At 64.7% G+C, this 227,434-nt stretch carries 216 protein-coding genes, 1 tRNA gene, 1 pseudogene and 1 riboswitch (2 of these 219 only partly in view); of the genes and pseudogenes, 87 read left to right on the top strand and 131 right to left on the bottom strand.

Going from position 1 to position 227,434, the window contains the following annotated elements:
* The 5 genes from AABA86_RS20495 to AABA86_RS20475 form a co-directional block, all read left to right on the top strand.
* Positions 1-144, top strand: partial view of a hypothetical protein gene (locus tag AABA86_RS20495; protein WP_338308114.1) — the final stretch only. It extends 1,248 nt beyond the left edge of the window; 144 of the gene's 1,392 nt are visible here — the last part of the coding sequence; the start codon falls outside the window, past its left edge; it ends in the stop codon at positions 142-144.
* Positions 145-320: 176 nt separating this feature from the next.
* Positions 321-578 carry a hypothetical protein gene (locus tag AABA86_RS20490; protein ID WP_338308112.1) on the top strand — a complete coding sequence of 86 codons (258 nt, stop codon included), beginning with the start codon at positions 321-323 and terminating at the stop codon, positions 576-578.
* A gap of 234 nt (positions 579-812) precedes the next feature.
* Entirely contained in the window at positions 813-1,253 is a 441-nt protein-coding gene (locus AABA86_RS20485) for an MgtC/SapB family protein (protein WP_018317958.1), read from the top strand.
* Between the two features lie 74 nt (positions 1,254-1,327).
* Positions 1,328-1,483 carry a hypothetical protein gene (locus tag AABA86_RS20480; protein WP_338308111.1) on the top strand — a complete coding sequence of 52 codons (156 nt, stop codon included), beginning with the start codon at positions 1,328-1,330 and terminating at the stop codon, positions 1,481-1,483.
* A gap of 90 nt (positions 1,484-1,573) precedes the next feature.
* Positions 1,574-1,954 (top strand): hypothetical protein, encoded by a 381-nt coding sequence (locus tag AABA86_RS20475; protein ID WP_018317956.1) that lies wholly within the window; start codon positions 1,574-1,576, stop codon positions 1,952-1,954.
* On the opposite strand, the gene AABA86_RS20470 is transcribed toward AABA86_RS20475, so the two are convergent.
* The gene (locus AABA86_RS20470) at positions 1,914-3,473 is read right to left on the bottom strand and encodes a glycoside hydrolase family 17 protein (protein WP_338308110.1); all 1,560 of its coding nucleotides are present in this window, start codon (positions 3,471-3,473) and stop codon (positions 1,914-1,916) included. The two genes, AABA86_RS20475 and AABA86_RS20470, sit on opposite strands and share 41 nt — an antisense overlap.
* Positions 3,474-3,829: 356 nt before the next feature.
* Between AABA86_RS20470 and AABA86_RS20465 the strand changes: the two genes are divergently transcribed.
* The 4 genes from AABA86_RS20465 to AABA86_RS20450 all read left to right on the top strand — a co-directional run bounded on the left by AABA86_RS20465 (position 3,830) and on the right by AABA86_RS20450 (position 8,829).
* A complete protein-coding gene (locus AABA86_RS20465; protein ID WP_338308109.1) occupies positions 3,830-4,423 on the top strand; it encodes a beta-1-3, beta-1-6-glucan biosynthesis protein in 594 nt (197 codons plus the stop codon).
* Between the two features lie 218 nt (positions 4,424-4,641).
* Complete coding sequence (locus tag AABA86_RS20460) at positions 4,642-7,302, top strand: glycosyltransferase (protein WP_338308108.1); 2,661 nt, start codon at positions 4,642-4,644, stop codon at positions 7,300-7,302.
* Positions 7,303-7,617: 315 nt separating this feature from the next.
* A tRNA-Lys gene (locus tag AABA86_RS20455) sits at positions 7,618-7,693 on the top strand.
* Positions 7,694-7,950: 257 nt separating this feature from the next.
* On the top strand, positions 7,951-8,829 hold the full coding sequence (locus tag AABA86_RS20450; RefSeq protein WP_338308107.1) for an HNH endonuclease: 879 nt from the start codon (positions 7,951-7,953) through the stop codon (positions 8,827-8,829).
* Positions 8,830-8,879: 50 nt separating this feature from the next.
* Here the strand turns inward: AABA86_RS20450 and AABA86_RS20445 are convergent, their stop codons facing one another.
* The gene (locus tag AABA86_RS20445) at positions 8,880-10,409 is read right to left on the bottom strand and encodes a YecA family protein (RefSeq protein ID WP_338308106.1); all 1,530 of its coding nucleotides are present in this window, start codon (positions 10,407-10,409) and stop codon (positions 8,880-8,882) included.
* A 74-nt stretch (positions 10,410-10,483) separates the two neighbouring features.
* Between AABA86_RS20445 and AABA86_RS34645 the strand changes: the two genes are divergently transcribed.
* The 5 genes from AABA86_RS34645 to AABA86_RS20425 all read left to right on the top strand — a co-directional run bounded on the left by AABA86_RS34645 (position 10,484) and on the right by AABA86_RS20425 (position 13,576).
* Positions 10,484-10,675 carry a DUF6998 domain-containing protein gene (locus tag AABA86_RS34645; protein ID WP_445083474.1) on the top strand — a complete coding sequence of 64 codons (192 nt, stop codon included), beginning with the start codon at positions 10,484-10,486 and terminating at the stop codon, positions 10,673-10,675.
* 953 nt (positions 10,676-11,628) lie between these two features.
* Positions 11,629-11,859: a type II toxin-antitoxin system HicB family antitoxin gene (locus AABA86_RS20440; RefSeq protein ID WP_212249547.1), complete on the top strand. Its 231-nt coding sequence runs from the start codon at positions 11,629-11,631 to the stop codon at positions 11,857-11,859.
* A gap of 142 nt (positions 11,860-12,001) precedes the next feature.
* On the top strand, positions 12,002-12,172 hold the full coding sequence (locus AABA86_RS20435; RefSeq protein WP_212249548.1) for a hypothetical protein: 171 nt from the start codon (positions 12,002-12,004) through the stop codon (positions 12,170-12,172).
* A gap of 33 nt (positions 12,173-12,205) precedes the next feature.
* Positions 12,206-12,883 carry a UPF0149 family protein gene (locus tag AABA86_RS20430; protein WP_212249549.1) on the top strand — a complete coding sequence of 226 codons (678 nt, stop codon included), beginning with the start codon at positions 12,206-12,208 and terminating at the stop codon, positions 12,881-12,883.
* A gap of 450 nt (positions 12,884-13,333) precedes the next feature.
* The gene (locus tag AABA86_RS20425) at positions 13,334-13,576 is read left to right on the top strand and encodes a hypothetical protein (protein ID WP_338308103.1); all 243 of its coding nucleotides are present in this window, start codon (positions 13,334-13,336) and stop codon (positions 13,574-13,576) included.
* Between the two features lie 58 nt (positions 13,577-13,634).
* On the opposite strand, the gene AABA86_RS20420 is transcribed toward AABA86_RS20425, so the two are convergent.
* Both AABA86_RS20420 and AABA86_RS20415 read right to left on the bottom strand, forming a co-directional pair.
* Positions 13,635-14,297, bottom strand: a complete 663-nt coding sequence (locus AABA86_RS20420; protein WP_338308102.1) for a hypothetical protein — start codon at positions 14,295-14,297, stop codon at positions 13,635-13,637.
* Positions 14,298-15,566: 1,269 nt separating this feature from the next.
* Positions 15,567-18,671: a DEAD/DEAH box helicase gene (locus tag AABA86_RS20415; RefSeq protein WP_338308196.1), complete on the bottom strand. Its 3,105-nt coding sequence runs from the start codon at positions 18,669-18,671 to the stop codon at positions 15,567-15,569.
* A gap of 800 nt (positions 18,672-19,471) precedes the next feature.
* Between AABA86_RS20415 and AABA86_RS20410 the strand changes: the two genes are divergently transcribed.
* Both AABA86_RS20410 and AABA86_RS20405 read left to right on the top strand, forming a co-directional pair.
* A complete protein-coding gene (locus tag AABA86_RS20410) occupies positions 19,472-19,711 on the top strand; it encodes a hypothetical protein (RefSeq protein ID WP_028144534.1) in 240 nt (79 codons plus the stop codon).
* 155 nt (positions 19,712-19,866) lie between these two features.
* Positions 19,867-20,151 carry a hypothetical protein gene (locus tag AABA86_RS20405; protein WP_212249556.1) on the top strand — a complete coding sequence of 95 codons (285 nt, stop codon included), beginning with the start codon at positions 19,867-19,869 and terminating at the stop codon, positions 20,149-20,151.
* Here the strand turns inward: AABA86_RS20405 and AABA86_RS20400 are convergent.
* Positions 20,148-20,546 (bottom strand): NUDIX hydrolase, encoded by a 399-nt coding sequence (locus tag AABA86_RS20400; protein ID WP_338308099.1) that lies wholly within the window; start codon positions 20,544-20,546, stop codon positions 20,148-20,150. The genes AABA86_RS20405 and AABA86_RS20400 overlap by 4 nt on opposite strands.
* Before the next feature lie 143 nt (positions 20,547-20,689).
* Positions 20,690-21,781: an AI-2E family transporter gene (locus AABA86_RS20395; protein ID WP_212249558.1), complete on the bottom strand. Its 1,092-nt coding sequence runs from the start codon at positions 21,779-21,781 to the stop codon at positions 20,690-20,692.
* 182 nt (positions 21,782-21,963) lie between these two features.
* Between AABA86_RS20395 and AABA86_RS20390 the strand changes: the two genes are divergently transcribed.
* From AABA86_RS20390 to AABA86_RS20380, 3 genes are all read left to right on the top strand, one after another.
* Positions 21,964-22,140 (top strand): hypothetical protein, encoded by a 177-nt coding sequence (locus AABA86_RS20390; RefSeq protein ID WP_212249559.1) that lies wholly within the window; start codon positions 21,964-21,966, stop codon positions 22,138-22,140.
* A gap of 153 nt (positions 22,141-22,293) precedes the next feature.
* Positions 22,294-22,521 carry a hypothetical protein gene (locus AABA86_RS20385; RefSeq protein ID WP_212249560.1) on the top strand — a complete coding sequence of 76 codons (228 nt, stop codon included), beginning with the start codon at positions 22,294-22,296 and terminating at the stop codon, positions 22,519-22,521.
* A 140-nt stretch (positions 22,522-22,661) separates the two neighbouring features.
* Positions 22,662-22,964, top strand: a complete 303-nt coding sequence (locus tag AABA86_RS20380; protein ID WP_188103835.1) for a hypothetical protein — start codon at positions 22,662-22,664, stop codon at positions 22,962-22,964.
* A gap of 27 nt (positions 22,965-22,991) precedes the next feature.
* On the opposite strand, the gene AABA86_RS20375 is transcribed toward AABA86_RS20380, so the two are convergent.
* From AABA86_RS20375 to AABA86_RS20365, 3 genes are all read right to left on the bottom strand, one after another.
* Positions 22,992-23,423, bottom strand: coding sequence for a hypothetical protein (locus AABA86_RS20375; protein ID WP_212249561.1), 432 nt, complete (start codon positions 23,421-23,423; stop codon positions 22,992-22,994).
* 157 nt (positions 23,424-23,580) lie between these two features.
* Positions 23,581-23,799 (bottom strand): hypothetical protein, encoded by a 219-nt coding sequence (locus tag AABA86_RS20370; protein ID WP_212249562.1) that lies wholly within the window; start codon positions 23,797-23,799, stop codon positions 23,581-23,583.
* A 336-nt stretch (positions 23,800-24,135) separates the two neighbouring features.
* Entirely contained in the window at positions 24,136-24,420 is a 285-nt protein-coding gene (locus AABA86_RS20365; protein WP_338308097.1) for a hypothetical protein, read from the bottom strand.
* Between the two features lie 186 nt (positions 24,421-24,606).
* Here AABA86_RS20365 and AABA86_RS20360 point away from each other — a divergent pair, with 186 nt between their 5' ends.
* From AABA86_RS20360 to AABA86_RS20350, 3 genes are all read left to right on the top strand, one after another.
* Positions 24,607-25,194, top strand: a complete 588-nt coding sequence (locus AABA86_RS20360; protein WP_212249564.1) for a formyltransferase family protein — start codon at positions 24,607-24,609, stop codon at positions 25,192-25,194.
* 172 nt (positions 25,195-25,366) lie between these two features.
* Complete coding sequence (locus tag AABA86_RS20355) at positions 25,367-25,717, top strand: hypothetical protein (protein ID WP_212249566.1); 351 nt, start codon at positions 25,367-25,369, stop codon at positions 25,715-25,717.
* On the top strand, positions 25,662-26,207 hold the full coding sequence (locus AABA86_RS20350; protein ID WP_212249568.1) for a hypothetical protein: 546 nt from the start codon (positions 25,662-25,664) through the stop codon (positions 26,205-26,207). The genes AABA86_RS20355 and AABA86_RS20350 overlap by 56 nt, the downstream gene beginning before the upstream one ends.
* Before the next feature lie 51 nt (positions 26,208-26,258).
* On the opposite strand, the gene AABA86_RS20345 is transcribed toward AABA86_RS20350, so the two are convergent.
* Positions 26,259-26,657: a RidA family protein gene (locus AABA86_RS20345; RefSeq protein ID WP_212249570.1), complete on the bottom strand. Its 399-nt coding sequence runs from the start codon at positions 26,655-26,657 to the stop codon at positions 26,259-26,261.
* Positions 26,658-26,823: 166 nt separating this feature from the next.
* On the opposite strand from AABA86_RS20345, the gene AABA86_RS20340 reads away from it, so the two are divergent.
* Positions 26,824-27,699, top strand: coding sequence for a DMT family transporter (locus AABA86_RS20340; protein ID WP_338308094.1), 876 nt, complete (start codon positions 26,824-26,826; stop codon positions 27,697-27,699).
* Positions 27,700-27,900: 201 nt separating this feature from the next.
* Positions 27,901-29,337: a caspase family protein gene (locus AABA86_RS20335; protein ID WP_338308093.1), complete on the top strand. Its 1,437-nt coding sequence runs from the start codon at positions 27,901-27,903 to the stop codon at positions 29,335-29,337.
* Between the two features lie 239 nt (positions 29,338-29,576).
* On the opposite strand, the gene AABA86_RS20330 is transcribed toward AABA86_RS20335, so the two are convergent.
* Positions 29,577-29,819 carry a BrnA antitoxin family protein gene (locus tag AABA86_RS20330; protein ID WP_028144522.1) on the bottom strand — a complete coding sequence of 81 codons (243 nt, stop codon included), beginning with the start codon at positions 29,817-29,819 and terminating at the stop codon, positions 29,577-29,579.
* A 3-nt stretch (positions 29,820-29,822) separates the two neighbouring features.
* Positions 29,823-30,800 carry a cysteine synthase A gene (cysK, locus tag AABA86_RS20325; protein ID WP_212249575.1) on the bottom strand — a complete coding sequence of 326 codons (978 nt, stop codon included), beginning with the start codon at positions 30,798-30,800 and terminating at the stop codon, positions 29,823-29,825.
* A gap of 222 nt (positions 30,801-31,022) precedes the next feature.
* Here cysK and AABA86_RS20320 point away from each other — a divergent pair, with 222 nt between their 5' ends.
* Complete coding sequence (locus tag AABA86_RS20320) at positions 31,023-31,241, top strand: hypothetical protein (RefSeq protein WP_212249577.1); 219 nt, start codon at positions 31,023-31,025, stop codon at positions 31,239-31,241.
* Between the two features lie 10 nt (positions 31,242-31,251).
* Here the strand turns inward: AABA86_RS20320 and tgt are convergent, their stop codons facing one another.
* Positions 31,252-32,397 carry a tRNA guanosine(34) transglycosylase Tgt gene (gene tgt, locus AABA86_RS20315; protein ID WP_338308091.1) on the bottom strand — a complete coding sequence of 382 codons (1,146 nt, stop codon included), beginning with the start codon at positions 32,395-32,397 and terminating at the stop codon, positions 31,252-31,254.
* A gap of 203 nt (positions 32,398-32,600) precedes the next feature.
* On the opposite strand from tgt, the gene AABA86_RS20310 reads away from it, so the two are divergent.
* From AABA86_RS20310 to AABA86_RS20295, 4 genes are all read left to right on the top strand, one after another.
* Positions 32,601-33,785, top strand: a complete 1,185-nt coding sequence (locus tag AABA86_RS20310; RefSeq protein WP_338308090.1) for a patatin-like phospholipase family protein — start codon at positions 32,601-32,603, stop codon at positions 33,783-33,785.
* 127 nt (positions 33,786-33,912) lie between these two features.
* Positions 33,913-34,659: a TetR/AcrR family transcriptional regulator gene (locus AABA86_RS20305; protein WP_212249724.1), complete on the top strand. Its 747-nt coding sequence runs from the start codon at positions 33,913-33,915 to the stop codon at positions 34,657-34,659.
* A gap of 251 nt (positions 34,660-34,910) precedes the next feature.
* On the top strand, positions 34,911-35,513 hold the full coding sequence (locus AABA86_RS20300) for a PepSY domain-containing protein (RefSeq protein WP_212249584.1): 603 nt from the start codon (positions 34,911-34,913) through the stop codon (positions 35,511-35,513).
* A 253-nt stretch (positions 35,514-35,766) separates the two neighbouring features.
* Positions 35,767-36,804, top strand: coding sequence for an aspartate-semialdehyde dehydrogenase (locus AABA86_RS20295; protein WP_338308089.1), 1,038 nt, complete (start codon positions 35,767-35,769; stop codon positions 36,802-36,804).
* 142 nt (positions 36,805-36,946) lie between these two features.
* On the opposite strand, the gene queA is transcribed toward AABA86_RS20295, so the two are convergent.
* From queA to coaD, 5 genes are all read right to left on the bottom strand, one after another.
* Positions 36,947-38,038 carry a tRNA preQ1(34) S-adenosylmethionine ribosyltransferase-isomerase QueA gene (gene queA / locus AABA86_RS20290; RefSeq protein WP_338308088.1) on the bottom strand — a complete coding sequence of 364 codons (1,092 nt, stop codon included), beginning with the start codon at positions 38,036-38,038 and terminating at the stop codon, positions 36,947-36,949.
* 140 nt (positions 38,039-38,178) lie between these two features.
* On the bottom strand, positions 38,179-38,643 hold the full coding sequence (locus AABA86_RS20285) for a peptidylprolyl isomerase (protein ID WP_028144513.1): 465 nt from the start codon (positions 38,641-38,643) through the stop codon (positions 38,179-38,181).
* A complete protein-coding gene (locus tag AABA86_RS20280; protein WP_212249597.1) occupies positions 38,640-39,050 on the bottom strand; it encodes a hypothetical protein in 411 nt (136 codons plus the stop codon). Before AABA86_RS20280 ends, AABA86_RS20285 begins: the two co-directional genes overlap by 4 nt.
* Positions 39,051-39,059: 9 nt before the next feature.
* Positions 39,060-39,623 (bottom strand): peptidylprolyl isomerase, encoded by a 564-nt coding sequence (locus tag AABA86_RS20275; RefSeq protein WP_212249599.1) that lies wholly within the window; start codon positions 39,621-39,623, stop codon positions 39,060-39,062.
* Between the two features lie 36 nt (positions 39,624-39,659).
* The gene (coaD, locus tag AABA86_RS20270) at positions 39,660-40,157 is read right to left on the bottom strand and encodes a pantetheine-phosphate adenylyltransferase (protein WP_212249601.1); all 498 of its coding nucleotides are present in this window, start codon (positions 40,155-40,157) and stop codon (positions 39,660-39,662) included.
* A gap of 260 nt (positions 40,158-40,417) precedes the next feature.
* Here coaD and AABA86_RS20265 point away from each other — a divergent pair, with 260 nt between their 5' ends.
* Complete coding sequence (locus tag AABA86_RS20265; RefSeq protein WP_018317917.1) at positions 40,418-40,675, top strand: hypothetical protein; 258 nt, start codon at positions 40,418-40,420, stop codon at positions 40,673-40,675.
* A 178-nt stretch (positions 40,676-40,853) separates the two neighbouring features.
* On the top strand, positions 40,854-42,707 hold the full coding sequence (locus AABA86_RS20260; protein WP_338308195.1) for a potassium transporter Kup: 1,854 nt from the start codon (positions 40,854-40,856) through the stop codon (positions 42,705-42,707).
* A 57-nt stretch (positions 42,708-42,764) separates the two neighbouring features.
* Here the strand turns inward: AABA86_RS20260 and gyrA are convergent, their stop codons facing one another.
* Together gyrA and AABA86_RS20250 are read right to left on the bottom strand one after the other, a co-directional pair.
* Positions 42,765-45,497, bottom strand: coding sequence for a DNA gyrase subunit A (gyrA, locus tag AABA86_RS20255; protein WP_212249603.1), 2,733 nt, complete (start codon positions 45,495-45,497; stop codon positions 42,765-42,767).
* A gap of 357 nt (positions 45,498-45,854) precedes the next feature.
* Positions 45,855-46,352, bottom strand: coding sequence for a single-stranded DNA-binding protein (locus tag AABA86_RS20250; RefSeq protein WP_018317913.1), 498 nt, complete (start codon positions 46,350-46,352; stop codon positions 45,855-45,857).
* 448 nt (positions 46,353-46,800) lie between these two features.
* Here AABA86_RS20250 and AABA86_RS20245 point away from each other — a divergent pair, with 448 nt between their 5' ends.
* From AABA86_RS20245 to uvrA, 4 genes are all read left to right on the top strand, one after another.
* On the top strand, positions 46,801-47,550 hold the full coding sequence (locus AABA86_RS20245) for an outer membrane protein (protein ID WP_338308086.1): 750 nt from the start codon (positions 46,801-46,803) through the stop codon (positions 47,548-47,550).
* Between the two features lie 235 nt (positions 47,551-47,785).
* Positions 47,786-48,460 (top strand): outer membrane protein, encoded by a 675-nt coding sequence (locus tag AABA86_RS20240; protein WP_338308084.1) that lies wholly within the window; start codon positions 47,786-47,788, stop codon positions 48,458-48,460.
* Between the two features lie 239 nt (positions 48,461-48,699).
* Positions 48,700-49,446 (top strand): outer membrane protein, encoded by a 747-nt coding sequence (locus AABA86_RS20235; RefSeq protein WP_338308082.1) that lies wholly within the window; start codon positions 48,700-48,702, stop codon positions 49,444-49,446.
* Between the two features lie 286 nt (positions 49,447-49,732).
* Complete coding sequence (uvrA, locus tag AABA86_RS20230; RefSeq protein WP_338308081.1) at positions 49,733-52,708, top strand: excinuclease ABC subunit UvrA; 2,976 nt, start codon at positions 49,733-49,735, stop codon at positions 52,706-52,708.
* Between the two features lie 27 nt (positions 52,709-52,735).
* Here the strand turns inward: uvrA and AABA86_RS20225 are convergent, their stop codons facing one another.
* Positions 52,736-53,287 carry an RNA 2'-phosphotransferase gene (locus tag AABA86_RS20225; protein ID WP_028144502.1) on the bottom strand — a complete coding sequence of 184 codons (552 nt, stop codon included), beginning with the start codon at positions 53,285-53,287 and terminating at the stop codon, positions 52,736-52,738.
* Positions 53,288-53,350: 63 nt separating this feature from the next.
* Between AABA86_RS20225 and AABA86_RS20220 the strand changes: the two genes are divergently transcribed.
* Complete coding sequence (locus tag AABA86_RS20220; RefSeq protein WP_338308194.1) at positions 53,351-53,992, top strand: HAD family hydrolase; 642 nt, start codon at positions 53,351-53,353, stop codon at positions 53,990-53,992.
* 107 nt (positions 53,993-54,099) lie between these two features.
* Here the strand turns inward: AABA86_RS20220 and AABA86_RS20215 are convergent, their stop codons facing one another.
* From AABA86_RS20215 to AABA86_RS20205, 3 genes are all read right to left on the bottom strand, one after another.
* Positions 54,100-55,053, bottom strand: coding sequence for a YVTN family beta-propeller repeat protein (locus AABA86_RS20215; protein ID WP_338308080.1), 954 nt, complete (start codon positions 55,051-55,053; stop codon positions 54,100-54,102).
* Between the two features lie 2 nt (positions 55,054-55,055).
* Complete coding sequence (locus AABA86_RS20210) at positions 55,056-55,637, bottom strand: SRPBCC family protein (protein WP_338308079.1); 582 nt, start codon at positions 55,635-55,637, stop codon at positions 55,056-55,058.
* Between the two features lie 872 nt (positions 55,638-56,509).
* Positions 56,510-57,277, bottom strand: a complete 768-nt coding sequence (locus AABA86_RS20205) for an AAA family ATPase (protein ID WP_338308077.1) — start codon at positions 57,275-57,277, stop codon at positions 56,510-56,512.
* A gap of 268 nt (positions 57,278-57,545) precedes the next feature.
* Here AABA86_RS20205 and AABA86_RS20200 point away from each other — a divergent pair, with 268 nt between their 5' ends.
* Positions 57,546-59,627 carry a DUF1217 domain-containing protein gene (locus tag AABA86_RS20200; protein ID WP_338308076.1) on the top strand — a complete coding sequence of 694 codons (2,082 nt, stop codon included), beginning with the start codon at positions 57,546-57,548 and terminating at the stop codon, positions 59,625-59,627.
* 16 nt (positions 59,628-59,643) lie between these two features.
* Here AABA86_RS20200 and AABA86_RS20195 read toward each other — a convergent pair whose 3' ends face one another.
* From AABA86_RS20195 to AABA86_RS20185, 3 genes are all read right to left on the bottom strand, one after another.
* On the bottom strand, positions 59,644-60,504 hold the full coding sequence (locus tag AABA86_RS20195) for a PCC domain-containing protein (RefSeq protein WP_338308074.1): 861 nt from the start codon (positions 60,502-60,504) through the stop codon (positions 59,644-59,646).
* Between the two features lie 9 nt (positions 60,505-60,513).
* Positions 60,514-62,121 (bottom strand): acyl-CoA synthetase, encoded by a 1,608-nt coding sequence (locus AABA86_RS20190; protein WP_338308072.1) that lies wholly within the window; start codon positions 62,119-62,121, stop codon positions 60,514-60,516.
* Positions 62,122-62,226: 105 nt separating this feature from the next.
* Positions 62,227-62,724: a hypothetical protein gene (locus AABA86_RS20185; protein WP_338308071.1), complete on the bottom strand. Its 498-nt coding sequence runs from the start codon at positions 62,722-62,724 to the stop codon at positions 62,227-62,229.
* 94 nt (positions 62,725-62,818) lie between these two features.
* Between AABA86_RS20185 and AABA86_RS20180 the strand changes: the two genes are divergently transcribed.
* The 3 genes from AABA86_RS20180 (at position 62,819) to AABA86_RS20170 (ending at position 64,082) form a co-directional block, all read left to right on the top strand.
* Positions 62,819-63,178, top strand: a complete 360-nt coding sequence (locus AABA86_RS20180) for a hypothetical protein (protein WP_338308069.1) — start codon at positions 62,819-62,821, stop codon at positions 63,176-63,178.
* A gap of 101 nt (positions 63,179-63,279) precedes the next feature.
* Positions 63,280-63,795: a DUF3828 domain-containing protein gene (locus AABA86_RS20175; protein ID WP_338308068.1), complete on the top strand. Its 516-nt coding sequence runs from the start codon at positions 63,280-63,282 to the stop codon at positions 63,793-63,795.
* Between the two features lie 11 nt (positions 63,796-63,806).
* Positions 63,807-64,082 carry a GNAT family N-acetyltransferase gene (locus AABA86_RS20170; protein WP_212249633.1) on the top strand — a complete coding sequence of 92 codons (276 nt, stop codon included), beginning with the start codon at positions 63,807-63,809 and terminating at the stop codon, positions 64,080-64,082.
* Positions 64,083-64,133: 51 nt separating this feature from the next.
* Here the strand turns inward: AABA86_RS20170 and AABA86_RS20165 are convergent, their stop codons facing one another.
* The gene (locus AABA86_RS20165; protein WP_212249635.1) at positions 64,134-64,529 is read right to left on the bottom strand and encodes an SPW repeat domain-containing protein; all 396 of its coding nucleotides are present in this window, start codon (positions 64,527-64,529) and stop codon (positions 64,134-64,136) included.
* A 318-nt stretch (positions 64,530-64,847) separates the two neighbouring features.
* Here AABA86_RS20165 and AABA86_RS20160 point away from each other — a divergent pair, with 318 nt between their 5' ends.
* Positions 64,848-65,123, top strand: coding sequence for a GNAT family N-acetyltransferase (locus AABA86_RS20160; RefSeq protein ID WP_338308064.1), 276 nt, complete (start codon positions 64,848-64,850; stop codon positions 65,121-65,123).
* 65 nt (positions 65,124-65,188) lie between these two features.
* Here AABA86_RS20160 and AABA86_RS20155 read toward each other — a convergent pair whose 3' ends face one another.
* Positions 65,189-65,581: a DUF3597 domain-containing protein gene (locus AABA86_RS20155; RefSeq protein ID WP_212249638.1), complete on the bottom strand. Its 393-nt coding sequence runs from the start codon at positions 65,579-65,581 to the stop codon at positions 65,189-65,191.
* A 332-nt stretch (positions 65,582-65,913) separates the two neighbouring features.
* On the opposite strand from AABA86_RS20155, the gene AABA86_RS20150 reads away from it, so the two are divergent.
* Both AABA86_RS20150 and AABA86_RS20145 read left to right on the top strand, forming a co-directional pair.
* Positions 65,914-66,822, top strand: a complete 909-nt coding sequence (locus AABA86_RS20150) for a DUF2189 domain-containing protein (RefSeq protein ID WP_212249639.1) — start codon at positions 65,914-65,916, stop codon at positions 66,820-66,822.
* A gap of 130 nt (positions 66,823-66,952) precedes the next feature.
* A complete protein-coding gene (locus AABA86_RS20145; protein WP_338308062.1) occupies positions 66,953-67,777 on the top strand; it encodes a lytic murein transglycosylase in 825 nt (274 codons plus the stop codon).
* Positions 67,778-67,846: 69 nt separating this feature from the next.
* On the opposite strand, the gene AABA86_RS20140 is transcribed toward AABA86_RS20145, so the two are convergent.
* Positions 67,847-68,173 carry a hypothetical protein gene (locus AABA86_RS20140; protein ID WP_212249641.1) on the bottom strand — a complete coding sequence of 109 codons (327 nt, stop codon included), beginning with the start codon at positions 68,171-68,173 and terminating at the stop codon, positions 67,847-67,849.
* A 609-nt stretch (positions 68,174-68,782) separates the two neighbouring features.
* On the opposite strand from AABA86_RS20140, the gene AABA86_RS20135 reads away from it, so the two are divergent.
* The 5 genes from AABA86_RS20135 (at position 68,783) to AABA86_RS20115 (ending at position 73,500) form a co-directional block, all read left to right on the top strand.
* Complete coding sequence (locus AABA86_RS20135) at positions 68,783-68,935, top strand: DUF1127 domain-containing protein (RefSeq protein WP_007590701.1); 153 nt, start codon at positions 68,783-68,785, stop codon at positions 68,933-68,935.
* A 127-nt stretch (positions 68,936-69,062) separates the two neighbouring features.
* Positions 69,063-70,490, top strand: coding sequence for a methylenetetrahydrofolate--tRNA-(uracil(54)-C(5))-methyltransferase (FADH(2)-oxidizing) TrmFO (gene trmFO / locus AABA86_RS20130; protein ID WP_338308060.1), 1,428 nt, complete (start codon positions 69,063-69,065; stop codon positions 70,488-70,490).
* 7 nt (positions 70,491-70,497) lie between these two features.
* Positions 70,498-71,592: an AMP-binding enzyme gene (locus AABA86_RS20125; RefSeq protein WP_338308059.1), complete on the top strand. Its 1,095-nt coding sequence runs from the start codon at positions 70,498-70,500 to the stop codon at positions 71,590-71,592.
* Between the two features lie 93 nt (positions 71,593-71,685).
* Positions 71,686-72,243 carry a CAP domain-containing protein gene (locus AABA86_RS20120; RefSeq protein WP_338308057.1) on the top strand — a complete coding sequence of 186 codons (558 nt, stop codon included), beginning with the start codon at positions 71,686-71,688 and terminating at the stop codon, positions 72,241-72,243.
* Positions 72,244-72,321: 78 nt separating this feature from the next.
* Entirely contained in the window at positions 72,322-73,500 is a 1,179-nt protein-coding gene (locus AABA86_RS20115; protein ID WP_338308055.1) for an aminotransferase class V-fold PLP-dependent enzyme, read from the top strand.
* Between the two features lie 11 nt (positions 73,501-73,511).
* Here AABA86_RS20115 and AABA86_RS20110 read toward each other — a convergent pair whose 3' ends face one another.
* The 6 genes from AABA86_RS20110 to yajC are packed head-to-tail and all read right to left on the bottom strand — an operon-like array spanning position 73,512 to position 79,164.
* On the bottom strand, positions 73,512-74,756 hold the full coding sequence (locus AABA86_RS20110; protein ID WP_338308054.1) for a threonine ammonia-lyase: 1,245 nt from the start codon (positions 74,754-74,756) through the stop codon (positions 73,512-73,514).
* A gap of 45 nt (positions 74,757-74,801) precedes the next feature.
* The gene (locus tag AABA86_RS20105) at positions 74,802-75,665 is read right to left on the bottom strand and encodes a phytoene/squalene synthase family protein (RefSeq protein ID WP_338308053.1); all 864 of its coding nucleotides are present in this window, start codon (positions 75,663-75,665) and stop codon (positions 74,802-74,804) included.
* On the bottom strand, positions 75,662-76,045 hold the full coding sequence (locus AABA86_RS20100) for an Mth938-like domain-containing protein (RefSeq protein WP_106950502.1): 384 nt from the start codon (positions 76,043-76,045) through the stop codon (positions 75,662-75,664). The genes AABA86_RS20105 and AABA86_RS20100 overlap by 4 nt, the downstream gene beginning before the upstream one ends.
* Before the next feature lie 60 nt (positions 76,046-76,105).
* A complete protein-coding gene (secF, locus tag AABA86_RS20095) occupies positions 76,106-77,125 on the bottom strand; it encodes a protein translocase subunit SecF (RefSeq protein ID WP_212249653.1) in 1,020 nt (339 codons plus the stop codon).
* Between the two features lie 10 nt (positions 77,126-77,135).
* Positions 77,136-78,740 carry a protein translocase subunit SecD gene (gene secD / locus AABA86_RS20090; RefSeq protein WP_338308052.1) on the bottom strand — a complete coding sequence of 535 codons (1,605 nt, stop codon included), beginning with the start codon at positions 78,738-78,740 and terminating at the stop codon, positions 77,136-77,138.
* Between the two features lie 58 nt (positions 78,741-78,798).
* Positions 78,799-79,164, bottom strand: coding sequence for a preprotein translocase subunit YajC (gene yajC, locus AABA86_RS20085; RefSeq protein WP_128933613.1), 366 nt, complete (start codon positions 79,162-79,164; stop codon positions 78,799-78,801).
* A 182-nt stretch (positions 79,165-79,346) separates the two neighbouring features.
* On the opposite strand from yajC, the gene AABA86_RS20080 reads away from it, so the two are divergent.
* Positions 79,347-80,339, top strand: coding sequence for an ATP-binding protein (locus AABA86_RS20080; protein WP_338308050.1), 993 nt, complete (start codon positions 79,347-79,349; stop codon positions 80,337-80,339).
* A 181-nt stretch (positions 80,340-80,520) separates the two neighbouring features.
* Here AABA86_RS20080 and AABA86_RS20075 read toward each other — a convergent pair whose 3' ends face one another.
* Together AABA86_RS20075 and AABA86_RS20070 are read right to left on the bottom strand one after the other, a co-directional pair.
* The gene (locus AABA86_RS20075; protein WP_338308048.1) at positions 80,521-81,918 is read right to left on the bottom strand and encodes a LysM peptidoglycan-binding domain-containing M23 family metallopeptidase; all 1,398 of its coding nucleotides are present in this window, start codon (positions 81,916-81,918) and stop codon (positions 80,521-80,523) included.
* A 109-nt stretch (positions 81,919-82,027) separates the two neighbouring features.
* Positions 82,028-82,678: a protein-L-isoaspartate(D-aspartate) O-methyltransferase gene (locus tag AABA86_RS20070; RefSeq protein ID WP_212249660.1), complete on the bottom strand. Its 651-nt coding sequence runs from the start codon at positions 82,676-82,678 to the stop codon at positions 82,028-82,030.
* A 227-nt stretch (positions 82,679-82,905) separates the two neighbouring features.
* On the opposite strand from AABA86_RS20070, the gene AABA86_RS20065 reads away from it, so the two are divergent.
* Complete coding sequence (locus AABA86_RS20065) at positions 82,906-83,277, top strand: response regulator (protein ID WP_338308047.1); 372 nt, start codon at positions 82,906-82,908, stop codon at positions 83,275-83,277.
* Between the two features lie 115 nt (positions 83,278-83,392).
* Here the strand turns inward: AABA86_RS20065 and surE are convergent, their stop codons facing one another.
* The 12 genes from surE to AABA86_RS20005 all read right to left on the bottom strand — a co-directional run bounded on the left by surE (position 83,393) and on the right by AABA86_RS20005 (position 95,609).
* Positions 83,393-84,160, bottom strand: coding sequence for a 5'/3'-nucleotidase SurE (gene surE / locus AABA86_RS20060; protein ID WP_338308046.1), 768 nt, complete (start codon positions 84,158-84,160; stop codon positions 83,393-83,395).
* 98 nt (positions 84,161-84,258) lie between these two features.
* A complete protein-coding gene (locus tag AABA86_RS20055; RefSeq protein WP_212249728.1) occupies positions 84,259-84,621 on the bottom strand; it encodes a hypothetical protein in 363 nt (120 codons plus the stop codon).
* Between the two features lie 150 nt (positions 84,622-84,771).
* On the bottom strand, positions 84,772-86,103 hold the full coding sequence (serS, locus tag AABA86_RS20050) for a serine--tRNA ligase (protein WP_338308045.1): 1,332 nt from the start codon (positions 86,101-86,103) through the stop codon (positions 84,772-84,774).
* A 227-nt stretch (positions 86,104-86,330) separates the two neighbouring features.
* Positions 86,331-87,146: a twin-arginine translocase subunit TatC gene (tatC, locus tag AABA86_RS20045; protein WP_038949160.1), complete on the bottom strand. Its 816-nt coding sequence runs from the start codon at positions 87,144-87,146 to the stop codon at positions 86,331-86,333.
* Entirely contained in the window at positions 87,143-87,658 is a 516-nt protein-coding gene (tatB, locus tag AABA86_RS20040) for a Sec-independent protein translocase protein TatB (protein WP_028145380.1), read from the bottom strand. Before tatB ends, tatC begins: the two co-directional genes overlap by 4 nt.
* A gap of 88 nt (positions 87,659-87,746) precedes the next feature.
* Positions 87,747-87,980, bottom strand: coding sequence for a twin-arginine translocase TatA/TatE family subunit (locus AABA86_RS20035; protein ID WP_028145381.1), 234 nt, complete (start codon positions 87,978-87,980; stop codon positions 87,747-87,749).
* A 165-nt stretch (positions 87,981-88,145) separates the two neighbouring features.
* Complete coding sequence (scpB, locus tag AABA86_RS20030) at positions 88,146-88,910, bottom strand: SMC-Scp complex subunit ScpB (protein WP_212249666.1); 765 nt, start codon at positions 88,908-88,910, stop codon at positions 88,146-88,148.
* A gap of 21 nt (positions 88,911-88,931) precedes the next feature.
* Positions 88,932-89,771 (bottom strand): segregation and condensation protein A, encoded by an 840-nt coding sequence (locus tag AABA86_RS20025; protein ID WP_018317872.1) that lies wholly within the window; start codon positions 89,769-89,771, stop codon positions 88,932-88,934.
* On the bottom strand, positions 89,768-90,796 hold the full coding sequence (gene nagZ, locus AABA86_RS20020; protein ID WP_212249668.1) for a beta-N-acetylhexosaminidase: 1,029 nt from the start codon (positions 90,794-90,796) through the stop codon (positions 89,768-89,770). Before nagZ ends, AABA86_RS20025 begins: the two co-directional genes overlap by 4 nt.
* Before the next feature lie 46 nt (positions 90,797-90,842).
* A complete protein-coding gene (locus AABA86_RS20015; RefSeq protein ID WP_338308044.1) occupies positions 90,843-92,459 on the bottom strand; it encodes an SPOR domain-containing protein in 1,617 nt (538 codons plus the stop codon).
* Positions 92,460-92,600: 141 nt separating this feature from the next.
* Positions 92,601-94,391, bottom strand: coding sequence for an arginine--tRNA ligase (argS, locus tag AABA86_RS20010; protein WP_338308043.1), 1,791 nt, complete (start codon positions 94,389-94,391; stop codon positions 92,601-92,603).
* A 9-nt stretch (positions 94,392-94,400) separates the two neighbouring features.
* Positions 94,401-95,609, bottom strand: a complete 1,209-nt coding sequence (locus tag AABA86_RS20005) for a deoxyguanosinetriphosphate triphosphohydrolase (RefSeq protein WP_338308042.1) — start codon at positions 95,607-95,609, stop codon at positions 94,401-94,403.
* Between the two features lie 123 nt (positions 95,610-95,732).
* Between AABA86_RS20005 and erpA the strand changes: the two genes are divergently transcribed.
* Positions 95,733-96,062, top strand: coding sequence for an iron-sulfur cluster insertion protein ErpA (gene erpA, locus AABA86_RS20000; RefSeq protein WP_015685900.1), 330 nt, complete (start codon positions 95,733-95,735; stop codon positions 96,060-96,062).
* Positions 96,063-96,066: 4 nt separating this feature from the next.
* On the opposite strand, the gene AABA86_RS19995 is transcribed toward erpA, so the two are convergent.
* Positions 96,067-98,397, bottom strand: a complete 2,331-nt coding sequence (locus AABA86_RS19995) for an ATP-binding protein (RefSeq protein ID WP_338308040.1) — start codon at positions 98,395-98,397, stop codon at positions 96,067-96,069.
* Between the two features lie 134 nt (positions 98,398-98,531).
* On the opposite strand from AABA86_RS19995, the gene xth reads away from it, so the two are divergent.
* Positions 98,532-99,329: an exodeoxyribonuclease III gene (gene xth / locus AABA86_RS19990; RefSeq protein WP_338308038.1), complete on the top strand. Its 798-nt coding sequence runs from the start codon at positions 98,532-98,534 to the stop codon at positions 99,327-99,329.
* 61 nt (positions 99,330-99,390) lie between these two features.
* Here the strand turns inward: xth and AABA86_RS19985 are convergent, their stop codons facing one another.
* The 8 genes from AABA86_RS19985 to AABA86_RS19950 form a co-directional block, all read right to left on the bottom strand.
* Positions 99,391-100,221, bottom strand: a complete 831-nt coding sequence (locus AABA86_RS19985) for a tetratricopeptide repeat protein (RefSeq protein ID WP_212249687.1) — start codon at positions 100,219-100,221, stop codon at positions 99,391-99,393.
* Positions 100,208-101,932, bottom strand: coding sequence for a dihydroxy-acid dehydratase (gene ilvD, locus AABA86_RS19980; protein ID WP_212249690.1), 1,725 nt, complete (start codon positions 101,930-101,932; stop codon positions 100,208-100,210). Before ilvD ends, AABA86_RS19985 begins: the two co-directional genes overlap by 14 nt.
* 1,432 nt (positions 101,933-103,364) lie before the next feature.
* Positions 103,365-103,946, bottom strand: a complete 582-nt coding sequence (locus AABA86_RS19975) for a hypothetical protein (RefSeq protein ID WP_338308037.1) — start codon at positions 103,944-103,946, stop codon at positions 103,365-103,367.
* Between the two features lie 64 nt (positions 103,947-104,010).
* Positions 104,011-106,248, bottom strand: coding sequence for a TonB-dependent receptor (locus AABA86_RS19970; protein ID WP_338308036.1), 2,238 nt, complete (start codon positions 106,246-106,248; stop codon positions 104,011-104,013).
* 114 nt (positions 106,249-106,362) lie between these two features.
* A riboswitch (cobalamin riboswitch) is annotated at positions 106,363-106,576 on the bottom strand.
* Positions 106,577-106,619: 43 nt separating this feature from the next.
* Complete coding sequence (locus AABA86_RS19965; protein WP_244611253.1) at positions 106,620-106,883, bottom strand: hypothetical protein; 264 nt, start codon at positions 106,881-106,883, stop codon at positions 106,620-106,622.
* A gap of 112 nt (positions 106,884-106,995) precedes the next feature.
* Positions 106,996-107,205: a hypothetical protein gene (locus AABA86_RS19960; protein WP_028141611.1), complete on the bottom strand. Its 210-nt coding sequence runs from the start codon at positions 107,203-107,205 to the stop codon at positions 106,996-106,998.
* A gap of 139 nt (positions 107,206-107,344) precedes the next feature.
* Positions 107,345-107,521 carry a hypothetical protein gene (locus AABA86_RS19955; protein WP_018320305.1) on the bottom strand — a complete coding sequence of 59 codons (177 nt, stop codon included), beginning with the start codon at positions 107,519-107,521 and terminating at the stop codon, positions 107,345-107,347.
* A gap of 124 nt (positions 107,522-107,645) precedes the next feature.
* The gene (locus AABA86_RS19950) at positions 107,646-109,382 is read right to left on the bottom strand and encodes an adenylate/guanylate cyclase domain-containing protein (RefSeq protein ID WP_338308035.1); all 1,737 of its coding nucleotides are present in this window, start codon (positions 109,380-109,382) and stop codon (positions 107,646-107,648) included.
* A gap of 318 nt (positions 109,383-109,700) precedes the next feature.
* Here AABA86_RS19950 and AABA86_RS19945 point away from each other — a divergent pair, with 318 nt between their 5' ends.
* Positions 109,701-111,887, top strand: coding sequence for a lytic transglycosylase domain-containing protein (locus tag AABA86_RS19945; RefSeq protein WP_338308034.1), 2,187 nt, complete (start codon positions 109,701-109,703; stop codon positions 111,885-111,887).
* Between the two features lie 80 nt (positions 111,888-111,967).
* On the opposite strand, the gene AABA86_RS19940 is transcribed toward AABA86_RS19945, so the two are convergent.
* The 3 genes from AABA86_RS19940 to AABA86_RS19930 are packed head-to-tail and all read right to left on the bottom strand — an operon-like array spanning position 111,968 to position 112,912.
* Complete coding sequence (locus AABA86_RS19940; protein ID WP_338308033.1) at positions 111,968-112,273, bottom strand: hypothetical protein; 306 nt, start codon at positions 112,271-112,273, stop codon at positions 111,968-111,970.
* 58 nt (positions 112,274-112,331) lie between these two features.
* A complete protein-coding gene (locus AABA86_RS19935) occupies positions 112,332-112,520 on the bottom strand; it encodes a hypothetical protein (RefSeq protein ID WP_049801976.1) in 189 nt (62 codons plus the stop codon).
* Entirely contained in the window at positions 112,517-112,912 is a 396-nt protein-coding gene (locus AABA86_RS19930; protein WP_338308032.1) for a hypothetical protein, read from the bottom strand. Before AABA86_RS19930 ends, AABA86_RS19935 begins: the two co-directional genes overlap by 4 nt.
* A gap of 711 nt (positions 112,913-113,623) precedes the next feature.
* Between AABA86_RS19930 and AABA86_RS19925 the strand changes: the two genes are divergently transcribed.
* From AABA86_RS19925 to AABA86_RS19915, 3 genes are all read left to right on the top strand, one after another.
* Entirely contained in the window at positions 113,624-116,047 is a 2,424-nt protein-coding gene (locus AABA86_RS19925; protein ID WP_212250986.1) for a PAS domain S-box protein, read from the top strand.
* Positions 116,044-116,709, top strand: a complete 666-nt coding sequence (locus AABA86_RS19920; protein WP_212250985.1) for a response regulator transcription factor — start codon at positions 116,044-116,046, stop codon at positions 116,707-116,709. Before AABA86_RS19925 ends, AABA86_RS19920 begins: the two co-directional genes overlap by 4 nt.
* A 92-nt stretch (positions 116,710-116,801) precedes the next feature.
* Positions 116,802-117,182, top strand: coding sequence for a response regulator transcription factor (locus AABA86_RS19915; RefSeq protein WP_445083432.1), 381 nt, complete (start codon positions 116,802-116,804; stop codon positions 117,180-117,182).
* Positions 117,183-117,237: 55 nt separating this feature from the next.
* On the opposite strand, the gene AABA86_RS19910 is transcribed toward AABA86_RS19915, so the two are convergent.
* From AABA86_RS19910 to eno, 16 genes are all read right to left on the bottom strand, one after another.
* Complete coding sequence (locus AABA86_RS19910) at positions 117,238-118,209, bottom strand: tripartite tricarboxylate transporter substrate binding protein BugD (RefSeq protein WP_338308027.1); 972 nt, start codon at positions 118,207-118,209, stop codon at positions 117,238-117,240.
* Positions 118,210-118,289: 80 nt separating this feature from the next.
* The gene (locus AABA86_RS19905) at positions 118,290-119,531 is read right to left on the bottom strand and encodes a threonine synthase (protein WP_338308026.1); all 1,242 of its coding nucleotides are present in this window, start codon (positions 119,529-119,531) and stop codon (positions 118,290-118,292) included.
* Positions 119,532-119,762: 231 nt separating this feature from the next.
* Positions 119,763-121,184, bottom strand: coding sequence for a dihydrolipoyl dehydrogenase (lpdA, locus tag AABA86_RS19900; protein WP_212250979.1), 1,422 nt, complete (start codon positions 121,182-121,184; stop codon positions 119,763-119,765).
* 17 nt (positions 121,185-121,201) lie between these two features.
* Entirely contained in the window at positions 121,202-121,432 is a 231-nt protein-coding gene (locus tag AABA86_RS19895; protein WP_338308024.1) for a hypothetical protein, read from the bottom strand.
* Between the two features lie 18 nt (positions 121,433-121,450).
* Complete coding sequence (locus AABA86_RS19890) at positions 121,451-122,800, bottom strand: pyruvate dehydrogenase complex dihydrolipoamide acetyltransferase (RefSeq protein WP_338308023.1); 1,350 nt, start codon at positions 122,798-122,800, stop codon at positions 121,451-121,453.
* Positions 122,801-122,857: 57 nt separating this feature from the next.
* Positions 122,858-123,310 (bottom strand): nucleoside deaminase, encoded by a 453-nt coding sequence (locus AABA86_RS19885; protein WP_338308022.1) that lies wholly within the window; start codon positions 123,308-123,310, stop codon positions 122,858-122,860.
* Positions 123,311-123,312: 2 nt separating this feature from the next.
* Positions 123,313-123,615: a DUF5076 domain-containing protein gene (locus AABA86_RS19880; RefSeq protein WP_194407949.1), complete on the bottom strand. Its 303-nt coding sequence runs from the start codon at positions 123,613-123,615 to the stop codon at positions 123,313-123,315.
* A gap of 3 nt (positions 123,616-123,618) precedes the next feature.
* Complete coding sequence (locus AABA86_RS19875; protein WP_212250975.1) at positions 123,619-125,001, bottom strand: pyruvate dehydrogenase complex E1 component subunit beta; 1,383 nt, start codon at positions 124,999-125,001, stop codon at positions 123,619-123,621.
* Positions 125,002-125,030: 29 nt separating this feature from the next.
* Positions 125,031-126,053, bottom strand: a complete 1,023-nt coding sequence (gene pdhA, locus AABA86_RS19870; protein WP_212250974.1) for a pyruvate dehydrogenase (acetyl-transferring) E1 component subunit alpha — start codon at positions 126,051-126,053, stop codon at positions 125,031-125,033.
* A gap of 268 nt (positions 126,054-126,321) precedes the next feature.
* Positions 126,322-127,839, bottom strand: coding sequence for an aldehyde dehydrogenase (adh, locus tag AABA86_RS19865; protein ID WP_338308020.1), 1,518 nt, complete (start codon positions 127,837-127,839; stop codon positions 126,322-126,324).
* 346 nt (positions 127,840-128,185) lie between these two features.
* Positions 128,186-129,145, bottom strand: coding sequence for a helix-turn-helix domain-containing protein (locus AABA86_RS19860; RefSeq protein WP_212250971.1), 960 nt, complete (start codon positions 129,143-129,145; stop codon positions 128,186-128,188).
* Between the two features lie 215 nt (positions 129,146-129,360).
* On the bottom strand, positions 129,361-129,678 hold the full coding sequence (locus AABA86_RS19855) for an FtsB family cell division protein (RefSeq protein ID WP_028141594.1): 318 nt from the start codon (positions 129,676-129,678) through the stop codon (positions 129,361-129,363).
* A gap of 124 nt (positions 129,679-129,802) precedes the next feature.
* Positions 129,803-130,354, bottom strand: coding sequence for an NADPH-dependent FMN reductase (locus tag AABA86_RS19850; RefSeq protein ID WP_212250970.1), 552 nt, complete (start codon positions 130,352-130,354; stop codon positions 129,803-129,805).
* A 183-nt stretch (positions 130,355-130,537) separates the two neighbouring features.
* Positions 130,538-131,536, bottom strand: coding sequence for an MBL fold metallo-hydrolase (locus AABA86_RS19845; protein WP_338308017.1), 999 nt, complete (start codon positions 131,534-131,536; stop codon positions 130,538-130,540).
* 112 nt (positions 131,537-131,648) lie between these two features.
* Positions 131,649-132,782 (bottom strand): zinc-binding dehydrogenase, encoded by a 1,134-nt coding sequence (locus AABA86_RS19840; RefSeq protein ID WP_028141591.1) that lies wholly within the window; start codon positions 132,780-132,782, stop codon positions 131,649-131,651.
* Positions 132,783-132,826: 44 nt separating this feature from the next.
* Positions 132,827-134,110, bottom strand: coding sequence for a phosphopyruvate hydratase (eno, locus tag AABA86_RS19835; RefSeq protein ID WP_338308016.1), 1,284 nt, complete (start codon positions 134,108-134,110; stop codon positions 132,827-132,829).
* A 176-nt stretch (positions 134,111-134,286) separates the two neighbouring features.
* On the opposite strand from eno, the gene AABA86_RS19830 reads away from it, so the two are divergent.
* Complete coding sequence (locus AABA86_RS19830; protein WP_338308014.1) at positions 134,287-135,264, top strand: Vgb family protein; 978 nt, start codon at positions 134,287-134,289, stop codon at positions 135,262-135,264.
* Between the two features lie 124 nt (positions 135,265-135,388).
* Entirely contained in the window at positions 135,389-135,850 is a 462-nt protein-coding gene (gene queF / locus AABA86_RS19825) for a preQ(1) synthase (RefSeq protein WP_338308012.1), read from the top strand.
* A 67-nt stretch (positions 135,851-135,917) separates the two neighbouring features.
* On the opposite strand, the gene AABA86_RS19820 is transcribed toward queF, so the two are convergent.
* From AABA86_RS19820 to AABA86_RS19805, 4 genes are all read right to left on the bottom strand, one after another.
* Complete coding sequence (locus tag AABA86_RS19820) at positions 135,918-136,409, bottom strand: GNAT family N-acetyltransferase (protein ID WP_338308011.1); 492 nt, start codon at positions 136,407-136,409, stop codon at positions 135,918-135,920.
* Between the two features lie 113 nt (positions 136,410-136,522).
* A complete protein-coding gene (locus AABA86_RS19815) occupies positions 136,523-137,731 on the bottom strand; it encodes an MFS transporter (protein WP_338308010.1) in 1,209 nt (402 codons plus the stop codon).
* Complete coding sequence (kdsA, locus tag AABA86_RS19810; RefSeq protein WP_212250962.1) at positions 137,731-138,579, bottom strand: 3-deoxy-8-phosphooctulonate synthase; 849 nt, start codon at positions 138,577-138,579, stop codon at positions 137,731-137,733. The genes AABA86_RS19815 and kdsA overlap by 1 nt, the downstream gene beginning before the upstream one ends.
* Positions 138,580-138,706: 127 nt before the next feature.
* A complete protein-coding gene (locus AABA86_RS19805; protein ID WP_212250960.1) occupies positions 138,707-139,033 on the bottom strand; it encodes an NIPSNAP family protein in 327 nt (108 codons plus the stop codon).
* 197 nt (positions 139,034-139,230) lie between these two features.
* Between AABA86_RS19805 and AABA86_RS19800 the strand changes: the two genes are divergently transcribed.
* The 3 genes from AABA86_RS19800 (at position 139,231) to AABA86_RS19790 (ending at position 142,064) form a co-directional block, all read left to right on the top strand.
* Positions 139,231-139,908 carry a response regulator transcription factor gene (locus AABA86_RS19800; RefSeq protein ID WP_212250958.1) on the top strand — a complete coding sequence of 226 codons (678 nt, stop codon included), beginning with the start codon at positions 139,231-139,233 and terminating at the stop codon, positions 139,906-139,908.
* A 10-nt stretch (positions 139,909-139,918) separates the two neighbouring features.
* Positions 139,919-141,295 (top strand): sensor histidine kinase, encoded by a 1,377-nt coding sequence (locus AABA86_RS19795; protein WP_338308008.1) that lies wholly within the window; start codon positions 139,919-139,921, stop codon positions 141,293-141,295.
* A gap of 106 nt (positions 141,296-141,401) precedes the next feature.
* Positions 141,402-142,064, top strand: a complete 663-nt coding sequence (locus tag AABA86_RS19790) for a class I SAM-dependent methyltransferase (protein ID WP_212250954.1) — start codon at positions 141,402-141,404, stop codon at positions 142,062-142,064.
* A gap of 4 nt (positions 142,065-142,068) precedes the next feature.
* Here the strand turns inward: AABA86_RS19790 and AABA86_RS19785 are convergent, their stop codons facing one another.
* The 3 genes from AABA86_RS19785 to tpiA all read right to left on the bottom strand — a co-directional run bounded on the left by AABA86_RS19785 (position 142,069) and on the right by tpiA (position 145,146).
* Entirely contained in the window at positions 142,069-143,700 is a 1,632-nt protein-coding gene (locus AABA86_RS19785) for a CTP synthase (protein ID WP_212250952.1), read from the bottom strand.
* Positions 143,701-143,866: 166 nt separating this feature from the next.
* Positions 143,867-144,253, bottom strand: a complete 387-nt coding sequence (gene secG, locus AABA86_RS19780) for a preprotein translocase subunit SecG (protein ID WP_018320274.1) — start codon at positions 144,251-144,253, stop codon at positions 143,867-143,869.
* Between the two features lie 137 nt (positions 144,254-144,390).
* Positions 144,391-145,146, bottom strand: coding sequence for a triose-phosphate isomerase (gene tpiA / locus AABA86_RS19775; protein ID WP_338308007.1), 756 nt, complete (start codon positions 145,144-145,146; stop codon positions 144,391-144,393).
* Between the two features lie 223 nt (positions 145,147-145,369).
* Between tpiA and AABA86_RS19770 the strand changes: the two genes are divergently transcribed.
* The 4 genes from AABA86_RS19770 to moaC are packed head-to-tail and all read left to right on the top strand — an operon-like array spanning position 145,370 to position 149,642.
* Positions 145,370-147,271, top strand: a complete 1,902-nt coding sequence (locus AABA86_RS19770; RefSeq protein ID WP_338308006.1) for a peptidylprolyl isomerase — start codon at positions 145,370-145,372, stop codon at positions 147,269-147,271.
* A gap of 14 nt (positions 147,272-147,285) precedes the next feature.
* Positions 147,286-148,299: an anthranilate phosphoribosyltransferase gene (gene trpD, locus AABA86_RS19765; protein ID WP_338308005.1), complete on the top strand. Its 1,014-nt coding sequence runs from the start codon at positions 147,286-147,288 to the stop codon at positions 148,297-148,299.
* A 7-nt stretch (positions 148,300-148,306) separates the two neighbouring features.
* Positions 148,307-149,125 carry an indole-3-glycerol phosphate synthase TrpC gene (trpC, locus tag AABA86_RS19760; RefSeq protein ID WP_338308004.1) on the top strand — a complete coding sequence of 273 codons (819 nt, stop codon included), beginning with the start codon at positions 148,307-148,309 and terminating at the stop codon, positions 149,123-149,125.
* Position 149,126: 1 nt separating this feature from the next.
* Positions 149,127-149,642: a cyclic pyranopterin monophosphate synthase MoaC gene (gene moaC / locus AABA86_RS19755; RefSeq protein ID WP_338308003.1), complete on the top strand. Its 516-nt coding sequence runs from the start codon at positions 149,127-149,129 to the stop codon at positions 149,640-149,642.
* A 14-nt stretch (positions 149,643-149,656) separates the two neighbouring features.
* Here the strand turns inward: moaC and AABA86_RS19750 are convergent, their stop codons facing one another.
* On the bottom strand, positions 149,657-150,250 hold the full coding sequence (locus tag AABA86_RS19750; protein WP_212250946.1) for a CGNR zinc finger domain-containing protein: 594 nt from the start codon (positions 150,248-150,250) through the stop codon (positions 149,657-149,659).
* A gap of 140 nt (positions 150,251-150,390) precedes the next feature.
* Between AABA86_RS19750 and AABA86_RS19745 the strand changes: the two genes are divergently transcribed.
* Together AABA86_RS19745 and AABA86_RS19740 are read left to right on the top strand one after the other, a co-directional pair.
* The gene (locus AABA86_RS19745) at positions 150,391-151,806 is read left to right on the top strand and encodes an amidase (protein ID WP_338308002.1); all 1,416 of its coding nucleotides are present in this window, start codon (positions 150,391-150,393) and stop codon (positions 151,804-151,806) included.
* Complete coding sequence (locus AABA86_RS19740; protein WP_338308000.1) at positions 151,803-153,059, top strand: MFS transporter; 1,257 nt, start codon at positions 151,803-151,805, stop codon at positions 153,057-153,059. The genes AABA86_RS19745 and AABA86_RS19740 overlap by 4 nt, the downstream gene beginning before the upstream one ends.
* On the opposite strand, the gene AABA86_RS19735 is transcribed toward AABA86_RS19740, so the two are convergent.
* The gene (locus AABA86_RS19735; RefSeq protein ID WP_212250941.1) at positions 153,040-153,204 is read right to left on the bottom strand and encodes a Flp family type IVb pilin; all 165 of its coding nucleotides are present in this window, start codon (positions 153,202-153,204) and stop codon (positions 153,040-153,042) included. The genes AABA86_RS19740 and AABA86_RS19735 overlap by 20 nt on opposite strands.
* 311 nt (positions 153,205-153,515) lie before the next feature.
* Between AABA86_RS19735 and AABA86_RS19730 the strand changes: the two genes are divergently transcribed.
* A complete protein-coding gene (locus AABA86_RS19730) occupies positions 153,516-156,248 on the top strand; it encodes a bifunctional diguanylate cyclase/phosphodiesterase (RefSeq protein ID WP_338307998.1) in 2,733 nt (910 codons plus the stop codon).
* On the opposite strand, the gene AABA86_RS19725 is transcribed toward AABA86_RS19730, so the two are convergent.
* From AABA86_RS19725 to AABA86_RS19700, 6 genes and pseudogenes are all read right to left on the bottom strand, one after another.
* Positions 156,245-156,856, bottom strand: coding sequence for an RNA polymerase sigma factor (locus AABA86_RS19725; RefSeq protein WP_338307996.1), 612 nt, complete (start codon positions 156,854-156,856; stop codon positions 156,245-156,247). The genes AABA86_RS19730 and AABA86_RS19725 overlap by 4 nt on opposite strands.
* A gap of 356 nt (positions 156,857-157,212) precedes the next feature.
* A complete protein-coding gene (locus AABA86_RS19720; RefSeq protein WP_152102900.1) occupies positions 157,213-157,686 on the bottom strand; it encodes a hypothetical protein in 474 nt (157 codons plus the stop codon).
* A gap of 166 nt (positions 157,687-157,852) precedes the next feature.
* A complete protein-coding gene (locus tag AABA86_RS19715; RefSeq protein ID WP_338307995.1) occupies positions 157,853-158,632 on the bottom strand; it encodes a cytochrome c3 family protein in 780 nt (259 codons plus the stop codon).
* A complete protein-coding gene (locus tag AABA86_RS19710) occupies positions 158,629-159,336 on the bottom strand; it encodes an iron reductase (RefSeq protein WP_338307993.1) in 708 nt (235 codons plus the stop codon). Before AABA86_RS19710 ends, AABA86_RS19715 begins: the two co-directional genes overlap by 4 nt.
* Before the next feature lies 1 nt (position 159,337).
* Positions 159,338-160,216, bottom strand: a pseudogene (locus tag AABA86_RS19705) (flavin reductase family protein); the annotation flags it as partial.
* Positions 160,217-160,493: 277 nt separating this feature from the next.
* Positions 160,494-161,630 carry an OpgC domain-containing protein gene (locus AABA86_RS19700; protein WP_445083471.1) on the bottom strand — a complete coding sequence of 379 codons (1,137 nt, stop codon included), beginning with the start codon at positions 161,628-161,630 and terminating at the stop codon, positions 160,494-160,496.
* Between the two features lie 555 nt (positions 161,631-162,185).
* On the opposite strand from AABA86_RS19700, the gene AABA86_RS19695 reads away from it, so the two are divergent.
* Positions 162,186-162,440, top strand: coding sequence for a hypothetical protein (locus AABA86_RS19695; RefSeq protein ID WP_212250934.1), 255 nt, complete (start codon positions 162,186-162,188; stop codon positions 162,438-162,440).
* A gap of 99 nt (positions 162,441-162,539) precedes the next feature.
* Here the strand turns inward: AABA86_RS19695 and AABA86_RS19690 are convergent, their stop codons facing one another.
* Entirely contained in the window at positions 162,540-163,877 is a 1,338-nt protein-coding gene (locus AABA86_RS19690; protein ID WP_212250933.1) for a S41 family peptidase, read from the bottom strand.
* Between the two features lie 330 nt (positions 163,878-164,207).
* On the opposite strand from AABA86_RS19690, the gene AABA86_RS19685 reads away from it, so the two are divergent.
* From AABA86_RS19685 to AABA86_RS19655, 7 genes are all read left to right on the top strand, one after another.
* A complete protein-coding gene (locus AABA86_RS19685; protein WP_212250932.1) occupies positions 164,208-165,341 on the top strand; it encodes an alpha-hydroxy acid oxidase in 1,134 nt (377 codons plus the stop codon).
* Between the two features lie 13 nt (positions 165,342-165,354).
* A complete protein-coding gene (locus AABA86_RS19680; RefSeq protein WP_212250931.1) occupies positions 165,355-165,978 on the top strand; it encodes an HAD-IA family hydrolase in 624 nt (207 codons plus the stop codon).
* 168 nt (positions 165,979-166,146) lie between these two features.
* Positions 166,147-166,353 (top strand): hypothetical protein, encoded by a 207-nt coding sequence (locus AABA86_RS19675; protein ID WP_212250929.1) that lies wholly within the window; start codon positions 166,147-166,149, stop codon positions 166,351-166,353.
* 228 nt (positions 166,354-166,581) lie between these two features.
* The gene (locus AABA86_RS19670) at positions 166,582-167,793 is read left to right on the top strand and encodes a molybdopterin molybdotransferase MoeA (RefSeq protein WP_338307990.1); all 1,212 of its coding nucleotides are present in this window, start codon (positions 166,582-166,584) and stop codon (positions 167,791-167,793) included.
* A gap of 176 nt (positions 167,794-167,969) precedes the next feature.
* On the top strand, positions 167,970-168,671 hold the full coding sequence (gene lexA / locus AABA86_RS19665) for a transcriptional repressor LexA (RefSeq protein WP_091965799.1): 702 nt from the start codon (positions 167,970-167,972) through the stop codon (positions 168,669-168,671).
* 605 nt (positions 168,672-169,276) lie between these two features.
* Positions 169,277-169,711 carry a hypothetical protein gene (locus AABA86_RS19660; protein ID WP_338307989.1) on the top strand — a complete coding sequence of 145 codons (435 nt, stop codon included), beginning with the start codon at positions 169,277-169,279 and terminating at the stop codon, positions 169,709-169,711.
* Positions 169,712-169,933: 222 nt separating this feature from the next.
* Entirely contained in the window at positions 169,934-170,875 is a 942-nt protein-coding gene (locus AABA86_RS19655; RefSeq protein ID WP_338307987.1) for a GAF domain-containing protein, read from the top strand.
* Positions 170,876-170,884: 9 nt separating this feature from the next.
* Here the strand turns inward: AABA86_RS19655 and AABA86_RS19650 are convergent, their stop codons facing one another.
* Together AABA86_RS19650 and AABA86_RS19645 are read right to left on the bottom strand one after the other, a co-directional pair.
* Entirely contained in the window at positions 170,885-173,161 is a 2,277-nt protein-coding gene (locus tag AABA86_RS19650; protein WP_338307986.1) for a ComEC/Rec2 family competence protein, read from the bottom strand.
* A gap of 96 nt (positions 173,162-173,257) precedes the next feature.
* Complete coding sequence (locus AABA86_RS19645) at positions 173,258-173,491, bottom strand: DUF2171 domain-containing protein (RefSeq protein WP_212250921.1); 234 nt, start codon at positions 173,489-173,491, stop codon at positions 173,258-173,260.
* Positions 173,492-173,577: 86 nt separating this feature from the next.
* Between AABA86_RS19645 and AABA86_RS19640 the strand changes: the two genes are divergently transcribed.
* Entirely contained in the window at positions 173,578-174,339 is a 762-nt protein-coding gene (locus AABA86_RS19640) for a hypothetical protein (RefSeq protein WP_338307985.1), read from the top strand.
* Here the strand turns inward: AABA86_RS19640 and AABA86_RS19635 are convergent.
* Positions 174,302-174,688, bottom strand: coding sequence for a nuclear transport factor 2 family protein (locus AABA86_RS19635; RefSeq protein WP_212250919.1), 387 nt, complete (start codon positions 174,686-174,688; stop codon positions 174,302-174,304). The genes AABA86_RS19640 and AABA86_RS19635 overlap by 38 nt on opposite strands.
* Positions 174,689-174,695: 7 nt before the next feature.
* Complete coding sequence (locus AABA86_RS19630) at positions 174,696-176,372, bottom strand: glutamine--tRNA ligase/YqeY domain fusion protein (protein ID WP_338307984.1); 1,677 nt, start codon at positions 176,370-176,372, stop codon at positions 174,696-174,698.
* A 165-nt stretch (positions 176,373-176,537) separates the two neighbouring features.
* On the opposite strand from AABA86_RS19630, the gene gltX reads away from it, so the two are divergent.
* Both gltX and gltA read left to right on the top strand, forming a co-directional pair.
* Positions 176,538-177,977: a glutamate--tRNA ligase gene (gene gltX, locus AABA86_RS19625; protein WP_338307982.1), complete on the top strand. Its 1,440-nt coding sequence runs from the start codon at positions 176,538-176,540 to the stop codon at positions 177,975-177,977.
* 146 nt (positions 177,978-178,123) lie between these two features.
* Entirely contained in the window at positions 178,124-179,428 is a 1,305-nt protein-coding gene (gene gltA, locus AABA86_RS19620; RefSeq protein WP_038971464.1) for a citrate synthase, read from the top strand.
* 165 nt (positions 179,429-179,593) lie between these two features.
* On the opposite strand, the gene lpxB is transcribed toward gltA, so the two are convergent.
* From lpxB to lpxA, 3 genes are read right to left on the bottom strand one after another with little or no spacing between them, the layout of a single operon-like run.
* Entirely contained in the window at positions 179,594-180,772 is a 1,179-nt protein-coding gene (lpxB, locus tag AABA86_RS19615; RefSeq protein ID WP_338307981.1) for a lipid-A-disaccharide synthase, read from the bottom strand.
* Positions 180,769-181,626 (bottom strand): LpxI family protein, encoded by an 858-nt coding sequence (locus AABA86_RS19610; protein ID WP_338308193.1) that lies wholly within the window; start codon positions 181,624-181,626, stop codon positions 180,769-180,771. The genes lpxB and AABA86_RS19610 overlap by 4 nt, the downstream gene beginning before the upstream one ends.
* Positions 181,627-181,646: 20 nt before the next feature.
* Positions 181,647-182,438 carry an acyl-ACP--UDP-N-acetylglucosamine O-acyltransferase gene (gene lpxA / locus AABA86_RS19605; protein WP_338307980.1) on the bottom strand — a complete coding sequence of 264 codons (792 nt, stop codon included), beginning with the start codon at positions 182,436-182,438 and terminating at the stop codon, positions 181,647-181,649.
* 175 nt (positions 182,439-182,613) lie between these two features.
* Between lpxA and AABA86_RS19600 the strand changes: the two genes are divergently transcribed.
* Complete coding sequence (locus AABA86_RS19600) at positions 182,614-182,937, top strand: KTSC domain-containing protein (protein ID WP_212250911.1); 324 nt, start codon at positions 182,614-182,616, stop codon at positions 182,935-182,937.
* Positions 182,938-182,964: 27 nt separating this feature from the next.
* On the opposite strand, the gene fabZ is transcribed toward AABA86_RS19600, so the two are convergent.
* From fabZ to AABA86_RS19525, 15 genes are all read right to left on the bottom strand, one after another.
* A complete protein-coding gene (gene fabZ, locus AABA86_RS19595; protein WP_028141522.1) occupies positions 182,965-183,426 on the bottom strand; it encodes a 3-hydroxyacyl-ACP dehydratase FabZ in 462 nt (153 codons plus the stop codon).
* Positions 183,423-184,490 (bottom strand): UDP-3-O-(3-hydroxymyristoyl)glucosamine N-acyltransferase, encoded by a 1,068-nt coding sequence (lpxD, locus tag AABA86_RS19590; protein ID WP_212250909.1) that lies wholly within the window; start codon positions 184,488-184,490, stop codon positions 183,423-183,425. The genes fabZ and lpxD overlap by 4 nt, the downstream gene beginning before the upstream one ends.
* A 125-nt stretch (positions 184,491-184,615) precedes the next feature.
* Positions 184,616-187,150 carry an outer membrane protein assembly factor BamA gene (gene bamA, locus AABA86_RS19585; protein ID WP_212250907.1) on the bottom strand — a complete coding sequence of 845 codons (2,535 nt, stop codon included), beginning with the start codon at positions 187,148-187,150 and terminating at the stop codon, positions 184,616-184,618.
* 177 nt (positions 187,151-187,327) lie between these two features.
* Entirely contained in the window at positions 187,328-188,479 is a 1,152-nt protein-coding gene (gene rseP, locus AABA86_RS19580) for an RIP metalloprotease RseP (protein ID WP_038949774.1), read from the bottom strand.
* Positions 188,480-188,523: 44 nt separating this feature from the next.
* Positions 188,524-189,747 carry a 1-deoxy-D-xylulose-5-phosphate reductoisomerase gene (gene dxr, locus AABA86_RS19575; protein ID WP_212250905.1) on the bottom strand — a complete coding sequence of 408 codons (1,224 nt, stop codon included), beginning with the start codon at positions 189,745-189,747 and terminating at the stop codon, positions 188,524-188,526.
* Positions 189,748-189,751: 4 nt separating this feature from the next.
* Positions 189,752-190,594, bottom strand: coding sequence for a phosphatidate cytidylyltransferase (locus tag AABA86_RS19570; protein WP_338307979.1), 843 nt, complete (start codon positions 190,592-190,594; stop codon positions 189,752-189,754).
* Positions 190,591-191,349: an isoprenyl transferase gene (locus AABA86_RS19565; protein WP_338307978.1), complete on the bottom strand. Its 759-nt coding sequence runs from the start codon at positions 191,347-191,349 to the stop codon at positions 190,591-190,593. Before AABA86_RS19565 ends, AABA86_RS19570 begins: the two co-directional genes overlap by 4 nt.
* A gap of 11 nt (positions 191,350-191,360) precedes the next feature.
* A complete protein-coding gene (gene frr / locus AABA86_RS19560) occupies positions 191,361-191,924 on the bottom strand; it encodes a ribosome recycling factor (RefSeq protein ID WP_026202318.1) in 564 nt (187 codons plus the stop codon).
* Between the two features lie 70 nt (positions 191,925-191,994).
* The gene (gene pyrH / locus AABA86_RS19555) at positions 191,995-192,711 is read right to left on the bottom strand and encodes a UMP kinase (protein ID WP_212250900.1); all 717 of its coding nucleotides are present in this window, start codon (positions 192,709-192,711) and stop codon (positions 191,995-191,997) included.
* Between the two features lie 60 nt (positions 192,712-192,771).
* The gene (tsf, locus tag AABA86_RS19550; RefSeq protein ID WP_212250899.1) at positions 192,772-193,695 is read right to left on the bottom strand and encodes a translation elongation factor Ts; all 924 of its coding nucleotides are present in this window, start codon (positions 193,693-193,695) and stop codon (positions 192,772-192,774) included.
* A gap of 132 nt (positions 193,696-193,827) precedes the next feature.
* Positions 193,828-194,820, bottom strand: a complete 993-nt coding sequence (locus AABA86_RS19545; protein WP_212250898.1) for a 30S ribosomal protein S2 — start codon at positions 194,818-194,820, stop codon at positions 193,828-193,830.
* A gap of 232 nt (positions 194,821-195,052) precedes the next feature.
* Positions 195,053-197,626, bottom strand: a complete 2,574-nt coding sequence (locus AABA86_RS19540) for a caspase family protein (RefSeq protein ID WP_338307975.1) — start codon at positions 197,624-197,626, stop codon at positions 195,053-195,055.
* 323 nt (positions 197,627-197,949) lie between these two features.
* Entirely contained in the window at positions 197,950-198,693 is a 744-nt protein-coding gene (locus AABA86_RS19535; protein ID WP_212250896.1) for a carbonic anhydrase, read from the bottom strand.
* A 130-nt stretch (positions 198,694-198,823) separates the two neighbouring features.
* Positions 198,824-202,327 carry a DNA polymerase III subunit alpha gene (dnaE, locus tag AABA86_RS19530; protein WP_338307973.1) on the bottom strand — a complete coding sequence of 1,168 codons (3,504 nt, stop codon included), beginning with the start codon at positions 202,325-202,327 and terminating at the stop codon, positions 198,824-198,826.
* A gap of 517 nt (positions 202,328-202,844) precedes the next feature.
* Positions 202,845-203,567 (bottom strand): outer membrane protein, encoded by a 723-nt coding sequence (locus AABA86_RS19525; RefSeq protein WP_212250894.1) that lies wholly within the window; start codon positions 203,565-203,567, stop codon positions 202,845-202,847.
* A 253-nt stretch (positions 203,568-203,820) separates the two neighbouring features.
* Here AABA86_RS19525 and AABA86_RS19520 point away from each other — a divergent pair, with 253 nt between their 5' ends.
* Positions 203,821-204,138 (top strand): DUF3551 domain-containing protein, encoded by a 318-nt coding sequence (locus AABA86_RS19520; protein WP_338307971.1) that lies wholly within the window; start codon positions 203,821-203,823, stop codon positions 204,136-204,138.
* A gap of 1 nt (position 204,139) precedes the next feature.
* Complete coding sequence (locus tag AABA86_RS19515) at positions 204,140-204,406, top strand: DUF3551 domain-containing protein (protein WP_212250892.1); 267 nt, start codon at positions 204,140-204,142, stop codon at positions 204,404-204,406.
* Positions 204,407-204,465: 59 nt separating this feature from the next.
* On the opposite strand, the gene AABA86_RS19510 is transcribed toward AABA86_RS19515, so the two are convergent.
* Positions 204,466-205,104, bottom strand: a complete 639-nt coding sequence (locus AABA86_RS19510) for an HD domain-containing protein (protein ID WP_338307969.1) — start codon at positions 205,102-205,104, stop codon at positions 204,466-204,468.
* 44 nt (positions 205,105-205,148) lie between these two features.
* Complete coding sequence (locus tag AABA86_RS19505) at positions 205,149-205,610, bottom strand: carboxymuconolactone decarboxylase family protein (RefSeq protein ID WP_028141504.1); 462 nt, start codon at positions 205,608-205,610, stop codon at positions 205,149-205,151.
* Between the two features lie 108 nt (positions 205,611-205,718).
* On the opposite strand from AABA86_RS19505, the gene pdxR reads away from it, so the two are divergent.
* Positions 205,719-207,128 (top strand): MocR-like pyridoxine biosynthesis transcription factor PdxR, encoded by a 1,410-nt coding sequence (pdxR, locus tag AABA86_RS19500; RefSeq protein ID WP_338307967.1) that lies wholly within the window; start codon positions 205,719-205,721, stop codon positions 207,126-207,128.
* A gap of 22 nt (positions 207,129-207,150) precedes the next feature.
* Here the strand turns inward: pdxR and map are convergent, their stop codons facing one another.
* Together map and AABA86_RS19490 are read right to left on the bottom strand one after the other, a co-directional pair.
* Positions 207,151-207,900 carry a type I methionyl aminopeptidase gene (gene map, locus AABA86_RS19495; protein WP_338307966.1) on the bottom strand — a complete coding sequence of 250 codons (750 nt, stop codon included), beginning with the start codon at positions 207,898-207,900 and terminating at the stop codon, positions 207,151-207,153.
* A gap of 86 nt (positions 207,901-207,986) precedes the next feature.
* Positions 207,987-211,136 carry a GAF domain-containing protein gene (locus AABA86_RS19490; protein ID WP_212250888.1) on the bottom strand — a complete coding sequence of 1,050 codons (3,150 nt, stop codon included), beginning with the start codon at positions 211,134-211,136 and terminating at the stop codon, positions 207,987-207,989.
* Positions 211,137-211,547: 411 nt separating this feature from the next.
* Here AABA86_RS19490 and AABA86_RS19485 point away from each other — a divergent pair, with 411 nt between their 5' ends.
* Entirely contained in the window at positions 211,548-212,855 is a 1,308-nt protein-coding gene (locus AABA86_RS19485) for a hypothetical protein (RefSeq protein ID WP_338308191.1), read from the top strand.
* Between the two features lie 56 nt (positions 212,856-212,911).
* On the opposite strand, the gene AABA86_RS19480 is transcribed toward AABA86_RS19485, so the two are convergent.
* On the bottom strand, positions 212,912-213,691 hold the full coding sequence (locus AABA86_RS19480; RefSeq protein WP_338307965.1) for a helix-turn-helix transcriptional regulator: 780 nt from the start codon (positions 213,689-213,691) through the stop codon (positions 212,912-212,914).
* A gap of 108 nt (positions 213,692-213,799) precedes the next feature.
* On the opposite strand from AABA86_RS19480, the gene AABA86_RS19475 reads away from it, so the two are divergent.
* Positions 213,800-214,879, top strand: a complete 1,080-nt coding sequence (locus AABA86_RS19475) for a zinc-binding alcohol dehydrogenase family protein (protein ID WP_338307964.1) — start codon at positions 213,800-213,802, stop codon at positions 214,877-214,879.
* 95 nt (positions 214,880-214,974) lie between these two features.
* Here the strand turns inward: AABA86_RS19475 and AABA86_RS19470 are convergent, their stop codons facing one another.
* The 10 genes from AABA86_RS19470 to AABA86_RS19425 all read right to left on the bottom strand — a co-directional run bounded on the left by AABA86_RS19470 (position 214,975) and on the right by AABA86_RS19425 (position 225,821).
* Positions 214,975-215,679: an ABC transporter ATP-binding protein gene (locus AABA86_RS19470; protein ID WP_097662487.1), complete on the bottom strand. Its 705-nt coding sequence runs from the start codon at positions 215,677-215,679 to the stop codon at positions 214,975-214,977.
* A gap of 7 nt (positions 215,680-215,686) precedes the next feature.
* Entirely contained in the window at positions 215,687-216,967 is a 1,281-nt protein-coding gene (locus tag AABA86_RS19465; RefSeq protein WP_063194742.1) for a lipoprotein-releasing ABC transporter permease subunit, read from the bottom strand.
* A gap of 90 nt (positions 216,968-217,057) precedes the next feature.
* Positions 217,058-218,377 (bottom strand): proline--tRNA ligase, encoded by a 1,320-nt coding sequence (proS, locus tag AABA86_RS19460; RefSeq protein ID WP_338307963.1) that lies wholly within the window; start codon positions 218,375-218,377, stop codon positions 217,058-217,060.
* Between the two features lie 144 nt (positions 218,378-218,521).
* Positions 218,522-220,084 carry a copper resistance CopC/CopD family protein gene (locus AABA86_RS19455; protein ID WP_338307962.1) on the bottom strand — a complete coding sequence of 521 codons (1,563 nt, stop codon included), beginning with the start codon at positions 220,082-220,084 and terminating at the stop codon, positions 218,522-218,524.
* On the bottom strand, positions 220,084-220,626 hold the full coding sequence (locus AABA86_RS19450; protein WP_338307961.1) for a YcnI family copper-binding membrane protein: 543 nt from the start codon (positions 220,624-220,626) through the stop codon (positions 220,084-220,086). The genes AABA86_RS19455 and AABA86_RS19450 overlap by 1 nt, the downstream gene beginning before the upstream one ends.
* 29 nt (positions 220,627-220,655) lie before the next feature.
* Positions 220,656-221,192 carry a copper chaperone PCu(A)C gene (locus AABA86_RS19445; protein ID WP_338307960.1) on the bottom strand — a complete coding sequence of 179 codons (537 nt, stop codon included), beginning with the start codon at positions 221,190-221,192 and terminating at the stop codon, positions 220,656-220,658.
* Positions 221,193-221,217: 25 nt separating this feature from the next.
* Positions 221,218-221,715, bottom strand: a complete 498-nt coding sequence (locus tag AABA86_RS19440; protein ID WP_338307959.1) for a TlpA family protein disulfide reductase — start codon at positions 221,713-221,715, stop codon at positions 221,218-221,220.
* Positions 221,712-222,923 carry a sialidase family protein gene (locus tag AABA86_RS19435; RefSeq protein WP_338307958.1) on the bottom strand — a complete coding sequence of 404 codons (1,212 nt, stop codon included), beginning with the start codon at positions 222,921-222,923 and terminating at the stop codon, positions 221,712-221,714. Before AABA86_RS19435 ends, AABA86_RS19440 begins: the two co-directional genes overlap by 4 nt.
* 26 nt (positions 222,924-222,949) lie before the next feature.
* A complete protein-coding gene (locus AABA86_RS19430) occupies positions 222,950-225,103 on the bottom strand; it encodes a TonB-dependent receptor family protein (protein ID WP_445083473.1) in 2,154 nt (717 codons plus the stop codon).
* Between the two features lie 343 nt (positions 225,104-225,446).
* Complete coding sequence (locus tag AABA86_RS19425) at positions 225,447-225,821, bottom strand: DUF2946 family protein (RefSeq protein ID WP_338308189.1); 375 nt, start codon at positions 225,819-225,821, stop codon at positions 225,447-225,449.
* Positions 225,822-226,301: 480 nt separating this feature from the next.
* Here AABA86_RS19425 and AABA86_RS19420 point away from each other — a divergent pair, with 480 nt between their 5' ends.
* Both AABA86_RS19420 and AABA86_RS19415 read left to right on the top strand, forming a co-directional pair.
* On the top strand, positions 226,302-226,706 hold the full coding sequence (locus AABA86_RS19420) for a globin (protein WP_338307956.1): 405 nt from the start codon (positions 226,302-226,304) through the stop codon (positions 226,704-226,706).
* A gap of 139 nt (positions 226,707-226,845) precedes the next feature.
* On the top strand, positions 226,846-227,434 hold the 5' portion of the coding sequence (locus AABA86_RS19415) for a sugar ABC transporter substrate-binding protein (protein ID WP_018320172.1). It continues 434 nt past the right edge of the window; only the first 589 of its 1,023 coding nucleotides appear in the window; the start codon lies at positions 226,846-226,848; its stop codon lies off the right edge, out of view.

The following is a 227,434-nucleotide window of genomic DNA, read 5'->3' as shown; positions in this document are numbered from 1 at the left end:
CAGCGCCGCCGCAGCTACTCCTCCAAGCGCTCGTCGAAGCGCGAGGAGCCCGCGCCGGCGCCTGCGGCACAGCCGGCGCCCGCGAAGCCGGAGACCGCGTCTGCGTCCGCGGGATCGACGCTGTCGTCGTTCTTCCGGCGGTAAACATCGCGCCTGAACGCGCGGTGAATGCCGCGTGTTTTCGCCCGCGGCGATGAACCTAAATTTCGGTCCGAGAAGAGAAACCACCCACCGATTGCCAAGTTATCCCGGTCATGAACCGGAGCGGCCGATGTAAGAAATCACGCGCGCCCGCCTCCATGACCTCGGGAGAAACCCACGTGAAGACATTGATCATCGCAACGGCCGCGCTTCTGGCGGCATCTCCGGCGCTTTCGCAAACGACGAAATCGCCGGGCGCTTCGAGCAACGCGCCGGGGCAGCAAATGCACAACACAAAGAAGCCTTCGACGGGACCCGGCGCGTCCGAATACGCCCCTGGTCACCAGACCAACACCACCGCGGGACCGGGCCACTCGGAGAGCGCGCCGGGACAGAAGATGCAGAACACCACGGGCTCGAACACCCGCAAGAAGTGATGGTGCGCGGTCGAGCTCAACTCTGGCAGATGGCGCCGACCGGACTGGTCGGCGCCATCACCTTGTCGAACAGCAGCTCGCGCTGCCTGATCGCCGATGATCATTCGGAGTTGCGCGGGCATGCGACCATCGGACGCTTGGATCTCAGCGGCTCTTTCGTACCAGGCTGACGTTTAGTCCCGATCTGCAGGCGCACGCCAGGCGCCGTCCGACTCCTGAAACGCACGAGCTTCGATGAACGAACTGGATGATGTGCTGAGGCTTCTCGTCGCGGCGGGAACAGGGCTGCTGATCGGCATCGACCGCGACATGAACGACAAGCCGGTGGGAATGCGGACCCTGGCGCTGGTCGCTCTCGGCTCAGCGCTGGTCTCGATCTCCGTGATCGAGTTCCAGAATCTGCGCGACCACCCCGATGCGATCTCCCGGGTCATTCAGGGCGTCGTTGCCGGTGTGCTGACCGGCGTCGGCTTCATCGGCGCGGGCGTCATCCTGCACGACGCCAAGGCGAAGACCGTTCACGGCCTCACGACCGCGGCGACCGTCTGGATTGCGGCCGGCCTTGGAATTGCCTGCGCGCTCGGAGCCTGGCTGCTGGTCGCCGCAGCGATCGCCGTCACGCTGCTCGTGCTGTTCGTTCTCGGCTGGGTCGAGCGCCGGTTGGGATTGAAATAGCGGACGTACCAAAAGATACGGAAGAGGTCCGCGTAAGACGGCAGTATCCGCGACGGATTTGATTCGGAGCGGAGATGACGGACGCGAAGTTTCTGCGGGAGCAACTCGCGTTGATCCGTGAGCTGGCCGAGCAGGCGGATCCCTACATCAGGAAACGGCTCCTCGCATTGGCTGAACGGTACGAGCGCCGGCTGGCGGAACACAGCCGGAAGACACCAGGTCAATTTTGACGGCCTTCGCGTTCGCCCTGGGCGAGCCGGATCAACAGAAACATCGCCTGCCCTGTTGCCTGCCCGCGCCATCCCGACCATATTGCCGCCATGACAAAAAAGCCCTTCCGCCTCTCGCCCTACCAGGTGCAGTTCCTGATCGTCGTCGGCTTCGCTTCCGTCGGCTATGCGCTCTATCTGCGCTATCTTGCGATCGAGCTGTCGCAGGTCGCTCTCGCCTGCGACGCCGGGCTGCAGACCATGATCTGCAAGGCGCGGTCGGTCTCGACGGTGCTGTTCAAGAATTCGGTGTTCGGCATCGTCGCGCTGGTGGTTGCGACGCTGAACCTGATGCGGCCGTCGATCGTGCTGCTCACCGTCGGCATCATCGCCGCCGGCCTCGGCATCGTGCTCTACAACGTCGTGCTGTCGGGCCTGGCGATCGGCCTGTTCATTCTTGGGTTTGCTCGGCCCGCGCCCGCCACAGCGTGAGCGCGAACAACAGATAGATCGTGCAGGTCCACAGCGACTGCCAATTGTCGCGGCCTTCGTTGAACAGCACGAACACGGCCGACAGCGCCAGCACGCCCGCGAACACCGATTCCGCGATCGGACGCTGGCCGATCTGCGGCCGGTTCAGCATCAGCAGCGCAAACGGCACCACGGCCATCGTCAGCGCGGCGTAGGGGAAATCCTTGTAGCGCGGGTCGAATACGAAACCGAGCGCGGTCGCGGCCGCGATCACCGCCGTCACCGCCAGCGTCAGGCCGAGCACGGCCGTGAGCTTCGACCATTTGCGGCCCTCGCGCGGACCGAGCAGATCGAGGAAGGTCGGAAGGCTGCGGCCGATCACCATCGCCTGCGCGCAGAAGATCGGCGACAGGATACCGGCCGCGAGCAGCGCGCCCCAGAGCAGCCAGCCGCCGATGCCGTAGCTCTCATAATAGAGCTTGTCGGCGCCGATCCCGAGCAGGCTGCCCGCCGTCGTCGCCGAGATGGCGACGCCGAGCCAGGCCGAGAAGCGCGGCGTCCACGGCCGCCGGCGCAGCGTGATGAGCGCGACCGCGAACACCAGCACGGAAAGGCCCATGCCTGCGCCCATGTACCATTTCCAGTAGGGGAAATTGCTGATCGGCTCGCCCGGCGGATATTTCAGGCTCCGGCGCACCGAGTCATAAAGACCCCAATAGCCGCCGACGGTGCCCTCGAGCTTGCGCTTCCAGGGCTGGTCGTAGGACTCGATCAGGTTGACGCGAAACTTGTTCGCCTTCGCCAGAGCCAGGATTTCCGAGACCACCCGCGCCTGGTTGGTACGGGACGGCAGCGCGCCGTCGCGCATGCGCCCCTCGCTCGGCCAGCCGGTCTCGCCGATCAGGATTTCCTTGCCGGGAAACGCCACCGCCATGCGCTCGCGGATCGCCTCGACATGGGCGGAGGCGAACTTCGCCTTCACCGGCATATCCTCCCAATAGGGCAGGATGTGGATGGTGACGAAGTCGACGGCGTCATAGACCTCGCGGTTCTTCAGCCAGAACTCCCAGACGTCGGCATAGGTGACGGGCACGCTGACCTGCGTCTTCACCAGGCGGATGATCGAGACGAGGTCCGCCGTCGTCATCTCGCCGCGCAGCAGCACCTCGTTGCCGACGATGACGGCGGTGATGATCGCGGGGAATTCCTTGGTGAGACGAATGGCGAGCGCGGCCTGCTCAAAATTCTTGGCTCGGTTGCTGGAGAGCCAGATGCCCTGCAGCACTTTCAGCCCGCCGACCTTGGCGGCGATCGCCGGCACCTGGTCGAGCCCGTTCTCCAACGAATAGGTGCGGACGCAGTCGGTGATCTCCTTGAGCTGGCGCAAATCCTGCTCGATCTGCTCGGCCTCGATATGGGTCCACGCGTTCAGCGGCGTCTGCTCGCCGCGGAACGGCGCGTAGGAGACGCATTGGACCTTCTCGGCGGGATCGATCGGGGCGCGCGCGAGCGTGATCGGCGTCGCCAACCACCACCACACGGCAGCAATCGCACCCAGTGAAACGAGCAAAAGCGCCAGTGGCGTACGAAGTGAAATCGGTTCCGTCCTCCGCGAAGGGTCCGTCGATTACCTGCTTGCACGCCATCTGCCAAGGGGGTGTTCAAGGGGGTGTCCAAGCGGGTGCCCAAATGCCGATCCACTCTGCGGATCCGCTGCTGTCCCGGCTGCGGCCGTTCGACCGGGGCCTAGCATCGTGACTTTGCTGGACAAAATTCCAAATACAGGTCATGGACTCCGAAAGACTTTTCCGCCGCATTGGAGACCCATTTGGACGCCATCACCGGCGCGTCCGCGGGATCCTGACGCGGACGGCCAGCGGATACATTGGGGAATTCATGCGGCAACGGGTGTTCGAGTCACGAAATGCGGTCCTGCGGCAGTTCGCCGCCATCCTGGCCGTCTCCTGCCTTCTCGTTCTCGCCGGTCTCGGTGGCGCTTCCGCCCAGAGCGGCACGCCCGCGCCGGACCAGGGCAAGGCCGCCGCCCAGCCCGCCGACGCCGCCAAGGATGCGGCCCAGAACCAGCGCCGCACCGACGAATTCGCCGAAGCGGCCCAGGTCATCAGCGGCCCGGCCGGCAATCCCGAATGCGTCTGGCTCGGCCGGCGCGTGGTGCGGCTGATGTGGCGGGATGACCTCGATACCGCGTTCCGCCATCTCGACCTCTATGACCGCTTCGGCTGCCCCGGCGGCCACATCCAGGCGGCCTTCCGCTGCCTGACCCGGTTCGGCGGCCAGATCGATCCCAAGGTCGCCGAGACCCTGGACAGCCGCGTGCATGCCTGCTGGATCAACCCGGCGGCCCAGCCGCAGCAGGCGGCGGCGAGCGCCTCCCAGCCGGCGGCACCGGCAGCCGGCAATGCGCCGGCCCCGCAGCCGGCCGCGAGCCCCTCGCCTGCGGCAAGCCCGTCCCCGGCGCCCCCGAAATAGCAGCGGGTCGCTTCAGCCGCCGTTCAGGAACGATCGGCCACAGAAGCGGTTGGCACTGCCACGCGTTTTTCGAAGAAGGCCATGCCCTGATAAGGACATGAGGCCATGACAGTTGAGAAACCGCGCGGCAGAGGTATTCTCCCTTTGCCGCGGACTTGGTCGGATCTCGGGGGCGGATCCGCTTCCCTGCCCCCTCAGCCCCTTTTGGTTTAGCCGCGATGCGCGTTGTCGCCGCCGTTCTGTTGCTCGTGTCCGTGCTTCACGCCGGCATCTGGGGAGTCCTACGCGACAAGGAACCCGCGCCGGATTTCAAGGGGCTGATCCCGAGCCTGTCCTATACGCCGTTCGAACCGGGGCATGTCGTCGACATCAACGTCGACCCCGACAAGATTCGCGCGGACATGAAGAAGCTCTCGACTCTCACGCGAGCGATCCGGTCCTACTCCGCGACGGAAGGCAACGAACTAGTGCCGCCGATCGCCGCCGAGTTCGGCCTCAAGGTCACGGTCGGCGCCTGGATCGACAAGGACGAGGATCGCAACGGGCGGGAGATCAAGGCCGCCATCGAGCTCGCCCGCAAGAACAGCAACGTGATCGGCATCGTGGTCGGCAATGAGGTGATCTTCCGCGGCGAACAGAAGGTCGAGGACCTCATCGACAAGATCAAGAAGGTCAAGGGCGCGGTCCGCGTTCCCGTCACGACAGGCGAGATCTGGAACATCTGGCGCGATTTTCCGGACCTTGCCTCCAGCGTCGATTTCATCGCCGCGCACGTGCTGCCTTATTGGGAAAACTTCCGCTCCGACCAGGCGGTGGATCAAGCGGTTGATCGTTACGAACTCTTGCGCAAGTTGTTTCCCGGCAAGCGCATCGTGATCGCCGAGTTCGGCTGGCCGAGCGCGGGCTACAACCTGCGTAGCGCCGACCCCGGTCCATTCAAGCAAGCCCTGACCTTGCGCAGCTTCGTCAGCCGCGCCGAAGCGATGGGCATGGACTACAACATCGTCGAAGCCATCGATCAGCCTTGGAAGTTCAACGAGGGCGGCGTCGGTCCGTACTGGGGCATCCTCAACGCCAGCCGCGAGCCGAAATTCGCCTGGACCGGTCCGGTCGAGAATCCCGATTATTGGAAGCTGATGGCGATCGCCCTCTTGGTCGGCATCCTGCTCTCGCTGCCGATCCTGCGGATCGAAAAGCCAACCGCGAAGCAGGCCTTCCTGCTGTCGGCGACGGCCAACGGCGTCGGCGCCTGGGTCGCCACAGTGTTCGCCTTCTGGAACAGCCACTACTTCCTGTTCGGCTCGGCCTTCGCGCTGACGCTCGGCATGATCCTGCTTGTGCCGCTCGTTCTCATTGCGATGGCGCGCATCGACGAGATCGCAGCGGTCGCCTTCGGCCGGCCGCCGCAGCGGCTGCTCAGCAAGAGCAAGCCGGTCGAGAACGTTCCCGAGAATTACTGCCCGAAGGTCTCGATCCACATCCCCGCTTATTTCGAGCCGGTCGAGATGCTCAAGCAGACGCTTGATGCGCTGTCGCGTCTGAACTATCCGAACTACGAATGCGTGGTCATCATCAACAACACGCCGGATCCCGCGTTCTGGCAGCCGATCCAGGACCATTGCCGCGCGCTCGGCGAACGCTTCAAGTTCATCAACGCCGAGAAGGTGCAGGGTTTCAAGGCCGGCGCTCTTCGGATTGCGATGGACCGCACCGCGGCGGATGCCGAGATCATCGGCATTCTCGACGCCGACTATGCCGTCGATCCCGACTGGCTGAAGGACCTCGTGCCTGCTTTCGCCGACGCGCGTGTCGGCCTCGTGCAGGCGCCGCAGGAGCATCGCGACGGCGATTTGTCGATCATGCACTACATCATGAACGGCGAATATGCCGGCTTCTTCGACATCGGCATGGTCCAGCGCAACGAGGCCAATGCCATCATCGTGCACGGCACGATGTGCCTGATCCGCCGCGCGGCGATGGACATGGCCGGCGGCTGGTCGTCCGACACGATCTGCGAGGATTCCGACCTCGGCCTTGCGATCCAGGAGCTCGGCTGGACCACCCATTACACCAACCACCGCTACGGCCAGGGCCTCCTGCCCGACACCTACGAGGCCTTCAAGAAGCAGCGTCACCGCTGGGCCTATGGCGGCCTGCAGATCGTCAAGAAGCACTGGCGCTACTTCCTGCCCGGCAAGAGCCGGCTGACGCCCGACCAGAAGCGCGAATATGGCCTGGGCTGGCTGAACTGGCTCGGCGCGGAAAGCCTCGGCGTGGTCGTGGCGCTGCTCAACCTCGTCTGGGTGCCGATCGTCGCCTTCGCCGACATCGCCATCCCCGACAAGATCCTGACGCTGCCGATCATCGGCGCCTTCATCGTCTCGCTGGCGCACTTCCTGTCGATGTACCGCGCCCGCGTCGCCATCAAGCCCGGCCAGATGCTGGGCGCCATGATCGCGGCGATGAGCGTCCAATGGACGGTGTCGCGCGCGGTGGCGCAGGGCCTCATCACCGAGCACATCGCCTTCGCCCGCACCTCCAAGGGCGGCCTGTCCAGGATGTCGATCGAGTTCCAGGCGTTCTGGGAGGCCGTGATCGGCACCCTGCTCATCGTCGGCGCCGGCGTGCTGATCGCCTCCAACAGCTACCGCCAGATCACCGAGATCTACATCTTCGCCGGCGTGCTGGTGCTGCAGAGCCTGCCGTTCCTGGCGGCGGTGGCGATCGCCATCCTCGAGCTCAGCCGCATCAACTCGTTCCAGTTCTGGCGCGACAGCGCGATCCGCACCGCCGAGCTGATCGGCCTGCGCCCGGTCGCGCTGCCGGCTCCCGGCACGCCGCAGCCCGTGCCGAACGAGGTGCGGCGGGAAACCCAGTGATTGAGGCTCCGCGCTAGCCTTTGGACCTCGTGATTAAAAGCCACGTGGTCTTCGGCGTGGGTGACGGCCCGCCAATCGGGTTGAGCTTTCCGCCTTAAGCGGCGGAAACCGCGAGCGAATCCCCGCTCCTGCCGCGAGTTTCGGCAGCCACGCCCGCTATTGACCTCAGCGCCCCATCCCCCTACACAGCGGGGCCGAAAGCATGATCCGGAAACAGCCGGTTTTTCCCCGCGACGCGAGCTTAGCGCAGCGGCAAGACATGCTTCTCGAATGTCCGACACGATGGCGATCTCTGCGTGCCATCAGCGGCCATGGGAGCGCGTAGCTCAGCCGGTAGAGCACGTGACTTTTAATCACGGGGTCCTGGGTTCGAGCCCCAGCGCGCTCACCAATAAAATCCGCTATTTAAGCAACATGTTCAAACTTCCTTCTCCCACGAAGATAGAAGTGGGAGGGCTGTGGAGGGACGCAGCACCGCCAGAATCGCTTTGCCACCTATAGCGAGTAGTCGGAAGCGGCCTCAACAATCATGGCAGGGATGGCAAAATATTGCGGCTGTTCGCAAAGTTACGACTTCACTCGACGGTTTGATGCTCTCCGATCTCGCACGTTTGTAGCATCGCGGTGGGTGGCTCCTTGAGAGGTATAATGAAGGCACCTTGGTTCGGAAATCAGTGCATTGCTTGCCTTGAAGATGGACCCTTCACCGAGGAACACGTGATACCACGTTCACTTGGCGGCGATCTGACTTGTGAATTTCTATGCAAGCCCTGCAATGACGCGTTTGGATCAACCTTTGAAGCTGGCGCAAAGACCGATCCCGCCGTTCGGTTAGCCGTTGCAAATCTAGGCAACGTTTTGCCCTCATCAGTATTTCAGCGGATCGAGGAAGGCCAAGACTACACCTCACAGAGCGGCCCAGTCCCGGTGCGCGCGACCTACCGTGCGGGTGAGCTAATGCCTAAGACCTTTCGACATACTGATGGGTCATTGATGGTGCCAACCAAAGACGCGGCAGCGCACATCGAGCGAATGGCTGCAAAGCATGGTCACGCTGGCGAATTTGCACGGGTAGCGGCATCACGCCTAAACAGTCTGCCGGAACAGACCAAAGTTGAGCTACTGCCCGGCATCAGCGTAATAAATTGGCCGACCGATCAGGCAAGGCCAGATTTGGGTGCTCACCCGGTTAACGAGCTTGTGCTCGTAAAGACTGCCTTTGAATTCCTAGCTTTATTGTTAGGAACGGCGATTTACGAATCGGTTGCCGCCCTTGGGCAAATCCGAGACGCGCTGAAAGGGAGCGGCGACGCATCTGGTTATCGTGTCGAGCGATTTTTAAGCCCTACCTATGCCCCCTTCCACGGGCTTTGCTTTGAGGGGAATGATCCGCACGCGAAAGTGCAAATACGCCTGTTTGGGAAACTCGCGTTTCGCGTTCATTTCCTCCACTTAGCCGTAGATGCGCCTAAGGCCGTGTACACACACAGTCTGACGACCGGCGAGCATAGTTTCCTCCAAATATAGGACTGGCGGTATCAACGTTCCAACCGCGCGCGAGCAGCGTACCCCGGGCGTCATTCGTTACTGCCGTGACATTGCTTGTACTTCTTGCCAGAGCCGCACGGACAAAGCTGATTTCGCCCAGGGCGGCGGCCCGTCTGTTTTGCTCGGGTCGTCGGAAAATCAGTCACGCGCATTCGCCGTTCTTTCAGCTTATCGGTCTTGAAAAATCGCAGCTTCTCGTTGGCGGCTGCGTAGTGGGCGCGCTCCGCGTCCGTCCAATTCTCGCAATCCATCAGAATGAAATCTTCGGAATTGATGGATGCATATTTGGGTGCATCGATAGCGATGCCAATGACTTTCTTTAGATAGGGAAACTTTAACTTCGCCGCGCCACATGCGATCTCAAGCATACCCATGCGTCCGGGTCTGTATTCGGTGTCATAGTCACCGGGATTAGGATGATAGACTTGCAAAAATACGTAACCGCGATCGTTGAAGAACGATGGTAGAAACGACATTTGGCGCATCGGGCCAGTAGCATTGTCGGGAAAATTGTTGATGGTCGTGAACATCAACTGAGAAAGGGCGCGTCGGGAGACACGCGGCTCTTTGGCCATTTCGTGGATGGCGCTCTGACCGCGAAATACATCTGAGTTGCCGCCAAGCGTGCCAAGAAGCGCATTCCTGCCTGTCTTCTGAATGAGTTTGTCCCAGGCATAAGAGATTTCATTCGCCGCTTTTCGCCGTTGATATGGCCGCGAGACCACGAAGTCCCGCCACTCACCTTCGCCAATCATAATCAGATTGTAGTCGTCTTCTTTGGGACCAATTCGGTACGATTGTTCAGTTTCGTCGTAGTTGAAGAAATAGTGAGCTAAGAGGTCTTCCTCGCCACAATACGTCAGACAATCAAAACGCCGAATGGCACTTTCTTTCGCGTCAAAATAGCGTCGCAAATCAAGCAACGTATCTAGCTCGCCCAGAACATGTTCAAGATTGTGCGTGTCTAGCAGGTGAACCGGGTCATCTTTGTCCAGCGCGACCATAAACGGCCTAGATGAAGCGGCTGCGTTGGCTTCGTACGTCACAGCAAGACTGCCGTAGACATTTTCCGCTGAAGCGCGTTTGCAGGCTTCCATAGCGCCATGTGCTACAATGATCTTGTAGATGCGCAGATCGCCTACGGGGATTTCTAGAGGAAGGCGAACTTGCTTCTTTGCGTCAAGGTAGATCTGATCTCTATTCGTTAGCACGTATCGCTTTGCTCCACCCGCCGTCTGGATTTGTTTTGTTATGGCCTCTTTCTTCCATCGATCCCAGGTAAGCTGGACATCCGCTCCCGGTTTGTCGAAGCGGCGACTTTCGCGATCAAAGAACAGAAACACTGCACTCTCGAAAACGACCAATAGGTCGCACAACTCCTTGCCGTCAGCCTTGTAGGGGTTGGGGTACGCCCAGATATTTAAGAACGTCCGCTCGCAGAGTTGCGAAAGGTATTGTTCGGTGCGTGTCTGCCCGAATGACTTTTCTATCGCCATTCGCTCTTCGCCGCGCGGGCTAGGTACGAGATCGTCGGGCTCATCGTCGCGTGTGCCTTGCATGAGCCACCGCTTATGAGGAAGATGCCTTCGCGAGGCGGGTGAACACATGATTACAAAAGAACGGCGTCTAGAGGCTGCTTGCGTCGCTCTTCACATCGCAGCGCACATTGAAATCGTTGGCCCCAAACTTCAAATGGGCCGGCCTCGGCAATCTCTTGGGTGACTACGGGGAGTTTATCGCAGTCGAAGCTAACAATCTACAGCAAGCTCCTCGTGGAGCGAACGGTTACGATGCCATTACGGCGGAGGCAAGAAGGTACAGGTGAAGGCAAATTATGCGGCGTCACAAATCGGGTTTCGTGGCGACGCCGATGTGCTTCTTCATCTAAATAGCGATGCAAACGGCGACAGCTAAGCTATACTACGGTTAGTTCACATTGGTGAAGCAAGCGACGAGATATTCGGCGCGAGATAACAAGAATAGGATGCCGGTCAGCGCGCAAAAAGTTGCTAAAGCTCGGTATGTTTTGCCGGATTACGGTGACAGTGCACTAAACAAGCGCAGATGACGCGGCTCGCACCAGCCCCTTCGTCCCCAGAGCGCGCCAGATTCCGATAGAGTCCAGTAGTCGCCCCGAGATGAACCGCTCGCAGCATGCGCCTACTGTGCCCTACCTCTCTGGGCATCTTGGCGATGATCTCTACAGCGAAAGACAGCCCGCCCGTTCTGATCTGCACCAAGTGCGGACGGCCGATGACGTTTTTGGCCACGCTGCCGGCAATCTTCACGCTTCCCGCAGTGCACGCCTACCAGTGCCGTCCCTGTCTGCGGGTGGACACCATCCCGTTGGAGTGAGGCCAGACTTGCCGTGATAGCGCATTCTACGATTGCGATGATTGTGCACCGAACTGCCGCACGCTAGCTCGTTAGATGGGTTGAGAAGGCTGGTATTCCTCTTGCCATCCCGAGAAACTTGAACAATCATCCTCCACCCGTGGAGGGGCAATCACGCCCGCCTCGCTTCGAGATTTGAGGTGAGCAGTGATGGCCCGCACGACCTTGGACGACATGGAGCGCAATCCGTCTGGGTGGCGCATCCAGGATGTGGAGACAATTTGCGCTCTTCACGGCGCAAGGTGCGTCCCGCCACGGGGCGGGGGCTCGCACTACAAGATTTCCAAGCCCGGAAAGGTTGAAATCCTGACCGTGCCTTTCAAACGGCCGATTAAACCAATATATATCAAGAAGCTGGTAGCCTTCCTGCGAGATTGAGACCACATGGGCGAGCGTCCGCACTACAAGATCATTATCGAGCCGCTGACGGAGGAAGACGGCGGCGGATTTGTTGCGACCGTGCCCGACCTTCCCGGCTGCATGTCCGACGGCGCTACCGAATTCGAGGCCGTGCGGAACGTACAGGATGCAATCGCGTGTTGGATCGAGGCCGCCGAGGAAGAGCATCGTCCCATCCCCGTCCCTCCACACCTGCGACGCGCGGCGGCCGGTTAGCTCCATTGGCAACGCACCCGCGGGAGGCCGCGGTCTGCCGATACGGCGAGGTGTTCTGAGCTTGTCCTTCGCCCCAGCCCCCCAAAAACCCGCTGACAACCCGCCGGAAACGTGTAGGATTCATCAAAACCGGAGGAACGGCATGTTTGAAATCAACGGTTTCGACACGGCAGGCGTCGTCAGTCTCAAGCGGCTGTCACTCGCCGCCGCCCTCAAGAAAGCCAAAGAGCTTATCGAGGACGGGTGCTGGGACGTTCAGGTCGTTGATCCCGCCGGCCGGGTGTACACCTCGTTCGAGGAGCAAGCAGCTTAGCTTCCCTGCCTTCGGCACGATCTTAAAGACGCCATGTCCGGACCATCGCGCCGCGACAAGCAGCTTGAGAAAGAACTGCTCGCCCTCGGCGAGGACGCCATGCTGCTCGACGAGCTTGATGGCTTCATCGCGGGGTTGCTGACCTGCCCGGAGCTGATCAGGCCCAACGACTGGCTTCCCGTCGTCTGGCACGAGAACAGCGCGGACCAGACTCCCGTCTTCGAGAATCTCGATCATGCCAATCGAGTTCTCGGTCTCGTCATGGCGCACTACAACGACGTCGCGCGCACCCTGATGGAACGCCCGGAGCGCTACGGTCCGCTGTTCACGGTCGACACCGGCAATGACGACGTGATCTGGGAAATCTGGATGTCGGGCTTCGAGAAGGCCGTCGCGCTGCGCCCGGCGGCCTGGAAAGAGCTGCTCGACGCCGATGCCGATACGGCGGCGGCGATGAGCGGTATGCTACTGCTCGCCGAGATCGCCCGGGGCGACAAGGACGCCAAGCTCGACGATCCCATCCTGACCGCTGCACCTGACATGATCGGCGACTTCGTCGTCATCCTCAACGAATGGCGTCTTGCCAACTACCAGCCGGTTCAAGGCATCGACCCAAGGGCCGACGCAGCTCCCGGCAAAAAGGTCGGCCGCAACGACCCATGCCCGTGCGGCTCCGGCAAGAAATACAAGAAGTGCTGCGGGCTCAACTGAACAAGACCATCGCCCCTTTCCCCGGCTATCCGCCGCGGCCGACGTTTGACGAGGCGTTGTTCAGCCAGCGCTGCGTTGCTTCGTCGCTCCAGCCAGGGACGGCAAAGCGCGCCGGCGAACCAGCATTCGCGCGGGGCTGGTCCACCGCAGGCTGGCGTGCGCGGGGGTGATGCCCATTTGCGGCGTTTGCAGAGGTGCAGAGCACCAGCAACAGACCCATGGCAACAAGCGCGCGCATCGCAGCAACTCCAACCGAGCAATCGCCCGTTGTCATCTGATGCGCCGATCGGCTCGCCACAACCGATTGCGGCTTCACAAGCAGGAGAGAAGCGCGGGCCATTGCGGCGGTGCAAGCCGGCCCTCAACTGCCGCGCGCGATGCCATTGCCAGTCAACTCGTTTGGGAGCACGCTCTGTCCAGGCGCTCAAGACGCCGCACAGGGAGAGCCACATGAAGGAACATGGCCTGGATAGCCGCCACCGCGACAAGGATGGCGCGATCGGCAAGAAGCACGGCAACACGCTGGTCGGCACGTTGCGCAAGATTTACGGGAAGGGTTTTGCGGCCGGCTATCCCGATACGACGCAGCTTAGCGAGGTCCTGCTTCAGCTGAACGAGACGTCGCTGAGCCAGTTGCGTCGCGATCACGACACCGGGCATCTGCAGCACAAGATCGACCACGCCCCGAAGTGACGGACTGACAGACCTGACGGCCAATCCGGGGCCTCGGCCCATCCGGAAGTTGCGGTCGTCAGCTTTCCGGAGCCGCCGTCGCAGCCGGCACCGTCAGCGGCGCGCCTCCGACCGAAACGGGACCCAGGGGCTTTACTTCCCGAACGTCCCTTACCATCCGCTTGCGCATCGCGGCGGGCAGTCCGTAGCGCGCATGCGCGCGCCGGACGGACGAGGTGACGTCCGACGTCACCGTGTTTTGCAGCGTATCGATCTTCGCCATCAGCGTGGACAACTGCGACGAGATCTTCCTCACGTCGACCCGCTCCTCCGTGATGCTCTGCCGCAGCGACAGCAGCACCATTGAATCCTGCTGCAGCAAAACCGAGTTCTGGTCGGATGCCTGATTGTTCTGTTGCAGCAACGCGGTGTGTTGCTGCTGGGCCGCCTGAATGTCCTTCAAGGCCGCGACCACGGGATCCGGTTTCGGCACGGACGTTTGCAGACGTGGAAGCAGTTGCGCCAGGCTGTCGACGCTCAGCGACCGAAAATCGGTCGGCGAGGTGTAGATGGCCGCCGCGCCGTTGATGGCCAGGGCGCACACCGCAAGGGTCAGGACCGATTTCCGGCTGGACTGCTTGATCGGAACCGGGGTTTCCTGCTCCGCTGCGGCGGCTGCAAGGGCTGCAGCGTCGAGTTCTTCGGCGAAGCTTTGCATTTCGAAGGTCGTGGTCATCTGCATTGACCCCAGTGAGCGAGCAACAGGAAACCGCCCCTGGACCGTCCTCGCGACGACCCCTTGTACGCAGCACCCTTACACAACTGCCTCAAATTGTGAGCATTTCTGATTAATTCCACGTTAGCGGCCGAGCACGCCGACCCCGGCCGACTACGGGGGACCGTGCGAAGAGCAGAGGCGCTACGCTGACATTGCCGTAGGGGGAAAAGCGAAAGCCTGCCCACCACTTCGATCGCCGGGCTTGGATGCATGGTGGGCACGGCACTTTGCGCCTTTGCTCACCCTACGGCAGCCGTTCCTAAGTCAGCATCCTGACCCGCGGGTTTTCCGAACATGGACCCCTGTTTTGCCCGACGCAGCAAACGAGCGTTGCCGCCGGATTCAAAACACCTTGTGCCAGCAGCACTTAGCTACTGTGCATGGGGTTGTTTTCGCATTTTTCCAATGGCGCCCTATCCCCCGTCCAGCAGCTCGAACCCCTCCACCTGCTCGAACGGCGCGTCCCGCATCGGGCAGTGGTAGAGCGCGATGCACCGAGTCTACCCTGTTCGCCCTTCGCTCGCAGATTACAAACCTGGTCCTATCGGGCTCGTAGCGCGTTTGCGCGACACGGTCGTTCGCCGCTCGACCTGGGCCTTGGCGTCCAGCACCTTGTCTCCGACTCGTGCGGCTCGCTGGTCCGAAAGGCTCGAGCCTCTCCCTGACAGACCAACCGAACCAACGCCGCTGTTTCCCTGAGCCTGTGTTGCCGGCCGGGGTCTGTTTTGGGAGGACGCCGAACCGGTGGCCGTTTGATCCTCGTTGCTCGTGCCGCTCCCGATCGCGCCGATCGGCAGGCCATTTTGAGCGTGACCAGCCCCGGCATTTCTCGCGGCCTGAGCTGCCGCCCGCGACCTCGCGGGCGTGGCGGGCTGAACGTTCGGATTGGTCGGTTGGCTGTTGGTGCCCAGATCTCCGCCGGCGGCGCTGTCCTTTGTCCCCATCCCCGCGGGTGCGGAAGGACCAGCATTGCCCGCACTCGTCCCCATTCCAGAAGGCGCCGAGCCGCCAGCGCTCCCCGGCCCCGTTCCCATGCCCGCTCCTGCCGACCCGGCATTTGCGCCGCCTGCTTGCACCAGGGCCAACAGACACGAGCTTGCGACAATCGCGATGATCGGAGGAATGGCATGTGACATCGGACAATCTCCTTCGCCACGCCCCAATTAACTATAAGGGTGGAACAGGGATCCCGCTACGAATTGGCAGTTGTTCGCGCTGACGAACGCGCGAGCCCTACCCCTCGTCCAGCACCTCGAACAACTCCTCCACCCGCTCGAACGGCGCGTCCTGCATCTTGGCGTGATGGACCACGCGGTCGCCGTCGCGCTGCAGCGACCGTCCCTTCGACTTCCGCAGGCGTCCCGGCAGGAACGTTGCGGCCGCAGCTTCAGGGCCGACGTCGAGGCGGATGATGCCTCGGCGCTTGCATTCGAGCCTGAGCCTTGCTGCTGCGAAGAAGTCGCGCGCGACCTTCGGCAGCGGGCCGAAGCGGCGGGAGGTTTCCTCCTCGAGGTCTTCGAGGTCGTCTTCATCCGTGCATCTTGCGGCGCGCGCATAGAGTTCGAGGCGCACCGGCTCGGACTGCACATAGGTCTCGGGCAGCATGTCCGCGACCGGAAGGTTCAGGTCCGGCACCCACACCGCCTGCCCCTCGTCGAGCTTCTCCGAGGCCATCTTCAGAAGATGGCTGTAGAGCACGGGGCCGAACACATGGACGTGGCCGGATTGTAGCTCCGAGAACAGGTCGCCCGCGCCTCGCAGATCGAGGTCGCGCTCGCTGATGGCAAAGCCGGCGCCGGGCCGGCTGAACTCCTCGAGCACGGCCAGCCGCTTCTCGGATTGTCCGGACTGCGTCTCGGTCAACAGATGCGCGAAGGCGCGAATGCCGCCGCGCCCGACCCGACCCCGCAGCTGATGCAGCTGGGCAAGGCCGAACTTCTCCGGCCAGCAGACCACGATGGTGTTGGCACGGGGAATGTCGAGGCCGCTCTCAACGATGTTGGTCGCGAGCAGGACGTCGGCCCGGCCCTCGACGAAGCTCATCATGCGATCGTCGATCTCGTCGGCCGCCAATCGGCCGTGCAGGCAGACGATGCGCAAATCAGGCGCCACCGCCTGCACCCGCGCCAGCATCGGATCGAGATCCTGGATGCGTGGGCAGATCAGGAAACTCTGGCCGTGGCGACGCTGCTCGCGCAGCAGCGCCGAGGCAATCGCCGCATCCGACAGCGGCGCGATCCGGGTCGCGACCGGCAGCCGGTGCACCGGGGGCGAAGCGATCACGCTGAGGTCGCGGAAGCCGGCGAGGCCCGCGGCGAGCGTGCGCGGGATCGGCGTCGCGCTCATCATCAGCACATGGACGTTCTTGGCGAGGCCGGAGAGCTTGGCCTTCTCGGCCGCGCCAAAATGCTGCTCCTCGTCGATGATGACGAGACCGAGATCGTCGAACCTGACGTCCTTGCCACCGAGCGCCTGCGTGCCGATCACGACCTTCATCCGGCCGCTGCGCAGTCCCTCCTTGGTCTCGCGCAGCTCCGCGCCCGAGGTGGCCCGCGACAGGTTTCCCACCTCGATGCCGAACGGCGCAAAGCGCTTCTGGAACGTTGCCACATGCTGCCGTGCCAGCACCGTCGTCGGCACCGCGATCGCGACCTGCTTGCCCGACAGCACCACCGCGGCCGCCGCACGCAGCGCCACCTCGGTCTTGCCAAAGCCGACGTCGCCGCAGATCACCCGGTCCATCGGGTGGCCGGAGGCAAGATCGTCCAGCACGTCGGCGATCGCCTTGGCCTGGTCGATGGTCGTGAAGTAAGGGAAGCGCGCGACGAACTTCTCATAGGCCGATCCCGGCGGAACCAGCTTGTCGCCGCGCCGCTTGCGGCGCTGGCTGATGTGCTTGGCCAGCGCCTTGCCGGCGATCTGGATCTCGCGCTCGGCCTCACCGCGGCGCGCCCACCAGGTGCTGCCGTCCGCCTTGTCGAGCGCGAGCTTGCCGAGCTCGGCTGCGTAAGGCCACATCAAGGCAAGATCAGGCGGCGGCACCAGCACCGCATTGTCGCCGGCGAATTTCAGGCGGATCATCTCCCGCATTGCGCCGCCGCCCGTGTTCACCGTCTGCAGGCCGTCGAGCACGCCGAGGCCGCGCTGGAGGTGGACGACCACCGTGCCCTGCTCGGGCACATCGGCATGGTCGAAGGCCGCGCTCCAGGCGCGCGCCATCGGCTGCGGATGATGCGCGCGGCTGCCGAGCACGTCGGAGGCGGTCACGACGACGAGAGGCTTCTTCCCTGGCATGACGAAGCCGGCATCGAGGTCGGCCAGCAGCGCCGCCTCCCCGCTGCGCCCGCGCACCGCCTCGTCCCAGTCTTCGCACCGCTGCGCCTTGAGGCCGCTCATCCGCTCCATCACGCGCAGATCGTCCTCATGCGCTGCGGCGAGGATCAGTCGAGATCCGGCCCGGCGCGTCTCCTCGACGAAGGCACGCAGCGCCTTCCTGGAGGATGTCAGCTTCGAAAACTCCGGGATGGTCTGGAAGGACGACGCGCGCGGCAACACCTTCATGCCGCGGGAGAGCTGCTTCCAGTCCCGCCGTCCGAGATATTCGCGCTCACGCTCCGCACGAGGCGCGGCCTCCTCGATCGTGTCAAACCAACCGTCGGCGTGCACGGGCACGCCAGCATCGGCGATCCATTTGGCGCGCCCGCAATAGTCGAACAGGCTCGCGCGCTTGCTGCGTTTGCCGGCAAGGCCAAGCCGCTCCGACATGGGATCGACGACAAGCTCCTTGGTCTCGAAGATGATCCTGTGCTCGTTCGGATCGAACGCCACGATCCGCCTGATCGTGCGATCCGAATGCTCGATCCGGAACGGGCCCAGCGCGCCCGCTGGAAATATCTCGAAGGTCTGTCCGTGGAACAGCGCCCCGCCCGGATAGTCGGGCTCGTCGTCGAGGTCGTATCCAAGGGCTTCAAGGCGCGTCTCGAGGTCTTGCTCGGAGAACGAGCCGCCCACCTTCAGGCTGACGCTCAGGCGCGACAGGCTCGCCGGCGGCGGCAGTCGCTCCATCACGGCTTCTGCGGTCGAGACGAGAAAGAGTGGCTTCTTGGATTTCGCGATGCGCCTCAGGACGGAGGCTCTGCGCCCCGCCAGCTCGTGCGACGGCTCCAGCTGATCGAACGGCAGAGTGTTCAATCGCGGAAATACCAGGACCTCGCAGGAGGGGTCGAGCGCGTGGATGACACTGCCGAGCCGCTCCGCCCTGTTCTCGCTCTCGGCGAGAAAAACGATGCCGCTGGGTCCGGACTGCTTCCATTGGGCAAGCAGATGGAGAGCCAGCACGCCGAGGGGCGACGAGGACGAGATCGCGGCGCGCGGCGCCTCCTTGCTCTTCCTTGACGACGTCTTGTTTGGCAGCGCCTTGCGTGGCGATGACTTGTTCGCCGACGCCTTCTTCGATGACGTCTTGATCGGTGACGTCTTCTTCGGCGGCGTCTTGGCCACCCGCGCCTTTTTGGTAAGCCTCACTTGAATCCGTTTCTGGTCGTAAGCCGTCGTCAACTGAACGCCAGCCGCCCTCATTCCGATTCGGCGACTTCTCGCCATGCATATGGGATTTGACCGGTGAACGCACGCCTGGTGGCAACGTTCGGCGCGGCACCGCGATCCCGACAATTTGGCTGTTGATCGATCTCGGGCCGGAACTAGCGCGGCGCGGAATCTGCGTCTGTCGATGCGACGCTTGGCGCGATTGTAAACATTCTGCGCACGGGGAGAAACGAAAAACCCCAGCGCTTGGAGCCACGCTGGGGCGTTTCGAGCAAAATGAACTGGTCAAGCAATGACGTCTTCATAGCAGCGATCTCACCGCGCGCTTGTGAACTGGTTCACACACGCCAAACAAACGACCTCGGTGACACCGAGGTCGCCAACCTTCGTGGGGAGGGTTTTCTCACGGCCGGGGGCTTTGGGGCTTGGGGATGGGCCGGGAGCCTGGATTCGACGCTTGCCGTGCCCAATCGTTCCTAAGCCGCCGGCGGAGGTTCGCCCGCGAGGCCCATCACGCCGGAACGGGGTACCGCGTTCCCCGGTTTGAGCGCGCATCCGTCGCGCGCTAGGATGCCTCTTTTACGGAGGCTCATTTGAAACCAATCTTTTTCATCGCCGCCATTGCACTGCTTGCGACGGCTCCCGCCCGCTCACAGCCGCTGGTCGATCCCAACAAGGTTGCTCCCGAATTCCGCGAGGCGGCCGAGAAGCGCCGGGCCGAGCAGTTGCGCCAGCGCGAATGCGCGCTGAAGGCGGATCTCGAGAAGGTGCTGCCCAGGGATCGCACCGCCTTTCTCAACCAGTGCCTGGACACGATGGCGGCCAAGCAATAGCGACTGACCGGCTGTTCCAACCGGCCTCTTCCACCGCCGGCCGGTGGCGCGTGCCCGCGCGGTCTGCGAGCATCCGACCACGAAGTCATTCAGGCTTTCTTCAGACATTTGGGATCAGCTGACGATCCATTTCCCAAAGCCATTGTTGCGCGCGCATGAGTTCAATCCAGATTCAGTGCACGCGGTGCAAGAACGTGTTTCGCGATCGCGCCGGGCGGTTGCAGGACGGCTATTCCAGGCAATGTCCGAGCTGCGAAGTGGTGCTGTTCTTCGCTGAGGATTCCCAACATCCCTTCGTCAAGCGCGCGATGCGCGATGCGCGCAAGGTCCGCAAGGAGATGCGCGAGGCCGAGGCCGCGAAGCTTGCTGCGCCCGAACCGCAGGGGGCGCAGTCGAGGAGGTTCGCCGGACGGACGCGATCGGCGGGACGCGAGGACTAGCTCGCCTTCCGCCTCTGCTTCCTCGGAAACAGGCGGTCGCGGATATAGCGCGAGGTCGGCGTCAGGCGGATGCCGCGCGGCTTCTGCCAGGCGGCGCGGTCGATCTCCTTCTTGTCGCCGATCGCCAGCCTGCCTTTGGCAGTCTTGGCGATGAAGATCGCGTCGCTCATCTTGCGGCCGGAGCGCTTGTTCCTCGCCGTCACTTCCTTCCAGAGGCTGATCCTGCCGAGTTTCAGCTTGGGCAGCTCCTCCCTGATCTCACGCCGCAGGCAGTCCTTGTCGGACTCGCGCGCGCGCTTGCGGCCGCCCGGGAACATCCACAGGCCGTCCGACCGGCGTCTGACCAACAAGACCTTGCCGCGCCGCGCGGCAACCAGTTTGGAAGACTTCGCCATTGCTGCCGTCATTGAAACCAGAATCGTCCCAATCGTAACTTGTCTAGTCGAACAGACAAGTTCCCGGCACGTTTTGATCACAGGCCGCGATCCCTCGGGTCCTGGCGCGACACGGCGGAAAGATCGCGCCGTTCGAGGCGCGATCAGCCTTCGCCCGCGCCCGCCCCCGTCCGATCCTCAGTCCTGATCCACGCCATCATCATCTCCCAGGCCACCGACAGGATGATCGGGCCGATGAACAGGCCGACGATGCCGTGGGCCAGCGTGCCGCCGATCACGCCGACGAAGATCACGATGGTCGGCGTGGTCAGGCCACGCCCCATCACGAGCGGCTTCAACATGGTGTCGAGGAAGCCGACGACGACGAGAAACACGGTGAGCAGCAGCGCCGTGGTGACGTCCTTGGCGGTCCAGATCCAGATGATCACCGGCAGCAGCACGAGGAAGGCGCCGATCTGCACGATCGAGAGCAGCAGCACGATGAAGGCGAGAAGGCCGGCACTCGGCACGGCGGCGAGCTTGAAGCCGATGCCGGCGAGCAGCGCCTGCACGATCGCGACGCCGATCACGCCCTGCGCCACCGCGCGGATGGTCGCGCCCGCGAGCGACAGGAAATGCTCGCTCTGCTCGGGCACGATGCGAAACAGGAAACCGCGGCCGGCCGCGACCAGCCTCGGCCCGTGCGGAAACAAAAAGCCGGCCACGAACACCGAGACCAGAAATTGCAGCGTGCCGACGCCGGCATCGCCTGCGAGCGAGAGCAGCGGGCCCGCCAGCGGCTGCAGATACGGCGCCACCTCGCGCACCACCGCGCGGACGTTGGTGTAGGCCTGGTCCCAGAGCTCAAACAGCCAGGGACCGACGAGCGGCCATGATTTGAGCTGCTCGGGCGCGGCCTGAAGCGCCAGATCGCCGGTGCCGAGCTGACGCGCCAGTTCGCGCACGCCGTCCACCGCGCTGATGCCGAGCCAGGTTGCCGGGCCAATGACGATGCCGAGCGTGATGAGGGTCAGGATCACTGCTGCGGTCTTGGGCCGGCCGCCGAGGATTTTTGCGACCCAGCTGAAGGCCGGATAGAACGCGACCGCGAGCACACCGCTCCAGGCCAGGATCGGCACGAACGGGCGGATGATCAGGAAGGTCCAGATGATCAGCAGGGCGAGCAGGCCGAGCCGGATCACGAGCTGGATGACATCCTCTCCCGTCAGGAGCTGACGGAGACTTTTCACGGGCACTGCTTTCCTTGCGGCATGAACGCAACTTCCGGTGCTTGCGAGGCCTAGCCGTTATTGCCAGCAACGCATCCGGCGTCAAGGCGACTGGAACTGCCGGGGCCCACGATTAGGAACACATCGGGCCATTCCGCATTCGAAAGACGATGACAGACCCTCCCGGAGAATCCGATGCACGCGCAGGAATGCACCGCGGTATCCACTATTCCCTGAGGCCGAACGCCGCGCCGGGCTATTGGCAATATGCCTATGCGATTGGCGGCAGGGTCCGCTCCGGACGGGTGCAAGCCAGGCTGCGGCTGCTCGCGGTCAGGCGGGTGCAGATGCGCATCGACCGGGACATGCGAAGCGGCAGCTTCTGATCCGGCTGCGAAGCCGCGGATTTCGCATGGCCCGCGATGGCGGCGGCCGGGCTTGGCTAACGCCCGTTAACCGGATTTCCCCGCCCCGGTTTACGCCACTGCAAACGCCCGTGACTACCGTGGGTCGAGGTCAACAAGAAGCATTCCGTGCAAATGGCCAACAGCATCTGGACGATCGAAGAATTCACCTGTGCGGGTTGCGGTATGAACTACACCGCGACCAGGGAGGAGCACAGCGAAGCCCACACCGGCAGCTTCAAATGCAGCATCTGTAGCGGCGTGGTGCACGCCTGGTCCGGCAAGCATCATTTCTTCGGCTGGCAAGCCGTCAAGACGAGGCCGCCCGTGTTCGGCAAGCGCTGGGCCGGCGTCGAGTGGTAGGCTGTCAACGGCTCCCCGATTGCGCCGCGCCGGTCATCCGGGACGGACCGGAGGATCGGCCGAATTGCACCGGTGCCGTTTGGACTCCGTTCACCGATCGCCGCTAGATCAGGACGGATCCTCCGCGCCGAACAGCAGACATGGCCGACCTCAACGCCGTCCTTACCAGGCTCAACGACCGCCTGCTCCGCCTCGAGGGCGAGCTGTTCGTGCTGCGCTCGCTGGCACGCGCGACGCTGACGGCAGGCGACGACCATGCGGCGCGCATGCGCAAGTTGGTCGAAGCCGCAAAGATCGCGCTCGACGACGAGGCGAAACGAGAGCTCGACAAGCCGACGCGCAAATATGTCGATGCAGCCACCGCGCTGGTGGAGGAACTCCTGGTCGAGCCGACCCCGGCGCGACCGCTGTTCACGGTGATCGACGGCGGCCGGCGCGACTGAACGCGCCCGCCTTACCACGACGATCGATTATCGCCCGTACATGCCGGGCACGCGTGCGCCGTTCGGATAGCACTGCCCGCGCGAATAGTTGTAATCGTAGCCGTCCGGACAGAGCCCGCCGCGTCGTCCATAGGCTTCGGGACGCCCGTAAGCGCCGGGCCCGTGCGCCCCGTTCGGATAGCAGCTGCCGTTCGAGTAATTGTAGTCGTAACCGTGCGGACAGAGGCCGCCGCCGCGTTGGCGTCCGTAGTATTCGTGCGGCCCGGGATTCCGCGTGTAGACACCCGGCGCATGATAGTCGTTGGGGTAGCAGCGGCCGTTCGAGTGGTTGTAATCATAGCCGTCCGGGCATCGTCCGCCCGGAGCAGCCCTGAACTGAACTTGCTCCACCATGGGCTCAGGCGATGCCGCAGGCACGGTTGCAAATGCCAGCAGGCCAGCCAGCGCAAGCTCGATCATGACGTCTCCTCCAAAATCACGGGGACAAGCCTAGCAGGATTCGTGTCCCACGAAACGACCCGGGGATTAAGACATGGCCGGCCTGAACCATGCATGAACCGGTCTCGGACTGCGACGATGCGTCGTCCCCAATCCTCGCGAGCGCCCGCCTCCCCCGCTAGACCGTTTTGGAATTCTCCGCCTTGAGCCGGCTGAGGCCAGCCTCGATGATCGCGATCTCCTCGTCGATCTGGCCGATCGGCAGGCTGAAATCATAGCCGGACCTGCTCTTCAGATCGACCGCAAGGCGCTGCCTGTGCATCATCAGCTCGTCGAGCCCGCGCCGGTTCTTCAGCCGCACATAGGTGTCGACGATCTGCTCAATTGCGCTCGGCATGAAATTTGTCCTGGCGAAAAAGGCCCGCGCGGCGCACAAGGGCCGGCGGGACAATTTCGGTGTCGCGGTACGCAATACAAATCCGCGACGGATTCGTCGATACGCTGGGCTGGTTGAGATCGTGTTACCATGCGATGATTTCGTGATGCGTGGCACGAAAAGGCCGCTGGCGATGACGCCAGCGGCCAAAGCCGGGTTCGAAAACGGATGCGGGTTGAAATGTCGCCAGCCCCGGTGGGCGCACGTTAGCAGCCGGCCGGACATTCCTCTGTTAAAAACCAAACACAGGAACCGGCTTTATCGCCTGCTTGCCGGCCCATATTGGCCGCGGCAACGCTAGTCGGTGACGCAGAAATAGGTGCGCGGATATCTGCGATAGGCGCTGTAGCGATAGTAGGGCCGGTACGCGTAGCCGCGATAGAGCGCCGGCGGCTCCTCACCGTAATAGGCACCGTGATAGAAATTGGTGACCGGCCCCTCGGCGCAACGATAGGCGTCCCAGGTCGGCCCCACGAACGGCGCGCCCCCGGTCTCGGGCGGCACAGCGGGGTATGGCCCGCCGGCATGGGCCGCAGGGGCCACAACCAGTGTCGCGAAAAGGAAAAGCCAGGCGCCTCGCATGCACTCGCTCCCGAGCCGTGCAACGCGCCTATGGAGCACCGGAACGGCCGCCCGCGCAATCGCGGAATCATCGCGCCCCGCGCCGGCACATTGTTGATAACCGGCGCAAACGCGCTGCGGGGGGTGACAGGGCGTCCGGACGTGTTATCGGGGGATGACGCAGTTGCGAGACCGGATCGGACACCCATGCGCATTACCCTCGTCGGCTCCCGCCATTTCGGCGTGACCACCCTGAACATGCTCCGGGAGCATGGCGTCTCGATTGTCCGGGTCGTCGTCGCCGATGCCGAGGATCGGCTCGCCGCGACCGCCAAGGCGGCCGGCATCGAGGTCGCGGTCCAGGCCAATCCGAAGCTGGTGGTGGCCTCCGAGATTGCCCCCGATACCGATCTGATCATCACGGCGCACAGCCACGCCCGGATCGGCAAGGACGCGCTCGCCGCCGCCAAGTTCGGCGGGATCGGCTATCACCCCTCGCTGCTGCCGCGTCACCGCGGCAAGGCCGCCGTGGAATGGACCATCAAGGAAGGCGATCCGATCGCCGGCGGCACGATCTATCATCTCGCCGACCGCATGGACGCGGGCGCCATCGCCGCCCAGGACTGGTGCTTCGTCAAGAAGGGCGAGACCGCCCGCGAGCTCTGGGAGCGCGCGCTCGCTCCGCTCGGCCTCAAATTACTGGCCGACGTGATCGATTATGCCAAGGTCCACAAGGCGCTGCCGTCCAAGACTCAGGACGAGCAGTTCGCGACCTCTGCACCGAGTCTCTCCTGACGTTTACCCTTAACGTGAAGGGGCCTTGATTCCGCTTCGAAAATTGGAGTTGGGAACGCAAATAAACCATTGTTTCCACAGGAACAATTTTCAGTTTGGCATTGCAACAAATTTCCGTCACATTTCGTCCGAATAAGCGTCAGCATATCAGACAAATTCAAGGACGGAATTCATGCGTTTTGGTCGCATCGCGGCGTTCTGTGCCGCTTCAGTTTTGACTGGCACCCTCGCCGCTCCCGCCCTCGCCCAGAGCCCCTATGACGGCAACTGGCAGGTCATCATCGTCACCAAGAGCGGCACCTGCGAGCCGACCGCAAGCTCCATGCTGACAGTTGCCGACGGCAGGATCACCGCGCCCGGCGCTAACGTTTCCGGCACCATCGGTAGCGGGGGACTTGTGAAAGTTTCGATCAATGGTGCATATGCCAACGGTCAACTCAACGGCAACGCCGGATCGGGGAAGTGGAATGGAGCATCTGCAGGCATACCGTGCAGCGGGCGGTGGGAAGCATCGCGCCAGTAAACCAAGTGTGGCTCGCGCCCGGAACCGGCGGCTGCTGATTGCGGCCGCCGTTTTGTTTGCGGCAGGGATCGCCAACTCTGAAAGCAAGGCCCAGTCCGGTCCGTTTGCCCCGATGGCAGGAAGCTGGAGCGGCGGCGGCGTCGTCACGCTGGACGACGGTTCGACCGAGCGGATCCGCTGCCGTGCCAAATACGCCCCGATCGGCCCGACCATGGAAATGTCGCTGACCTGTGCCAGCGATGCCTACAAGTTCAACCTCGGAGCCAATGTCAGGGCCGAGGGCAGCGCCATCACCGGCAGCTGGTCCGAGGCCAGCCGCAACATCTCCGGCTCGCTCCAGGGCCGCGGCGGCGGCGGGAACTTCGAAGTGGTCGCCTCCGCGGCCGGCTTCAATGCCAACATCGCGCTGAAGACGAGCGGCAACAAGCAGACCGTCACCATGCGCGCGGACAGCCAGTTCCGCGGCGCCAACATCTCCATGTCGCGCTAAGCCGATACAGCCACATAAAATCGATCCGGCGCCCGCGCCGGATCGATTTTTTTATGCGTTCGGCACGAACGCCGTGACCTCGATCTCGACCTTGGCCCGCTCGTCCACGAGGCCGCCGATGTAGAGCAGCGTCGAAGGCGGGAAATTGCGTCCCAGCGTTTCCTTCCAGGCGGCGCCGATACCGGCAACGGCCGCTTCATATTCGCTGCGGCTGGTCAGATACCAGGTCAGGCGGACGATGTGCTCGGGGCCGGCGCCCGCCTCGCCCAGAAGCTTGATGATCCGCTTCAGTGCGGCTCCGACCTGCGCCGCCATGTCGGGCGCGTAGCTACCCGTCTCGTCGCCGCCGGTCTGACCGGCCAGAACCACCCAGCGGCCAGGGCCTTCTGCCACAACGCCGTGAGAGAAGCCGCGCGGTTTTTTCCATTCGGCCGGCTGCAAGATCTGCATGAGCGGAGTTCTCCCATTTTTTGTCGTTGTTCGTTGATGCCTTAGCACGTCGCCCTGCATCGCTGCATCCGCAGATTTGGCCGTTGCAAACGGCGGCGATGTCGTCGATACCGGCCGTCCTTTCACGTTCCAACCTCCGGCCCCCTGCCCCCAAACCCACTGCCCAATGAGCGCGACACCGTCCAAAACGATGGCTGCCTTGTGGATGGCCGGCTGGCTGTCGCTGATGCTGGTCATGGCGGTTGCCGGGCGCGAGACCACGCGTGAGCTCAACGTCTTCCAGATCATGGAAGTGCGTTCGGTGATCGGTCTCACGCTGCTCCTGCCGCTCATCTACCGCGCCGGCGGCTTCAAGGCGGTCGCGACCAAACGCCTGCCGCAGCACCTTGCACGCAACGGGGTCCATTATTTCGCGCAGCTCGGCTGGTTCTACGCATTGACGCTGATCGGAATCGGCCAGGTCGTGGCGATCGAGTTCACCATGCCGATCTGGACTGCGGTGCTGGCCGCAACGTTCCTGTCTGAACGCATGACGGTCTGGAAGATCGCCGCCGTCGTGCTCGGCATCGTCGGCGTCGTCATGATCGTGCGGCCCGCCACCGGGGAGATCAATCCCGGCCAGCTGATCGCGCTCGGAGCCGCAATCGGCTTCAGCGTATCCATGATACTGGCGAAATCGCTGACCCGAACCGAGAGCGCATTATCGATCCTGTTCTGGATGATCATCGTGCAGATGGTCGTGGGCCTGCTGCCAACGCTCTATGTGTGGACCTGGCCGACATCCCATCTATGGGGATGGCTCTTCGTCATCGGTGTCTGCGGCACTTTCTCGCACTATTGCCTTGCCAGCGCGCTCCGATATGCCGACGCAACGATCGTGGTTCCCATGGACTTCCTCAGGGTTCCACTGACTGCGACGGCCGGCTGGCTGCTGTATTCCGAGCGGCTCGACGCCTGGACCGTGCTCGGCGCTGTGCTGATCCTGTGCGGCAATCTCCTGAATTTGAAGCCGGTCTCAGCGATTCCCGCCCGCGCGCGGTGAACCTCGTGCTGCCCCGCGCGACAAAACAAAGTGGCCGTGTGATTTGGATCACGTTGGGAAGCTTTCCCATCGTGCACATTCGGCCACACAGCAGCGGGTTGCACGCAACGGACCGCCGTTTTGGTGGCGCGAAGTCGGGCACTTCGTGTAGGTTCGTTGCCAATTCGTTGCTGCCTGCAATTCGATTCTGGGGATTTCAGAATGCGCTATCTCACCCTCTTCGCTTCGCTGATGTGCATGGCGCTGTCGGTCAGTGCCGCGAAGGCTGACCGTCGTGTCGCCTTCGTCGTCGGCAACGGTACCTACAAGAACGTCGCGCAATTGCCGAACCCGCCGATCGACGCCAAGGCGATGGCGGCGACGCTGCGCAATGTCGGCTTCGAGGTGATCGAAGGATCCAATCTCAGCCGCGACCAGATGACCGAGAAGCTGCTCGACTTCGGGCGCAAGGCGCAGGGCTCCGACATCGCGCTGTTTTATTATGCCGGCCACGGCATCGCCGTCAGCGGCACCAATTACCTGCTGCCCGTCGACGCCGACATCAAGTCCGAGATGGACGTCAAGCTGGGCGCCGCCATCAACATCGACCTGACGCTCGAGCAGACCATGGGCGACGCCAAGGTCAAGCTCGTCTTCCTCGATGCCTGCCGCGACAATCCGTTCGCCGCCAAGATCAAGTCGAACTCCGCGACGCGCAGCGTCAACGTGCAGAGCGGTCTCGCCGAGATGAAATCCGGTGAAGGCACTCTCATCGCGTTCGCCACCGGCCCCGGCCAGACCGCGCTCGACGGTCAGGAGGGCAACAACAGCCCGTTCACCCGTGCGCTGATCGACAACATCACCAAGCCCGGCATCGAGATCCAGCAGGCGATGACGTCGGTGCGCGCGCAGGTCAATGAAGAGACCCGCAAGGGTCAGCTGCCCTGGGGCCACACCAACCTCACCGGCTCGGTCTATCTCAACCAGGCTCCGACAACCCAGGTCGCCAACGCGGCGCCGACGGCGGCTGGCAGCGTGCCGATGGCGGCCGGCGGCAACTCGGACGGCGTCGAGCTCGAATACTGGCGCTCGGTGAAAGAGTCCAACAAGCCGGAAGAGCTCAACGCCTATCTCGCCGCCTATCCGAACGGTCAGTTCAAGGCGCTGGCGCTGGCACGCCTTGCGGCCATCAAGAGCGGCCCCTCGACCGCGACGCGCACCCTCAACGCCGGCGTCGATCCCGCGACCTTCACCGACGAGGCCACCCAGGTCACCGAAGATCAGATCGGCCTCGACAAGACCCAGCGCCGCGACGTGCAGCGTCGCCTCACCGGGCTCGGCTTCGATACCAAGCAGACCGGCGTGTTCAGCGATGAGACCCGGACGGTGCTCAAACGCTGGCAGGCCGCGCGCGGCTATCCCTCATCGGGTTACCTCAACAAGCACCAGCACAAGGCCCTGATCTCGGAGGTCCAGGCCGCTCCGCCGACCGCGAGCGACAACAGCCAGAAGGCGGCCCGCCGTGCCGCCGCGCCCGCCGGCAGCAGCGCACCGGCACCGGCTCCGGCTCCCCAGCGCAGCAATCCCGGCGATGCAGCCGGCGCGGCCTTCGTGGGTGGCGTCGTCGGCGGCATGATGGGCGGCATGTTCCGCCGCTGAGACGAGCGGGATTGAAAACGCCAAAGCCCGGCTCACGCCGGGCTTTTTCTTTTTTGCGACGATGCCGCCGCGGACTCCCTCATTGCGAGCGCAGCGAAGCAATCCAGAGTCTCTCCGCAGCGGCAGGCTGGATTGCTTCGTCGCAAGAGCTCCTCGCAATGACGAAGATAGAGATGTGCGCCAGGCGGATGTCACAGCCCGCGGAGAGACGCCGCTGGTCCGACGTGTCCAGCCGGAGCCTACTTCCCCGCGGCCTTGCGCAGCGCCTCGTTGATGCGGTCCTGCCAGCCGGGGCCGCCCTCCTGGAAGAACTCCAGCACGTCCTGGTCGATACGTAGCGTGACCTGCTCCTTGATCCCCGGCGCCACGTTCGGCTTGGGCGGCGCCGCGGCGACCTTGGCCGTCACCTTCTTGAACGCCGCCTCGGCCTCGGTCCTGGCATCGCCGAGTGTGCGCGGCCGCCTCGGGGGTTGATCCGCCATGTCCTAGATTCCCTCAAACAGTGCTGTCGAAAGATACCGCTCGGAGAAGGACGGCACGATGGCCAGGATGGTCTTTCCCGCCGCTTCCGGCCGCTTGCCGATCTCGAGCGCCGCAGCAATCGCCGCGCCCGAGGAGATGCCGCCCGGAATCCCCTCATGCCGCGCCAGCGCGCGCGAGGTCTCGATCGCCGTCGTCGAGTTGATCTTCACGATCTCGTCGATCACCGCGCGATCGAGGATGTCAGGGACGAAGCCGGCGCCGATGCCCTGGATCTTGTGCGGCGTATGCTGTCCGCCCGACAGCACCGGGCTTTCCTCCGGCTCGACCGCGACCACGCGCAGTGAGGCCTTGCGCGGCTTGAGCACCTGGCCGACGCCGGTGATCGTGCCGCCGGTGCCAACGCCGGCCACGAAGAAATCGATGTTGCCGCCGGTGTCGTTCCAGATCTCCTCCGCGGTGGTGCGGCGGTGCACCTCGGGATTGGCGAGGTTCTTGAACTGCTGCGGCATCACCGAGTTCGGCGTCGTCTTCAACAGCTCCTCGGCGGCGGCGATCGCGCCCTTCATGCCCTGCGCCGCCGGCGTCAGCACCAGTTCGGCACCGAGAAAGGCCAGCATCTTGCGCCGCTCGATCGACATCGATTCCGGCATCACCAGCTTGAGGCGGTAGCCGCGCGAAGCCGCCACGAAGGCGAGCGCGATGCCGGTATTGCCGGAGGTCGGCTCGATCAGCACGGTGTCGGGCTTGACGATGCCCGCCTTCTCCATCGCGATGATCATCGCCGCGCCGATGCGGTCCTTCACGCTTGCGGCCGGATTGAAATATTCAAGTTTTGCCAAAATGGTCGCGTTCACGCCGTGCATGCCGGGCAGCCGGCGCAAGCGCACAGTCGGTGTATTGCCGAAGGCGTCGACGATCGAGTCATAGATCCGGCCGCGGCCGGGTTGGTGCGCTGCACCCGTGGTGGACGATGCGTCCATGATGAACTCCCTGTGGCGAAAACTTGCGCTTCTACGCAGCTCATGCGCAGTTACGGATAGCCTGCGACGACACGCAAGCGACAATGCGGCACATGTTAAATACGCTGCATCGCAAAATCGCGTGAGCTTTAATTAGCAGAAAACCAACGCATTTGTGTTGCGACCTCGTCAACTGATTCTGCTTATGTTAGACTTAGGTCTCAAAGCAGGGAGGTCACCACGATGTCAGCAGTCGCTGAAGTGATGTCGACCGTAGCGCTAAGGCGTGATCCGCGTTGCAGCGAGTTGCCGACCTGTCCTGTTTGCGCCGACTCCATGGTCGCCGCCGAAGCATCCGCCTATGTCTCCGACCACGTCATCAGCTATCTCTGGACTTGCGACAATTGCGGCTACGGCTTCGTCACCAAGCACGCCGTGAAGCACCGGTTCGTATGCAACTAGCGCAGCTCCCCTAGCGCGGGGCGATATCGCCCCTCGCCCAGTCCGCGCGCGTACGCTGATAGAATTCGTCGAACCTTCCCTGTGCGATCGCGTCCCTGATGCCCTGCATCAGGAACTGGTAGTAAGCGATATTGATTTCGGACAGCAGCATCGCCCCCAGCGTCTCGCCCGCCTTGACGAGATGGTGCAGATAGGCGCGCGCGCAGTTGCGTGCCGACGGCCATGAGCTCTCCTCATCAAGCGGACGCGGATCGTCGGCGTGGCGCGCGTTGCGCAAATTTACCTGGCCGAAGCGCGTGAAGGCGACGCCGTGACGGCCGTTGCGCGTCGGCATCACGCAATCGAACATGTCGATGCCGCGCTTGACGGCTTCGAGGATGTCGTCGGGCGTGCCGACGCCCATCAGATAGCGCGGCCGCTGTATCGGCAGCAGCGGCGCGGTCTCGTCGATCATCGCCAGCATCACCGCCTGCGGCTCGCCGACGGCAAGGCCGCCGATTGCATAACCATGGAAGCCGATCGCAACGAGACCTTGCGCGCTCTCATGGCGAAGCTGGGGTATGTCGCCGCCCTGCACGATGCCGAACAGCATGTAGCCGTCGGGCGCGCTCTCGAAGGCGCGCTTGCTTCGCTCGGCCCAGCGCAGCGACAATTGCATCGCACGCTCGATGTCGGCGCGCTCGGCCGGCAGCCGCACGCACTCGTCCATCTGCATGGCGATATCGGAGCCGAGCAAGCGCTGCACCTCGATCGAGCGCTCCGGCGACAGCTCGACCTTGGCGCCGTCGATATGCGAGCGGAAGGTGACGGCGTTCTCGGTAACCTTCCGCAGGTCCGACAGCGACATCACCTGGAAGCCACCGGAATCCGTCAGCATCGGCCCGTTCCAGCCGGTGAACCGCTGCAGGCCGCCGAGGCCGGCGATCCGCTCGGCGCTCGGACGCAGCATCAGGTGATAGGTGTTGCCGAGCACGATGTCGGCGCCGGCATCGCGCACCTCGCGCCAGTGCATGCCCTTCATGGCACCGGCGGTACCGACCGGCATGAAGGCGGGCGTACGCACCACGCCGTGAGGGGTGGTCAGGCGCCCGGTCCGCGCGGCGCCATCAGTGCCGAGCAATTCAAAGTGATTGGGAAGATCGTTGTCGGGATTCATGGCCGTGCTTATTGCGTGTCGGAGAAGGCCGATCAACCCGCCACGCGGCAGCCGGCGGGTGCTTCAGACTGGGACACGGCGGATTTTGGCGCCACCGCCCTTGTTAAACAAAACGATACAGTGTAGTTTTATCGTGGGGCTGGACGAGAATGCCGCGGCGAATCTGCCGGCGGCGGTAAATGCGTGATCGCCAGCCACCGACTATGCCCTTCCCTTCGTGTTCGACTGACGTCGCCGGCCGCCCGCATGACTGGATCAGGCAGACAGGCGGCCGCCTGACCGCATTTCTGGTCCTGGCCTGCAGCCTGATGCTCGGCGCCTGCACCTCGCTGCCCCGCACGCCCTATACAGCCGCAGAAGCCAGCACATCGCGCGTGCTGGATATCGACGGCCTCAGGCGCTACGCCGACGACCCCGTCACGAAATTCAGCTTCGAGAAGGACACCAGCACCGCGACGAAGTCCTATCTGGCGCTCTCCGGCGGCGGCGCCGATGGCGCCTATGGCGTTGGCGTTCTCAACGGCTGGACCGCGGCCAGAACCCGCCCCACCTTCTCCGTCGTCTCCGGCGTCAGCACCGGCGGCCTGATCGCGCCCTTTGCCTTCCTCGGCTCGCAATATGACGACACTCTGAAGGAGGTCTACACCAGCGGCATCGCCGAGAGCCTGTTGAACGATCCCAGCATCATGCGCGTGCTGTTCGGATCCGGCCTGTTCGGCAACACCAGGCTGCGCGAGCTCGTCGCCCGCTATGTCGGGCCGGAGATCATGGCGCAAGTCGCGCGCGAGAATGCCAAGGGTCGGAAGCTCCTGGTGGTGACGACCGATCTCGACACCCAGCGCACTGCGATCTGGGACATGGGCAAGATCGCCGCGGTCGGCACACCCGAGGCGCTGAAACTGTTTCGCGACGTGATGGCGGCCTCCGCCAGCATTCCCCTGGTGTTTCCGCCGATCATGATCGACGCCGAGGGCCAGGGCCGCAAGTTTCAGGAGATGCATGTCGACGGCGGCGTGACCGCCCCGGTGTTGACGCTGCCGGAAGCCCTGCTGTTCCAGGGCAGCCGCCTGCCCGGCAATGCGAAGATGGACATCTACATCCTCGTCAACAAGAAGATCGAACGCAATTTCGAGCTGGTCTCCAACGGCACCATCGATGTCGCCTCGCGCAGCCTGTCGGCGATCACCCAGTCGCAGACGCGCGCGATCATCTTCTCGACCTATGATTTCGCCAAACGCAACCGTCTCGGCTTCCACCTCTCCTACATCGCGCGCGAGTATCCGGCGCCGCCGTCGGAAGGCTTCGACACCGGCTATATGCGGGCGCTCTATCAATACGGTTATGACAAGGCCGCTGCCGGTCAGGCCTGGGGCTCGACGGTGCCGTGAGACGGAACGAGGCCCTGCCGAAACCGTTGACGATGCGGCCAATCCGGCCAGATTCGCGATGACGCCTCCGCTCCTGCGCGATATAGAGCGAATGACGACTGTCAGAAACGCGCAGGAATCACTGGGCATGGGATTGACTGCGACTAGGACGAGACCGGCAGCGCCGCGGCGCGAAGTGCCGAAATCCCGCGGCGGCCGGCCGACGAAAACCGCCGCCATCGAGCGCGACCTGCGGCTGATCGAAGTCGCCACCCGCCTGTTCCTGGACCGCGGCTTCGACGCCACCTCGCTGGACGCGGTCGCGGAAGCGGCCCGGGTCAGCAAGCCCACCGTCTATTCCCGCTACGGCGACAAGCGCGGCCTGTTTGCCGCCGTGCTGAGGCGCGAGATCGCGCGCTGGCTTGCGCCACTATCGGCCGCCGCCGAGACGCAGCTCTCTAGCGCCTCCGACATCTCGGTCGAGCAGCGGCTGGTCGAGATCGGGCGCGAGATGCTGACATTCACCTGCGGACCCGACGCTGTCGCCTTCAGCCGCATGATGACGTCACAGGCCATCAACTTCCCCGACGTTGCCAAGCTCGGCAAGGAGGAAGGCTGGATGAAAGCCGTCGCCACCACGGCACGTTTCTTCGACCGTCTGGTGGCGCAAGGCGCGCTCGACATCGAGGACACCACAATTGCCGCCGAGGTGTTTCTCGACGTGGTCGTCGGTCACACCCACCGCATGGCGACGTTCGGGACTGCGCTCGAATTGAAGGCCGCCGAAAAGCGGATGCGCACCGCCATCAAGCTGTTCCTCGCCGGTGCGCTAGGACCTGCCGACCGCGTCCAAAGCACCACCAAAGCCTCGTCGCGGCGACGCCCCACGCGCTGACAATTCCGTGAGATTGCGCGCTTTCCCCACGGGAAACCGCCTGCGCCGTTGACCAAAATAAAACGATACGGTATGGTTTAGTTATAAGCGATACGGACCGCTTTTTTCACCAGCCCCAAAGGTGGCCCGTACAGCTAGATCGCCGTGCCGGGTACAGCCCGCCCACGACGTTCCGCGGCCGGCCGACGCCCAAGGCCGGCCGCGAATTCTTTACGATCATCCGGCACACTCGCTGCCCGAGGGTTTCGAGCATGACGACAGCCAAACGACATATCTCGCGATTGCTTGCGACCGCCCTGTCCGCGCTCGTCCTCGCCGCACCGGCCCGGGCGATCGTGACCGCGGGCACGCCGACAGCCCTTCACAGCGACACAGATGGTGATGCCGAGGCCGACCGCCAGGCCGTCAGCCGCGAGATCGAGCGCTTCCGCAGCTCGTCGATCTCGATCAGCCAGGCCATGTCGATAGCCGAAGCCCGGCACGCCGGCGCCACCACGGCGGATGTGAGTTTTGACGGAGCCGCCGGGGTGCCGGTGTATCGGGTGAAGACCCTGCACAACGACCGGATCTGGCGCCACACCATCAATGCTTCGACCGGCGAGCTCATCGGCGGCGAAGCCGCCCTTCCCCTCGCCGAGCTCGACCACGAGGACCGCGACAACCTCGCAGCGCTCGGTGCAATCAGGCACCGCCTCGCCGATGCCGTGCGCGTCGCCGAACGCGCCGCCTCGGGCAAGGCGATCAGCGGCGGGCTGGTGCGCGAACGCGGACGGCTGAATTTTTCGATCGTCGTCGTCAGCGGCGACGACCTCAAGGAGGTCACCCTCGAGCCGCCGGGCGCCAAAACGAAATAGCGGGTGCCAAATACCGCGAGTTCGCCCCGGCATCGACCGGGGTGAAAAGCCATTGACGGGCGCAAGACTCTCCCGCATAAGTCGCCGCCATGTTCACGACCACCAAACGCACGACCAAAACCACCACGGCCCCAGGGGCCCGGGGAGGCGTGCGCGCGTAGTCGTCGACTAAAACGCATCAGCTCTACCGAAGCCCCGCCCTCGATGGTCCGGGGCTTTTTTGTTGCCTAAATCCCAGCTCAACCGAAATTCAATGGAGGACAAAGTGAGTAACGATCCCCTCGTCGCGATTGTCGGCGTCACCGGTGCAGTGGGCGCCGAATTCATCGCCACCATGGACAAGCGCGGCTTTCGCGTCGGCAAGCTGAAGGCGCTTGCCAGCGCCCGCTCGGCCGGCAAGACGGTGTCGTTCCGCGGCCAGCCGGTCGTGATCGAGGAGCTGACCGAGCGCTCCTTCGAAGGCGTCGATATCGCCCTGTTCTCCGCCGGCGGCAGCATCTCGAAGAAGTATGCGCCGATCGCGGTGAAGTCCGGCGCGGTCGTGGTCGACAATTCCTCCGCCTTCCGCATGGACCCGAACGTGCCGCTGGTGATCCCCGAGATCAACGCGAACCGGATCCGCGACCACAAGGGCATCATCGCCAACCCGAACTGCGCCGCGATCACCGCACTGGTGCCGCTGTGGCCGATCCATCAGAAGAACCGCATCAAGCGCGTCATCATCTCGACCTACCAGGCGGCAAGCGGCGCCGGCGCCGCCGCGATGGAGGAGCTCGTCGAATCCACCCGCGCCAATCTCAACGGGCAAGTCTATACGCCCAAGGTGATGCCGCACCCCTACGCGTTCAATCTCTTCAACCACAACACGGCCGTCGACCCTGACACCGGCTACAACGACGAAGAGACCAAGGTCATCAAGGAGACCCGCAAGATCTTCGAGGACGAGAGGATCGCGATCGGTGTCACCTGCGTGCGCGTGCCGGTGCTGCGCGCCCATTGCGAGGCCATCACCTTCGAATGCGAGAAGGAGATCACCGAGGACCAGGTCCGCGCCATCATGGCCCGGGCGCCCGGCGTGAAGGTCGTCGACGACCGCGTCAAGAACTACTTCCCGATGCCGATCGACGCCTCAGGCCAGGACGACGTCCTGGTCGGCCGCATCCGCAAGGACCTCAGCGATCCCTCCGGGCATTCGATCTCGATGTTCCTGGCAGCCGATCAGCTGCTCAAGGGCGCGGCGCTGAACGCGGTGCAGATCGCGGAGCTGTTGCCGCAGCGGGTGATGGCGTAACCGAGCACGCCCGTCGATCCGTCATCCTGAGGTGCGAGTGGCGCGATGCGTTCAGCATCGCGCCGCGAGCCTCGAAGGATGAACGGCCGAAATGCCACGGCCGGGCCGTCGCCCTTCGAGGCTCGCCGAAGAGGCGAGCACCTCAGGGTGACGGGGATGGATTTGGCTCTGCCCGAAACAACAAGCACGCATCGCCATACGAATAGAACCGATACTCGCTTGCGATCGCATGTGCATAGGCCTGCTTCATCGTCTCCAGCCCTGCAAACGCCGACACCAGCATGAACAGCGTCGACTTCGGCAAATGGAAATTCGTCATCAGGACATCGACCGCGCGGAAGCGGTAGCCGGGCGTGATGAAGATCGAGGTCTCGGCTGCGAAGGGCTGGATGGTGCCGTCCTCGCGCGCTGCGCTCTCGAGCAGCCGCAACGACGTGGTGCCGACGGCGACGATGCGGCCGCCGTTCTTCCGCCCGCTGTTGAGGCGCTCCGCCGTCTCGGCGGAGATCGTGCCCCACTCGGCATGCATCTTGTGGCCCTCGGTGTCGTCCACCTTCACCGGCAGGAAGGTCCCTGCCCCGACATGCAGCGTGACCTGGTTGATTCCGACGCCACGCGCGCGCAGCGCCTGCTCCAGTGCCGGGGTGAAATGAAGTCCAGCCGTCGGCGCTGCGACCGCGCCCTCGTTCGCCGCGAACATGGTCTGGTAGTCGGCGAGGTCCTGGTCGTCGGGCGTGCGCTTGGAGGCGATGTAGGGCGGCAGCGGCGGGCTGCCGAGGTCGGCGATAGCCTGATCCAGCGCCGGGCCGTGGAACGAGAACGACAGCGTCACCTCGCCCTCGATGCCCTTGGCCTCGACCTCGGCATCGAGATGGCCGAGCAGGCAGACCTTGCCCTCGTTGCCGAAGCGGATGCGGTCGCCGGCGACGAGCTTCTTCGCGGGCTTCACCAGCGCCTGCCAGCGCGAGCCGTCGAGCCGCTTGATCAGCGTCGCCTCGATCTTCGGCTCGGTCTCACGCCCGATGCGGCGGCCCCTGAGCTGCGCCGCGATCACCTTGGTGTCGTTGACGACGAGCTGGTCGCCCGGCTTCAGCCATTGCGGCAGGCCGGCAATGGTCTGGTCGCGTAACGCGCCGTTCTCCACGACCAGCATCTTCGCGGAGTCGCGCGGGCTCGCCGGGCGCAACGCGATGCGCTCGGCGGGCAGGTCGAAATCGAACAGATCGGTGCGCATGTCGGGCTCAGCGCCACACAGTCACTCCTCATCCTGAGGAGCGCGGAACCCGCGTCTCGAAGGATGAAGGCCCGCTGCATCAGCTCGACCTTCATGGCTCGAGACGGCGCTTCGCGCCTCCTCACCATGAGGGGAAACGCTTACTCGGCGTCCGCGGCCATCCGCGCCTTGACGATCTTGTCGGGGTTCTGCACCGGCTCGCCGCGCTTGATCTTGTCGACGTTCTCCATGCCCTCGGTGACCTTGCCCCACACCGTGTACTGGTTGTCGAGGAAGCGGGCGTCGTCGAAGCAGATGAAGAACTGGCTGTCGCCGGAATCCGGGCTCGCGGCGCGCGCCATCGAGGTGGTGCCGCGCACATGGGGCTCCTTGTTGAACTCGGCCTTCAGCTTCTTGCCCGAGCCGCCGGTGCCGGTGCCCTGCGGGCAGCCGGTCTGCGCCATGAAGCCGTCGATCACGCGGTGGAACACGATGCCGTCGTAGAAGCCCTCGCGGACCAGTTCCTTGATGCGCGCGACATGGCCGGGCGCGAGGTCGGGCCGCATCTCGATGGTGACGGGACCCTGCGTGGTCTCGAGGATCAGGGTGTTTTCGGTGGCGCTCATGCTCGTCTCTCTTGCGTTGGAGGTGAAGTTTTCCGGTTGCGGAACTGGATCGCGAATGGACGTCCCGCAGCGGCGCCGGCCATTGCATCGGTAAATGGCATCGGCGTGCAGCGTTGCAACGCCTCCATCACCGCGATCCGGTATTGCAGCCGGTCATTGTCGGAGGCCTCCGCGGATTCATAGGAGATCCTCGGATGGCCCAGAATGTCGCCGGACCGGTTAAAGCTCACGACGACGGTGATGTCGAGTGGGCGGGCCTTGGCGGCCGGCGGCGGCTTCCAGCAGGTGCGCAGATGCCGGAAGATGTCCTGGATGGTGTTGACCTGCCCATCCTCGGCGGCCGCACTGGACACGCCGAGCAACAGCACGGCGGCAACCAGCAGGAGCTTGTCGCCACAGCGCGCCATCGCCGTCTCCTATTTGATGTCGGAGGCGACCTGCACCTTCACCATCTTGTCGGGATCGGTCACGGCACCGCCGGGAGAGCCGGGAGGAGCCTTCTTCAGCTTGTCGACGACGTCCATGCCCTGCACGACCTCGCCGATCACGGTGTACTGATTATCGAGGCTGCCGCCGTCGGCGAACATGATGAAGAATTGCGAGTTGGCGCTGTCGACGCTGTCGCCGCGCCGGGCCATGCCGACGATGCCGCGCGCGAAATGCACCTTGGAGAATTCCTGCTTCAGGTTCGGATATTTCGATCCGCCGGTGCCGTTGAATTTCTCGCCGTCGCCGGTCTGCGCCATGAAGCCGTCCATGACCCGGTGGAACGGCACGTTGTTGTAATAGCCCTCGCGCGCGAGCTGCTTGATGCGCTCGGCATGCTGGGGCGCGATATCGGCGCGCAGCTTGATGACGATGCGGCCCTTGGTGGTGTCGATGACGATGGCGTTGGCCTTGTCGAGGTTGGCCGGCAATTGCTGCGCCACCGCCGGCACCGCGAACAGAAGCGCGGCAAGAACTGCGAGAATTCGGATCATGACAACTCCGGATCAGAGAGAAGAGGAAGCGCGCCGTTACGCGGCGAATTTTGCCTTGAGCTGTGCCGCGACCTGCGGCGGGACGAAGGCCGAGACGTCCCCGCCCATGCCGGCGATCTGGCGCACCAAAGTGGCGGTGATCGGGCGAACCATCGGAGAGGCCGGCAGGAAGACCGTATGCACTTCCGGCGCCATCGCCTCGTTCATGCCGGCGAGCTGCATCTCGTAGTCGAGGTCGGTGCCGTCACGCAGGCCCCGAATCATGATCGTCGCACCGTGCTTGCGTGCCGCGGTCACCGACAGATCGTCAAAGGTCACGGCCTCGAGCACGCAGCCGGCCTGCGCCGCGATCGGGCCGCAGACGTCATGAAGCATCTTGAGCCGCTCCTCCGTGGAGAACAGCGGCTTCTTGCCGGGGTGGACCCCGATCGCGACCACGAGCCGGTCGCACAGCGAAACGCTGTGCCGGACCACGTCCAGATGGCCGTTGGTGATGGGGTCGAAGGAACCGGGATAGAAGGCAATGCGCGGCATGGCCCCCTCCTACCGCGCCCGGCCCGGCCCGGCAAGCCGGGCCGGTTCCCCGGCCAAATCCTACCGAAATATCCCGCAGGCCATGTCGGCAATGGCCGTTTGTTTCGTCCCTCGGGCAACCACGAAACAAAGGGGCGCGGCCAAGAAACCATTTCCCGTGCCGGCGAAGACGTCCGGAAACTGGCCATGGTTACTAATCCGGCCAACGAATGACGGGCCGCACACTGGGCGTAGGCGGCCGCATCACAGGGGACTGTCAAATGATCAAGGCTCTCTCAGCGATCGCTCTGTCTGCGTGTGTCGCCGCCGCCCTTACCCTCCTGCCCGGGTTTGCCCCGAGCGTCGAGGCCAGCGTGCCGCAGCCGCTGGCCAAGAGCGACCGGCTCGACATCCGGGCCATCGGCAAGGACTGCTCGCAGCAGGCCTGGCCGAATTTCGAAGCCTCATGCCTGCGCAAGGCCGGCACCAAGGCGAACGTCCGCGAGGCGCGCCTCGTGACCGCGAACCGTACCCCGTAGGCTGGCCTGTCAGCTTCACGTCACATAATCCCGATGGAGTTTTGCGACGTCTCGTCGCAGACTGTGTTGCTCGCGCCCGGCGGAATGACCCGTCGGGCGCGATCCCATCGGGGGGTTGTCATTGTCCAGTACGCCCGCTGTGGCTTCCGGCCACCATCCTGATCCGCTACCGCTTGCCATGACCATGGGCGCCCTCGGGGTGGTCTATGGCGATATCGGGACCAGCCCGCTCTATGCCCTGAAGGAAGCCGCCAAGGCGGCTGCCCACGGCGGCACGCTTCATCACGACGCCGTCCTCGGGATCGCCTCACTGATCCTCTGGGCCCTGCTGCTGATCATCTCACTCAAATACGCGCTGTTGATCCTGCGGGCGGACAATCGCGGCGAAGGCGGCATCGTGGCGCTGCTCGCCCTGCTCCACGCCCGCCACGCCCAGCCCGGCACCTGGCGCGCCCATCTCCTGGTGGTCGGCCTCATCGGCGCCGCCCTGCTTTACGGCGACGGCGCGATCACGCCGGCGATCTCGGTGCTCTCGGCCATCGAGGGCCTCAAGGTCGACGCGCCCTCGCTTGCGCCCGTCGTGGTGCCCGTGACCGTCACCATCCTGATCGGCCTGTTCATGATGCAGAAGCAGGGCACCGGTTTCATCGGCCGCATCTTCGGACCGGTGATGCTGGCCTGGTTCGTCGTGCTCGCCGCGCTCGGCATCCACGGCATCGTCAAGGCGCCGGCGGTGCTGGCGGCGCTCAGCCCGTTTTATGCGTTCAATTTCCTGATCCACCAGGATTTCCACGTCTCCTTCGGCATTCTCGGCGCGGCCTTCCTCGCGGTGACCGGCGGCGAGGCCATGTATGCCGACATGGGCCATTTCGGCCGCCTGCCGATCCGCCTCGCCTGGTTCGCGATCTGCCTGCCCGCGCTGGTGCTGAACTATTTCGGCCAGGCCGCGCTCTTGATCACCGATCCCACGATGATCGAGAACCCGTTCTTCCAGCTCTGCCCCGACGCCCTGCACTATCTGCTGGTCGCATTCTCGGCGGTCGCGACCGTGATCGCCTCGCAGGCGATCATCTCCGGCGTGTTCTCGCTGACGCAGCAGTCGATCCAGCTCGGCTTCCTGCCGCGCATGCAGATCCGCCACACCACCAGCGATGCGATCGGCCAGATCTACGTGCCGCTGGTGAACTGGCTGCTTGCGGCGGCAACACTGGGTGCCGTCCTGAACTTCGGCTCCTCGGACGCCCTTGCCGGCGCCTATGGCATCGCGGTCTCGCTGCTGATGGCGATCACGACGCTGCTGGCCGCGCTGGTCGCGATCCAGTGGGGCTTTTCGCCCTGGCTTGTCGTTGCCGTGAACGGCTTCTTCTTCGTGATCGATCTGATCTTCTTCTCGGCGAACTCGGTCAAGCTTTTCGAGGGCGGCTGGTTTCCGCTGCTGCTCGCCGGCCTCGTCGCCTTCCTGATGCTGACCTGGCGCGCCGGCGTGAAGCTGGTCGAGGCGGCGCGCGCCCGGCTGCGCCAGCCGGAGGAAGATCTGATCGAGACCGCGGTCAACAAATGCAGCGCAAGGCTGCCCGGGACCGCCGTCTTCCTGGCGTCCGCGCCGCGCGGCGTGCCGCTCGCGCTGACGCAATTCGTCAAGCACAACCGCGTGCTGCACGAACGCGTGCTGCTGGTCACCGTGCTGATCGAGGAGCTTCCGCACATCGCGGACGAAGACCGCGCCGACGTGATCGATATCATTCCCGGCATCACCCGCGTCATCCTGCATTACGGCTTCATGCAGAACCCAACGATCTATGAGGGACTGAACCTCGTCTGCCGCCAGAGCAAGCTGCCCGGCATCGACCTTTCCGACATCACCTATTACGTCGGCCGCGAGACCATCATCCCGCGCGAGGACGTCCCGGGCATGTGGGTCTGGCGAGAAGGCGTGTTCGCCTTCCTGCAGCGCAACGCCGAACGCTCCGCCGCGTTCTTCGGCGTGCCGACCAAGCAGGTGGTGGAGTTCGGCACGGAGCTGGAGATTTAACTTCGCGAAGGGTGAGTGGCGAATAGCGAATAGAGCCGCAAACCCTATTCGCTAATCCTATTCGCCATTCGCCCCGTTGCCGCTCTCCGCTTCTTCCGTGATGTGCTCGACCGACACCACGTGCTCGTCCTCTGCGGTGTCGAACACGATGACGCCCTGCGTCGAGCGGCCGGCGATGCGGATGCCTTCGACCGGGCAGCGGATCAGCTGGCCCTTGTCGGTGACCAGCATGATTTGATCAGCGTCCTCCACCGGGAACGACGCCACGAGGTTGCCGTTGCGGTTGTTGACGCTCATGGCGACGATGCCTTTGCCGCCGCGGCCGGTGGTGCGGTACTCGTAGGACGAGGTCCGCTTGCCATAGCCGTTGACGGAGACGGTGAGCACGACCTGCTCGGCCGCCGACATCTCGATATAGCGCTCCTGGGCGAGCTGGAAGCTGCCGGAGGTCTCCTCGGCCTCTGCGTCAGCTGCCGCCTCCTCCGCCGCGGCTTCGCCGGCGACCGCGCGGCGCATCTTCAAATAGGCCGAGCGCTCGTCCGAGGTGGTCTCGACATGGCGCAGGATCGCCAGCGAGATCACCTTGTCGCCCTCGCCGAGCGCGATGCCCCGCACGCCCATCGAGGTGCGCCCGGTGAACACGCGCACGTCGGTGACGGGGAAGCGGATGCACTGGCCGCCAGCGCCGGTCAGCAGCACGTCGTCGCGCTCGGTGCAGATCTGCACGTCGACGATCGCTTCATTCTCGTCGAGCTTCATGGCGATGATGCCGGAGCGGCGGACATCGACGAAGTCCGACAGCTTGTTGCGCCGGACATTGCCGCCCGTGGTGGCGAACATCACGTCGAGGTTGCCCCAGGTGGATTCGTCCTCGGGCAGCGGCATGATGGTGGTGATGCGCTCGCCCTGCTCCAGCGGCAGGATGTTGATCAGCGCCTTGCCGCGCGCGTTCGGCGCGGCCATCGGCAGACGCCAGACCTTCTCCTTGTAGACCTGGCCGCGCGAGGAGAAGAACAGCACCGGCGTGTGCGTGGAGGCTACGAACAGGCGACTGACAAAGTCCTCGTCGCGGGTCTGCATGCCGGCGCGGCCCTTGCCGCCGCGGCGCTGCGCCCGGTAGGCCGACAGCGGCACGCGCTTGACGTAGCCGGCGTGGGACACCGTGACGACCATGTCCTCGCGCTGGATCAGGTCCTCGTCCTCGACCTCGCCTTCCTGCTCGATGATGACGGTGCGCCGCGGCGTGGCGAACTCGGCCTTCACCTCGGCGAGCTCGGTCTTGATGATGCCCAGCACGCGCTCGCGCGAGCGCAGGATGTCGAGATAATCGGCGATCTCACCGGCAAGCTTGTCGAGCTCGTCGCGGATTTCGTCGCGGCCGAGCGCGGTGAGGCGCTGAAGGCGCAGATCGAGAATGGCCCTCGCCTGCTCCATCGACAGCCGGATCGTGCCATCCGCGCTGATGCGGTGACGCGGATCGTCGATCAGCGTCAGCATGTCCTCGACATCCCGGGCCGGCCAGTCGCGCGACATCAGGGTGTCGCGCGCAGTGGTCGGATCCGGCGAGGTCCGGATGACGCGGATCATCTCGTCGATATTGGCCACCGCGATCGCCAGACCAACCAAAATATGGGCGCGGTCGCGCGCCTTGGCGAGCAGGTACTTGGTGCGCCGCGTGACGACCCGTTCACGGAAGTCGACGAAGATCGCCAGCAGGTCCTTCAGATGCATGATCCGCGGACGGCCGCTGTCGAGCGCCACCATGTTGACGCCGAAGCTGGTCTGCAGCGGCGTGAATCTGTAGAGCTGATTCAGCACCACATCCGGCACGGCATCGCGCTTCAATTCGATGACGACGCGGTAGCCGTCGCGGTCCGATTCGTCGCGCAGGTCACCGATCCCCTCGATCTTCTTTTCCTTCACCAGCTCGGCGATTCGCTCGACCATCGTCGCCTTGTTCACCTGGTAGGGAATCTCGGTGATGATGATCGCCTCGCGCTCCTTGCGAATGGTCTCGATCGCGACCTTGCCGCGCATGACGACCGAGCCGCGGCCGAGGTGATAGGCGGCACGGATGCCCGCGCGTCCGAGAATGACGCCGCCGGTCGGGAAATCCGGTCCCGGCACGATGTTGATGAGCTCGTCGATGGTGAGCGCGGGGTTGTCGATCAGCGCGACGCAGGCGTCGATGACCTCGCCGAGATTGTGCGGCGGGATGTTGGTCGCCATGCCGACCGCGATGCCGCCGGCGCCGTTGACGAGAAGGTTCGGGAACTTGGCCGGCAAGACCGACGGTTCGGTCTCGTTGTTGTCGTAGTTCGGCTGGAAGTCGACGGTGTCCTTGTCGATGTCGGCCAGCAGGGCCAGCGCGGCCTTGGTCAGGCGCGCTTCGGTGTAACGATAGGCAGCCGGCGGATCGCCGTCGACCGAGCCGAAATTGCCCTGGCCGTCGATCAGCGGCACCCGCATCGAGAAGTCCTGCGCCATGCGGACCATGGCGTCGTAAATCGACTGGTCGCCGTGCGGGTGATACTTACCGATGACGTCACCGACCACGCGGGCGGATTTGACGTACTTCTTGTCGGGCGTGTGCCCCTGCTCGTTCATCGAGAACAGGATGCGGCGGTGCACCGGCTTCAGACCGTCCCGGGCATCGGGCAGCGCCCGCGCCACGATCACGCTCATGGCGTAGTCGAGATAGGACTTCTTCATCTCCTCGAAGATGGAGACGGGGCGAATATCCGAGGGTTGCCCCGGCTGGTCGCCGGGCTTGTCGTCGTCGTCAGCCAAGGGGAAATCCGGTGAGGTTTTATCTGGGAATCATATAGCGCATCGAGCCCCTGATAACCACCCTCGCGGGCTCCAGGGAAGCGCTTTTTCCGCTTATTTTTCCAATAGCTTACGGCCTTGCGGGGAGCGTCTCGGATGGGCCTGGAACAGGCCTTCCAAAATCGCCTCCGAGACCTCGTCAATCGCGCCGCCACACGCCTCGTCGAGGTGTTTTCCCCGGCGCAATCCGCGTTCAACCCAAACATGAAGCGGGCCCGGAAATCCCGAGCCCTTCCTGCCGATTAGTAAGGTTTGCTGACACGACGTGGGAAGGCGCCGCTCAGCCGGGCAGCGCCCCCCTCATCGTCCGGTCCGTGCTCAGAACGGGATATCGTCGTCCATGTCGCTGTTGCGGCCACCGCCGCCGGCGGCCACGGGACGGCGCGGCGCGCTGCTGACGGGGCCGGAGGAGCCGAAATCGCCGCCGGGCTCGTCGCCGAAGCTGCCGCCACCTCCGCCACCGCCGCGGCCGTCGAGCATCGTGAGCGTCGAGTTGAAGCCCTGGAGCACGACCTCGGTCGAGTACTTCTCGACGCCGCTCTGGTCGGTCCATTTGCGGGTCTGCAGCGCGCCCTCGATGTAAACCTTCGCGCCCTTCTTCAGGTACTGCTCGGCGACCTTGCAGAGCCCTTCATTGAAAATCACGACGCGGTGCCACTCGGTCTTTTCCTTGCGCTCGCCGCTGTTCTTGTCGCGCCAGGTCTCGGAGGTGGCGATGCTCAGATTCGCGATCGGCCGCCCGTCCTGGGTGCGGCGGATTTCAGGATCCTTGCCGAGATTTCCAACCAGAATGACCTTGTTGACGCTTCCCGCCATCGCCGCTCTCCACTCCGAATGCCACTGAATTTCCTAAGGCCGAGCGCGCTATTCGCGTTCCTCTGCGCCTTGTTGAGACGACCCTATACGCTTGCAGCGCCGCTCAGCCCGTCACCCCCAAGGTTATCCCCATATATAGCACCGACCGGCGATTTGTTCCAGATTTGTTCCTGCAGACATTACTGCCAAATGTGGAGACGGGGTGGCGCCTAAATGGCGCTGTGATGGCAAATGGAGATGGAACCAAACCGGGTTCCCGTGAATGATAAAAACCACTTAACATTCATTAAGTTAAGGGCAGGTCGATTGCTCCTAGCTGTTGCGCTCCGGTCACGGACTTTGCCGCCCAATCGAGCTATCGTCGTGCCTGGAATTGATGCAATGGGCCTCGCGCCTGATCGTCCGCCTTGGGGAACTCAGAGAGGCGGACACGACTGGGGAGATTACAATGAAGAAGATTCTGATTGGCTTTGCTGGCGCGGTTGCGCTGACCCTCTCGGCTCCGGCCGGTGCTGCAGACCTTGGGGCCCGTCCCTATACAAAGGCGCCGATCGCGCCCCCCGCTCCGATCTATACCTGGACCGGCTTCTATGTCGGCGTGCAGGGCGGCGGTGCCTGGGGCCGCAGCGACGAAACCTTCTTTGGCGCTCCGAACACGGCGATCTTTGCCGGAACTCAGAACTACGACACCACCGGCGGATTTGTCGGCGGCGTGTTCGGCTACAATTGGCAGGCGGCCAACTGGGTGTTCGGCATCGAGGGCGACTATCATTGGGCTGACATCAACGGCCGTTCTGCCGAGATCAATGCCGGCCTCGGCGACACCTACTTCACGAGAATCCGTGGCTTCGGCGACATCAAGGGCCGTCTCGGCTATTCCACCGGTCCCGCTCTCTTGTTCGTCAGCGGCGGCGCTGCAGTCGGCGACATTCAGCACCGCTACGATGGCATCCCCGGAAACGTCTTCATCCAGAACAACACCCGCTGGGGTTGGACCGTCGGCGCCGGCGCGGAATACATGTTCGCTCCGAACTGGTCGGCCAAGGTCGAATACAACTATATCGATTTCGGCAAGAGCACGATCCAGTACTCCGCCGTGCCCACCAATCGCTCCGAGTGGACCGATACCGTTCACACGGTCAAGGCAGGTGTGAACTATCACTTCAACTGGGGTGCGCCGGTCGCCGCGCGCTACTGATATCTATCTGACATCATTGAAGTCTAAGGCCGGCCTCGCGCCGGCCTTTTTCGTTTGGCGCGACACGAACCGGAGGCAATGAGTCAGTAACCATCACCTTTTCGACCGCTGTGGCTTTTCGGAGACACAACTTGCGGCTTTGGTGGTGTAAGTACGGCGTCAGTTGGGCCGTTGAGTCCGCTGCCCTTCCGGGAACGGAAGGCAACAACAGAAACTGGGACTGGGATTAGTTGAAATGAAGAAGGTTTTGTTGGCTTCGGCCTGTCTGTTCGCTCTCGCTGCGCCCGCCTCGGCGGCCGATCTCGCAGCCCGCCCCTACACCAAGGCTCCGATCGCTCCGGCAGCGGCCGTCTACAACTGGACCGGCTTCTACCTCGGTATCGTCGGTGGCGGCGCCTGGGAAAACGCTTCCGGCGACCCGAAGATGAAGGGTGGCTTCGTCGGCGGCACCGCCGGCTACAACTGGCAGACCGGCAACGTCGTGTTCGGCATCGAGGCCGATGGCTCCTGGGCTGACGTCAGCGCCTCGGCGAGCGCTCTCGGCATCACCGTGTCGTCCAAGACCGACGCGCTCGGCACCGTCCGCGGCCGCATCGGCTGGGCCGTCAACAACGTGCTGTTCTACGGCACCGGTGGTTACGCCTGGATCGACAACAAGGTCAGCGTCAGCGCGCTCGGCGTGACCGTCTCCGACAGCAAGTTCCACTCGGGCTGGACCGTCGGCGCCGGCGTCGAGGCGTTCTTCGCTCCGCAGTGGTCGGTCAAGGGCGAGTACCTCTATCGCAGCCTCGGTGGCGAGACCTACTTCTCCGGTCTCGGCGCTCCGATCACCACCGGCACGCTCAACTTCCACACCGTGCAGGTCGGCGTGAACTACCACTTCGGCGCCCCGGTGGTTGCCAAGTACTGATCTGCGAAGTACTGATCACTACCGACGTCACATCGTCACGAAAGGCCGGCCTTGCGCCGGCCTTTTTGTTTTTGCGCCCCAACCCGCTCGCTCGCTAGCATTTTGCTGGAGATGTGGTGTCCGGGTGACACAACCTTTGGCTTTAATGGTGTAAAGCAATGACATTAGTCGGGTCATAGCTCCGCTGGCTCTTCCGCTTTCCGGAAGGTCAGAAAGAGAAACGGAACTGGGGAATGGATATGAAGAAGCTTTTGCTGGCTTCGGCCGGTTTGTTCGCACTCAGCGCGTTGGCACCGGCCTCGGCGGCCGATTTGGCGGCCCGCCCCTACACCAAGGCTCCAGTCGCACCGATCGCGATGTACAATTGGAGCGGTTTCTACATCGGTATCAACGGCGGCGGCGCCTCGAGCCGCAACTGCTGGGACGTCAACAACATCTTCGGTGTTGCGGGTCCGGACACGGCTGAAGGCTGTCACAATGCGACCGGCGGCGTCGTCGGCGGACAGGTCGGTTATCGCTGGCAGTCGGCCAACTGGGTGTTCGGTCTTGAAGCCCAGGGCGACTGGGCCAACCTGAAGGGCTCGAATACGAGCTTGGTGCTTGGGCCGCTGGTCAACCAGACCAAGATCGACGCGCTTGGCCTGTTCACCGGCCAGGTCGGCTATGCCTGGAACAACGTGCTCTGGTACGTGAAGGGTGGCGCGGCCGTCACGCACGCCAAATATAACGGCCTGGTGGGCGGCGTGGTGCTCGACAGCGCAAGCGAGACGCGCTGGGGTGGCGCGGTCGGCACCGGCATCGAATTCGGTTTCGCACCGAACTGGTCCGTGGCGATCGAATACGACCATCTGTTCATGGGCAAGCGCAACAACTCGTTCACGATCCTCGGCGTCAACGACCGTATCGACCGTATCAAGCAGGACGTCGACATGGGCACCGTTCGCCTCAACTACACCTTCGGCGGCCCCGTGGTCGCCCGGTATTGATCTGAAGTCCTGATCGCTATCGACGTCCCATCGTCACGAAAGGCCGGCCTTGCGCCGGCCTTTTTGTTTTCGCGGCACCTTGCCGCGCAGTTCCGCAAAGCAACTGCTGCCAGATGCCGCCAGCGCGCCAACATTCCGTTGACGATTCGCAAGTCCCACTGGAAATCCGTCTCCGTTCTTCCTACGTTCGCTGACAACCCCATCGGCGCCGATCCCGGTTCCGGGCGAGCGCGCCTTTATTATTGGCGCGGTCGCGCACCCATGGGATTCCTTGAGGGCAACTCGGATGGATGAAGTGATCAAGGCGAAGCGCCAACAACAGAACGCGGGCTCCAGCCTGCGCGCAATTACGATCCGTGGCGCGCGCGAGCACAACCTCAAGAACATCGACGTCGAGATTCCCCGCGACAAGCTGGTGGTGTTCACCGGCCTCTCCGGCTCCGGCAAATCCTCGCTCGCCTTCGACACCATCTACGCCGAGGGCCAGCGCCGCTACGTCGAATCGCTGTCGGCCTATGCGCGCCAGTTCCTGGAGATGATGCAGAAGCCTGACGTCGACCAGATCGACGGCCTGTCGCCGGCGATCTCGATCGAACAGAAGACGACCTCGAAGAACCCGCGCTCCACCGTCGGCACCGTCACCGAGATCTACGACTACATGCGGCTCTTGTGGGCGCGCGTCGGCGTGCCCTATTCGCCGGCCACGGGCCTGCCGATCGAAAGCCAGACCGTCTCGCAGATGGTCGACCGCGTGCTGGCGCTGCCCGAGGGCACCCGCCTGTATCTGCTCGCCCCCGTCGTGCGCGGCCGCAAGGGCGAGTACCGCAAGGAGCTCGCCGAATGGCTCAAGAAGGGCTTTCAGCGCGTCAAGATCGACGGCACCTTCCATGAGCTCAGCGAGGCGCCGACGCTCGACAAGAAATTCCCGCACGACATCGACGTCGTGGTCGACCGCATCGTGGTGCGCGCCGACATCGGCCAGCGCCTCGCCGAGAGCTTTGAGACCGCGCTGAAGCTCGCCGAGGGTCTTGCCGTCGTCGAGTTCGCCGACGCGCCGGCGGCAGCTCCCGCCGAGGAAAAGAAGAAGACCGCCAAGATCCACGACAAGAGCGGACCCGAGCGCATCCTGTTCTCGGAAAAGTTCGCCTGCCCGGTCTCCGGCTTCACCATTCCCGAGGTCGAGCCGCGCCTGTTCTCGTTCAACAATCCCTACGGCGCGTGTCCTGCCTGCGGCGGCCTCGGCGTCGAGCAGCATGTCGACGAAGATCTCGTCATCCCCGACAAGGAGCTCGCGATCGGCAAGGGCGCGATCGCGCCCTGGGCCAAGTCGTCGTCGCCCTATTACGTGCAGACGCTGACCGCGCTCGGCAAGCACTACAAGTTCACGCTGACCACCAAGTGGAAGGACCTGGCCAAGAAGACGAAAGACGCCATCCTCCACGGCTCCGGCGAGGACGAGATCAAGTTCTCCTACGAGGACGGGGTGCGCTCCTACGACACCAAGAAGCCGTTCGAAGGCGTCATCACCAACATCAACCGCCGCTATCGCGAGACCGAGAGCGAGTGGGCGCGCGAGGAGCTCGCCAAGTATTTCCACGACGTGCCCTGCGAGGGCTGCAAGGGCTTTCGGCTCAAGCCTGAGGCGCTCTGCGTCAAGATCGGCGGCAAGCATATCGGCGAGATTTCCGAGCTATCCGTGAAGGGCGCCGGTGCATGGTTCGAGACCGTGCCTGCGGCGCTGAACGCGCAGCAGAACGAGATCGCGGGCCGCATCCTGAAGGAGATCCGCGAGCGCCTCACCTTCCTGCTCGACGTCGGCCTCAACTACCTCACCCTCTCCCGCTCCTCCGGCACGCTCTCCGGCGGCGAGAGCCAGCGCATCCGCCTGGCCTCGCAGATCGGCTCGGGGCTGACCGGCGTGCTCTACGTGCTGGACGAGCCCTCGATCGGCCTGCACCAGCGCGACAACGCGCGCCTGCTCGACACCCTCAAGCGGCTGCGCGACCTCGGCAACACCGTGATCGTGGTCGAGCATGACGAGGACGCCATCCTGCTCGCCGACCACGTGCTCGACATCGGCCCCGGCGCCGGCATGCATGGCGGCAACATCATTGCCGAAGGCACGCCCGCCGAGATCATGCGCAATCCGAAATCGCTGACCGGCAAGTACCTGACCGGCGAGCTCGAGGTCGAGGTGCCGGAGCGGCGGCCGCCGAACCATCGCCGCACCATCAAGGTGGTGAATGCGCGCGGCAACAATCTCAAGAACGTCACCGCCGAAATTCCGCTCGGCCTGTTCACCGCCGTCACCGGCGTGTCCGGCGGCGGCAAGTCGACGCTGCTGATCGACACGCTCTACAAGGCCATCGCCCGCAAGCTGAACAATGCCAGCGAGGGTGCCGCCCCGCACGACCGTATTGAGGGCCTCGAGCACATCGACAAGATCATCGACATCGACCAGTCGCCGATCGGCCGCACGCCGCGCTCCAACCCCGCGACCTATACCGGCGCCTTCACGCCGATCCGCGAATGGTTCGCCGGCCTGCCCGAGTCCAAGGCGCGCGGTTACGAGCCCGGCCGCTTCTCCTTCAACGTCAAGGGCGGCCGCTGCGAAGCGTGCCAGGGCGACGGCGTCATCAAGATCGAGATGCACTTCCTGCCCGACGTCTACGTCACCTGCGACGTCTGCAAGGGCAAGCGCTACAACCGCGAGACGCTGGAGGTCCTGTTCAAGGGCAAGTCCATCGCCGACGTGCTCGACATGACCGTCGAGGAAGCCGCCGAGTTCTTCAAGGCGGTGCCGCGCGTGCGCGAGACTTTTCAGACCCTGCACCGCGTCGGCCTCGACTACATCCATGTCGGTCAGCAAGCGACGACGCTCTCGGGCGGCGAAGCCCAGCGCGTCAAGCTCGCCAAGGAATTGTCAAAACGCGCCACCGGCCGCACGCTCTACATCCTGGACGAGCCCACCACCGGCCTGCACTTCCACGACGTCAAGAAGCTGCTGGAGGTGCTGCACGAGCTGGTCGCGCAGGGCAACACGGTCGTCGTCATCGAGCACAATCTCGAAGTCATCAAGACCGCCGACTGGGTCATCGACCTAGGCCCCGAAGGCGGCGACGGCGGCGGCGAGATCGTGGCCTGGGGCCCGCCGGAAGACATCGCCAAGGCGCCGCGCAGCTATACGGGCAAGTTTCTGGAGCCGGTGCTGAAGAAGGCGAGGAAGCCGAAGCGAAGGAGCACGAGCCAGGCGGCGGAGTAGCAGCCTCTCCCCCGGCTTCCCATTATGTCATTTGCTCGTCGCCGGGGCCAAGAACTCCGGCGGCACTGTATCGGTCAGCCAGACCCCATTGTCGGCGCGATAGAACTTGAAACCGCGCGCATACATGCCGCCGGCATCGACCTTGAAGATGTGGGGCTTGCCATGGCGCTGCCCCACTTGCCGCGCGGTCTCCTCATCGGAGGACAGGTGCACTTGTTGGCGCGCCTGCGGTTTCAAGCCCTCCGCGAGGATCGCTTCGACAAATCGCGTCGCCGTCCCGTGGTAGAGGACTGAGGGCGGTTCTTGGGGTGGCAAGCCGAGCTCCACCGATACAGAGTGCCCTTGGGCGGCCCGGATCTTCAGTCCGTCGGCTGATAGCGAAAATCGCTTCTTGTCGCTGCTTGCGACGACGCCGAGCAGGTCAGCTCGGTCAAACATCGTCCCTGTTGCATTGGCTTTCTCAAGCAATTCGTCAATATTGACCCAGCCCTCGGCACTGAGCGTCAAGCCGATCTCATCGGGCTTGTGTCGCAGCACGAAGCTCAAGAACTTGCTAAGTTGAATCTGATCGACCGGCATCTTTGTCTTCCTGCTTCCGTCTTGTACATCCGGCCACTTAGCTCGACCAGACTCCCCTTCTCCATGCCCTACACCCTCGCCATCTTCGATCTCGACGGCACGCTGGCCGACAGCTTTCCGTGGTTCCTGCGCACCGTCAACGACATCGCGGACCGCTTCGGCTTTCGCCGGGTCCGGGATGAGGACGTCGAGCGACTGCGGCACGCCTCGACGCGCGAGATCCTCAGCCACCTTGAAGTACCCTTGTGGAAGCTACCGGCAATCGCGCGGCATGCGCGGCGGCTGAAGGGAGAGGCAGCTAGCGAGATCCCGCTGTTTGCGGGGGGCGAGACCATGCTGCGGACGCTGGCGGACGACGGCGTGCAGCTCGCGCTGGTGACGTCGGACAGCGAGGCCAATGCGCGCGAAAAACTTGGCGAGGCCGCCGCGCTGTTTTCGCATTTCGACTGCTCGGCATCGCTGTTCGGCAAGCCCGCGAAATTCCGCCGCGTCATCCGCCGCGCCGGCGTGGAGCCAAACCAGGTCATCGCGATCGGCGACGAGGTCCGTGACATCGAGGCAGCGCGCGCGGTGGGCATTGCCTGCGGCGCGGTGTGCTGGGGCTATGCGGCCCCGGCGGCGCTGCGGGCGCACGGGCCGGATCATGTGTTCGAGCGGATGGAGGAGATTGCTCCGACGCTGGCTCGGTCTCGTAGGGTGGGTTAGCGTCAGCGTAACCCACCACTTTCTGTCTCCACGGAAACCAAAGAGGTGGGTTACGCCTTCCGACTGCGCTTTTGCGCAGCCGCAAAGCTAACCCACCCTACGCGGCCCTACTCCGTCCTGCGCAAAAACGCGCCGAACGCGCGCGGGCCGTCGCCGGTCTTGATCTCGCCGATCACCTTCAGATCAGTCGCGTCGATGATATCAAGCGTGTTGCTCTCCCAGCACGCGACGATGACGCGCTTGCCGTCGGCGGTCGCAGCGATGCCTTCGGGATAGTCGCCGACATTGATGCGCTTCACCGGCTTGAGGGTGGCAACGTCGAACACGCTGACGGTGCCGCCATATTGGTCGGTGACGAAGCCCCGGCCCAGCGTCAGCGCCACCGCATAAGGGCGCATGCCAACCGGCACGCGGCCGACCTCGCGGCCAGCGGCAATGTCGATCACGGAGACGTCGTCGGAGCCGACATTGGCGGTGTAGGCGCGCTTGCCCTCGGCATCGATGGTGACGCCGAACGGACGGGTGCCGACCTTGATCGTCGCCTTGCGCTGACGCGTCGCCGTGTCCACGACCGACACGCTGTCGTCGTCGCGGTCCGCCGAAAGCAGCAACTTGCCGTCAGGCGTCACCGCCAGGCCCGACGGCGAGGCACCGACCGCGATGCTGGCGGTGACGCTGCGGCTCGCGGCGTCGATCACCCGCACCGCAGCCGCATACCAGTCGGCGACATAGACCGTCTTGCCATCGGGCGCCACAGCAATGCCGAGCGGCCCGCCGCCGACCTCGATCCGCCCCGCCACCTGCCGGGTCGCCGCGTCCACCACCGTCACCGCCTTGGCGTCGGGGCTCGTGACATAGGCAAAGCGGCCGTCAGCGCTGACGGCGACGCCGGCCGGCTTGCCGCCGATCGGGATGGTCGCGACGCTACGCGCGGCGGCGAGATCCACGACCATCAGATCGTCGCTGAGCTGGTTGGTGACGAACGCCTCCTCGGCAGCCGCGCTGCCAAGGCCGGCGTGGCAAAGGCTGGCGGCGAGCGCCGCCAGAACCAGCATCCGCACGATCAGCTACCGCTCTCGATCTTCTTCTTCAGCGCTTCGAGACCGGTCTTGTAGAGCCCGCTCACCGCCTTCACCGCGGCCTCGTCGCTCAGCTCCGGCGGCGGATCGTTGTTGGGAAAGCCGCGGTAGAATGCCCCGGCCCATTCCAGCTTGGACTTGCCGTCGGAAGCCGGAGACACCGTCAACGTCGAGGAATAATTGGTCACCGGCAGCACCTTCACGTCGACCTTCGTGATCCGGTACGAATAGCTCATCATGTCGGGCTCGTATTTGTAGAGCTCCTCATCGACAGTCGCCCCGCCCGTCAGCGTCAGCTGGCGCGTCGCGCCGATCTCGTTGCCCTTCTCGCCCGTGGTCTTGGTGACAGGCGGAAGCCAGCCCATGTCCTGGAAGTTGCGGATCGCGGCCCAGACCTTGTCCTGCGGCGCGTTGATCTCGATGGATTCCCGCACCTTCTGCCGGGTCGGCCCATGCGCCCAGGCCGCCGGCGAAAAAGCCGGGCCGAAGGTCGCCGTCAAGCCTGCCGCCCCAATTACAGCCAGCGCCGCAGCCATGGCCGTGCGCCGTCCAATCGTCACCCTCATCTCGTTTCCTCATACGTCCAGTTGATCGTGCGCGACTTGGAATGCGCGCTGCGGTCATCCTAGCGCATTTTGGGGCCGAGGGGAGACCGGTTCGTGGCGCCGTTGCGGCGGAGCTCGGCGCACCCCACAAGCTGTTGCGCGGCCCGGCGGGCAAAACACCCATGGACGGGTCAACGCCGCCGCGCAAAAATATTTCTCTTTATCAGAAGTTCGGATTATCGTATACGACACCCATCCCGTCCCGGGCCGAGGGGCGCATCGCGATCGTCACGAACGCGGGATGGGACGTGGTGGACGCGGGCTGCGTCGGCGCGAAGGTGGTTTGCAGGGCGGGTCACACCGTGAGCAAGGACCGGCGCGCACACGACCGGTGCAGCCTGCGTACGGCAAAATCGTGTGGTCCTGGCGCCCGGGGTCTGTGCGCCAAGTCTTGCGGTGATGTAGGCAGCCCAACCGGGCACATGCATCGGCTATCCGCGAGGCGACGGGGGCAATAGTGCAACGCTCCCCGGGGAGAGCACGACATAAGCCGTAAACCCACTGCGCAGGGAAGGCCGGATGTTTGGCTTCACCTGTATGCCGCTGTGCAGCTTCTTGTCACGCAGGTTTCGCACAGTGGACCGCGGGTGCCAGCCGGCACCCGGCCTTCCCTGCGCCCTCGGCGTTCTCAGAGGGCGGCAACGGACGCAAAGCTCGGGCACGATGTGCCGCGAGGATGAAAGCCTGTGCCAGACCTTCACCGACAGTCTCGTGCCCCGGACGCGGCGCAGCACGAAGTGATGCGCAGCAGAGCCGGGGCCCACGCCACCCACAGCAAGTCGCAAGGGCTCCTCGCAATGACGGCGGAGCGAACAGCCGTCAGACACGCTCGGCTATTCCGCCAGCGTCGCTTCAACGAACCCGCGCGGGTCTGCGCAAAACTCCCGCATCAGCCGGTAGTGATCGGTCTCCTCGACCGTCACCGGCTCCAGGCCGTATTTCCCGAGCCGCAGCAGCCGCGCGTTGGGATACGCCATCAGCATCGGCGAATGCGTCGCCATGATCACCTGGCAGATCCGGGAGTCCTCCATGCGCCGCAGCAGCTTCAAGAACTCGATCTGGCGCGCCGGCGACAGCGCCGATTCCGGCTCGTCGAAGATGAAGATGCCCTGGCGCTGACAGCGCTCCTCGAAGAAGCGCAGGAAGCCTTCGCCGTGGGAGTGCGACAGGAAATCGGGACCGACCTGACCGGCATCGCGCGCGGCCTTGTCCAGATACCGCGCGACCGAGAAAAAGCTCTCGGCACGAAAGAACCAGCCATTGCTGATCTTCGGCAGCCAGCTCGCGCGCAGGGCCTTGCCGAGCTGCCCGCCCATCTTCTCGCGCGCCTCGGAGTGATCGACCGGCATGTAACCCTTGCCGCCACCGGCATCGTCGTAGCCGGCAAGCGATGCGATGCCCTCGAGGATCGTCGACTTCCCGGTGCCGTTCTCACCGACGATGATGGTGATGGGCGCGTCGAAATTGAGCTCGAACTCATCCGGGAAGATGGGCAGGCAAAACGGATAGGCCTCGCGATCGTGAATTTTCGAAGGGTCGAGCCAGACCCGCTTCAGATACGGCGCCGGCAGGTTGATCGTGCGGTGACCTCTCCGGCTCATACCCCGTCTCCACTTGATTGCGACCGATCTTTCGATCGGAACATATCAGGAACACAACCTCCGCGTAAGCTGCATTTTAGAAACATATGGAAACAACTCGAAACAAACTCGGCTTACGTCACCGGGAGATAAGTTAAAACTTCAGATTGTAAGCCGAAATGGCCCGAAGGAAACGCACTGCCTGCTGGCATGAGGCCGGCTCCCCTGCTCGCGACCCCGCAATGATTGACGGACGTCCGGGACGACAAGAAGCCGCGAGGAATGCGCGATGGTATCAACGTATTTCGGTTACAACTACATCACGCGCAATCTCAAGCAGTCCCTGACCCGGGTCGAACAGCAACCCGACGTCGCGCGGGAGGCCGCCTATTACAAGGCCCACATCGGCAAGGTGAAGACCGTCGACGAACTCATGAAGGACTATCGCCTGTATCATTATGCGCTGAAGGCATACGGGCTGGAAGACATGGCATACGCCAACGCCTTCATGAAGAAAGTGCTGGAGAGCGACCTCAACGACGCCAAGAGCTTCGTCAACAAGCTGGTCGACAAGCGCTACCGGGAGTTTGCCGCGGCATTCTCCTTCAACGACGCTGCAGCGCCGGTTGCCCAGTCGGACAACCAGACCGACGAGATGATCGGTCTGTACACGGCGACCAAGAAGAGCCAGGTCAATGCACTCGCCAGCGACTCGAATTACTACAGCGCCCAGATCGGCAACATCAGCAGCGCGGACGCGATCCTGAACAACGATCGCCTTCGCAATTATGTCTATTCGGCATTCGGGATCGACGAAAGCAAGTGGCCGCCGGCCACGATCAGCCAGGTCCTGCGCAGCGACCCATCCGATCCGAACAGCTACGTCAACACCACCTTCGCGTCCCAGCTGGGTGGCCTCAACGCAGCGCGCGCCCAAGCGCAGTCAGACGCCAGCACGGCCAACTCGAATATCGCCAGCTACACGGCCCAGCTCGCGCAACCGGGCGCAAACGTGCCTCAGCTGCAAGTCCAGATCCTGGTCGAGAAGCATCACCTGGAGACGTATAGGAACAGCATCTCCAGTCTCAACGACCAGATCGCAACGATCGGCGGATTTGTGGATATGGCCGGCGCGTTCGAGTTCTTGCCCGACGGGTCGCTTCCGGCAGGTACGCCCGCGCAGACAGCCGCAAATATCGCACTCACGAAGAAGCGGTTCGATGACAGCAAGGCCGCGGTCTATTCGGCGGCAAGCCCGCTGAGCGAAGCCTCTGCAATCAAACAATTCAGAACGGCCATCCTCAAACTCAATTCGGTCGACGCGTTCGTATCGACGCCAAGCGTGTACGATTTTGCGCTCGGCGCCGTCGGCCTCGACCCGAAAAAGGTCTCGCAGACGACCATCAAGGCCGTCCTCGAAAGTGACCTCGGCGATCCCAAGAGCTACGTGTATACTCTCAAGGACAATCGATACGTTCAGCTCGCACGCGCGTTCAACTTCGATGCAAAAGGCAATCTGACGACCCCCCTGTTGGCGCAGGACGCTGCTGAAGTCCTCCAGATTGCAAGGGACTACGTCGTTCAAGCGGTGAAGAGCGCAAGCACATTGAGCACCAAGCAGCAGGCGGCGGTTCGGGCACAAGCCGCCAAGGACGCGACGGCTTATCAGGAGGCGATCGCCGGCATCGACAGCGTTTCCGATCTTCTGGCAAACAGGCCGATGGTCGACCTGGTTCTCCTGGCCAAGGGCTTGAACCCTAGCAAGGTCAGCACCGATTTCCTCAAGAAGATCTTCGCCTCCGATCTGAACGATCCCAAGAGCTTCGCCAACACGCAGAGCGATCCTCGCTTTGCCGACATCGTGGCGTCGTTCAATTTCGACAGCAAGGGCAACGTCGCGCGCCTGCCGATGATGGGTCCCCAGAGGCGGGATCAATTGCGGGACACACAGGCAAGTTATGTCCAGCAAAGCCTCGAGCAGCAGCAAGGCGAAACCAATCCCGGCGTACGCCTGGCGCTCTATTTCCAGCGCAAGGCGGCGGACATCACGTCGCCATACGACATCCTTGCCGACAAGGCTCTTTCGGAGGTGTTCAGGACCACCTTCAATCTACCTGATCAGATGGCGGCGATGCCGATCGACCAGCAGGCCAAGTACGTGGACAGGTTCATGAAGGTCAAGGATCTGTCCGACCCCGCGAAAGTCGCGAAGCTGCTGAACCGGTTCTCCGCCATGTATGACATCAAGAACAACCAGAGCACCGGCCAGGCTCAATCTCCCTTGCTCAACCTGTTTCAAGGATCGAGCTCAGGCCTATCGAAGATGAGTGAATCCACGTACTTGGCGATCGCCAAATTGCGCGCTCACTGATGATCGCTCGCCGATACTAGCCCGACACCTCGAGCACCAGCTCCATGGTCATCAGCACGGGATTGTCGCCGCGGACCAGGCGTCCCTCGGCAATGCCGCCGGTGTAGTCGACCAGCGCGACGTCGAGCGCTGCTTCGAGCGCATCGGAGTGCCCGGGCGCGATCATCCCGGCCGTCACCGCCAGCTCGGTGGCAAACGGCTCGGTCACGCCGCCATGGATGAAACGCGCACCGATGGTCGAGCCGACGCCGCCGTGAACCCTCGCGCGCGCGATGCCGTGCGCGCGGCAGAACTCTTCGAGCGAGCCGGCAAAATCCTGGTTGGGCCGCAGCCGCAGCGCGAAAGCACGGCTCGTCGTGCGCGCGCCGGTGCGCGCGGCGGCCACCGGCCCGAACAGCTTGAAATTGGTCTCGGGATCGGGCTCGGCGGTGAACATCGCGCCATCGAGGCCGAAGGCCTCGACTTCGAACGGCTCGGCGACGATGGTCTCATCAGGCATCATGTGGCCGCCGCTCACTTTGCCGTCCGCCTCGGTCCAGAGCCCGTGGCAGTGAAAGAACGGCGCGCCGTCGCGCATGCCGAGCGTCATGCTGCCGAGCTTCGTACGCGTCACGCCGCCGGGCCGGTACGTGTCGCTGTAGAACGCGGCGTTCTCGCCCGTCCTCGACAGCGCCGGCATCACATAGGCGAGAGGCCCGAGGGCGCCATGCCGGAAGTTGAGCACGCCACTCGTAAAACCTTCGGCCGCAAAGCCGCGCCGCACGGCATCCAGCAGTGGCAGACCTGCCTGAAGCGTGAACGAGAAGGCGCGCCCCCTCGCCTCCACCCATTGGATGCGTTCCGCGATGGGCGCGCCCGGCTGCTTGATACTCCGCATCACCTGCGCTCAGCCCGCCTTGGTCTTGTCGAGATCGAGCAGCCCGCGCGCCTCGAGCTCGTCGCGCACCATGCGCTTCGGCACCTTGCCATAGCCCGACTTCGGCAAGGCCTCCCAGAAGAAGAACCGCTTCGGCATCTTGTAGCGCGGCACCTTCGGCGAGAGGAACGCCGCCATTTCGGCTTCGCTCACCGCCTTCTCGCCGGCACGCGCCACGCACACGGCGACGCCGACCTCGCCCCAGGTCGCATCGGGTACGCCGAGCACGGCGACCTCGCCGACCGCGGGATGCGTCAGGATCTTCTCCTCGATCTCGCGCGGATAGATGTTGGAGCCACCGGAGATGTACATGTCGGAGGCGCGGCCCGTGATGTAGACGAAGCCCTCCTCGTCCATGTGGCCGAGGTCGCCGGTGCGAAACCAGCCGTTACGAAACGCCTTCGCATTGGCTTCGGGATTGTCGTAATAGCCGGCGAGCACCGCCGGCCCGATCACGCAGATCTCGCCGCTCTGGTTGGCCGCGAGCTCGCGGCCTTCATCATCCTGGATCGAGACCTGCATGCCGGTGCGCTCGAAGCCGCAGGTGCCGATCTTGGCGTGCGGGCCGTCCTCGGGATCGTGCAGCGCCGCCGGCAGCACGGTGATGTTGCCGGTGACCTCGCCGAGGCCAAAATACTGCACGATGACCTTGCCGAGCTTCTTCAGCGCCGTCTTCTGATCCTCGCGATACATCGGCGCACCCGCATAGATCACGTGACGCAGCGAGGCATGATCGTATTTGTCGACGGCGGGGTGCTCGACCATCATCTTCAGGATCGTCGGCACGGTGAAGAGATTGGCGACCCGATGCGTCTCGATCAGACGGAACGCCTCGTTGATGTCGAATTTCTCGGTCGGCAACAAGACGGTGCACACGCCGCGCGCGGTCTGCACCAGTTGATGCACGCCGGCGCCATGCGACAGCGGCGCCACCACCAGCGAGGCGTCATTCTCGGTGACGCCGGGTGTCAGATCGGCGAGATGGTTGGTGATCACAAAGCCCATCTGGCCATGGGTGAGCACCGCGGCCTTGGACCGACCGGTGGTGCCCGAGGTGAAGAAGAACCAGCAGGGATCGTCGTGCTCGACGGCGACATTGGCGACATTGGCGCCGGCCTGCGAGGCAATGGCCTCCGCAACCGATGTCTCGCCAAACGCACCCTTGCCGTCGACGCTCCAGGTGAATTCCAGCGCACCGCCCTTCACCGCCGCCGCATGCTCGGGAAAATCGACATGGCACAGAAACGCCTTGGCGCCGGAAGCTTCTGCGAGATAGGTGACCTCATCCGGCATCAGGCGGAAATTGGTGGGCACCCAGACCGCGCCGAGCCGAAACGCGGCGAACATCGAGAAGATCATCTCGTCGCCATTCTTGGAGTGGACGAGGATACGGTCGCCCTTGGCAATGCCACGCGCGGCGAGCGCCGCCGCCAGCGCCGAGACCTGCGCATCGATCTGCCGCCAGGTCCAGGATTTGTCACCCCAGACGAAACCGGGACGCGCGCCATGCCGCCGCGCATTCTGGGTCAGCATGTGAGCGAGATTCATGACGCGGCGGGACATGCGCAGGGGCTGCATGGGGATTCCTCTTCGAGGGCGGACGGCGTGCTGGCCGCCGGCTCTTGGCGGCCCATTTATCGCCATCGCCCGCGCCCCTGCAAGGCCGCCGGATGCACGGCTCCCCTACGGCTGCCTGAACGCAAACGGCGTCGCCGTGATGGCCTTCTGCTTGACGCAGGCCTGCGGGCCAAAGCCGCCGCAGAAGCTGCCATGAAGATCGAAGCGGACGGTGCGTGCAGCGCCGCGCTTCACCGGCGGGGCCATGATCCTGTAGCTGCGGACATAGCCCTCAAACACCGGGCGAACGTTGCCGTCCGGCAGCGTCACCAGGATGTTGATGACGCATCCGCCAGTTCCGCAATAGGTCGTCTCGCGATCGCCGCATTTGGTGTCCTGGAAATCGACGATGTAGTCGTCGCGGCCGTCACCGGTCAGGTCGATCTTGCGCACCGTATCAGGCGCAAAGGTCACCTCGCCGCCGTCCTGGCTGGTGCACTCCTCGTTGGCGTAGCGCAGCGCCTTCTGCACGCCGGCCGGATAGTCGGACGGATTGAACGGCTTTGCATCCTCGGCGCGCGCGGCGGAGACGAACAGAGCGAGCAGAAACATCAAATAGCGCATGCGCGTTTGTCGCCGGCGCGGCCGCGATCGTTCAGAGAATTTTAAACATGATCGGCGCAACCTTCGTCAGTTCTCGCGTACAGAGTGCCGCATCATGCTCAAAGCGCCCGCCTTCCTCCTGTTGTCGCTGGCGCTCGCCGGATGTGCCGTGGCGCCGCAGGCGCATCTGGCCTCCGATCCCGCCTTCAAGCCTGCGCGTTATGCCTGGGACGGCGCCGGCGAGGATCCCAATCGGCCGCGGACAGCCGCACAACCAGCACGGACCGCGGCCCGATCCGAGCGCAACACATCGCAGGCCGGACTTCAGCCTCAGTCGAAGGAATGGTGGCAGGCGCAGGATGCCAGCGAGGCCGACCAGGATGCCAGGGTCAACCGCTCCCTGGTCATCTGCCAGGGGTGCCTGCGCCCGCCGCAGCAGCCCGAAGATTCCAGGCTCGCCAAAGCGGCCGATTGAACCGAACCGCCTTTGCATCGCTCTACTGAGATACGCGCCGCCGGCCGCCTCGGCCTGCTCTCGCATGCCGTCCTCTCCAGAACATTTCTCCAGGACATTCCATGCTTACCCGTCGGACCTTCGTCGCCGCCGCTCTGCTCGCAGGCGTTGCTCCCGCCTTCGCCGAGACCCCTGCCACGAGCGATCCCGCCGCGATCCTGACTGCGATCTACACCCGCGCGGCCAAGGGCAAGGGCGATGGCGGCGGCGCCTTCGTCATCGAGACCAAGGCGGCCAAGAGCAAATATCTCTCCAAGGCGCTGGTCGCGCTGTGGGCCAGGTCGGATGCGCATACACCGAAGGGCGACGTCGGGCCGGTCGATTTCGATCCGGTCACCAATTCGCAGGAACCGGACGTGAAATCGTTCAAGATTGACGCGGAGAAGATGGAGGCCGACAAGGCGACGATCGCGGTGACCATCACCGGTCACCACAACGACCGGAAACCCGCCGACCTCATCGTGCGTTACGACTTCGTGCGCGAGGCGAATAGCTGGCGGATCGACGACATCAAGGGCTCCTCCGACGGCGAAGCCTGGTCGATCCGCAAGATGCTGACGAACGCGCTGAAGAGCTGAGCGGAGACGACATGAGCGACGTCATCAACAACAGGGCCGATCACCGCTATGAGCTCGAGGTCGAAGGTCATGTTGCGACCGAGCATTACAAGCTCGACGGCAACGTCATCACGTTCGAGCACACCGACGTGCCGAAGGAGCTCGGCGGCAAGGGCGTCGGCTCGAAGCTGGTGCAAGGCGCGCTCGACCAGGTCCGCGCCGCCGGATTGAAGGTGATCCCGCAATGCCCGTTCGTGAAAGCGTGGATCGAAAAGCATCCGGACTATTCCGACCTCGTGGCGAGGTGAGAGCACAGGCCCGCCGCCTGTAGCCAGCGGGCCTGCGGGATCTGCGGCCGGTCATCCGTGCCTGAGCATGTCCTGGTCATTCAGGTCCCAGTCCTGCCACAGCTGGAGTACCCCCAGCAGGACCAGCACCGCTCCGAGGCTCGTGTGATAGATGCGAAGAAAACCGTCACCGGAATAGCCGAGGGCGTAAGGCGAGCCGATGAGCCACAGTCCGACGAGGATCGTCGTCACCTCCTGCCAGCGCTGCAAGGCGACGTATTCGAGCTGGCTGATGCCGAACACGACCAAGCCGATTGTGACCGCATTCAGGACCACCGTCTGGTTTCCGGTAATTGCCGCCTGATCCTGGATGGGAAACCACGGCGAAGCCACGATGAGCGCGCCGAGCAGCATCCCGCACCAGTCTTCCCATGTTCGATGAGTCTTCAAGAAACCAAAGTCCGACATCGTACCCTCCTGTGACAGAGGCACACGCCGGCGGCTGGCGGCACGACACTCCGAACGTCTAGGCGACCCTGCCGGCCGCATTCGGACGTATGTCCTTGAGAAGACGTGGGAGCCGCCATGGAACTTGCAAGAGCGGTCTCGGCAATTATTGGAGCTGGCGTGGTGTTCGCCAGGGATGACGTCTCATACTGCGCTGCAGCTACAGGTACGCGCGTTTGCAGATATCTGCCGTGCTGCAAGCTCCCATGGCCGCGCCTTGCCAAGGGCTGGGACGAGCTCCTAGATCAACGCGTCAGACGCACGTCGGAAGGATCTTGCATGGTGGCATCGGTACGGGACAACAAGGACAGGAGCCGCTTCGAACTCGATGTCGGCAACGAGGTCGCCTTCGCCAATTACCGGCTGACCCCGACGGCGGTCATCATCACCCACACCGAGACGCCCCGCGCGCTGCGCGGCCGCGGCATCGCCTCCGAGCTGATCAAGGGCGCGCTGGATTTGATCCGGCGCGACGGCCGCAAGGTGATCGCCGGCTGCGGCTTCGTCGTCGACTATCTCGACAGGCACCCGGAGGATGCGGATCTGGTCGTCTGAAAGCAAAAAGGCCCGCGCGACCGCGGGCCCTTACGACACGACCGGCGTTCGGTCAGTGTTTGCGGTCAGTGCTTGATCTCCGGCGGCAGCTTGCCGCCATTGGCGGCGAGCTTGGACATCACCTGCTTGTGCAGCCAGACGTTCATGCTGGCCGAGTCGTTCATGTCGCCGCTGTAGCCGAGCTCCTTGGCGAGATCCTTGCGCGCGGCAAGGCTGGAATCGATGTCGAGCGCCTTCATGAGGTCGACGATCGAGGTACGCCATTCCAGCTTCTCGCCCTTGTGCGCAGCCACCGCCTTGTCGACGATTGCCGCCACATCGACCGCGGCCATGGGTGCGGCGGCCGGCGCCGAAGCGCCGGGCGCGGCTCCAGCAGGCGAAGCTGCGCCGCCAGCGGGCGCGGCGGAGGCCGGCTGGCTGCCGAAGATCGCGCTCATGATTTTCCCGAAAATGCTCATGTCTGCTCCCCGAAAAGGATCCGTTGGAAGGGCCTTGAGTGGCACTTATAGACCAAGTTACTGCGTAGCGCCCGCAAAGTTCCGCGAGCCAACACGCAGCATCAGCTTATCTGCGGCGAAATGACGACCGAATGACACCGTCGAGTTGCGCTGCGGCATCGAATTTCACCCAAGCGTGAGGGACAGGACTCGGAAATAGGCGTACGGTTGCACTTCAGCTCGCGATGCCATCCGGAATTCGCGTCTGGTCGGAATCGCGAAACTCAGAATGGCGGCCGCTCGCGCCGTTTGCCGGCGCCGGATTCGGCCGCTTGGCAAGGGAGCTAGCGACCATGGCCACACTCTACCAGGGCAATGTCCCCACGATGGCCCAGACCGCGGATGCGCCTGGACCGGTGATCCGAACCATCCAGCTGTCCGATCTGCACGATGCACTCAGGCGCGGCTGGGAAGATTTCAAGGCCGTTCCGAGTCACGCCATCATCCTCTGCGTGATCTACCCGGTGCTCGGCCTCGTGCTCGCCCGCGTGGTGATGGGCTATTCGGTACTGCCGCTGCTGTTTCCGCTGGCCGCCGGCTTTGCGTTGATCGGCCCCTTCGCAGCGCTCGGTCTCTACGAGCTTTCCAGCCGGCGCGAACGCTATGAGGAAGCCAGCGCCTGGGATGCGATGGAGGTGCTGCGCTCGCCTTCGTTCGGGGCGATGCTCGGCCTCGGCACATTGCTGCTCGCCCTGTTCGTGACCTGGGTTGCGACCGCACAGGCGATCTATGTCGCGGCGTTCGGCTATGAGGGCGTGAGCGGCATCTCGGACTTCATGACGCGCGTGCTGACGACGCAGCAGGGCTGGTGGCTGATCGTGGTCGGCTGCGGCGCCGGCTTCCTGTTCGCGCTCGCCGCGCTCTGCATCAGCGCCGTATCGTTTCCGTTGATGCTGGACCGCCATGCCGGCGCGTTCGAGGCGATGAGCACCTCGCTGCGCGTGGTCGCGAGGAACCCGGTGCCGATGGCGGCCTGGGGCGTGATCGTGGCGGTGCTGCTCGCGCTCGGCACGATCCCGGCCTTCCTCGGCCTTGCCGTGGTGATCCCCCTGCTCGGCCATGCCACCTGGCATCTCTACCGCAAGGTGATCGTCTCGGAGCCCGGTGCACGTCCGGTGCCGCCCCCGCCGCATCGTCCGCGCAAGCCGGCTGCCGACTTCCCGGCCAACCTCTTCCCCTGGCGCAACAGGACGGACGCCTGACGATATCGTGACATGCGATCCTGCCCTGGTTCGGGCAGGATCGCGGCCAATGCTACGCCTTGCTTTGGCCGCGGTTCCGACCGAGATTGCGCCGGCCTGTCAGATCGCTTCACGGAATTCATTACCTCGAATGACCTCGACGATTTCTCGTCTCGCTCTCGCAGCTTTCGCCCTCTCCGCGTCAATCCTGTCCGCCCAGCCAGCGTTCGCCGCGGTTGCCTGCGGCTCGGGCAATTTCGATGCCTGGCTTGCGGAGCTCAAAACCGACGCCGCGGCCAAGGGCATCTCACAACAGGCCATTGCATCGGGGCTCGCCGGCGTGACGCTCGATCAGAGCGTGCTCAACCGCGACCGCTCGCAAAAGGTCTTCACCCAGACCTTCGAGGAGTTTTCCGGCCGCATGGTGCCGCCGCGCATGCAACGCGGCTCCAACATGATGAAGCAATACGGCTCCGTGCTATCGCGCATCGAGCAGGCCTATGGCGTTCCCGGCGAGGTCCTGGTCGCGATCTGGGGTCTGGAGACCGATTTCGGCGTCAACACCGGCAAGTTCGCCACGATCCGCTCGCTCGCAACACTGGCCTATGATTGCCGGCGCGCGGAGCAGTTTCGCGCCGAGCTGCTGGACGCGCTGCGCATCGTCCAGCGCGGCGATCTCGCACCAGCCGAGATGAAGGGCGCCTGGGCCGGCGAGCTCGGCCAGACCCAGTTCATGCCGTCGTCCTGGATGAAATACGCCGTCGATTTCGACGGCAACGGCAAGCGCGACCTCCTGCACAACGCACCCGACGTGCTCGCCTCCACCGCCAATTATCTCGCCGGCTATGGCTGGCAGAAGGGCAAGGATTGGCAGCCGGGCAGTCCGAATTTCGCGGTGCTGCAGCAGTGGAACAAGAGCGAGGTCTATTCCAAGACGGTCGCCTATTTCGCCACCCAGCTGGCGCGCGCCCCTTAAACACCCATCAACAAACGCGTAGGGCCGATCGCCCGGCGACCGGCCCTCTCTTGTGCGTCTACCTACCCATCACTTGCCCATGGTGGCGTGCATCGCCTTGTTCAGATGCGCGCCGCATGCGCCCATTTTGCCGTTGAGCAGCGAATCCTGCGCAGCCGCGATCTCCTTCTGCGCCACAAACTTGCTATCACCGTCGGCCATGTTCTCGATCGCGGTCTCCGTCTTCTCCAGGTTGGCCGAGCTGCAACCACCCGTGGCGTGCTTGGCGGCCTGGGCCGGCGCGACGGCGAACGCGACGGCGGCGATTGCGATAACCCCGAGTAACTTCGTCATGACGTTACCTTCCTTCTCTTGATCTTGGGACAGACCCAGCGACATTGCCGGAATCTGCAACATGACTTTCCTCCGGACGCGGCAACTTGCCGCAATAAATTCCTCGCGAGAATTGCGTGATGTTGCGCGCCACGCAGAGCCGCATGCGGAATTTCTGATTTTCATTACATCCTGGCAATCATCGCCACACCCTTGGCGTGTGCGCGCTGCGCGATCTATGCGTGAGGGGGTCGTTCCGCCGCATTCCGCCGCCAAATCTGTCCGGCCAAGGCTGTCGGGACCCCTCCTGACCCTCCAGCCGATCTCAACAAAAGTGAATCAATATTCATAACAACAACGTCCTTCTCATGCGAATCACGCATGCCGGACTTGGGTGTAGACGCTGATCGCTCGACTTGCCGGCGACAGGTACGCAACTTATTTCGGCTATGATCGAGATCAATCGATTGCCCTTAAACCCGTGATTACACGGGCATTTGTCGCTAGATTCGATCCATACAGCCGAAGCCTTGGGCGAGGCTGGCGAGAGGTTAAGCGTTCCTTACTCTCGATATGCGCTGGTCGCTTAGCTGCATCGCAACATCGGAACTTTCGCACTGCACCACTCTCCCCTATATTCATTTCAACGATGCGGCCCGGGCAAGGGCTGAATCGAACTACAGGAGACTACCAATGCTGCTCTCGCTCATCCGCATGATCCAGGCCTTCCGGGACTATCAGCGCAATGTTGCCGAGCTGTCCCAGCTCAGCGATCGCGAACTGGCCGATATCGGCCTCGATCGCTCGGACATCCCGCGCGTTGCCGCCGGTCAGTATCAGGGCTGATATCGTTCAGCCCTCCACCGGAACGGACCGATAGCGCCCGCCTCGTGCGGGCGTTGTCGTATCTAGCGACAGAAAACTCGATCTCGGCGATTTCACTCCCCGCCGAAAAGCGCTACCTGTCCGCCCCATGACAGGACCTCATTCCAACATCGTGCACGTCATCGGCGCCGGCCTTGCAGGCTCCGAAGCCGCCTGGCAGGTGGCGAAAGCCGGCGTGCCCGTGGTGCTGCACGAGATGCGGCCGACCCGCATGACCGAGGCGCACCGCACCGACGGGCTCGCCGAGCTCGTCTGCTCCAATTCGTTCCGCTCGGACGACGCCGCCAACAACGCTGTCGGCCTGCTGCATGCGGAGATGCGCCGGCTCGATTCGCTGGTGATGCGCGCGGCGGACGCCAACCAGGTGCCCGCCGGGGGCGCGCTCGCCGTCGATCGCGATGGCTTCTCCGCGGCCGTCACCAAGGCGCTCAACGACCATCCCCTGATCGAGATCGCGCGCGGCGAGGTTGCTGGCCTGCCGCCGGCCGATTGGAGCAACGTCATCGTTGCCACCGGCCCCCTCACCTCCGCGCCACTGGCTGACGCCATCCGCGAGCTGACCGACGAGAACGCGCTTGCTTTCTTCGACGCGATCGCGCCGATCGTGCACCGCGAATCCATCGACATGTCGGTGGCCTGGTTTCAGTCACGCTACGACAAGGTCGGCCCCGGCGGCACCGGCGCGGACTACATCAACTGCCCGATGACCAAGGAGCAGTATGACGGCTTCGTCGCCGCGCTAACGTCCGGCGAGAAGACCGAGTTCAAGGAGTGGGAGACCAACACGCCCTATTTCGACGGCTGCCTGCCGATCGAAGTGATGGCGGAGCGCGGCCCGGAGACCTTGCGCCACGGCCCGATGAAGCCGGTCGGCCTCACCAACCCGCACGATCCCACGACCAAAGCCTACGCGATCGTGCAGCTGCGCCAGGACAACAAGCTCGGCACGCTCTACAACATCGTCGGCTTCCAGACGAAACTGAAATACGGCGAGCAGCAGCGCATCTTCCGCACCATTCCCGGGCTGGAGAAGGCCGAATTCGCCCGCCTCGGCGGCCTGCATCGCAACACCTTCCTCAACTCGCCAAAGCTGCTCGACGGCCAGCTGCGCCTGCGCGCGCAGCCGAGGTTGCGCTTCGCCGGCCAGATGACGGGCTGCGAGGGCTATGTGGAATCGGCCAGCGTCGGCCTGATCGCCGGTCTCTATGCAGCGGCGGACGCGCGCGGCGAGACGCTTGTCAGCCCGCCGGGCACGACCGCGCTCGGATCGCTGCTCGGCCACATCACGGGCGGCCATATCGAGACCATCGAGCCCGGCACACGTTCGTTCCAGCCGATGAATATCAATTTCGGTCTGTTCCCACCGCTTGCGACCGCGCCGACGAAGAAGCCCGACGGCACACGCCTGCGCGGCAACGAGAAGACGGTGGCCAAGAAGCAGGCGATGAGTGCGCTGGCACTCGCCGATCTCGATCGCTGGATCGCCGATCATTTGCGCATTGCCGCAGCCGCGTGAGTTTGCGATGAGCCTCCCCAAAGACGACGCCGCGACGCTCTCGGCGCGCTGGACCGAGGGCGTGCTGCTCAAGCGCGACGTGTTCTCGACCGTCGAGCGGGGGCGCTTCCGCGGCGACAGCGGCGAGGTCGATGCCGTGCTGCGCAGGCTCGACGAGGTGCCGTGGTGGTCGTTCCTCCTGGCGCGCCATCTGTTCGCCCGCGAGAAGCGCGCGCTGGCGCTCGCCAAGGGCCTCAACATTGGTCCGGAGCTGCTGTGGGCCGGACGCCGTGCGCTGGTGCGCGGCTTCGTCGACGGCGCCGCCTTGCATCTGGCCAAGCCGCATGGCGACCTCGCCTATTTCCGTTCGGCCAAGACGGCGCTGCGCCGGCTGCGCCGCGCCGGTATCTGCCACAACGATCTTGCCAAGGAGCAGAACTGGCTGGTCGGCCGCGACGGCCTCGCCTATGTCACCGACTTCCAGCTCGCCGCCTGCTTCAACCGGCGCGGCCGGCTCTATCGCATCCTCGCCTATGAAGATCTCCGGCATCTGCTCAAGCACAAGCGCTCCTATGCGCCCGAGGCGCTGACGCCGCGCGAGCGGAAAATCCTCGCGAAGAAGTCGTTCGCCGCCAGCCTGTGGCTCGCCACCGGCAAGAAGGTCTATCGTGCCATCACGCGCGGCCTGTTCAACTTCACCGACCGCGAGGGCGGCGGCCGCAGGCTGGTGAACGACGCACCGGTGCTGGCGGAACTGATCCGCAAGAATCCGGCCGTGCGCGACACCGCCATCGTCGCCTTCGCCGACCGCCGCTCCGGCGTCGGGCTCTATGCCTTCGTCGAAGCCGACCAGGCCACGCTCGAAGGCGAGCTGCGCAACGAGCTTTCGGCCGCCAAGGGGCCGAAGCCGCCGGAGCACATCCAGGTGGTGCACGCGCTGCCACGCGACGCCAGCGGCAAGCCGCGCACCGAGATCCTGCAACTGGTTGCCATGAACCAGCTCGACCTGATCGAGCCGATGATGAAGAACGACCAGGACCGCGCTTTCCTCAAGGACATCCTGGAACAGCGCAAAAACCTGCGCGACCGCTTCAATTTCGAGGCGGACCTGCCAACGAGCTGAGAGGCGGTCTCGCCTTGAAGCGTCCACATTGGCGATAGAGAAGCGGTCGGACAAGGCAGGCTCGGCGGGGTCATGGGCACTCGGGGGACGATGATGCATCGTGTGGTTGGCGGCATGAGTGCCGGCCTTCTGCTGCTGGCGGCCGCGCCCGCAATGGCCGAGTCCCCGGCCGAGCTGATCTCCGGCTTCCGCCTCAAGCACGGTGAAGTCCGCGTCGTCCGCGATTCCACCCTCGACCGCATCGCCATGGACCAGGCCCGCGCGATGGCGGCGAAGGACGACCTCAGCCACGACGCGCTCGGCCCCTTCAACCGCCGCGTCGCGCCCGCCGGCGCAGGCCGCGCCGCCGAGAACATCGCGTACGGCTACGACAATTTCGAGAAGACCCTCGGACAGTGGATCGACTCGTCCGGGCACCGCAAGAACCTGTTGCTGCACAACGCCTCCCGCGTCGGCATCGCCAGCGCCAGGAATGCCAGCGGCAAGCGCACCTATTGGGCCATGGTGATCGCGGGCGATTACGAGCCGAAGGGCAAGGGCAAGAAGAACAAGGACAAGGAGCCCCTCGTTGCCGTGAAACGGGAGGCTGCGCCTGCAAGCAAGCCGAAATCCAGTAATTGTCACGTCAAGCTGCTCGGCCTCTGCATCTGAGGCGAGCCAAAGCCATCTTGCTCACGCTCGGCAACGCGCCTAATTCATCCACGAGATCGCAAGAAGCGGAGGGCGTGAGTGATCGACCTCGACAAAATTCGTGCCGAGACGCCAGCCACTAGCCGGCACGCCTATCTCCACAACGCGGGCGCAGCGCTGATGCCGGCGCCGGTTGTCGCGGCGATGAAGCAACACATCGACCTGGAGAGCGAGATCGGAGGCTATGCCGCCGCCGATCGCGAGGCGGACCGGCTCGAAGCGGTCTACGGCTCGGTGGCGCGTCTGCTGAATGCTGTGCCCGACGAGATCGCGCTCGTGGAGAACGCGACGGTCGCCTGGCAGATGGCGTTCTACGCGCTTCCGTTTGCCGAGGGCGACCGGATCCTCACTGCCGAGGCGGAATACGCGGCGAACTATGTCGCCTTTCTCCAGGTCGCCAAGCGGACAGGCGCGACCATCGACGTCGTGCCGAGCGATGCGACGGGCGAGCTCGACGTCGACATGCTCGAACGCATGATCGACGAACGCGTAAAGCTCATTGCAATCACCTGGGTTCCGACCAATGGCGGGCTGGTCAATCCGGCAGCGGCGATCGGCAAGATCGCGCGGGCGCACGGCATTCCCTATCTGCTCGACGCCTGCCAGGCGGTCGGCCAGATGACGGTCGACGTCGAGGCCATCGGCTGCGACATGCTGTCGGCCACGGGTCGCAAATTCCTGCGCGGCCCGCGCGGCACCGGATTTCTCTACATTCGCCGCGCGATGCTGCAACGGCTCGAGCCGCCGATGATCGATCACTTCGCGGCGCCCTGGGTCTCACGCGATGAGTATCGGCTTCGCGATGATGCGCGCCGTTTCGAGACCTGGGAGAACAACTACGCAGCCCGGCTGGGGTTGGGGGCGGCTGTCGATTACGCCATGGAAATCGGCATCGCGCCGATCGAACAACGCTGCCGCATGCTTGCCGGCCGTCTTCGCAGCGGTCTCGCGGCCCTTCCCGGCATCACCATTCGCGACCTCGGACGCGCGCCGGGCGCCATCGTCAGCTTCACGATGGACGGACACGAGGCGGACGCCGTTGTCGCCAGTGCCGCGGCAGCCGGCATCACGATCGGCGCTTCGGATCCGTCGAGCACGCGTATCGATGCCGAACTTCGCTCCTTGCCGCATGTCGTGCGGGCATCGCCGCATTATTATAACACGGAAGCGGAGATCGATCGGCTGATCGGCCACGTCGCGGGCTTGGCGCCGCGATAGAAGCACGCCGATCAGGTGCAGCGCGCGCTCAATCCGGATGCGCTGAGCTTTGCCATCACCTCATCGAGATGAGCGCTGTCGCGGGTCTCGATGACCAACTGCAGCAGCGTGGCCTTGGCCGGCAGGTCGGAGAAGGTCCGCTGATGCGAGACCTCGATGATGTTGGCGCCGGCCTCGGCCAAAAGGGCCGCGACGGCTGCCAATTGCCCGGGTCTGTCAGGAATGTCGAGCGAGAGCTGGGTCAGCCGTCCCTCGCGCGCCAGTTCGCGCGTGAGGACGGATGCGATCAGCCGCGTGTCGATATTGCCGCCGCTCAGGACGAGACCGACCTTCTGGCCGGCAAAGCGGGACGGATCGGACATCAGCGCGGCAAGGCCGGCGGCGCCGGCGCCCTCGACGACCGTCTTCTCGATCGAGATCAGGGTCGCAACGGCGCGCTCGAGCTCGGCTTCGCTGACGAGCGCGATGTCGTCGACGAGACGGCGGACGATCTCGGTGGTGATCTTGCCTGGCGATTTCACCGCGATGCCTTCGGCCAGCGTATCGCCGCGCGCCGGCAGATTGCCGGCATGGATGGCGTTGTACATCGAGGGATAGAGCCAGGCCTCGACGCCCAGGATACGCAGCGACGGCTTGATCGATTTCGCGGCGATGCCGATGCCGCTGATCAGGCCGCCGCCGCCGATCGGCACGACCAGCGTGTCGAGCTCCGGCACGGCCCTCATCATCTCCAGCCCGACCGTGCCCTGCCCCGCGATCACGAGGGGATCGTCGTAGGGGTGGACGAAGATCATGCTTCTGGCCTCGCCGTGGCTTCGCGCGAACGCGGCCGCCTCCTCCAGCGTCGCGCCTGTGACGACCACTTCAGCGCCGTGATGCCTGGTGTTCTCGACCTTCACCATGGGCGTGCCGACCGGCATGACGATGGTGGCGGGAATGCCGAGCCGTTTGGCGTGATAGGCCACGCCCTGAGCATGGTTTCCGGCCGACATCGCGATCACGCCCCGCACGCGCTCCTCCGGCGTCAGCGCGGTGAGGCGGTTGAGCGCGCCCCGCTCCTTGAACGAGGAGGTGAACTGGAGGTTCTCGAATTTGAGCCAGATCTCGCAGCCGCAGATGCTGCTCAGCGTGCGGCTGTAGCTGCAGGGCGTCTCGACGACGGCGCCCCTGATCGTCTCGGCGGCGGCAGCAATGTCACTTGGGGCGACCGGCAAACCGCTGAGATCGGAGGGCGTGATTGGGGACAAGTCGGCCATAGGACAGCATAGGGCATTTGGCCGGCTCAGGCGATAAGCCAGCCGCTATTTGGTAAACTCACGCGACCGCGAAGCCCGCCACAGCGCCCACAGCGTGCGCAGCCGGGACGATTGCCTCGGCGTAAACGGATTGCGCCCGGGTTGTGACAGGAGCTTGAGGTCGGCCCGCACCTGTCCAAGCGGCAGAAATGCCGCCCGAGCCGCTGCCGGCACCTCCGCCAGCAACGACAGGGCCGCAGCCAGATGCTGCCTCGCTTCGCCCGCGAGCTGGTCCAGCACGGCACGCAAATGCGGCGTCTCCTTGCCGGCGAACACATCCTCGATGTTGCAATCATGGCTCGCCAGCAGCTGCTGCGGCAAGAACAGCTGCCGGTGCGCGGCATCGCGCGGCAGGTTTGCAATGACCTGGACGATGCCCTGCGCCAACCCGGCATGACGGGCGAGATGCTCGATCGCCTCCGACGGCGGCGCCATGATCCGGGCTGCCAGAGCAAACAACGCGGACGAGGTCGCGGCCAGATAGCCTTCCAGCGCAGCCATGGTCGGCATCGGATCGTTGTAGAGGTCGAACTGGTGCTCGTCGACGAGCAGCGACAGCGGCTCGACCGGCAAGTCGAAATCGCGGATCGCGCGCAGCAACTCCGCCGCGACGGGATTGCCCTCGGCGCTACCGTGGACGAGGCCAGAGAACAGATCGGTCCACCATTGGAAGCGGATCTCGCCGGGCAGAGGCTGGCTCACCTGGTCGCGGACGCGGACGATCTCGACATTGAAGGCATAGAGCGCCAGCAGCGCGCGGCGCTCGGCGGCGGGCGTGAATAGGGTTGCGGCATAACGCGGAAAGTCGTGGCTGCGCACGAGATCGGCGCAGAAGGAAACGTTGTCCGGCGGCGGTGTGGCGCTGCTCATGGGACGGCGATCAGCGCGGCGGCGACGCGCCGCCGTTCGCCGATCATGATGTTGTAGGTGCGCACGGCGGGCCCGGTCTGCATCGTGTCCAGCACCACCCTCACCGCCTTGAGCGCCTGGCGCAGCGCCGGCGGCGGCAGCCAGACCCCGGTTCCGGTGCCGATCAGGAGCGTGTCGATGCTGTTGGCGGCCGTGAAGACCCGGTCCAGCGAATAGCGGTCGATCTTCGCGGGATCCGTCACGTCCCAGGCCCAGATCGCGTCGGGCAGGCACAGCAGCGAGCCCCGATGCGACATGCCGGCGAAGGCGAAGCCGCCCTTGCCATAGGCCTCGATCGGCGCCGAGCGCGGGAAATGCGGTGCGTTGGGATCGCCGGCCATGAGCTTCGTCCGAATGGGCTTACTGCCCTCGCAAACTCCTGCGAGGGCATGCGGTTCGGATCATGCCTTGTTTTTCTTCGCGGGTGGTGCCGTATCGGGCGCATCCTCGCGATGCTCGCCGACGCCGAGATAGATCAGGATCGGTGCCGCGATGAAGATCGAGGTGTAGGTGCCGACCAGCACCACGCCGAACATCATCACCGCGGTGAAGCTGTGGATGGCATGACCGCCGAACAAGAGCAGCGCCAGCAACGCCAGCGTTACCGTGAAGTGGGTGATGATCGAGCGCGACAGCGTCGAGTTGATGGACTCGTTAAGCAGCTGCGGCATCGGCATCTTCTTGTAGCGCCGCAGCATTTCACGGATTCGGTCGTAGATGACGACGGTGTCGTTGAGCGAATAGCCGAGAATGGTGAGCAGCGCAGCGATGCTGGTCAGGTCGAAATCGACCTGGCTGATCGACATGAAGCCGATCGTCAGCACGATGTCGTGCACGTTGGCGATCATGGCGCCGAGCGCGAACTGCCATTCGAACCGGAACCAGAGATAGATCAGGATCGCGATGATCGCGAGCATCAGACCCAGCATGCCGTAGGCGAGCAGCTCGCCGGCGACGCGCGGACCGAGCACCTCGGCGCGCTCGATGCTGACGCTGTCGCCGAGCGCGCCACGAAGCTTCTGCAGCGCTTGCTGCTGTGCGACGTCGCCGCCCGGCTGTTCCGCGACGCGGATCAGGACGTTCGCGGGGCCGCCGAACTGCTGCAACTGGACTTCGCCGAGGCCCAGCGCGTCGAGCGAGGTGCGCATCGCCGCGATATCGGCGGTGCCGGACTTCGCCTTCACCTCGAGCAGCGTGCCGCCCTTGAAGTCGATGCCCAGATTCAGGCCGTGAGTGAAGAACAGCGTGATCGCCAGGATCGACAGCACCGCCGAGATCGGGAAGCTGATGCGGCGGAAGCGCGTGAAGTCGAAATGCGTGTTGTCCGGGACGATCCGCAGCGACGGCAACAGGCCGAGGGCCGCGACCACGGTGAGAATGGCGATGAGGACGCCGAGCCCGATGAGAACGGTGTGAGTCACGATCAGGCTCCTAGATCGGCACGCTCTGCGGCCGCTTCCACCGCACCCACCCGGCGACGATCAGCCGGGTCATGGTGAAGGCGGTGAACACCGTTGTGATGATGCCGATGCCGAGCGTCACGGCAAAGCCGCGCACCGGGCCGGTGCCGATGTAGAACAGCACCGCGGCGGCAATGAAGGTGGTGATGTTGGAATCGAGGATGGTCGCGAGCGCCCGCTTGAAGCCGGCGTCGATCGCCGAAATCGCGTTGCGGCCGCCGCGCAGCTCCTCACGGATGCGCTCGTAGATCAGCACGTTGGAGTCCACCGCGATGCCGACGGTGAGCACGATGCCGGCGATGCCGGGCAAGGTCAGCGTGGCGTTGAGCAGCGACAGCAGGCCGAAGATCATGGCGACGTTGATGGCCACCGCGATGTTGGCAAACACCCCGAACAGGCGGTAGGTCAGCAGCATGAAGATGATGACCAGGATCGAGCCGACATAGGCCGCCAGCTCGCCCTTCTCGATCGAGTCCTGGCCGAGACCGGGACCGACGGTGCGCTCCTCGACCACGGTGAGCGGCGCCGGCAGCGCGCCGGCGCGCAAGAGGATCGCCAGATCGTTGGCCGATTGCACGGTGAAGCTGCCGGAGATCTGGCCCTGGCCGCCGGTGATGGGCTCGCGGATGACGGGCGCCGAGATCACCTTGTTGTCCAGCACGATCGCGAACGGCAGCCCCACATTCTCCTGCGTGGCCTGCGAGAACTTGCGCGCGCCCGAGGTGTTGAACTTGAAGCTGACGACCGGTTCGCTCGTGCGCTGGTCGAAGGTCGCCTGGGCGTCGGTCAGGTCGCCGCCCGCAACAAGCACCTGCTTCTTGACCACGTAGCCAGGCGGCGGCGGCGTGGCGCTCGGCAGGAACTCAGACTCCGGCGGCAACGCGCCCTGCTGCGCCTGATCGGGCGGCACCGAGGGATCGACCATGCGGAATTCCATCTTCGCGGTCTTGCCGAGCAATTCCTTCAGGCGGGTCGGATCCTGAAGTCCGGGGACCTGCACCAGGATGCGGTCATTGCCCTGGCGCTGGATCACGGGCTCGACGGTGCCGAGCTCGTTGACGCGGCGCTCGACGATCTGGATCGACTGCTCGATGGTCTTGCGCATGCGGTCGAGCATCGCGGCCTGCGGGACGGTCAAGCGGATCAGGCTGCCGCCGGCATCGGTCACCTCGAGGTCGCGCTGCCCGCTGGAGCCCATCAGGCCGCCCAGCGGCTGAGACAGCTCGCGCAGCTTGGCGAGCGCAGCCTGAACGTCGGATTCCTTGGTGATGCGAACCTCGGCCGCGTCGTTGCGCACGGTGACGCCACCGGTGAAGCCGATCTTGGCATCGCGTAGCGTCCGGCGCACGTCGTCACGGACCTGGTCGAGCCGCTCCTTCTTCACATAGGCGGAATCGACCTCGAGCAGCAGATAGGAGCCGCCCTGGAGATCGAGGCCGAGGACGATCCGCCGCTGCGCCCAGGCGGGCCAGGTCTTGACCTGCGCCTCGGGGAAGAAGTTCGGGACCGCGCAGAGGCACACGATCAGCGCCGTCAGGATAATCCCGAGCGCCTTCCACCGCGTGAAATACAACATCGACTGGACCTGTCAGATCAGGAGACTTGCAGCAGACTTAAGAGACCCGCGGAAGCGTTCACTTCGCCGCGGTGTCGTCCTTCGCGCTTTCCTTGGATTCCTTGGCCGGTTCGCCCTTGGCGCGCACGCCCGAGATCATCTGGCGCATCTGCCGCACGCGCACGCCGTCGGAAATCTCGAACTCGATCTGGTCGTCGTCGACGACCTTGGTGACCTTGCCGACGAGGCCGCCCGAAGTCACGACGGTGTCGCCGCGGCGGATATTCTTCACGAGATCGGCGTGGTCACGGACCTTCTTCTGCTGCGGACGCAGAATCAGGAAGTACATGATCACGAAGATCAGGGCGAACGGCAGCAGCGACATCAACATGCTGTTGGTGTCGCCGGCGCCCGCGGCCTGGGCATACGCAGGGGTAATCAGCATTCGGACGATCCTCGTGAGAACGGGGGAAGGCCGGTCAGGCCTTCAAAGGCGACCGGTTCGGTCAAATTCGCGCGGACTATAGCGGCCATTGCCCCAATTGCAACGCTGCCAGACTGCCCTTTTGACCCACCTTGCGGCGCGCCCTCAGGCCCGATAAGGCTGCGTTCTCAGGAACTTCGGACATGCCCAAAAACCTCAGCAAAAGCCCGGCCGGCAAAGGCCCCCGCACCCCTGCCCGCAAGTCCGCCCCCGTCGCGGCAAAACGCCCCAAGGGGACGACCAAGGGGGCCGTCAAGGCAGCCCCAGACCTCTCCCAGGAGCGCATCGTCCGCGCGCTGGAGACCATTGCGGCGCACCTGTCCGCCCAGGGCAAGCCAGCCCTCGAACACTACTCGTTCAAGCAGGCCGATGCCTATGTCTGGCACCCCGACGGCCGCCTCGCGGCCGTGCCGCGGGTCAGCCGCGTCGAGCTGTTCCTGCTCAAGGGCGTCGACCGCATGCGCGACATCCTGATGGAGAACACCGAGCGCTTCGCCAATGGCCTGCCCGCCAACAACGCCCTGCTCTGGGGCGCGCGCGGCATGGGCAAATCGTCGCTGGTGAAGGCGGCGCATGCCAGCATCAATGCGGAGCGAAAGCCGGCCGACAGACTGAAGCTGATCGAGATCCACCGCGAGGACATTGAAACGCTGCCGATGCTGATGGAGAAGCTCCGCGACGCCAGCTTCCACTTCATCGTGTTCATCGACGACCTCTCCTTCGACGGCAATGATGCGTCCTACAAATCGCTGAAGGCCGTGCTCGAAGGCGGCATCGAGGGCCGGCCCGAGAACGTCATCCTCTACGCCACCTCCAACCGCCGCCATCTGCTGGCGCGCGACATGATCGAGAACGAGCGCTCGACCGCGATCAATCCCGGCGAAGCCGTCGAAGAGAAGGTTTCACTGTCTGATCGCTTCGGCCTCTGGCTCGGCTTCCACCGCTGCAGCCAGGACGAATACCTCGCCATGGTGCGCGGCTATTGCAGCCATTTCGGCGTCAAGGTCGACGACGAGGCACTGGAGCGCGAAGCGCTGGAATGGTCGACCACGCGCGGCTCCCGCTCGGGCCGCGTCGCCTGGCAGTTCGTGCAGGAACTGGCGGGCCGGCTGGGTGTGAAGCTGACGGCGAAGTAGTCGAATCTGTTGCGAAAGCTATGGCCCCATCCACAACTGTCATTCCCCGCGAAAGCGGGGAATCCAGTACGCCGCGGCCTATCGGCTCAACAATAACTGTCTCTGGAATACTGGGTCGCCCGGTCAAGCCGGGCGACGACACCGTACCTGCGGTGATTGCTTGCCCTACTCTGCGTAGGCCTCACGCCCCGTTCAGGAATTGAAGCGGGTCAACCGGGCTCGATCCCTTGCGGATCTCGAAGTGGAGCTGCGGCGACGCCACCTCCCCGGATTGACCCGACTTGGCAATGACCTGACCGCGCTTGATGGTATCGCCGCGCTTCACCATCAGCTCACTCGCATGGGCATATGCGGTGACGTAGCCGTTGGAGTGCCGAACCAGGACCAGATTGCCGTAACCTTTCAACTCGTTGCCGGAATAGGCGACGACGCCGTCTTCGGCCGCCTTGACCGGCGTCCCCTCGGGCACCGCGAGATTGATGCCGTCATTGGACTTGCCGTTGGTCTTGGCGCCGTAGGTGGTGACCACCTTGCCGCGCACCGGCCAGCGGAAGGTCGGCAGCGCACTGGTGGTCTCCGCAGCTTTCGCCGGAGCCTCGGCGGGCTTCTCTTCGACATTGGTCGTTGCCTGGGCCAGGCGAGCGCTCTGCACCGGTGTGGCGACAGCCGCCATCCTGGTGGCGGGCGCGGGAGCGGCAGCAACCGGCTGGAGCGTCCCGACAACCGGAGCAGCCCCGACGGGAGCCGCCGCAACCGGTGCCGCGAGGACAGCGGTCTTGGCACCGGGCACAGTCAGCTTGGTGCCGAGCTTGAGCTTGGCCGACGGATCGAGGCCGTTGGCGCGGGCCAGATCGGCCGACGAGATATGGTTCTTGCGGGCGATGCTGGCGAGCGTGTCGCCATGGTTGACGAAGTGGGTGCTCGGCGGCGCAGCCATGGCCGCAACCGGCTTGGCTGCAGGCGCCATCGCAGGAGCCGCCGCGACGGGAGCCAAGGCAGGGGTGGGTGCAGCGGCCGTCGCCGGATGCGGGATGATCAGTTGCTGGCCGGGCGAGAGCGAACGCGGCCCCTTGTAGCCGTTGGCGGCAAGGATCGCCTGCGGCGTGACACGATACCGCTTGGCAATCACGTCGAGCGTGTCGCTGGTGCCGACGATGATCTTGGTCCCTCCGGCCGGTGGAGCCGCGGCCACGGAACGCGGCGGCACGGTGGCCGTGGTTTCCAGATGCGGCTGCGCAGGGGGCGCGTAGGAGCTGACGCCGCGCCCGCCTCCGGACACGCCACCACCACCCGCGACGGGATAGGATTGCGGTGCGGACACCGCCGGCGGCGGCAAGGGCTGCGACTGATAATAACCGGGCTGCGTCTGCGGCCGCGAATATTGCGGCAGCTCGCGCTGCGGCGGCGGCGCCTGCTGCACCGATCCGGTCTGGTCAGAGGAGAAGGGGTTGGAGAAGTTCGACTGGGACAGCCGCGACGACATGTCGGCGCTGCACCCTGCGAAGCTGAAGGAGATCAGCGCCAGCACCGCGACCTGCGGTACGCGGCGCGAGTAAAGCAACTCGGCGACGACGGACATGGTTACTCACTCGTACGCAACAGAACTGGTGTTTTAAGTAAACACGCGCCGAGTAAATAACGGCTTAACCCTCCCAATAAGATGTTGGCGGCACAGCCGATCCGGAAATCTACAGCTCCCGCGCCACCCCGGGCAGTGCCGGCACGAAGCGGACCTCGACGAGTTCCTTGCGCTCGATCCCGGCTTCGGTCCGGGTCAGGCGGATCAGCGTCTGCACGCCCTGATGCGGGCCGACCGGCGCGATCAGGATGCCGCCGACCTCGAGCCGCTCGACCAGATTGTCCGGAAGCTGCTCCACCGCGGCGGTGACGATGATGCGGTCGAACGGGCCGATATTGGGCGGCAGATTGAGCCCGTCGCCGAGCATCACCTCGACATTGTGACAGTCGAGCTTTTCGAGCCTGGCGCGTGCCGCGTCGGCCAGCTTGCGATAGCGTTCGACCGTCAGGACCTGGCCGGCGAGCCGCGACAGCACGGCGGCCTGATAGCCGGAACCTGTCCCGATCTCGAGCACGCGATGCCGCTTCTGGAGCTGGAGCTGCTCGGTCATGTAGGCCACCACGAAGGGCTGGCTGATGGTCTGCCCGCAGGCGATCGGCAGCGCGCTGTCACGATAGGCGCCGTCACGATCGGCCGCGTCGACGAAAAGCTCGCGCGGCACTTCCTCCATGGTTCGCAGCACCGCCTGATTGCTGATGCCCCGACGCCTCAGCGAGAGCTGAAACATCATCTTTTCCGGCGGATGCTGATGGGAGGTCATTGCCTGCTTGTGCTGTCTTGCCGGGTCCGGTGGACGTTAAGCCCGGGCCCAGGAATCGTGTTCCTGCTCAGGAACCCATGATAACCTTCGCCTGGAGCATTTGACCACAAATTGGCTTGCCATGGGCGAGCCGCGATGACCATTTTCAGGTATCCGTTCGTCGAAACGCGCATTGCGTCAATTCGTGTTATCTGCGAACGTTTTGGCAATGGGCAAGGGACTCAACTATGACCGCGACAGGGCTTTCCGGCCGCTCTGTATTCCTCGTCGAGGACGAGGTGATGATCAGGATGATGGTCGCGGACATGCTCGAAGAGCTTGGCTACAAGGTCGCAGCTGAGGCGGGCGACATCCCCGAGGCCATGCGGCTCGCCCAGGCGACCGAGTTCGACATCGCCATTCTCGACGTCAACGTCAACGGCAAGGTGATCTCGCCGGTCGCCGACGTGATCAAGGCGAAGGGCTGCCCCTTCATCTTCGCCACCGGCTACGGTTCCTCCGGCCTGCCCGAGCAGTACCGCGATCGGCCGGCGCTTCAAAAGCCGTTCCAGCTCGACGCGCTCGGCAAGACCATCGAAGCCGCGCTTCGGGGCGGATAGCCGATTTCCGTAGCCCGGATGGAACGAAGCGCAATCCGGGAATCGTGCCACAAGCTACGACGGCCCCGGATTACGCTTCGCTCCATCCGGGCTACAAGCTTCTCATCGTCAACTGCTACTTCAGCGTCGCGCTGAGCTCTTCCGAAAACGCTTCGTTGGTGCGGTCGAGCCTGAGCGGGGTGACCGAGACATAGCGCTCGCGAAGCGCCGCCAAATCGGTGCCGTCGGCCGGCGCGTCCATCATCGCGGTGCGCTCGAAACCGATCCAGAAATAGGGGTTGCCGCGGCCGTCCTTGCGCTCGTCGATCCGCAAGAAACCGAGATTACGCTTGCCCTGACGCGTGACGCGGACGCCGAGCACCTCTTCCGGCGCGCAGGACGGGAAGTTGACGTTGATCACCGTGTCCTTCGGGATGCCCGCCGCAATCACCTTGCGCAGGATGTCGGGCCCGAACTTGCGCGCGGTGTCCCATGGCGGGTGCTCGCGAGTCTCGACGCTGAACTCCTGCGACAGCGCAAACGACGGCAACCCCAGGATGGTGCCTTCCAGCGCGCCGGCGATGGTGCCGGAATAGACCACGTCCTCGGCGACGTTGCGGCCCTTGTTGACCCCGGACAGCACGATGTCGGGCAGCTTGGCACCGAGGATATGGCGCGCGCCCATGATGACGCAGTCGGTCGGCGTGCCGCGCACGGCAAAGTGCCGCGGGCCGACTTCGCGCAGGCGCAGGGGATCGTTCAGCGACAGCGAATGCGACACGCCGGACTGATCGAGCTCGGGCGCCACCACCCAGACGTCGTCGGACAGCGCGCGCGCGATTTCCTCGACCACCTTGAGGCCGGGGGCGTGAATGCCGTCGTCATTGGTGCAGAGAATGCGCATGCGGAGGTTCGATTCCAAATAAGCGGGGTCCAAGCCGTCTTATCCGGCTCCGGCCGATCAGGCAAACCGGCCGATCGGAGGTTCCTGGCCTCGTCCCGCTACCGGCGGATGCGCCATTGCGGCAGGAAGCGCGCCAGCCGGCCCTCCGCACGCAGCTGCATTGCCGGCAGCACCGGACTGGCGACGGGAGCCTCGATCACGCCGAGCGCCTCCAATTGCGCAACGAACGCGTCCGGCTCTGGCTCTCGCGGAAAGCGTTCGCGGGCCACCGTCAGCGCGTTGTCGAAGTCGGCAGCATTCACACCGGGCTTGGCTCGCCGGCTCTGCACGAGATCGTCGTCCCAGAGCCGCGCGATCTCGATGTCGAGCACGCCACGCAGGCGCTGATCGACAGCCTGGATCCCGGCCCCCGTCACCGCCCATTGTCGGCCGACCCAGAAGATGTCGCGGTGCAAGGCCATGAACGGTGGGTTCGCGTTGCGGGGACCGGCAGGATAGCCGGCCGCCCGATCTTCGCAACCGATCGTTTCCAGCATTTCAGACGGGCAGCGCGATTCTTGTCTTGACGCGTTTCTTGACGCGAACCGGTATCCACCTCGCTCGAAAACGCTTCAGTCGCGCCCGATCACCTTCACGCCGCCCATGTAGGGCTGCAGCACGTCGGGGACCGCGATCGAGCCGTCCTCCTGCTGATAGGTCTCCATCACGGCGATCAGCGCGCGGCCGAGCGCGGTGCCCGAGCCGTTCAGCGTGTGGACGAAACGCGGCTTGCCGTCGGGACCGCGCGAGCGCGCGTCCATGCGTCGTGCCTGGAAGTCGCCGCAGACCGAGCAGCTCGAGATCTCGCGGAACGCCCCGCCCTCGCCCTGGCCCGGCATCCAGACCTCGATGTCATAGGTTTTTTGCGACGAGAAACCCATGTCCCCTGCGCAGAGCGTCATCACGCGATAATGCAGGCCGAGCCTCTGCAGCACCTGCTCGGCGCAGGACAGCATCCGCTCCAGCTCGTCCTTGCTCACTTCCGGCGTCGTGATCGAGACCAGCTCGACCTTGGTGAACTGGTGCTGGCGGATCATGCCGCGCGTGTCGCGCCCCGCCGCGCCGGCCTCGGCACGGAAGCACGGCGTCAGCGCGGTGAGCCGCATCGGCAGCTGCTTCTCGTCGAGGATGGATTCGCGCGCGAGGTTGGTGAGCGACACTTCAGCAGTCGGAATGAGGCCGAGGCGCTCTGTCCTCAGCCGCTCCTGGTCGGGCGAGGCAAGCAGCTCGCCCTTGATCGCCCAGAACTGGTCGTCCTCGAACTTCGGCAATTGTCCGGTGCCGAACATGATCTCGTTGCGCACCAGCAGCGGCGGATTGATCTCGGTATAGCCGTGCTCGTCGACGTGCAGATTCAGCATGAACTGGCCGAGCGCGCGCTCGAGCCGCGCCAGTCCCTTCTTCAGCACGACGAAGCGGGCGCCGGAGAGCTTTGCCGCCGCCTCGAAATCCATGTCGCCGAGCGCGGTGCCGAGATCGTCATGCAGCTTCGGCGCAAAGCCGTAGTTGCGCTTGTTGCCGAACACGTGGTGCTGCACGTTGCCGTGCTCGTCGACGCCGTCGGGCACCTCGTCGAACGGAATGTTCGGGATCGCGGACAGCTCTTTGGTCAGTTCGTCATCGGCGGCTTTGGCGGCGGCCTCGAGCTGCGGCATCGTGGTCTTGAGCTCGGCCACTTCGGCCATCAGCTTGGCCGCGCGCGCCTCGTCCTTCGCCTTCTTGGCATCGCCGATCTCCTTCGACGCCGCATTGCGCCGCGCCTGCGCCTGCTCGGAGGCCAGGATCGCCGCGCGCCGCGTCTCGTCGATCGCGAGCAGCGAGGCCGACAACGGCTTCAGGCCGCGCCGGGCGAGGCCGGCGTCGAAGGCTTGCGGATTGTCGCGGATCGATTTGATGTCATGCATGACTGTGGTCCTGGGGCTTGTTGCAAGCCTGCAAATCCTGGATTTGCATTCATGCAAACATGCAAATGGCCGCTCCCCCTAGCACAGCTGTCATCATCCGCGAAGGCGGATGATCCAGTATTCCAGAGACAGCGGTGATTCCCCGATAGGCCGCGGCGTACTGGATTCCCCGCTCCAGTGCGCAACTGCGCACAAGGCGGGGAATGACACCGAGGGCGTGGCCCGCCCTACTCCGCCGGATTGGCCGGCGTCGACACGTCCGTGCCTGTGGTGGCCTGCGCGGCTGCCGCCGCCTTCTTCTCCACCATCCCCACCGCGATGATCGAGCCCTCGTAGAGCAAGAGCAAGGGAAGCGCGAGCGAGCACTGGCTGAGCACGTCGGGCGGCGTCAGCACGGCCGCGATGACGAAGGCGATGACGATGAAATAGCGGCGCTTCTCGCGCAGCATCTTCGAGGTCACGATGCCGATCCGCCCGAGCAGCGTCAGGATCACCGGAAGCTGGAAGGCGATACCGAAGGCGAAGATCAGCGACATCATCAGCGACAGATACTCGCCGACCTTGGGCAAGAGCTGGATCTGCGCGGTCTCGTCGCTGCCGGCCTGCTGCATGCCGAGCGAGAAGCGGACCAGCATCGGCAGCACGACGAAATAGACCAGCGCCGCGCCGAGCACGAAGAAGAACGGGGTTGCGACCAGATACGGCAGGAAGGCCTGCTTCTCGTGCTTGTACAGCCCGGGCGCGACGAATTTGTAGATCTGCGTCGCCACGATCGGGAACGAGATGAAGCCGGCCCCGAACAGCGCGAGCTTGAGCTGGGTGATGAAATATTCCAGCAGCGCCGTGTAGATGAACTTGGAATTCTCCGGACCCGCGACCCACACGAACGGCCAGACCAGCACGTTGTAGATCTGCTTGGCGAAGAAGAAGCAGAAGATGAAGGCCACGCCAAAGCCGAGCAGCGCCTTGATCAGCCGCGAGCGCAGCTCGATCAGGTGGTCCATCAGCGGGGCTTTGCTGGCCTCGATATCGGCGTCGCTCATGACGCTTTGGCGTCCTTGATCGCTTCGGATGGCGCGGTGTCCTGCGCAACCTGCGCCTGCTCGACCTCACGGGTGATCGCGAGCGGCTCGTTCGCAGCCGCATGCGCCTCGGCTTCCATGAAGGTCGCGGGCGTCGGCGCTTCCGGAGTGGTAGGAGTGACAGGCGCTTCAATTGAAGTCGCCGGTGGTTCGACAGCCGTCGTGGTCGGCGTCTCGGCGGGCTTGTCCAGCGCGTCGACGCGGAGCGCGTCGCTGACGTCCTTCTGGAGCGAGGACAGCGGATTGAAGCCGGTCGCGGCCTCCTTGACCTCGTCGAAGCTCTTCTTGAGGTCGGCCATTTCGGCCTCGCGCATCGCTTCCTGGAACTGGCCCTGGAATTCGGCGGCCATCTTGCGGGCCTTGCCCATCCACTGGCCGACCATGCGCAGCACGCCCGGCAGCTCTTTCGGGCCGATGGCGATCAAGGCCACGACCCCGATCAGGACCAGTTCACTCCACCCGATGTCGAACATAAGGTCTTCCGTTCACGCGAAGCCGCAGCCGACCCAATCCCTTGCGCGCAGGATCGGGCCGCACCCCGCGTCTCGCGTGCTCTGTGGCTCAGACGGCCTTGCTGCCGACGTCGGACCGCGCCGCGGTCGGCGCATTGTTGTGCTCGATGGACTTGGCCGGCTCGGGCTTCTCGGCGGGCTTGTCGTCGTCCTGCATGCCCTTCTTGAACGCCTTGATGCCCTGCGCCACGTCGCCCATCAGATCCGAAATCTTGCCGCGGCCGAACAGCAGCAGGACCACTGCGATCACCAGGATCCAGTGCCAAATGCTGAGTGAACCCATCCTGCAACCCTCCAAACGCGCATGGCCGGGGACCCGGCCGATCTTCACCGAAACCTAGGCTTGGCAGGTGTCAAAAACAAGGACCAAGGCAGCGCCAATTCGCTGTTGGCACTACGTAATCTTGCTAGTGTTAACCGGTCGCAGGGCACCGGTAACGCAAAGGCCTCACTCTTCGGTGCCGCCTTCGCCGCCCTTCTCATTGCCGCCTTCCGGCGCCTCTTCCGGGGTCTCGGGCTCGACCGCAGGCGCCAGCGCCAGATCGAGGTCCTCGCCAGGTTCCAAGGGATCCTCATCCTCGCGGAGCTGCGGGTCGTCCGACGGCGTCGGTACACTGAATCCGGTCGGCAGGCGCGAATCCAGGAGGCCCGTGCCTTTCAGCTCCTCGAGGCCCGGCAGATCGCCGAGCTGTTCCAGGGTGAACTGCGACAGGAAGTCCTCGGTGGTTCCGAAGGTCAGCGGACGGCCGGGCGTCTTGCGACGGCCACGCGGCTTGATCCAGCCGGTCTCCAGCAGCACGTCGAGCGTGCCCTTCGAGGTGACGACGCCGCGGATCTCCTCGATCTCGGCGCGCGTCACCGGCTGGTGATAGGCGATGATGGCCAGCACCTCGATTGCCGCGCGCGACAGGCGGCGGGTCTCGGTGCTCTCCCGCGTCATCAGCCAGGCGAGATCGCCGGCGGTGCGGAAGGTCCACTTGTTCGCAACGCGAACGAGATTCACCCCGCGCAAGGAATAGTCGGCCTGCAATTGCTCGAGCGCGGCCTTGACGTCGACGCCCTCGGGCATCCGCTTGGCCAGCGTCGCGGTATCCAGCGGTTCACTCGAAGCGAACAGCAGCGCTTCCAGCAGCCGCAATTCCTCGGGACGTGCCTGGGATTCGTTCTCCATCGGCTCGGCCTCTTCTACCCGCACTTCAGCCAGGCTTGCCATGGCAGCTTCTCCTTCTTGCACTTAACCGACCGGCGCATCAGGCGCAGGAGCTGCGTCCGGCACCGGTTTGGGGCGCCCCTTCCGGAAATAGATGGGCGCAAACGCCTCTTTCTGGTTCAGCTCCAGCTGACCTTCGCGCACCAATTCGAGCGCAGCAGCAAAGCTCGAGGCGAACACCGTCGCGCGCTGCGTCGGATCGGCGACATGCCGGACCAGAAAATCGTCGAGCACGCCCCAATCGTCCTGCTCGCTGATGCTGCCGACCAGCCGCTCCAGCGTGGCGCGCGCCTCGGCGAGCGACCACACCGTGCGCTTGGCCAGATGCACGCTCGCCAGCACGCGCGACTGGCGCTGCGAAGCGTAGGCGGTGAGCAAATCGTACAGCGTCGCCGTGTATTTCGGATGCTTGATCTCGGCGATCTGCTCGGGCTCGCCGCGCGGGAAGATGTCGCGCAGCAATTGCTGCCTGTTCATCAGCCGGTTGGCGGCTTCGCGAATGGCCTCCAGCCGGCGCAGGCGGTTGGCGAGCGCGGTCGCCATCTGCTCGGCGCTCGGGCCTTCCGCGCTCGGCGGCTCCGGCAGCAGCAGGCGCGACTTCAGGAAGGCGAGCCATGCCGCCATCACGAGGTAGTCGGCGGCAAGCTCGAGCCTGATCTTTCGCGCGGCCTCGATGAAGTGGAGATACTGGTCGGCCAGCGCCAGGATCGAGATCTTGGCGAGGTCGACCTTCTGCTGCCGCGCCAGCGCAAGCAACAGGTCGAGCGGGCCCTCATAGCCCTCGACGTCCACCACCAACGCCGGCTCACCCTCGGCAAGCTCTGCGGGCCGCCCGGTTTCGAAAGATAGAATTTCTGCGGTCATGCGGATGCCGTGTTTGCCCGTGCGATCAATGCGTCCAGCTCAGTGCGTGCGGCGACGCGGTCGAGCGGTTGCGGCGCCTTGCGCGCGGCGAGCGCGGCGTTCGCCCGCTCCAGCGCCCGGCCCGACAGCTCAGGTGTCTGGCCGGCGACCTCGCGCATTTCCTCGATGTTGCCGTTGCAATGCAGCGCCATGTCGCAGCCGGCCGCGAAGATGGCGCGGGTCCGCTCGGCGATATTCCCCGACAGCGCGTTCATCGACACGTCATCACTCATTAACAAACCCTGGAACCCGATTGCGCCGCGAATCACGTCAGCGATCATTGTCGCAGATGTCGTCGCCGGATGGGCGGGGTCGACCGCGCTAAACACAACATGTGCAGTCATGGCCATCGGCAGGTCCGACAGCGGCTTGAAGGCGGCGAAGTCGGTCCGCTCCAATTCGCCCCTGGGCGTATCGACCGTCGGCAGCTTGAAATGGGTGTCCGCGGTGGCCCGGCCATGGCCGGGGATGTGCTTGAGCACCGGCAACACGCCGCCCTGCTCCAGGCCCTCGGTGACCGCGCGGGCAATCGCCGCGACCTTGCCGGGCTCGGTGCCATAAGCCCTGTTCCCGATGACGGCATCGGCGCCCTCGATCGGCACGTCGGCCAGCGGCAAGCAGTCCACGGTGATGCCGAGATCGGCAAGATCGGCTGCGATCAGACGGGCGGACAGGCGCGCCGCGGTGAGCCCGAGTGCCGAATCAGTGTCGTACAAGGTCGAGAAAACGGCGCCCGGCGGATAGACCGGCCAGTGCGGCGGCCCCAGGCGCTGCACCCGTCCGCCCTCCTGATCGATCAGGACAGGCGCGTCGGCAGCACCCGCCGCCGTCCGCAATTCCGCAACCAGTGCAGCGACTTGAGCTGGCGTTGCGACATTGCGCTTGAAGAGGATGAAGCCCCATGGGCGCTGGTCGCGGATAAACTCCCGCTCGACGGCGGTCAGTTCCGTTCCGGATACACCGGTAATGAAGGCCCGCGTGCTCATAACGGCCGATTAACCCTGACCCGCGAGGGGGTCAAGGAAACGGCCGTTAATTCCTCTGGACGAAGCAGGCGGACAAGCCGGCAGACTTCAGGCTGTTGCAGGCGTGCGTCGCCTCCTCCGCCGAACCATAGGGCCCAGCGAAGGCGCGGTAGACGACGCCCTTGCCCTTGTCGGAGAGGTCGACGCGCTTGATCACCGGCGAACGGGAGCCGAGCACGCTGCCATACTTGCTCTGAAGCACGCGGTACGACGCGGCGGCGCTATCCTCGCTCTGCTGCGAGGAGACCTGCACGATGTAGCCGCCACCGCCGCTGCTGGCGGGCGCGATTTGCGTCGGGGTGGTCGCAGCCATCCGCTGCGGCGGTTCGGCCGCCGGGACCGATTGCGGCGCCAGCGACATCGGCTGATTGGCGCTGGCATTGGCCGAGGTCGGCGGATTGCGCGGCACGGCCGGTGCAACGGGCGCAGCCACAGGTTTCGGCCCTGCCGTTGGCCTGGCGGCAGCGGCCGATTGCGGCGTGGCACTATCGGTCTGATCGCCCTTCACGGCGACAGTCCTGATCGGGCGCGGCGAATTGTTCGGTATCGTGCCGTTGCTTGACGCCGCTCCGGTGCTCGGCGGCGGCACCGCAGACGGCGACACGCTCGCGACCGACGGCGGGTTCGCATTCTGGTTCAGCGGCGGGAACACCACGCGGGGACCGCCCGCCTTGGCGTTGACGTCAACCGGCGCCTCTTCGCGCGGCACGATCTTCTCGGTGCCATCGCCGCTCACCATGCGATCCGGCACCTTGGCCGAGGAATCCGTCGGCGCGGGCACGATCTTGGTCGGGGTGTTGTCGGCTTTGATGATCGGCGGCTCGCCGCTGCGGGGCGAGCCGACATAGGTCTTGTAGGCGAAGGCAGCGCCGGTGCCGACCACGGCGAGCGCCAGGATCGCCGCGACCGTCATCATGCCGCCGCGCGGCTTCTTGGGCTCGTCGACCTCCGCATCGGGATAGTCGCTCTGATACGCGTAGGGATCGTCGGGATAGGCCGGCTCGCGCTGATAGTCCTGCTCGCCTGCCTCCAGCCGGCCGTAGAGCGCATCGTCATAGCGCGCCGGATCGGGCTGCTGATGCGGTTCCTGATAGGCTTGTTGCTGGTAGGCCTGATCCTGCGGCTGGTAGGCCTGATCGTGGTGGGCTTGCCCTTGGTAGGCCTGCCCCTGATAGGCGTGATCCTGATAGGCGTGATCCTGATAAGCCTGCGGCTGATGAAGATCAGGCTCGGGCGCGGCAGGCTGGGCTGAATAGCGGTGCAACGGATGGACCGGGTTCACGGACACGGGATAGTCGGGTTCGGGAGCTGGCGCCGGCTGAACATTGGCACGCCGCATCCATGAGGGCGGCCCGGGCTGCGCTGGCGTGGCCTGCTCGGCATAGTCCTGCTGATAATCGTCTTGCCGATCCTCTTGCCGATAGTCGTCGTCCTGATAGCTCTGCGCGGGCGCAGGGGCTGCCGGCGGATGCGCGCCGGGCCGCGATTGCGCGGCAAATGGATCGGTTTGTCCGATCAGGCGGGCGAGCTCGGCCAAGGGATCGCTTTCCGCCTTGCCATGCTGGGCGCCGCCGCGACCATAGTCATCGGAGGGAAACGGTCTGTCCTGATATCGTTCGGCCATCGTGATGATGCGTCCCTTCGGGAAAGCCGCGCGCCCCTCGACCAAGGCACGGCTTTCGACCCACAAGGCTTTCAACCAAGTCTAAGCGATCCGGCTTCTGCCGGTTACCCCCGATATTCCCCTTAAGTAGTTCGCCCCAAACTACCGCATCTCGTTCGGAGCATGGACGCCGAGGATGGCGAGGCCCGATGCCAGAACCGAGACGACGCCCTGGACCATGGCCAGTCGCGCCTTTGTAAGCTCTGCATCATTATTGATAATGAAGCGTAAATAGGGCAAATCGCGCCCCTTCGTCCAAAGTGCATGAAATTCGCTGGCTAAATCATAGAGATAAAAGGCAATTCGGTGCGGCTCGTGGGCGCTTGCCGCGGCTTCCAGCATGCGCGGAAATATTGCCAGACGCTTGAGCAGGTCGAGCTCGACGGGGTCTGACAGCCGTTCCACCGCCGACTCAGCGAGCCAGGCAATGCGCTCGCCGGCATCCTCCGGGAGTTCCGGGAACACCTCCGCGCGCGCGTTGCGGAAGATCGAATGGCCGCGGGCGTGGCCGTACTGGACATAGAACACCGGGTTGTCGCGCGACTGTTCCATGACCTTGGCGAGGTCGAAGTCGAGCACCGCGTCGTTCTTCCGGTAAAGCATCATGAAGCGGACGGCGTCCTGGCCGACCTCATCCACCACCTCACGCAAGGTGACGAAGTCCCCGCTCCGCTTGGACATTTTCACCGGCTCGCCATTGCGCAGCAGCTTCACGAGCTGGACGATCTTGACGTCGAGCGAGCCCTTGCCTGACGTCGTCGCCTTCACCGCCGCCTGCATGCGCTTGATATAGCCGCCATGGTCGGCGCCCCAGACGTCGATCATCTCGGCGAAACCACGGTCGAACTTGTTCTTGTGGTAGGCGATGTCGGAGGCGAAGTAGGTGTAGGAATTATCCGACTTGATCAGCGGACGATCGACATCGTCGCCGTAAGCGGTCGCCTTGAACAGCAGCTGCTCGCGGTCTTCCCAGTCCTCGACCGGCGCGCCCTTCGGCGGCGGCAGGCGGCCCTCGTAGATGTCGCCCTTGGCCTTCAGGAAATCGATGGTCTCGGCGACCTTGTTGTTGCCGGTCTCGATCAGCGAGCGCTCGGAGAAGAACACATCGTGGCGGATGTTGAGCGCGGCGAGATCGTCCTTGATCTCGTCCATCATCATCGCGATCGCCTTGGCGCGCACCGTCGGCAGCCACTCGGCCTCGCTCATCGCGAGGAGCTTGTCGCTGTGCTCCTTCGCAAGCGCCTGCCCGACCGGCTTCAGGTAGTCTCCGGGATAGAGGCCTTCCGGGATCGCACCGATGTCCTCGCCGAGCGCCTCGCGATACCGCAGGAACGCGGAGCGCGCGAGCACGTCGACCTGGGCGCCGGCGTCGTTGATGTAATATTCGCGCGTGACGTCGTGGCCTGCGAATTGAAGCAGGCTCGCCAGCGCGTCGCCGAACACGGCGCCGCGGCAATGGCCGACATGCATCGGCCCGGTCGGGTTCGCCGAGACATATTCGACATTGACCTTGTAGCCGCCGCGGACGCGGCCGTAATCGGCGGCTTCACGCAGCACGGTCCGCAGCGCTTCGGCCCAGGCGGCGGGCTTGAGGGTCAGGTTGATGAAGCCCGGGCCGGCGACGTCGACCTTGGCGATCAGCTCGTCGGCACGGAGCCGCTCGGCGATCTGCTCGGCGAGGTCGCGCGGCTTGGCCTTTGCCTCTTTCGCCAGCACCATCGCGGCGTTGGTCGCCATGTCGCCATGGGAGGGATCACGCGGCGGCTCGACCACCACGCGCGAGAAATCGATGCCCTCGGGCCAGTTGGCTTCCACGGCCAGCGTACGGCAGGCGGCGTGCACGCGTGCAAGCACGTCGGCGAACAAATGCAGTGCTGAGGATGTGTCGGGCATGGCCGCCGCCTAACGCAAATCCGGGGTCGAGTCAAAAAGCCGCTGGTGCTCGGTCAGGGCGAAACGGTCGGTCATTCCGGCAATGAAATTACCGATCCGGCGGGCCCGGTCACCCTCATTGTCGGCCTCCGCCCCCGAGAGCCATTCCGGCGGCAGGTCGCCCGGGGATTTCAGGTATTTCGCGAACAGGTCGAACAGGATCTGTTCCGCCTCCCCCATCACCCGCATCACCCGCTTGTGACGGTACATGTGCTGGTAGAGGAAGGTCTTGATGGCGGCCTCTTCCTCGGCGACCTCGGCCGGAAATGCGATCAGCGCCCGGCTCTGCTGGCGGACATCCTGGGCTGATTGGGGCTTCACCGCGGCGAGGTTCTTCTGCGCCTGCGCGAACACCGCACCGATCAGGTGCGAGATCAGCTCGCGCACCAGCTCGGCACCGCGCCTGAGGTCTTCGAGGTCGGGATAGTGCGCCGAGGTCTCGGCGATGATCTCAGCCGTGAGCGGCATCACCTTGAGATCGTCGAGATGGAACAGGCCGGCACGCAGGCCATCGTCGATGTCGTGGGCGTCATAGGCGATGTCGTCGGCGATGGCGGCGACCTGCGCTTCCAGTGAGGCGAAGCTCCACAATTCGAGGTCGTAGGTCTTGATGTAGTCGGCGATGCCGACGGGAATGCCGTACTCGCGATAGCGCCCCACCGGCGCGCCGCTGCGGTCGGTCAGCGGACCGTTATGCTTGACGATGCCCTCCAGCGACTCCCAGGTCAGATTGAGCCCGTCGAACTCGGGATAGCGATGCTCCAGCGACGCGACGACGCGGAGCGTCTGGGCGTTGTGGTCGAAACCGCCAAAATCCTTCAGGCAGGCGTCCAGCGCCCGCTCGCCGGCATGGCCGAACGGGGGATGACCGAGATCGTGGGCCAGCGCCAGGGTTTCGGTGAGGTCCTCGTCCAGCCCGAGCTGCCGGGCCAGCGCACGGGCGATCTGCGCCACCTCCAGCGAATGGGTCAGCCTTGTGCGGTAGTGGTCGCCCTCGTGGAACACGAACACTTGGGTCTTGTACTTCAGGCGGCGGAACGCGGTGGAGTGGATCACCCGGTCGCAATCCCGCCGGAACGGGCTGCGGGTCCGGCTCGGCGGCTCCGTGACCAGCCGGCCGCGGCTGCGGTCGGGATCGCAGGCATAGGGCGCATGGGGGGCAGCCATTCCGACGGACACGACGAATTTAGTCCCTATCCATTTGATTCTGCGTATCCTTGCACTTAACTATGCCGGACGCGGGATACCAAATGAATTGGCCAAGTGAACCTGGTATGACCGCGGGACTATCGGAGACGAGCCATGACGACCGACGTGACCATCAGTGACCGCGCCGCACGCCGGATTGGGGAGATCCTCAAGGGCGAAGGGACCGGCGCGATGCTGCGCATCTCGGTCGAGGGCGGCGGCTGCTCGGGTTTCCAGTACAAATTCGACATCGACCGTGCGCGGACCGACGACGATCTCGTGATCGAGCAGGAGAACGCCGTGGTGTTGGTCGATTCCGCCTCGCAGCCGTTCCTGGCGGGCTCGCAGGTCGATTTCGTCGACGACCTGATCGGCGCCTCGTTCCGCGTCAACAATCCGAACGCGACCGCCTCCTGCGGCTGCGGCACCAGCTTCTCGATCTGACCGGCTAAACGCCGGTTATCTGCTTCTCCTCATCCGTCCATTCCATTTCGGCCGGCATCAGCTCCGGCTGCAGCGGCGCGTCCTCCGACATCACGTGGCCGTCGAGCGCACGTAGCAGGGCCGCGACCAGCGCCGGCTTGTGCAGCGGCTTGGCGAGGAAGTCCGACATGCCCGCCTCGCGGCAGATCCTGACGTCCTCGGGGAAGGCGTTGGCGGTCAGCGCGACGATCGGCAAGGCTTCGTAGCGGCCGCCTTGCGCGCGGATCGCGCGGGTGGCGGCGAGCCCGTCCATGTCGGGCATGCGCACGTCCATCAGCACCACGTCGTAATGGCCTTCGGATGCCGCCGCTACGGCTTCAGTGCCGTCGGTGACGACGCGCAGCTCGACGTCGAACGCCCCCAACATCTTGCTCACTACCATGCGGTTGACCGCATCGTCCTCCGCGACCAGCACCTTCAGCGGCCGATCGAGGCCGGCGATCCGGGCCTTGAGCTCGTCGGCCTCGTCGTGGCCGGCAGCCTGCTCGGAGGCCTGCGCCTGGCTCCAGGGCAGCACCAGCGTGAAACGGAAGGTCGATCCCTGCCCCGGCGTCGAGGTAACGCCGATGGTGCCGCCCATCTGCTCGATGATGCGCCGTGAGATCGCAAGCCCGAGCCCGGTGCCGCCGAAGCGGCGGCTGATCGAGGCGTCGGCCTGCGCGAAATCGCTGAAGAGCTGGCCGAGCTTTTCCGGGGCGATGCCGATGCCGCTGTCGGTCACCGTCCATTCGACGGTCGCCAGCAAGTCGCGGCGCGCCTGGCAGGTCGCAGAGATCGTCACCTCGCCTTCATCGGTGAACTTCACCGCGTTGGACGCGAGGTTGAGCAGCACCTGGCGGATGCGCGCGACGTCGCCGCGCAGCGTCGGCGGCAGGTTCGGGTCGAGTTCCAGCTTGACCGTCAGTCCCTTGCCCTTGGCGCTCGCGCGGACCACGGTCGCGACCGCCTCCACCAGCGCCTGCGGGGCGAAATCGATCACTTCGAAGGTGAAGCGTCCGGCCTCGAGCTTGGACAGATCGAGGATGTCGTTGAGGATGCGCTGGAGATTGTCGCCGGACTCGCGGATCGTGGTCACGGCCTCGCGCTGCTCCGGATCGAGCTTGGTCTCGAGCAGCATGCTGGCAAGCCCGAGCACGCCGTTCATGGGCGTGCGGATCTCGTGGCTCATCACGGCGAGGAAGTCCGACTTGGCACGACTCTCGGCCTCGGCCTTTTCCGCGCGCCAGCGCTCGGTCACGTCGCGGCCGAAGCCGCGATAGCCCAAAAATTGTCCCTCGCGGTCATAGGCCGGCTTGGCCGTCAGCGACCACAGCCGCGCCTCGCCGCCGGCGACGACCTTGAGGTTCATCTCGTGCAGCGGCTCGTTCTGCTCCATCAGGCCGACGACGTTGTAGGCCGCGCTCTTGTCCTCTGGACACAGCATGTCGAGCACGTCGGCGAAATGCGATCCCTTCAGCAGCGGAAGCGGCAGCTGAGCGACGTCCGCGAAGCGCTCGGGCACGTCGACCAGATGCCCTTCAGCATCGGTCTGCCACAGCCAGTCGCTGGCGTTCTCCTGGAAGTCCTTCAGCAGCAGCGAGATGATCTCCGTCTGGCGTTCGAGCTCGAGCTGGGCCTTGAGATTGCCGAGGAACAGATTGCCTTGCGAGACGATGTTGCGCGCCATGAAAAAAGCGAACAGCAGCAGGAACACCGCCGTCACCAGATACGGCCCGGCGCCGCAAAGCAGCAGCGCGCCGGCGCAGGCGACCGTCATGGTGGCGAGATAGACGAGGCCGGCGCGCGGGAAGGTCGAGAGCATGAAGGCGCCGCCCGACATCATGCCGACCATCAGGCAGGCCAGGATCAGCTGGCTGGTCGGCTCGATGCGGCTGAACAGAGCGAGCGGCAGCGCGCCCCAGGCCGCGGCGAGGAAGACCGCCTGCCGCAGCATCTGCCGCGCGGCGCGGGGCGAGGCCTCCTGCGGCGGGTTCTGATACGACCGCCGCCAGGCGCGCACCGCGAGCGAGGCGGTGGTGGCGAGCGTCAGGCCCCAGATCGCGAGGAAGTCGTTCCAGCCCCGGCCCCAGAACAGGATCAGCACGATGCCGACGTTCAGCATCGTCACCGCCATCGTCACGGGAATCAGCCGCGTCACGGCGTCGATCTGCTTGGCGCGGATGCGGCGGATCTCGCGCTCGCTGAGATCGGCGGTCAGGCCGTCCTCGATCTCGAAGCCGCCGAGCCAGTACAGGAACGCGCCGATCAGGCCGTCACGCGGCTCGGTTCGCTTCATCGTCTTGTCCGGCCATCCCATGCGAGGAACCTTTTGACGATCAATGGCCTGCTGGCTGCTTAAGCCGGGTTAATTTTGTGGGAGATTTTGCGGCGTCCTTGACGGGCGCGTTTGCAGTTTGTTCTAACCATGGCCCCTGCCCGGAGCCCGCCGACATGACCATCAGAGTAGCCACCTGGAACGTGAACTCGGTCCGGCAGCGGATCGACCTCCTGCTGAGCTGGCTGAGGGAGTGCCAGCCGGACATCGTCTGCCTCCAGGAGATCAAATGCGTCGACGAGGCCTTTCCGCGGCTTGAGATCGAGGCGCTCGGCTACAACGTGGTCACGCACGGGCAGAAGACATTCAACGGCGTCGCGCTGCTCTCCAAGCTCCGGTTCGACGAGACCAAGTCGGGCCTTGCCGGTGACGACGAGGACGCCCACGCCCGCTTCCTCGAGGGCGTGGTGACGCTGAAGTCTGGCGTGCTGCGCATCGCCTGCCTTTATCTGCCCAATGGCAATCCGGTCGGGACCGAGAAATATCCCTACAAGCTCAAGTGGATGTCCCGGCTTCTTGAGTATTCAAAGGAACGCCTGAAGACCGAGGAGCCGCTGATCCTCGCCGGCGACTTCAACGTCATCCCGCACGCCCGCGACGTCCATAACCCCGCCGCCTGGACCGAGGACGCCCTGTTCAAGCCGGAGACGCGGGAGAGCTTTCAGTCCCTGCTCGGCCTCGGCCTGACCGACGCCTTGCGGGCCGTCACCGATGAGCCCGGGCTGTACACCTTCTGGGACTACCAGGCCGGGGCCTGGCAGAAGAACCAGGGCCTGCGGATCGACCATCTGCTGCTGTCGCCACAGGCCAGCGACCGGCTCGCCAATGTCGGGATCGACAGCTATGTGCGCGGCTGGGAGAAGCCGTCGGACCACGTGCCGGTGTGGGCGGATCTGGATCTGGAGGCGGCGTAACGTCCGCAGAGATGGTGGGCACGCTGCGCTTTGCCCACCTACCGGCCCCGACGTTGCCGAGCTACTCCCGGCGGCCGCCCTGCACCCACTGTTCCAGCATTTGCAGGCACATGGCGCGGTCGTCGTCGGAGGCCTTGGCGAAGGCGCGGCTGTAGCTTTCCTTGATCCAGGTCTCGTCGGTACCGGCGCTGTCGCGCGCCAGCGTCAGCCACATCAGGCCGCGCGCGGCCTGCCGCGGCAGGCGGTCGCCGTTGAACAGCATCTGGCCGAGCAGCGCCTGCGCCTCGTGCTGGCCCTTCTGCGCGGCAAGGCCGAGCCAGCGCGCGCCGTAGCGGAAATCCTCGCGCGAGGCGTCCGGCGTCTTCAGGTAGAGCCGGGCGAGATCGTATTGCGCGTCGGCATTGCCGAAATAGGACGCCGCATAGGAGAACATCTCCCGCGCCCGCTCCGGATCCGACTTGACCTTCGAGTTCGGGATACCGCTCAGATAGTAGCGGCCGAGCGCGACGAAGGCGTTGGCCACGATCTGCGCCTGCGGCGCCGACGGGCTGTCCTCGGCATGCGCATTGGCGATCCGGCTGAAATATTCGAAGGCACGCAGATCGTCCTGGGCGACGCCGTCGCCATTGGCGTACATGCGGCCGAGCTTCCACTGCGCGATGGGGTGACCACCCTCGGCGGCATATTGCAGCGCACTAAGCGAGGTCTCCTGAGGCACAGCCGCCGGCGCGACCTTGCCGCGTGCGGTCGCCGCGGTCCCCGGCAAGGCGGTCACGACCGGGATGGTCGCGTCCTTCGGGTTGACCGGCGCGCCGTCGAAGGCAAGCGCCGGCGCGGCCAGCGCACCGACCCCCAACACAAACGCAACTATGGCACGCCTAGATGTCCGCATAGCACTGTTTCTCGTGCGCGCCGCCCGGATGGGTCACTGCCCCCCCGACCGCTGGTCCAACCTGTTGGGCATATTTCCAGAGCGCACCCGACGTGTGGTTAGTCGCGCGAGCGCTCCATTTGGTCTTGCGCTGGGCGAGCTCGGCGTCGCTCAATTTTACGTTAAGGGTACCGGCGACCGCGTCGATCTCGATAATGTCGCCGTCCTCGAGCAGCCCGATCGGGCCGCCAATGGCCGCTTCCGGCCCGACATGGCCGATGCAGAAGCCGCGGGTGGCGCCGGAGAAGCGGCCGTCGGTGATGAGCGCGATCTTGCCGCCCATGCCCTGGCCGGTCAGCGCCGCAGTGGTCTGGAGCATTTCCCGCATGCCGGGGCCGCCCTTGGGCCCCTCGTAGCGGATCACGATGACTTCGCCTTCGCGGTAGGTGCGCTTCTGGACCGCCTCGAAAGCATCCTCCTCACGGTCGAAGCACCTGGCCGGACCGGTAAACCTGAGGTTGGACATTCCCGCGACTTTCACGATCGCACCTTCTGGCGCCAGATTGCCCTTCAGACCGACCACACCGCCAGTGACGGTGATGGGCTTGTCTGCCGGGTGCACCACATCCTGGTGCGGATTCCATTTCACGCTCTTGAGGTTTTCGGCGATCGTGCGGCCCGTGACGGTAAGGCAATCACCGTGCAGGAAGCCGTTGTCGAGCAGCGTCTTCATCAGAAGCGGTATGCCACCTACTTCAAACATGTCTTTGGCGACATAACGGCCACCCGGCTTCAAATCCGCGACATATGGTGTCTTTTTGAAGATTTCGGCAACATCGAACAGGTCGAACTTGATGCCGCACTCATGCGCGATCGCCGGTAGGTGCAGCGCAGCATTGGTCGAGCCGCCGGAGGCGGCGACCACGGCGGCGGCATTCTCCAGCGCCTTGCGGGTGACGATGTCGCGCGGCCGGATGTTTTGGGCGATCAGGTCCATCACCTGCTCGCCCGCGGTCATGCAGAAGGCATCGCGGATTTCATAGGGCGCCGGGGCACCGGCCGAGTAAGGCAGTGCGAGGCCGATCGCCTCGGACACGGTCGCCATGGTGTTGGCGGTGAACTGCGCACCGCAGGCGCCCGCCGAGGGGCACGCCACGCGCTCGATCTCGTCGAGGTCTTCGTCCGACATGGCGCCGACGGAGTGCTTGCCGACGGCCTCGAACATGTCCTGCACGGTGACCTGCTGCCCGCGGAACGTGCCGGGCAGGATCGAGCCGCCATAGATGAAGATCGAGGGCACGTTGAGGCGGACCATGGCCATCATCATGCCCGGCAGCGACTTGTCGCAGCCGGCGAGCCCGACCAGGGCGTCATAGGCATGGCCGCGGACAGTCAGCTCGACCGAATCGGCGATGCAGTCGCGCGACGGCAGCGAGGAGCGCATGCCGTCATGCCCCATGGCGATGCCGTCGGTGACGGTGATGGTGCAGAACTCACGCGGGGTGCCGCCGGCTGACGCCACGCCCTTCTTCACCGCCTGCGCCTGGCGCATCAACGCGATGTTGCAGGGAGCGGCCTCGTTCCAGCAGGAGGCGACGCCGACGAAGGGCTGGTGGATCTGCGCGGTGGTCAGACCCATGGCGTAGAAGTAGGACCGATGGGGCGCGCGTGTAGGGCCTTCCGTCACGTGACGGCTCGGCAGCCTCTGCTTGATGTTGCTCTTCGCGTCCATCGCAAACCAGTTTCCCCGGTCAACCCTTTCAGACCCGAAAAATCAGAGCCAAGATTTGAATCGACCTTGGGATTTTCTCGTGGCCCTTCGAAGACCGCCGCTGCCCTTAAAACATTAGAGCGATTTTATTCATGTTCGGGTGTGGCCAAAAAGCGGCGACGATGCGAACCGCCGGTGATGAGGGTTAAATCCGGGATGAGTGTTGCGGAGACACAACAATCGTTACCGGGAAGACACGGGTTGGATTACTGCAATACCCTCAGGAAGATGACGATCCACAACTTCAGATTTTGTGGTACGCACACTGCGCCCAACTCCTCCTCGGCAACCAGGCGTGCGCAACTGAGTCGGTGCCCCCTCCGCTCGTTGGCTACTCCCTCCCATGTCCCGGACAAGTCGCAACGCGCGAAGCGTTGCGGCGCAGAGCCGGGACCCAGAAACCACAGATTGCGCTCGCGGAAACATGGGCCCCGGCTCTGCAGCGCATCGCCGGGGCGCTGCGCTGCGTCCGGGGCACGAGACGAGAGTTTGACGCAGGCTCTCTCCTCCTCGTCATTGCGAGCGGAGCGAAGCAATCCAGAGTCTTTCCGCCGAGAGATTCTGGATTGCTTCGTCGCATCAGCGCAAAATTGCTGCGCAATTTTGTCGCGAGCTCCTCGCAATGACGGAGTATCAATGACGGAGTATGAGGTGGCGGTACTCCTCCTCCGACATTTAAATCGTAGACACGCCTTCGCGTCCTCGCGGCGGATTTCGCCCGAGCTTTGCTTGGTCTCGCTACCCTCCAATCCAAGAGGGCGCAGGGAAGGCCGGGTGCTGGCTCGCACCCGCGGTCCGCTGCGCGAAATGCACACGCAGAAAGAACCGCACAGCAGCATACAGGTGGTGCCGATCACTCGGCCTTCCCTGCGCAGTGGCTGGACGGCTTATGCCGTGATCTCCCGGGAGCCGACCATTCCTTCTGGCCTCCCTCGCCCCGCGAATTGGATGATGCAGTCTGCCCGGTTGGGCTCGCTCGCACCTTCGCAAGACTTGACCGTAGCAACGACGGCCAGGACCACACGGTTTTGCCGTACGCGCGTTCGCTGGTCACCACATTATCTCCCGGCCTTGTCGACGTTGCCGAAAGAATGTGGCGAGACGAACTGAACAGCGTCGTCGTCTGCACGAAGCCTCGGGCTCACAGGGACTACCCGCCCTGCCCGCGCCTCTCGTGCCGACGCTGCCGCGTCCACCGCAAGCCCGGCTCGCGATGCGTGACGACACATGATCGCCCCTCTTGGTGAGCCGGATGGACGACACATACGCCAAAACCGAATTTCGGCAAAGCGGAATATTTTTGTGCGCGTGGATTGACAGAGGGCGACACAGGCGCGGTCCCGTAGCCCGGATGGAGCGCCAGCGTAATCCGGGTACGGCCACGAGCGGCCGCTCAGGCCGACATCGCTCGCTTGCGTCCGGCCGGGTCGACCAGACGGACGATCTCGCAGACGGCGACGAGGCCGGCGAGCCAGACGGCGCAGGTCAGAGCGATGCGCGTCACGATGGCGGCGGTGAAGGCGCCCTCGCCGCCCAGCAACGGCGTCGCGGCGAGCAGCGCGAGCTCATAGACGGCGTAGGCGGCGACGAGCGTGATCGCCAGCGCCAGCGGCGTGCGGCCCTGCGGCAGCAGGCCGAGCACCGCCGAAGCTGCCGCGGTCGCCAGAAGCGCAGCAGCGCCGATGGCAAAGCCCCAGGCGATCGTGCCGGCGTCAACGGGATAATGCAGCACGCCGAAACCGATGGTCTGGTTGACGAGCCAGGTCCCGGTGACGACGAGCAGCGCCGGCCGCTGCGGCAGCATCGCCGCGGCAACGACGGCGAAGGCCGCAAACGGCGTGGCACAGGCGAACGCAAAGCTTGCGAGCGCGCACGAGGCCGTCAGCAGCACGAAGCAGAACATCGGCGCAAGGCGCGGCGCGACCGGGTGAAGCCGGAAGCGGTCGCCGTGAGACGGCAGGATGCTGAGGGCCATGGTTGTATCTCCTTCTCTTTCGGATGCTGGTCCATTTGCGGGCGTGTGACAGCCCTGGCGAAAATCAGAACGTTGCGCCGGCCTTGAGCAGATAGGTGCGGCCAGGCAACGGATAGGCGCTGAAGCGGCCGTCCGTGAAGGTGCTCGCGATCGCATAGTCGTAGTAGAGGGCATTCAGCACATTGTTGACGCTGAGAGACCAGAAGTAGCGCTCATACCGGCCGCTGAGCTTGAGGTCGATGGTGCCGTTGGCGGGGATCGGCTTCTGCGTGCCCGCCTGGTCGTTGTCCATGCGCCTCTCGCTCCAGAAGCGCGCGGTGGCGTCGAGCACCAGATAGTCCTGCCAGATGTTCCAGGTGACACCCGCACTCGCCGTGTAGCGCGACACCAGCGGCACGTCGTTGCCGGCCCAGATGCCTTCGCGGAAGACGGCGCGGGTGTAGGCGATTCCGGAGCGCAACAGCACAGCGTCGTTGACGCGATAGGACAGGCTGGTCTCCGAGCCGTAGCGCCGGGTCGGATCAAGATTGGTGTTGTAAAACAGGACCGGGTTGAAATGGACCTCGTTGGTGAGATCCATCAGATAGAGACTGCTTTGCAGCTGCAGCCCGCCTCCCTTGATCCGCACACCGCCCTCGATGTCCTGCGAGGTCTGGGTCTTGAGCTGGAACGTTTGCGGGATCGCAGCGAAGGTCAAGGGATCGAAGGAAGGCCCAGAGGACAGGCGCTCGTCGACATCAGGCGTGCGGAACGCGCGCGCGCCGCGGCCGAACAGCGAAACCTGGTCGTTGAGGCGATGCTCGGCCCCGAGATGCAGCGCGTATTGGGTCTCGTTGCTCGTCAGCGGCAGCGCCCCGATGTCGGCGTTGAACGGCGCGGCCGGGTCGAAATTGTCGCGTGCCGCAAGACTGACGTTCTGCACCCGCGCGCCGTAGGAGATGTCGGTCGTGGGCGCTATCCCCAATGTGTGCTGGAAATAACCCGCAACCGTCTCCTGCCGGAGGTCGTAATTGTGCCAGGGGGCGAGCCCCTGCCCGGCGCCGCGGTTCTGCTCAAAGCTCGCGTCGTAATAGTCGATGCCGGTCAGGAGTTGCGACGGCATGCCGAGCAGCAGGCTCTTCACGCTGAGCCGCGGCGTGATCGACCATGTCGTCAGGTGGGAACCGACATAGGTCGACGTGAAGAAGGCCGGAACCGGCGTCGGGGTGGAGAAGAACGCACTCTGCTGCTTCTTGTCGCGCACGCCGCCATCGACGATGAGATCGACGCCGTTGACCAGGGTCTTGGTGAAGCCCGCGGTCGCACCAAAACCCTGCTGGTTGGCGTAGTTGAAGGGCGTGCTGGTCCCTCGCCGGTTGGCCCTGAGCTCGTCGAGGCCGATCGAGGGATCGACGGTGCGGCCGCCCGGCAGCCGCAGCTCCTGATTGTCGCCGGTGACGGTGAGAAAGGCCGTCAGGCCCGGCGTGGTGTAGTTGAGATTGCCGACGCCGTTCTGCTGCGAATAACGATTGTTGTCGCGATAACCATCGGTCCTGACCGTGTTGCCATAGAACGAGGTCGACCACGGACCGGCATTGAGCGAGGTCGAAACGTTGCCGAGTCTGGTGTTGAATGAGCCGAAGCCGGCCTCGATGCGCGCGGTCACGGGCGGTCCGCCGACACCATTTTTGGTGACGATGTTGATCACACCGCCGACCGCGTTGTCGCCATAGAGCACCGCGCCGGAATTGCCGCGCGTCACCTCGATGCGCTCGATGGAATTGAGCGGGATGGTGGAGAGGTCCACCTGCGCCATGTCGACGTCGTTCAGCCGCCGGCCGTTGACCAGCACCAGCGTGTTGGCAGTAGCAAAGGCGCCGAAGCCACGCAGGTCCACGCTGGTCTTGGCGCCGATCTGGCCGCCATAGAACGTCGTGATCTGGGCCCCCGGCGTCTGCGTCGCGATGATCTCGGCAAGCGTCTGCGATGGCGCATGCGCGATATCCGCGGCCGTGATGACGGTCGTGGCGGCCCCGACGATGCCGCCGGTGCCGGCGGCAGCCTCGCCGCCGGAGCCGGATGAGCCGGCGCCATTGCCTGCCGGCGCGACATTCGTCCTCACCCCCTGCCGAGCCGCCTCGCCGTCACCGATCGCCCTGGCGCGCGTGCGGTTCTGATCGTCGGGCCTGGTCACCTCGATCGGCGGCAATTGCTCGGCAAGCGCCTGCTGGGCGAAGGCGGAGGACAGATCGAGCGAAGGGAAGGAAACGGATGCGAGCAGGCCGACGCTGAGGCGCCTGGCAGCAGGGACAAGACGGGACACAATGGTAACCTCGGTATGACGTCAGTGGCACGTCACAGCGAACGAGATTTCACGGCAGAGCGATGGATTGCTCCGGTGAAGCCAATGTCTGTACTCCCCGACCGACATCTTCGCGTGTGACCACGGCTGACGGCAGGTCTCCTGGCTCGCGGGTCGTGACCTTGCGTCGCCTTCCCAGGACCGAGTTTCCCAGTGGCATGAGACGAAAGATTCACCGCTTACAGTTGCGGGGGCAGCCGTGGCGTTGAGACAATCCCGGCGTTGGGACAATCCCGCACCACATTCCCTTTTGATCTCCATGAGGAGAACCGTCGCCGATCATTTACGAGCCGTTCGCCCCGGGAGTCAATCGACCGTTGGGTGCCGGCCGCTCAGGTCCGCCCGCGCACACGTTGCGCCTGGGCCCAGGCGACAGCGACATCGCGGGGCGGAACATCGACGCGCTTGATCGGGGTCAATTCGCCGGAAGCCGAGACGATCGCGGTCTCCTCGCGCCGGCAGCGCGTGCAGACGAAGCGGACCTCGTGCGGAGACGCCGTCCAGCTCGACCGCTTCACGTTGGCTGCCATCGGCCAGGCATCGCAATGCGAGCACGACACCAGAAATCGGCCGGGATCGAGCATACCCATTTCCATCGGACTCCGCGTCCTGCCACTTGCTTCAATGATTGACCCATGTGAATCGTTCCGGTGCCCAGGCACCGTCCATTCCACGGGTTGCATCCCCGCAAGGCAGAAGGCGGTGCGCTCAGCGCGCGCCCTTGAGGGTGCAGGAGGTCGTGCAGGTGACCGTGGTGCCGCGATCGCACGATTTGCAGGCATTGACGCACTGGTTCATGTCGCGGGGGTTATAGCTGTAGTTCCGCATCGGGCAGGTCGGCGTCGAGCCGGTGATGTCCTGCTCCTGGTCGCAGGCCGCCGTCATGAGCGCGAATATGATCACGGCAACGAGGCGCATGTGATTGCCCTGTCAAACATGGCAAATGACACTCGCGAGGTGCGCTGCATTGCAGCGAACCCCGGCCTTTCCACCACGAGCGATCGCTCGCGAGCGTCAAGGATGCGCGCCAAACATTAAGAACGGATTGCAGCTGGCGTCAGGCCGCAGCCTTGGTCGCGATCGCCTGCCGCATGTCCACCGCCAGCTGTCGGTATTGTTCCGAGAGTTTCAGATAGAACTCGCGCTTGGTGCTGTCGGTGGCGAGCTTGGCGATCAGCTCGCATTCGGCGGTGAGCGTCTCGAACCGTTCCAGCCTGTCCTGAAGTTCTGTCATCGGCGTGTCCCCGTCAAACGCCTCAAGGACATCCAACCTAAGCCCGGGAAATAGGTCACGGCGAACATCGTTATCGAGTAGAAACGTTTTTTCCGGACAGGGCGAGCTGGCGCAACAAAAACGGCTATTTCTGCTCCAGCCGCCAGGCGCCGTCCCACCCCTCTTCCGGCGGCTTGGCCTCGAGCTGCGCGATGCGGCCGAGCATCGTGCGCGAGGGGCCGTCGCCGGGGACGGCTTCGAGCGCGGCGTTGAAGGCGGCGCGCGCCTCGTCGAAGCGGCGGGCCCGATAGGCGGCGAGCGCTTCGGCATAATGCGTGCGCAGGCTGTCCTGCGCGCCGGTGAGTGCGCCCGCCCGCGCCATCACCTCGAAGATCGGCTGCGGCGCGCTCTGGCCCGCGACCGCCAGACGATCGATCTCGCGCAATTCGAGCCCCGCTCCGATCGCGTCAGCAGTTGCCTGCGAGATCAGGATGCGGGTTCCGTAGACCTTGTTGACGGCCTCCAGCCGCGAGGCCAGGTTCACGGCGTCGCCCATCACGGTGAAGCTCATCATCAGCTCGGAGCCGATGCTGCCGGTCAGGACCTCGCCGGTGGCGATGCCGATCCGCAGGTCACACGGCGCCGGCATGGCGCGGATGCCGAGCAGGTCGGGCAGCTGCTTCTGCAGCGCGGGCACCTGGTCGACCATCTCGGTTGCGGCGATGCCGGCCAGGAGCGCCTGCTCGTCCTCCTCGATGAAGGGCGGCCCCCAATAGGACATGATGGCGTCGCCGATATATTTGTCGATGATGCCGCGATTACCCCTGATCGGTCCGGACATCACCGTGAAATAGTGGTTCATCACCCTGACGAGGCCGCGCGGGGTCATGCCCTCGCTCATCGAGGTGAAGCCGCTCATGTCGCAGAACATGATGGTCATGACCCGGCGCTCGCCGTCGATCGCGACCTCGGGCCGGTCGATCAGCCCCTGCACCACCTTGGGATCGATGTAGCGGCCAAAGGTCTCGCGGATGCGCTCGTTGTGCCTGAGCTGCTCGGTCATGCGGTTGAAAGCCGCGGCGAGCTCGCCGATCTCGTCCTGCGTGGAGACGGTGATGGTCTTGTCGAAGCGGCCGGCCTCGACCTCGCGGGTGCCGGCGAGCAGCAGCCGCACCGGGCGCGTGATGCCGCTGGACACCAGGAGCGCAAAGGCAAAGCCGACGATCGCCGCGAGCAACGTCACGATGCCAGAGACGATGATCGCTTGGTGCTGATGGCCGACCACCTGCGACGTGCTGGCGAAGACCTGCTTGAGCATGTCGGCCCGGATCGCATCGATCTTCTGGTTGAACTGGTCGCGCAGCGCGTCGATATGCTCGAGCGTGATGCGCGCTTCCGCCATCTGCTGTGCGTCGATCTGGTTGAGGAGTTTCGCGTGGCTCTCCTTCTGATCGCGGCGCAGCTCGCCGACGGCGGTCTCGATGCGGGTCTCGATCCGTGCCAGCGCGGCGTTGTCGGAAGGAGTCCTGGGGTCGTCTATGATCGCGTTGATCAGCTTGCGCGCGCGCTCGGCCTCCTCCTCGATCTTGCGGTCGGCGTCCTCGAACTCGCGAAGGCGCGCCGCATAGGCCGCCTCGTCCGAGGACGCCTGCATCTTCGTCATGATCATCCGCCGCAGCGCCACCGATCGCTCCAGCGAGCGGATGTTGACGCGCGCGAGATCGCCATAGGCCGGGATGTAGCGGTTGGTCAGCTCGTCGAGCAGGACGCCGACCTGGCTCGACATCACCATCGACAGGATCGAGGTGACCAGCATCAGGACGATCAATCCGAGGGCGATACCGACGATCTTGCGCCTGATCGACTGGTTGAAAATCGGCATAGCTGCAGGGACAAAGGCCAAAGGGACGGAGCAAGGGAACTCCATACACCGGATCTTGTTGCGGGAACACGCGCAATCTGGTTCCTCCTGGCGCCCAGGACCATGGCCGGTCGTCGCGCGAGCCCGGATCGTTAACAAAGGTTAAAGGATCTGCCCCCCAGCGGAAGTTCCCCTCGTCACATCCGTATTTTGCCGCATTGTTGCGACAGCGTGAGGAATGCGAAACGATGCCGTGGCATCGTTCTCGATGTCGTTGATTCTCAAGCCGCATGTCGTCGCGGACCTTGGTTTGTAGTGGTTTCGCAGGGGGACCATGGGATGAACCAGTGCCTACGCTCGCTCGCGTGTCTCGTTGCCGTGGCCGCAATGGCCCTGCTTCCCACCGAGCTTTCGGCGAAGAGCAGCCACAAATCGTCGGCGCCGAAGAAGTCGCATGAGGCAAAAGCCGGCAAGCAACGTCATGTCACGGCGAAATCGCGCCACGGCAAGCATGCCGAGGTCAAGCGCAAGTCGAAGAAGACCGACGACGAGCCCTCGGACAAGCCGGCGCCGCCGCCGCTGACTGGCGACCTCGCCGCGCTGAAGGACGCGATCGACCTCGCGCGCAAGGGCAAGACCGATGACGCGAGCGCGGCGCGCGACCGCATCACAGATCCCGCCGGGCAGAAGCTCGCCGACTGGTTCATGCTGCGCCATTCCGAAAGCACGGCGAATTTCAAGCGTTATGCCGCCTTCCTCGCCGCCAATCCGGGTTGGCCGAGCAGCGCCCTGCTCCGCCGCCGCGCCGAGGCGCGGCTGTGGCAGGAGAAGGCCGACGCGGCCACCGTGCACAAATTCACCATGGACCGCCCAACCAGCGCCAAGGGCAAGTTCGCGCTCGCCCGCGTGCTGCTCACTGAAGGCGATACCGACAGGGCCGCGCGGCTGGTGCGTGAGGCCTGGCGCTCGGATGAATTGTCCGAGCGCAGCGAGGAAGACTCTTACGAGGCGTTCCGCGATCTGCTGACCGCCGACGACCATCGCGCGCGCATGGACAAGCGGCTCGGCGCCAAGGACTATGCCGGCGCCCGGCGCGCTGCAAAACGGCTCGGCGAGGATGCGCTCGCGATCGTCAAGGCCTGCGCCGCCGTCACCGGCAAGGCCAGCAAGGCCAAGGATGATCTCGAGGACGTGCCGGCTGAAGCGCGCCGCGATCTCGGCTATGTGCTGTGCCGCGCCCAATGGCACCTCCAGAAGGACCGCATCGACGACGCCGCCGAGGTGATCCTGGCCGCCGCGCCCGACACCATGGCCGCCCAGGACACCGACGCCTGGTGGCGCGAGCGCCGCCTGCTCGCGCGCAAGCTGCTCGACCAGGGCAAGTTCAAGACGGCGTATGACGTGGTGCGCACCGCCGCGGTGCCCGAGAAGGAAGTCTACCGCGTCGATTATCATTTCATGTGCGGCTGGATCGCACTGCGCTTCCTCGGCGATCCCCAGGCGGCGATGGTGCACTTCGCCGCCATCGACGAAGGCTCGGCCAATCCGATCGCGCTGTCGCGCGCCCATTACTGGCGCGGCCGTGCCGCCGAGGCGATGGGTGCGGCGGCCGATGCGCGCCTGAGCTACCGGGCGGCGGCGCGCTATCCGACCGCCTATTACGGCCAGCTTGCGCGCGCCAAGCTCGGCCTCGACCGCATCGAGCTGCGGCCGCCCTCGCCCGTGCTGGCCGCGATCGACACCGCGCCCGCAGACGAGCGCGTGCGTGCCGCCGGCATGCTCTACGGCATCGGCGAGCGCGACACGGTGTTCTACTACGCCGAGGATTTCGCCAAGGAGAGCACCGACGTCGCGGCCCTCGAAGGACTCGGCGCACTGGCCGGCCAGCGCAGCGATGCGCGCGTGATGCTGGAGGTCGGCAAGTCGGCGCTGGCGCGCGGGCTCGCCCTCGACCATTACGCCTTCCCGACCATCGGCATTCCCGAGCATCAGCAGGTCGCGCCCGCGATCGAGACCAGCGTGATCTATTCGGTGGCGCGCACCGAAAGCTCGTTCGACCAGCGCGACAAGTCGCCGGCCAATGCAGTCGGGCTGATGCAGGTCACGCCCGAAGCGGGACGCGACACCGCGAAACGCTTCGGCCTGACCTACGACTGGGACAAGATGGTCTCCGATCCCGTCTACAACACGCAAATGGGCGCGGCCGAGCTCAGCGCGCTGCTGTCGGAATATCGCGGCAACCAGATCATGACCTTCGCCGGCTACAATGCCGGCCGCGGCCGCGTTCGCGAATGGGTGCAGGCCCGCGGCGACCCCAGGGATCCCAACGTCGATCCGGTCGACTGGGTCGAGCGCATCCCGCTGTCGGAGACGCGCAACTACGTCCAGCGCGTGATCGAGAACGTGCTGGTGTACCGCGCACGGTTCGAGGGCAGCAGCATGGTCGCGGGCAAGTCCGACCAGCGCGTCACGACGCAGGAAGTGAGCGCGGCACCAGCGGTATCGGCCGCAGCCCCCTCGCCCTAGCCTCGCCACCGCCGGGGCTGGACGCGGCGCGGGCTGGACGCGGTGACTGCGGCCGACTGTTCTGCGCGGCCGTCATCGAGCTAGCCGTCACCTCCTTCCATGGTCAGAAGGTCGTACTCGCGCAGATATGCCTCGGCCAATGAGCGCGACAGCGCGCCCATCTGAATCATCCAGCCCCAGCCCGAGATCGCCGTCAGCACCGCGATCGCCTCGAACGGGCTGCGGGGCCACAGCATGTCCATGGCCGTCTGCTGACGGTAGCAATCGTAGTCGCAGTAGCGCTCTTGCTTGGACACATGCCGGACGTAACTCGCACCCAGCGGCCGGACACATGCGCTGCAGACGCCGTGGCAGGGATGCTCCTGATTGACGAGCATGAATCTCAATGCCGTGTCCTCTCCTGCCGAAGGCAGATCCGCCGATGCGTCCTGCCAGCCTGACGGCTCAAGATGCCGCGCGCGTACGTCCCTCGATCAACGGCGCGGCCTCGTGATGAAGTGCGAAGCACTCGTAGCCGCAGTAACGCAGCAGCGTCCTGGCGTCCCGCAGATAGCCACCATCGATCTCCTCGCAGCACCAAAGGCACGACGTCTTGCGGAACGGGGTTCTGCCGTTCACCAATATGAATCTCACGTGGCACCTCCCAACGCGAAACAGTAGACCAAGTCGACCAGAGAGGCGGACGGCGGTGGCGCGCAGATATGGTTGCGGCCGTCGGGATTGTCCCTGTTGCGCTCGACCTTCTGGGACGGGATCAGGATGTATTTGCCGTCTTCCCGGCGCCGCGCGTAAATCCTGCCGTCGACGTAGCGAATCTCGGTCGGGTAGCAATCGGCATTGTTGCAGCAGCTCAGAACCGGATTGTCCGGCATGTGCCAGCTCGAATAGAACTCCTCGTGCAGCAGTTGATCCTGAGGCGGATGGTGACGATGTGGCCCATCCCGTCCGGCTTCGTCGGCCTCCACGCCCGTCACCAGCGGAAGTGGCAGGGCGATCGCCAACAGCAGCTTGCAGGTAAGGTTCAACGCAGCCTCCCGACGAGAAATTGCCTGAGGTGGCAGACGCGGCGGCCGTTCCTCACGCCGCCTGATATCGGAACAACCAGCGGCGGTCGCGCTCGCGGCGCGCCCTGAACCGGTCGAGACATTTCCTCGAGCAGAGCGGCGTCCGCCAGGAATAGTATCGGATCAGGCCAAACTTCGCCGTGCAGACAGCACAGCCTTTGGTCTCGGGACGGCGCTCGGAATGCTCTGGGCTATCGCACATCATCCTCTCCTCTTGACCTCTTAGGGGTCCCGGCTTCCTTGTGCGCAAGCTCGGGTCGCCACGGTCGTCACGGAAAATGCGGCTTCTCAATCGTGACCGCCAATTCGTCCGGCAAGTCAGGGGCGGATGCAGAGCCTGGCTCTTTTGGGGGCAACACGCCCCGAGCCTTTCAGCGAATTGTGCTCCGCAATCGTCTCCTCTCGATTGACCGCAAAACTAGGCCGCCTGCACCGCATCGCTCAATTGTACGGAGGTAAATGCGCGCTAAAACTAGGGTTGTGCGAGCTATACGTAGGTTTGTGCCGTAGTTTTGCGGTCCTCCCCCGCCTGCGCAACGAGACGGCGCAACGCGCGCAAGCTGCACGGCAATCGGGAATTTTGCCGAGAATCCGACTTTGGTCGGAGGCAATTGCCCCTGTTCTGGCAAAGTGCTCTACTCGCCGTGACGCTAGCGCGCCGGGACGCTTGCGATGATGCCTGGCCAGATCACAAAAATCGGGAATTCGGCCGCACAATTCCTGCTCGGCGGCCTTGCGGCGCTTCGATCGTTCGGCAACGGCGAGAAGGACCGGTCCGCGGTCGCAGACGCCTCGCGGCAGAACACCGATCTGCGCGACGCCGTGAAGCAATGGCACGAGGTGTTCGAGCACAACCCGGTCATGTACTTCATGGTCGATCCGGCCGGAACGGTGCTCAACGTGAATACGTTCGGCGCCGCACAACTGGGCTACACGACGGCCGAGCTGATCGGCCAATCCGTGCTGAACGTCTTCTTCGAGGAAGACCACGACTTAGTTCGTCAATGCGTCGCTTTGTGCCTCACGACCGTGGACCAGTCGCATACCTGGGAGATTCGCAAGTTCCGGAAGGACGGGTCGGTGCTCTGGGTCCGCGAAAACGCCAAGGCGATGCTGCGCGGCGACGGCACGCCGATCCTGCTGGTCGCCTGCGAGAACATCACCCAGCGCAAGGAGGCCGAGGATGCGCTGCGACAGAGCGAGGCCTACCTCGCCCAGGCACAGGAATTGAGCCACACCGGCAGCTTCGGCTTGAACCTCACCACCGGCGAGGCGGTCTGGTCGAGGGAGACCTTCCGCATCTTCCAATGCGACCCTGCGACGAAGCCGACCCTGAGCTTCGCGTTTCAGCGCATCCATCCGGAAGATCGCGACACAGTCCGCGGCACCCTGGATCGGGCCTACCGGCTGGCGGAGGATTTCGACCACGAATACCGCCTGCTGATGCCCGACGGATCGGTCAAATATCTCCATTCCGTGGCGCGCGCCGTGCGGCACCCATCCGGGCGCATCGAGTTCGTCGGAGCGGTCACCGACGTCACGATTGCGAAGGAAGCGGAACAGAGGCTGCGTCGCAGCGAAGCCTATTTGGCCGAAGCCCAACGCCTCAGCCATACGAGCAGCTGGGCCTGGGACGTTCATCGTCAGGAGTTCGCCTACCGGTCGGCCGAGCTGCACCGCCTGTTCGGGTTTGAGCCGGACCAGACCGATGTCCCGGCCTCGGCTTTTCAGCAACGTATCCTGCCGGAGGACTTTCGGCGGATTGTCGAGGTGGAACGTGAAGCTGTCAGGCAAAAGCAGCCCTTCCAAATCGACTTCCGGATTGTGCGCCCCGACGGTTCGATCAGACGCGTCCACAGCGAGGGACATCCTGTGATCGGCCGCGACGGCGAGGTGATGGAGATCATCGGCACGCACGTGGACGTCACCGAGCAGTTCGCGGCGAAAGATGCGCTGCATAAGGCGTTCGACGAGCTCAAGACATCCGAACAGCGATTCCGCGACTATGCCGAAACCGCATCGGACTGGTTCTGGGAGACCGGGCCGGACCACCGCATTACCAGGATATCGGAGCATGCCGAAACATCCAGCGCGGCGCCGACGGGCCTGATCGGTCTGACCCGCTGGGACATTCCGCCCGATGCCGAGCTCGAGCCGGATAAATGGGAGCAGCATCGCGCGGCGCTCGATGCCCACGTTGCGTTCCGCGATCTGATCTACCGCAGCAGGGATGGGAACGGATCTCCAATCTACGTGCGGACCAGCGGCAAGCCGTTCCATGATGCGACAGGCAATTTTCTCGGCTATCGCGGCGTGAGCAGCGACGTCACGGCGGCGATCCGCGTCGAGCAGGCGGAAGAGGCGCTGCGCAAGGCGCAAGGCGAGCTCGCCCACGTCACCCGCGTCACGACGCTCGGCGAACTGACCACCTCGATTGCCCACGAAATCACCCAGCCCCTTGCCGCGGTGATCTCCAATGCCGACGCTTGCATCGGTTGGCTCGACCGCGACCCCGCCGACCTGAAGGCCGCGCGCCGTTCCGCAGAATGGATCGTCGAGGATGCCAATCGGGCAAGCGAGGTGATCCGCCGGATCAGAGCGCTTGCGAAGAAGACCGAGATCGAGATGGCCCCACTCGACATCAACCAGGTCGTCAGGGAGGCAGTGGCGCTGGTTCGACGCGAGCTCGCGATCCATGCGGTGTCGGTCCGAATGGAGTTGGCGTCCGACCTGCCCAGGATTTGCGGCGACCGGATCCAGCTTCAGCAGGTGCTGATCAACCTGGTGGTGAACGGCATCGAAGCCATGCACGCCAATGTCGACCGCCCGCGCGAGCTGGCGATCCGCTCGAGCCGGACGGACGACGACCGCCTGCTCCTCACCGTGACGGACCGCGGTGTCGGCCTTGGAAAAGACGTCAAGGAGCGTATCTTCACCCCCTTCTTCACGACGAAATCGGGCGGTCTGGGAATGGGACTCTCGATCTGCCGATCGATCATCGAGGCTCATGCGGGCCGGCTTTCGGCCATTCAAAATGAAGGGAGCGGTGCAACATTCCAGATCGCCCTGCCCTTGCCACACAAGGACACGTCGTGACCGATCATGCCAAGCAGGCCCAGGCGAGCACCGGTGATCCGATCGTCCTGATCGTCGATGATGATCCGTCGATGCGCCGTGCGCTCACCAATCTCTTTCAATCGGTCGGTCTCAAGGTCGAAGCCTTCAGTTCAGCGGCGGAAATCATGGAAGCCAAACCGCCTGCGGTCCCCAGTTGCCTCGTGCTCGACATCCGCCTGCCTGGCTTGAGTGGCTTCGACCTCCAGGCGGACCTCGCCAAAGCCAATATTCACACGCCCATTATCTTCATCACCGGTCACGGCGATATTCCCATGACCGTAAGAGCCATGAAAAGCGGCGCGGTCGATTTTCTGACCAAGCCGGTTCGCGACCAGGACATGCTGGATGCGGTGCAGGCGGCGATCGAACGCGATCGCAAGCGGCGCGATGCCGAGCAGTCGATCTCCGGCGTGCGATCCCGTTTCGAGGGACTGACGGCGCGCGAACGCGACGTCCTCGCCCTGGTTGCATCCGGCCTGATGAACAAGCAGGTCGCCGCCGAGCTTGGATTGGCCGAAATCACCGTGAAGATCTATCGCGGCCAGATCATGCGGAAAATGGCGGCGAAGTCGTTGGCCGACCTCGTCAGAATGACCGACGCGCTCGGAATCCCGCGCAACAGGGGTCATCTGCAAACCTAAGTATGCTTTCCAATCTCGCTCCGGTGGCCCACTTTCCCTCAAGCGGCTGAATCGCAGCCGGCGGCTCCCCGTGCAGGAGCATTATATTGCCAGTGTCTTCGATCATTTCCGTCATTGATGATGATCCCTCCGTTCGTCTTGCGACGAACAACCTCCTGACGTCGCGCGGGTATACGGTCCACACCTTTGGCTCGGCTCACGAATTTCTCCAATCCGCCGAACTGGAGACGACCGGCTGCGTGATCACGGACGTGCAGATGTCGGTCATGAGCGGCGTCGAGCTGTTGACGCATATGCGCGGCCTCGGGCACATCACGCCCTTCATCTTCATGACGGCTTTTCCGGATGAGGCCGTACGCGACCGCGCACTCAGGGCCGGCGCGACCTGCTTTCTCGCCAAGCCCTTTTCAACGCCGGCTCTGATCCAGTGCCTGGAGGCCGCACTGTCGGACCCCGGTGCCGCCACGATGTGACGCGGCGGCGCCGCGTCCTCGACGGCCAGGACACGCCTGCGGCCATGCGGCGTGCTCAATCCACCTTGATGTTCGCCGCCTTGATCATCGGCCACCATTTTTCGATTTCGGCCTTCTGGCGGGCGCCGAGCGCTTCGGGCGTGAGCTGGTCCTTCGGCGTCATCTCCAGCCCCTGGCCTTCGAGCTGCTTCCTCACGGCGGGATCGTTCAGCGCTTCCACGGCTGCGGCGTTGAGCCTGGTCACGATCTCCTTCGGCGTGCCCTTCGGCACCCACATGCCCGACCACAGCGTCATGTTGAACCCCTTCAGGCCCGCCTCCTCCGCGGTCGGGATGTCGGACGCCGAGGCGAGGCGCTTGCTGTCGGTGATGGCGTAGGCACGGATGGTGCCGGCGCGGACCTGGGCGATCGAGTTGGAGGTCTGGTCGACGATGAGGTCGATCTGGCCTGCGATCAGATCGTTCAGCGCGGGCGCGGTGCCGCGATAGGGCACATATTGCAGCCTGATGCCGGAGACGCTTTCGAAATAGACGCCGGCGATGTGGCTGCCGGAACCGGCGCCGGCAGTACCTGCCGTCGGCGGCGAGGGGCGCGATTTCAGCCATTCGATCAGCTCTTTCAGCGAGGTCGCGGGCACCGCGTTCTTGCTGACGATGATCATCGGATTGCTCGGCAGCAGCACCACCGGCTCGAGGTCGGCGACGAGGTCGTATTTGAGCTTGTAGACGGCGCCGTTGGCGACGTGGGTGCCGAGATGGCCGAAGGAGATGGTGTATCCGTCCGGCGGCGATTGCACGGCGCGGCCGACGCCGATCGAGCCGCCGGCGCCGGTGACGTTCTCGACCACAACGGCCTGGCCGAGCGAGGTGCGCATGCGTTCGGCGAGCACGCGCGCCATCGCATCCGACGGGCCGCCTGCGGCGAACGGCACGATGATGGTGATGGGATGGGTGGGATAGTCATCGGCGCGCGCGGCGCCGGTCACAGCGAGAACAGCAATCAGCGCAGCCCAGACGGCTTTCGTCATGTCTTCTCCCCAGCGATGTCGATATTGTTCTTGCTCTTCCCGCGTACGGGAAGAGGGATCGTTCGTGGCGTATTGCCGCGCTAGAACTGCGTATAGTCGATCGGCTTGTGGCGATCGAGCGTGCGGTCGACCTTCGGCAGCGGGTACTTCAGGCCGGTGGCGCAGTTGAACAGCATCACGCGGTCACCCTTCGAGACGCGGCCGTCGGCGAGGCTGTCCTTGTAGGCGGCATAGGTGGCGGCGCCCTCGGGACACAGCAACAGCCCCTCCTCGCGCGCGACCTCGTTCAGCGCCGACGAGATCTTGTCGTCGTCGACCGCAATGGCGAAACCCTTGCTCTCCCGCACCGCACGCAGAATGAGAAAATCGCCGATCGCCTGCGGCACGCGGATGCCGGACGCAATGGTGTGGGCGTCCTCCCAGCGCGTCGCATGCTCGGTGCCGGCCTCATAGGCACGCACCATCGGCGCGCAGCCGGAGGCCTGCACGGCGACCATGCGCGGGCGCTTCGAACCGATGAAACCGATCTTCTCGAGCTCGTCGAACGCCTTCCACATGCCGATCAGGCCAGTGCCGCCGCCGGTCGGATAGAAGATCACATCGGGCACGTCCCAGCCGAGCTGCTCGGCCAGTTCGAGGCCCATCGTCTTCTTGCCTTCGATGCGGTACGGCTCCTTCAAGGTGGAGGTGTCGAACCAGCCGACCTTGGCCTTGCCCTCGCCGACGATCTTGCCGCAATCGTCGATATAGCCGTTGACGCGGTAGACGGTCGCGCCCTGCAGCTCGATCTCGCTGACATTCACTTCCGGCGTATCGGCCGGGCAGAAGATCGTGGTCTTGATGCCGCAGGACGTGGCGTAGGCCGCCAGCGCCGCGCCGGCATTGCCGTTGGTCGGCATCGCCATGTGCTTGATGCCGAGCGCCTTGCCCATCGACACCGCCATCACGAGGCCGCGCGCCTTGAACGAGCCGGTCGGCAGGCGGCCCTCGTCCTTGACGATGATCTCGCCGCCGCCGAGCTTCTTGCCGAGCTTCGGCAGCCGGATCAGCGGCGTTGTGACCTCGCCGAGCGAGACGATGTCCTTGCATTTGCGCACCGGCAACAGCTCGCGGTAGCGCCACATGTCGGCGGGTCGCTGGCTGAGTGCGTCCTTGGTCAGCGCCTTCTTCACGCCTGCGAGGTCGTAGCGCACCAGCAGCGGCTTGCCGGCTTTGGAGAGGTTGTGGACCTGGTCGGCGGCGTAGTGATCGCCCTCCATCGCGCATTCGAGATGGGTGACGAAGGTCGGGCGTTCGATGGTGAGGTTATCGTTGTCGTGCATGGGTTCGTCCCTCGTTCTTGTTCTCGTGTTTCGCTATCGGACCCGTCACCCTGAGTTGCGAGCCATTCGGCGCAACGCGCCGGATGGAGAGCTTCGAAGGGCGACGAGCCCTACTGCTGCATCTCGGCCGTTCATCCTTCGAGGCTCGACCAACGGTGCTTTGCACCGCTGGCCTCGCACCTCAGGATGACGGGACTGCTTGCAGCGCGCCGCGGGTGCTGCCCCCTTCCCTCAAATATTCAACACCCGTCCATACGCATCCAGCACCGCTTCCTTCATCATCTCCGACAGGGTCGGATGCGGGAAGACCGTGTGCATCAGCTCTTCTTCGGTCGTCTCCAAATTCATGGCGACGACGTAGCCCTGGATCAGCTCGGTGACTTCAGCGCCGACCATGTGGGCGCCGAGCAGCTGGCCGGTCTTCTTGTCGAAGATCACCTTGACGAGGCCCTGGTCCTCGCCGAGCGCGATCGCCTTGCCGTTGCCGACGAAGGGGAAGCGGCCGACGCGGATCTCGCGGCCGTTCTCCTTGGCCTTGGCTTCGGTGAGACCGACCGACGCCACCTGCGGCTGACAATAGGTGCAGCCCGGGATCAGGTTCTTGTCCATGGGGTGCGGATGCAGGCCCTTGATCGCCTCGACGCAGATCACGCCTTCATGCTCGGCCTTATGCGCGAGCATCGGGGGGCCTGCGACGTCGCCGATGGCGTAGATGCCGGGGATGTTGGTCTTGCCGTAGCCGTCGATCACGACGCAGCCGCGGTCGGTCTTCACGCCCAGCTTTTCGAGACCGAGATTCTCGATATTGCCGACGACGCCGACCGCCGAGATCACGCGTTCGAACTCTGATGTGACCGGCTTGCCCTTGCCGTCGTCGATGGTGGCGACGACGCTGTCGGCCTTCTTCTCCAGCTTGGTCACCTTGGTCGAGGACATGATCTTGATGCCCTGCTTCTCCAGGCGCTTGCGCGCGAGACCGGCGATCTCGGCGTCCTCGACGGGCAGGATCTGCGGCAGCACCTCGACCACGGTCACGTCGGAGCCCATGGTGTGGAAGAATGAGGCGAACTCGATGCCGATCGCACCGGAGCCGACCACCAGCAGCGACTTCGGCATCTTCTCCGGCACCATCGCCTCGAAGTAGGTCCAGATCAGCTTCTTGTCGGGCTCGAGCCCCGGCAGCACGCGCGGCCGCGCGCCCGTGGCGACGATGATGTGCTTGGCCTGATAGCTCCCCTCGCCCAGCGCGCCCTTCGGGCCCTCGACGTCGGACTTCTTCACGGTGACCTTGCCGGGCGCGTCGATCGAGGCCGCGCCCCAGATCACGCTGACCTTGTTCTTCTTCATCAGGAAGCCGACGCCGTCGTTGAGCCGCTTGGAGACGCCGCGCGAGCGCTGCACCACCGCCTTCGGGTCGAACGAGACCTTCTCGGCCGACAGGCCATAGTCCTTGGCGTGCTGCATGTAGTGATAGATCTCAGCCGAGCGCAGCAGCGCTTTCGTCGGGATGCAGCCCCAGTTCAGGCAGATGCCGCCGAGATAGGATTTTTCGACGATCGCAACCTTGAAGCCAAGCTGGGCGGCGCGGATCGCGGTGACATAGCCGCCGGGACCGGAGCCGATGATGATGACGTCGAAGGATGTGTCGGCCATGGCGGCTCCCGTTCAAGTCACGTGGACGCGCCGCGGGCGCGGCGCCTGGAAATCAAAGTCCGGACCAGCCATTCGAGCAGGATTGCGCCGGCCATGATGGCCAGCGCGATCAGAACGACCGCCTGACCGATGCTCCGTGCCAGCTGCTCGCCGGCAAAGAACGCGGAATGCAGAGTATCGAGCCCGACCGGATTGAGCACAAGCACGGCCGAGAGCAACAGGGAGATCCAGGGCCAGCGCGTTCGCATTCACCCTGCGCCTCCCCGTCAGACCATCATCATGACGGGGTTTTCGATCAGCTGCTTGAAGGCGCCGATCAGCTCGGCGCCGAGCGCGCCGTCGATAGCGCGGTGATCACAGGACAAGGTCACGCTCATCATGTGCGCGATCTCGATCTTGCCGCCGCGTACGACGGGACGTTCCTCGCTGGTACCGACCGCGAGGATGGTCGCGTGCGGCGGGTTGATCACGGCGGTGAAGTGGCTGATGCCGTACATGCCGAGGTTGGACACGGCGGTGGTGCCGCCCTGGTATTCCTCGGGCTTCAGCTTGCGGGACCGTGCGCGCGCGGCAAAATCCTTCATCTCGTTGGAGATGGTCGAGAGCGTCTTGGTCTCGGCTTTGCGGATGATCGGCGTGATCAGGCCGCCCGGCATTGCGACCGCAACGCCGACGTCGGAATGGTGGTGCTTGACCATGCCGCTTTCGGTCCAGCTCACATTGCAGTTCGGGATCTTCTGGAGCGCGACCGCCATCGCCTTGATGACGAAGTCGTTGACCGAGATCTTGTAGAGCGGCTTCTTCTCCTTGTCCTTCGGCGCGGCGGCGTTGATCTCCTCGCGCGCGGCGAGCAGCTTGCCGATGTCGCAGTCGATGGTGAGGTAGAAGTGCGGGACGTTCTGGATCGACGCGGTCAGGCGCTGCGCGATGGTGCGGCGCATGCCGTCATGCGGGACGATGTCGTAGGAGCCGGGCTCGAACAGCGACAGGATCTGCTTGTCCGACATGGTCGGCGCGATCGCGGGCGCACCGGACGGCGCCGCGGCGGGCGCCTTGAGGCCCTTGCCCGACTTCGCCTGCTCGACGTCGCGCGCGACCACGCGGCCGTGCGGGCCGGTGCCTGACACCATCGACACGTCGATGCCGGCGTCCTTGGCGAGACGCCGCGCCAGCGGCGAGGAGAACACGCGGCCACCTTGGCCGTTGCTCTGCGCGGCCGGAGTTGCGGCCTGCGGCGCAGGCGCAGCAGCAGGCGACGGCGCGGCCTTGGGAGCGGCAGGTGCCGCAGCCGGAGCCGGTGCGGCAGCCTCAGCGGCTTTCGGAGGTGCGGCCGAAGCACTGGGCTTGGCGGCACCCGCGGCCTTTACGTCCTCGCCTTCGCCGGCGAGCACCGCGATCACGTCGTTGACCGGGACGTCCTGCGTGCCCTCGGGCACCAGGATCCTGGCGATCGTGCCCTCGTCGATGGCCTCGACCTCCATCGTCGCCTTGTCGGTCTCGATCTCGGCAATGACATCGCCGGATTTGACCTTGTCGCCTTCCTTCTTCAGCCACTTGGCGAGGTTGCCCTTCTCCATCGTCGGCGAGAGAGCGGGCATCAGGATGTTGATGGGCATGCTGACCTCAAGAAGAACTTTGCAATACGTCGTCTCCGACAGCGAAGACGACCAGGTTTAGTTGCCGATGTCGCCCTGCCACAGGCGCTCATTGGCAGGGATGGAACGCCAATTCTTCATCATGGCGATGGAGCGGTCGTCGGCAAGGTCGATCCAGGGGATGCCGAACTTGTCGAGGATGTCCTTGGAGCCCTCGAAGGTGACGGATTCCCCGATCACCACGAGCTTGACCTTGAAGAGCCCCAGCGCGCCGGCACACATCGAGCATGGCGACAGCGTGGTGTACATGACGGTGTCGTGGAACGAGATCGCGCCAGCCTCGCGCAGGCAGCTCATCTCGCCGTGCAGGATCGGATTGTTCTCCTGCACGCGGTTGTTGTGGCCGCGGGCGATGACCTTGTTGTCGCGCGTCAGCACGGCGCCGATCGGCAGGCCGCCCTGCGCGATCGAGGCCTCCGCCTCGCGGATCGCCTCCAGCATGAAATCGAAATGATGAGCTTCGATCGCCACGGTCAGTGCCCCTTGCCGCGCGGCGTCGTGGTGCCGGTGTCGGTGGGACGCTCGATCTCGGCCTGGAACATCTCCAGGATCCGGCTCAAGGCGTCCTCTTCGGTATATTCGCTCTCGCGCGCATAGGCGCGCGCGGCGTGGCGGGCGAGATCGACGAGCAGCAAGCCCCACATGTCGGGCTCCTCGAAGGCCCGCTGGAACGCCATCGACAGCCCGCCGTCCAGCACGAACACGCGCAGGATCTCGACCGCGTCGTCGCGGGTCATGACGTCGGGCGGAAGTGGCTGCTCCTTCGGGCCCGCCATGGTCTACCTGTAGCAGACGGCTTTGGCGGCCTCGACGACTTCTGCCGCCGACGGCAGCGCGAGCTTCTCCAGGTTCGCGGCATAGGGCATCGGCACGTCCTTGCCGGACACGCGCGTCACAGGCGCGTCCAGATAATCGAAGGCGTTCTCCATGATGCGCGCGGCGATCTCGGCGCCGACGCCGCTCTGGGCCCAGCCCTCTTCCACCGTGACGGCGCGCCCCGTCTTCTTGACGGAGTTGATGATGGTCTCGGTGTCCATCGGCCGCAGCGTGCGCAGGTCGATCACCTCGGCCTCGATGCCGTCCTTGGCAAGCTCGTCGGCGGCCTTCAGCGCGTAGGTCATGCCGTTCGACCACGAGATGATGGTGACGTGGCTGCCCGAACGCACGATGCGGGCCTTGCCGATGGGGATCACGAAGTCGTCGAGCTTCGGCACCTCGCCGGTGTGGCCGTAGAGCATCTCGTTCTCGAGGAAGATGACCGGATTGGGATCGCGGATCGCAGCCTTGAGCAGGCCCTTGTAATCGGCGGCCGAGAACGGCGCGACGACCTTGAGGCCCGGAACGTTCGAGTACCAGGCCGAATAATCCTGGCTGTGCTGGGCGGCGACGCGCGCTGCCGCACCGTTGGGCCCGCGGAACACGATCGAGCAGCCCATCTGGCCGCCGGACATATAGAGCGTCTTGGCCGCGGAGTTGATGATCTGGTCGATCGCCTGCATGGCGAAGTTGAAGGTCATGAACTCGACGATGGGCTTGAGGCCCGTCATCGCGGCGCCGACGCCGACGCCGGCAAAGCCGTGCTCGGTGATCGGGGTGTCGATGACGCGCTTGGCGCCGAACTCCTGGAGCAGGCCCTGCGTCACCTTGTAGGCGCCCTGATACTCGGCGACCTCTTCGCCCATCACGAAGACGTCGGCGTCGCGGCGCATCTCTTCGGCCATGGCATCGCGCAGCGCTTCGCGGATGGTCTGCGTCACCATCTCGGTGCCGGCGGGCACTTCGGGATCGGGCTCGGCGACGGCCTGCGGCGCCGGCGCAGCCTTGGGCGCGGGCGCCTCGGCCTTCGCGGCAGCGGGCGGTGCGGATTCCGCGGCCTTCTGGGCGGGTGCGGGCGCCTTGGCAAGATCGGCCGCGCTTTCGCCGTCGGCGAGGATGGTGGCGATCGGCGTGTTGACCGCGACGTCCGCGGTCCCCTCGGGAATCAGGATCTTGCCGAGCGTGCCCTCGTCGGTCGCCTCGACCTCCATGGTCGCCTTATCGGTCTCGATCTCGGCGATCACGTCACCCGACTTGATCGTCTCGCCCTCTTTCTTCAGCCATTTGGCGAGGTTGCCCTTCTCCATCGTGGGCGACAACGCGGGCATCAGCACTTGAATTGGCATATCGACTCCAAAAGAAAGCTTGCGCGCGTTCAGCGGTAAACGTCGGTCCAGAGCTCGGCGGCATCCGGCTCGGGATCATGCTGGGCGAAATCGGCGGACGCGTTGACGATGTCGCGCACCTCGGCGTCGATCGCCTTGAGATCGGCCTCGCTCACCTTGGCAGCCAGCAGGCGATTGCGCACCTGCTCGATCGGGTCCTGGTCGTGGCGGACCTTCTCGACCTCCTCGCGCGTGCGATATTTTGCAGGGTCGGACATCGAGTGGCCGCGATAGCGGTAGGTCTGCATCTCCAAGATGAAGGGACCCTTGCCGGCGCGGCACCAGGCGGCGGCTTCGTCGCCGGCGGCCTTGACGGCGCGGACATCCATGCCGTCGACCTGCTTGCCGGGGATGTTGAAGGACACGCCGCGCTTGGAGAAATCCTGCTGCGCCGAGGCGCGCGAGACCGAGGTGCCCATGGCGTAGCGGTTGTTCTCGATGACGTAGATCACCGGCAGCTTCCAGAGCTCCGCCATGTTGAAGCTCTCATAGACCTGGCCCTGGTTGGCCGCGCCGTCGCCGAAATAGGTGACGCTGACATTGCCGTTGTCGCGATAGTGATTGGCGAAGGCGAGACCGGTGCCGAGCGAGACCTGCGCGCCGACGATGCCGTGGCCGCCGTAAAAGTGCTTCTCCTTGCTGAACATGTGCATGGAGCCGCCCTTGCCCTTGGAATAGCCGCCGCGGCGGCCCGTGAGCTCGGCCATGACGCCGTTGGCATCCATCCCGGTGGCAAGCATGTGGCCGTGATCGCGATAGCCGGTAATGACCTGATCGCCCTGCTTCAGGGCCATCTGCATGCCGACCACCACGGCCTCCTGGCCGATATAGAGGTGGCAGAAGCCGCCGATCGCGCCCATGCCGTAGAGCTGGCCGGCCTTTTCCTCGAACCGCCTGATCAGGAGCATGTCGCGGAGCGCCTTGAGCTCCTGCTCTCTGGTGAATTCCGGGGGCGAACCGCCGTCGGTCTTGTCCTGTGGAGTGCTTGCGGCGGCTTTCTTGGGTGCGGCCATGGGAATTCCGGGTCAGAGAAAACTTTCGTCCTCTCTAACCCAACTCAAACGCCCTTGGAAAGCACCGCAGCGGCCTGGCACGACTTTCATTATGCCGCACTGCAACGTGATCGAAATATTGGAAAATCTTTGGCGCTGATCGGGCAACAAATCTACGCGGTCACAGCACACGCAGATTTGTGGCCGGATCAAGAACCGTGTGCCACGCCGATCCCGGCATCCAGAGCGGACGGCGCCGAAAATGGCGCCGCCCTCTCCGGCTGTCCGATCAGAAGAAGCCGAGCTTCTTCGGGCTGTAGCTGACCAGGAGGTTCTTGGTCTGCTGATAATGATCGAGCATCATCTTGTGGGTCTCGCGACCGACGCCCGACTGCTTGTAGCCGCCGAAGGCCGCATGAGCGGGATAGGCATGGTAGCAGTTGGTCCAGACCCGGCCGGCCTGGATCGCCCGGCCGAAGCGGTAGCAGCGGTTGGCATCGCGGCTCCAGACGCCGGCCCCGAGGCCGTAGAGCGTGTCGTTGGCGATCTCGAGCGCCTCCTCGTCGTTCCTGAAGGTCGTGACCGAGACCACGGGGCCGAAGATCTCCTCCTGGAAGATTCGCATCTTGTTGTGGCCCTCGAACACGGTCGGCTTGACGTAGAAGCCGCCGGAAAGATCGCCGCCGAGCTCGGCACGTCCGCCGCCGGCGAGCACCTTGGCGCCCTCCTGCTTGCCGATGTCGATGTAGGACAGGATCTTCGCCAGCTGCTCGCTAGACGCCTGGGCACCGATCATGGTGGCGGCATCGCGCGGGTCGCCCTGCTTGATCGCCGCGACACGCTTCAGCGCCCGCTCCATGAAGCGGTCATAGATGTCGGCGTGGACCAGCGCCCGGCTCGGACAGGTGCAGACCTCGCCCTGGTTCAGCGCGAACATGACGAAGCCTTCGATCGCCTTGTCGAAGTAATCGTCGTCCTCGGCGGTGACGTCGCTGAAGAAGATGTTCGGCGACTTGCCGCCGAGCTCCAGCGTGACCGGAATGAGGTTCTGGCTGGCGTATTGCATGATCAGCCGGCCCGTCGAGGTCTCGCCGGTGAACGCGATCTTGGCGATTCGCGGGCTGGACGCGAGCGGCTTGCCGGCTTCCAGACCAAAGCCGTTGACGATGTTGAGGACGCCGGGCGGCAGGATGTCGGCGATGATCTCGGCCCAGACCATGATCGAGGCCGGGGTCTGCTCGGCGGGCTTGAGCACGACGCAATTGCCGGCGGCGAGCGCGGGGGCAAGCTTCCAGCAGGCCATCAGCAGCGGGAAGTTCCAGGGAATGATCTGGCCGACCACGCCGAGCGGCTCGTGGAAATGATAGGCGATGGTGTCGTGGTCGATCTCGCCGATCGAGCCTTCCTGGGCGCGCACGACGCCGGCGAAGTAGCGGAAGTGATCGATCGCGAGCGGGATGTCGGCGGCGCGGGTCTCACGGATCGGCTTGCCGTTGTCCCAGGTCTCGGCAATGGCGAGACGCTCGAGATTTTCTTCCATGCGGTCGGCGATCCGGTTCAGGACCGCAGCGCGCTCGGCGACGCTGGTACGGCCCCAGGCGCCCTTGGCGGCATGCGCCGCGTCGAGGGCCAGCTCGACGTCCTGCGCGTCCGAGCGCGCGATCTTGCAGACGATCTGGCCGTTCACCGGCGAGGCGTTGTCGAAATATTTGCCGGAGATCGGCGCCACGAACTTGCCGCCGATGAAATTGTCATAGCGTTCGGCAAAGGGAACTTTGGTCACATTGAGGAATTCCACCTTGTTCATTGATCACTCCCGATGTTTGCTGTTTGCGCAATCCGTCGCGTGGTCGCGACTTGCGCGGACGATGTCGCGGGAGATGTTTTCTGTCAGCCCCGATGGGAGCGATGGCCGGGGTGACCTGTCGCAGTTCTGCGACAGGTTGTGAGCGAGGCATCACCATTGTGTCCCCGACGCGCTGCAACGCTCTTCGCGTTGCTGCGCAGAGCCGGGACCCAGAAAGCCGCACGGAAAAATGCTGAGACAAAAATGCTGAGACATGGGCCCCGGCTCAGCAGCGCACCACGTCGCGAGGGCGACGCGCTGCGCTGCGTCCGGGGCACGAGATCAGAGTCTGAGTAAGCGGCGCCGCTCAGTGGTTCAGCTCGAACCGCTTCAGCTTCCTGTGCAGCGTGGCGCGGCTGACGCCGAGGGCCTTGGCGGCCGCCGAGACATTGCCGCCGGCGCGGAGCAGCGCCCGCTGCACCACCGCGCGCTGACCGCCGGCAAGATGATCGCGTGCGGGTTCGCCGCCGAGCAGATCGGCCGCGGGCACCGGCTGCAACGCCCGGCCAGGGGCAATTCCGAGCGCCGCCCGGGCGGAGCGGGTCGCGCCGATCACGAGATCGTCCGCATCGACCGCGATGAGGCCTCCGCACTGGCCGTCCGCAGCTTGCGTCAAGACGATGCGGGCATGGCCGAACGCCCTGCGGAACAGATCGGCTTCGATACGCTTGGCCGCCTCGCCCGTCGCAAGCGCGATCAGGCTGGAAAACGTGTCGGTGCGGTCGGCGCGGCAGGAGGAGACGTCGAGCACACCCGCCAGCGCCGCCTCATGGTCGTAGATCGGAACGGCGGTGCAGCTCAGAAGCGTGTTGCGGGTGAAGAAATGCTGGTCGCGGTCGATCGTCAGCGGACGCTGCTCGACGAGGCAGGTGCCGATGCCGTTGGTGCCTTCGTGCTCCTCGCTCCAGAGCGCACCGGTCCACAGACCCCAGGATTGAAACGTCGCGTCGTCCGCCGCCGTGCCGCGACGATCGACCGGCACGCCCTCGCCGTCGGCGAGCAGTACACAGCAGCCGCTCGCGCCGACGGCCTGATAGAGCCGGTCCATCACGCCTTGCGCGGCGGCCAGCAGCGGCGCGATGCGCTCGCGCGCCTGGTACAGTTCGGCTTCGGTCAGCCGCATCGGCGAGGTGCGTCCGCCGGGATCGAGATGATGCAATCTGGACGAACGGCGCCACGAGGCCACGAGCGCGGATCGTGCCGCCTGGCCTGACGCGATGGCGGCCTCGACACGGGCCGCGTGATGCCGGGGCATTGACCCATTCATCACTGTTTCCTCCGGATGACAGACTAGAACGTGCCGGCCTCGCCCGATTGATCTGCGTCAACTTCGGCGAGCGTTACAGAAGCCATGAGGCCGCCGCGGCGCTGCCGTCAAGGCGGTCGCCCGGTTCCGGACTTACGACCTTCGCAGGAGGAAAGGCACGGTGGTCGGATTTCGGCGGCGGCTTTCGTCGTCGGTTTCGAAGCTTGCGGAAAACGCTACTTCGCCGGGATCATCCGAACGAGATCACGCGGATTGACGTAATCGAGCTGGAAGCGCGCCCGCTCGTCCAGCATGTCGGGGTCGATCCTCTCGGACCGCAGCAGCGACACCCGCTGCTCGCTCCTGGCGCGCTCACGCTTGAGCTGGGCCAGCTCGCTCGTCAGCGCGATGATCTCCTGGTCGAGTTCCTGGCGGGCGTTGAGGCCGTATTTGCCGGTATAGGCGTTGACGCCGAAGTAGCCGACGATGGCGGCCGCCATCGCATAGAGGGCAAGACCGGTCAGGATCGATTTCAGGCGCGCACGGGAGACCATCTTGGGAAGATGGGACAGGTTGGTTAAGGGAGTGCTAATCGCCCCTGCTCCCGACACCTGTCGTCATGCCCTGCAAAGACGTGGATGACCGGGTCAAGCCCGGCCATCGACGGAGTGTTTGGCCTCAGCCGTGGTGCTTGGCGACGTGCGCGGCGAAGGCGTCGATATAGGCCTGGAGCACGGGCTTCAGCGAGTCCTTGGTGAGGTTACCTTCGGCGTCGAACGCATCACCGACCGCGTTCAGATAGGCCTCCGGCTGCTGCATGATCGGACCGGAAATACCGGGCAGGATGTTCTGGAGCGTCTTGGCGGCGCTGACGCCGCCGAGCGGGCCCGGTGAGTTCGAGATGATGCCGACCGGCTTGCCGTTGAACGAGCTCTTGCCGTATGGGCGCGAGGCGACGTCGATGGCGTTCTTCAGGACGCCGGGGATCGCGCGGTTGTACTCCGGCGTGACGAAAATGACGCCGTCCGACTTCTGAAGCTTGTCGCGGAAGGCCAGCCAGTCCGCGGGCGGCGCGCCCTCGAGGTCCTGGTTGAAGAACGAGATGCCCGCGGGCGTGACGACCTCGAGCTTGAGCGTATCAGGGGCAAGCTTGGCCAGCGCATTGGCGATCTTCAGCGAAAAGCTGTCCTTGCGCAGGCTGCCGGCGATCGTGACGATGTTGTAGGCCATGGATTGTCCTTGAGGGCTTGAGCTGGAGTGCCGCGACGGCACTTAAGCGATCTCGTGCAGTGGATGCAAGTGCATGAACCCGCCCGATTTGGAAACGCTGTGTTTCGCGAAAGCAGATGGTCGCCCAAAACGATCAGGCCGCCAAGCGGCGGCCCGATCTTTCGTGCAACTCTGCAAATCGACTCAGATCGTCGGATTCCACGCCGACGGGATCAGGCGATATTTGGCGCCGTCCTTCTCGACATGGCCGACCGCCGGGAACGTGAAGTGGAAGCCGATGACGGTCGCCTTCTCCGCCGCCGCCATGTCGTAGAACTTGTGGCGCGTCTCCTGTGCCAGCGCGGCGTCGGCATCGAACATCACGTGCCAGTCGGGATTGCGCAGGAAGAATTCCGGGATGTTGGTGACGTCGGACTGGATCAGCACCTTGGCATCGCCGGACGCGACAGCGAACGAGGTGTGGCCCGGGGTGTGGCCCGGGGTCGCGATCGAGGTGATGCCCGGCGCGACCTCCTTGCCCCACTCGAACTTGGTGACCTTGGACTCGAGGCCGGCGAAGGTCTTCTTCACGTTGGCGAAGTAATTCTTCATCATCGGATTGGACTCGGCCTTGGCGGCGTTGTCCTCGCTGGTCCAGAACTCCCAGTCCTTGCCCGGCACCATGATCTCCGCATTGGGGAACGCGAGCCCGCCGTCGGCGAGGCGAATGCCGTTGGTGTGATCGGGGTGCAGATGCGAGAGCAGCACGACGTCGATGTTCTTGGGGTCGACGCCCGCAGCCTGGAGATTCTGCAGGGTGCGGCCGACGGCGCCCTTGCTGGCCTCGAAATTCGCAATGCCGTTGCCGGTGTCGATCAAGACGAGCTTGGAGCCGGTGTTGATGAGCTGCGGGTTGAACGGCACCGTGACCATGCCCTTCGGCATGTAGGCCGCCTCGCCGGCGGCCAGCGCCTCATCCTTCTGCAGGTTGGCGACGAACTTGTCCGGCATCGGGAAGGTGCGCGCACCGTCATTGATCGACGTGCACTCGAAAGCGCCGACCTTGTAGCGATAGAAGCCCGGCGCCTGCGTCCCGGCCTGCGGCACCGCGGCATTGACGGCGGCCGGTCGGAGGCCGGTTACTGCGGCCGCGCCGACGGCAGCGGCGCCAGCGAGCAAATGACGACGATTGAGATCGGTCATGGAATCCCCTTCTGAGCCTTGCGGTTTTCCGCATTCAATGGCGGCGGAATAATCTCCCGCTTTGCTCAGAAGGCAAGACCTTCCTGCGGTGACGTGCCCTCGCACATCACGATTATTTATTTGGGTTGATGAGGAATTTTTCGCCGGTGGCGCGTTTGGCGTACACCGCGATGTTGGCGGGATCGAGCACCTCGGTCAGCGACACCACCTTGGTGTAGTGACTGGCGAAGGTGGTCTTGAGCTCGGACGCGACGCGCTGGCGCAGGCGGCCGATCTCGGCCGGGCCGATGTTCTGGAGGAACGGCGTCAGCAGCCAGCCACCGACGCCCCAGGTCAGTCCGAACGACCGGCTCAATTCGGTCGGACGGTTGTCCAGGCTGCCGTAAATGTAGATCTGCTTGTACACGTTGGAGCCGTAGCGGCTGTATTCCTTCGCCGTCTTGTTGGCGGCAACTTCCATGGCGGTCAGAATCTGGCTGGCCAGCTTGCCGCCGCCGATGGCGTCGAAGGCGATCGTGGCGCCGGTCTCGACCAGCGCATTGGTGAGATCGTCTGTGAAGCTCGGCGCGCTGGAATCCACGACGTGCTTGGCGCCGATCTTGTGCAGGATATCGGCCTGCTCCTTGCTCCGGACGATGTTGACGAGGCCGATGCCGTCCTTGATGCAGATCTTGTTGAGCATCTGGCCGAGATTGGACGCAGCCGCCGTGTGCACGAGCGCCTTGTGGCCCTCCCGCCGCATCGTCTCGGTCATGCCGAGCGCGGTCAGCGGATTGACGAACCAGGACGCGCCGTCGGCGGCCGTGGTGCCCGCCGGCAGCTCCATGACGTCGCGGACCTTCAGCACGCGGTACTGCGTGTACATCGCGCCGCCGATCATCGACACCGTCTTGCCGATCAGCGCCTTCGCAGCGTCCGACGATCCGGCCGCGATCACCGTGCCGGCGCCCTCGTTGCCGACCGGCAGCGACTGATCGAGCCGGGCTCCCATCATCCGCATCGCAGCCTCCGGCATTGTCGCGGTGATGACCGGCATCTCCTTCGTGCCGGACGCCTTGGCGGCCGACATGTCGGCCGGCCCGATCAGGAGACCGAGGTCGGAGGGGTTGATCGGCGTGGCCTCGACGCGAACCACGACCTCATCGTCGGCCGGCTCCGGCGTCGGGACATTCACGAGCGACAATTCCAGCTCGCCGCTCTTCTTCAGCAGCGAACGCAGTTGCAGTCCGGTCTTGCCGTCGCTCATGTCGATCCTCCCCTGTCCGTCTTTTCTCGAGTCGAAGCGCTGGCTTATGCCAGCGCCTTCAGTGCCGCCTTGCCGCCGTACAGCGCCTGCTTGCCAAGCTGCTGCTCGATGCGCAGGAGCTGGTTGTATTTGGCGGTGCGGTCGGAACGTGCAAGGGAGCCGGTCTTGATCTGACCGCAATTGGTGGCGACCGCGAGGTCGGCGATAGTGGAATCCTCGGTTTCGCCGGAGCGGTGCGACATCACCGAGGTGTAGCCGGCCTTGTGCGCCATCTCGACGGCGGCGAGCGTCTCGGTCAGCGTGCCGATCTGGTTGACCTTGATCAGGATCGAGTTGGCACGGCCGGTCTTGATGCCGTCGGCGAGGCGCTTGACGTTGGTGACGAAGAGGTCGTCGCCGACGAGCTGGCACTTCCTGCCGATGAGATCGGTGAGCTCCTTCCAGCCGTCCATGTTGTCTTCCGACATGCCGTCCTCGATAGTCACGATCGGATAGCGCGAGACCAGGTCTGCGAGGTACTTGGCCTGCTCGGAGATCGAACGGGTCTTGCCCTCGCCTTCATAGACGTATTTGCCGTCCTTGAAGAACTCGGTCGAGGCGCAGTCGAGCCCGAGCACGATGTCGCTGCCCGCCTTGAATCCGGCCTTGCCGATCGCGTTCATCACAAATTCCAGCGCTGCGTCGGCCGACGGCAGGTTCGGGGCGAAGCCGCCCTCGTCGCCGACATTGGTGTTGTGGCCGGCCTTCTTCAGCTCCGACTTCAGCGTGTGGAAGACTTCCGCACCGTAGCGCAGGCCCTCGGCGAAAGACGAGGCGCCGACGGGGAGGATCATGAACTCCTGGAAGTCGATCGGGTTGTCGGCGTGCACGCCGCCATTGATGATGTTCATCATCGGCACCGGCAGCAGCCGTGCCGAGGTGCCGCCGACATACCGATAAAGCGGCATGTCGAGCGAATTCGCGGCCGCCTTGGCGCAGGCGAGCGAGACGCCAAGGATGGCGTTGGCCCCGAGCCGGCTCTTGTTGGCCGTGCCGTCGAGGTCGATCATGATCTGGTCGATCTGGGCCTGCTGCTCGGCATCGAGGCCGCTCAGGGCCTCGAAGATCTCGCCGTTGACGGCACCGACCGCCTTGGTGACGCCCTTGCCGAGATAGCGGGCCTTGTCGCCGTCGCGCAGTTCCACGGCTTCATGGGCGCCGGTGGAGGCGCCCGACGGCACCGCGGCCCGGCCGAGCGCGCCATCCTCCAGCACGACATCGACCTCGACGGTGGGATTGCCCCGGCTATCGAGGATTTCGCGGCCGATGATGTCAATGATGGCGGTCATGATGTGCACTTCCGTTCGTTGGAGCTGATCGGTTCGCCGCGGGTCTTACACGGGCCGCAAGCAAATGTGAACGCTTGAGGATGCCACTTTGCCTGACGCGTGAAGGGCCTCGGATTATGCTCGACGGCTGCAGCTCCGTGCGTCCAACCTCAATCCTAAAGAGTCGGGGTAACGCCATGAATCGCCGCCAGTTTCTTGCCTCGAGCACCGCCCTGTTCGCAGCCCGCCCAGGCTTTGCCCAGGAAGCACCGTTCCGGACAAAATACTTCCCGATCAGTGCCGGTATCGGCCTGCACGATCTCGCGCCCGCCCCTGACGGTTCGGTCTGGTTCACGGCGCAGGGCAAGGGCCTCCTCGGCAGGCTCGATCCCCGGGATGGCAGTTTCAAGACCGTCGGCCTCGGTCAGGGCGCCGCTCCGCATGGCGTGACCATCGGCCCCGATGGCGCGCCCTGGATCACCGAGGGCGGCCAGAACGCGATCGCACGGGTCGATCCCGGCGATCTCAAGGTCACGCTGTTCCGCCTGCCGGAAAAGTTCGCCTCGGCCAATCTCAACACCGGTGTGTTCGACAAGGAAGGCACCTACTGGTTCACGGGCCAGTCCGGCTATTACGGCCGCCTTGCTCCGAAATCTGGCGAAATGAATGTGTTCAGCGCGCCCAAGGGCGTCGGCCCCTATGGCATCACGGTGACGCCCAAGGGCGAGGTCTGGTACGCCTCGCTTGCCGGCAGCTATATCGCGAAGATCGACCTGGCAAGCGGCAATGCCGCCGTGGTCGCGCCACCGACACCGAACCAGGGATCGCGGCGCGTCTGGTCGGATTCGAAGAGCCGGATCTGGGTCAGCGAGTGGAACAGCGGCCATGTCTCGGTGCACGATCCCGCCGATGGGTCGTGGAAGAGCTGGAAGCTCCCGGGCGAACGTCCCCGCGCCTACGCCGTCTTTGTCGACGACAAGGACAAGGTCTGGCTGACCGATTTCTCCGCCAACGCGATTGTCCGCTTCGATCCCGCCACCGAGCGGTTCAACGTGTTCGCGAGCGACAAGGCCAATGCCAGCGTCCGTCAGCTCGACGGCAGGCCTGGCGAATTGTGGGGTTGCGAGTCCGGCAACGATCGGATCGTCATGATCCAGACGTTCGCCGCCGGTTGACGACAGCGGCATTTGCGTCCATCCCGGCATCCTCTGGAGCGCGATCTCATCGCGCTCCGATTTCTGAGTTGAGCATGATCTTTCGGAAAACCGGTGCCCACTTTTCCGGATCATGCTCCAAAGGATGTCGACGATGGCGAAGAAATCCCTCCAGCTCGGCCGCGCGGTCGAGTGGCCGCACACACCGGAAGATGCCCAGCTCGACCGCGTGCCCAATCCGCAAAAGGGCACCGACTATCTGGTGCGTTTCACCGTGCCGGAATTCACCTCGCTCTGCCCGGTCACGGGCCAGCCGGATTTCGCGCATCTGATGATCGACTACGCGCCGGGTGCGTGGCTGCTGGAGTCGAAATCGCTCAAACTCTACATCGCGAGCTTCCGCAATCACGGCGCCTTCCACGAGGACTGTACCGTGATGATCGGCAAGCGCATTGCCAGCGAGATCAAGCCGAAATGGCTGCGCATCGGCGGCTATTGGTATCCGCGCGGCGGCATCCCGATCGACGTGTTCTGGCAAACCGGCCGCGTTCCCAAGGGCCTGTGGGTGCCCGAGCAAGGCGTCGCGCCCTATCGCGGGAGGGGCTAGCGGCCAACCGGTCGTTTTTTCCGCGGCTTTGAAACGCAACAAAGCCGCGCTGGCAACCATGCTCGTCCTACAAATTGGCGGCGAGATAGCGCACGGTCTTCGCGCTGTTTTCGATGGTTGCCCTTCCAACCTCGACAAAGCCCAGGGCTGCATGGAATCTGTCGGAGACAGGGTTGGGCGGATCGAGGTTCACCTCGCAAACGACGCGGGTATGTCCAAGCCCCCCCGCCCGCTCCAGCAGATGGGCGTAGAGCAAGCGTCCGATACCGTGGCGCCGGTACGCCTCGGCAACGATAACCCGGTCGACATAGAGAAATCTGTCGAACCGACCGCGAAACCAAAGAAAGTGTCCGCCGTCGTAGTCGTCGGATTGTTCGAACGCCAGCAGAAGCGCTGCGCTGGGTTGAACGAACAGCGCCAGTCGTGCCGATCCGATCAATCGGTCGAACCGCTCCGGCGTGAGCAACGAAGTCTCGCGCGCGCTCGCATTGTTCAGGTGGAGCAGCGCGCCCCTTTTCGGCTCGCGGTGAAGGTCTTCGATCTCAAATTGCGTTGACATGGCGCAGGACACACACAGGTGATGATCTAGACATAGACCAGGCGTTTCTCGCCCGACAGCCCATCGCGGCAGGGGCGACAGATGGCTGACGGGTTAGTCCCACACCACAGCTCTCAAACGCGCGCATCCGCCGGCGCACGCTGCTTGAGCAGCCGGGCGCAGACGAAGCCCAGCACCACCATGATCGCGGCGCTCGCGAACAGGGTCGGCATCTTGCCGGCATGCTGGAGCCCGAAGCCATAGGCGAGCGGCCCGACCGTCTGTCCCATGAAGAAGAAGAACGAATGCAGCGACAGCGCGGTGGCGCGCGCCTCGACCGAGAGCTCGCTGGCGAACACCTGGAGACAGCCATGGGCGATGTAGAAGCCCCATCCCATCACGATGAGATTCAGGGCCTGGACCTCCCAGCGCGGCCCGAAGGCCACGGCGACGAGTTGTGAGGCGACCAGCGTCATGCCCGCGATCATCATGCCCTTCATGCCCAGCCAGGGCAGCAGGCGCGACACCGTCAGCGTGTAGAATAGGCCACCGACTGCAAAGCCCGCGATGACCACGCCGGCGATCGACAGCGACGTCTGCCCGAGCTCGAACAGGAACGAGGCGATGTAGGGAAACAGGCCGAGCACGCAGCAGCCTTCGATGAACACCGCCGAGTAGCAGACATAGGCGTTCGGGTTGGTGAAGATGGTGCGATAGCCGGCCTTCAGCGCCGACAGGCTGGTCTTCGGCGGATGCTTGACCTTGGCGCCGTGAAAGCCGGCGGCGACCGCGATCGACGCCACGATCACGAGCCCGCCGAGCACCGCAAGCACGCCGCGCCAGCCGAGAAAATCGCCGATCAGGCCGGAAGCCGAGGCGCCGAGCAGATTGCCGGTCATGGCGCCGGCAAGCGTGCGGCTGATCGCGACCTGGCGTTTCTCGGGCCCGACGAGATCGCTGGTCAGGCTCAGCGCCACCGGAAACACGCCGCCGGAACCGATGCCGGCGAGGATGCGGGTCGCAAACAGAACCGAGAACGAGGACGAGAGCGCGCCGAGGATGTTGGCAAGGCCGAGCAGCGCGAGGCAGCCGATCATCAACCGGGTCTTGCCGAACAGATCGGCGGCAGCGCCGACAATGGGTTGGATGATCGAGAAGGTGAAGGCGAACACCGCGGCAAAGCCTGCGGCGGTGGCAATGCTGACGCCGAAATCCTCGGCGACATGCGGCAGCACCGGATCGAGCGCGCGTGCCGAAAGCGCTGCGGCGAAGCTTGCGCCTGATATGACGTAGAGCGCTGTCGGCAAGCCGTGATCTTGCGGCCGCGCCTCGCCTTGCTGCATCAGCGCGGGTTCTTTGCCAGCGCGTCGAACGCCATCAGCCTTGCGATCAGCCCCTCGAACTCGCGCAGCGGCACCATGTTGGGCCCATCGGAGGGCGCGCGATCAGGATCCGGATGGGTCTCGATGAAGACACCGGCAACCCCAACGGCAACCGCTGCGCGGGCGAGCACCGGCACGAATTCGCGCTCGCCCCCCGAGGAGGTCCCCTTCCCGCCCGGCTGCTGCACCGAATGGGTGGCGTCGAAGATCACAGGCGCACCGGTGGTGCGCGCCATGATCGGCAGCGCGCGCATGTCGGAGACCAGCGTGTTGTAGCCGAAGGACGCCCCGCGCTCGGTGACGAGCACGTTGGGATTATCCGCGCTGGTAATCTTCGTGACGACATTGGCCATGTCCCAGGGCGCCAGGAACTGCCCCTTCTTGACGTTGACGACCTTGCCGGTCGCGGCCGCCGCGAGCAGCAGATCGGTCTGCCGGCAGAGGAAAGCTGGAATCTGCAGGATGTCCACGGCCTGCGCCACCTCGGCGCATTGCGCGGCATCGTGCACGTCGGTCAGGACAGGCAGGCCGAGCGAGGAGCGGATCTCGGCGAAGATCGGCAGCGACTGCGCGAGGCCCAACCCGCGCGCCGCCGACGCGCTGGTGCGGTTGGCCTTATCGAACGAGGTCTTGTAGACGAGGCCGATGTTCAGCCGCGCCGCGATCTCCTTCAGCGCGGAGGCCACCTCCAGCGCATGCTGGCGGCTTTCGAGCTGGCAGGGTCCTGCAATGATCGAGATCGGCAGATCATTGCCGAACTTGACCGTGCCAATGGTGACGACCGGCGCCGCTGAATGCGAAGAGCTCAAGGCAAATCCCTCGTTTCGGCGCGACCATAGCCGCCATGAGGGTCGGATCAACCCTATTCGGCCCGGGCCGGTCGAATATCAGGGTTGCGCCGGGGCTCCCCGGCGTCGCCCTTGCATCGGCAGGTTCCTACTTCACCACCGAGAAGGCAGTCGGCGTCAGGAGCTGGCTGACGATATTGCCGACGATCTGGCCATCGGCTTCGCTCTCGGCGCGTGCTTTCATCCAATCCGGATCGGTCATGAACGCGCCCCACTTCTTCTCGCGCTCGGCGAGCGAGTCCCAGGCCAGGAAATAGGTCAGCTCCTGATTGGAGTCCCCGATCAGCGTCGTGAAGAATCCGGCCTGCTTGATGCCGTGCTTCTCCCAGATCTTCAACGTCGCGGTCTCGAATCGCTTGAGCAGCGCCGGCAGACGGCCCGGTACGCAACGATAGATGCGCATTTCGTAGATCATTCTTGTTCCTCCCTGACCAAGTCCGGCGGTTATAACGACTGGCCCTGACGGTGTCTTGAGCCCCGCCCGACCGCCCCTGTCGCGTTCCGCGCATGGCTGGGGCCCGCTCAAGGCCATTCTGTCGCGGCCGGTTCCCGCAATGCTGCCGCAATGGTACGGCCGCTAGAATGGCACGGGTGGGGTTGAGGTGCCGGATCATGCGGATTTTGCTCGTCGAGGACGAGGCCGAAATGGCCGACGCGCTGGCGTCGGCGCTGAAGCGCTACGACATGGTGGTGGACCATGCCCCTACGCTCGCCGAGGCGGAGGAGGCCATCTCTGCCGACGTCCACGCCGCCGTCCTGCTCGATCGCCAGCTTCCCGATGGCGACGGTCTCGCCTTGATCCCGAAACTGAGGGCGCGCGCCGACGGCGTGCCGATCATCGTGTTGACGGCGCGCGGCGAGGTCGCCGACCGCGTCGCCGGGCTCGACCGCGGCGCCGACGACTATCTGGCCAAACCGTTTGCCGTCGAGGAGCTGCTGGCGCGGCTGCGCGCGGTGCTGCGGCGGCCGGCGGGCCTCTCCCCTGATGTGATCCGCGCCGGCCGCCTCGCCTTCGACCTCAGTCATCGCGAGGCCAGCATCGACGGTGTGCCGCTCGAGCTGCCGCGCCGGGAGCTGCTGGTGCTCGAGGCCCTGGTCCGCCGCATGGGCCGGACCGTGCTGCGCTCGGCGCTCGAAGAGGCGGTCTACAATTTCGACGACGAGATCCAGTCGAACGCGCTCGACACGCACGTGTCGCGGCTCCGGCGAAAGCTCGCGGAAGCCGACGCGGGCATCGAGATCCACGGAATCCGTGGCGTCGGCTATCTTCTCAAGAAGCTGCCAGGCTGAAGAAGCTGATATGAGCAAGCACGACGATCCTTATTGCCTGCGCTCGCGGTTGAGCTGGCGCCTGCTCTCACTTCAGGCCGCGATCCTGGTCGCGCTGGTTGCGGTCGTCCTCGCCGGGCTTTGTGCCTCCGGCTTCGTGCTGGCCGAGCGCGACGAGGACCGCGTCATCGACGTCGTCCAGCACGCGCTCACACGCGAGGCGCAAGGCGGATTGGCCTTGCAGCCGACCGCGGAGCTGAAGCAGTTGCGCAGTGAAACACCTGACCTCTGGTTTCTGGTGCGCGACCGGCAAGGTCACTCGCTCAGCGAAGGCACCGTGCCGGCCGAATTCGCTGCGATCGGCAACGGCCTCGACCAGATCAGCCAGGCGCGGCTCGGCTGGCAGATGTTCGAGGACGACCCGCACAAGCCGGCGGCACGGCTGAAGCGGGTCGACACCGATGCGGGCAACGTGCAGGTCATCACGGCGACACAAGGACGTCTAACCGGCGCCAGGGCGCTGTACATGACATCCCTTGCGTTCCTCGGCATCGCCCTGCCCGGCCTGCTGCTGATGGGAACGGCGACGTTCATCGCCACGCCGATGATCGTGCGGCGCGCGTTCAGGGGGCTCGATAGCGCGGCGGACGAGGCGCGGCGCATCGACATCCATCAGCGCGGCGCGCGGCTGCCGGTGGAGCGCATCCCGCTGGAGGTCATGCCGCTCGTGAGCGCGATCAACGACGCGCTGGCGCGGCTCGACCAGGGCTATGCCCGCCACAAGCGCTTCGTCGCCGACGCCGCGCACGAGCTTCGTACGCCGATCGCGATCCTGAACACGCGGCTGGAGTCACTGGCCCCTGGGCCGGACAAGACCCGTCTGCTGGAGGATTCCGCACGGCTGGCGACGCTCGCCGAACAATTGCTCGATATCCAGCGGATCGACCGCTGCGGCCATCCCTTCACGCGCGTCAATCTCGTCACCGTTGCGCAAAGCGTCGCCGCCGATCTCGCGCCGCTGGCGATTGCCGCCGGCTACGAGCTGGCCCTCGACGCGCCGGCGACACCGATCGAGACCATCGGCGATGCGGCGGCGCTGGAGCGCGCGCTGACCAATCTCGTGCAGAATGCAATCCAGCACGGCCCGCGCCGCGGCACGATCGGGATTCGCGTCAGCAGGCCTGCGAGCATCGAGGTCGCGGACGAAGGCGCCGGCATTCCCGCCGATCAGCGCGAGCAGATCTTCGAGCCGTTCTACCGGCTGACGCCGCTCGATCGCGGTGCCGGCCTCGGCCTCAACATGGTGCGCGAGATCGTGCAGCTGCATGGCGGCCACGTTTCGGTCGCGGACGGACCGGAGGGCGGCGCCTGTTTCCGGATGACGCTGCCGGAAGTGCGGCAGAGCTGATTCAATTCGCATTCGCACAGGTCAGCGCAATGCTGTCGCAATGCGCTCCCGCGACACTGCATGCGTCGCACCTCATTGAGGTGCAAAGCAAGATTCCGGAGTGCGCATGCCCAACGATTTTCTTTCCTTCTTCCTGTCCTGGATGTCGTCCCCGCGTCGGGTTGGCGCGGTCGCACCGTCGGGTGCGGCGCTCGCCGATCTCATCACGCGCGAGATCAGCGCAACGACGGGTCCGATCCTCGAGCTCGGTCCCGGCACCGGCGCGTTCACCTACAAGCTGCTCAAGCGCGGCGTCCGTCCGCAGGACCTCACGCTGATCGAATACGGCTCCGACTTCATGAAGCTGCTGCAGATGCGCTTTCCCGGGTCGCGCGTGCTGTGGATGGACGCAGGCCGGCTTGCGACCGAGCGCCTCTATGACGGCGCTCCCGTCGGCGCCGTCGTGAGCGGCCTGCCGCTGCTCAACATGTCAACGCGCAAGGTCGTCTCGATCATCGGCGGCGCGTTCAGCTATGTCCGCCCTGGCGGCGCCTTCTACCAGTTCACCTACGGCATGAGCTGCCCGGTGCCGCGGCCCGTGCTCGATCGGCTCGGCCTGCGCGCCAAGCTCGTCGATCGCGCCTTGCTGAACGTGCCACCTGCCGCCGTCTACAGGCTGACGCGGCGGCCGCAGATGAAGCTGGTGGCGGGATCGCTCGCGCCAGAACCGTCAGCGCGGGCCGCGTTGGAGCCGATGCATCGCGCGAGCGACTACTCCGCCGCGCGCTGAGCCATCACACCAGCCGGCTCTGCACCATCGCCGCCTGAATGAACGAGGCGAACAGCGGGTGCGGCTCGAACGGCCGCGACTTCAGCTCGGGGTGGAACTGGACGCCGATGAACCAGGGATGGTCCTCGTACTCGACGATCTCAGGCAGCACGCCGTCGGGCGACAGGCCTGAGAATTTCAGACCGTGCTGCTCGAGGCGATCCTTGTAGGCGGTGTTGACCTCGTAGCGGTGGCGGTGGCGCTCGGAAATCTCGGTCGCGCCGCCATAGACCTGCGAGACGCGGCTGCCGCGGTTGAGCGCAGCGGGATAAGCGCCGAGCCGCATGGTGCCGCCGAGATCGCCGGCCTGCGAGCGCTTCTCGAGCTCGTTGCCGCGCAGCCACTCCGTCATCAGGCCGACCAAGGGCTCCTTGGTCGGGCCGAACTCGGTGGAATTGGCGTCCTCGATGCCGACGAGATTTCGTGCGGCCTCGATCACCGCCATCTGCATGCCGAAGCAGATGCCGAAATACGGCACGTCGCGCTCACGCGCGAACTGCGCCGCCCTGATCTTGCCTTCCGCACCACGCTGGCCGAAGCCGCCGGGCACCAGGATGCCGTTGACGTGCTCGAGGAACGGCGCCGGATCCTCCTTCTCGAAGATCTCGCTCTCGATCCAGTCGAGGTTGACCTTGACCTTGTTGGCGATGCCGCCATGCGAGAGCGCCTCGATCAGCGACTTATACGCGTCCTTCATGCCGGTATATTTGCCGACGATGGCGATGGTGACGTCGCCCTCGGGATTGCGGATGCGTTCATTGATCTGGTGCCAGCTCTTGAGCACCGGCGGGATGCGCGCTTCGATACCGAAGGCGGCGAGCACTTCGTCGTCGAGGCCCGCCGCGTGATAGGCTTCGGGCACGGCGTAGATGCTGTCGGCATCGCGCGCCTCGATCACGGCGCTTTCACGCACGTTACAGAACAGCCCCAGCTTGCGCCGCTCTTCCTTCGGAATCTCGCGGTCGGTGCGGCAGAGCAGGATGTCCGGCTGGATGCCGATCGAGCGCAGCTCCTTGACCGAGTGCTGCGTCGGCTTGGTCTTCAGTTCGCCGGCGCTCGGAATGTAAGGCAGCAGCGTGAGGTGGATGTAGATGGCGTGATCGCGCGGCAGCTCGTTCTTGAGCTGACGGATCGCCTCGAAGAACGGCAGGCCCTCGATGTCGCCGACGGTGCCGCCGATCTCGACCAGCACGAAGTCGTAATCGTCGTTACCGGAGAGGACGAATTCCTTGATGGCGTTGGTGACGTGCGGAACCACCTGGATGGTCGCACCGAGATAATCGCCGCGGCGCTCCTTGGAGATGATGTCCTGGTAGATGCGTCCCGTGGTGATGTTGTCCTGCTTGGTCGCAGGCCGGCCGGTGAAGCGCTCGTAGTGACCGAGATCGAGATCGGTCTCCGCGCCGTCATCGGTCACGAACACTTCGCCGTGCTGATACGGCGACATCGTTCCGGGATCGAGGTTGAGATAAGGGTCGAGCTTGCGGAGGCGGACCTTGTAGCCCCGGGCTTGCAACAGCGCACCGAGTGCCGCTGAAGCCAGACCCTTGCCGAGCGAAGAAACCACGCCGCCGGTGATGAATATGTACCGCGCCATGGGACTTAACCTCTAATCCCTCGAATTCGATTCGCCAAAGCGATTCGTATTCCGCCCCAAAGATTTTGCGGGCCTGTGGGTGATCCAGAACTAAGAGTGGTGACAGTGCCTTGATGGGGGTTGTTGACGCAGGACGGTAGCCACCGCCCTGCATGGCCCCCCTGCTTTATTGCGAGCGCGGCACCTGCGGGCCGCTCGGAGCCGGCGCCTGCTGCTGCTCGTCGGCCTTCTTCAGCGAATCCAGGATGCCGCCCGAGGTCGGCGGCGCGATCGGCGATCCGCCGGCCGGCTGGCCCTGCGAGGCCGGCGTGCCGATGATCGACGACGGCGCACGGCTGTAGCCCGCATGCCAGGACAGGAACATGCTGGTGAGGAAGAAGCCAGCGGCGAGGATCGCGGTGGTCCGCGTCAAGAGGTTCGCGGTGCCGCGGCTCGACATGAAACCTGCGCCGCCGCCCATGCCGAGGCCGCCGCCTTCCGACTTCTGGAGCAGGACGGCGCCGATCATGACGGCGACGATCATGAGGTGGATGACGATGACAACGGTCTGCATAGTATCCTTCCGTCACAAGCGGGCGGCGCCTGACGGCGGCCAATCGCGCTTCGCGGGTTTCCTGAAGTTGCGCGGTGTTACACGATCGGAGGGGCCAATGCCACCCCCGATCAGCCGGGACTAACGGTTTGAATTAGCTAGGGGCAGCCCTTCGCAATCGCAAGGAAATCGGCCGCTTTCAGGCTGGCGCCGCCGACCAGGGCCCCGTTGACGTTCTTGACCGCCATCAGCTCGGCCGCATTCGAGGGCTTGACCGAGCCGCCGTAGAGGATGCGCATCTTCGCACCATCGGTCTTGAACCGGGAGGTCAGGAGCTCCCGGATAAACCCATGAATCTGCTCGACATCCTGGGCCGTGGGGGTGAGCCCGGTGCCGATCGCCCAGACCGGCTCATAGGCCACGACGAGATTCGCGGCCGTCGAGCCCTCAGGCAGCGAGCCGGCGAGCTGCCCGCGCAGGATGTCCAGGGTCTGGCCGGCATCGCGCTGGGCTTGGGTCTCGCCGATGCAGACGATCGCCGTCACACCGGCACGCCAGGCGGCCTCGGCCTTCTGCCGGACCAGGGCATCGCCCTCGCCGTGGTCGGCGCGGCGCTCGGAATGGCCGACGATGATGGCGCTTGCCCCGGCGTCAGCCAGCATTTCGGCGGCGATATCGCCGGTATGGGCGCCGGAGGCCTTGGGGTGGCAATCCTGGGCGCCCACCGCGACCTTCTTGCCGCGCGCCTTGTCGGCGAAGGCCGCAATCAGGGTCGCAGGCGGGCAGACCAGCAGATCGGCCTTGCCGATCACCTCGGCCGCGCCGTCGAGCATGGCGTCGAACTCGGCAGCCTGGGCCTTCAGGCCGTTCATTTTCCAATTGCCGGCGATCAAGGGGCGGATGGCGTCGGTCATGTCAATTTCCAGCAAAATGAGGTTTGTGCATGCGCTAGCAGAGGACCTGCCGCAGTTCCAGAGACCAGAGGCTTTTAACCGCAGCCGCAAACGGTCGCCGGACCCGAGGTTGCGGGGGGAAAGCCGCCACTTTATGATGATTGATCAATTTGGTGACGCGCTTTTGCGGAATCTGCATTAAGACGCGCTCCCGTTCCCCTCCTGCTCAAACAAGTTGGACCAAATGCTTCGAGGAATGCGCAAGGCCTCATCAAACTGGCTCGGCAAGACCATTATGGCCGTGGTGATGGGCGTGTTGATCGTCAGTTTCGGCATTTGGGGCATCGCCGACATCTTCAAGGGCTTCGGGCAGTCCACGGTGGCCAAGGTCGGCAGCACCGAGATTTCGCTGAACGAGTTCCGCCAGATCTACACGGACCGCCTGCAACAGATCAGCCGCCAGTTCGGCCGTCCGCTGACGCCCGACCAGGCCCGTGCCTTCGGCCTCGACCGCCAGGTGCTGCAGCAGACCATCGCGGAAGCTGCCCTCGACGAAGAGGCGCGCCGGCTCGGGCTCGGCCAGTCCGACGACCAGATCCGCCAGGTCATCATGAACGACCCCAACTTCAAGGGCGTCGGCGGCAGCTTCGATGCGAACCGATTCCAGGCCGTGATCCGCAATTTCGGCTATACCGAGCAGCGCTACGTCGCCGAGCAGCGCAAGGTGTCGCTGCGCCGGCAGATCACCGGCACGATCGGCGCCGGCCTCGAGCCGCCGAAAGCCATGATCGACGTGCTGACGCGCTTCCAGAACGAGCAGCGCGCCATCGAATTCGTCAGGCTCGACGCCGCCCAGGCCGGCCAGATCGACGCGCCCTCGCCCGAGGCGCTCTCCGCCTATTTCGAGGACCACAAGGTCCAGTTCCGCGCGCCCGAATACCGCAAGATCGCCTTCGTCGTGGTCTCGCCGGAAGAAATCGGCAAGTGGAGCGAGGTCTCCGACGAGGACGCCAAGAAGGTGTTCGAGCAGCGCAAGGACCGGCTCGGCACGCCGGAGAAGCGCCAGATCCAACAGATCGTGTTTCCCAACGTGACCGACGCGCAGGCCGCACGCGAGCGCCTCGTCGGCGGAATGTCGTTCGAGGATCTCGGCAAGGAGCGCGGGCTGAGCGCCTCCGACGTCGACCTCGGCCTCGTGACCAAGTCTTCGCTCGCTGCCGCCGTCGGCGATGCCGCCTTCGCGCTTCCCGCCGGCGAGATCAGCCAGCCGATCCAGGGCGGGCTTGGCGTCGCGATCGTCAAGGTCGACAAGATCGAGCCGGGCAAAGAGGCGGACTACGCCAGCCTTGCCGGCGACATCAAGCGCGAGATCGCCACCGAGCGCGCGCGCGTCAAGGTCGCCGATCTCCGCGACAAGATGGAAGACGAGCGCGGCGGCGGCTCCAGCGTGATCGACGCGGCGCAGAAGCTCGGCCTCACCGCCGTGACCATCGACGCGGTCGATCGTTCCGGCCGCGCCCCGAACGGCCAGCCGGTCGCCAACATTCCGCAGGGCCTCGACGTGGTGTCGCAGGCCTTCAACACCGATGTCGGCGTCGACAACGACTCGATCTCGTTCAAGGGCGGCTACGTCTGGTACGACGTGCTCGCCATCACGCCTTCGCGCGACCGCAATCTGGACGAGGTCCGCGACCAGGTCGAGGCGCGCTGGCGCCAGGACCAGATCGCCACCAAGCTGAAGGCCAAGGCGACCGAGATGGTTCAGAAGCTCGAATCCGGCGGCAAGCTCGCCGATGAAGCCGCAGCGATCGGGGCCAAGGTCGAAACTGCAACCGGCTTCAAGCGCGACGACACGCCCGCCAGCGTGCCCGCAGCCGTCGTGGCGGCTGCCTTCCGCACCGCCAAGGACGGCGTCGGACAGACGCCGGTGACGGGGGGCGCCGAGGTGATCGTGTTCCGCGTCACCGAGATCGTCGATCCCACGGTCGACGCCGCCTCCGACGCGGTCAAGAAGCTGAAGGAAAGCCTCGACCGTGCCCAGACCGAGGAGCAGGTCGCTTCCTACGTCAACAAGCTTGAAACCGACATCGGGACCACCATTAATCAGGCCGCCTTCGCGCAGGTGACCGGCGCGAACCAGCAATAAGTTGAAAGCACGCGATGGACGACCTGAAATCGATCATTGGAAAAGTAGCGACCGGCGCCAGCCTGTCGCGTGAGGAAGCGGCTTCCGCCTTCGACGCCATGATGAGTGGCGAGGCCACGCCCTCGCAGATGGGCGGACTGTTGATGGCGCTGCGGGTGCGCGGCGAAACCGTGGACGAGATCACCGGCGCTGTTACGGCGATGCGCTCCAAGATGCTGACCGTGACGGCACCGCCCGAGGCCGTCGACATCGTCGGCACCGGCGGCGACGGCTCCGGCTCGGTCAATGTCTCGACCTGCGCCTCCTTCATCGTCTCGGGCGCCGGCGTGCCGGTGGCCAAGCACGGCAACCGCGCGCTGTCGTCGCGCTCGGGCGCCGCCGACGTGCTGGCCTCGCTCGGGGTGAAGATCGACCTCAGGCCCGATCAGGTCGGCCACTGCGTGCGCGAATGCGGCATCGGCTTCATGTTCGCTCCCGCCCATCACCCGGCCATGAAGAACGTCGGCCCGACCCGGGTTGAGCTTGCAACACGCACGATCTTCAATCTGCTCGGCCCCCTATCCAACCCGGCCGGCGTGAAGCGGCAGATGGTCGGCGTGTTCTCGCGGCAATGGGTGCAGCCGCTGGCGCAGGTGCTGAAGAACCTCGGCTCCGAATCCGCCTGGGTGGTGCACGGCTCCGATGGTCTCGACGAGATCACCCTCACCGGCCCGACCTTCGTCTCCGCGCTCCACAATGGCGAAATCCGCAATTTCGAGGTGACGCCGGAGGATGCCGGCCTGCCGCGCTGCGAGGCCGGCGCGCTCAGGGGCGGTGACGCCGACGCCAATGCAATCGCCCTGCAGAGCGTGCTCGACGGCAAGCCGAGCGCCTACCGCGACGTCGCGCTGATGAACGCCGCCGCCGCATTGGTCGTGGCCGGCCGCGCCAAGGACCTCAAGGAGGGCGTCGCGATCGGCACGAAGTCGATCGACAGCGGCGCGGCCAACGCGAAGCTGAAGCACCTGATCGCGATCTCGAACGGCTAAGCCTGACATGTCGGACATCCTGACCAAAATCGAAGCCTACAAGCGCGAAGAGATCGCCGCCGCCAAGCGCGCCAAGCCGCTGTCGATGGTCGAGGCGAAGGCCAAGGCGCAAGCTGCACCGCGCGGCTTCCTGCGCGCGATCAAGGCCAAGCACGCCAATGGCGACTACGCGCTGATCGCGGAGGTGAAAAAGGCCTCGCCGTCGAAGGGACTGATCCGCGCCGATTTCGATCCGCCCCTGCTCGCCAAGGCCTATGAAGCCGGCGGCGCAGCCTGCCTGTCGGTGCTGACCGACACGCCCTCGTTCCAGGGCCATCTCGACTTCATGGTGGCGGCGCGTGCAGCGACGGCACTGCCGGTGCTGCGCAAGGATTTCATGTTCGACACCTACCAGGTGGCCGAAGCGCGCGCGCATGGCGCCGACTGCATCCTGATCATCATGGCCGCGCTCGACGATGCCACGGCAAAGGACCTCGAGGACGCCGCGATCGCTTACGGCATGGACGTGCTGATCGAGATCCACGACCGCGCCGAGCTCGACCGCGCGCTCAGGCTCCGCTCGCCGATGATCGGGGTTAACAACCGCAATCTTCGCACCTTCGAGACCACGCTCGCGACCAGCGAAATGCTGGCGCCGCTGATCCCTAAGGACCGGTTGATGGTCGGCGAGAGCGGCATCTTCACGCCCGCCGATCTCGCCCGGCTCGAGCGCGTCGGCATGTCGACCTTCCTGGTCGGCGAGAGCCTGATGCGGCAGGCCGACGTCACCGCCGCGACGCGCACGCTGCTCGCGCGCGAGGCCGCGCGCGCCGCGGGCACGCGCTGACATGGCGCGCAAACCTGCCAAGGCGATGCCGTCGAAGAAAGCCGTCCCGGCCCTCACCCATATCGGCGCCTCCGGCGAGGCGCGGATGGTCGACGTCTCGGACAAGCCCGCGACCGAGCGCCTCGCGGTCGCCGAAGGCCGCGTCGTCATGACCAAGGCGACGCTCGACCTGATCGTGTCCGGCAACGCCAAGAAGGGCGACGTGCTCGGCACGGCCCGGATCGCCGGCATCATGGCCGCCAAGCGCACCTCGGAGCTGATCCCGCTCTGCCATCCGCTGGCCTTGTCGAAAGTGACGCTCGACATCGAGCCCGACGTGAAGCTGCCGGGCTGCCTCGTCCGCGCCAGCGTGAAGGTCACGGGTCCGACCGGGGTCGAGATGGAGGCCCTCACGGCCGTTTCGGTCGCCTGCCTCACTATCTACGACATGATCAAGGCGGTCGAGCGCGGCGTGCGCATCGAGGGCATTCATCTGGTCGAGAAGCTCGGCGGCAAGTCCGGCCATTACCGCGCCTGACTGCGCAATCCGCTCTATTTCGCCTCGCGCTGCCGCTCGCGATAAGCGCGCGTCTTCATCCGGTTGCCACATAGCGTCGACATGCACCACCGCCGCGTCGACGGCTTTGAGCGGTCGAAAAACACGCGGCGGCATTCCTCCGACGCGCACGTCTTGAGCCGGTCCAGCGTTCCCACCAGGGTCGCGTCATGAAGCTCGATCGCGATGGCCGACAGGCCGGCGAGCGCATCTTCGCGCGCTGCCGACAGCGTTGCGCCACGCCCTGCGTGCGCCTCCACCCGCAACGGAAACGGCGCGAGCGCCTCATTGAGAGTACCGAGAACGCTCTTGTTCCGGAGCCGCTCGCTCGGCTCACACTGCAGATAGGCACGCAAGGCCTCGCGCAGTCTTAGCGCCGTCTCGAACATCGCGGCCGTGACACGCCCGCCCCCGGCACCCAGGCCGCGTTCCCGCATCCAGTCCGCCAGTTCCTTCGGCCCGCCGAGCGCATCGCTCTCCGGATGCTCCACGCCGAAATGCGTGAAATGGCGGACATCGAGCGTGTTGGCGAAATCGTAGACGTTCGCCAGCGCGTCGGGAACCTGGAATTTGCGCGACTCTCTCGACATCGGAACACCAAAGATTTGAACACCAGTAAAACAGATTTACTGGTTGACAGCAAGCGACACCTGTATCTTATCTATACTGGTGTCGATCCGATCCTTCGGGGTCGAGCGCCTCTGCAATCATCGGAATGGAGAATCGAGCCGTGGCCGACGCCCTGCACTATCTCGAACTCACCACGCTCGCGGCACGCCTCAAGGCGCGCGAAATCTCGGCGCTGGAGGTGACGCGCGCGCAACTTGACCGGATCGATTGCATCGACCGCGATCTCGGCAGCTACGTTCACGTGATGGCGGAAACGGCCATGGCCGAGGCGGAAGCCGCGGACGCCGACATCGCGCAGGGCCGGTATCGGGGCCCCCTGCATGGCGTGCCGATTGCGCTCAAGGACCTGTTCTGGACCGAGGGCGTTCCGACGGCGGCAGGCACCACGCTTCATCGCGACTTTCGTCCCCGCGAAGACGCAACCGTCGTCCACCGGCTCAGGAGCGCGGGCGCCGTGATCCTCGGCAAGGTGCAACTCACCGAGGGCGCCTATGCCGATCACCATCCGCTGGTGAAACCGCCGAAGAATCCGTGGAATGCGAGCTACTGGCCGGGTGTTTCGTCCAGCGGATCGGCGGTCGCGACGGCTGCCGGACTTTGCTTCGGCTCGCTCGGATCCGACACCGGCGGTTCGATCCGCTGGCCCTGCGCCGCCAACGGCCTGACCGGGCTGAAGCCGAGCTGGGGCCGCGTCAGCCGCCACGGCGCGTTCGAGCTTGCCGCGACGCTCGACCATGTCGGACCGATCGGCCGCAGCGCGGCCGACGCCGGCGCGCTGCTCGGCATCATCGCCGGACACGATCCGAACGACCCGACGTCGCTGGTCGATCCGGTGCCCGACTATCTGGCTGCCGCCGCACAGGACGTGCGGGGCTTGCGGATCGGCGTCGATCCGGTCTGGAACAGCGACGACGTGGACGTTGCGACCCAGCGCATGCTGGCGGACGCCATCGATGCTTTTCGCGCGCTTGGCGCCGACACCGTCAATGTCCGATTTCCCGACGTCACACAGGCGATCGCCGATTGGACGCCGAACTGCGCGGTGGAAGCTGCGGTCGCGCACGAGGCGACCTATCCCGCCCGCAAGGATGAGTATGGTCCGATCCTCGCCTCCGTGATCGAGACCGGCCGCGCTCTCTCTGCTCTCGACTATCAGAAGATCCTGCTGCGACGGCTGGCGCTGCGCGGCCGGGTGACTGCGCTGTTCGAGACCATCGACCTGCTGCTGATCCCGGTGCACCCGTTCCCGCCGGTGACACTTGCCATGATCCAGACGCTCGGCGAGCAGCCGGATCTGATCGCGAATCTGCAGCGCTACACCTGCCCGTTCGACATGACCGGTCATCCCACGATCACGCTGCCAGGTGGCGCATCGGCAGACGGACTGCCGATCGCGTTCCAGCTCGTCGCCGCTCATCTCGACGAGGCCATGCTGGTGCGCGCCGGCGCGGCGTTCCAGCGGGCCACATCGTGGCATCGTCGTCATCCTTCCCTCACCGCGCGGAGGCCGCATTGACGATTCAATCCACACTCGCTCGGCGAAACATCTTCCATGGCTGGTTCGTCGTCGCGGCGGCATTTGCCGTCATGTTCGTCGGCTTTGGTTCCGCCTACACGTTCAGCGCGTTTCTGGAACCGCTCCAGCGCGATTTCGGCGCCTCGCGCGGCTCGATCTCGCTGGTGTTTTCGATCGCGGGCTTTCTGTACTTCGCGCTCGGCCTCGTCAGCGGTCCGCTCGCCGACCGGTTTGGCTCGCGTCCGCTGGCCGTCGCCGGCATGATCCTGGTCGCGGTCGGACTTGCGGCCGCGAGCGCTGCACGCTCCCTTGTCGAGGTCTATCTCGCCTACGGGCTCGGCGTCGGTCTCGGCGTCGGCTGCGCCTATGTTCCCGCGATCGGCGCGGTGCAACGCTGGTTCGTCAGGCGCCGCGGCTTTGCCTCAGGGCTCGCGGTGAGCGGCATCGGGCTCGGCACGCTGGCGATGCCGCCGCTCGCCTCATTGCTGATCGCCTCGGTGGGCTGGCGCGAGGCCTATCTGGTGCTGGGCGCGATCGCGCTGGCGCTGGGCGGCGGTGCGGCGCTGCTCATCGAGAACGATCCGAAGGGCCGCGGCCTTGGCCCCGACGGCGATCCGCCTCGCGAGGCCGCGGGCGCAAGCAACGCCGACGGCGCTTCGGTGCGCGAGGCAGTCCGGTCGACGCGGTTTGTCACCCTCTACGTATCCTGTCTGGTCTGCTCGTTCGGCGCCTTCGTTCCGTTCGTCCATCTCGTGCCTTACGCGCGCGACCACGGGGTCGCGGCGTCCTCCGCCGTGCTGCTGCTCGGCGTGATCGGGGCCGGCAGCACCGCTGGCCGCTTCTTTCTCGGCGCGCTCGCCGACCGGTTGGGCCGTGACCGCTCGCTGGTCCTGGTCCTGATCGGAATGGCGTTCGCGATGGTAATCTGGGCCGTCGCCGCGGATGTCTGGCCCCTCGCCGCTTTCGCCTTCGTCTACGGCGTGTTCTACGGCGGCTGGGTCGCGGTGCTCCCCTCCGTGGTCATGGATCATTTCGGCGGCCGCAATGTCAGCGGCATCATCGGCATTCTCTACACCAGCGTGGCATTCGGCACGCTGGTGGGCCCGAGTGCGGCCGGCTTCGCCTATGACGTCAACCACAGCTACGCGTTGCCGATCCTGCTCGGTGCCGCCGCGAACATCGTCGCGGCGCTGATCGTGGCGGCGATCCCGGCGCGCAGCGGAGCCCATGCGATCAGCGCAGTGAAGAGCTGATCGCGGTGAATTTGCTGTTGAGCTTGGAGCCCATGCCGTTCACGACGGTGATGATGGCCAGCGCGATGCCGGCCGCGATCAGGCCGTACTCGATCGCGGTTGCCCCACGCTCGTCGGCAAGGAAGTCCTTCAGGGTGTTCTTCATCGTTGCGTCCTCTCTGTGTCGTCAGCAGGGATCTCGCAAATCGCGTGCCAATCCCGACGTGAGAATCCCCAACACGTTAGATGGTTAGGCCTTGGTTGATTGTGGCGTGGCCGGCAGGAATTGACCGGCCCCCTCGAAAGCTTTCGGCAATTCCTGCCCCCGACATTGCTGGACCTCGATTGCATTTGTGCGCGAGCGTTCACACGGCGTTAACCGCGCTTCCTAACTTCGCCTCCACACCGTTCCCGTAAACCAACGGATGTTTTCGGGGCCAAGAATTGATCCTGACGTGTGCACGGCAATGATCCAGCATGATGACGAGATTCGGCAGTCGCCTCTTTGACCACGCCTTCGTGCGCAGCGGACCGATCCGCTGGCTGGTGGTGGGCGGCGCTCTGCTGATCGCGGCCATCGCCATTGGCTCGGTCCTGATGGCGCAGAATTTCCGCGAGCGGGCGCTGCGCAACTCCAGCCGCGAGCTGGAAAACACCGTGCTGCTGCTCGCCCATCATTTCGATCAGCAATTGCAGGATTTCGCGGTCATCCAGAAGGACTTCGTCGACCACGTCCGCACGACCGGAATCAGGACCGTTGGAGACTATCGCAAGCGACTCTCCGGCGAGGACGTCCACCGGATGTTGCGCTCGAAGATCGAGGCGCTGCCCTATATCGGCGGCGTCAACATCATCGATGCCGAAGGCAATCTGATCAATTCGTCGACGGCATGGCCGGCTCCGAAAGTGAACGTTGCCGATCGCGCCTATTTTCGCACCTTCAAATACGATCCCCATTCGCCTGATGTCCTGATCGAGCCGTTGCACAGCCGTATTTCCGGCGCCTGGACAGTCCTGATCGTGCGCAGGCTCGTCGGGCCGAACGGCGAGTTCCTGGGTGTCGTCGGGCGCGGCATCGAGCCCGCCAATTTCGAGACGTTCTTCGCCTCTGTCGCGCTCGGCGAAGGCGCGACGATCTCGATGCTGCATCGCGACGGCACGCTGCTCGCCCGTTATCCCCATTCCAGCGAATTGATGGGGCGGAATTTCAGAACAGGTTCATTCGAACAGCAGAGGGTCTTCGGGCTCGATCAATTCGCCGGCCGCTTCACGAGCCCCGTCGACGGAGAAGATCGGCTGATCTCCTCGCGCGCGCTGCCCCATTTCCCGATCCTGATGATGGCCAGCACGACGCGCGCCTCCGCCCTGACGGACTGGCGCGAGCAGATCGGCATGCTGATCTCGGTCGCGGCCGCCTCCGCGCTCGCCATCGCAGGCGTGCTGATCGCGGTCGTGCGCAAGCTGCTCGAGCAGCACCGGGCGTCGCGCGAGCGCCTGACGCTGGAGAAGCTGCGGCTCGACCGCGCCGTCAACAACATGACGCAGGGCCTCTTGCTGTTCGACGCCGAGCAGCGGCTGGTGGTCTGCAACCAGCGCTACATCGAAATGTACGGATTGTCGGCCAGGATCGTGAAGCCCGGCTCGAGCTTCCACGACATCATCGCCCATCGCAAGGCGACCGGCTCGTTCACTGGCGACGTCGACGACTATGTCGTGCGCGTGCTCAAGGGCATCCATGCGCGCAACTCCATGGTGGTCGATACCTCCGACGGCCGCTCGATCCACATCCTCAACGAGCCGCTCGCGGACGGCGGCTGGGTGGCGACCCATGAGGACATCACCGAGCGCCGCCGCATCGAGGAGCGCATCACCCACCTCGCCCACTACGACGCGCTGACCGACCTGCCCAACCGCACCATGTTCCACGAGCATCTGCGCGAAGAGCTGGCCGCCGTCGGCAACGACGAACAGATCGCGGTGCATTACATCGACATCGACGAGTTCAAGGGCGTCAACGACGCGCTCGGTCATCTCGTCGGCGACGAGCTGTTGAAATCGATTGCCGCAAGCCTGCGCCGCTGTGCCGGCCCGGCGGATTTCGTGGCGCGGCTCGGCGGCGACGAATTCGCCATCGTGCAGAGCGCGGTGACGTCGCTCGACCAGGTCAACGAGCTCGTCGCACGGGTCTTCGCGGCCATCCGCGCGCCGTTCGACTGCATGGGCCACCATCTCACCACCGACGCCAGCATCGGCATTGCGCTCGCGCCGGAACACGGCACGGCGCTCGACCAGCTCCTCAAGAACGCGGACATGGCGATGTACGCCGCCAAGTCCGCCGGGCGCCGCACCTATCGCTTCTTCGAACCGGAGATGGATGCCAAGGTCCGCGAGCGCCGGCAGCTCGAGATCGACCTGCGCCACGCCATCGCCCAGGGGGAACGCGATGGCGGTCTCGAGGTCTATTACCAGCCCTGCCTCAGCCTGAAGGATGATCGCATCACCGGCTGCGAGGCCTTGGTGCGCTGGCGTCATCCCGCGCGCGGCATGGTCTCGCCGGCGGAGTTCATCCCGATCGCCGAGGATACCGGCCTGATCAACGAGATCGGCGAATGGGTGCTGGCGACCGCATGCCGCGACGCCGCGAACTGGCCCGACGACATCCGCCTCGCCGTCAACGTCTCGCCGGTGCAGTTCAAGAGCGGCACGCTGGCGCTGAAGATCATGGCGGCGCTCGCCGCCTCCAACCTGCCGGCGAGCCGGCTCGAGCTCGAGATCACCGAGGCGGTGCTGATCCGCGACGACGACACGGCGCTGGCGATCCTGCACCAGCTCCGCGCCATCGGCGTGCGCATTGCGCTCGACGATTTCGGCACCGGCTACTCCTCGCTGAGCTATCTGCACCGCTTCCCGTTCGACAAGATCAAGATCGACCGCTGCTTCGTCGACGACATCGCCGGTCCCGACGGCTCCGCCAGCATCGTGCAGGCCGTCGTCAATCTGGCGGCCGCGCGCCGCATGACCACCACGGCCGAAGGCGTCGAGACCGAGGAGCAGCAGCGTCTGCTCCGCGCGCTCGGCTGCTCCGAGATGCAGGGCTATCTGTTCAGCGCAGCAAAACCCGCCGACAAGGTGCTGGAGCTGTTCGCGCTGCATCGCAGCCGGCTCGCCCAGCGCGGCGGCGTGAAAGCCCGACGCCGCGAGGCCGGTTAGGACGGACCTCGGTTGTCGGCACAGCGGCATTCCCAGAAGCTATCCTCGAGACATACAACGCATGTCTGCTCGAGACGCTCCTTCAGCGCGTGTCGCGCGCGATGAAGGCGAACGGTCAGGTTGTTGACGGTCACGCCCAGATCGGCTGCGACCAGCTCCCGCGGCTCACCGCCGAGGTCCAACCTTCTGATCACTTCGGCATGCTCCGGCTTCAGCAGTGATAGATGGGTATGAAGGCACTCGCAGACCGCGGCGTTCGCCGCGGCATCCGGATCGGCTGCGAGACGCTCGTTGAGCTCATGCGGGAACGGCATCTCCCGCGTTCTGCTCTTTGACATCTGGCGGTGAAAGTCGGCGATGGTGGTCGCCAGGACCCTGCTCAACCAGCCTCGGACCGAATCCGAATCACGAATGTCGCCGGACCGCTCCAGCGCGCGCAACATGAACGCCTGGAGCACCTCCTCCGCCTCCGCCTTCCCGCCAAAGCGTCGCTGCAGATAGCTGCGGAGGCGATCGTAACTGCCGACGAGGGCGGCACGAACGACCGCGTCCTGCGCATCCGGGGAACCGGCTGTCCGCTCTGGAAGACTCTCGTTCGGCGATTTCATGACGCATCGTCCTTGCGCGACATTCGGTAGATTGCTTCGTTGGAGCGGGAGCGCGTCAAATCGGACACGGCTGCGATCCGCGGATGCGGCAGCCCCCGAACAAGAGTCGCGAAGATCACCGCTCGAACGTCGCTCACGCGGTCACCTCGCCTTCTGCAAGCCGATGATCGCGACGTCGGCGTTCTTCCGCTCAACACGCAGCACGCGCGAGCAACGACCGAGACCGGTCCTGTCGCATCGCGGTGTGCGAAGTCTGGGTACGCATCGCCGTCATCCGCCGGGGCATGGTGCCCCTCGCAGACGTGCCGATCCGCGCTCAAACCTGGAGCGACGCAGTTCGATCTTCGGGAGCTATCTCAGGCGATGGGGGGCCGGTAGTGACGGCGGAACGCACCCGCGTCGCCGATCACATCAGGCTGCGCTTCACAGCGCGCATGCGGCACGACGAACTCCGCAATCGCGGGAGCTTGAGGCGACACGGCGCTGAAGCACAGCACCGAGCCGCAGCAGGTGGCATGCCGGTCGCCAGGCCGGCCCTGATCGTCGTCGCAATCCCCGGCCATCGCAACGTCATGCGAATGCACAGTGGCACCTTCATCGTGCGCGTGCTCATGCGCGGGCTGATCGGCCGGATGCTCGCATTGAATCGATGCATCCAGAGCGGTCGAGATCGCAAGCGACGGTGTCATCGAGGCAAGCAGATATGCGATGGCGACAAGCCATCCCCACCACCTTCGCCTTGGCTTTCTCAAGCCAATCATCTGTGCACCCACTGCCTCGACCCGGAACATATAGCTCTGGTTGCAGGGACGGCCAACAGAAAACGACACGCACGGCATCGTCAATGCAAGAGCGACGATGAGCGTCGTGCTCTGCGCAGGATTTCAAGGTTCGGCGCCCCTATCCGGCCGCGTGTTTCATCGCGAAATGAGCCTCATATTTTTTTGCCGAATTCTGTAATGTGTAGCACCCATCTCCGTCGCACGCTCGAACCGGTCAATGATGCTTCATCCAGCCGACGCCCTTGATGTCGTTGAACGAGTCGGTTCTGTGACACAGAGAGCATTGATTGACCGATGCGTGCTCCTGCCCCGTGATCATCTGATCCATCATGACGAAGTGGCCCATATAGTGGCTCGGCGGCGCCTGATGGCATTGGGCGCAGTCCCTCGACGTTGGCGAGGGGTGCAGGAAGCCTGCGATTTTCCAGGACGCGAGCCCATGGCACTCCGCGCAGTCCCGTCCAAACAATTCGCGGTGCGGCTCCCGGTTGCTGTGGCAGCCGGCGCAATCGAGCTCCGCCCTTTCCCGCCGGTCGGACTTTGGCAGGCCCAGAAATGTCTTCAGGTCCGCCGTCAGTTGATCGGAAGCGGCCCGGTCGAACCATGCCCCGCCGGGGGTAGGCCTCGCGACTTGAAGCAGTGAGGCGTGGTCCATCCTGATCGGCCGCAGCTCGCCGATGTGCTCAAGATGGCAGCCCGAACATTGGCTGCCCGCCGCGGCGTGAAACGCCGTCGATTGCTTGGCGAGATCTCCGGCGGAAGGCGCATGACAGGAGATACAGGCCACCGGATCGACGCCTCTGACCGGCGTGTGGCAGCTCTCGCATCTGTCGGTCAGAAATGCATGCTTCTCGGACAGCGGCCCTGGCGTCACAAACCTCGTCCACCCCGGAACGACCTCGGAGCTGCCCCGATAGAGAGCGATCGACACGGCCGCCGCGCTCGCGACGACCAGTGTCGCGATCACGGCGTAGAGCACGCCCCTGATGGTCACGCGAGCCACCGCAGCCCGTAGTAGACCTCGGCCGCCATATGCACCACGAGCAACGCATACATGACGATCGCCGCCATGACATGCAGCCCGATCCACTGCAGGAAGATTCTCTTGATTGCTTCGCTCGATCCGATCGCCGATTCGAGGTCGGAAATGCCATCGACGAGCTGCAGCACGGGCACATTCTGCAACGCCGATGCAGGCACGGCGGCCCCGTCACGCACCACCCGATCGGGCAACGACATAGCCGACGCAATGTGCTCATAGGCCGACCTCAAGGTCGCCAGATGCGACTGCTGCTGACGGAGCTCCATCGCGGTCTGCGGCAGGTAGTAGCGCCCGACAAATCCGGTGACGACTACGACCAGCATGCTGGTCACCAGTGCGATCCCGAGCGGACTTTGAAATTTGTGGCCCGTGTGCAGAAGCGCGAAAAATGCCGCGACGATTCCTGCATAGGCGTGAAACGCCAGGAGCGTCGGCATCGACACGCATCGCGTGACCAGGGCCTTCATACTCATGCTGTATTTCGTCATCGGATAGACGAGAAGAAGAATCATCAGCACGGCCGCACCGGCCCCGAGGACAAAGCCCGCAAGGCTTCCTGCGAACCTGATATCGGAGTGCAGCAGGAACGCCGGCACCAGCAGCAACAGGGCCGCCAGAGCGACGTCGGCGATCAGGCGCCCTCTCCGATCCATCATGTCAGGCCTCGACGACCAGATCTCCGACCGATCTCGCCTGGCAGGCCAGGATCAGACCGTTCCCCTTGTCGTCCGCGGTCAGGGCGTCCTGGACTTCCATCGTGACTTTTCCTTGCAACAGATGTGTCTTGCAGACGCCGCAGACCCCGACCCGACAGGAATAATCGATCGAAACGCCCGCACCTTCGGCCACCTCCAGGACGCTCTTGTCCGGAGGCAGCGCCACAACCCTATCGGATGTCGCAAAGCGAATGGTCGCCGTTGCAGGACCGACTGTTGCAGCCCCTTGATTGCTCGCCTCAGTCGCCGGCATTTGCGCTTCGGCCGCGACTTTGCCGGGAGGTGGAACGGCGCCGCGGGCCGGCCCAAAGGCCTCCGTCTTGATCTGCTCGCGCGGCACGCCGAGCCCGATCAACGTCTTCCTGAGCGCGTCCATCATGCCGGGCGGACCGCACAAATGAACGCGTCGTCTGATGAGATCAGGCACAGCCTGCGTCAGGAACTCGGCCGTGATTTGCCCCTCGCTTCCCATCCACGACGTGCCCGCGGCCCGCACCATCGTGGCCGCGACGTGCAGATTGTTCATCCTGCGCTGGAGATATTCCAGCTCGTCCCGGAAGATGAATTGCTCGGTCGTCTGCGCGCCATAGACAAGGTAGATCTGGCCGGGCCACGCGATGTCCGAGAGATACCGGATCGCCGCCATCAGTGGCGTGATGCCGACCCCGCCACCGATCAGGACGACGCCGTCGGCTTCCGTGCCGGTGAACGTGAAGGCGCCCGAAGGGCCTGCAACCTCGATGAGGTCTCCCGCCTTCAGCTGGCCATGCATGTAGTCCGACAGAAGCCCGCCGTCTTCGCGCTTGATCGTGGTCTCGACGTCATCCATCATCGCGGACTGCGTATGGCCAGCGGCGATTGCGGACGACAGCCCAACCGGCCCCAGGGCAAGGACGGCAAAGGCGGCTGCGCTCAAGGCGAATTTTCTCGAAGGGTTCATGGTCTTTCTCCAGGGGGTTGATTCGGATGGTTCTCTGCTCATCGAGATCTGCGATGAGGACAGCGTGGGCGGGGCGGGTCAGGCCATATAGACGCGAAGCGCCGGCAACTCTTACGCACGGAGGTGTCAAAGGCCGCTGCGACCAACTCGGAAGTCGTCATTCGCCAGCCTCCCCGCGCTGCTCGGACGATCGACTTCTGTCCACGCCTTTCGACCAGGTCCGGTAGTAGGCGACGCCCGTCATGATCCAGAGACCCGCGGCGCCAACGAGGATCTGAGCCAGAATTCCCTCCGATCCGAAATCGAGCAGGAAATGCGCGATGAACGAAAGGAAGAGACCGATGCAGAACACCGGCAGGGATTGCTGGCCGCATCTGATCAACGGCTGCAGCAAAGGCGACTTCAGCCCCGGCCAGTCGATCGGAACGAGCGAGACGACGATGAGCACCAGGCTCGCCAGATGGATGACCCGATAAGGACTGAGATTGGTCTTGTCGTTCGGGATGAAGACGGCGGCGAGTGCCTCGGGGACGTAGTCCCTGAACCCTGGAATTCGCTCAGCCAGCGTCACCACAAGCGCGAAGAGCACGAAGCCGCAGCTCAAGACGAGCAGCGTGCGGGACGACAGCAGCCAGCGGCTCGCCGCCGCCCCTCCCAACGCCAGCCAGGCTCCGAATACGAAAAGCAGTTGCCAGGCGAACGGATTGAAATACCAGACTCCGGCCGGATAGGACGGCAGATTCAATTCGTAATGTCGGGCGGCCAGATAGAGACCGAGCGAGCCGATCATCACTGCATTGCGCCATCGCAGCATGAACCAGAGCACGACGGGAAACGCGGCCATCAGCACGATGTAGAGTGGCAGAACGTCGAGATTGAGCGGCTTGAACTTGAGTATCAGGCCCTGCGAGAGCGTCTCGGCGGGAAAGTTCATGAGCGGCGCGACGTTGAACTGATCCATCAGATGAAGATCGTCAAAGCTGTGCGCGATGTAGTGCACGGCCGTGAGATAGACCAGGAACAACAGCAGGTGAGCGACATAGAGCTGCCACACCCGCCGCAGCAGCCGGGTTGCGCCGATGACGAAGCCACGCTCCATCATCATCGAGCCGAATACGAACGTCGCGGTGTAGCCGGAGATCAGCACGAACAGATCGGCGCCATCGCTGAAGCCGTAGTTTCGCGTCGTGAACCAGGCGAGCGCAGAATCCGGAATGTGCCCGAGAAAGATCAACCAGTTCGCCAGACCCCGAAACAGATCCAGTCGCACATCGCGCCGTGGCTTGAGCAGCACCGACCTGATCGTGATCGTTTCCCATAACCGGCGATGCAAGAGAAACGCAACTTGCAAGGGCCGACCGGGGGCGTGAATGGTCTCGTCAGTCAACGGTGCGTTCTCCATCTCTGCGGTCAACTTTTGTCGGATCGCAACCGTGTCGCCGCTCATTCGCGCGGCACGCTAGGTTGCGTCATCGACGCAGGTTTGACGGACATCAAACCCGATCGGCGCACCAGCCAAATCTTTTTGTGATTCAATCGCGTAATGAATCGAGGCGCCCGTCGTCTTCCACCGGAAGAGTCATCGGCCACGACATCTGTCGACATGCTCGAGGGCTTTGCGCGCGACCTGCGATTTCTCGCAGCGGCGAGAATTTTTCTCTGTAAGAAGATCGACGTTTCTCGTCGCCCGCGGCAACACGACGATCCGCGCAACGACGCGCGCGAGCGCGCGCGTCGACATTTGATCTTGCTCAACCTACACAATCAAGCTCCGGGTTTGGTTGCTGCTCGATCGAGCCACCGGGACTTGATTGACACCAACTCGACGAGATCAACAGGAGAAACCAGAATGAGTCACCGCAAGCTGATCGTCGCCGCCGCGATCATGTCGTTCGTTGCGTTGCCCGCCATGGCGCAGACGAGCACGACCGATGAGAAGAACGGCCATCACTACTCGGGCGGACCGAAGACCGAGGTCCCTCACCATATGGGCAAGAAAGAGAGCGACGGCGGGACGACCGGCGGATCTGGCGGCAGCCACCATTACGGCGGCGGACCGAAGAGCGAAGTCCCGCATCACACGGGTCCGAAGAAGCAGCAATGACGATCGCGCAGTGATCCCGCCGCTCGCGACCGCCCAAAACACAATCGCCCGGGAGTGGACATCCACTCCCGGGCGATCGATGACTGGAGGTCGTAAGATCTAGTTCGGCACCGAAGCCTTCGACGCGGGCTTGGCCGCAACCGCGTTGGCGGTCACGCCGTGCAGGAAGTCGTACGCCGCATGCAGAGCCTTGTCGTCCTCCTCCTTCGGCGGAACGTAGGACTGCGATCCGGTCTGCTCGCCACCCTCGCCGGCTGAGAGATGTCCGCGCATCTGGGACTCCGCCATGGTGTCCATGCGGCCCTTCAGCTCCGGCGGCACGTCCTGCAGGATCTCAATGTCGGGGGCGATGCCCTGGGCCTGGATCGAGCGGCCGGACGGCGTGTAGTAGCGCGCCGTGGTCAGCGCCAGCGCGCCATTGCCGGCACCGAGCGGAATGACGGTCTGCACTGAACCCTTGCCGAACGAACGCGTGCCGATGATGGTCGCACGCTTGTGATCGTGCAGCGCGCCGGCCACGATCTCGGAAGCCGAGGCCGAGCCGCCATTGACCAGAACCACCAGCGGCTTGCCCTTGATGAGGTCGCCGCCATGCGCGGTGAAGCGCTGGGTCTCTTCCGGATTGCGGCCGCGGGTCGAGACGACCTCGCCGCGCTGAAGGAAGGCGCTCGACACCGACACGGCCTGGTCGAGCAATCCGCCCGGATTGTTGCGCAGGTCGACAACGTAACCGACGAGCTTCTCCTGAGGGACATCCTTGGTGATCGAGGCGATCGCCTTCTTCAGGCCGTCGGTGGTCTGCTCGTTGAACGAGGTGATGCGGACATAGCCGATGTCACCGTTCTCGACATGGAAGCGCACGGGACGCACGTGAATGATCTCGCGCTTGATCGCGACGTCGAGCGGGACGTCGGCGCCCTTGCGCACGATGGTGAGCTTGGTCTGGGTATCGACCGGGCCCTTCATCTTGTTGACGGCCTGCTCGAGCGTCATGCCCTGCACGGCTTCGCCGTCGATCTTGCTAATGAGGTCGCCGGACATCAGGCCGGCCTTCGAGGCGGGCGTATCGTCGATCGGCGAGACGACCTTGACGAGGCCGTCTTCCATCGTGACCTCGATGCCGAGGCCGCCGAACTCGCCGGAGGTGGTCTCCTGCATCTCGGTCCAGGCCTTCGCGTTCATGTAGCGCGAGTGCGGGTCGAGCGAGGTCACCATGCCCGTGATCGCGCCTTCGATCAGCTTGGCATTGTCCGGCTTTTCGACATAGCTCGCCTTGACGCGCTCGAACACCGTGCCGAACAGGTTGAGCTGGGAATAGGCGTCATCCGCGCTCGCTGCCGCTCGTGCTGCCCATACACCGCCGTGCGGGCTGGCTACCAGAAGGGTCAGACACGCTCCAGTGAACGCGCCCAGAGGGAACAGCAGGGATTTCCGCATGGATGGCCTGGCCTTTTTTGCTTGGCGGTTCGCTTGAGCTTGCTTGAGCTCGTCTCTCGAGACTTTGGGAAGCGCCATGCAATTGGCGATCCAGTCCGTTTCTCACAATACCATTCTGGTTTCTTCAAGGCCGGGATGCACCGCCGGCCGGTACACCGCAAAAATCGCTTCGTTCGGGCCTAAACTTTTGGCAACGTTGCAGGACTGGCCCGTCCCAAGGGGGAATCGGTGCGCCGGTCCAGCCTCGCAGCCATGCCATTTTAGGATGGTTTTGGAGCGCTGGACGGGCTAGGCGATGACACAAGGCTTCAAATTCTCGGGAGGATAACAATGAACGAGGCACCCCGCATCCGGCCGGAACGGAACGTCGAGCTTGGCGCCAGCAACGAGCAGTTCCAGAACCTGCACGAATTCATCCGGAAAGCGCGAGCCAACCTCAACCAGAACGCCTGGGACTACATCGTCGGCGCCGCCGAGACCGAAACCACGATGCGCCGCAACCGCATGGCGCTGGACGAGATCGCCTTCCGCCCGCGGGTGCTACGCGACGTCCGCAAGGTCGACGGCTCGGTCCAGCAGTTCGGCCGCAGGATGCGCCTGCCGGTGGTGCTCGCCCCGGTCGGCGCACTCGAGATCTTCGATCCGGATGGCGCGGCGAGCGTCGCGCGCGCTGCCGGCACCTTCGGTGCGGCGCACATGCTGAGCTCGGTGTCCGAGCCCGGCCTGGAGCAGACTGCGGAAGCCGCGCCCGATGCGCTCCGGCTCTATCAGCTCTATGTCCGCGGCGACGACGCCTTTGTGGCCGATGTCGTCAGCCGGGCCGAGAAGAGCGCCTATGCCGGCTTCTGCCTGACCGTCGACACCGCCCATTACAGCCGTCGTGAACGTGACATCGCCAAGCGCTACGTCCGCGAGAGCCGCCTGCGTGCCACCGGCGGCGATTTCCAGAAGGGCCTGGAGTGGCGGACCGTGAAGATGATCAAGGACAAGTTCCGGATTCCGCTGATCCTGAAGGGCATCGCCACCGCCGAGGACGCCCAGATCGCGGTCGATCACGGTGTCGAATGGATCTACGTCTCCAACCATGGCGGCCGCCAGCTCGACCATGGCCGCGGCGCCATGCATGTGTTGCCCGAGATCGTCGAGGCCGTGAAGGGCCGCGCCAAGATCATGGTCGACGGCGGCATCTGTCGCGGCACCGACATCGTCAAGGCGATCGCGGCGGGCGCGGACATGGTCGGCATCGGCCGGCTGCAATGCTGGGCGCTGGCGGCGGCTGGCGAGGCCGGCGTCGCGCGGATGCTGGAGCTGCTGGAGGACGAGGTACTGCGCTGCCTCGGCCTTTTGGGCGCCACGTCATTCGCCGAGGTCGACAGATCCTGCCTGCATCCGGCGACCGCCACCAACGCACCGAGCGTGTTCAGTGCATTCCCGCTGTTCGACCACGATCCGTATCGATATTGATGAAAAGGACGCAATGACTTCGCTCACTCCCGGCAGCGCGGATGCGCTGCTGTTCGATCTCGGGCGCGTGGTGCTCGACATCGACTTCTCCAAGGCGATCGCCTGCTGGGCGGACCATGCCGGCTGCCAGCCCGAATCCATCGTCGCGCGCTATGTGCGTGACGAGGCCTACCGTCTGCACGAGGTCGGCAAGATCAGCGACGAGGATTATTTCGCCTCGCTGCGTGCATCGCTCGGCATCGGCATTTCGGACGCGCAGTTCCTGGAAGGCTGGAACGCGATCTTCGCCGGCGAGATGCCTGACATCGCCGAGCTGCTGCCGCGTGCGGCGAAGCAGATGCCGCTCTACGCCTTCTCCAACACCAACCGGCCGCATGTCGACTATTTCTCGAAGGAATATGGCGAACTGCTCGGCCATTTTCGCGCGCTGTATCTGTCGTCCAGCATCGGCCTGCGCAAACCGGACGCGGAAGCCTTCGACCACGTCGTCACCGCGATCGGCGTGCCCGCGGAGCGTATCGTGTTCTTCGACGATCTCGCCGAGAACATCGAAGGCGCGCGGGCATGCGGACTGACGGCAGTGCATGTGACGTCGCCACGCGACGTCGGAAACGCCTTGAAGGCATTGGGCATCTGACGATTTCCGCTGAGCGGGAGGCGCCAACGGAGGGCAAGTCTTCCGGAACCAATTTTGCCCGAAATAGGAACCAGAACGCTTTGTGCATTTTTGTACGGAGTTCCGGGAACGGAATGGCCCCTTCCGGACTCTTGAGTCCGCTGGGACTTCTACAACGGACTTATCGACGTGCTGGGCAAAACCTATCTCACCAAGCAAGCCTCTCTCCTGTTAGAGTTCGCGAGAACCACCTCGGATTCTGACCTTTCCGCCAAGCTGATCAGCAAGGCCGCCGACCTGAAATCCCAGGCCGATCCGCTGCCCGACAGGGATCAAGGCCCGAAGGCTCCCGACGTCGCGCTGGACGACGGGCCGGACCGGCCGACCGGGAGTTGAGCGATGCTGGCGGTGGCGCTCGTCATTCTCGTCCTCGCCATGGCCACCCTCCTGCCCATCTGTCTCGTTCTCTGGATCATGCCACACCAGGCCTGAATCTGCCTTCCATACTGGGCTGGGAAGCGGCAGGATAAATCGCGCCCGCTCCGCAATTTTGCCTCTGCCCCCGCGCTCGGCTAGAAGACTGTCGGAACATTTCGTCCGAACGTGCCGAGCAGGAGTTTCGCCGTGGCCTTGATGCCGGTTTCCGACGCCCTTGCTGCGGTGCTGGCGGGTGCAGAGCCGCTGCCTGCAGAGATGGTTTCGCTCGACGAAGCCTACCATCGCGTGCTCGCCCATGACGTCGCTGCGCGGCGCACCCAACCGCCCCAGGCGATGTCGGCGATGGACGGCTATGCCGTGCGCGCGGCCGACGCGGCGACCATCGATTCCAGGCTGACGATGATCGGTGAGGTCGCAGCGGGCCGTCCGTTCACGGGAAGGGTCGGCGCCGGCGAAGCCGTGCGGATCTTCACTGGCGGTGTCGTTCCCGACGGCGCGGATGCAGTCGTGATCCAGGAGGACACGATCGCCGAAGGCAAGCAAATAACGATCAAGGAAGCCGCGATCGTGGGTCGCCACATCCGCCCCGCCGGCGTCGATTTCCGCGAGGGTGACGTCCTCCTGCGCAAGGGAACCCGTCTGACAGAGCGCGATCTCGCCCTCGCCGCCGGCATGAATCACCCGCATCTCGCCGTTTGCCGCCGCCCGAGGGTCGCGATCCTTGCCACTGGCGACGAACTGGTGATGCCGGGCACCACACCCGGGCACGGCCAGATCGTCTATTCCAACGGCTACGCCCTGCACGCGCTCGCCCGCAGCGAGGGCGCCGAGACCATCGACCTCGGTGTTGCCGCCGATACGCTGGAGGCCACCACCGCCGGCATCCGCCGCGCGCGCGAAAGCGGCGCCGACATCCTGATCACGACCGGGGGCGCATCGGTCGGCGACCACGATCTGGTCCAGCAGGCGCTCAAGGACGAAGGCATCGCGATGGCGTTCTGGAAGATCGCGATGCGGCCCGGCAAGCCGATGATGCACGGACGGCTAGGGGCGATGGGCGTCATCGGCCTGCCCGGCAATCCCGTATCGTCCTACGTGTGCGCCTTCCTGTTCATGGTGCCGCTGATTCGGGCACTGTCGGGCCGTTCGGTTGTTCATCATCTTCGCGAGCGCGCCGTACTGGGCCGCGATCTCGGCGCCAACGACCAGCGCGAGGATTATCTGCGCGCGCGCCTGGAGCTGCGCGACGACGGCACCCTCGTCGCCCTTCCCGTCAGCCATCAAGACTCCTCTCTGCTTGCGAATCTTGCTGCAGCACAGGTACTTCTCGTGCGCGCACCGTTTGCGCCGAAGGCCGAGGCCGGCAGCCCCTGCGAGATGCTAAGGCTCCCCGTCTGAACTGCGCGGCCACACGCATTCCGTGAGTTTCGTTCTGTTCACGGTAAATTAAGCAGTTGCGGAACACATATCGAACATATAGTGTCCGTTCATGATTTGTTTCGAGCATGCAGTGGCTTATCGCTGAATTCATCGTCTCGGAATCGAACGACATCAACCGGGGGACTTTGGTCGAGATGTTAACGCGCAAACAATACGAGCTTCTGCGGTTCATCAGCGAACGCTTGAAGGAAAGCGGCGTGCCGCCGTCCTTCGACGAGATGAAGGATGCGCTCGACCTGCGCTCGAAATCAGGCATCCATCGCCTGATCACCGCGCTCGAGGAGCGCGGCTTCATCCGCCGCCTGCCCAACCGCGCCCGGGCCATCGAAGTGATCAAGCTACCCGAGCTCCAGGCTGCCGCCGGCAACCGACGCGGCTTCACGCCAAGCGTCATCGAAGGCAATCTCGGCAAGGTACGCGCGAGCTCCAGCCCGTCCGCAGACGAGGGCGAGCGGCCCGTTGCGGTGCCGGTGATGGGCCGCATCGCGGCCGGCACCCCGATCGAGGCATTGCAGACCCGCAGCCACACCATCAGCGTGCCGCCCGACATGCTCGGCTCCGGCGAACATTACGCGCTCGAAGTGCGCGGCGATTCCATGGTCGAGGCCGGCATCCTCGACGGCGACATGGCGCTGATCCAGCGCAACGAGAGCGCCGATACCGGCGACATCGTTGTGGCGCTGATCGACGACGAGGAAGCCACGCTCAAGCGCTTCCGTCGCCGCGGCGCCTCGATCGCGCTGGAGCCCGCCAATGCCGCTTACGAGGTGCGCATCCTGCCGCCGAACCGCGTGAAGATTCAGGGCAAGCTGATCGGGCTTTACCGCAAGTACTGATACCGGAAGTACTGATACCGGAAGTACTCGGCGCCTCGCGCGCGCCTTCGATCGGCCTCGCCGATCAGAGATTGGAGCGGATGATGGTCCGCTCCGGCTGGATAGTCTTTCTGGTTCTGCACAGATTATCCGGCCCCCTCCTTTCGCGACATCCTCGGCAGGCCGCTGCGAAGCAACATCGCTTCGCGGCCTTTCGAGTTCGAGGGGGGACAGCCCAATGCGCCAGATCGTTTGAGCGCAGCCGCAGCAACGCTGATGGCTCCTCAGCATCGCAAGCCGTTGTCGCGCAATCGCATCGCCATGTCGGCCAAGACACGGCCGCGAGCGCGCGACGACCGCAATGCAGTCGCGTAGCCATCGCAGCCGAGTTGGCGATACAGGCGGGTCTCTCGCCGGTCGTTTGATGCGCGCCTCCCAAATGCACGGAGGCCGGCTTTGTTCCTATCGAATTCGGAAAAGATGGAAAAGATAATGTGATCGGGGCTCGCGGATCCCAGCCGCAGATTTGCCTACAACGAAGCAGAGCGTTGCGTGTTTCAACTCTGACAGAGGCCTGCGCCTCCAAAAGAGGTGCGGGTCGCTATCTCTGCAATGAGGAGCACCCGATGTGTGACTATAGCCTGCATGCCGTCGCGACGCGCCCCGCAGAAGTCGGCGAGACGATCGTCACGACAACATTCCGCGGCACCTCGACGCGCGGCTTCGCCTCCGAAGCCGATCTCTCGGTCGCGGTCTGCCTGCTGCCGGGAACGGAGCTCGCCTTCGCCGACAACGTCCGTTACGACAACCGCTGGATCTGGACGCGCACCGTCAACTCCCGCGTCGGCAAGTTCGGCAAGATCGATCCGCACATTCCCGATCGCCATCATGATGCGATCGAATTCCCGGACGGCAAATCCGTGCTGGTGACGCAGCTCGTCGAGGGCCAGCGCGCAACCGTGCTGCAACTGCCGGTGACCCTGCCGATCGGCGAGCGCGAGCACAGGCCGCAGATCATCGCCGACAGTCGCCCGACGGTCACGCGACTGCCGATCGGCTGACGCCCTCCGGCCCGGCGGGTCCGGGGCCAGGATTGAAATGCCGTCGCCGGCCGATGCCGGCGAGCCCGGTGGGTTTTTGTTTCACGAAATTCGATCGGTGAGCGCCGCCGCCGCCGCACCTCGTCGCCGCACGAAGTTTGGGCCGTCCTGCCTGAATTTTGAACCTCCGCTCCGCAGCCAAATGACCGATGCTGTCGTGGTTTGAGGCGGCGGACACGCTCGATGAAAACCTTCATTCGCGTCGTTGAACTCTGGGTGCCTGACCGGACGCGCATGCGGCTGGAATTCGGCGGTGGCCTCTACGACGAAGGGCTGTCCGCGTTCAAGGCCGTCAGCGAAGAGCTGCACTTCGGATATGACGAGGGGCTTCCAGGCAAGGCCTGGGCCTCCGGCCATCCCGTCATCCTCACGAAATTCGCCAACTCCTATTTCAAGCGGACCGAGCAGGCCGTCGCGGCCGGCCTCACCTGCGGCGTGGCGGTGCCGGTGTTTGCAGGCGAATTCCTGCAAGCCGTGATGGTGCTGTTCTGCGGCGACGACGAGGCGCATGTCGGCGCGATCGAACTCTGGCACAACGATCCTGATCTCTCCCACGAGATGGGCCTCGTCGACGGCTATTACGGCGCAGCGGACATGTTCGAATTCAACTCCCGCCACACCAGGTTTCCTCGCGGCTTCGGCCTGCCCGGACGCACCTGGAAGGCGGGCCTGCCGCTGATCATCAAGGACCTGCACGACGCCAAGAGCTTCCTGCGCTGGGAGGACGCCGCCAAGGTCGGGATCAATCTGGGGGTCGGCGTGCCCTACCGAACCGGCACCGACCAAACCTGGGTTCTGACATTCCTCTCCGCGCAGGCAACGCCGATTGCGCGACGCTTCGAGATCTGGGTTCCGAACGAGGCACGTTCCGCGCTGGTCTTTCGCGCCGGCGATTGCAGCGCGCACACCGACCTTGCCGCGCTCTATGCGACCAAACTCATCGCCCGAGGCGAAGGCAGCATCGGCGGCGCCTGGGCCACTGGCATGCCGGCGCTCAACGACGATCTCACCCATGACGGCTCGATCGCCGGATCCGAGGCCTGCGCAGCCGGGCTGAACCGGATGGTGGCCCTGCCGGTCATCGGCAACGCAAGGCTCGAAGCCGTGCTGGCCTGGTATCTGTAATCGACCGCGTCAATCGTCGGCCTGCAAGTCGGTCTCCGATGGCGTTGCGTCGCGGTTGCGGGGAGCCGCCTTCGGCGCAAGGCTGCCGTCGAAATCACCTTCGCCGGCACCGGCCGGTAACCACGGACGGTTGGTGCCCCTCGCCCTCACCGCCTGAACCGAAAAGCCGTCGCCACGCTGCGTCAGGGCCAGCGCGCCCTGGCGAACGAGCCGCTGCCGATCCACTACCATCGCCGCACAATCGGGCGGCACGGGCCTTGACGTCACCACCAGCGCGGCCCGGCTGCAATCGTCCGCCAACGCGTCGATGCGCGAGGCCAGCGCGACCAGCCGTCCGTCCGCGAGCGGCGTCACGCAGCCCGACTCGTCGCACGATATGCCGCTCGCCAGCGCGCTACTGCCGGCATCGCGCGGATCGGCGTCGGCAGCCAACCACTCCTTGAGCAGGAAATTGTCCTTGCCCGCCCTGATCAGATGCAAACGCCCGTCCCCGCCCCGCACCGCGACGCTCGCGCCATCCCCGGCAATCAGGATATCGGGCTGCCGCACCGACAGCCCCCAGCCGATGGAAACCAGCAGCACCATGGCACCGCACCAGCGCAACGGCGTGCGCAACAGGCCCATCACGATGATCCCCAGGCTCGCTGCGATCAGCGGCGCGATGCCGAACGCCGGGATACGGCCGACCGCACCCGGCAATGCCGCCACCCAGCGCGAGACCGCGACCATCCAGTCGATCCCGATCCCCATCAGCCACCAGAACACGCCGTCGACCCCGAACGGCGCCGCGAGCAGGCCCAGCAGCCCCGCCGGCATCACCAGCGCCGAGACCACCGGCATCGCGCCGAGATTGGCGAGCACGCCGTAGGGCGTGACGCGGTGGAAGTGGAAGGCGGCGTAGGGCGTGGTCGCAAGCCCCGCGATCAACGAGGCCAGGAACAGCATCGCGATCTCGCGGCCGCCCCACATCGCGACGCGCGCGGTCGCCGAATGATCGGGTGAGGCAAACAGGTTCGGCATGCCGATCTGTACCAGTGCGACGAGACCCAGCGTCGCGGCAAAGGACATCTGGAAACTCGGATGCACAAGCGCTTCCGGCGCGACCGCGAGCACGATCAGCGCCGCCACCGCGAGCGTACGGAAGGTGATGGCGCGGCGATCGACCATCACGGCGATCAGCACCACCGCCGTCATGAAGAACGAACGTTGCGTCGCGACCTCTGCGCCAGACAAGAGCAGATAGAACGCAGCCGCCACCAGCGCTGCGGCCGCCGACCATTTCTTGACGGCAAAGCCGGCCGCCAGCCCCGGGATCAAGGCCAGCAGTGCGCGCACCGCGAAGAAGACGACTCCGGCGACGACCGCCATGTGATAGCCGGAGATCGACAACACATGGCCGAGCCCCGAGATGAACATCGCGTCATTGACGGGCGTCGTAATCGCATCGCGCCGCCCGGTGAGCAGCGCTGTGGCGATCGCACGGTTGTCACCTTCGAGCGTGGCGCGGATGCGGGCGTCGATCGCATCGCGCAGGCCTTGCATGAAGGCCGCATAGCGCAGCCGCAGGCCGCCGGCATCGGGCGGGATTGAAGCCGTGATCGTGCCCATCACGAAGCCGGAGGCGCCGATGCCCTGAAAGAACATGTCGCGCGAAAAATCGTAGCTGCCGGGGCGCACCGGCGAGAGCGGCGGCATCAGCCGGGCCTTGAGTTGCACAAAGCTGCCGACCTCGGGCGCGGTGCCCTTGCGCACCGACAGGCGGACGCGCTCAAGCTTGACCTCGCTGCGCTGCGCTTCCATCGCCGTGACGCGCAGCACGAAACGATCGGTGCGCTCGCGGATGTCGCGGGCCTCGACGAAACCCGACAGCGACACCGAATAGAGCGGTTTTGCCAGCACGGGGTGGGCGATGCGCGCTGTCTTCCAGGTCGCCACGGCAAAGCCGGCCGCGACCGCCGCGATCATGATCGCCGGCGCAAACAGCCGGCTCCGCCGCAACAGGATCGCGCCAAACGTGAGCGCGATCGCCGTCGCGGCAACGACCCACAGCACCGGCTCATGATCGGCGGCAAAATAGAGTGCGATGCCACCGCCAAAGGCGACAGGCACCCACGGCAACAGTCGCCCGGCGCCGGCCTCGGCGCGGGCCCATTCACGCAGCGTCTCGACGATTGCCGGCCAGGCTCCAAAGCCCGCGGAGACGAAGCCCCCGGCTGGCGCAGCGCGGCCAACCGGCCACGTCCCGGCTATCCCCTGGGACCGTGCTGGCCGGCCCGGCTCCGCCATATCCCTGCACCCTACGCGACGCGATTGCCGCCAAGGCTACCGGAACGTGCGGCCGCGCGAATAGCGGCACAAATCGAGAACGAAGGGAGCCTCCCCCTACTTTTCCTCTTCCATGGTCACAGCGACATCCGCCTTGGCCGACAGCCGAACCTTGTTTCCCTCGACACCGGCGACGAGCCCCTTGTCGATGAAATGATGATGGCCCTTGTGGCTGCCCTCGCCGCTGTCCTTCTTGGTCAGCTTGATGCGGTTGCCCTCGACCTTGTCGACGGTGCCCACATGGACGCCGTCGGCGCCGATGACTTCCATATGCTCTGCGATGTCTTGCATGGTGAACTCCTTCAATGGAGCTTCCACAACGCGGGAGACGATCTTTCGTTCATAAGCGGCAGCTCGGCCTAATTCCAGTTGCATGCTTGACGCAGGATGCACTTCATGCGCAACTAAAAATTGCAACAAAGGTCCGCGCATTTCCCCTCCATCTTGATCCTCATGACCATATGACGAAGCGTTACATTTTTCTCAGTCTCATTCTTTCATTTGTGAGTGTTACGATCGCGCGTGCTGACACACAGACCGAAGAGAGACTCTCGGATAGACTGAAGAGGGCTCAAGAGCGAACTCCAGGCACTTCTCTCGTCTTCATGCACGCACGCCTGATCGAAGAGAGTTCACGCGTGCCGATGTGTCAGGACATCTGGGTCACGGTGGTTTCCGACAAGGGCGAAAGTAATACGTTCGAGGTCGAGAAAACGCCGAGGCTGTTCGGTCGTATTCTTAGCGGCGCGTCATATGGAGCGGTCGCTGTGCTGGCCCCCGGGACATACACCTTGCAAAAAGTGGGTTGCACACAGCCAAGCGCCGGTATCGAACTCAAGGGGGATTTTGCCCGATTTCGGATTGGAAGCAACGAGATCGTCAATATCGGGTCCTTCTTCATCGACTATAACTTCGTCCCGACACCACTCTTTGGAAGGCGCACATTTAATGCCCGGACCAAAGTGGAGCCCTTGAGTAACGAGGCCAGGACCAACCTCGCGGAACGCCTGCACGTTACTTTTCCAAAGGCCATAACGCGGTATATGATACCGAATCCGGCTACATCCGGAAACAACGCCGCCCCCTCTACCGGACAGCCTGCTAGATCAGCGGCGCCTTCGCCGAAGCGTGGTGATTGACGATCTTCCAGTCGCCATCCTCAGGGATGATCACCCAGCTCATCTTAACGACGAGATCGGGGCGTTCGCCGGCGAGGTCGAAGGTGATGGTCGCACCCATGTTGATGAGATCAGGACCGGCCTGTGCTGCTTTGACCTCGGAAAACGTCGCGTTCGGCTTGCGCCAGCGCGGCAGGCCGTTGAAGTAATCGACAACGCCGCCCCTGCCCCGATAGAGCTTTGGGTTCGAGCCGAAGAAGAAAGCGTTCTTCGAATAAAGCCCGGACAGCGCAGCCGCGTCGAGCGTCGCGAAGCCGGCGCACCATTTCGCGATGATGGCGGAAACGATGGCGTCGGCTTCCCCGCTCATATGCGCATCACCCTTTCGCGACTTCCTTCGCGAATGTATCCCGCAGGCCGATGGTGCGTGAGAACACCGGCTTGCCCGGTTTCGAGTCCTTGTCACGGACGAAATAGCCCTGGCGCTCGAACTGCATCGGCTCGGTCGCATTGCTCTCCGCCACCGACGCTTCGATACGGGCGTCGGGCAGGATCTCCAACGAATTCGGATTGAGATCGGCCGCGAAGTTCGACGCGTCCGGGCTCGGATTTGAGAACAGCTGGTTGTAGATGCGGATCTCCGCCGGCACCGACGTCGCGGCCGGCAGCCAGTGCATGGTCGCCTTGACCTTGCGGCCGTCGGGCGCGTTGCCGCCCTTGGTCGCGGGGTCGTAGGTGCAGCGCAGCTCCACCACCTCGCCCTTGTCGTTCTTGATCACGCCGGTGCACTTGACGAAATAGGCGTAGCGCAGCCGCACCTCGTTGCCCGGCGACAGGCGGAAGAACTTCTTGGGCGGGGTCTCCATGAAGTCGTCCTGCTCGATATAGAGCTCGCGGCCGAACGTGATTTTTCGCGTGCCGGCGCTGGGATCGTCGGGATGATTGATCGCCTCGAGCTCCTCGGTCTGCCCTTCCGGATAGTTCTCGATCACGACCTTGAGCGGCTTCAGCACGCCCATGCGGCGCTGCGAGGTGCGGTTCAGCTCCTCGCGAATGCAGAACTCCAGCATGCCGACGTCGACCACGCTGTTGGCCTTGGCGACGCCGATGCGCTTGACGAATTCGCGCAAGGCCGCCGGCGGCACGCCGCGGCGGCGCATCCCCGCCATGGTCGGCATCCGCGGATCGTCCCAGCCTGCGACGTGGCCGTCGCGGACGAGCTGGGTCAGCACGCGCTTCGACAGCAGCGTATAGGTCAGGTTGAGCCGCGCGAATTCGTACTGGTGCGGCTGTGACGGCACCGGCAGCTTCTCGATGAACCAGTCGTAGAGCGGCCGGTGGTCCTCGAACTCCAGCGTGCAGATCGAATGTGTGATGCCTTCGATCGCGTCCGACTGGCCGTGGGCGTAATCGTAGCTCGGATAGATGTGCCACTTGGTGCCGGTGCGCGGATGGTGCGCATGCAGGATGCGGTACAGCACGGGGTCGCGCAGATTGATGTTGCCCGCGGCCATATCGATCTTGGCCCGCAGCACCCGCGTGCCGTTCGGGAATTCACCGGCCTTCATCCGGCGGAACAGGTCGAGGTTTTCGTCCACACCGCGGTCGCGGAACGGCGAGTTCTTGCCGGGCTCGGTCAGCGTGCCGCGCGAGAGGCGGATCTCCTCCTGGGTCTGGTCGTCGACATAGGCGAGCCCGTCGCGGATCAGCTGCTCCGCCCATTCGTACAGGCGGTCGAAATAGTCGGAGGCAAAGAACAGGTTCTTGCCCCAGTCGAAGCCGAGCCAGCGCACGTCGGCCTGGATGGAATCGATATATTCCTGCTCTTCCTTGACCGGATTGGTGTCGTCGAAACGCAGATGGCAGCGGCCCGGAAACTCCTGGGCGATGCCGAAATTGAGCGCGATCGACTTGGCATGGCCGATATGCAGATAGCCGTTCGGCTCCGGCGGGAACCGGGTCACGATCTCCCTGTATTTGCCCTGGTCGAGGTCGGCCTGGACGATGTCACGAATGAAATCGCGCCCAACCTCAGCTGCCACCGGTTCTGTCATTACGAAAATCCTGTCGGGAAATCAGCGGTTCTTCTGCCAAATTCGGGAGGCTGAGCCAAGAGCTTAAGCAGGCCTCAGCGAGACCTGGCAGGTCCGCCGACGGGCTTTGTTTATGTCCCGTTCCTGCTATACACCACCGCCTCCAAAGCATAGGCCCTGCCAAGAATGACCAATTCCGTCGTCACGCGCTTCGCTCCCTCGCCGACCGGCTTCCTCCATATCGGGGGCGCCCGCACAGCGCTGTTCAACTGGCTGTACGCGAAGAAGCACGGCGGCAAGATGCTGCTCCGGATCGAGGACACCGACCGGGAGCGTTCCACGGAGGCGGCGATCGGTGCCATCCTCGACGGTCTGAAATGGCTGGAGCTCGGCTGGGACGGCGAGGTCATCTACCAGTTCAGCCGCGCCGCCCGTCACCGCGAGGTCGCCGAGCAGCTGCTGGCCGACGGCAAGGCCTATCGCTGCTACGCGACCGCCGAGGAGCTGACCGCCATGCGCGAGAAGGCGCGCGCGGAAGGGCGCACCCGCCTCTATGACGGGATGTGGCGCGACCGCGATCCCGCGACAGCCCCATCCGACGTCAAGCCGACCATTCGCCTGCGCGCGCCGCAGACCGGCGAGACCGTGATCGAGGATCAGGTCCAGGGCCGCGTGGTCTGGCAGAACGAGAACCTCGACGACCTCGTGCTTTTGCGCGGCGATGGCAACCCGACCTACATGCTCGCGGTGGTGGTCGACGATCACGACATGGGCGTCACCCATGTGATCCGCGGCGACGATCATCTGATCAACGCCGCGCGCCAGAAGCAGATCTACGATGCGATGGGATGGGCTCTGCCGAGCATGTCCCACATCCCCCTGATCCACGGCCCGGACGGCTCGAAGCTGTCCAAGCGCCACGGTGCGCTCGGCGTCGATGCCTACCGCGCCATGGGATATCTGCCGGCCGCGCTACGCAATTACCTCGTCCGGCTCGGCTGGAGCCATGGCGACCAGGAGATCTTCTCGACCGAGGAAATGATCGCGGCGTTCGATCTCGCCAGCGTCGGCCGCGCCGCCGCCCGCTTCGATTTCGCCAAGCTGGAGAACCTCAACGGCCACTACATCCGCCACGCCGACGATCAATCACTCGTGAAGATGTTCGAGGACGTGCTCGACCATCTCGTGCCCGCACGCGACGAGCTTAAGGCCAAGTTAAACGACACCACGCGCGCGCAGCTTCTCAAGGCCATGCCGGCCCTGAAGGAGCGCGCCAAGACGCTGATCGAGCTGATCGACAGCGCCTATTTCATCTTCGCCGACCGGCCGCTGGAGCTCGATCCCAAGGCGCAAGCGCTGTTGACGCAAGAGAACCGCAAGCTGATCGGCCAGCTTCATTCCGCGCTGGAGAAAGTCGAGACGTGGAGCGGCGCCACCACCGAAGCCGCGCTACGCGCTTTTGCCGAGGAAAATAGTCTCAAGCTCGGCGCGGTCGCCCAACCCTTGCGGGCCGCGCTGACCGGGCGGACGACGTCGCCTGGTATATTTGAGGTTTTGGACGTCCTGGGACGCCAGGAAAGCCTCGGCCGGCTTAAGGATCAGTCCAAGGACCAGACTAAGACGTAAGTCGAGCATGCGTGCGGTGATCTTGCAGCGCACACAGCAATAATATACCCATCTCCCCCGTACCTTCTGGAACATCCGGCCTGCCCCATCATCTCGCAAGGGGGCCTCCGGCTCCGGCCCGCTTCACATTTCATCGGGGACCTACGATGGACGCAAAACCGAGCAATAAGACCGCTACGCTGACGGTCGGAAACAAGAACTACGATCTCCCGATCCACAGCGGCAGCGTCGGGCCTGATGTCGTCGATATCGGCAAGCTCTACGGCCAGTCCGGCCTGTTCACCTACGATCCCGGCTTCACCTCCACCGCGAGCTGCCAGTCGAAGATCACCTATATCGACGGCGACGCGGGCGTGCTGGAATACCGCGGCTACCCGATCGAGCAGCTCGCCGAGAACGGCGACTTCCTCGAGACCTGCTATCTCCTGCTGTTCGGGGATCTGCCGACCGCCGCGCAGAAGAAGGATTTCGACGACCGCGTGACCCATCACACGATGGTGCACGAGCAGATGGCCCGCTTCTTCCAGGGCTTCCGCCGCGACGCGCATCCGATGGCGATCATGGTAGCCGCGGTCGGCGCGCTCGCCGCGTTTTATCACGACTCCACCGACATCAACGATCCGAAGCAGCGCATGATCGCTTCCATGCGCATGATCGCCAAGATCCCGACGCTGGCGGCGATGGCCTACAAGTACACGGTCGGCCAGCCCTTCGTGTACCCGAAGAACTCGCTCAAGTTCGCCGAGAACTTCCTGCACATGTGCTTCGCCGTGCCGTGCGAGGACTACAAGATCAACCCGGTGCTGGCTGATGCACTGGACAAGATCTTCATCCTGCATGCCGACCACGAGCAGAACGCCTCGACCTCGACGGTGCGCATCGCCGGCTCGTCCGGCGCCAACCCGTTCGCCTGCATCGCCGCCGGCATCGCCTGCCTGTGGGGTCCGGCGCATGGCGGCGCCAACGAAGCCGCCCTCGCGATGCTCGCCGAGATCGGCTCCGTGGACAAGATTCCGGAATTCATCGCCAAGGTGAAGGACAAGAACTCAGAAGTCCGCCTGATGGGCTTTGGTCATCGCGTCTACAAGAACTACGATCCGCGCGCCAAGATCATGCAGAAGATGTGTCACGCCGTGCTCAAGGAGACCGGCCATGGCGACGATCCGATGCTGAAGGTGGCGCTCGAGCTCGAGAAGATCGCGCTCAGCGACCAGTACTTCATCGACCGCAAGCTCTACCCGAACGTCGACTTCTATTCGGGCATCACGCTGAAGGCGATGGGCTTCCCGGTCTCGATGTTCACCGTGCTGTTCGCGGTCGCCCGCACCGTCGGCTGGATCAGCCAGTGGAGCGAGATGATCGAGGACCCGCAGCAGAAGATCGGCCGTCCGCGCCAGCTCTACACCGGCGTCACCCGCCGCGACTACGTCGCGATCAAGGATCGCAAGTAAGATCCAAGCCGATACGGCTTTCGAAACGGCGCCATCGCAAGATGGCGCCGTTTTTGTTTGAGCCTTGTAGGGTGGACAAAGCGCAGCGTGCCCACCGTCTCTCCGCGACCGACCAAGACATCGTGGGCACGCTTTCGCTTTTGCCCACCCGACGAGACCGTCGCCCTATCGCCGCACGCTCCGCATCGTCGCCAGCACGATGTCGGCGGCGAGCACGCTCGGTGACTTGTTGCCGGTCGACATGATCTGATCGAGTTGGCCAAAGGCCTCGACCTGCTGCCTCCGCAGCGGCGAATCCGTCAGCACCTCAGCGAGTGCCGGCGCCAGCTTCTCCGGCGTGCATTCCTCTTGCAGGAACTCCGGAATGACATCTCTGCCGATCACGAGATTGGCAAGGATCACCGAGGAGACGCGGATCGCGCGGCGCAGGATGAAGGCCTCAAGTGCACCGACGCGGTAGGCCGTCACCATCGGAATACCCGACAGTGCGAGCTCCAGCGTCACCGTACCGGATTTGGCCAGTGCCGCACGCGCGATCCGGAACACGGCGCGCTTCTCGTTTTCGCCGGTCACGACCCTTGGCTTGATCGGCCAGCTCGCGATGCCTTCGCGGATCGTGGCTTCGAGATGCGGCATGGTCGGCAGCATCAGTTCGAAGGCGTGGCCTTCCGCCTGCAAGCGGCCGAGCGCCCCGCCAAACACCTCGAGATGGTGCCTGACCTCGCTGCGGCGGCTGCCGGGCAGCACCAGCAGCACCGGCGGCTCACTGTTGCGGCGTGCCTGCTCCTCCGCGTTCGGCCGCAGCGAGGCCAATTGCTCGATCAGGGGATGGCCGACATAGCTGCAGGGCGGTCCGCCGAGCTTGCGGTATTCCTCGGGCTCGAACGGCAGGAGACCGAGCACATGGTCGACATAACCGAGCATGGTCCGCGCCCGCCCCGGCCGCCACGCCCAGAGCTGCGGCGAGACATAATCGACGATCGGGATCGCAGGATTCTTCGCGCGCACGCGGCGGGCGACGCGATGGGTGAAGTCGGGGCTGTCGATGATGACGAGCGCGTCCGGCGCGGCCTCGGCCACGGCGTCGGCCGTCTCGCGGATCAGCCGCAGGATCTTCGGCAATTGCTGCACCACCGCGGCGAAGCCGACGATCGACAACTCCTCGATCGGAAATAGCGATTCCAGCCCCTCGCGCGCCATGGTGCGGCCGCCGACGCCGACGAACTGCACGCCGTCGCCGAGGCGCTGGCGCAGCACCTTCATCAAGGCGCTGCCGAGCCGGTCGCCGGATTCCTCCGTGGCGATCAGGAAGATCTTGCGCTGGGGATCGCGCGACTGCATCACGCCGGCAGACCGATGACGAAAAGATACTTTGCGTCCGCGAGGGCGATCATCGCCTGCGGCTCGGCGGCGATGGTGTTGCCGGCGATGACGGCGATACCGGCAAGGCCGGCCTTGGCGACGCCCTCGATGGTGCGCGGACCGATCGTCGGCAGGTCGAAGCGCAGATCCTGGCTGCTCTTCGGCGCCTTCACCAGCACCCCGCGTCCCGTGGCCGCGCGGATGCGTCCCTCCTCGCGCAGCCGCGCGACGCGTGCGAGCAGCGCGTCGGTGCCCTCGATATCCTCGACCGCCACCACATGGCCGTCGATCACCACCGCAGCCTGACCGATGTCGAACGGACCGAGCGCAGTCAGCACCGCGCGTCCGCGCGCAATGTCGGTCTTGCTGTTGTCGTTCGGCCAGGCGCGGCTGATGCAGCCCTCGGGCATCAACAGATCGGGTGCGAGGTCCTTGATGCCAACCATGCGAAAGCCGTCCTGCTCGAGGATGCGGCCGACGCCGGACAAGAGATGATCGTCGCCGCCGCGAAAGGCGCGGATGACATTGCCGAGCAACCGCATCGTCTTGACATCGAACCGGATCTCGGAGAGCGAGGGTCGCACCAAGGTGCCGATGAAGATCAGGTCGCGGCAGCCCTCCTCGCGGAACAGCCGCATCGCACGGCCGAGCTGGCCGACAGAGATCCAGCGATGGCGGAATTTCTCCACCCGGGCCGGATCGCAGGCCCCGCGCAGCGGAAACAGCACCGGAGTGATGCCGCGCGCGGCAAGCGAGTCGGCGACCGCGAACGGCATCGCGCCGCCGCCGGCGACGATGCCGACCGGCGATGAAATGTCCGACGCCGCCGATGTCATGTCCGCGGCCATGTTCGAAATCACTTCGCGATGGCGGGAAGACAGAGCGGGCGCTTGCCCTTGCCGATGAAGTCGAGGATTTCGGCGATCGCCGGATCTTCGCCTGCGAGCGGCCGCGAGGCCTCCAGCCGCTCGGCGAACGTGCCGGGCCCATGAAAGAGCTTTTGATAGAACCCGCGCACCGTCGCAAGCCGCTGCTTGGTGAACTTGCGCCGCTTCATGCCGATCAGGTTGAGGCCTTCCAGCGCCGCGTATTGGCCGTTGACCAGCCCGAACGGGATGATGTCGTCGCGCACGCCGCACACGCCGCCGACCATGACCTGCGGCCCGATGCGGGTAAACTGGTGCACTGCGGAGAGGCCGCCGATGAAGACGAAGTCGCCAATCTCGCAATGACCGCCAAGCGTCGCCGACGTCGCGAAGATCACGTCATTGCCGACATGGCAGTCGTGTCCGACATGGCTGCAGTTCATAAAATACCCGCGGTCACCGACCGTGGTGATGCCGCCGCCCGCGACGGTGCCGGCATTCATGGTCACGGATTCGCGGATGGTGCAGCCCGATCCGATCTGGAGCTTCGTCAGCTCGCCCCTGTAGCTGAGCGACTGCGGTGGCGTGCCCAGGGAGGCAAAAGGATAGATGGTGCAATCGTCGCCGATGGTCGTCTGCGCGGTGATGTGCACATGCCCGATCAGCTTGCAATTCGCGCCGATCACGACATTCGGGCCGATGATGCAATAGGGCCCGATCTCGGTGCCCTCGCCGATCACGGCGCCGTCCGCGACCCGTGCGGTGGGATCAATCTTGCTCATCAAGCAATCTTACTCGTCAAGAAGGTCTGGTTATGCGTTGAAGTCGCTCAGTTTTCCGGTGGTTAGCGCGACTATGCCCGATCTGTCCAGTGACGTATCATCTCTGCCTGTTTCAAGTGCCGGATGAGGCGGCCTTCCTGGCTCCTCAACAACTTCATGCGGAGCTTCAGCTTTCATGGTCAGGGCCCTGGCACTTCTGCTCGCACAGCTCGCGGCCGCACCGATCGTGTCCGAGACGGTCGAGACCGGAGAACGCCGCCGCATCGACCTTGCGACATTCGAATGCCGCGACATCAGCCGCAGCACGGTGCTTCAGCGTGTCTGCTACGACCGTGCGCAGCACGACCTCGTCGTCGCGACCGGCGGCAGCTATGCGCGCTATTGCGGCGTCGCGGCCGAGACGGCCGACCGTCTCCTGGGCGCGCCTTCCATGGGACAGTTCTTCAACCAAAACATCAAGCGCGAGGCCCCCGGTGGCCGCTACGATTGCGGCGGGTGAACCCGCCCGGCGCGACCCGCGTGCTGCTCAGTCCGTCAGCATGGCGCCGACGTCGGCCTCCGCAACCACCTGCCCGTTCACCTTGGCGTCGCCGTGAAACCACCACATGGCCTTGCGGCGGCCGAGCGAGCGCATGTGATACTCGATGGTATCGCCGGGGAGCACGGGCTTGCGGAATTTGCACTTGTCGATGGTGAGGAAATAGACCGCCCGCGGCTTGTCGGTGCCCTCGACCGACTTGATGCCGATCACGCCCGCAGTCTGCGCCATGGCCTCGATCATCATGACGCCGGGATAGACCGGTCGCTCCGGGAAATGCCCCTGGAAGGCCGGCTCGTTGAAGGTGACATTCTTGATGCCGATGCCACTGTAATCGGCGCGGATGTTGATCACGCGGTCGATCAGCAGCATCGGAAAGCGGTGCGGCAGCGTCTGGAGGATGGCATTGATGTCCACCAGCTCGAACTTAACAGGTGATTCCTCCGTCATTCCCGTCCCTCGTCCTTCGGATCAGCCCTGCTGTCGCGTACCAGGCGCTCCACCGCGATAATTTCCTTGAACCACTGCTTGGTCGGCTTGGCAAAGAAGCCACCCCAACGACCGTTCGGCGGGATGTCGTCCTTGACGCCGCTCATTGCGGTGACCTGGGCTCCGTCGCCGATCTTGAGGTGGTTGTTGATACCAACCTTTGCTCCCAGCGCCACGTTGTCGCCGATCGTCAGGCTGCCCGCGAGGCCGATCTGGGCCGCCAGCAGGCAGTGCCGGCCGATCGTGACATTGTGACCGATCTGGACCTGATTGTCGATTTTGGTGCCCTCGCCGATCACGGTGTCGCGCAAGCTGCCGCGGTCGATCGTGGTCCCGGCGCCGACCTCGACGTCGTTCTGGATCAGCACCCGCCCGGTCTGGGGCACCTTCAGATGGCCCTCAGGGCCGAAGAAGATGAAGCCATAGCCGTCCTGGCCGATCGAGCAGCCGGGATGGATCAGCACGTTGTTGCCGATCAGGGCGCACTGGATCGCAGTGCGCGCCCCGACGTTGCAGTCCCGGCCGATCTTGACGCCGGGCCCGATCACCGCCCCGACGCCGACCACCGTGCCGCTGCCGATCTCCACATCCGGGCCGATCACGGCCAGGGGATCGACGATCACGCCGTCCTCGAGCCGGGCCGAGGGATCGATGATCGCCGACGGCGCGATGCCGTCATTGCCGACCCAGGATTGGGGCCTCAGCGCTTCGCCGTGCCATTCCCGCGCGATCCTGACGAAGGCCCGGAACGGCTGCGCCACCCGCAGCACGGCCACATGCGCCGGCACCTGCGCCTCGAAGCGCGGGCTTACCAGGCAAGCGCCCGCCTTGGTCGACTTGAGCTCATCGGCGTATTTGAGGTTGTCGAAGAACGCCAGATGCATCGGGCCCGCTTCGTCAAGCGAAGCAAGGCCCGTGATGATGTGGCCGCCCCTGGCGGGATCGACCAGCTGCGCCTTGGTCAGCGTGGCAATGTCAGCCAGCGTTGAGGCAGGCGGCTTTGTGAAGAAGGTCGGCTGCGCCATTCCACCCCGTCGCGGTCCGGCTTCGGCATGAAGCGGTCGAGCCGCATCATGCTCCATCTCTTGGATTGGCACGATCCCTATCGGAAACCGGCTCCAGTGATCCGGATCGTGCCGTGCTGATCGAATTAGAACGAAGTGCCGCCGCCGAACCTGAACTCCTGCGTGCGGTCGTACTTGCCCTTGCTGAGCGGCACGGCGTAGTCGAAGCGCAGCGGACCGAACGGCGACTGCCAGATCAGGCCGACACCGACCGACGAGCGGACGACCTTGCTGTCGTCATAGACGAGGCCGGTACAGGTGCCCGCCGACGACGGATTGACGGTCGAGGGGATGCAGCCCGGCACATTGACTTCATTCGTGCCGCCGACACCCGTCCAACTCGTCGGTCCCTTATAATCGTAGAGGCCGCCTGCGTCGGCATAGACCGCACCCTTCAGACCCACTTCCTTCGGCAGGAACCAGAACGGCATCTGCAGTTCGAGCGAAGCGCCCCAGTACTTGGTGCCACCGAGCGCGTCCTGCGAACCGAACGGGTTCAAATCGCGCGGGCCGATGCCGTTCGGGGCAAAGCCGCGGACGAGGTTCGAACCCATCTGGAAGTGATCGAGCATGCGCAGATCGCTGCCGATCTTGTTCAGCATGCCGCTCTGCACGCGGATGAGGCCGACGATGTCGGACACCAGCGGAGCATAGTACTTCGCATCGACGACGGACTTCAGATAGGAGACGTCGCCGCCGACGCCGGCGAAATCCTGACGGAAGTCGACGAGTAGACCATCGGTGGGGTTCTTGTTGTTGTCCAGCGTGTTGTAGGTCAGCGTATAGCCGAGCGCCGAGGTCAGGGTCTTGCCGTTGGCAAGCTCCTTGCGCACCGGCAGCGAGGCTTCGCCGTCGCTGTAGCAGCCGAGGCCGTTGGTCGAGCTGAGATCCGGAACACCGCCATTGGCATTGACGAAGGCCGGGCTCGGGTTGAAGGACGAACCGGCGTTGTTGTTACAGTTCGCCAGGTAGTACGGCAGCGTGATTTCCTGCTGGTAGATCGAGTAGCGCAGCTGCAGCGCCAGATCTTCACGCAGGGAGAAGCCTAGGCGCGGCGAGAAGCCGAGCGTCTTGGTGCCGTAGGAGATGTAGCTGTTGGACAACTGCTGGCGCTGATAGAGGTCGAGGCCGAGCGCGACGCGGTAGTCGAGCAGATATGGCTCGACGAACGACAGCGAGTAGCCGCGTGCATATTGGCCATAGGTCACCGACGCCTTGGCGAACAGACCGCGGCCAAGCAGGTTGCGCTCGGAGATCGAGACTTCGGCCAGCGCGCCGTCGGTGGTGGAGTAACCGCCCGAGATCGAGAAGTCGCCGGTCGATTTCTCTTCCATGTCGACGATCAGGACCACGCGATCGCTCGACGAGCCGGGCTCCGTCGTGATCTTCACGCTCTTGAAGTAGTCGAGGTTCTTCAGGCGCCGCTCGGCGCGGTCGACCAGGGCGCGGTTGTAGGCGTCGCCCTCGGAGATGTCGAACTCGCGGCGGATCACGTAATCGCGGGTACGCGTGTTGCCGCGCAGGTTGATGCGCTCGATATAGGTGCGCGGACCTTCGTCGATGTTGAACACCACGGAGACGGTGTGCGCCTCGAAATTGCGGTCGCCGCCGGGCCGGACCACGGCGAAGGCATAGCCGCGGCGCGAGGCCTCGATCTGCATCTCCTCGACCGATTTCTCGACCGATTCAACGTTGTAGAGCGAGCCGACATTGACGCGCGAATAGGCACGCATCGAGGTGGGATCGAAGTTCGGAATGCTGGAACGGAAGTCGAGCGCGCCGACGCGGTACTGCGATCCTTCCTCGATCTTGAAGGTGACGTTGAAGCCCTTCTTCTCCGGATCGTATTCGGTGAGCGCGGCCACCACCTGGACGTCGGCGAAACCGTTCTTGAGATAGAAGCGGCGGATCAGGTCGCGGTCGGCTTCGACGCGGTCGGGATCATAGATGTCACCGCTGGCCAGGAAGCTCAGCAGGTTCGATTCGCGGGTCTTGATGACGTCCCTGAGGCGGTAGGACGAGAATGCGACGTTGCCGACGAACTCGATCGACTTGACGCCGGTCTTGGCGCCCTCCTCGATCGTGAAGACGAGGTCGACGCGGTTGTTCGGCTGCTCGATGACCTCGGGCGTGACGCGCACGTCATAGCGGCCGGACCGGCGATAGATTTCAGCGATTCGCAGCGTGTCGGACTGCACCATGGCGCGGGAGAAGGTGCCGCGCGCCTTGGACTGGACTTCAGTGGTGAGCTGCTCGTCCTTGATCTTCTTGTTGCCCTCGAAGGCGATCCGGCCGATCACCGGATTTTCTACCACGGAGACGACGATCTGGCCGCCGCCGCCGCGGTTGATTCTCACGTCCTGGAACAGGCCGGTCTCGATCAAGGCCTTGAGGCCGTCGTCGATGGCGCCTTGATCCAGGCGGCCGCCCGGACCCGGCTTGAAATAGGAGCGGATCGTCTCCACCTCGACCCGGCGATTTCCTTCAACGGAAATCGACTGCACGGTCTGAGCAAGCGCAGACGAAGACACAAAAACAGCCCCGACCGGGGCAATCGCCGGCGCGCCGAACATGATCAGGGTTGCGAGCAAGCCCCCCCGGAGTCGCAGTCCAAACTTCATCGCGCAACGCGCCCTTATCATTCCGAGCCAGACCCAACCCCAACGCCGGTCTGGAAGATTCCCCAAGTTCAGGCCGCTTGTAGCCAATTTCACCGACGCCGCAAACGGCCGAAAGCGTCGTAATTTCAATTTCATTCCAAGACGTTGCTCATCAGCAACGCCACAAAAAAGCCGCCATCAGGATGCCGCCATCCGCAAGATGTCGTTATAGGTCGCGAACACCATCAACATCAGCACCAGGCCGAGCCCGATTCGGAACCCCATCTCCTGAGTCCGCTCGGACAGGGGCCGGCCGCGGACGACCTCCGCCGCATAGAACATCAGATGGCCGCCATCGAGCAGCGGGATCGGGAACAGGTTCAGCAGGCCGATCGACACCGACAGCACCGCGCAAAGGTTGATCACGAACTGGAACCCGGCGCTGGCCGCCTGCCCCGACATCTTCGCGATGCCCAGGACGCCGCTGACCTCGTTGGGATTGCCGTTTCCGACGAACAGCGAGCCCAGGAACTTGAAGGTGCTGGTGATGATGAACCAGACCTGCTCGACCCCGATCTTGAGCGCCTCGCCGATGCCCACCGGGGCGGTCGATGCCTCGCCGGCCTGCGATTTGTGCTCGACGCCGAGCACACCGAGGCGGTGGCTGTTGCCGAACGGATCCTTGCGCTCGAGCAGCGCCGGCGTTGCGGTCAGCGAGACGATGGCGCCGTCCCGCTTCACCTGGAAGGCAAGCGCCGAACCCGCATTCATCGCAACGATTCGCTGCATGTCGGCAAAGCTCTCGATCGGCTTGCCGTCGATCTGGACGACGACATCCCCGATTTTGAAGCCGGCCGCAGCCGCGGCGCCATCGGCGACGACGCCGTCGACGCGCGCGATCGTGCTCGGCTTGCCGTAATACAGCGCCATGCCCGCGAAGATCAGCGCGCCCAGGATGAAATTGGCGATGGGTCCGGCCGCGACGATGGCGGCGCGCGGGCCGACCTTCTTGTGGTGGAAGCTGCCGGCCCGCTCCTCGGTCGTCATGGCCGCGAGCGTCTGGGCCGACGGGGTCGAAGCCTCGCTCTCGTCGCCGAAGAACTTGACGTAGCCGCCGAGCGGGATTGCGGAGATCTTCCAGCGGGTGCCGTGGCGGTCATTGAAACCGACCAGCTCAGGTCCGAAACCGAGCGAGAAGGTCAACACGCGCACGCCCGCCCAGCGCGCGACCAGGAAATGGCCGAGTTCATGGAAGAACACGACGATCGTCAGGACGAACAGGAAGGGAACCGCGTAGCCGAGGAGCCCATGGCTCAACGTATTGAAACTATGGACAAAAAAGTCGATCATCGAATTCCCTCATCCAGCGCCGCAAGGCCCTGGCCCCGAACCATCTAGGATGCCTTTAAGGCAATTTGAGGCAATAGGGCGGCAGCTCTATTTCGAGCAACATGGTCAACAGAGATTGCATCATCGGCGGACGTCAGCGGCGCCTGGTTCCCGCCGCGGATCCAGTCGTCCAGTGTAGCCTCCACCAGCCGGGCAATCGCGCCGAACCGGATCTTGCCGGCGATGAAGGCGGCAACCGCGACCTCGTTGGCCGCATTGTAGACGGTGGTCGCCCCCTTCCCGGTCCGGAGCGAATCGAAAGCCAGCCGTAGTCCGGGGAAGCGCTCGAAGTCCGGCGTTTCGAAAGTCAGCTGGCCGATCTTGGCCAGATCCAGCTTGGCCGCCGGCCCCTTGATCCGGTCGGGCCAGCCGAGGCAATGCGCGATCGGGGTGCGCATGTCGGGAGCGCCGAGCTGGGCCATCACGGAGCAGTCGGAGAACTCGACCATGCCGTGGATGATCGACTGCGGATGCACGAGGACGTCGATCTCGTCGGGCGCGAGCGCGAACAGATAGGACGCCTCGATCACCTCGAGCCCCTTGTTCATCATCGACGCCGAATCGATCGTGATCTTCTGGCCCATGCTCCAGTTCGGGTGCTTCAGGGCCTGCTCCAGCGTCGCCTGCTCGATGTCGGCCGGCTTCCAGGTGCGGAACGGGCCACCCGACGCCGTGATGATGACGCGGACCAGTTCATCGCGATTCCCGGACGCCAAGGCCTGGAACAGCGCATTGTGCTCGGAATCGGCCGGCAGGATGCAGGCGCCCGCCTTCGCGGCGCGCTGCATGAAGAAATCACCGGCGCAGACGAGGCATTCCTTGTTGGCCAATGCCACATGCGCACCGCGATCGACCGCCGCCAGCGCCGGCTTCAAGCCGGCAGCGCCGCTCACGGCCGCCATCACCCAATCGGCCGGACGCGCGCCGGCCTCGATCACCGCGCTCTCGCCGGCGCCGCATTCGGTGCTGGTCCCGGCTAACGCGGCCTTGAGCTCGGCGAGCTTGGAGGTGTCGGCGATCGCGACGTAGCGCGCGGAAAACTCCTTCGCGAGCTTTGCCAGCGCTGCGACATTGCTGTTTGCCGTCAACGCCTCGACGCGGTAGCGCTCGGGCGAGGCGCGCAGCAGATCCATCGTGCTGTCGCCGATCGAGCCGGTGGCGCCGAGGACCGTGACGCTGCGGACGCTGGACGCCGCAGCCTTGTTGTTACGCAATGGGACCGCGCTCATATCCTCACCAAACCATAAGACCGCTTCCGGCGCTATGCACACCATGGCGGAGAAAGCCGATAATCCATGCCATCAGGATGGCGGCGACAAAGCCGTCCAGGCGGTCCATTAGCCCGCCATGGCCGGGAATTAAGTGACTGGAATCCTTGACACCGAAGCGCCGCTTGACCGCGGATTCGAATAGATCGCCCAACGCCGACACCACCGAAAGGATGGCGCTGACGAGCAGCAATGGCGCCATCTTTCCGAACCCGCAAGCCGCAAAGCCCACCGCAACCAGAAGACTTGCGGCGAAGCCGCCCAGCGCCCCGGACCAGGTCTTTTTCGGGCTCACGCGCGGCCAGAGCTTCGGCCCGCCGATGCTGCGACCGGCAAAATAACCGCCGATATCGGTCGCCCACACCACCAGCAGCACGAACATCAGCGCGGAGAAGCCGTTGACGAGATCCTTCCGCAACAGGATCGACGCCAGCAACGCCGCCGCCGCATAGGCAAAGCCCGTCGCCGCCCAGATGAACTTGCCGCGCGCAATCAGCGTCACGATCGCGCCGCCGACGAGGCCGACGACGACGGACGTCTTCAGCCCGCCAAAAGCAACGGCGGCCCCCATCATCGCGATGACGATCGTCCCTGCCCCGGTCAGCGCCGCCGAGCCCGCGCCGACAACCGTCAGCCATTCCGCGAACAGCCCGATCGACACCAGGGTGACGAGCAGCGCCCACATCCAGCCGCCCGCATAAGCGACCGCGATGGTCAGCGGCGCCAGCACCAGTGCAGCGAGGACCCGCATCACCAGATTGCTCGGGGCAGGCTTGGCGCCCGCCGGTGCGGCGTCTTGTTCGCTCACGAGGCGGTTTTCGCGACCAGGCCGCCGAAACGGCGCTCGCGCCTGGCGAATTCGGCGATCGCGCTTTCCAGCGCCGCCTTGTCGAAATCGGGCCAGTGGATCGGCACGAACACGAGCTCGCTATAGGCGGCCTGCCACATCAGGAAGTTGGACAGGCGCTGCTCGCCGCTGGTGCGGATGATGAGATCGGGATCGGGAATGTCGGGCGCATCGAGATGCGCGCCCAGCGTCTCCGCGTCGATCGTATCAGGGTTGCGCCTGCCCTCCGCGACCTCGCGCGCGAGCTTCTGCGCCGCCTTCGCGATCTCCTGCCGCGAGCCGTAGTTGAAGGCGACGACGAGCGTCAGGCGCGTGTTGTCGCGCGTCAGCTCCTCGGCCTCGTTGAGCAGCGCGCAGATGTCGTTCTCCAGCCCGTTGCGCTCGCCGATGATGCGGACCTTGACGCCGTCGCGATGCAGGCTGGCGAGATCATTGCGGATGAAGCGGCGGAGCAGACCGAAGAGATCGCCGATCTCGCTCGCCGGCCGCGACCAGTTCTCCGACGAGAACGAGAAGATGGTGAGATAGCGGATGCCGAGCTCGTGCGAGGCGCGCACCACGCGGCGCAACGCCTCGACGCCGCGGCGATGCCCCTCCGCACGCGGCAGACCGCGCGCGGCCGCCCAACGCCCGTTGCCATCCATGATGATGGCGACATGTGCGGGCGCCTCGGACCGATCGGGTCCTTCCGTTGCGGGCGCGGCGGCGTTGGACATTGAAGGTGGCCTTAAACGGTGAGGATTTCTTTTTCCTTGGCGGCCAGCAACTGGTCGATTTCCGTGATCGTACCGTCGGTCGCCTTCTGCACCTCGTCGGCGTGGCGCTTCTGGTCGTCCTCGGACATCTCGTGGTTCTTCTCGAGCTTCTTGAGGACGTCGAGGCCATCGCGGCGGACGTGGCGCGCGGCAACCTTGGCGGCCTCAGCATATTTATGCGCGACCTTCACCAGTTCCTTGCGCCGTTCCTCGTTCAGCTCGGGGATGCGCAGGCGCAGCACCTGGCCTTCGGTCGCGGGCGACAGGCCGAGGTTGGAATCGACGATCGCCTTCTCCACCGCCTTGACCATCGACTTGTCCCAGACCTGCACCGAGATCAGGCGCGGCTCCGGCACGCTGACGGTGGCGAGCTGGTTGAGCGGCATGTGACTGCCATAAGCGTCGACCTGCACCGGATCGAGCATCGAGGCGGAGGCGCGCCCCGTCCGCAGGCCGCCGAGCTCGTGCTTGAGGGACTGGACGGCGCCCTGCATGCGGCGCTTCACTTCGTTGAGGTCGAAAGTACCCGTGGGCATCACGTTTCTCCTTCAAGATCCCGGCGACTGCTCCCGCGACCTTCCCAAAAGGCGCGCGACGGTTGAGCGGTCAGCCGGCGACAATGGTTCCGTGGCCGACGCCACGTAGAATCGCGCCGATCGAACCCGGCTCCGCGATCGAGAATACGATGATAGGCAGAGACGTCTCGCGGGCAAGCGCGAAGGCGGTCGCATCCATCACCTTGTAGCCGCCCTCGATCGCCTGCGAATGGGTGAGCCGGTCAAACCGCGTGGCGGCCGGATCCTTCTTCGGATCGGCCGAGTAGACGCCGTCGACATTGGTGGCCTTCAGAACCGCCTGGGCGCCGATCTCGGCGGCGCGCAGCACTGCGGTCGTATCTGTGGTGAAGAACGGATTTCCGGTCCCGCCGCCAAGCAGCACGATCCGGCCCTCGGCGAGATATTTGTGCGCCGCAGTGCGGGTGAACAGCTCGGAAATCTCGGGCATGACGAAGGCCGACAGCGTGCGCGCCGGCGTGCCCTTGCGCTCGATCGCCGATTCCAGCGCGAGGCAGTTCATCATGGTGGCGAGCATGCCCATGGTGTCGCCGGTCGGGCGCGACACACCGCGGGCGGAGACCTCGACGCCACGCACGATGTTGCCGCCGCCGATCACGACCGCGACCTCGGTGCCGAGCTTGCGGGCCGCGATCAGATCGTCCGCAACCCGGTCGACGGTCGGCTGATCGATGCCAAAGCCTTGCTGTCCCGCGAGATATTCGCCGGACAGCTTGATCACGACGCGACGATAGACCGGATCAGTCATGAGCACTTTCCTCGTCCGGGCGCCGCTTCCGGCGGCACGCCGGAAGGAACGTCCCGGCGCTTACTTCTTGCCGCTGGCCGCGGCGACCTCGGCTGCGAAGTCGCTTTCCTGCTTCTCGATTCCCTCACCGAGAGCATAGCGCACAAAGCCGGCGATCTTCAGGGCGCCGCCGACCTTGCCTTCGGCTTCCTTCAACGCCTGCGCCACCGACTTGCCGGTGTCGTGGATGAAGGCCTGCTCGAGCAGGCAGACTTCCTTGTAGTAGGTCTTGAGGCCGGACTCGACGATCTTCTCGATCACGTTCTCCGGCTTGCCCTGCTGGCGGTATTTGTCGGCCAGCACATCCTTCTCGCGCTTGACGACCGCCGGATCGAGGCCGGACGGATCGAGCGCGAGCGGGTTGGCGGCGGCGATGTGCATCGCGATCTGCCGGCCGAGCGCTGCGAGCTCATCGGCCTTGCCGGGCGATTCCAGCGCCACGATCACGCCCATCTTGCCCGCGCCCTCGACGACAGCGCCGTGGACGTAGTTCGACACCACGCCCTGGCTCACTTCGAGCGAAGCGGCGCGGCGCAGCGTCATGTTCTCGCCGATGGTGGCGATCGCGTCGTTGATGGCGGCTTCGACCGTGACGTCACCGACCTTGGCGGCCTTGATCTTCTCGACATCGGCGCCGGCGTCGAATGCGACCTGCGCGATCATCTTGACCAGGCCCTGGAACTGACCGTTGCGCGCGACGAAGTCGGTCTCGGAGTTGACCTCGACCACGACGCCCTTGGTGCCCTTGGTGAGGGCGCCGATCAGGCCCTCGGCCGCGACGCGGCCCGACTTCTTGGCAGCCTTCGACAGGCCCTTCTTGCGCAGCCAATCCTGCGCCGCTTCCATGTTGCCGTCGTTTTCGGTCAGCGCGGCCTTGCAGTCCATCATGCCCGCGCCGGTCGACTCGCGCAGGTCCTTGACCATCGCAGCTGTGATCGTTGCCATCGTTGAAAATCCTTTGTGCCTGCTGGTTCGCCGCGGCGTGGCATCGAAGCGCCCCGCCGCGGTCCATCTCAGGGATTCGCGTCAACTGAAATGGTGGCCGGATCTTGTCCGGCCAACCCATCGCTCTCTTGACTATTCCGCTTCCGCGGTCAGCGCCTTGGCCTTGGCCACCCAGGCGTCCGCACGGCTCGGCAGACCGACTTCTTCGCCGATCGTGTGCGCGGTGTCGTGGTCGAGCTCGGCGAGCTGCCAGAAGTGGAAGATGCCGAGGTCGTTGAACTTCTTCTCGATCGCACCCGACACGCCCGGGAGCTTCTTGAGGTCGTCGGCGGTGCCGCGCGGACCCGCAAGGCCCTGGAAGCCGCTCGCGGTCGTGGGAAGCTCTTCAGCGACCGGACGGACCGAAGCGCCGACGTCGATGCCGGAATCGCCCTGGGCGCGCCCGATGCCGTCGATCGCGGCGCGCGCGATCAGGTCGCAATACAGCGCGATCGCACGGCCGGCGTCGTCATTGCCCGGCACCACATAGGTGATGCCCTTCGGGTCCGAATTGGTGTCGACGATCGCGGCGACCGGGATGTTGAGCCGCTGGGCTTCCTGGATCGCGATGTCTTCCTTGTTGGTGTCGATCACGAAGATCAGGTCGGGCAGACCGCCCATGTCCTTGATGCCGCCGAGCGAGCGGTCGAGCTTGTCGCGCTCGCGCTGAAGCGTCAGGCGCTCCTTCTTGGTGTAGGAGCTGGCATCGCCGCCCGACAGCACGTCGTCGAGGTGACGCAGGCGCTTGATCGAGGCCGAGATCGTCTTCCAGTTGGTCAGCGTGCCGCCGAGCCAGCGCGAATTGACGAAATACTGCGCGCAGCGCTTGGCAGCGTCCGCGACGCCGTCCTGCGCCTGGCGCTTGGTGCCGACGAACAGGATACGGCCGCCCTTGGCGACGGTGTCGCTGACCGCCTGCAAGGCGGTGTGCAGCAACGGCACGGTCTGCGCGAGATCGACGATGTGGATGTTGTTGCGGGCGCCGAAAATGAACGGCGCCATTTTGGGATTCCAGCGGTGAGACTGGTGACCAAAGTGCACGCCGGCTTCGAGCAGCTGACGCATAGTGAAATCGGGTAGTGCCATCGTTCTAATTCTCCGGTTGGTTCCTCCGGAAGCGTGTGAGCAAAACGGAGCGTTGTCGCCCCGGCTGCCACCGGACGGCCTTGTGAGCCATGCTTCCGTGTGAGATGCGGCGCTGTATAGCGCCATTTCGGCCAGAAGCAAGGAAATAAGGGTCTTTCGGGGGCGGTTTTCGCCCGCGAGAGGCCCTTTCCCTGGAGACCGGGCCGCTCCCTAGCGCCCGATTAGCACCCGATCAGCATTTGGGCTGGTTCGGCGGGCACTTCTTGGCCGCCGGCGGCGGGGCTGCGGGACGCGGCGGAGGCGCGGCCGGGCGCGGCGGAGGTGGTGGCGCAACGGCCATCCGCGGCGGCGGCGGGGGTGCCGGTCGAGCCACCGGCGGCGGTGGTGCGGGCCGCGCCATGGGCGGAGGCGCCGGCCGCGCGACGGCCACCGGAGGAGCCGGGCGTGGCGGCGGAGGTGCGGCCATCCTGGGCGGCGGCGGCGCCGACACCCGCGGTGGGGGTGGTGGCGTGGGCCGCGCCACGGCCTGGGGCCGCGGCGGCGGTGCAGCCGGCCTGGCCGCCTGCGGCGGGGCCGCCGATGGCAGATGCTGCGGCCGGATCGGCTCACGTGCCGCCGAAGGCGGCGGCACGATCGGTCTGCCGGCCGCGGCCGGAGGCGTCGCCGGCGCGCCCGCAGCGGCCGGCGGCGAGCCGGCAGGCTCACGGGTCGCAGATTTGGGGTGATCGGCAGGCCCGGTGCCGGGCGGCGTCTGTGCCACCGGCGGCCTGGGGGGCTGGCCCGGCACAGCAGTCGGGTTGGCCGCAGGGGGCGCAGCATTGGCCGGCGCGGCGGCCGTTGGCGCATTGGAATGAGCAGGCAACGTTGTGCCGGGCAACGTTGCGCCGGGAGCAGCCGCCGTCGGCGCCCCCGGACGAGCCGGCGGTGTCGCACCGGGTGCGGTCGCCGTCGGCGGCACGGGCCTTCCGCCCGGCAAAGGCCCCGCCCCCGCTGGCGGCGCCGGCGGACCGCCATGGGCACCAGGAACCGGCAGCGTGTTGGCCTGGGGCAGCCTGGTCTGCGGAGCAAGTGTGGGCGCCGTCTGCGGCCCGATGGATGGCGCTGCGGTCGGCGCTGCGGTCGGCGCGACAGCCGTCGGCGTCGCCGGAGGCGTCCCGGGCCTCGCCGTCGGCTGGATCGTCGCGCTCGGCGGCATCGGCGCCTTGCCCTGCTGGATCAGCGCGGCGCGCTGCACGACTGCCTGCGGTACGGCGGGCCCGGCCGGGTTGGCGCGGCCCGCAATCGCTGGCGCCAGATTGCCCGGTCCAGCTCCTGCCCCCGGTCCAGCTCCCGCCCCCACAGCCGGTGCTGGTGCCGGCGGGCGGTTGATCACGGTGTTGATCACCGTCGTATTATGGATGTTCTGGTAGATGATGTTGTTCGGCGGCGGCGCGACATAGACCGGCGGCCTGACGAACACCGGGATCGGCACGAACACTGGCTGCGGCAGCACGAACAGGCCGACCACGGGCAGCGGCGGCGGCAGCACGACGAAATCCGGCGGCGGCGGCGGCAGATAATAGACCGGCGGCGGCGGTGGCGGCGCGAAGCCGAAATCGGGATCGCTGAAATACAGCACCGGACGGTCGACATAGACCACCTCCTCCGGCGGCGGCGGCGGCACGTCGTAGTCGATCATCGCAAAGCTCGGCGGCGGCTCGGCCGGCGCGGTGAGGATCGCGAGGCGCCGGCGCGCGTCCGCCGCATGCGGCCCGCGCGGATAGCGGCGCAGATACGACCAATAGGCTTCCGGCGTGTCGTTCCGGTAGGTGCGCCGCCAGGTGATCGCCTCGCGGCGCGCCGCCACGATCGCCATCACGCGCTTGGCCATGGGATCGCCGGGATAGGCCGCGAGAAACTCCTCATAGGCCGGCAGCGTGTCGCGCTCGAGCGCGGCAGCATAGGCATCCTGCACGCCGAGATCGCGGATCGGCTTGCTCCGGATCGCGGCGACCTGGTCGGGCGCGGCCTCCGGCGGCGGCGCGTCGGGCCCGCGCTCGAAGAACGAGAATGGCGCCGAGATCTTCTGCTCGTTCCAGGGCACCTGCGCGCCCTTGGAGGCCTCGTTGACGCGCAGGCGAACGCGATCGAACACCTCAGGCAGCGGCAGGCCGCCGGTCCGGATCATCTCGGCCAGCGACTGGGCGTAGATGCCGTAAGGCCCCGCCTCCTCCGGCGCGACCGTGCCGGGTGCCGCGTTGAACGCGATCAGCATGTTCGGCTCGGGCTCGACCAGCGCCAGACCGCTCGCGATCGGCTGGCCGCCCTCGATGAAGGGCTGCGCGCGGGCCGCGTCGAGCACGAGGATGTTGGCCTTGAGCGGAATCGAAGCGAGCTGGCGCACATAGTCACTGACCCGCAAGGCCTCGGTCGGAACGTCGGTGTCGCGGGTGATGTTGGAATCGACCGGGATGAAATAGTTCTCGCCGGCCAGCTGCACGCCGTAGCCGGAAAGATAGATCATCGCGACGGTGCCCGGCCCCGAGGCCTGGGCCTTCTGGATGAAGTCGCGAAAGCTCTTGCGCAGCGTGTCGCCGTCGAGATCGCGCGCACCGACGACGTCGAAGCCGGCTGCCTGCAGCGTCTGCGCGATCAGGCCGGCGTCGTTCGCGGTCGTTGCCAGCGGCGACTTGGCATAGGCGCCGTTGCCGACCACGAGCGCGATGCGCTTTTCCTGCTGCTGCGCGCGGGCCGATCCCGGCGCGCCGGCGGCAAGGGCCACGATCGGCAGGAGAAGGCAAATGAAGACTCGAAACGTCCCACGCATGGCTTGCTTGCCCGCTACTGTAGTTGAGGTGCCACCACGCATGAGGCGCGCAGCCGGCTGAACGGCGGTTGAACGAAAAGCTCGGATTGAGGCGGTGACGTGGCCACGCGGCTGCTGGCGTCAGCTTCAGGTCAGCTGCAAATCAGCTCACGCCAGCCCCAAGGCCGCGCAGCTCAGCCTAGAAACTTCGCAAGGCTCCTTCAAGTCCCTGCCCTGCGCGATCAGATCGACCATTGCGCGGATCCCACAGACGGCTGTATGGCGGCCGGCCTCTTGCCCGACGGAGGCCGACCGCCTGTCTCCGGTGTTCCCGAAGCTGGGCTTTAGCCCTGCGCGATCAACTCGACGGCCCCTGTGCGCAACCGATAGATACCGCCGACCACCTTGAGCTTGCCCTGTTCGACCGCTGCGTTGAGAAGCGGGGCGGCGGATTTCAGCTTGGCAACATTGTCGATGACGTTCTGGCGAATGGCATTGTCGAGCGCGTTACCGCTCTGCCCGGCCGCCGTCTTCACCGAAGGTGCGATCGCGGAGACCAGCGTGGGGATGTGTCCCGGCAGCGGCTTGTCGTCCTTCAGCGACTTGATGGTCGCATCGACCGCGCCGCAATTGTCATGGCCGAGCACCAGGATGAGGGGCGTGCCCAGCACGGCGACGGTATATTCCATGCTCGCGACGGTCTCGTCACCGGCAAAGTTTCCGGCGACGCGGCACACGAACAGATCGCCGCGTCCGCTGTCGAAGGCATATTCGGGCGCGATGCGCGAATCGGCGCAGCTCAAAACGGCCGCGTAGGGATTCTGACCGCCGACCAGCGCCTCACGCTCATGCGTGAAGTCGTGGCGGCGCGACACACCCGACACGTAGCGCGCATTGCCCTCCATCAGCTTCTTGAGCGCCGCATCGGGCGGCAGCACGTTCTGAGGTTTGGGCGGCGCCTTCGCCTCCTTGGCCAACGCGGTCCCGCCAAACGCGGCCACTCCGAGCGCCGAAGCGGCAAAGAGCATCATGGAGCGCCGCGAAGGAGCGGTCGATTGAAGCAGATTTTCAGAGCATTTGTCGCACATGGTTGTTGTTCTTCCTGGCTTCCCGCCCAACGCGATTCTCGCGAGAACAACTGATAGCTGCGCGCGAGCGACTTCGAAACCGGGCGCGGGCCAAATAGTTAAGCTTTGGTTTGCGGCGGGGCCCGCAATGTCAGAGCTGTTGCACGTCTACCACGCCCGCGACCGCCTTGATCGCGCCGGCGATCTGCGGCGAGACCTTGAAGCGGCCGGGCAGCTTCATCTCCACCTCGGTCTCGAGGTCGAGCATCATCACCAGCGAGACCTCACCGTCGCCATTCGAGCGCGGCGCGATGCCCGGACTGCCGACTTTCGGCGCAGCGCCGTTCGAGGCGGCCATGTCGGGCCCGGCCAAACGCTTGGCGATCGATTCCAGCGGCTTGGTGTCGCGCAGGAAGATGCGCAGGCCCTTCTGCGTCTTGGCGGCGGCATCATCCAGCGGTTCGGCATGCAGCACGCGGGCGCGGACGTCCTCGCCCTGCAGCTCGGCGCCGAGCTGCAGCAGCACGGCAGCGCCCGGCTCCAGCACGTCGCGATATTGCGCGAGGCCTTCGGAGAACAGCACCGCCTCGAAATGGCCCGTGGGATCAGAGAGCCCCATGATGCCCATCTTGTTGCCGGTCTTGGTGCGCCGCTCCATGCGCGAGACCACGGTGGCCGCAACCTTGCCGGCTGTAGCACCGGTCTTCACCGCGCGCGAAAACTCGGCCCAGCTCTGCACCCGCAGTCGCTTCAGCACGGTGGCGTAATCGTCGAGCGGATGGCCCGACAGGAAGAAGCCGACGGCATCGTATTCGCGGCGGAGCTTTTCGGCCGGCAGCCACGGCTCGATCTGCGGCAGCATGATGGTCGGCGCGTCCGCCGACATCCCGAACATGTCGTTCTGACCGATGGTCTCGGCCTGATGCGCGCGCTGGCAAGCGGCGAGGATCGAGTCCGCGCCGGCGAAGACGCGGGCGCGGTTCGGCTCCAGCGTGTCGAAGGCGCCGGCGGCGGCGAGACTTTCGATGATACGCTTGTTGATCGCGCGCGGATTGACCCGCGCGGCGAAGTCGGCGAGCGAGGTGAACAGTCCGCGCCTGGCACGTTCCTCGATGATCTGCTCGATCGCCTGGATGCCGACGCCCTTGAGGGCTGCCAGCGCATAGTAGATGACCTTGTCGCCGACCTCGAAGGTCGCGCCGGAACGGTTGATGTTCGGCGGCTCGACCTTGATGCCGAGGCGCTGCGCCTCGGAGCGGAATTCCGACAGCTTGTCGGTGTTGTTCAGGTCGAGCGTCATCGACGCTGCGATGAACTCCACCGGATAATGCGCCTTCATGTAGGCGGTGTGATAGGACACCAGCGCATAGGCTGCCGCGTGGCTCTTGTTGAAGCCGTAGTCGGCGAATTTGGCCAGCAGCTCGAAGATGGTCTCGGCCTGCGCCTTCGGCACGCCGTTCTTCACCGCACCCGCGACGAAGATGTCGCGCTGCTTGTCCATCTCGGCGCGAATCTTCTTGCCCATGGCGCGGCGCAGCAGGTCGGCGTCGCCGAGCGAATAGCCCGACATCACCTGCGCGATCTGCATCACCTGTTCCTGGTAGATGATGACGCCGAACGTCTCTTTCAGGATCGGCTCCAGCACGGGATGCAGATATTCCGGCTCCTCGTCGCCGTGCTTGCGCGCGCAATAGGTCGGGATGTTCGCCATCGGACCCGGGCGATACAGCGCCACCAGCGCGATGATGTCCTCGAAACGGTCGGGGCGCATGTCGACCAGCGCGCGCCGCATGCCCTGGCTTTCAACCTGGAACACGCCGACCACCTCGCCGCGCGCCAGCATCTGGTAGCTCTCGGCATCGTCGATCGGCAGCGTGGCGAGATCGACGTGGATGTCGCGCGGCTTGAGCAGCTTGCAGGCGACGTCCAGCACGGTCAGCGTCTTCAGGCCGAGGAAGTCGAACTTGACGAGGCCCGCGGGCTCGACCCATTTCATGTTGAACTGGGTCACCGGCATGTCGGATTTGGGATCGCGGTAGAGCGGCACGAGCTCGCTCAGGGGGCGATCGCCGATCACGATGCCGGCGGCGTGGGTCGAGGCGTGGCGGGTCAGGCCTTCCAGGCGCTGGGCGATGTCGAAGGCGCGTGCCACCACCGGATCTTCGTCGCGGAACGCCTGGAGCTTCGGCTCGCTCTCGATCGCGGCCGCGAGCGTGACGGGCGCGGCGGGATTCTGCGGCACCAGCTTGGTCAGCTTGTCGACCTGGCCATAGGGCATCTGCAGCACGCGGCCGACGTCGCGCAGCACGCCGCGCGCCTGCAGCGTTCCGAAGGTGATGATCTGCGCCACCTGGTCGCGGCCGTAGCGCTGCTGCACATACTGGATCACCTCGCCGCGGCGATCCTGGCAGAAGTCGATGTCGAAGTCCGGCATCGAGACGCGTTCGGGATTGAGGAAGCGCTCGAACAGCAGGCCGAACTTGATCGGATCGAGGTCGGTGATGGTCAGCGCCCAGGCGACCAGCGAGCCTGCGCCGGAGCCGCGGCCCGGCCCGACCGGAATGCCCTGGCCCTTCGCCCATTTGATGAAGTCGGACACGATCAGGAAGTAGCCCGCGTATTTCATGCGCATGATGACGTCGAGCTCGAACGCCAGGCGCTTGCTGTAATCCTCGTCCGTCATGCCCTGCGACAGGCCGTGGACCCGCAGGCGATTGGCGAGCCCCTCCTCCGCCTGGCGCTTCAGTTCCGCCGCCTCGACCGCGGCGGCGTCCGAGCTCTGCGCGGCACCGACGGTGAAGAACGGCAGGATCGGCTTCCGCGTCATGGGACGGAACGAGCAGCGCTCGGCGATCTCCACCGTCGAGGCCAGCGCTTCCGGAATGTCGGCGAACAGCACCGCCATCTCGGCGCGTGTCTTGAAGCGATGATCGGGCGTGAGCTGCTCGCGCTCGGTCTCGGCGATCAGCCGGCCGCCCGCGATGCACAGCAGCGCGTCATGCGCTTCGTAATCGTCGGTCGCGGCGAAATACGGCTCGTTGGTCGCAACCAGCGGCAGTCCCTTGGCGTAGGCGAGGTCGATCAGGCCGCTTTCGACGCGCCGCTCCTTCTCGGTGTTGTGGCGTTGCAATTCGATGTAGAGGCGGTCGCCGAACAGGCCGGCCAGACGCTCGCAGCGCAAGGCGGCAAGCTCGGCATGACCGCCGGCAAGCGCCAGCGAGATCGGCCCGTCAGGTCCGCCCGTCAGCGCGATCAGCCCCTCGGTCTCGCCCTCGAACCAGTCGAACCTGACGAACGGAGCATGGCTATCGGGCGATTCGAGGAAGGCGCGCGAGTTGAGCCGCATCAGGCTGCGATAGCCGCGCTCCTGCGCGGCCAGCAGCACCACGCGCGACGGCCCGATCGCGTTGCGCGCATTCGGATCCTGGTCGCCGAAATCGATCGCCAGCTCGCAGCCGACGATCGGCTGGATGCCGGAGCCCGCCATCTTGTCGGAAAACTCCAGCGCACCAAACAGATTGTCGGTGTCGGTCAGCGCCAGCGCCGGCTGGTGGTCCTTCTTGGCAAGCTCGGCGAGCTTGGCGATCTTGATCGAGCCCTTGAGCAGCGAATAGGCCGAGTGAACGTGAAGGTGGACAAATCCGGCGCTCGGCATGGTCGCGTGACGGCCTCTTGCAGATGGATGGAGCGGTCGCCGGCATCAGGGGCATGTCAGGGAGATCCGCCGGAGGATCCCGCCCCGCCTTCCACCCGCCTTTGCCGACTCGCCCGGCAATGGTGGGGCGTCAGTGCTCCAGAGTCCACGCCGGAGCGGCCGCTTCGCCGCGTCGTCCCGCTTTTCCCCAAGGGCGTCTGGCGACTCACGCGGGGCGCCGACCTTCGGTTTACAAAACCGCTGCCCTAGAGCTGCGGTATCACCTGAGCCCAGATCGCGATCATCCCGACGAACAGCGTGATCGACGCCAGCGCGGCGGCCTCTTCCACGAAAACCCTGAACATGGCTTGCTCCCTTGTTGGAACGTATGAAGAACATTGTTCTCATTTCGTTCTCAGGAGTCAAGCGCGGCGGACGACCTCCAGGAGCAATGGTTAACTCGCTGAATTCACGCAAGAAAAAAGCCCCGGCGCAAGGCCGGGGCTTTCGAGGACCGCTCGAAGGCGAGCGATCAGTCTCAGTAACGGCCGATCATCGGGCCGCCGAACTTGTAGTTCAGGCGGACGAGACCCATGTCGACGTCCTGCTTGATGCGGTCGGTGCCCGCGAGGCCGGCGAAGGTGACGTCCTTGTCCGACAGGAAGATGTGGTTGTACTCGACGCCAACCGACCAGTTCGGCGCAAAACCGTACTCGAGGCCAGCACCGACCGTGCCGCCCCAACGGGTCTGGTCGTTCGAGGACAGCAGAGCGCCCGAGACCGTGCTGGACACGTCGTACTTGACGCCGACCACAGCCGCACCGCCCTTGACGTAGAGCAGGACGTTGTTCCAGGCGTAGCCGACCTGACCGGTGATCAGACCGAACGAGTCGATCTTCGAGCGGTTGCGAGTCGCGAACAGCGCGCTGACATTGTCGCCCGAGAAGTCGGCCCAGTTGCCCTGACCTTCCACGCCGAACACCCACTGGCCGGACTGAAAGCGATAGCCGATCTGACCACCGACCGTGCCGCCGGTGGCATCATGCGAACCTTCGCGGCCACCGCCGACCAGATCCCAGGTCGAGTGCGACGAACCGCCGCCGCCGTTGATGCCGATGTAGAAGCCGCTCCAGTCATAGATCGCGGCAACCATCGCGGGCGCCTTGGTGTAGGGCCGCGCTGCGAGGTCAGCAGCCAGCGCCGGCGCAGCCGCGCTCAGCGCGACAAGGCTCACAGCAGCAAGCAACAAATTCTTCTTCATTTGAGTCCCGTTCCAGTTTCGTCGTTAGGCCCCCTGGCCGTAGCGTGGTCATAACAGCGATCGACGGAATTGCTGTAACCTCGACGCCACAGTTCGCTTCAAAGGCCCGCGCTTCATTAATGAAGATTTATCAGCGCGTTCTGGAAACCCTTTGAAATAAGTGTTTTCTGTAGTTCCATTGTCGGCGACACGAGATAAATTGCATGCGCGCGTAACAACGTCGCGCGCACATTCGCGTGATGGAGAATTGAAGATGCGCAGACGAATTGTCCTCCCCATTGTCGCCACACTTTCGCTCGCAACCGCCACATTTGCACTCGTGTCGAGCGCACCCACACCTGCGCGCGCGTTCGGCACGCATCATCCGTTCTGCCTTACCGGCGATGAATGGCCGGGCCTGAGCAATTGCAGGTTCGACACCTACGCGCAGTGTCAGGCAAGCGCATCGGGACGCGCGCTGACCTGCATCGCCAATCCGTATTTCGCCGGACAGAGCGACGACCCCTACGCCTATCAGAATCGTCCGCGCGCGCAGACGCCGGGCTATTCACCAGGCTACCTCCTGCGCTGAGATGCGCCGCGCTCGCCTCGCACTGGTCGTGACCGGCCTGCTTCTCGCGGGCGGATCTGCACCCGCGCAGACCTACGATCCGAGCTATCCCGTGTGCATGCAGATCTACGGTCCCGTCGGCTATCTCGACTGCCGCTACGGCTCGCTGGAGCAGTGCCGATATCTCGCCGTCGGGCGCTCGGCGAGTTGCGTGGTGAACCCGTATTTTCCGCTGAAGAAACCAACGCGCCCTCGCCGCTCGAGCGCGCCGCCTCGCCCCGGATCCTAACCGTTCAGTTTCCGCCGGAGATAGGGCGGCGTAGGCGTGCGGCGAATGCCGTCATCGGCTCAGCTCTGCCAGGGCGTGCTGCGGATGCGCGTGCACGCATTCGGCTTGCGGAAGCCGGGATCGTGATCCTCGATGTAGTCGAAATTGACCGTCCCGAACGTCGTCTGCGGCTTCTTCAGCGCCGAGCAGGTCTGCACCTTCAGGAACTCGTTCTTGAAGTCACCGCGCGGAAACGCCGAGATCACCTGGTCGCGCTGCTCCGGCGTGTAGTCGTCATACCCAATGCCCACGACGTCCACCAGGACACCCGCGTTGGTGAGCGCGATTTCCGGCCGCATGAATTGCGGAATGCCGGGCGTGGTGTGCAGCGCGATTGCCTCCCACACCAGATCGGCTTGCGGCTCGGCGAAGCCGCGCGCCCGCAGGAACTCACGCGCAGCGTCGGCTCCGTCAACCTCAAATCGCTTTGTCTGCGTGTGGTAATGGTCGACGAGGCCTAGATCGTGAAACAACGCCGCGACGTAAAGAAGTTCGGGATCGAATTTCAGCTGCTGACGCAGCCCCTTCATGGCACCGAAGACGTAGACTCGGACGGAATGGTTGAAAAGCATGTCGTCTTCGTAGCTGCGCACCAGTTCAGCCGCCTCGCGCGCCAGCTTGCTGTCGGGGATTTTGACGCTGGAAATCACGCTCATCATCTTCAAGCTCCTACTTTGCATTTCGACTGATGCCGCGCGATCCGTCAGGCCGCCTTCTCGAGCGCGGCCTGCGGAGTATTTCGGAAGCTGATCGACATGCGATTGTACGCATTCATCAGGCTGATTGCGATCGTGAGATCGACAAGCTCGCGCTCGCTGAAGACCTTGCGGGCGGCTTGATAGGCTTCATCGGGCACGTTGGTCTCGGCGACGCGGGTGACAGTCTCGGCCCAGGCGAGGGCCGCGCGCTCGCGGTCATCGAAGAGATCGCCGGCCTCGGCCCAAGCCTGCAGCAGCGCGAGCTTTTCGACCTTCACACCGCTCTTCAGCAGATCCCGCGTGTGCATGTCGAGGCAGTAGGCGCAGTTGTTGATCTGTGAGACGCGCAGGTAAGCGAGGGTCACCAGCGTCGCGGGAAGCCCACTCTGCATGACGTAGCCATAGACGCCGCCCAGTGCCTTCGCGCCTGCCGGTGCAATGTGGTTGTAGTTGAGGCGTTCACTCATCCGCTTTCTCCTTGATGATCGAGGGAGCCCCTCTTTCCTCCCTCAGATGCCCCTGCCGTGGTCTATAAAAAAGGACCAAGAACGCGGGAAAATCGTGTACCAAGGATCATGACCAGATCGCTGCGGCTGAAGCTCGACCGGTCGGCGAAGACGCCGCTGGCGGAGCAAATCCACAGGGGGATCAGGGCCGCCATCGAGCGCGGCGTGCTCGCCCCGGGCGCGCGCCTGCCCTCATGGCAGGATTTGGCGGCCCAGCTTGGCGTCGCGCGCGGCACCGTGCGCTCAGCCTATGAAAAGCTCTCATCGGCCCAACTGATCATCGCCGCCCGCGCGACAGGCACCCATGTCGCCGACCGACCGTCCATTCCCGTGCGGCGGGACAAGGCGCCGGACCCCGGCTCGTTCATGGAGATGTACCAGGAGCTCACGGCGGGGCCGGCGATCTTCCAGATGGGCGTTCCTTCGCAGGAGACCTTTCCTGCGACGCTGCTCGCGCGAATGCGCGCACGGGCGGTTCGCGTCGAGATGAGCGCACCTGCGATCTACCCCGACCCGCGCGGCGAACTGGACTTGCGACGCGAGATCGCGGCCTACCTTGCGCTGGCGCGCGGGATCGAATGCGCACCGTCCCAGATCATCATCACCAGCGGCTTCAGCGGCGGCCTCGGCCTGGCGCTCCGTGTCCTCGACCTCGGGGAAAGGAAGAAAGTCTGGATGGAGGATCCCGGCTTTCCCTTCACCCGGCACGGCCTCGAACTTGCGGGACTGTCGATTGTGCCAATCACGGTTGACGCAGATGGGATCGATGTCGATGACGGCCTGCAACAGGCGCCCGACGCCGCGCTGGTTGTCGTGACACCGGGGCAGCAGGCGCCGCTCGGATCCACGCTGTCACTGGCACGTCGATCGCGCCTGCTCGACTGGGCGAACCAAAACAACGCCTGGGTGATCGAGGATGACTATCTCAGCGAACTTCAGCTCAAGGGCCGGGCCACGCCGGCGCTCGCCTCGCTCGATCGCGCCGGCCGCGTCATTCACATTGGCTCCTTCAGCAAGACCGTAACCCCTGCCCTACGGCTCGGCTTTGTCGTTGCACCGGCCGCTCTGGCGTCGCGATTCGCCGAGACCGCAGCGTGCCTCGCGCCGGCACCCGGACCCGCGGTGCAGCTCGCCACGGCAGACTTCATCCGCGAGGGCCATTATCTGCGGCATCTGCGGCGCACCAAGCGCGCCTACACCGCGCAAGGCGATGCATTGCTGAAGCAGCTTCGAACGCGCACCACGAACGTTGCGATTGCAGGACTGGCCGCGGTCCTGCGCTTGCCGGACGGAGCGCCTGATCTTGCCATCGCCAGGCAAGCTGCATCGTTCGGACTTGCGCCCACGCCGCTCTCGCTCTGGTATGCCTCGAAGGCTTCGGCGCGCCCGGGACTGTTGCTAGGCGTCGCGACGTCTCCACTCAAAAGGATCGAGGCGTCCTGCGACCGGCTCCTTCAGATCATCGACCGCCTGACGTGATCCGACTCCGACCTCGGCGGCCTTAACCCGCCATCGTCACGATCAAAGGTCCGTTGCGGGTGGCGATCACGGTGTGCTCGTACTGAACGGTCGGCGCCTCGGGGCTGCTGTAGAGCGTCCATGGATCGTCGCCATTCTCCGCCCATTCGGCACCCATGGAGAGGAACGGCTCGACGGTGAACACCAGCCCATCGTTCATGATGCGGCGTTCGGAGCGATCGGGCCATGTTGCGATCTCCGTCGGCTCCTCATGCAGCGACAGGCCGACGCCGTGACTGGCAAGATTCCTGACCAGGCTGTAGCCTTTCTTCCGCGCAAAGGTCCCGATCGCCTGGCCGATGCCGGCAATCGGTTTGCCGGCGCCAACCTGCTGCAGGCCGGTCCACATCGCCCGCCGGCCGTCCCGACAAAGACGTTCGATCGCGCGGCTGGTGGGCGGAACGGCGAACGAGGCTCCCGTATCGGCAAAGAAGCCGTTCTTCTCGGCCGACACGTCGATGTTCACGAGGTCGCCGCGCGCGATCCGCCGCGCGCCCGGGATGCCGTGAGCGATCTCCTCGTTCACGCTGATGCAGGTCGCGCCGGGAAAATCATAGGCCAGCTCCGGGGCCGAACGCGCGCCGGCGGCCTCCAGAAACTTTCGCCCGATCTGGTCGAGCTCGGAGGTGGTCATGCCCGGCTCGAGCGCCTTCCCCATTGCCTCCAGCGCATTGGCGACGATGCGCCCGATCTCCTTCAGGCGTGTCAGGTCGTTGTCATCGGAGATTGTCATGTCGGGGCTCTTGTCCGGGAGGCCCGGACATAGCGCCTGTGAGGTCGGCTTGCAAACCGGAGAGATCTCTTCGCCCGATCCGGTCTTCAGCCCTCGTCGAGCAGATTGCGAACCTTGACGGCCAAGTCTTCGATCGCAAAGGGCTTGGAAAGCAGATGCTTGCCGGCATCGAGCATGCCGTTGTGAACGATCGCGTTGCGCGTGTAGCCGGTGGTGAACAGCACCTTCAAAGCCGGGTATCGTTTCGACAGCTCGCCCGCAAGTTCAGCGCCGGTCATATCGGGCATGACGACGTCGGTAAACAGCAGATCCGGGACGAGGCCGTTTTCGATCGTCCTGATCGCCTCCTTGGCGCTCGCGGCCTCGATGACCGTATAGCCCAGCTCCCGCAGGCTTTCGGATGAGATGCTGCGGACCCGCTCATCGTCCTCGACGACGAGGATGGTCTCGCTCTGAAGGCTTGCGCCGGGATGTGTCACGCCTTGCGATGGGGTCGAGACTCCCTCCTCGCCTGCGAAGCACGGAAGATAGATCTTCACCGACGTGCCAACGTCGACTTCCGAGTAGACTTTGACGTGGCCGCCCGACTGCCGCACGAAGCCGTAGACCTGACTGAGGCCGAGGCCGGTGCCCTTACCCACGACCTTGGTCGTGAAAAACGGGTCGAACACCTTTCCCAGCACGTCGGGCGGAATTCCGGTGCCGTTATCCGTCACGGCAATGAGAACATATTGTCCGGGCGACAGGGCATATTCGCGGGCAAATTTCCGATCGATCGAGGCGTTGCTGGTTTCTATCGTCAGCCGCCCGCCCTTCGGCATGGCATCGCGCGCATTGACCGCAAGGTTGATCACGGCGCTTTCCAGCTGGGCCGGATCTGCCTTGACGCGCCAAAGACCGGCAGCCAGGACCGCCTCGAGGCGGACAAGCTCTCCGAGCGACCGCTCGAGCAGCTCGCTCATCCCCCCGATCATCTCGTTGATGTCCACGACTTCCGGCGCAAGAGGCTGTTGGCGCGAGAACGCGAGCAGCCTTTGCGTCAGAGTGGCGGCGCGATTTGCGCCATCGATTGCCCCCTCGATGAAGCGGTCAATATTGACCTCTCCCTTGCCGAGCCGTCGCTTGGCGAGATTCAAGCTGCCGAGAATCACGGCCAGCATATTGTTGAAGTCGTGGGCGATCCCGCCCGTCAGCTGCCCCACGGCCTCCATCTTCTGGGATTGGCGCAATTGCTCCTCGGCCTTCATGCGTTCGGCGATCTCGTCGGCGACACGTTGCTCCAGTTCGGCATTGAGCGCCTCGAGCCGGGTCAAGAGCCGAGCGTTGTCGATAGCCGTGGCGGCGTGGCCGGCAATCCCGAGCAAGGCGGCTTCGTGCTCTGCGTGGAATTTACCCGTCTCTGCATGGCCGAAGAAGAGTCCGCCGAGGACGTCGCCCGCTCGCGAGACGACGGGGACCGCGAGGTAGGATCGGACTGGAAGATGTCCCTCGGGCATGCCTTTACGCGGCGCGTTCCCGCCATAGCGCGGGTCCAGCAGGATGTCGTCAGACCTCACCACGCCCGCGCCTTTGAACGTCGGCTCGAACACCGCGGTGTTGCGTGGCATGGGGAAATTCTCGAAGGCCGATCGCGGCGCTCCGGACAGCGAATACAGCATGTAGCTGCCGCCGTCCGCCGCCAGGACGTTGTAGAAGAAGGCTCCGAACTGGGCGCCCGTCAGCTCGACGCCGGCATCTGTCACGATCTGCACGATCTTCTCGAGGTCGCGTTCGCGGGCGACCGACGCCCCCGTATCATTCAGTATTCGAAGTTGGCGCTCGGTCTTCTTTTGCGCGGAAATATCCAGAACTGTCCCGATGAACCGGACGGCCCGCCTGTTGGAAAAGATGGCCTGCCCCGTCGCCGCGATCCAGCGTTCGACACCATCCTCGATGCCGATGGTTCGGAATTCAATGTTGTAGCTTTTCGGGCAATCGGGCGTCAGGGCTGCGGATACGGCCTCATGGGCTCGCTGCCTGTCGTCTGGATGGATGCCTTTCAGGAAGGCCCCTTCATAGCTCACTTCGGCGCCCGACGATAAACCGAACACCTCCTTGCAGCGGTTGTCCCATCCAAGAACGTCGTTCACCGGATCATAGTCCCAGGTGCCAATACCTGCCGCCCTGGTCGCAAGGCTCAGGCGTTCGGCAGCTTCTCGCGCCGCCTGTTCGGAGCGAACGCGCTCGATGTGAGCCCACGATCTCTCGGTGACCTCCGTGAGCAACGCAAGCTCGCGCGCCGTCCACTGGTGCGGGCCGCGGCGATGAATGGCCATCAGGGCCGTGAGCTGCCCTTCCTTGACCAAGGGCATGCAAATCGTCGAGCCTATCCCGATGCTCTGAAAGGTGGCCGCTTCCTCCGGCGCGATTTCCTTCAGACTGTCGTTGAGGACGAGCGGCCTGCCGGCGCTGAGCTCCCGCACCGCCTTCTTGCCGAAGTCGGCCAGGCTGTAATGGCCGAGGATATGCATCGCGCCAGGGGCCGCCCAATCCCCGCGGATGGTGAAGCCGTCTTGGTCGGGATCCATGTCGGCATAGGCGCAGTTCGAGACCCCGAGGTGCTCTCCGACCATTCTCGTCGTCACCGCCATCACGCCGTCGGCATCGCGAGTCCTGGCCGTCTCCTTGTTGAGAGCGTCCAGGAAGAGCAGGCGGATCTCGTTCTCCCGCACCGCCGCCTCGGCACGTCGACGTTCGACGGCGGTTCGCGTGCGCTCGGCGACATCGCGGATGAGCTCGAGCTCCTCGGAGCTCCAGACCCGCGGGGTTGCGTTGTTGAGGTAGAGCAGCGCGACGACGCCGTCGGCCTCGGAGACCGGCATGTTGACAAGTGCGCGAGCGGATATCGCTTCGAGCGCACGGGCGCGGTCGCCAACGCGAGGATCTTTCTCCGCGTCGGCACAGATGACCGTCTCGCCTCGCTTCAGGTCTTCGATGTAGTTGCCATAGTCGCGGAAGTGCAGCACCCCCGCCAGGCTCAAGATGCCCGGCGCGTTCCAGTCGCGGGCGATGGTGATGGTCTCGGCCGATGTGTCGACCGTGCCGTAGCCCGCCCGGCTGACCTTCAGGCTGCGGCCGAGCAGCTCTGCCGCGGCATAAGCGAGATCGTCAGGGTTGGCGATCTCTCGGATGTAATCGCCAAGTGCAGCCAGGACGGCATTGCGATCGGTCGAGTCCTCCCCGGCCGCCGTTGTCATCTGACTCCCCCCGACACTTTGCTCGTCACCGAATAGCGTTGAAGGCACCTTGCGGCATCCGCTTCGAGCCGACGGCGATGCCAGCGGGAGATTGGCCCCCGCGCGTCCTGACAACTTCATGAAGGCATTAAGGTTCCCCCGGGGCCTGTGCCATGCGCTGGCTCGCGCAAATCACGAACGTCAGTGCTCAGTTGCGCACGCGTCCATGACCTCGACCGCACCGGCCTCGCCTCAGCGCCAGCACCTGGATCGTGAACACCCTATGCCCGCGTCATGGTCGCGTGTCCGGCGCGCAGCCATCTGCACGTGTCGGCGAAAAATAAACGCGACTCCCCGCGCCACCGCAAGTTGTGGACGCATCCTTGGTCGTATAGCGTCAGCATCAGGATGCACTTCGTGGTCTCACAGTTCATGCTCGTCCGAGCCCTGCTTCTCCTGGCCCTGCTGTTGTTTTCCGGCGCATTGCGGGCCGAAGGGACGCCGGCCGAGAAACCCGCCTTTGCCTCCCGGCTGACGATCTATCTCGCCAAAGGCGCGCCCGACGCGTGCGGGCCGGGCTGCGACCGCTGGATCGCCATCGAGGGCCAGATCGATCAGGACGCTGCGCCCCGCATTCGCCGCTTCCTCGCCGGCGTCAAGGATCTGCAGCGCCCGATCTACCTGCATTCGCCCGGCGGAAACGTGGAGCAGTCCTATGTGATCGCGCGGCTGCTGCGCAGCCGCAGGGCAATCGCCCGGGTTGGCCGGACGATCGCGACGGCGTGCGCCGCCGGCACGCAGGTGGACGCCGCGTGCCTGAAGATCAAGAACACCACCGGCGAGGTCGAGGCCGAGCTCACCACCTATCATGCGATGTGCAACTCGGCCTGCGGCTACCTGTTTCTCGGCGCGACCTCTCGCGAGGTTGCCCCCGATGCCGCGCTGGCGGTGCATAACTCCAGGCTGATCCTCAGATTTAGCGGCAATCCGCCTCCGGAGGTGGTCGCCGAAGCGCGGCGGCGCCGGATCGCCGGCGCCGATCGCGACCGCGCCGCGTTCATTGTGGCGATGGGAATCAGCCCCGAGCTCGATGCGCTGATCCGCACCGTGAAATTCGAAAACCTGCACGTGCTGACGCGGCCCGAGCTCTACCGCTTCGGTATCGACACGCGGCCGCTGGCCGAGACGATGTGGCGGCTGGAAAAGGGCACACGGCCGTTCATCAGCAAGATCGCCGCGGTGAAGAAGGAGAGCGACGCGTCGTTCCGGACCATGGAATGGCGCCTGTACTGCGAAAACAAGAAGCGCGTGCCGCTGATGTTCGCAGGTGAGATCGACGCATCGGCCGCCGGCAAGAAAACGATCCTGATCGCGGCCAGCGCCGACATGAGCAAGGAAGCGGGAGGGCCTCCGGTGCGGTTCGGAAAGTACGAGGTCTGGAACGGCGCCGTCGACCCCGACATGGTCAAGGCGGTGCTGGCCTCGCACTCCCTGCAGGTCCGGGAAACCACGCCGGAGCCAGAGGGAAAGGCTGATATCACAAGCTTCAACATCGACACGACCGGTTTGGCGTCGGTGTGGACGCAGCTCGGGACGTCGTGCACCTCAGCCGCGACAGGCCCGGCAAAATCCTGGCCGGCGAATTCCCTGCAGCCGACGCCCTGGACGGACAGTCCCTGGACAGCAGGTGGTGCCCTGCCGAACGTCAGCGCAACGCCTGCGGCCGCGCCCGCCCCGTAAGCGCAAGGCGGGCAAACTCGACAATCAGTCTTCAGAAGTGAAAGCCTGCCGCTCGGTTAGCCCCCGACCGGCGTATAGATCACCAGCTTCAGCGCGGGATCGTCGTTGGCCTGAAAGCTGGTGTGCTCGAAATGCAGGACGCCCTTGGTGGGATGGGTCATGGTCTTGCGGCCCGACAATGTGCCGTGCACTTCGTGCGCGCCCCACCATTTGACGAATTCGGGACTGCCTTCGCGCAAGCGCGTCAGCAGCTCCGCAAAGGCGGGATCGCCGGCCCAGACGTCATGGGTGGCGCGAAACATCGCGACCATGCGCTTGGCGACGTCAGCCCAGCCCGCCCCGTAGGATTTTCGCGTGCGCTTGTTGGTCATCATCAAGAGCAGCGTGTTGCGGTCCTCCTCCAGCAGCCGGCCAAACGCGAAGACCTCCTCGGCCGCCGCGTTCCAGGCCAGCACGTCCCAGCGCCGCCCGGTGATGTAGGCCGGATGCGGTAGGCTCTCGACCAGACGCAGGATCGCCGGCGGCACGATCTCGCGCGTGAACGCGCCCCTTGCGCCATCGCGCGCCAGTGCCTTCAGATGCGCATGCTCGGTCTTGCTGAGCCGCAGCGCGCGCGCCAGCGCATCGATGGTGGTGACGGAGGGGCTGACGGTTCGGCCCTGCTCGAGACGGATGTACCAGTCGACACCGATGCCGGCGAGCTGTGCGACCTCCTCGCGGCGCAGCCCCGCGGTGCGGCGCCGGCTACCCGCAGGCAATCCGACCGTCTTTGGTGCCAGCTTTTCGCGGCGGGACCGCAGGAAGTCGCCGAATTCGACGCGGCGTGGATCGGCCATGGTGTCGCTCCCGCATGGAGGGCCCTGAGAATACTAGGATAATACCAGGCCTTCCCGGCCCCTCCAAGGCCGCGCATATCGGCTTCACCCGACCTTGAGGTGAACATCATGAAAGCTGCCGTACTCACATCCCTGGGATCACCGCTGGCCATCGAGGACGTTCCGGAGCCGACGCTCGGCACCGGCGAGGTCATCGTCGACGTCGTCGCCACGCGCGTGCTCTCCTACATGAACGAGGTCTTTGACGGGACACGCAATTACGCGCTCGACCTGCCTGTTATCCCCGGCCCCGGCGGCATCGGCCGGGTGCGCGCGATCGGCCCGGACGCCACCAGGCTCAGCATCGGTGACTGGGTGTTCTGCGATCCGACGGTGCGTTCGCGCGATGATGTCGTCGCGCCCGATATCGCCCTCCAGGGGCTCACGGCCGCCGGCCCCGGCGGCATGCGCCTGCAACAGCATTTTCGCCACGGCTCGTTTGCCGAGCAGATGCGACTGCCGACCGAGAACGTCAAACGCCTCGGCACGATCACGCCGGAGGAAGCGACGCAATGGTGCGCGCTGGGCACGCTGCTGGTGCCTTACGGCGGCTTCCTCGCTGCAAACCTGCAACCCGGCGAGACCGTGCTGGTGAGCGGGGCCACCGGCAATTTCGGCAGCGCGGCCGTCTCGGTGGCCCTCGCGATGGGCGCGGCCTGCGTGGTCACGCCGGGCCGCAACGAGAAAATCCTCGCCGATCTCGTCCGGCGCTTTGGCAGCCGCGTGAGGCCGGTCAAGCTCACCGGCGTTGAGCACGACGACCGCGAGGCGATGAAGCGCGCTGCATCAGGCCCGATCGATTGCGTGCTCGACATCATGCCGCCCTCCGTGAGTACCAACGTCGTGCGCGCGGCGATCATGACGGTGCGTCCCTATGGACGCGTGGTGCTGATGGGCGGCGTCGGCATGGCCGGCGGCGCGGGCCTCGAGCTCTCCTACCCCTGGATCATGCGCAACTGCATCAGCATCCACGGCGTCTGGATGTACCCGCCGGATGCCGCGAGCCGCTTGATCGCGCTGGTGCGCGCGGGCCTGCTCAGGCTGGAGGAATATGAGACGACGGCCTTCGACCTCGACCACGCCAACGAGGCGGTGACGCATGCCGCGGCCCATGGCGGACCGTTCAGATTGACGGTGATCAGGCCTTAAGGTTCTGAGGCGGCGGCCGAGCGCTGTCGCCGATTTTTTCGTCAGTCCGACCAAGCACGTGGCTACTGTGCATGGGGTTGTTTCCGCAAAATTGGTTATTCGAGCTCGACCACCTGGCCGTTCGACAGCGACACGCGCCGGTCCATGCGGCCGGCAAGCTCCATGTTGTGGGTCGCGATCAGCATCGAAACCTTGGTCGCCTTGACCAGTTGCATCAGGGCCTGGAACACGTGGTCCGCGGTGTGCGGGTCGAGATTGCCGGTCGGCTCGTCCGCGAACAGCACCCGCGGCGCGTTGGCAACCGCGCGCGCGATCGCGACGCGCTGCTGCTCGCCGCCCGACAGCTCGGCCGGGCGATGGGTGATGCGGTCGCCGAGGCCGAGATAGCCAAGAATCTCCTTGGCGCGCTTGACGCTCTCGGACTTCTTCAGGCCGCGGATCATCTGCGGCATCATGACGTTCTCCAGCGCCGAGAACTCCGGCAGCAGCCGGTGCGACTGGTAGACGAAGCCGATATCGGTACGGCGCAGCTGGGTGCGCTCGATGTCGGGCAGCTGCGAGGTCGGCGCGCCGTTGACATAGACCTCGCCGGAATCGGGCGCCTCGAGCAACCCTGCGATGTGCAGCAGCGTCGACTTGCCCGAGCCTGACGGTGCCACCAGTGCCACCGACTGTCCCGCCCACAGCGCGAGCTTGGCGCCGTCCAGGATCGTCAGCGGCACCTCGCCCTGCAAGTACTGCCGCTTTATCTCGTGGAGATAAATGACCGGTACGTCTTCCGCCCCCTGCTGCTGCTCCATCAACCCCTCACTCGTACCGCAGCGCTTCGACCGGATCGAGGCGCGCGGCGCGCCACGACGGGTACAGCGTCGCCAGGAACGACAGCGTCAGCGCCATGATGACGACGGCCGTGGTCTCGCCGACGTCGATCTCGGCGGGCAGTTTCGACAGGAAATAGAGTTCTGGCGAGAACAGCTCGGTGCTGGTCAGCCAGGACAGGAATTGCCGGATGGATTCGATGTTGAGGCAGATCACGAGGCCGACGACGAAGCCGACCAGCGTGCCGACCACGCCGATCGAGGCGCCCGTGATCAGGAAGATGCGCATGATCGAGCCCTGCGAGGCGCCCATCGTGCGCAGGATCGCGATGTCGCTGCCCTTGTCCTTCACCAGCATGATCAGGCCGGAGACGATGTTCAGCGCTGCGACCAGCACGATCATGGTCAGGATCAGGAACATCACGTTGCGCTCCACCTGGAGTGCGTTGAAGAAGGTCGAGTTGCGCTGCCGCCAATCCACCAGGAACACCGGCCTGCCCGCAGCCTCCGTCACGGCCTGCCGGAAGGCAACGATCTGGTCGGGATTGGTGGTGAACACCTCGATCGAGGTGACGTCGTTGCTGCGGTTGAAATAGGCCTGCGCTTCCGCGAGCGGCATGAACACGAAGCCGAGATCGTATTCGGACATGCCGATCTCGAACACGGCGGCGATCTTGTACGGCTTGATGCGCGGTGTCGTGCCCATGGGCGTCACCGCGCCCTTCGGGGCCACCAGCGTGATGCTGTCGCCGGCATGCAGCGACAGCTGGTCGGCGAGGCGCCGGCCGATCGCGACACCCTGCCCGTCGTCAAAGCCCTCGAGCGAGCCTTGCTTGATGTTCTTGGCGATCGAGGTGAGGTTGTTGAGGTCGTCGGAGCGGATGCCGCGCACCAGCACGCCCGAGGCGTTCCACGGCGAGGACGCCAGCGCCTGCCCGTCCACCACGGGTGCCGCAAGCCGGATGCCTTTGACCTGGCTGAGGCGGTCGGCGACGTCCTTCCAGTCGGTCAGCGGCGATTCCAGCGGCTGCACCAGGATGTGGCCGTTGAGGCCCAATATCTTGTCGAGCAGCTCTTTGCGGAAGCCGTTCATGACAGCCATGACGATGATCAGCGTCGCCACGCCCAGCATGATGCCGAGGAAGGAGAACCCGGCGATGACCGAGATGAATCCCTCCTTGCGGCGCGCCCGCAAATAGCGCGCCGACAGCATCCACTCGAATGGCGCAAAAGGCGCGGTTTGCACGGTTTCGGTCATGGTCTCATCCATCGCTCGATAATCCCATGATTCGGGGTCAAATGTGGCCGGATTGGCGGCCGCGATATCGGGCGATGAACAATATTCAGCCGACCAGGCTTATCAGCCCACAAGTCTTGCGACCGCGTCCGCAGGCGACATGGTCTCGCGGGAGCCGTCACTGCGCCGCTTGATCTCGACCTTGCCGTCGGCGAGCCCCTTCGGGCCGATCATGATCTGCCAGGGGATACCGATCAGGTCGGCTGCGGCGAATTTGGCGCCGGCGCGCTGGTCGGTGTCGTCATAGAGCACGTCGACGCCCTTGGCCGCGAGCTCGGCATAAAGCTTCTCGCAGGCCGCATCGACCGCCGCATCGCCCTGCTTGAGGTTGAGAATCGACACGCGGAACGGCGCGACGGCCTCTGGCCATTTGATGCCGGCATCGTCATGGCAGGCTTCGATGATAGCGCCCAGCAGGCGCGAGACGCCGACGCCATAGGAACCGCCATGGATCGGCACGTCGACGCCGTCGGGGCCCGCCACCAGGGCCTTCATCGCGTCAGAATATTTGGTGCCGAAATAGAAGATCTGCCCGACCTCGATGCCGCGGGTATTCACCCGCTTGTCGGCGGGCACTTCCTGCTCGAACCGCGCAGCGTCGTGGACGTCCTCCGTCGCCGCGTAGACCGAGGTCCATTGCTTGATGATCGGCGTCAGGTCGCTGTCGTAGTCGACGTCCTCGCCCGGCACCGGCAGGTCCAGCACGTCGCGATTGATGAATACACCGGATTCGCCGGTCTCGGCCAGCACGATGAACTCGTGGCTGAGATCGCCGCCGATCGGGCCGGTCTCGGCGCGCATCGGAATCGCCTTCAGCCCCATCCGCGCAAAGGTGCGCAGGTAAGCCACGAACATCTTGTTGTAGGCGACGCGCGCCGCGGCCTCGTTGAGGTCGAACGAATAGGCGTCCTTCATCAGGAACTCGCGGCCGCGCATCACGCCGAAACGCGGACGCTGCTCGTCGCGGAATTTCCATTGGATATGATAGAGATTCAGCGGCAGGTTCTTGTAGGACTTCACATAGGCGCGGAAGATCTCGGTGATCATTTCCTCGTTGGTCGGCCCGTACAGCAGCTCGCGCTTGTGGCGGTCGGCGATGCGCAGCATCTCCGGGCCGTAGGCGTCGTAGCGGCCGCTCTCGCGCCAGAGGTCGGCAAGCTGGAGCGTCGGCATCAACAGTTCCAGCGCGCCCGAGCGGTCCTGCTCCTCGCGCACGATCTGCTCGATCTTCTTCAGCACACGGAAGCCGAGCGGCAGCCAGGCGTAAATGCCGGCCGCCTCCTGCCGGATCATGCCGGAGCGCAGCATCAGCCGATGCGAGACGATCTCCGCCTCTTTCGGATTTTCCTTCAGGATGGGCAGAAAGAACCGCGACAACCGCATGGTAATACTCTGGGAATCAGTGATGGGTTGCAGTGAAACCGGATTGAGAGCGAAAACACAAGACCGGGAATGAGGAAAAGCCGCTAACGCAGCGGAATTCCTGTCATTTTTCCGTCGGACTTCAGGTTCGGCCGGAGCTGCATCTTATCGTTCCGTGACATCGAGTTCATCTTCGAGCGTGATCTGCTCGAAGTCGGTCACCAGCGCGTCGATCCGTACGTGCCAGCGGCCTACAAAGGGCAGCTCGACTTTGCGCACGTGCCAGTAGCCGTCGGGCCCGAGCGAGGCCCTTCGCTCCATCGGCTCGATGCCGCGCTCGGGCAGGCTCAGGGTCAACGTCACCTCCTTGGCCGCCAGCGGCGTCCCTTCGCCGGTCATGAGCTGGAGCACGACATCATTGGTCCCCGCCTTGCCCGGCGAGACCAGGACCTGGAACATCGCCTTGTCGCTGTGGATGTGGATCGCCAACGGCGTCTCCGGCACGATCGTCCGCGGCGGCGGTGTGAAGCGCCAGCCGGCGACCACGGCCAGGATGGCGAGAGCAATAGCACTTTCCAGCACGATCGAGCGCTTGAGCGCGGGCGTCCCTTTCTCGTTCCGCGCCGGAGCCGGAGTCAGCCGGAACCGATTGAGCGCGGCCAGCGCCAGCAATCCCGTGACCAGAACGAGCTTGACCGAGAGGATCAGCCCGTAGCGGGACTCGACCAGCGCTGCCGGCTTTTCAAGCTGCACGATCGCGAGTGTGAGGCCGGTCAAGGCCAGCACGCCGACCGCGAGCGCAGCAATGCGGGAAAAGCGGTTCACGATCGGGAGCGTCGCAATCGTCGGCCGCGACACCAGCGCGACGAGCGGGGCCAGCGCGCCGATCCAGAAGGCAACGCCGAGGCCATGGAGAAAGATCGCCGGCCGCGTCAACGCCTCGGGCGGTGCCGTTGCGGCGTGCCCGGTCATGGCGAGCGACAAACCGACGCCGATGAATGCGATCATCGCAAGGGCGCGCGCGTACCATGCGCTCCGCAGCGCCATCAACGCGAACAGCATCGCTGCGAGGGCAACCAGCAAGGCAGGGCCTGCACTGGTCGCAAATGCGACCTTCCAGGGACCAGCGGTCGCAAGAGCAGATGGCGGCAGCCCAAGGAGATCGAGGCCCAACGCGCCAAGGGACGCCACCGCGCTCGGGAGGCCGAGGGCGAGCGCCATGCGCGGGACCGCCATGCCGGTCATCGACCACGCAACCCAGCGCGCGAAGAACACGCCGCCGACGCCAATGAACAGCCCGACGTAAAGGCCGACGCGCGTCAGCCAGATCAACACGTTCAACCCACCGTCCACCGCGGCGGGAGGCTTCGTCGTCGTCGGCATGCCGATCGAGAAGATCACCGATCCGGTGACGGGATGGCCGTCCTGCGAGATCACGCGATAGCTGACGACCGCGGTGCCCTCAGGCAGATCCACCGGCATCATGACCGAAATCGTCTCGCCTGATGCGCTGACGCGCGCATCGTCCCGCGCCCTGCCCGCACCATCGATCAGCCGGATCGCGCCCGGCGTCACCGCCTCGTTGAAGCGCAGTTCCACCGCCTTGGGCGCGGCCTTGAGCATGCTGCCGCTCGCCGGCTCGACCGAGACCAGCGCCGCATGCGCCGACGCACCGCTTGCGAAGCCGGCAACGAGGAGCAGCGTCGCAAGCGCGGCGAGCAGGCGCATCAGGGTTTTGGCAAAAGTTTCACGCCCGGCGCCGGCGACTTACCCTCGGACTTGCCCTCGGACTTGCCCTCATGTGAATGCCCTGCCCCCGCCGCCGGAATTTCGATCCAGCGGCTGACGCCGGCCTCGCATTCCTGAACGACGGGGAAGTACAGCACCGTGTTCGGCTTCAGGCTGTCGGTAAGGAACGTGCTGAGGACGAACTCGTCATAGTTCTTGTCCGGCAGCTTGCCACCGGACCACGCGACCTCCTTGACGCCGGAGGAGAGCTTGTTGCCGTGATAGTCGTATTCCCCGGCATATTTGCCCTCGACGACATCGACATTCCAGCCCGCCTTCGGCATCGGCTTCACCGCGATCACCCCTTCCGGAATTTGCACCCGGACCTTCACCGTCGGCGAGCCCGCGCAGCCATGCGGCACGGTGAAGACGGCCTTGTAAGACGTGCCGACCGTGGCTTGCTTGGTCTCGATCGACACGTGCGCCGCCGCGGGCGAGGCGGCGATCGCGGCAACTAGGATCAGGCAGGATTGCTTCGACATGTTCGGTCTCCCGAGAGTCCAGATCAGTCTCATTTCATCTTCATTCCCGAGTGATCCGGCATTTTCTTCATGTCCATATGACCTGAATGCCCGGCATCGCCAGGCGCCTGCGCGCCGACGCCCTGGACGTCGAGGGATACCGCGACTTTGCCGGCCTTCTCGAATTGCAGCGTCACCGGAACCTTGTCGCCCTGCTTGAACGCGCCCTTGAGCTCCTGGAGCATCAGATGATTGCCGCCGGGCGCGAGCTTCACGGTCTTGCCGGGATCGATGGCGAGCCCCTTGTCGAGCGGCCGCATCTTCATCACGCCGTTGTCCATCGCCATCTCGTGGATCTCGCTCTTCCCCGCGATATCGGCGGACACGCTGACCAGCCTGTCGGCCGCCGTGCCCTTGTTCTCGATGGTCAGATAGCCGCCGGCGACCTTGGCGCCGCCCGGCGTCGCCCGGCTCCACGCCTGCGAGATGACGAGATCGCCGGCCTTGACGTCGTCGGCGACCGCCGGGGCTGCGGAGATCGCAAGAGCGAACGCGGCGAGCAGCACGTTCTTCGAGATTGTCTTCATATCGGTATTCCCTTTGCAGACTACTTCAGTGTTTGGAGAGTTGTTGCGCCGACCACTTTTCGAGATCGGCAATCTCGGCCGAGCCTTCAATCGTCGTGATGGTGCCTTCCGGAGAGATGAGCATGGTCCTGGGGATGTCGCCCTGCCAAGCCGGATCGATCTCGAACCGCAAGCGCTCGACGAAGCCATCGTTGAAGACGAAGTTCTCGGTCGACGAGAGCCCGGCCTTGTCGAGCATCGATTGCGTGGCGGCCGGCAGGTTCGGCACGAGATCGGCGCTGATCGTGACCACGTCGATCTCCGGATGGTCCTTTGCAAACCGCCCGAGCAGCGGCAGCTCGACCTTGCACGGGCCACAGGTCACGCCCCAGAAATGCACGAGCGTCGGACGCCCAGTATGCCCCTTTAGGACGCCTTGCCAGCTGCCGCGTTCGAACGGCTTGAGAGTCGGCGGCGCTGCGAGCGCAGTCGCCGATGCGACCAGGATGCAAAGGCCCAGAATGCGTGCAAATCGACGTCTCATGGTTGGTCCTCGATTGCTGTGAGGCGATAGCCGTCCGCCTTCGTCATCCATGACAGGTAGGTCTGCTTGCCGTTGGAGACCAGCACAGGGTGATCGGAGGTGTCGGTCGTGCTCGATATCGCCTTCGGCGCCGACCACGTCTCGCCATCGTCGCGGGAGACCGTCATCTGGACCGAGGTCTTTTCACCGTCGAACTCCTTCCAGACCATCACCGTGCCCGCCGCGCCCGCGAGCACGAAGGGGCGCGTCGGATTACGATCCGGCCGCCCCAGCGCCATCGGCGAAGAGAACGTGCGGCCCTCGTCGCGCGAGTGGGCGTAGAATAGCCCTTTCCGCGCCTTCCCGTTGGTGTACCAGGCGACGTGATAGGTTCCGTTCGGGGCAACGGTGAGGCTCGGCCCGTGGTGCGGACAGGCGTTGATCTGCCAGTCGTCATTGCTGACCCGACGGATTTCGCCTGGCGTCGTGACGTCCGTGAAGGTCATCACCGCGTGGTCGCGCACGCCGCCCTCAAAAATGTTCCTGAAGATCGCGACCGGCCGCCCGGGCGCAGCGAGTGCGAGTCCCAACCGGCAGCATTCGCAGGTGCCCTCACGCGCCAGCTTCGCTTCTGCGTAGGTGGTGCCGCCGTCGCTGGACGAAGTGAAGAACAGCCCGGCTCCCTCGTACTTCTGTCCCGCTTCCTTCGCAAAAATGCGATTGCGCTTGTCGAGCCAGGCCGCGAACACCGTCCCATCCTGATCGAGCGCCAACGCCTCAAACCGCTGGCTCTCGTTGTTGGCGGTGATGGGCTTCAGCTCGGCAAAGCTCCTGCCGCCGTCGGCCGAGCGCGTATAGAGCACCTGACCGTTGAAGGCCTCGTCCCTGAAGGTCGAGAACGCGAGCGCGATGCCGCCGTTGCGATCGACCACGATCTTCGGCCGCGCATCCGGTCCCCAATCGAGGTTCAGCCGCTTCGTCGTGACCTGCGTTGGGGTGGAGAAGGTATGGCCTGCATCCTGAGAACTCGCGACCGAGACCTGCCCTCCCGCCATCCAGACCAGCCACAGCGTGCCGTCCGGACCGAATGCAGGCGTCGCCTTGGTCGCACAGCGTAGCGTCGGCTCCTCACACGCCGCCTCGGACACATGCGGGGCACGCATCTGCCCCAGCGCCGCGCTTTGCAGGCATGCGAGAGCAGCTATCGCGAGCAAGCCAGTTCGGATCATGGCCCTATTCCCTTCGAGAGCCCGGATCATTTGAAGGCCACCTTCATACCTGCAACGAACAGGCGTGGCGAGCCCGCATAGATCGATCCAGGCGCCGTGCTTGCGAGCGTGCTCCCTGGAATTTGCAGGCCGGCGGCCGTCACCGTGTTTGCGATGTTGTTTGCGGACGCAACATAGGTGCGATCGAATACGTTCCTGACTTCGAGAAACAGATTGAGTGACCTGAAGGTGTCGGACACCAAGTCGGTCTTGTAGTGGACATTCACATTGACCAGTTCGTAGCCCGGCGCCTTCAGCAGATTGGCATTGTCCATGTAGAAAGAGTCCTTCCACTGGACCTCGACGAAGCCGCCGAGGCCTGCCAGCGGCCCGGCGAACTCGTCGTAGCCAATTCGAGCCGTCAGCTCGTTGGGCGAGATACCGGGAATTTTGTTGCCGGCCCGGTTGAAGCTGAAGACGGCGCCATTGGTGATGTTCTCGACATATTCGGTGTAGACCTCGTCGAGATAGGTGTACGCCGCCATGAACCGCCAGCCCGGATAGAACTTCCAATCGGCGGCAAGCTCGATGCCGCGATGTTCCGAGCGCGGCGCGTTGAACGAATAGTTTACACCCGCGACCGATGTCGCCTGGTTGACGATCTCGTTCCGGAAGAACTCGTAAAAGCCAGTCGCGCTGAGCTTGAGCGCGCTGTTCGGCGTCCAATCGAAACCGAGATCGTAGCCAAGATTCTTCTGGGCTTGGAGCTGCGTATTGTTGCCCGATAGTCCCGTCTGAGCGACGAAGAGATTCGAGACCTGCGGAGTGCCATACCCCGTGGCAACGCGTGCCCGGAACAGCCATTCGTTATTGAGATTGTAGAGCAGCGCCAACTCTGGTGCAGTGTTTTGAAACTGCCTGTCCGCGGTCGTCGGCGTTGTCGTGGTGATGCCGGTTGGACCAGCGTACGAATAGGCAGTATTGGTGCCCTTGAGCAAGGTCGTCTCCCAACCGATACCCGCAACGGCCGTTAGCGACGACGTAAGCTTGAGCTCTTCCCTGGCACGAACACCATAATTGGTCGTCTCGCTGTAGAGATTGCTCGACAACCTACCGAGTGTCGCGTTGCCTCCCGGCATCACGTTTCGTGTGTCGCTCGACGCCGTCAGGGTATTGTAGAAGGCGCCGAAGAACGCAGTGGATTCCAGGCCGAGAATCTCTCCGCGCTTGGTCAGATCACTCATGTAGTTGTACGACGGGAAGTCGCCGATCGAGCTGGTGGAGCCAGTTGGCTGGCTGATGTTCCGATCGTCGAACACGAACTGGTTGCGCCAGGTCGTGGTGTTGTCGAAATCGTGCTCCCACCGGCCGCCGACGATTGTTCGGCGGTCGTTGCGGCCGAGCCCGGCCTGCGCGGCCGTCTCCGTATCGGTTCCGGCGGTCGCGTTGAAGCCATTGTTGAACAGCCTGACCGTACCGCATCCGGGCGCTGCCGTGGCACCGGTCGCACATCCCTGCTGGAAGGGATTTTGATAATATTGGTTCAGCGTGGAGCGAAGCGGCAGCCGCGCGCTGAGATCGTTGTTGATGATCTTGACCGTGAAACGGTCGTCCGGCGTCGCCTTGAGCGTGCCGAGGAAGTTGACGGTCTGCGTATTGAACCAGCTATTGCCGATATAGCCGTCGCCTCGTGTGTCGCTTGCGAACAGCGAGCCCTCGAAATTCCCGACCTTCTTGCCGGCCGCCAGGTAATTGTTGAGATAGCCGTAGCTGCTGCCGTCGACGCCGTATTCGACGCCGTCGATCGTGCCGCCCGGCCGTGTGCGAAAATTGAGCGCGCCGCCGGTCGCGTAATTGCCGTAGAGCGCCGACGAGGGGCCGCGGATCACGTCGATCGCACCATAGGCGTGGGGGTCGATCAGGTCGCTGCGCGACAGGCCGTCCGGCTGCGTAACGGGGAAACCGTCGTCGAAGATCACGAGATTGCGGATGCCGAAACCGTTCCGGGCGTTGGATCCGCGAATCGAGATGCCAAAATCGCGCGGGCCATTACCCTGCTTGATCGAAATGCCCGGACTGTCCCGCAGGACGTCGCTGACCGAAAACGACGGGCGGTTGTCGAACTGGCTGCGATCGATGGTCGTCGCGGTCTGGCCGGCCGGCGCCTGATTGAGACCGGCCCGCACTGCGCCGGCGGACATCGTGTTGTTCTGCCCCTGGGCGCCATCGATCGCGACCGGCGCGACCGGCCTCGCTGCGCGCGCCGCCGAAGCGGAGCGCAGCCGCGTTGGCCGGGTGATTGGTTTGGGACGGGACGTCTTGGGCGCCTCGACCGTCACTGCGGGAATCGCTTCCGAGGCAGCCTGGGCGAGCGCGTCTGAATCGATCGGGGACACCAGTCCGAAAAGCACGGGCAAGCCGGCGCGCCCCATCGCACGAATGCGTAACATCTCTTGAATTCCTGACATCCGGCACCTCGGCCGGTCTCATTGAGCACGCCATCGGCGGCAACGGCGCGCGCCAACGGTTCGGTTTGTCGCTACGTCAGGAGAATTGAGGTGGCGCGCGCGCCTGGGCGCTCGAACCCTTGTGAGCGCTGATGGCCGACGCATCCGCCGGCTGCCACACCACGCGCGCGGCATGGCGGAAGGGAATCGAGAGTCCCGCGTGCGTCGGCGAATCGAGCGACGCGCCCGCCTGCGCCAGGCAGCACAGGGCGCACGCACCGGCATGCGCGGCCGGGGTCCCCGTCCGATCGTCGAGGCCGCCCTGCTCGCTCGCACTGTGGCAGATGACGCCGGCAGACAGCGGATCGGCAACGGCCCGGCCGGTCGCCCAGCACGCGGCAATCGGCGCCAGCACCTGCATCGCCAGGGCGAGCAGGACCAAGGGTAGGAATTTCTGTAGCCGCGCGCGCATCCGCCGAACCGTCTGTTCGTCCACCAACTAAACACCGTGCCGCCCCCAAGTCGAGGTCAGTTCCGCCGCCTTCTTGGCCCAGCACAAATTTGGCGAAAACTGTGGCCGCGGTACCCCAGCACGGCACCGAGCGTGGGCGCTTGAGGCAAATCAATCGGCCCGACATCCACAGATTTCTTATATTTGTCATATACTTGCGGGGCCAAAAGCCCGATCATTTCGTCTATTGCTCGAATTTTGAACATTCGTTGCCGAAAATGATGACAAGTGAGAAAAGTTGATCTAGCATCCCCCTTGCTCAGGCTGGCCGTGAGGTCGAAGTCTGGTGGTCCAAGTCTCGGGAGGAGCCCCTGGCGCGCAAAACGCAGCGTCGCCCCGTCAATCAAGAGCAAATCTTAGAATCGGGGATAATAGGGTCGACACAATTTTTGAGCGGGGCCAGGGCCCCGCTCTTTTTTTGTCCGCATGGCACTTTCGCCGATGAATATGTCCTCCAATCCGGTCGAACTCAGCTTTGAGCTCGCGGCCTCGCGCTGCGCGGATCTCACGCCCCTCGTCTACCAGCGCCTGTTCGACGAGCATCCCGAAACGCAGGCGATGTTCCGCTCGGAGGGCGGTGACCTCGTGAAGGGATCGATGCTCGCGCTGACGATCGAGGCGATTCTCGATTTCGCCGGGATGCGTCATGGGCATTTCCGGCTGATTGCCTGCGAGGTTGCCTCGCACGACGCCTATGGCACGTCGCGCCAGCTATTCACCGCCTTCTTCACTGTCATCAGGGACACGCTGCGCGATCTGCTCGGCGCTGAATGGTCAATCGAGATCGCGCAAGCCTGGGACACATTGCTCGTCGACATCGACGCATTCGCGGGCACGACCGCCTGACGCTTTGCGCTGCACCAACGCGGCTTGCTGCGACGGCGCGTGTGATTGCAGATTGAGTGGCATCAACTCTTGTGAGACACTTTCGACATCGGTTGCGCAATCAATGACGCGCCGACGATAAAATTTATGGGAGCGAGCGATGTCCGGGACGAAAGATTTCTCGACGACGAGGCGCGATCTTCTTCAGGCGGCAGCGACCGCCGGCGCCGGAGCTGCCCTTCTCGGCAGCATGGGCATAAATCCAGCGCTAGCCGCAGAAGTGGGGCGAAGCGAGAAGCCGCTGAAGGCCGCCTTCTCCAATGCGGGCCTTCAGGCCACCTGGTGCGCCCAAGGCAAGCAGGCCGCCGAATTCTGGGGCAAGCTGTTCAACGTCGAAGTCACCTGGTTCGACGGCCAGCTCGACGCCGTGAAGCAGCGCGCGGCAATCGACAACATGGCCTCGCAGAAATGGGACTTCGTCGCGATCCAGGCCTTCGGCATCGGCACCCTCACCCAGCCCGTGCAGAAGATGATCGATGCCGGCACGCCCGTGATCGACATGGACACGCTGATTGCGCCGCTCGACCAGATCAACGTCCACTCCTTCCTCGCTCCCGACAACGAGTTCATGGGCGCCTCGGTGACCCAGGCGCTGTGCAACGCGATGGGCGGCAAGGGCAAGATCATCATGACGCAGGGCGCGCTCGGACATACAGGCGCGCAAGGAAGAGCCAAGGGCTTCACCAACA

This window comes from Bradyrhizobium sp. TM233 (genome assembly GCF_036247965.1).
Taxonomy (GTDB): domain Bacteria; phylum Pseudomonadota; class Alphaproteobacteria; order Rhizobiales; family Xanthobacteraceae; genus Bradyrhizobium; species Bradyrhizobium ottawaense.
This window is presented reverse-complemented; position numbering and strand designations above follow the sequence as displayed.

Coding starts and splice junctions, on each gene's coding strand:
- AABA86_RS20295 (WP_338308089.1), top strand. CDS start 35,767: ATGGAGGACAAAGTGAGTAACGATCCCCTCGTCGCGATTGTCGGCGTC.
- lpdA (WP_212250979.1), bottom strand. CDS start 121,184: ATGGCCGACACATCCTTCGACGTCATCATCATCGGCTCCGGTCCCGGC.
- cysK (WP_212249575.1), bottom strand. CDS start 30,800: ATGGACGCATCGTCCACCACGGGTGCAGCGCACCAACCCGGCCGCGGC.
- AABA86_RS20405 (WP_212249556.1), top strand. CDS start 19,867: ATGAGTTCAATCCAGATTCAGTGCACGCGGTGCAAGAACGTGTTTCGC.
- AABA86_RS19465 (WP_063194742.1), bottom strand. CDS start 216,967: ATGGATGAGACCATGACCGAAACCGTGCAAACCGCGCCTTTTGCGCCA.
- queF (WP_338308012.1), top strand. CDS start 135,389: ATGTCGACGATGGCGAAGAAATCCCTCCAGCTCGGCCGCGCGGTCGAG.
- secD (WP_338308052.1), bottom strand. CDS start 78,740: ATGTTGTATTTCACGCGGTGGAAGGCGCTCGGGATTATCCTGACGGCG.
- AABA86_RS20355 (WP_212249566.1), top strand. CDS start 25,367: ATGCGTTTTGGTCGCATCGCGGCGTTCTGTGCCGCTTCAGTTTTGACT.
- lpxA (WP_338307980.1), bottom strand. CDS start 182,438: ATGAGCAAGATTGATCCCACCGCACGGGTCGCGGACGGCGCCGTGATC.
- AABA86_RS19540 (WP_338307975.1), bottom strand. CDS start 197,626: ATGCGTGGGACGTTTCGAGTCTTCATTTGCCTTCTCCTGCCGATCGTG.
- AABA86_RS19895 (WP_338308024.1), bottom strand. CDS start 121,432: ATGCGAACGCGCTGGCCCTGGATCTCCCTGTTGCTCTCGGCCGTGCTT.
- AABA86_RS20385 (WP_212249560.1), top strand. CDS start 22,294: ATGGCCAACAGCATCTGGACGATCGAAGAATTCACCTGTGCGGGTTGC.
- AABA86_RS20190 (WP_338308072.1), bottom strand. CDS start 62,121: ATGCAGCCCCTGCGCATGTCCCGCCGCGTCATGAATCTCGCTCACATG.
- trpC (WP_338308004.1), top strand. CDS start 148,307: ATGTCGGACATCCTGACCAAAATCGAAGCCTACAAGCGCGAAGAGATC.
- AABA86_RS20330 (WP_028144522.1), bottom strand. CDS start 29,819: ATGGCGGATCAACCCCCGAGGCGGCCGCGCACACTCGGCGATGCCAGG.
- AABA86_RS19630 (WP_338307984.1), bottom strand. CDS start 176,372: ATGACAGAACCGGTGGCAGCTGAGGTTGGGCGCGATTTCATTCGTGAC.
- AABA86_RS19655 (WP_338307987.1), top strand. CDS start 169,934: ATGAAAACCTTCATTCGCGTCGTTGAACTCTGGGTGCCTGACCGGACG.
- AABA86_RS20275 (WP_212249599.1), bottom strand. CDS start 39,623: ATGATCCGAATTCTCGCAGTTCTTGCCGCGCTTCTGTTCGCGGTGCCG.
- AABA86_RS19685 (WP_212250932.1), top strand. CDS start 164,208: ATGAACGAGGCACCCCGCATCCGGCCGGAACGGAACGTCGAGCTTGGC.
- AABA86_RS19535 (WP_212250896.1), bottom strand. CDS start 198,693: ATGTGCGACAAATGCTCTGAAAATCTGCTTCAATCGACCGCTCCTTCG.
- AABA86_RS20425 (WP_338308103.1), top strand. CDS start 13,334: ATGAAGGAACATGGCCTGGATAGCCGCCACCGCGACAAGGATGGCGCG.
- AABA86_RS20100 (WP_106950502.1), bottom strand. CDS start 76,045: ATGGCCGGCGATCCCAACGCACCGCATTTCCCGCGCTCGGCGCCGATC.
- AABA86_RS20430 (WP_212249549.1), top strand. CDS start 12,206: ATGTCCGGACCATCGCGCCGCGACAAGCAGCTTGAGAAAGAACTGCTC.
- AABA86_RS20370 (WP_212249562.1), bottom strand. CDS start 23,799: ATGCCGAGCGCAATTGAGCAGATCGTCGACACCTATGTGCGGCTGAAG.
- tsf (WP_212250899.1), bottom strand. CDS start 193,695: ATGGCAACGATCACAGCTGCGATGGTCAAGGACCTGCGCGAGTCGACC.
- AABA86_RS20350 (WP_212249568.1), top strand. CDS start 25,662: ATGGAGCATCTGCAGGCATACCGTGCAGCGGGCGGTGGGAAGCATCGC.
- AABA86_RS20460 (WP_338308108.1), top strand. CDS start 4,642: ATGCGCGTTGTCGCCGCCGTTCTGTTGCTCGTGTCCGTGCTTCACGCC.
- AABA86_RS20440 (WP_212249547.1), top strand. CDS start 11,629: ATGGGCGAGCGTCCGCACTACAAGATCATTATCGAGCCGCTGACGGAG.
- tpiA (WP_338308007.1), bottom strand. CDS start 145,146: ATGACCGACGCCATCCGCCCCTTGATCGCCGGCAATTGGAAAATGAAC.
- AABA86_RS19660 (WP_338307989.1), top strand. CDS start 169,277: ATGTGTGACTATAGCCTGCATGCCGTCGCGACGCGCCCCGCAGAAGTC.
- AABA86_RS19440 (WP_338307959.1), bottom strand. CDS start 221,715: ATGAGACGTCGATTTGCACGCATTCTGGGCCTTTGCATCCTGGTCGCA.
- pyrH (WP_212250900.1), bottom strand. CDS start 192,711: ATGACTGATCCGGTCTATCGTCGCGTCGTGATCAAGCTGTCCGGCGAA.
- AABA86_RS20445 (WP_338308106.1), bottom strand. CDS start 10,409: ATGCAAGGCACACGCGACGATGAGCCCGACGATCTCGTACCTAGCCCG.
- AABA86_RS20055 (WP_212249728.1), bottom strand. CDS start 84,621: ATGGCCTTGCACCGCGACATCTTCTGGGTCGGCCGACAATGGGCGGTG.
- AABA86_RS20225 (WP_028144502.1), bottom strand. CDS start 53,287: ATGCCGGTCGATCAGATTCAACTTAGCAAGTTCTTGAGCTTCGTGCTG.
- AABA86_RS19965 (WP_244611253.1), bottom strand. CDS start 106,883: ATGGAAATGGGTATGCTCGATCCCGGCCGATTTCTGGTGTCGTGCTCG.
- AABA86_RS20475 (WP_018317956.1), top strand. CDS start 1,574: ATGACAAAAAAGCCCTTCCGCCTCTCGCCCTACCAGGTGCAGTTCCTG.
- AABA86_RS19750 (WP_212250946.1), bottom strand. CDS start 150,250: ATGTCGAGAGAGTCGCGCAAATTCCAGGTTCCCGACGCGCTGGCGAAC.
- AABA86_RS19565 (WP_338307978.1), bottom strand. CDS start 191,349: ATGTCCAACGCCGCCGCGCCCGCAACGGAAGGACCCGATCGGTCCGAG.
- eno (WP_338308016.1), bottom strand. CDS start 134,110: ATGACCGCCATCATTGACATCATCGGCCGCGAAATCCTCGATAGCCGG.
- AABA86_RS19510 (WP_338307969.1), bottom strand. CDS start 205,104: ATGATGAGCGTGATTTCCAGCGTCAAAATCCCCGACAGCAAGCTGGCG.
- AABA86_RS19985 (WP_212249687.1), bottom strand. CDS start 100,221: ATGCGGACATCTAGGCGTGCCATAGTTGCGTTTGTGTTGGGGGTCGGT.
- AABA86_RS20145 (WP_338308062.1), top strand. CDS start 66,953: ATGACCTCGACGATTTCTCGTCTCGCTCTCGCAGCTTTCGCCCTCTCC.
- scpB (WP_212249666.1), bottom strand. CDS start 88,910: ATGGCAAGCCTGGCTGAAGTGCGGGTAGAAGAGGCCGAGCCGATGGAG.
- AABA86_RS19480 (WP_338307965.1), bottom strand. CDS start 213,691: ATGGCCGATCCACGCCGCGTCGAATTCGGCGACTTCCTGCGGTCCCGC.
- AABA86_RS20135 (WP_007590701.1), top strand. CDS start 68,783: ATGCTGCTCTCGCTCATCCGCATGATCCAGGCCTTCCGGGACTATCAG.
- AABA86_RS19455 (WP_338307962.1), bottom strand. CDS start 220,084: ATGCGCCTGCTCGCCGCGCTTGCGACGCTGCTCCTCGTTGCCGGCTTC.
- AABA86_RS19850 (WP_212250970.1), bottom strand. CDS start 130,354: ATGGCCTACAACATCGTCACGATCGCCGGCAGCCTGCGCAAGGACAGC.
- AABA86_RS20305 (WP_212249724.1), top strand. CDS start 33,913: ATGGGATTGACTGCGACTAGGACGAGACCGGCAGCGCCGCGGCGCGAA.
- AABA86_RS19975 (WP_338308037.1), bottom strand. CDS start 103,946: ATGGCCCTCAGCATCCTGCCGTCTCACGGCGACCGCTTCCGGCTTCAC.
- AABA86_RS19650 (WP_338307986.1), bottom strand. CDS start 173,161: ATGGCGGAGCCGGGCCGGCCAGCACGGTCCCAGGGGATAGCCGGGACG.
- tgt (WP_338308091.1), bottom strand. CDS start 32,397: ATGAATCCCGACAACGATCTTCCCAATCACTTTGAATTGCTCGGCACT.
- rseP (WP_038949774.1), bottom strand. CDS start 188,479: ATGATCGACTTTTTTGTCCATAGTTTCAATACGTTGAGCCATGGGCTC.
- tatC (WP_038949160.1), bottom strand. CDS start 87,146: ATGAGCGACGCCGATATCGAGGCCAGCAAAGCCCCGCTGATGGACCAC.
- AABA86_RS20435 (WP_212249548.1), top strand. CDS start 12,002: ATGTTTGAAATCAACGGTTTCGACACGGCAGGCGTCGTCAGTCTCAAG.
- AABA86_RS20240 (WP_338308084.1), top strand. CDS start 47,786: ATGAAGAAGGTTTTGTTGGCTTCGGCCTGTCTGTTCGCTCTCGCTGCG.
- AABA86_RS19855 (WP_028141594.1), bottom strand. CDS start 129,678: ATGGTCTCCCGTGCGCGCCTGAAATCGATCCTGACCGGTCTTGCCCTC.
- AABA86_RS20210 (WP_338308079.1), bottom strand. CDS start 55,637: ATGAGGGTGACGATTGGACGGCGCACGGCCATGGCTGCGGCGCTGGCT.
- AABA86_RS20065 (WP_338308047.1), top strand. CDS start 82,906: ATGACCGCGACAGGGCTTTCCGGCCGCTCTGTATTCCTCGTCGAGGAC.
- tatB (WP_028145380.1), bottom strand. CDS start 87,658: ATGTTCGACATCGGGTGGAGTGAACTGGTCCTGATCGGGGTCGTGGCC.
- AABA86_RS19770 (WP_338308006.1), top strand. CDS start 145,370: ATGCTTCGAGGAATGCGCAAGGCCTCATCAAACTGGCTCGGCAAGACC.
- AABA86_RS19710 (WP_338307993.1), bottom strand. CDS start 159,336: ATGATGGATCGGAGAGGGCGCCTGATCGCCGACGTCGCTCTGGCGGCC.
- AABA86_RS19880 (WP_194407949.1), bottom strand. CDS start 123,615: ATGGCGGGCCCGAAGGAGCAGCCACTTCCGCCCGACGTCATGACCCGC.
- AABA86_RS20160 (WP_338308064.1), top strand. CDS start 64,848: ATGGTGGCATCGGTACGGGACAACAAGGACAGGAGCCGCTTCGAACTC.
- AABA86_RS19730 (WP_338307998.1), top strand. CDS start 153,516: ATGATGACGAGATTCGGCAGTCGCCTCTTTGACCACGCCTTCGTGCGC.
- serS (WP_338308045.1), bottom strand. CDS start 86,103: ATGCATGACATCAAATCGATCCGCGACAATCCGCAAGCCTTCGACGCC.
- AABA86_RS20125 (WP_338308059.1), top strand. CDS start 70,498: ATGAGCCTCCCCAAAGACGACGCCGCGACGCTCTCGGCGCGCTGGACC.
- AABA86_RS19635 (WP_212250919.1), bottom strand. CDS start 174,688: ATGAGCGGGGAAGCCGACGCCATCGTTTCCGCCATCATCGCGAAATGG.
- argS (WP_338308043.1), bottom strand. CDS start 94,391: ATGCCCGACACATCCTCAGCACTGCATTTGTTCGCCGACGTGCTTGCA.
- pdhA (WP_212250974.1), bottom strand. CDS start 126,053: ATGGCCGCACCCAAGAAAGCCGCCGCAAGCACTCCACAGGACAAGACC.
- AABA86_RS19525 (WP_212250894.1), bottom strand. CDS start 203,567: ATGAAGAAGAATTTGTTGCTTGCTGCTGTGAGCCTTGTCGCGCTGAGC.
- uvrA (WP_338308081.1), top strand. CDS start 49,733: ATGGATGAAGTGATCAAGGCGAAGCGCCAACAACAGAACGCGGGCTCC.
- lexA (WP_091965799.1), top strand. CDS start 167,970: ATGTTAACGCGCAAACAATACGAGCTTCTGCGGTTCATCAGCGAACGC.
- AABA86_RS19430 (WP_445083473.1), bottom strand. CDS start 225,103: ATGTCCGCCGGCGCAGTGCGGGCCGGTCTCAATCAGGCGCCGGCCGGC.
- AABA86_RS19490 (WP_212250888.1), bottom strand. CDS start 211,136: ATGACAACGGCGGCCGGGGAGGACTCGACCGATCGCAATGCCGTCCTG.
- AABA86_RS20200 (WP_338308076.1), top strand. CDS start 57,546: ATGGTATCAACGTATTTCGGTTACAACTACATCACGCGCAATCTCAAG.
- AABA86_RS19505 (WP_028141504.1), bottom strand. CDS start 205,610: ATGAGTGAACGCCTCAACTACAACCACATTGCACCGGCAGGCGCGAAG.
- AABA86_RS20170 (WP_212249633.1), top strand. CDS start 63,807: ATGAGCGACGTCATCAACAACAGGGCCGATCACCGCTATGAGCTCGAG.
- AABA86_RS20025 (WP_018317872.1), bottom strand. CDS start 89,771: ATGACCGCAGAAATTCTATCTTTCGAAACCGGGCGGCCCGCAGAGCTT.
- AABA86_RS19610 (WP_338308193.1), bottom strand. CDS start 181,626: ATGACATCGGCGGCGTCGGACATTTCATCGCCGGTCGGCATCGTCGCC.
- AABA86_RS20480 (WP_338308111.1), top strand. CDS start 1,328: ATGACGGACGCGAAGTTTCTGCGGGAGCAACTCGCGTTGATCCGTGAG.
- AABA86_RS19445 (WP_338307960.1), bottom strand. CDS start 221,192: ATGAAGACAATCTCGAAGAACGTGCTGCTCGCCGCGTTCGCTCTTGCG.
- AABA86_RS19695 (WP_212250934.1), top strand. CDS start 162,186: ATGAGTCACCGCAAGCTGATCGTCGCCGCCGCGATCATGTCGTTCGTT.
- AABA86_RS20390 (WP_212249559.1), top strand. CDS start 21,964: ATGCACCGCGGTATCCACTATTCCCTGAGGCCGAACGCCGCGCCGGGC.
- AABA86_RS19795 (WP_338308008.1), top strand. CDS start 139,919: ATGAGCAAGCACGACGATCCTTATTGCCTGCGCTCGCGGTTGAGCTGG.
- AABA86_RS20015 (WP_338308044.1), bottom strand. CDS start 92,459: ATGGCCGAACGATATCAGGACAGACCGTTTCCCTCCGATGACTATGGT.
- AABA86_RS20150 (WP_212249639.1), top strand. CDS start 65,914: ATGGCCACACTCTACCAGGGCAATGTCCCCACGATGGCCCAGACCGCG.
- AABA86_RS20420 (WP_338308102.1), bottom strand. CDS start 14,297: ATGCAGATGACCACGACCTTCGAAATGCAAAGCTTCGCCGAAGAACTC.
- AABA86_RS19925 (WP_212250986.1), top strand. CDS start 113,624: ATGATGCCTGGCCAGATCACAAAAATCGGGAATTCGGCCGCACAATTC.
- moaC (WP_338308003.1), top strand. CDS start 149,127: ATGGCGCGCAAACCTGCCAAGGCGATGCCGTCGAAGAAAGCCGTCCCG.
- AABA86_RS19960 (WP_028141611.1), bottom strand. CDS start 107,205: ATGCGCCTCGTTGCCGTGATCATATTCGCGCTCATGACGGCGGCCTGC.
- AABA86_RS20285 (WP_028144513.1), bottom strand. CDS start 38,643: ATGAGCGCCACCGAAAACACCCTGATCCTCGAGACCACGCAGGGTCCC.
- AABA86_RS19955 (WP_018320305.1), bottom strand. CDS start 107,521: ATGACAGAACTTCAGGACAGGCTGGAACGGTTCGAGACGCTCACCGCC.
- proS (WP_338307963.1), bottom strand. CDS start 218,377: ATGCGGTTGTCGCGGTTCTTTCTGCCCATCCTGAAGGAAAATCCGAAA.
- AABA86_RS20360 (WP_212249564.1), top strand. CDS start 24,607: ATGCGCATTACCCTCGTCGGCTCCCGCCATTTCGGCGTGACCACCCTG.
- AABA86_RS20400 (WP_338308099.1), bottom strand. CDS start 20,546: ATGGCGAAGTCTTCCAAACTGGTTGCCGCGCGGCGCGGCAAGGTCTTG.
- frr (WP_026202318.1), bottom strand. CDS start 191,924: ATGCCCACGGGTACTTTCGACCTCAACGAAGTGAAGCGCCGCATGCAG.
- AABA86_RS20035 (WP_028145381.1), bottom strand. CDS start 87,980: ATGGGTTCACTCAGCATTTGGCACTGGATCCTGGTGATCGCAGTGGTC.
- bamA (WP_212250907.1), bottom strand. CDS start 187,150: ATGAAGTTTGGACTGCGACTCCGGGGGGGCTTGCTCGCAACCCTGATC.
- AABA86_RS20485 (WP_018317958.1), top strand. CDS start 813: ATGAACGAACTGGATGATGTGCTGAGGCTTCTCGTCGCGGCGGGAACA.
- AABA86_RS19800 (WP_212250958.1), top strand. CDS start 139,231: ATGCGGATTTTGCTCGTCGAGGACGAGGCCGAAATGGCCGACGCGCTG.
- AABA86_RS20195 (WP_338308074.1), bottom strand. CDS start 60,504: ATGCGGAGTATCAAGCAGCCGGGCGCGCCCATCGCGGAACGCATCCAA.
- AABA86_RS20070 (WP_212249660.1), bottom strand. CDS start 82,678: ATGACCTCCCATCAGCATCCGCCGGAAAAGATGATGTTTCAGCTCTCG.
- AABA86_RS19420 (WP_338307956.1), top strand. CDS start 226,302: ATGAATATGTCCTCCAATCCGGTCGAACTCAGCTTTGAGCTCGCGGCC.
- AABA86_RS19785 (WP_212250952.1), bottom strand. CDS start 143,700: ATGGCGCGGTACATATTCATCACCGGCGGCGTGGTTTCTTCGCTCGGC.
- AABA86_RS20375 (WP_212249561.1), bottom strand. CDS start 23,423: ATGATCGAGCTTGCGCTGGCTGGCCTGCTGGCATTTGCAACCGTGCCT.
- AABA86_RS20105 (WP_338308053.1), bottom strand. CDS start 75,665: ATGAGCAGCGCCACACCGCCGCCGGACAACGTTTCCTTCTGCGCCGAT.
- AABA86_RS19690 (WP_212250933.1), bottom strand. CDS start 163,877: ATGCGGAAATCCCTGCTGTTCCCTCTGGGCGCGTTCACTGGAGCGTGT.
- AABA86_RS20245 (WP_338308086.1), top strand. CDS start 46,801: ATGAAGAAGATTCTGATTGGCTTTGCTGGCGCGGTTGCGCTGACCCTC.
- erpA (WP_015685900.1), top strand. CDS start 95,733: ATGACGACCGACGTGACCATCAGTGACCGCGCCGCACGCCGGATTGGG.
- AABA86_RS19890 (WP_338308023.1), bottom strand. CDS start 122,800: ATGCCCATCAACATCCTGATGCCCGCTCTCTCGCCGACGATGGAGAAG.
- AABA86_RS19735 (WP_212250941.1), bottom strand. CDS start 153,204: ATGAAGAACACCCTGAAGGACTTCCTTGCCGACGAGCGTGGGGCAACC.
- dnaE (WP_338307973.1), bottom strand. CDS start 202,327: ATGCCGAGCGCCGGATTTGTCCACCTTCACGTTCACTCGGCCTATTCG.
- AABA86_RS19995 (WP_338308040.1), bottom strand. CDS start 98,397: ATGGGATGGCCGGACAAGACGATGAAGCGAACCGAGCCGCGTGACGGC.
- AABA86_RS19485 (WP_338308191.1), top strand. CDS start 211,548: ATGCTCGTCCGAGCCCTGCTTCTCCTGGCCCTGCTGTTGTTTTCCGGC.
- gltA (WP_038971464.1), top strand. CDS start 178,124: ATGGACGCAAAACCGAGCAATAAGACCGCTACGCTGACGGTCGGAAAC.
- AABA86_RS20220 (WP_338308194.1), top strand. CDS start 53,351: ATGCCCTACACCCTCGCCATCTTCGATCTCGACGGCACGCTGGCCGAC.
- lpxD (WP_212250909.1), bottom strand. CDS start 184,490: ATGGCGCAGCCGACCTTCTTCACAAAGCCGCCTGCCTCAACGCTGGCT.
- AABA86_RS20260 (WP_338308195.1), top strand. CDS start 40,854: ATGACCATGGGCGCCCTCGGGGTGGTCTATGGCGATATCGGGACCAGC.
- AABA86_RS19910 (WP_338308027.1), bottom strand. CDS start 118,209: ATGACGAAAGCCGTCTGGGCTGCGCTGATTGCTGTTCTCGCTGTGACC.
- AABA86_RS19805 (WP_212250960.1), bottom strand. CDS start 139,033: ATGATCTACGAAATGCGCATCTATCGTTGCGTACCGGGCCGTCTGCCG.
- yajC (WP_128933613.1), bottom strand. CDS start 79,164: ATGCTGATTACCCCTGCGTATGCCCAGGCCGCGGGCGCCGGCGACACC.
- AABA86_RS20120 (WP_338308057.1), top strand. CDS start 71,686: ATGCATCGTGTGGTTGGCGGCATGAGTGCCGGCCTTCTGCTGCTGGCG.
- ilvD (WP_212249690.1), bottom strand. CDS start 101,932: ATGGACGCGAAGAGCAACATCAAGCAGAGGCTGCCGAGCCGTCACGTG.
- AABA86_RS19425 (WP_338308189.1), bottom strand. CDS start 225,821: ATGCGCGCGCGGCTACAGAAATTCCTACCCTTGGTCCTGCTCGCCCTG.
- AABA86_RS20235 (WP_338308082.1), top strand. CDS start 48,700: ATGAAGAAGCTTTTGCTGGCTTCGGCCGGTTTGTTCGCACTCAGCGCG.
- AABA86_RS19945 (WP_338308034.1), top strand. CDS start 109,701: ATGAACCAGTGCCTACGCTCGCTCGCGTGTCTCGTTGCCGTGGCCGCA.
- xth (WP_338308038.1), top strand. CDS start 98,532: ATGACCATCAGAGTAGCCACCTGGAACGTGAACTCGGTCCGGCAGCGG.
- coaD (WP_212249601.1), bottom strand. CDS start 40,157: ATGCCGCGCATTGCCTTCTATCCCGGTTCCTTCGACCCCATCACCAAC.
- AABA86_RS20465 (WP_338308109.1), top strand. CDS start 3,830: ATGCGGCAACGGGTGTTCGAGTCACGAAATGCGGTCCTGCGGCAGTTC.
- AABA86_RS19515 (WP_212250892.1), top strand. CDS start 204,140: ATGCGCCGCGCTCGCCTCGCACTGGTCGTGACCGGCCTGCTTCTCGCG.
- dxr (WP_212250905.1), bottom strand. CDS start 189,747: ATGAGCGCGGTCCCATTGCGTAACAACAAGGCTGCGGCGTCCAGCGTC.
- trpD (WP_338308005.1), top strand. CDS start 147,286: ATGGACGACCTGAAATCGATCATTGGAAAAGTAGCGACCGGCGCCAGC.
- AABA86_RS20180 (WP_338308069.1), top strand. CDS start 62,819: ATGCTCAAAGCGCCCGCCTTCCTCCTGTTGTCGCTGGCGCTCGCCGGA.
- AABA86_RS20365 (WP_338308097.1), bottom strand. CDS start 24,420: ATGCGAGGCGCCTGGCTTTTCCTTTTCGCGACACTGGTTGTGGCCCCT.
- AABA86_RS19875 (WP_212250975.1), bottom strand. CDS start 125,001: ATGCCAATTCAAGTGCTGATGCCCGCGTTGTCGCCCACGATGGAGAAG.
- AABA86_RS19790 (WP_212250954.1), top strand. CDS start 141,402: ATGCCCAACGATTTTCTTTCCTTCTTCCTGTCCTGGATGTCGTCCCCG.
- AABA86_RS20080 (WP_338308050.1), top strand. CDS start 79,347: ATGCCCAAAAACCTCAGCAAAAGCCCGGCCGGCAAAGGCCCCCGCACC.
- AABA86_RS20140 (WP_212249641.1), bottom strand. CDS start 68,173: ATGTTGCAGATTCCGGCAATGTCGCTGGGTCTGTCCCAAGATCAAGAG.
- AABA86_RS20345 (WP_212249570.1), bottom strand. CDS start 26,657: ATGCAGATCTTGCAGCCGGCCGAATGGAAAAAACCGCGCGGCTTCTCT.
- AABA86_RS20450 (WP_338308107.1), top strand. CDS start 7,951: ATGAAGGCACCTTGGTTCGGAAATCAGTGCATTGCTTGCCTTGAAGAT.
- AABA86_RS20300 (WP_212249584.1), top strand. CDS start 34,911: ATGACGACAGCCAAACGACATATCTCGCGATTGCTTGCGACCGCCCTG.
- AABA86_RS19545 (WP_212250898.1), bottom strand. CDS start 194,820: ATGGCACTACCCGATTTCACTATGCGTCAGCTGCTCGAAGCCGGCGTG.
- AABA86_RS20155 (WP_212249638.1), bottom strand. CDS start 65,581: ATGAGCATTTTCGGGAAAATCATGAGCGCGATCTTCGGCAGCCAGCCG.
- AABA86_RS19840 (WP_028141591.1), bottom strand. CDS start 132,782: ATGAGCGACGGCAAGACCGGACTGCAACTGCGTTCGCTGCTGAAGAAG.
- pdxR (WP_338307967.1), top strand. CDS start 205,719: ATGACCAGATCGCTGCGGCTGAAGCTCGACCGGTCGGCGAAGACGCCG.
- secG (WP_018320274.1), bottom strand. CDS start 144,253: ATGCAGACCGTTGTCATCGTCATCCACCTCATGATCGTCGCCGTCATG.
- AABA86_RS19680 (WP_212250931.1), top strand. CDS start 165,355: ATGACTTCGCTCACTCCCGGCAGCGCGGATGCGCTGCTGTTCGATCTC.
- AABA86_RS19450 (WP_338307961.1), bottom strand. CDS start 220,626: ATGTCGAAGCAATCCTGCCTGATCCTAGTTGCCGCGATCGCCGCCTCG.
- AABA86_RS19860 (WP_212250971.1), bottom strand. CDS start 129,145: ATGAATGGGTCAATGCCCCGGCATCACGCGGCCCGTGTCGAGGCCGCC.
- AABA86_RS20165 (WP_212249635.1), bottom strand. CDS start 64,529: ATGTCGGACTTTGGTTTCTTGAAGACTCATCGAACATGGGAAGACTGG.
- AABA86_RS20185 (WP_338308071.1), bottom strand. CDS start 62,724: ATGCGCTATTTGATGTTTCTGCTCGCTCTGTTCGTCTCCGCCGCGCGC.
- AABA86_RS19845 (WP_338308017.1), bottom strand. CDS start 131,536: ATGACCGATCTCAATCGTCGTCATTTGCTCGCTGGCGCCGCTGCCGTC.
- queA (WP_338308088.1), bottom strand. CDS start 38,038: ATGCGCACCGATCTGTTCGATTTCGACCTGCCCGCCGAGCGCATCGCG.
- nagZ (WP_212249668.1), bottom strand. CDS start 90,796: ATGAGCACGCGGGCCTTCATTACCGGTGTATCCGGAACGGAACTGACC.
- AABA86_RS19830 (WP_338308014.1), top strand. CDS start 134,287: ATGAATCGCCGCCAGTTTCTTGCCTCGAGCACCGCCCTGTTCGCAGCC.
- AABA86_RS19645 (WP_212250921.1), bottom strand. CDS start 173,491: ATGCAAGACATCGCAGAGCATATGGAAGTCATCGGCGCCGACGGCGTC.
- AABA86_RS20110 (WP_338308054.1), bottom strand. CDS start 74,756: ATGGCCGACTTGTCCCCAATCACGCCCTCCGATCTCAGCGGTTTGCCG.
- AABA86_RS19435 (WP_338307958.1), bottom strand. CDS start 222,923: ATGATCCGAACTGGCTTGCTCGCGATAGCTGCTCTCGCATGCCTGCAA.
- AABA86_RS20380 (WP_188103835.1), top strand. CDS start 22,662: ATGGCCGACCTCAACGCCGTCCTTACCAGGCTCAACGACCGCCTGCTC.
- AABA86_RS20280 (WP_212249597.1), bottom strand. CDS start 39,050: ATGGCGCGCTGTGGCGACAAGCTCCTGCTGGTTGCCGCCGTGCTGTTG.
- AABA86_RS20320 (WP_212249577.1), top strand. CDS start 31,023: ATGTCAGCAGTCGCTGAAGTGATGTCGACCGTAGCGCTAAGGCGTGAT.
- trmFO (WP_338308060.1), top strand. CDS start 69,063: ATGACAGGACCTCATTCCAACATCGTGCACGTCATCGGCGCCGGCCTT.
- gltX (WP_338307982.1), top strand. CDS start 176,538: ATGACCAATTCCGTCGTCACGCGCTTCGCTCCCTCGCCGACCGGCTTC.
- AABA86_RS20340 (WP_338308094.1), top strand. CDS start 26,824: ATGAGCGCGACACCGTCCAAAACGATGGCTGCCTTGTGGATGGCCGGC.
- AABA86_RS20075 (WP_338308048.1), bottom strand. CDS start 81,918: ATGTCCGTCGTCGCCGAGTTGCTTTACTCGCGCCGCGTACCGCAGGTC.
- AABA86_RS19905 (WP_338308026.1), bottom strand. CDS start 119,531: ATGCACGACAACGATAACCTCACCATCGAACGCCCGACCTTCGTCACC.
- fabZ (WP_028141522.1), bottom strand. CDS start 183,426: ATGACGGAGGAATCACCTGTTAAGTTCGAGCTGGTGGACATCAATGCC.
- AABA86_RS20335 (WP_338308093.1), top strand. CDS start 27,901: ATGCGCTATCTCACCCTCTTCGCTTCGCTGATGTGCATGGCGCTGTCG.
- surE (WP_338308046.1), bottom strand. CDS start 84,160: ATGCGCATTCTCTGCACCAATGACGACGGCATTCACGCCCCCGGCCTC.
- AABA86_RS20175 (WP_338308068.1), top strand. CDS start 63,280: ATGCTTACCCGTCGGACCTTCGTCGCCGCCGCTCTGCTCGCAGGCGTT.
- AABA86_RS20265 (WP_018317917.1), top strand. CDS start 40,418: ATGATCAAGGCTCTCTCAGCGATCGCTCTGTCTGCGTGTGTCGCCGCC.
- AABA86_RS19475 (WP_338307964.1), top strand. CDS start 213,800: ATGAAAGCTGCCGTACTCACATCCCTGGGATCACCGCTGGCCATCGAG.
- AABA86_RS19470 (WP_097662487.1), bottom strand. CDS start 215,679: ATGGAGCAGCAGCAGGGGGCGGAAGACGTACCGGTCATTTATCTCCAC.
- AABA86_RS20250 (WP_018317913.1), bottom strand. CDS start 46,352: ATGGCGGGAAGCGTCAACAAGGTCATTCTGGTTGGAAATCTCGGCAAG.
- AABA86_RS19600 (WP_212250911.1), top strand. CDS start 182,614: ATGGTCAGGGCCCTGGCACTTCTGCTCGCACAGCTCGCGGCCGCACCG.
- AABA86_RS19950 (WP_338308035.1), bottom strand. CDS start 109,382: ATGCCGATTTTCAACCAGTCGATCAGGCGCAAGATCGTCGGTATCGCC.
- AABA86_RS19815 (WP_338308010.1), bottom strand. CDS start 137,731: ATGCAGCAAGGCGAGGCGCGGCCGCAAGATCACGGCTTGCCGACAGCG.
- AABA86_RS19820 (WP_338308011.1), bottom strand. CDS start 136,409: ATGTCAACGCAATTTGAGATCGAAGACCTTCACCGCGAGCCGAAAAGG.
- AABA86_RS20205 (WP_338308077.1), bottom strand. CDS start 57,277: ATGAGCCGGAGAGGTCACCGCACGATCAACCTGCCGGCGCCGTATCTG.
- adh (WP_338308020.1), bottom strand. CDS start 127,839: ATGAACAAGGTGGAATTCCTCAATGTGACCAAAGTTCCCTTTGCCGAA.
- AABA86_RS19520 (WP_338307971.1), top strand. CDS start 203,821: ATGCGCAGACGAATTGTCCTCCCCATTGTCGCCACACTTTCGCTCGCA.
- map (WP_338307966.1), bottom strand. CDS start 207,900: ATGACAATCTCCGATGACAACGACCTGACACGCCTGAAGGAGATCGGG.
- AABA86_RS20310 (WP_338308090.1), top strand. CDS start 32,601: ATGCCCTTCCCTTCGTGTTCGACTGACGTCGCCGGCCGCCCGCATGAC.
- AABA86_RS19725 (WP_338307996.1), bottom strand. CDS start 156,856: ATGAAATCGCCGAACGAGAGTCTTCCAGAGCGGACAGCCGGTTCCCCG.